This window comes from Daejeonella sp. JGW-45 (genome assembly GCF_029360805.1).
In the GTDB taxonomy this organism is placed as follows: domain Bacteria; phylum Bacteroidota; class Bacteroidia; order Sphingobacteriales; family Sphingobacteriaceae; genus Daejeonella.
On record NZ_JARKNC010000001.1, the window covers coordinates 115,343 to 346,028 of the forward strand.

Here is a 230,686-nt window from a genome sequence, read left to right on the forward strand (position 1 = left end):
TTGCAGGTTATTATGCTGCACAGATAAAAGGATATTATAAGGACGCCGGATTAAATGTGCAGATGCTCGAGGGCAGTGAAGTAAACCCTCCTGTAAAAACAGTGCTGGAGGGTAAGGCTGATTTCGGTGTCACGGGATCGGACATCTTAAGTTTTCATATCGATAAAAAACCTGTGGTTGTGCTATCTGCGATCTTCCAGCATTCGCCATATGTCTTTATCACCATGGCAGATAAAAAGATCAACTCTGCAACCGACCTTGCCGGAAAAAAAATAATGGCATCGCCCGATCAGGGCTGGCTGCTATTACAGGCGCTATTTCTGCGCGAAGGCATTCCCATTAAAAGCATTCAACTGATCGAGCACAGCTGGAATAACAATGACCTTGTCGATGGCAAAGTTGACGCAATCACTGGCTACAGCACGGCCGAGCCTTTTCAGTTCAGAAAAATGGGCCAAAGCATAAACCTGATCAGGCCAATAGATTATGGGATAGACTTCTACGGCGACCTCCTTTTCACAACCAGGGAGTTCGCGGATAAACACACGGCAAAGGTCGAAAACTTTACCCAGGCCAGTTTAAAAGGATGGGCGTATGCCATGTCGCATTCCTCCGAAATGGCAGACTATATCTTAACGCTTCCGGGGGTAAAAGAGCGAGGGCTTACTAAAGCCGACTTGATGAATGAGGCTGAGGAGATGCACAAACTCATTTTACCAGACATGGTGGAAATAGTCCATATGAATCCCGGAAGATGGCAGGCCATGCTGGATACCTACAAGCAGCTAGGCCTGGCAAAAAAGAATGACACAATAGAAGGCCTTCTTTTCGCGGGACTGGGCTATAAAAAAATAATGTACTTCGACATTCTCCTTTATTCTCTCGCAATCGGAGCGTCTCTGTTCATCATAGCTCTCGTCTGGAACTGGCAGTTAAGAAAGATAGTTCACAAAAAAACCATGGACCTTCAGAAGGAAATAATTTTCCGCAGGGACGCCGAACAAAGGCTTGAGCTTGCTATTGAAGCAGCCGGGCTCGGGATCTGGGAATGGAATCCGGACAATAATGGAATTAATTATGACCCGAAATGGGTGAGGGCTCTCGGCTACGACCCCGATAGATTCCTAAAAGAGATGTCATGGCTAGAACTTGTTCACCCTGAAGACAGCGACAACGTAAGGGAAAATATGAGGGGATTACTGGCCGGGAAATTGCCTGCCAGCAGTCTCGCCTACCGTATAAAAACTAAGGCCGGGCAATGGAAGTGGATACTTTCATTCAGCAAAATATTAGCCTTTAAAGAAGATGGAACAGCTGGCAACCTCATTGGCGCGCATCTCGATATCGATTTTGTAAAGGAAAAGGAACGTGAATTACAGGATATAACCAAAGAGCTCAGGAAGACCAATTCAGAGCTTGAGAAATTTGCTTATATCACCTCCCACAATCTCCGGGCGCCGGTTGTCAACTTAATGAGCCTGACACAAATACAGGCCGAAGAAGCACTCACACCGGAGCTTAATGCAGAAATAACCCAAAAGATCCATTATTGCGTACAGCAGCTCGACTCTACTTTAAATGACCTAATAGAAATTGTCGCAAGCAAATCCGGAAGCCATGTGCTAAAGGAAAACCTCAACATACAGGCAGAGCTTGACCTGATTGTACGAAGTATCGAAAAACAGGTGAGTGATTCGGGAGCGCGCATTGAAACAAACTTCGCAGAAGTAAAAAATATCTATTTCCCAAAAAGATTCCTCCATAGCATCTTGCTGAACCTGCTAACTAACTCAATCAAATACCGATCAGATAAACGAAAGCTGGTCATCACTATAAAAACACGTATAAAGAAGGATTTTACCGTCCTATACTTTAGCGATAACGGCATCGGTATGAATATGAACAAGTTTGGAAATAAAATATTCGGGCTATATCAACGTTTCCACAGCGAAATAGACGGGAAGGGCCTGGGCTTATACATCATAAAATCACAAATTGAATCGCTCGACGGAAAAATAGAGGTGGATAGTATGCCGGATGTCGGCACAACGTTCAAAGTTTCTTTCAGCAAGTCGGCACGCCCGTAAATATATCTGGCCGTAATATATCAGTGACAGACTTATATCACATCAACATCTGTATATTTTTAGAATATATTTATACGATAACTTGTTTACAAATCTTTTAATAAATACAATGAAGAAAATCTTTTTAACTCTAAGTATCCTGGCAGGAATGGTAGCTTTTATGTCGTTCGACAAGCCAGTCAAAGACGTGACTTATACAGTCGATACGGAAAAGTCTACGATCGAATGGACCGCAAAGAAAGTCGGCGGCGGTCATGCCGGCACCATTAAAATAACTTCGGGCACCCTGGTAGCTAATGGCAAGGCCTTAACAAAAGGAACCTTTTTGATAAACATGTCTAGCATTACATCAGATAATGCCCGTGTTACAACGCATTTGAAGTCTGACGATTTCTTTGCAGCTGAGAAAAACCCGAATTCAAAATTTGAGATCACCAAGGTAACAGCTGCAGGTGCAGACAGGGTAAATATCGCAGGGAACCTGACAATTAAAGGTATTAGTCAACCAATATCATTCCCGGCTACCGTGAAACAACAGAAAGATATAATAGTAGCAGTAGCCAATGGAATCCGTGTAGACCGCACAAAATATGACATTAAGTTCAGGTCAAAGACTTTCTTCCTTGACATCGGCGACAGAGCTGTAGATGATGAGTTTGAACTGAATATTAATTTGGTAGCGAAGAAATAAATAGAATAAGGAACAAAGAGCAAAGAACAAGGACTGCAGGTCGGATAGGTATTTCTCGTCTTTTGCTACTTGTTTCACGCCGGGTATGTTACCGGTCTTTATTCTTTGCTCTTTGTTCCTTGATCCAATTACAGTATCCTAAACCCCTCCCCCTCATACCCAACTTTCGCAATTGCTTTAGATTTTGCGTGGTAGAACAGGCAGTCCCAATTACCTTCGGCTGCCTTTATTCCGTATTCTTCTCTCAGCTCCATTGCACGCCTGCCGTCGAAGTCATATTTAGCCATGAACTTGCGAAGAAGTTGTTCAGGCTCAGGTAAAATATCACCGCCGAAAAAGACTGTCTGATTATCTTCTTCGATAAGAAAAACCTGGTGAAATTCACTGTGCCCACCAGTAAGCTCATACGATATTTCATCATTCAGTTTACCGTTCCCTTCTACAAAGTGTACACTACCGCTGCGCTGAAGAAAGTCAAATATCTCAGTTTTATATGACCTTGAAGGCTTGCTATAAGCCGCTTCCCACTCGCCCCGTTGGATGACATATTCTGCATTCGGGAAGCTCAGGGATATACTGTTTCCGGTTTGATCTATCATCCCTCCCGAATGGTCAAAATGTAGATGCGACATCAAAACGAGGCTTACATCGTCCGGGTCAAAACCGGCCTTACGGATATTGCTGTGGATTATTAGCTCGTTCTCATCGTTCCGGAATCCAAGTCCCGCATCCAAAACGATCAGGTCCTTTTTGGTCTTTACAAGGAAAGGCTGAACGTAAATAAACAGAGAGCCAGGCCGGTCTTTAGGATTGTGTATTTCACGGTCGAAAGGTAAAAATGTTTTCGAGCTATCTACCGAATATGATCCTTCGTATAAGGCTAAAGCTTCCAATGTCTTTGTATTTTATGAGGTTAAATTCTATTTTTACGGCTTACCAGGTCAAAGATATGCAAAAAAGGTGGGTGGAGCAGAAGGTTCAGGATCTTGCTGAGATTGAAGAGCTTCGGCAAGCTCTCAAAATTGATGCTGTTTTGGCAAGGCTTCTTGTTGGCAGAGGAGTAAACAGCTTTGAAAAAGCCCGGGACTTCTTCAGGCCGACCCTCGAACATCTTCATGACCCCTTCGGAATGAAGGATATGGACCTTGCCGTAGCCCGTATAGAGACCGCTATTGCCAATCATGAAAATATCCTGGTTTACGGCGATTACGATGTAGATGGAACCACCTCTGTTGCACTCGTTTATAGCTTTTTTAAAAAGTATCACTCAGCGATAGATTTTTATATTCCAGACAGGTATAAAGAAGGCTATGGGATATCTTCTCAGGGCATAGATTATGCCAGCGAACATGGATTTACCTTGATCATCGCGCTGGACTGCGGAATAAAATCCATTGATAAAATTGATTACGCAAATAGCATGGGTATTGATTTTATCATTTGCGACCATCACCTGCCTGGCGATACCCTTCCTGCTGCCTTTGCAGTCCTCGATCCTAAACGGGCTGATTGTGAGTATCCTTATAAAGAACTGTCAGGCTGCGGTATCGGGTTTAAGCTTATACAGGCTTATTCCCAAAAAAATAACATTCCGCTCAGTGATATTTTCTGCTATCTGGACCTGGTAGCAGTTAGCATTGCCTCAGACATCGTTCCCGTAACAGGTGAAAACCGGGTGCTTGCCTGGTATGGCTTGAAAAAATTAAATGACGATCCCTGCAAGGGTCTCTCTGCATTGATGAACTTGTCCGGCCGGAGGGAGAACTTCACCATCACTGACGTTGTCTTTACAATAGGTCCGCGTATCAATGCCGCCGGCCGTATCGACGACGCAAAACACGCCGTGAACCTGCTGATAGCCGAGACAGAAGAAATAGCCCTTGAAAAAGGCCAGGTCATCAACATAAAAAACACTGAGCGCAAGGAGCATGACAGCACTATTACCGAACAGGCCCTGGCATTGATCGCCGCTGATCCTCAACTGATCAGCCGCAAGACCACCGTAGTGTATAACCAGGAATGGCATAAAGGGGTTATTGGGATAGTCGCATCCCGGCTAACGGAAAAATATTACCGGCCGACGATCGTAATGACCCTTTCCAATGGCCATGCCGCAGGATCAGCCCGTTCCGTATTAGGGTTTGATCTGTATGAAGCATTATCAGAATGCAGTGACCTGCTCGAGCAGTTTGGCGGGCATAAATATGCTGCCGGACTAACCATGAAGACTGAAAACATTCCGGCATTTCAGCAACGGTTCGAGGAAGTAGTTTCCCGAAGCATCCCGGATGAGCTGCTGGTTCAGGCCATATCTATTGATGCTGAAATCGAGCTCAGCAGTATCGACCCGAAATTCTATCGCATATTAAAACAATTTGAACCTTTCGGCCCGCAAAATATGGCGCCCATATTTCTTAGCAGAAATGTCTATACTTACGGCTCCGCTTCTACCGTTGGCGGAAAGCATTTAAAGATGACCATACGTCAGGATAAACAGACATTTTTTAACTGTATAGGATTTGGCCTCGGCGACCACTTACCTTTGATAAACAGTGGTATACCGTTTGACATTTGCTATACCATCGAGGAGAACACCTGGATGGATAAAACATCATTGCAGTTGAATATTAAAGGCATTCGTACACTACAAACAGCTTAGCTTCTCAAAGAAATGATCTTAAAAGCTGAACACCTGGTAAAAAAATATAAGCAGCGTACTGTTGTTAACGATGTATCTTTCCACGTATCGCAGGGTGAAATTGTGGGACTACTCGGCCCGAATGGTGCCGGGAAAACCACTTCTTTTTATATGATCGTCGGTCTTATCAAGCCCAACGAGGGCAACGTCTATCTGGATGATGCAAACATAACAGAAGACCCGATGTACCGCAGAGCGCAGAAAGGGATCGGCTACCTCGCACAGGAAGCCTCTGTATTCAGAAAACTCACGGTTGAGGATAATATCAAAGCCGTCCTTGAGATGGGCAAGCTCAGTAAAACCGAGCAGGCCGATAAACTGGAGCAATTAATTGATGAGTTCAGCCTGCATAAGGTAAGGAAGAACCGCGGCGACCTCCTGTCGGGGGGTGAAAGGCGGCGGACAGAAATCGCCAGGGCGCTTGCCGCCGACCCAAACTTCATTCTTCTTGATGAACCATTTGCCGGCGTCGATCCCATTGCTGTGGAAGAGATACAAAGCATTGTAGCCAAGCTTAAACTGAGAAATATCGGAATCCTGATAACCGACCACAACGTACAGGAAACCCTTTCAATAACCGACAGGGCCTACCTGCTGGCCGAAGGAAAGATCATGCTTACAGGAACCCCTGTAGAAATCGCAAGTAACGAGATGGCCAGGAAATTCTACCTTGGCCAGAACTTTGAGTTGCGTAAAAAGAAAATCTAAGAGCGGCAATATCTCATCTCATGACAATCGTAAACTCTATTTTTACCTGGATTATGAAAAAGCGGATGCATCAGATCCAGCTTTTCATAAAATATCCGCATGAGGTACAGGACGAATGGTTTCAAAACCTGATATCTGCTGCTCAGCATACCGAATGGGGCAAAAAATACGGATATGCCAGTATCTATACCCAGGATCAGTTCAAGGAACGGGTACCTATCCAAAATTACGACTCCCTTAAGCCTTATATAGAACGTATGCTTGCCGGCGAGCAAAACGTGCTATGGCCTTCCGAAATTAAATGGTTTGCCAAGTCGTCCGGCACCACCAACGACCGCAGTAAATTCATTCCGGTTAGCGAGGAGTCTCTCGAAGAATGTCATTTCAAGGGCGGGAAAGACCTGCTGACGATGTACTGCGATAACCGGCCCGATGCTAAGATTTTTACGGGGAAGTGCCTCGTGCTGGGAGGAAGCCATCAGATAAACCAGCTGAATGCAGACTCATGTTATGGCGACCTTTCTGCCGTACTGATAAAGAATTTACCATTCTGGGCCGAGTTTTACCGCACACCCGATATGTCGATCGCTCTGATGGATAACTTCGAGGAAAAGGTGGAAAAGATGGCTCAGGCTACAATAAATGTTAATGTTACTAATATTTCGGGAGTTCCAACCTGGAATATCGTACTGGCCAAACGGGTGCTGGAAATCACCGGTAAGAATAACCTGCTGGAAGTATGGCCAAACCTGGAGTTCTATTTTCATGGCGCTGTTAATTTCAATCCGTACAGGGAGCAGTTTAAAAAATTGATCCCTTCTGATAACATGTATTATATGGAAACATATAATGCCTCAGAAGGCTTTTTTGGGATCCAGGATCAGCCTGATTCTGAGGAGATGCTCCTGATGCTGGATTATGGCATTTATTACGAGTTTCTGCCTATGGAGCATATTAACTCCGAAAATCCAAAAACGCTGGCGCTGGCAGACGTCGAACTCAATAAGAATTATGCATTGATCATTTCCACGAACGCCGGTTTATGGAGATATATGATCGGCGACACGATCAAATTTACCTCGCTCTCGCCTCACCGCATTCAGATTACCGGCCGCACTAAACATTTTATCAATGCGTTCGGTGAGGAACTTATTATCGACAACGCCGAGAAAGCTCTTTCAAAAGCCTGTGCAGAAACGAATGCCATCATAAGGGATTATACGGCCTGTCCAATTTACTTTAAAGGAAATGATGCTGGTGGGCACGAGTGGATCATAGAGTTTGAACAGCAGCCTGATGATATTGAAAAATTCACAGACCTGCTTGATGAAACCCTGCGCCAGGTGAATTCTGATTACGATGCCAAACGTTTTAAGGATATGGCGCTGCGCCGGCCTTTGGTCCACGTTGCCAAAGACGGTTTATTTTATCACTGGATGAAAAATCGCGGGAAACTGGGCGGTCAGCATAAAGTTCCGCGACTGGCAAATGACAGGACCTATGTGGAAGAGATACTGAAAATGCTATAAGGATCAAGGAACAAAGAGAAAGGATTAAAGACCGGAAAACTACCAATTAGAGTAAAGAGCAAAGAACAAAGATTTGAGCCCAGCTCTCCGATTTGCAGTCTTTGTTCCTTGCTCCTTATTCCTTGCTCCCTTTTTTAGGAAATACCAGCGACGCCACAATACTCGTCGTTAAAATAAACAGAATTATAAACAACGAATGGCTCGTCTTGAAGCCCATGTCACTAAGCCAGTGATGGCCCAGCATCTTCACTCCGATGAATACCAGCAGGAACGATAAGCCTGTTTTAAGATAGTGGAATTTGTGTATAACATTGACCAGCAGGAAGAACATAGATCTTAATCCCAGGATGGCGAAGATATTAGAGAAGAAAACAATATAAGGGTCTTTAGTAACAGCGAAGATCGCAGGAATTGAGTCAACCGCGAAAATAAGATCGGTAAATTCAACAATGAGAAGAACAATGAAAAGCGGTGTGATCATCCTCTTCCCGTCAATTTTCACAAAGAACTTGTTACCGACATACTCGGGATGAACCGAGAAGTACCTGGATGCAAAGCGGACCACCCGGTGGTTTTCGGTATCTATCGTTTCCTCCTGATTCCTGTTGACAAACATCATAGCCCCCGTGTAGACCAGGAACGCTCCGAACAGATAGAGTATCCATCCGAACTCATTGATCAGTGTTGAACCAAGGAAGATAAACAGGAAACGCATAACAACTGCGCCCACGATACCCCAGAACAATACACGATGATAGTATTTCTCATTGACACCAAAGGCAGAGAAGATCAGGACCATCACAAATATATTGTCTACCGACAAGGCATACTCAATTACGTAGCCCGTGAGGAATTCAAGCGCAAGATTTTGTTTATAGATAGCCAGGCTCGCCGAATAATTCTCGGGTATCAGGGTGATGTTATGAAGGTGCTTCGTTGTCACTTCCTGCAGCTGCGCAAAATTGGTGATACCATGAAGCACCTCTCCTTCGCTCAGAAGAATGAAATAAAACCCGATCGCAAAGCTAACCCAGATAAAGCTCATCACTGCAGCCTCCTTCATGGTAACCTTCTTGTCAGTTTTGTTAAAAACGCCAAGATCGATTGCCAGCATCAGAATTATAAAAAGCAGAAAGCTGCCGAAAAATATAGACTCGTTAGACATTATTTTTTACGTTCAGTAGTAAAACGGACAAGCTGCTGCAATGCATCGCGCGAGCTATGTGCCGGTAAATCATTTAATATATTAAAAGCTTCTTCCTGGTAGGCCGCCATTTGCCCGGCTGCATAATCCATGCCACCGCTGCTTCGTACGAAATCAATTATCTCAGAAACTTTATCGGCATCTTCATTGTGATTCTTTACCAGGTTGATCATCTTGCGCTTTTCCGAAGCGCTCGATTTGCTTAAAGCATAGATTAAGGGAAGCGTAATTTTTTTCTCTTTAATATCTATACCCAAAGGCTTACCGATCTCATCCGTCCCGAAATCGAACAAGTCGTCCTTGATCTGGAAAGCGATACCAACCTTTTCTCCAAACAGACGCATCTTTTCCACCGTAGCCGCATCGGCACCCGCTGAGGAAGCCCCGCAGGCACAGCAGGAAGCTATCAGCGAAGCAGTCTTCTGGCGAATAACCTCGTAATAAACCTTCTCGTCAATATCCAGCCTTCTTGCCTTCTCTATCTGAAGCAATTCTCCCTCGCTCATCTGTTTTACTGCCTCAGAAACTATCCTCAGCAATTCGAAATCATTGCTATTGATCGATAACAGCAAGCCCTTTGACAGTAAAAAATCTCCCACAAGGACCGCAATCTTATTCTTCCACAGCGCATTAATAGAAAAGTAGCCGCGGCGCTCATAAGAATTGTCGACCACGTCATCATGGACAAGCGTGGCTGTATGAAGTAATTCAACCAATGCCGCACCGCGATGGGTGGCCTCGGTAATTCCTCCGCAAAGACTCGCAGAGAAAAACACGAACATTGGCCGAATTTGTTTTCCCTTCCGCTTTACGATATAGTGCGTGATCCGGTCAAGAAGCGGAACAGAACTCTGCATGGAAGCTTTGAACTTCCCTTCAAAAGTATCAAGTTCTTCGGCGATAGGTTTTTTGATCTCGTCGAGACTTAGCATTAATTCTTGGAACCGTTTAGTATGAAATTATTTCTGCAAACATATTGAAAATGCGGGATAATTTCGGCACGAATTAGGGAAAGGCCCATCCCCCTATCTCCAGTGAGTCAGGATCAGCGATACTACCAATAAAGAAACTAAACTATACCCTGCATCGATGCCAAATAGCTTCCACGATTTCTGCTCCCATACAGTTGCACCAAGATGGCCGGGGAAATAGAATCCTAACCAAAGAAAGAAAGCAGAGCTTAAGGCATTATTAAAAGGGCCCATTTCAGGAACGCCCGGCACGAACTGCCACGCAGCCAAATTATGCGCCAGTACCCATGCGAAGAAAAAATTCCCTATGACCATAAAGATCATTCCTTTTATCATCACTTTAGGGTCCGGCTTCGTCTTCGGATCATACCCCATCTCTTTTCCCCATATCTTCCCGAAAAGAGGCGTGTACCAGATAAATCCAATAAAGAAGTTGACAACTACTGCAACCAATATCGCAGCCATGTTTAGGTTTAGTTCCATGTTGGTCCTTTTAAGATTCCCTACTCTTCTGGATTTTCGGTCACTCCCGTTTTTTAAATGGGCACTGCTCCATTGTTGAAAGTATATGTCTCTCAAACATATAAGATTAAATATACCATATTCTGATTTATCTGCCAGCTAAATAAAAACCCCACAAGGGATAAAATATTTTCGAACCAAATAAGGCCTAACAGGTGTAGTTTGACGAAAATTTAATACTTTTGCCATCCCTCCAGCAGGAAAGGCCAGAATTACCCGGAGAGGTGTCAGAGTGGCCGAACGAGCGAGCTTGGAAAGTTCGTGTACTAGCAATGGTACCGTGGGTTCGAATCCCACCCTCTCCGCAAGAAAATGCTGTTCCGACAACGTCGGGACGGCATTTTTTGTTTTAAGCGTTGCGAGCCCAAGCTTGCAAAATCGAGGAAACAAAAAATGACAATAGCGAAGTGAAACGAAGCGACAGCATTTCGTTGCTGCTCTGAGAATGAGTTGAGCAATATCTTAGGAAACCGTTCGAGGAAATCCGAAATTTTATCGGGGAAAAGAAAGTTAAGCTTGTCGATGATTCGTAAACTAACTGAAATACTGAATATTCCAGCAGAGGTTCTGATCCAGGCATATTAATAGTTCGCATCCGACTATTTTTAACGAACACTTCTGTTCAATACGCCAGCAGCCTCCCACAGGCAATAACCCCGATCCATACCACTATCGAAACAACTGCCAATACCTTAGAAACCGGTGAAAGCTCCGTTTGTCCGCCAGAATCCGTCTTAAAGACAAACCGGTGGAAGATGAATACATTGACTGCTGCCACGATAATAAGGACTATTTTTAACCAGAAAGTGGGATCTGTACTGAGCGACTTTGCATTGGTCATAAATAGTAAGATGCCTGAAGGGATTATCAGCCATAGCCCTCTCCTGGACCATGGCAATAGATGGCGGGACATTCCCCAGAGGGGAAGATTCCGGGAAAAGCCCAGGAGCCGGAGGTCAAACATAAACGCTGCACCAACCAGCATGACAATTCCTACGATATGTACGATCTCAAGAGCCGGGTATAACCAGAGCGACTGGCGTATTCCGGCAGCCCAGCTCGTATTCTCCAGCCAGTCGGCAACCCGGGCTACATCGAAAAACACCTTATCTTAACTCGTATTTTTTGTCGCCTACATAGATCCGCTCGGCGCGCATCTCATTCTTCCCGCTTTTGTGAGGATAGGCAACTAACCTTACAGCTGTACCCTCCTTAACCATCTCCGGCGAGAGGCCGCGGTCATTCATGCGGGTCGTCGGCGCAAGGTAGACTGTTGTCGAAGCCCCCTTATACTTTACCGTTGCCAGGGCATGCGGATTTTCCCAAACCAGCTTTTCAATGGTAGCTTTGTAGTCGATAGCCCTGGTCTGATCGTACTCAGCCCAGCCATGATGAAAGAACGTAAACGCGGTGGCCAGCAAGAGAACACCTGCCAGCGATAGATTTCTTAAATAAGCCATAACCCGTAATTTATGTGAATATTAATAACAATATAACCCTTTATTAAGACAAAAGCCAGCCTGTTATGTTCAAAATATTATCAATATTCCGTCTTCCGGTTACAATCTCGCCAAAAATGCGCTATGGCACTTCTTTTCATCAGCGATCAGCACCACTCCGAATAAGATTAATTTCATGTCTTAATGATGAAATTCTTTATCCAATTGCTCCCGGACTTCAGGATGTCTCTTCACGTATGCTGAAACAAAAGGGCAATAAACCATCACCGGCTTTTTATGTTCTCTAGCATATTGAAAAGCGTAGGCAGCTAATGCCGATGCGAGGCCTCTTCCTTTCATGCGTTCAGGAACCAGGGTGTGCATAAAAGCAATATCCTTTTTATAGAACCGGTATTCCAGGAAAGCAATTTCATCCCCTTCGTGAATTTCAAAGTGCATCTGCTGCTCGTTGTTTATGATCTCATATTCTGCTGCCATTTGCGGTTTCATTATTATAAAAAAATGACAGAGCGCCGCTAGGACATTTTTTAACTTGCTCAATTATCCTTTCCGATGCTGCCCCATGCGGGTTTATCCAGGCTTTTTTCTTGTAATCAAATACTTCAGGCAATTGCTTCCAGCACCTTGCCGCATGCTGGCAGAACTCCGGTTTCCAAACAACCGTTATTTCATCATTAGCATAGTTGATTTTCTTTTCGGTTTCACTGTCTTTGAAAAGAAATGTCCGGACTTTAATATCCCCTTCCAGGATTTTTGAAATAGGACAATGATTTGCGATTTCCAGCAATCGTTGTTTTTGCTCAGCTTCAACCGGACTGAGAAAAATTATATCACGATCAATAATGGTTGTTATCTTCCCCCGTCCCACCGGGTCGTCCGGGCCGGCTTCTTTTGTTTCCTTATACATATTCGCATTGACGACGATTTCAGGGATATCCCAACCTTTACGGTCGATATACATGCGCATGGTAACCAAGGTGCATGATGCAAGCGATGAAAGCAAAAGTGTGAATGGGTCGGGGCCCATATCTTTTCCTCCTGATGTTACAGGTTCATCAGCAATAAATTTTCCGTTACGCCACTCAATAGTGCATTGGTATTTCCCGGTGCCGATTGTTCCATGAACCGGATTTTCTAATTTGTATTGCATTATTTATTAAGTGATTAAATTTATTTTTCAGGATGATTATTCATTATTGAATTTAAGTCATGTCCCCCATTTTATCAACAGGTTTTCCAATCACTAGTATCCGGTTAAAATTGAAATTTCAATTAATATGTTCTTATGCTCAGTATTGGATATTTATTACTGATTTTTAAAAAAGCAAGCCCCCTATAAAAATACATGCAGATTTGACCCCTAAGGTGTCCGCCCGGATGAACGCCGTTAGGACGGGGTCAACATGTTTATAGAAGAATTCATTATGGCCTTTTCCGACCCCGAGGGTGGTCGTGTGTGAAAATTTTAAGCATATACGACCACCTTCGGGGTCGATTTATCTGGAATATCGATCACTATAAACATGTGACCGCCTTCGGGGTCAAAAAGCGAAATCTTTTAATCGGACACTAGAGATTTTCCAATCAATCAATCTTCCGGCTTTTTCCTCATAAAGATTCTTGTATCTGAAAGATCTTACGGAAGAGTATTCATCACACATTTCCATAAATATTCGATTCTCCCCCATCAATGGCACTGGTCTGCCTGCTAGCGTTTCAGAATAAGATACCCTTTGTTGATTGCGGTGATCACCTCCCCGTTTAGAGTTCTACGGGTTTTTATGAGATAATAATAAACGCCGTCGACAAGAGGCACATTGGTGTTGGTAAGCATGCCGGTATTGGCATAACCCTTGAACACGCGTTCCCGCTCGTCGTAGCCGTTCATTGTAAAAACCTCGTTCCCCCACCTGTTAAAGATCCGGACTTCATTATCCGGGAATGAAACTATATTTTCAATGATAAAGGTGTCGTTACCAAGCCCGTCACCATTGGGTGAAAACAACGGATCAATTTTAATGTCAGGATTTGGAAGCGGCTCACTGTCCTTAACAAGGTCAGAGATCACAGGCGGGTAAACATCCCCGATGACGACGATTGCGCTCCTGCCGATCCTGACCTCCGGATCTGAGGTTGAAGCGATCTGCACGTTGATGATTTCCTCATCTTCATCAATATCATCTGTCAGGGCTGCGACAGTGATCTTTTGGGTAGTGACAAGCTGGCCTTTGGGAATAAGCAGCTGCATGTATTGATCGAGCAGGGCATAATCGCGGTCTCTTATAGCAGCTCCTGAATAAGCGATCTTTATCACCGCATCGTCCTTATAAGGTTTCTCGAGCCTGGCCGTAATAGTTATCTTCCTTCCTTCGGTGACATTAGAAATAGCGGGGGTAAGATGTACTATCGTATATGGAACAACCTGGATAATGAGATTAGCTGTGTTGCAGACTCCGGCTGTATTGCATATTTTATATGGAATAACTTCTGTTCCCCAATAGCCCGCGACCGGCGTATATGTAAAACTTCCGTCTCCCCTGAAGATGATCGATCCATTCTCTGGCTGTGCTGCAAGGCTGAAGGTGAGCGCCAGGCTTTCCCTGTCGAAATCGTTCGGGGCCGTTGTACCGGAAACAGCAGCGTCTTCATAGGTTTTGAAAGGGTCGTCGACAGCAACTGGCGGACAAACGCCGGCGATGACTTCTGCACTTGCACTGAACGTACATCCCAGGGCATCCGTTACATTGATCTCATACAAACCTGCCGGAAGGCCGGATAATACGTTGGAGGTCTGCGGATGATCTTTCCATGATAATCTGTAAGGTGCGGTTCCGCCGCTTACCACTGCGGTGAGCATGCCATCGCTCGATGTTCTGCAAACCGTATTTTTAACTGTCAATGAAACCCGCAGAGGAGCAGAGGGCTGGGTGATGGTTACGTTCCGGGTTAAAGAACAGCCATTGGCATCCAGGATAGTGACGCTATAGCTGCCTTGCGGGATCCCGTTAAGGCTTGCCGTCCTCTGCCCGGTGGACCAGTTATAACTATATGGCGCGGTGCCCCCGCTGACAGTTAGGTCTATGACTCCATCAGCCCCCCCGAAGCAGCTTACATTCGTTTTCGCCACGCTAAGCGCGAGCGCCTGCACGGGCTGCCCGATCGTGATCTCCTGGGTTTGCGAGCAAGCTTTTGCATCAGTGATAGTTACAGTATAGGTTCCTGCGGTCAGGTTGATGAGGTCCTTGGTTGTACGGCCGTTGCTCCAGATATAACGATAGGGAGCCGTGCCGCCGCTGACCGTCAGGCTGACCGACCCGTTGCTTTCTCCAAAGCATTTTACATCATTTTTAGAGAAACTGATGCTTATCGGCTCAGATGGCTGGTTGATGATAACTGTCTGCATAGAGATGCAATTATAGGAGTCTGTGATGGTAACGCTGTAAGTTCCGGCCGGGACATTCCTGATATCGCGCGAAGTCATTCCATTACTCCACGCATAAGTATAGGGAGCCACTCCGCCTCTTACAAATAAAGCTACAGCCCCGGTGCTCGAACCAAAGCAGTCGATATTGACGATCCCTGTTATCCCGGAAACCAGTGGTTCTGCTGCCTCGCGGATAATTACATTCGAATTTAATACTTGCCGGCAGTTTGGATTTGCCAGATCGCGGATCTGTATATGATAAGTGCCGGGTAACAGGTTGCTGAAGACCGGTGAACCTTGCCAGCTTATGCCCTCGTCTTTGCTATACTCATAATTTCCATAGCCTCCGGCAGCGTTTACTACGGTGATACTCCCATCGGCTGCGCCGCGGCAGGTAACGTTTCTGAATTCTACGGTTCCGCTTAAGACCGCCGGCTGGCTGAGAATAAGGTTTGCGTCAATAATAAATACACAGGCAGGGTTTACCGCATCTCTCATTTGGACGGAATAACTGCCAGCAGCCAGACCACCGAAGGTGTTTCCATTTTGCCAGCCGGCGCCGTTATCGATACTATATTGATAGCTGCCTGAGCCGCCGCTGATGTTTGAAATGGTGATCGTCCCATCGGCGGCTCCAGAACAGGTTATATTGGAAGCGGCTGCCAGCGCGCTTAGAGCCGGCGGCTGGCCGATCGTAAGCGAAGCGTTTACCGTAAATATACACGAAGGGGCAGATCCATCACGAACCAATACCTGGTAAGACCCTGCAGCCAGGTTATTAAAGACCGTTCCGCCCTGCCAGATAATGCCGCCGTTAATGCTGTATTCATAAGTACCTGAACCACCGCTGATACTAACCAGGCTGATCGACCCGTCACTGCCGCCGAAGCAGCTCACATTTATTGAATTTGCTGCAGCACTAAGCGCCGATGCAGGCTGAGTGATCGTTACTGACAAAGCTGTGCCTATAGTACATCCGTTGACATCTGAAACGTTTACGGTGTAGGTGCCAGCCGGCACATTGATCAAGTCTGCCTGAGTAACGCCGTTACTCCACAGGTATGAATAAGGTGCGGTACCCCCTGAAGCTGCAACGCTTGCCGAACCGGTACTTGCACCAAAACACAGAACATTCGTCTGACCGCTGATCGCGGCGGTTAAAGGAGCTGCAGGCTGAGTGATCACCAGGGCGTTATTGACAAGAAACGTACAGGATACATTTCCAGCATCCCTGACCTGCAGGTTATAAGTAGCCGGTATCAGGCCGGTAAAAGCAGCGCCGGCTTGCCAGGTTCCGCCGCCGTCAATACTGAATTGATAAGAGCCAGATCCGCCCGAAACTCCGGTAAAGGTTATTGTTCCATCTGCCGCCCCAAAACAGCTCACATTCGTACTGCCAGCTAAAGCAGCTAAGGGGGCTGATGGCTGGGTAATCGTAGCAGAACCCGAACCCGAATTCGAACATAAGGCATCAGAAACGGATTCAATTGTATAGGTTTTGGTAGAGGTCGCGCTGACTGAAAAGCTATAGGAATTGGTATTGATGTTAGGGATGGTAAATGAGCCCGTTCCGTCAGAATAGGTAATAGTCCAGGGCGCGGTACCGGTCAGCGCAACATTCAGCGTTGCATCCGCCCCATAACAAACAGTAGCATCTCCGCTGATCGCGGCAGTAGGCAGCGGGTTCACAAGAATGGTATATACGCTTACCGGACCCGGGCATCCATCGGAGATGGGAACGATCGTGTAAGTTACTGTTCCGGGGCTGGTACCCGAATTAAAGAGGGTTTGGGAAGGAAGCTGTGTTTGATTTGTCCCCGTACTTTGGAAACCTGTTATTGAACCTGAAACTGTAGTCGTCCAGTTAAATGTAGTTCCGGCGACTTCCGAACTCAGGTTAACTGCGGCACTCGGACTACCAGAGCAAACCGTCTGGCTTAAAGCTATCGAGCTGAGAAGCTTTGGCGGTGGATTCACATGGATGACATACGTGGTTGCCGGACCAGGGCATCCGTTTGCGCTAGCAATAATGGTATAGGTAACTGTACCTTCAACGGTTCCGCTATTGCTGATCAGCTCTGCCGGAATATTTCCTGTTCCACTAGCCGTAAATCCTGTGATATTACCGGAGGAGGGAACCGCGGTCCAGGAAAAAGTGGCTCCGGCGACATCGGATGTCAGGACCACTTCAGTGGTGCTGACGCCTGCACAGGTTACCTGGTTTAGAGGGGCATTGGTGATCCTGGGTAAAGGGTTTACAGTTATCTGGTAGCTCATTGAAGGTCCGCTGCAATCACCGGCGTTAGCTGTAACTGTTACTGTTCCCGTTATTGGACTTGTTCCGTTATTGATAGCAGTAAAAGCAGGAAGTGATCCGTTGCCGCTATAGGTGGCGCCCAGGCCTGTGACTGTCCACGCAAAGGTGGCTCCGGGAATGTTGCTCGTAAATATTTGCTCAGGAATCGTGGACCCATGACAGGCTGGCATGTTCGGAACCGCAACAATAACCGGCAGCGGATCAATTGTAATAGTGAAACTAACTGGATCACCGGCGCATCCATTCAGGGTGGGTATAACGGTAATCGTGGCAGTGATTGGGCTGTTGGTCGTATTCGTACCCGTAAAAGAGGGCAGGGCACCAGAACCGCTGCCTGCGAGTCCTATCGCAGTATTTGAGTTTATCCAGCTATATGTGGCACCGGCTGGTGTGCTGATAAACGCACTGGCCGTAACAGTAGATGAGGCACAATATCGTAAATCAGGAGGCTGATTTACGATCGGCCGTTTGTTCACGACTACGGTAAAAGGCTCTGCATCACTGACACATTCCGCATCAGACACAGTCACCACATAATTTCCAGCCATCGAAATATCTGCGTTTGGCCGGGTCATAGTGCCTGTTGATTCAGTGAGAGTATACCCTCCCGGCCCGGTCCAGTGATATTTCGCCCCGGGTATGGTAGTTTTAACTGAAACTATGATCGTTTGTCCTTCACACACAGGGCTGTTCGTTGTATTTAAATCCGGCGCTGCCGGCGCACCCGGGCTCGAGATCGTAAGAATCGGGCCTGCAGTAACACACCCGTTTGAACTTTTTACCATTACCGCATAACTTCCAGGAGAAAGACCGGAAAAGGTTCCTCCCGTAGAATATGCGCCGCCGCCGTTTATGGAGTATTCGAGAGGAGAATCCCCGGAAGCAGTGATTGTAATTGTTCCATTATTCGCACCACAAGAGGTCTCATCCGTTGCAATTGCTGAAACTGTAGGCAACGGATTCACAGTAATTACATAAGAAGAAGGAGTACCTGCACACCCATTAACATAAGGGGTTACCGTTATCGTAGCTGAACCACTGCCAGTAGCTGTAAAACTGGGCACGTTGCCGGAACCGCCAGCGGGAAGTCCGATCGCAGTATTTGAATTCGTCCAGGTATACGTGGCCCCTGCCGGAGTGCTGGAAAAATTAGTTGCAGATACGGTATTGCCCTCGCAAACAGAAAAATCTGCAGGAACAGTGACCACGGCCGTGGGACTAACCCTTATGGTATAACTTGAGGATGGGCCGATACAGTCGTTCAGAACCGGCGTCACCGTTATTGTGGCTATTATTGCGCTTGTTGTTCCATTAGCAGCCGTAAACGACGGCACATCACCAGAACCGCCGGCTGCGAGCCCGATCGCCGGATTTGAGTTTGTCCAGGTGAAGCTCGCACCGCCGGGCGAGCTGCTGAATGCGGTAATTGGAACAACAACTCCAGGACATACCACCGAATTGGAAGGTACCGTGGCAACGGGCATAGGATTGACCGTTATTACGGCTGCATTTGAAGTAACCGTTCCGCAGCTATTGGTTATCACGACATCGTATGAAGCCGCATCTGAATTAGCTACAGAGGCTATGTTAAAAGTGGCAGCATTTGCACCGTTAATGTCAAAACCATTCTTTCTCCACTGGTATGACATGGCGGTGGTGCTGGTAGCTGTTACACTCAGGTTGAGGCTTGATCCAATACAAACGCCATCGCTGAGGGGCTGTACAGTTATTGCCGGGATGGAGTTAACGGTGACACAAACTGTTGTCGAATATTTATCGCTGGCATCAATACTTCCTGCACTACCGGTACAAATATTATCTACTAATGCCCGGTAACATGTCCCTGAAGTTAACCCTGAATAGGTAAGCGTATTAGTATTATTATTGATGGGTGTCCAGGTCACCCCTCCATCGGCGGATGACTCCCATTGCAAAACCGGCCCGGTATTTCCGGAAACAGTCAGAGTCCCACTTGCAGGCGAACAGGCGATCAGGTCACCCGTGATAGTACCCCCACTTGTCGCAGAAGCATTTTGAGAATAGTATAAAAAGACAGGTTGTGAAGTATTTGAGCATCCTGCACCGGAGTTGGTAACGATCCGTCTGATCCGGTAATCGCCTGAAGCATTGCCGGCAGGGGTCAGTACATAATTAGTAATATCATTTTTCGAAATATCTGCGGAGTTCACCGGAACTCCGCCTCCATTGACAATGGTTGAATAAGGCGATCCACTGAAGGACACCTCCCATCGAAAGGTATTTCCCGTTCCGGTTGGCGCAGTGCCCTTTATTACCTGGTATGAATTGTCGCCACAAGCCGTATTATAAACGGGCTGTCCACCTACGAATGCCAAAGTATTAGGACCGCATTGCGCAAATATGTCGGGAATCCAAGCCTGAAGGATAAAAAGGGAACAGACTAATATTCTGGAAATGAGCTTCATGCCTCTGACGAGATATTAAAAATCGAGCGCCCTTGAAGAGAACCGTCAGAATTATACGAAATCGCGCAAAATTGGTTACAAAATCGTGCATCCTTCATTCAACTGACAGATCCTTCTGATACGCTTAAGCCCGGTTTAAATAAAAGTAGATGCAAGATAAATATTTCTACCATAGGGAATCTTAAGCTATATCAGAATTTACTACCAGTAGATACTATATAGCGCCACTATGATACCGATCACGATAAGCGCACCGACAGTAAAGGAAGGCGCGGTTTTAAACATGCTGCTATCCACTTCAAGTCCATTGGGTTTAATGCCTTTGCGATTCTCGTAGATACTGATGAAGAACATCACAATCACGCAGATCAGGAATACGAATCCCATCCTGTCGATGAACGGTATTTCATAAACGCCATCTGCATTCAGCACCGCGAAACCGGATGAATGAAGAAATTCGAGGTTAACGTAATCCGGCGAAACCTTAAACAAGCAGGAAAGAATAAACCCTCCGATAGTCGCAAAAAGTGCGGCATTCGAAGTAGTTTTTTTCCAGAAGAATCCTAGCAGGAACATGGCAAAGATACCCGGGGATACAAACCCGGTATACTCCTGTATGTATTGGAAGCCACCTTTTTTATCAATACCTAAGTAGGGCGCGATAGCCACTGCAAGGATCATGGAAATGACAATAACCCACCGGCCTACCTGAACCTGCTTCTTTTCATCCGCATCCGGGTTCAATTTTTTTTTGTAGATGTCAAGGGTAAAGATCGTTGCTATGCTGTTAGCTTTCCCGGCGAGTGAAGCCACTACTGCCGCGGTTAATGCCGCAAACGATAAGCCCTTCAACCCCACAGGTAACAAATTAAGCAGCACCGGATAAGCACGGTCTGCCACCACTTCGCCGTTCTGAAGCATCTCTGTTGCGAACACTCCTTCTTTATAAAGAACAAATGCTGCTATTCCCGGAAGCACTACAATTACGGGCATCAGTAATTTCAAAAATGCAGCAAACAGGATTCCACTGCGCGCGGTTTTAAGATCCGCACCAAGTGCCCGCTGGGTGATATATTGATTGCAGCCCCAATAGTTCAGGTTCACGATCCACATACCGCCGACTAAAATAGTAAGGCCCGGCAAGTCTATAAAATGGGGATCCTCTTTCTTAAAGATCATATCGAAATGACCGCCTGCATTCTGGGTCATCAGGTTAAAACCGTTTAAGGGGCCGGCAGACCCATAATGCTGGGCAACCAGATCAAGGGCAAGGTAGGTGGTCACTAAGCCCCCGAGTATGAGAAATACCACCTGTATAACATCCGTATAGCCTATCACATTCATCCCGCCCAGGGTAATAACGATGGCGAACACCGCCAGGGCTATCATACACAGGCCGAGATCAAGCCCTGATATACTGCTTATCGCGAGAGCCCCGAGGTATAAAATAGACGTAAGGTTAACCACTACATAAAGCAAAAGCCAGAAAACGGCCATGATCATTGCCACCGTATCGTTATACCGGGTTTTCAGGAACTGCGGCATGGTGTAGATCTTATTCTTAATATAGATCGGGATAAAAAACACAGCCACAATAATAAGAGTTACTGCAGCCAGCCATTCATAGGCGGCGATAGCCAGCCCCATGGAAAACCCGGAGCCGCTCATGCCAATAAACTGTTCTGCTGAAATGTTCGAAGCTATCAGTGAAGCCCCGATAGCCCACCAGGTAAGTGAATCCTTAGCCAGGAAATAATCTTTAGAATCTTCGTGTTTTTTGCGATTATAGACATATAAACCATAAGCACTTACAATCAGGAAGTAGATTAGAAATACAATGTAATCGGGCGTCTGCATTTTTTAATAGCTTGGTTAAATAAACCTATTAAAAAATTTGGAATAAATAAGGAAGAAAGATTTGAGGAGTGATCAGTGATCGGTAATCAGTAATCAGTAATCAGTAATCAGTGCGAACGTACCTAACTGTTAATACAGTCACCGATACTGATTACTGATCACCCGGCGGAGCCACTGATTACTAATTAAGCCAGTGTCAGCTCGCCTCTCAAATTCGTTTCCAGCAGTTCAGCAATCTTTTTCCTGTTCTTAACGTTCCCAAACAGGTACATCAGCTTGGTTACTGCAGCTTCGAATGTCATATCATAACCACTTACCACACCCATTTCCTTGAGTTGCCGGCTGGTTTCATATCTGCCCAGCTCTACCGTTCCAACCTTACATTGAGAGATATTCAGTATGAGCTTGCCATCTTTTATTGCTTCACGAAGAAGATCGAGGAACCATTTTTGGGTTGAAGTGTTGCCTGAGCCAAAGGTTTCCATAATGATAGCTTTACAGTCGGAACAGAGGGCAGCTTTTACAATATGAGGGCTTATTCCCGGATAGAGCTTTAACACCCCTATAGCACTATCCAGCTTTTTATGAAACTTAACAGGACCTTCCCCTGGTTTCAAAATATCGTTCTTATTAAATTCGAGGTACACGCCGGCCTCGGCAAGCACCGGACAATTTGGCGACCTGAACGCCTCGAACTTATCAGAATTATATTTAAAGGAGCGGTTGCCACGGAATAACTTATAATCAAAATAGATACATACCTCGGGAACACAGGCCTTGCCCTTTTTCTTTTCAGCCGCAATTTCGAGCGCGGTGATCAGGTTCTCCTTGGCATCAGTGCGGATACCGTTAACCGGGAGCTGGGAGCCCGTTAATATAACAGGTTTGTTCAGTCCTTCGATCATAAAACTCAATGCCGAAGCGGTGAAGGACATCGTGTCGGAGCCGTGAAGTATGACAAAGCCGTCGTAATCATCATAGTTGGCCTCAATCAGGGTAACCAGTTCTTTGTATATCTCCGGGCTCATGTTTGATGAATCGATGAGCGGATCAAACGAGTGTACTTTAAAACTATAGTTTAGCCTTTTCAGCTCCGGAACATTGTCTGTAATCTGATCAAAATTGAATGGAACCAGCACGCCCGTTTTAGGGTCGGTAACCATCCCGATGGTTCCACCGGTATATATAATCAGAACATTGGTCATTTAATAATTGGCTGAAGGAGGGGTAAATATAAAAAATGGTATTGAGGTTTGAGCTATGAGCTATCGGTTTTGGGCTGTGGGCTTTGAGCTGTGGGCTTTGAGCTAGATGCCAAAGATGGTTTTGGAATTTGAGGTCGTTATGCGGGCGACTTCTTCTATCGAAACCCGCTTCAGGTCGGCCAGCTTTTGTGCAACATAAACCAGGTAGCTGCTCTCATTAGGTTTGCCGCGGTAAGGAACAGGTGTCAGGTAGGGCGAATCGGTTTCCAGAACGAGATGATCCAGGCTGACATCCGCTATCACTTTATCCAGCCCCGAATTTTTGTAGGTTAACACTCCTCCTATCCCCAGGTAAAAACCAAGGTCTATAACTTTCCTTGCCTGCTCCGCAGTGCCCGTAAAACAATGAAATATCCCTTTTAACCTTGAATCTTTCAGCTCAGTGAGTATTTCAAATATCTCATCAAAAGCTTCCCGGCAATGGATCACTATCGGCAAGCCCGCTTGCTTGGCCCAGTCAATTTGTTCTCTGAATGCCAGCTTCTGATATTGGAGTGTTGTCTTATCCCAATAAAGGTCAATTCCGATCTCGCCGATAGCATAGATCTTCCCCAGATCAACGGCTTTACGGATTAATACCAGCTCCCCCGGGTAATTTTCCTTCACATCGCAGGGATGCAAGCCCAGCATCGGAAAACAATTTTCAGGATACAATTTACTAAGGTTAAATACCTGCGCGACCGATGAAGAATCAACGTTGGGCAGAAACAACCGGTCTACTTTGTTATCAAAGCAGCGCTGCATCAACAGGGTAAGTTTTTCGGGATCTGCTTCGTAATATAGGTGAGTGTGGGTATCAGTAAGAGTCATAGCGCAAAATACTAAAGAAGCAAGAATCAAGAGCCAAGAATCAAGACTTTGTGCCGTGACTATTTAAAAATGGTCTCCTATCGATTACATTACATACATTAGACTCCATTTCTGGATAAAATATCATATCACCGATACAGTCCTGGTTCTTGGATCCTGGCTCTTGGCTCTATTTGATCAGGTGCTTAAGCTGAATGATCTCCTTTTCTTCCAGGTAGCGCCATCTTCCTCTTGGCAGGTCCTTTTTTGTAAGATTGGAATATACTACCCGGTCGAGCTTTACGACTTCGTAGCCCAGGCTTTCAAATATCCTCCGCACGATCCGGTTCTTCCCGCTATGGATTTGAATTCCTACTTCCTTCTTGCTTCCTCCGGCCACGTAACTCACTTGGTCAGGCTTGATCAAACCATCCTCCAGCTCCAGGCCGAAAGCAATCTTATTCATGTCGCCCTGAGATAAGCTCCGGTTGAGTTCAACATTATAAAGTTTGGTAATATTATTCTTTGGATGGGATAGCTTATCGGCCAGGTCGCCATCATTGGTCATCAGTAAAAGACCTGTTGTGTTACGGTCCAGGCGGCCCACAGGATAAATTCTCTCCCTGGAGGCTTTTTCTACAAGACTCATCACGGTTTTACGCTCCTGCGGATCGTCTGTGGTTGTGATGTAATCTTTAGGTTTATTGAGAAGTACGTATACTATCTTCTCCCGCTTGAGGCTTTGCCCGTTATAGCGGACCTGGTCTTTTGCAGGATCGACCTTGGCACCAAGCTCTGTTACAGGTACTCCGTTTACCGACACTACGCCTGCCGCGATCAATTCATCGGCCTTCCGGCGGGAGCAGATCCCTGCGTTTGCGATAAACCTGTTTAACCTTATCAGGCCATCATCCTTGGCGGCCGCAGGCTTCTTGCTTCTTTTATTATCGAACCTTTCTTCCGAACTCCATTTTTTGTCATCGGTTCTGAATTTAGGCTTTTCCGATGTACTTGAAAATTCTGCGGAACGGGAACGAAAAGGCTTATCGCTAAACTTTTTCGAGGGGGCATTCTTATCGGAAAACTTGTCACCGTATGGCTTTCTCTCAGCCTGTGACTTGTCGCCATACGCCTTTCTGTCGCTGAACGACCTGTCTCCATAAGGCTTCCTCTCGCCCTGCGGACGATTCGGGTAAGGCTTTCTTTCGGCACGGTCGCCGCTGTCTGACCGGCCAAAGCTTTTCGGGCTTCGTTTTTCACCAGAGAATCCGCCACCAGATTTATCATCTGACCGTTTTGCTCCGGTTTTGAAGGGCTTTTTGAAATCATCGCCAAACAATTTCCTTTTCGTGTTGTTACTGCTTTCGGATCTGTCTGATTTACCCTTGACGGCAGAACCGGCGGCAGGTTTAAACGACCGGTTTGGTTTTTCGGATTTGTCGTCCCGACTGTTCCTTTTGTTTTTGAATGGCATGGTTAAGTTTTATCTCTCAAAAGAGGCAACAAAGATACGCAAAAATAAGCAACTAGAGGTGGAGGAGGTCAAAAAATCAAACCTGGAATCAACCTAGAAAACTAAGACTTAAAGCGGTCATTTACAAGGGTGAAATTATAACTATTTGATAATTAGGTATATATTTTATACCTTTGTCAAAAGGTATTAATATTTGGAACTAAAAAGAAAGGTAAAAATGCTAAAGAAACACTTGATCATGTGTTCAGCGATATTAGTTATATCACTGACCGCCAAGATGTTTATTTATAGTGCTCCGGCTTCGATCACTTCACTTATCAATATCAGCTCAGAATCCCAAAAAGCTGAAAAACCCGTTGACTCTTACTTTAACTCATTGAGCTTTGCTGACGAATTCCTTCCGTTAGGAGATTCGCGCATTGTTACAAAAATGAACCGGACATTGCACGCACATTCACGCGCAAAGCTTCAGACGTCCCGCCTTCATAATCAGGCCAGCAAATGGTTTCCTATTATCGAACCAATTTTGGCTGAATATGGTATCCCGGAAGACTTTAAATATATGCCGCTTGTGGAGAGTGGCCTTAAAGCCGGGGTCTCTCCAAAGGGGGCTGCCGGCTTCTGGCAATTCATGCCTCAAACAGCAAGAGGTTTTGGCTTAAAGGTGAATTCGAGCGTCGATGAGCGTAAAAACATTCATAAGTCGACCATTGCAGCAGCAAAGTACATAAAATCGCTGTACCGTGAGTTCAATAGCTGGACGCTGGCCGCAGCTGCGTACAATATTGGCGAGGGAAGACTAAAAAGACATATAAACCACCAGAACCAGGATAATTATTTCAAAATGAAGCTTAACAGGGAAACAGCATCGTACGTATACAAACTGATCTCTATGAAAGAAATAATTGAAAATCCAACCCGATATGGATATACCAGCAAGGTGAGTAAACTGCTGGCTAAAAATAATGCCACTACACATAATACTTTTCCTTACGGAGCCCCTGTCAACTCCGAAATTGGCAACAAGGGCATACTTATAAACTAACCATTTATAACCCAAGCAGGAAGGGCCGGGCATTCCGGTCCTTCTTTGTTTGCGGCATCGCTATATCCCATTGATCTCTAAAGTTTTCTACCCTCCGGTAAATAATTCCTGGCAGAAAAAATCGCATCTTTGTATAAATTTTGATCGAGTATTCTTTCTATGAATAAAACTAACCCCGATCTTGGCGAGCAAAGTGAAGTTGAAGTTTTTGGAGCCAGGGTTCATAATTTAAAAAATATCGATGTTTCCTTCCCACGCAATAAACTGGTTGTCATAACCGGGCTGAGCGGCAGCGGAAAATCATCTCTTGCTTTTGACACTATTTACGCTGAAGGGCAGCGCCGGTACATGGAAACCTTCAGTGCCTATTCCCGCCAGTTTCTTGGTGGTATGGAGCGCCCGGATGTTGATAAGATCTCGGGCTTAAGCCCGGTGATTGCCATCGAGCAAAAGACCACCAGTAAGAATCCTAGGTCAACCGTAGGCACTATTACTGAGATCTACGATTTTATGCGCCTTCTGTTTGCCCGTACCGGCGAAGCTTACTCTTATATAAGCGGGCTTAAAATGGAGCGTATGACCGAGGACCAGATCCTGAAAAGCATTCAGGAGAAGTTCAACGATCAGGCCATAAACATTCTGGCTCCCGTGGTTAAAGGGCGTAAAGGCCATTACCGGGAATTATTTGAGCAGATCCGGAAACAAGGATATCTTAAGGTGCGGGTTGACGGCGAGATCCTGGATATTACCCCAAAAATGCAGCTCGACCGCTACAAGATCCATGACATCGAGATGGTTATCGACCGCTTGCTCGTCAGTCAGAATGACAAAAAGCGATTGTATGATTCGATCCAGTCAGCGCTTAAAGTTTCCAAGGGCATTATCAAGATCAGCGACAAAGAAAACAAAGAATATTTCTACAGTAAATATCTGATGGATCCGGTGTCTGGGGTATCTTATGATGAACCTCAGCCAAATACGTTTTCATTCAATTCTCCGTATGGTGCCTGCGAGCGATGCAGCGGACTGGGATATATTTTTGAGGTAGACAGGAATTCAGTTATCCCCAACCCAAAACTTAGTATCATGCAGGGCGGGCTGGCGCCCCTGGGCGAATATCGTGAGACCTGGGTGTTTCAGATCCTTAAGGCGCTTGCAAAAAAATACAACTTTTCCATCTCAACACCGCTGGAGAAGATATCTGAAGACATCATTGAGATCATTCTGAATGGCTCTCCGGATATAGTGACGGTTCCTGTCGAATACAATAAATGGAACGTTCAGAACTATCAGATTTCTTTTGACGGCATTATTAAGATGCTCGAGGAACAGACCGAACGGAGGGGCGACGACGTGGGTGAAGACCTGGAGAATTACCGTGCTCTGAAAAAGTGCCCTGAATGCGAAGGTGCGCGGCTGAAAAAAGAATCTCTTCACATTAAGGTAGATCAGAAGAATATCTATGAACTGGCTTGCATGGATATAGCAAGCTTGTACAACTGGTTTGAGCATGTTGAATCCCGGTTAAGCGAACGGCAAAATACCATTGCCCGGGAGATCCTGAAAGAAATCCGCTCCCGCATTGGTTTTCTGCTGGACGTGGGATTGAATTATTTGACACTCGACAGGACAGCTAAAACCTTATCCGGCGGCGAAGCTCAACGGATCAGGCTGGCAACCCAGATCGGCTCACAACTTGTAAATGTTCTTTACATTTTAGACGAGCCTAGCATCGGCCTTCATCAGCGCGATAATGCGCGTTTGATCGCAGCCCTGAAGAACCTGAGGGATATCGGCAACACGGTTCTCGTTGTCGAGCACGACAAGGATATGATCATGGAAGCAGACCATGTAATAGATATGGGGCCGGCTGCAGGCGAGCATGGCGGAGAGGTTGTGGGTGAAGGAACCCCGAAAGAATTCTCCAAAGCTAAGACACTTACTAATGATTATATCAGCGGTAAGAAGGAGATAGCAATCCCGGGGGAAAGAAGAAGCGGCAACGGTAAGTCACTTGTGCTAAAAAACGTCACCGGTAATAATTTAAAAAATGTTTCAGTGGAATTTCCCCTGGGCAAACTCATTTGTGTGAGCGGAGTTTCTGGCAGCGGTAAATCGACTTTAATCGCGGAAACATTATACCCGATCTTAAATCATCATTTCTTTCGGGCAAAGAAAAAACCGATGCCTTATAAAAAGATCGAGGGACTTGAACATATTGACAAGGTTATTGAAATCGATCAAACACCAATAGGTCGCACTCCCCGTTCGAATCCATCAACCTACACGGGAGTATTCTCCGATATCAGGAACCTGTATGTCATGCTGCCCGAGGCAAAGATCCGGGGATACAAGCCAGGGCGGTTTTCGTTTAACGTAAAAGGCGGACGCTGCGAAACCTGCCAGGGTGCGGGAATGAAGCTGATAGAAATGAATTTCCTTCCTGATGTACAGGTGCCGTGTGAAGAATGCGGGGGAAAAAGATACAATCGTGAAACGCTTGAAGTTCGCTACAGGGGAAAATCAATCAGCGATGTACTGGACATGAGCATTGAAGATGCTGTCGCATTCTTCGAACCTATCCCGTCAATTTATCGCAAGATAAAAACCTTACAGGATGTTGGCTTAGGTTATATCCGGTTGGGACAGTCCTCAACTACTCTATCCGGCGGGGAAGCACAGCGTGTGAAACTGGCAACGGAGCTCTCAAAAAAAGACACCGGCAACACATTCTACATACTCGACGAACCTACTACCGGGCTTCACTTCGAAGATATCAACGTACTGCTGGGGGTGCTTAACCGCCTGGTTGATCACGGCAATACGATCCTGGTGATTGAGCACAACCTGGATGTGATCAAAGTCGCAGATTGGGTTATAGACCTTGGACCTGAGGGCGGATCTGGCGGCGGCGAGATCTTATTTGAAGGTGTCCCGGAAGATCTCGTAAAGGTTAAGAAAAGTCATACAGGAAAGTATCTGGGGATTGAAATGGGGGTGAAATAATTACGGTCACCGATTAGTATATTAGCTCTATGCAGAACCTCCTCACTTCACAGCAGATTCGCAAAGCAGACGCCCACACCATCTCCACCAAACTAATAAGTTCGCTTGATCTGATGGAAGCTGCTTCATCTGCTTTCGTTGAAGAGTTTAAAAAGGAAGCTCCTGATAAAAACCTGCTGATAAGTATATTTTGCGGTACCCGAAACAACGGCGGCGACGGCCTGGCGATTGCCCGCCTGCTTTGGCAGGATGGCTACGAGAATATTTCAGTAAAGATCATTCCATTTTCTAAGGGGGTCAGCAATGACTTCAATTCTAACCTTGAACGTTTAAAAAAAACGGACGTCGCGATAGACGATTCCGCTTTCACTGAGAAACTCCTCCCCGAAAATCCAGACGTTATTATTGATGCATTACTTGGTTCAGGTGTCAATAAACCCGTGGACCGATTGTTGAAGCAAGTTGTACAAAACATTAATTCACTTGGCGCGAAAATTATTTCTGTAGATGTACCAAGTGGTTTAAAATCAGAAGGTATAATTGACCCCGATGCAACCACCATTAAAGCGGAACTTGCCATTTCTTTTCAGCTCCCAAAGATCAACTTCTTCTTTCCTGAAACTTCAAAAGCTCTTGAACGATTTAAAGCTGTAAATATCGGACTCGACGACAAATATATTCAAACTCAGGCCTCTCATTGGAGGCTGATTGAAGAGAAGGATATCCGGATGGTTTTAAAACCCAGAAAGCCCTTCAGTCATAAGGGTACCTACGGCCACGCATTGATCATTGCAGGCTGCAAAGAAACAATGGGAGCAGCATTGCTTTGCGCCGATGCATGCCTTTATTCAGGTGCCGGTCTAACTACAGCCTGTATTCCTGAGAGCGGGCTTATTGCATTAAATACACGTTCTCCGGAGATCATGGCCCTTATCAGAAACGAAAGTATTCCAACTGGCGCATTTGAAAACTATTCAGCAATTGCCCTTGGCCCCGGACTGGGAAATGATGAAGAAACCACTAAGCTTTTAAAACACGTTCTCACTGGCAACCAAAACCCTATGGTCCTGGATGCAGATGCGTTAACCATCCTCTCCCGACATCAGGAGCTATTCAGTCAGCTCCCGGCTATGAGCATTCTTACACCACACATGAAAGAATTTGACCGCATGTTTGGTCCGCATAGCTCCTGGTGGGAACGGGTTGAAACAGCACGTCAAAAGGCTTCTGAGTTTAATATTATTATTCTCCTGAAAAATCAATACTCATTTATTGTATTGCCTGATGGAAACGTGCTTATTAATCCCACAGGTAACCCGGCAATGGCTGTTGGAGGAATGGGCGATGTGCTTACGGGAATGATCGCAGCTTTCCTGGCACAAGGGTATGCTGCAAAAGATGCGGCTATACTGGCCTGTTATTTACATGGGAAAACTGGAGACGGACTAAAAAAAGAAGGGATGAGCAGTATACCACCCCGGCACGTGATACAGAGACTGCCGTTTGTTATTGACGGACTTTATTAAAATTCAAATAAATGTTTCTCCGCGTGGTATGAGGAACGAACCAGAGGTCCGCTTTCTACATATTTGAATCCCATTTCCAGTCCCCTCACTTTGTATTTCTCAAATTGCTCCGGTGTGATCCAATCGATCACCGGATGATGGTTTCTCGTTGGCTGAAGATATTGGCCGAGGGTTAAGATGTGAACGCCGGCATCAAGAAGATCCTGCATAGCTTCAAAAACATCCTCCTCTGTTTCTCCAAGCCCGAGCATAATACCTGATTTGGTTCTAAGGCCAGCTTGATTTATTCTGCGAAGACATTCTAAACTACGATCGTACTTTGCTTGTATACGAACCTCTTTGGTCAGGCGTCGCACAGTTTCCAGATTGTGCGAAACCACCTCGGGCCGGACAGCCAGAACACGATCAAGGTTATCCCAAATCCCCCTGAAATCAGGAAGTAAGGTTTCCAAAGTAGTATCAGGACTTTCGCGGCGAATTGCATTGATCGTTTCAGCCCAGACCGTTGAGCCACCGTCTTTAAGGTCATCGCGATCGACCGATGTGATCACGCAATGCTTCACCTGCATAAGTTTCACGGAATTAGCCACACGATCGGGTTCACCGGTATCGACAGCAAGAGGCCTGCCCGTAGCAACGGCGCAGAAAGAACATGAGCGGGTACAGATATTCCCGAGGATCATAAACGTAGCAGTACCGGCGCCCCAGCATTCGCCCATATTCGGACAGTTTCCGCTTTCACAAATCGTATGAAGCTTATGGGTATCTACAAGACTTCGAACGTGGGCATATTCTTTCCCAACCGGAAGCTTAACACGTAGCCAGTCCGGCTTGCGCTGCATTTGATTGGCGGGAATAACCGGTAAATCGATCATGGTACAAAGATATGAAAAAGTTGTACGTTGTACGTTTTAGGTTGTAAGTTTCTACACGCTGTAAATGAGTAACTCGCTATCCGCCCCAGACGTAAAACGTACAACGTTTAACTGCTTTTTTTTATAATTTTGATCACATAAGTAAAAAGCAATGGCAACTATAGAAACAACCTACCTCGGCGAGCTTAGAACAGAAGCAACCCACGTTTATTCAGGAAACAAAACAATTACCGATGCTCCACTTGACAACAAAGGCAAAGCAGAATCATTTTCTCCTTCAGACCTTCTTACTGCCTCTCTTGGAAGCTGCATGATGACTATCATGGGAATCGCTGCAAGAGAACACGGAATAAACATCGATGGAACTACCTGCTCTCTGACTAAGATCATGGCCTCCGATCCAAGGCGCGTCAGTGAAATACAGGTAGTGTTAAACTTCCCCAAGGGAAATTACACCGATAAGGAGAAAGCAATTCTGGAGCGGTCGGCACTGACCTGTCCGGTAGCAAAGAGCCTGCACCCGGATCTGGTTCAGAATGTGACGTTTAATTATTAAGAGGGAATGGGGAATGGAGAATGGGAAATAGACTTAAGCCATTCTCTATTTCCTATTCTCTATTTCCTATTCCCTATTCCCCCATTTTCTATTCCAAAACTATCTGCTCAGCCATTTCTTCAGCCGAGATCTCTCCGTGCGATGTTTCATAAATACACTCGCCATCTTTGATAAGAAGAAGTTGAGGCGACTCATGATGAACCTGAAATATTTCGGCTGTTGCATTGGAAACTTCCCGATAGGCTATCAAATCGATGAAATACAAGGGAGTTCCTTCAGGAATGGCATCCCTGTCTATCTCAAACCTCTTTCTTGCCATCATACTGATCGAACAGCGGGTGCTGTGCTTGAAAATTGCGGAGTACCCCGGTGCATTCTTGATTTCCTGCAACTGCTCAAGCGTAGTTAATTGAATCCAATTCATTAATATCAAATATTAAATCCCAAGGGAAGTAAACAAATTATTTAAGGACACAAAATTACACTCCGCATATCAAATTGATATAATACGGATGTCAAATAAAGTAGTGAAGGACGATTGATTTAGCGTCTTGATTTAGGATAGGTACCGTAGGCGGGGCATAATTTGGAGGAACACGCCTGCAGGAAGGAGGTAACTAAGAATAGAGCGAGAATGCCGACAATTATTTTTTTCATCAGTTGTTTTGTTGTTTAACGGCGATTAAGCTTGCACAAGCTTTCCAGCTGTCATTGTTTCTGCGTACAGTTTTATGAATATACGAAATCCAGTAAAAATAGTTATATATAAATGCAATTAGTCGAGTGATGCCTTAATTTGAGCCATCATAATAGCAGTGACAGCTGCTTCCTCCCCTTTGTTTCCGTGCTTGCCTCCCGACCTGTCTTTAGCCTGCTGCAGATTGTCGGTAGTAAGAACGCCAAATATTACCGGCCTGTTGTACTTCACTGAGACCTGGGTAATTCCATTGGCTACAGCATTGCAGATAAAGTCAAAATGGCGTGTCTCACCCTGAATCACACATCCCAGACAGATAACTGCGTCCAGATCTTTAGAAGCTAACAGAAGATCAGCGCCTGTGGTTAGTTCAAAGCTGCCGGGAACCTGAACTTCAATAACATTTTCAGCTACAGCTCCATTTTTGATCAGAGCCGAATAGGCCCCTTCGTACAAGGCGCCGGTAACTTCAGCATTCCATTGAGAGACAACTATTCCAAACCTAAACGCCTTCGCGGAGGGTATTTCTATATGGGAGAAATCTGATAAGCCTTTTAAATGTGTAGCCATTGCTTTAAATAACAAATGGCTGTCAGCGGGCACTGACAACCACTCTTAAAATGATTTATATTACTTAGACTGTGCCTCAGCACGCGCTATATAAGTATCGATAGTCGATGCTTCAAAGCTGTCAGAATAGTCTGTTTTGATCTTCTTGTAAACGTCGGCAGCCGAGCTGAACTCCTTTTGCTCTTCATAAACCAGACCCAGCTTCTTAAGAAACAATGGGCTTGTAAACGAATTCTTATTCTTGTCTGCTGCTTTCTTGTAATAAGTAACCGCTTTGCTATAATCTTTAAGCTCGCTGTACGCATCACCTAGCATACCCAGGACAAGCGGATCAACTACAGGACTTCCTGTGCTGCTGTATTTTCCAAGTACATCAACTGCTTTTTGGAATTCTCCTTTTTTAAGATAAAGGCCTCCAAGGTATGCATTTGCAATATTTGCTGATTTAGTGTTTGAGTATTCCTCGGCAATTTTCTCGAAGCCAGGATAAGATCCGTCACCGTTGATGGCTTTATCATTCAGGGAATCAATAGCTGCATATTCTTCAGCTTTGAACATTTCATTTGCAGCCTTCTCAGCCCTTGGAGCAAGGTAAAAGTTCAGATACCCTACATATAATAATATCAGGGCCACAATGGCTATTCCTATTACTGCTAAGCTTTTTAAATTTTCCTGTACAAACTTGCCGGTATTTCCAAGAGGGTTTTCAGCTTCTGGTAAGTTTTCTTTTTGCGTTTTTGACATTTGCCGTTTAAAAATAAAAATCCGTTCCACCGAAACGAATTATCCGCAAAAATACATTTTTCGGAGTAAGTATCAACTTTTAAATCAGTGAGATTCGATTTTTTTTGCTCTTAAGACTAAAAGACGGCGAAAAGACTAAATTTGCGGTATCGCCTACGGGTTTGCTAATGATATGTGGCTTCAAAAATTATCTGTTATAAATTTCAAGAATTATTCTGAAGCAGAGTTAAGCTTTTCCAAAACGGTTAATGCGTTTACCGGTGATAACGGGGCTGGCAAAACCAATCTTTTGGATGCGATACATTATTTATCACTTTGCAAGAGTTATTTCAATCCGGTAGACAGCCAGCAGATACGGCAGGGTGAGGATCTGTTCATGATCCAGGGTACGTTCAAAAAGGAAAAAGAAAACGAGGTTATATATTGCGGGCTGAAGAAAGCTCAAAAAAAGGTCTTTAAGCGTAACAAAAAAGAATATCAGCGTCTCGCCGACCACATAGGCTCCTTCCCACTCGTCATGATCTCACCCAATGATATCAGCCTGATCATCGAGGGAAGTGAGGAAAGACGAAAATTTATCGACAATGTGATCTCGCAAACTGACAGCTCTTATTTAGACGAACTGATCATCTATAATAAAAACCTTGCGAACCGAAATGCTTTATTGAGGCAGATAGGCAGCTCAGGCAGATATGACCCGGCATTAATGGAGATCTACAACGAGAACCTTATAGGTTCCGGGACAAATATCTTTGAAAAACGCAAGGCTTTTATGCTGGAGTTCCGGGATATTTTTAATAAACATTACAGTTACCTGAGTGAGGACGTCGAAACTGTTGAGCTCGTTTATGATTCGCCGCTATTACATGATGATTTTACGAGCTTGCTGAAAAGAAACCTCGAACGCGACCGCTTGTTGGAGAGAACGACGAGCGGCATCCATAAAGACGAGTTAAGCTTTACGATACATGGTATGCAGTTAAAGAAATTTGGATCGCAGGGACAACAGAAATCATTTCTAATAGCCCTGAAACTGGCTCAATATTCTTTTTTAAAACAGCAAAAAGGCTTTGAACCTTTGCTCCTGCTGGATGATATCTTCGACAAACTTGATAACAAACGTACGACCAAGCTAATGAAGATGGTTTCCGACAAAGACTTCGGACAAATATTCATTACTGATACAAGCCGGGAACGTGTTGAGGGTATTTTTAAGGATCTAAAGGTTCAGGTTAGTATCTTTGAGGTTGAGAAGGGTGAGGTGAAAATTGAAAACTGAAAACTGAAAAACAAACATACCTAACTAAAAAATCGTAACTTGACAAGTTACCGATTACCGATTACCGATTACCGATTACCGATTACCGATTACCGATTACCGATTACCGATTACCGATTACCGATTACCGATTACCGATTACCGATTACCGAAAAATGGGCCGCACAAATGACAAACCCCTCAAGGAGGCCATCGAACAAATGCTACAGGTATATAAACTGAGGCGCAAGTTTGATGAAACATCTCTTATCATCGCCTGGCCGGAGATGATGGGAAAGGCTGTCGCGAACCGCACTAAAGACATTTTCATACGCGACAGGAAATTGTTTATCCGGCTGGAGTCTGCTGTGATAAGAAATGACCTGATGATGATGCGCTCAAGCATTATCGAGAAAATGAACGAAAAAGCGGGAAGTAATATTATCGACGATATCGTCCTGCTCTAGCTCTCATACTGATTACTGGTTACTGGTTACTGGTTACTGATCACTGATCACTTCGATCTGCCCAACCCGTTCTTCAACAAGAGGTAATACAGTACGGTCATAAAACAGGCTATTGAAAAGGCCTTGAGAACAAAAAGTCTGTCAAGTTTTGTATCCCAGCCTCCAATGTATGAGATCATTCCTGGCACGATAAGCATCACAAGAAAAAAGATGACAAAACGGGGTTGATAGATCTTCATAGGCATTGGGAAGAAATCGTCACGGAAAGGCCAGCTGTTCCGTGACGATGTGTTTTGTTCTTAGAAACGTTCGAATGCTGTAAAGAAGAAGCTTCCTTCCAGTTCTGCGTTTTCGTCAGAATCCGATCCGTGAACTGCATTTGCATCGATCGATTTTGCGTATTTATTACGGATAGTTCCCGGTTCTGCCTTTGACGGGTCAGTCGCGCCAATCAGCTTACGAAAATCTTCTACCGCATTGTCCTTCTCAAGGATTGCCGCTACAATAGGTCCTGACGACATAAAGCTGACAAGATCCTTAAAAAACGGGCGCTCACGGTGAATGCCGTAGAACTGGCCCGCAATCTCATCGCTTAAGCGGGTGTATTTTAAAGCAATAACTTTAAAGCCTCCCTTAATCATATCATCTAAAATAGCTCCGGTGTGGCCATTGGCTACAGCATCGGGCTTAATCATAGTAAAAGTTCTGTTCGTTGCCATTTTGGTATTTCAAATTTGCTGCAAAAGTACTGCTAATAAATCAAAGGCTAAAGGATTTTCCAAAATGAGCTGTATGAAATCAGTAATTTTGATAGCTTTGCATTTCCTTTTTTATTTACATGTCAGAATTAGCCCCTCTTAAAGAGTTATTAGTTGAGCCAAAGCACATTGTGATTACAACACATCACAAGCCGGACGGTGATGCTATGGGCTCATCCCTGGGCTTATACAACTATCTGATCCAAAAAGGACATCATGTACGGGTGATTACTCCTACGGATTACCCGGTATTCCTGCAGTGGCTGCCGAATAACCCCGATGTGATCATTTACACAGATAAACCGGCGGAATCCCAAGAACTGGTAGCACAGGCCGACATAATATTTTGCCTGGATTTTAACGCCTTATCGCGGATAAATGAACTGGGTGAATTTGTGAGGGCGTCGAAAGCCGTTAAGGTGATGATCGATCACCATCTGGAACCCGAAGGATTTGATGATTACCGCCATTGGACCATTAACGCGTGTGCAACTGCCCAACTCATCTATGATTTTATAGTAAACATCATGGGTGAAGAAGGACTGATCAACAAGGATGTTGCAACTTGCCTGTATACCGGCATCATGACCGATTCAGGTTCTTTTCGCTTCCCCACAACTACCGCCGCCGTTCATCACATCGTTGCCGACCTGATACAACATGGCGCAGAAAACTCCAGAATCCATCAGCTGGTGTACGATAATTTCGCAGAAAGCAGGTTGCGTTTTCTGGGACACGTCCTCCTTAATAAACTGGAAGTTTTTCCGGAATTTAATGCCGCTATTATCGTCATCCATAGTGAAGATCTAGACCGGTTCAATATCACCACCGGCGATACCGAGGGTATCGTCAATTATGCTCTTTCTATCAATGGCATTCGTTTGGCTGCCCTGATTATCGAACGCAAGGACAAGGTAAAGTTATCTCTCAGATCTACCGGCGATTTCCCTGCTAACGAGATCTGCAAGAAATATTTTAATGGCGGCGGACACAGGAATGCGGCGGGAGGCTTCTCTGATGAACCCATAGATGTTGTCAGACAAAAATTTAACAGTATCTTACCCGAATATAAAGCATTATTGATACAATAAGACATTGTAAATAACAGCAGAAAACAAAAACAATTAATAACGACTAAACACAATGAAGAAATTAGTAATCGTATTAGGTATTGCAGCAACGGCATTAACCGGCTGTAATAATTTTGAAAAAGGTGAGGGTGATATGCTCTATAAGATCCACACCGACAAGGGTGGCGAAACGATCAAAGAGGGCGACTTTGTAGTTTTTGGGGTGATTGAGAAAACGGAAGGCGATTCCGTATTATACAGTTCATACGATTATGACCGCCCTTCATTAACTGTTAAGGAAAAATCGATCTTTAAGGGAGATTTTGCTGCTGCTCTGGGTCTTTTAAGTGAGGGCGACAGTGCAACGTTTAAGCTTAATGTTGATTCAATGGTCTTAAAAATGGGGCGTCCTCAGCCTGCTGATACAACCGCTAAGTATTTGGTATATACTCTTAAAATTGATAAAGTTATCCCTAAAGGCAATTTAACCGATAGCATTTTCCGTACAAAGATCGACGAATTCCTGAAAGCCGAAATGGATAAGGCAAAAAGCAGCGAAGGTGCGAAGATCAAATCATACGTTTCTGCCAAAGGCCTGAAAACAACAGTTAGTCCTTCAGGATTAAACTATGTTATCTCAAAACCAGGCAGTGGTCCTAAAGCTAATCCCGGCGATACCATCGTTGTAAATTATACCGGATCTTTCCTAAGCGGAAAGGTGTTTGACAGCAGCCTGGCAGATGTTGCCAAGAAAAGCGGCACCTTCAATCCGCAACGTCCGTACGAACCGCTTAAAATGCCGGTCGGATTACAGGGCTCTATTCCTGGATTTGAAGAAGGTTTATTGCTGCTTCCTAAAGGTGGTAAAGCAACATTGATCCTGCCTTCACAGCTCGCATATGGCGAACAAGGCAACCAGGGTATTCCGCCGTTCACTCCGCTGGTATTTGAAATTGAAATGGTTAATATCATTCCTGCAAAACCCGGATCAGCAATGATACCTGCTCCACCACAGCAATAAGCACACATAACTATACAAAAAAGCCCTTTCAGAAATTCTGGAAGGGCTTTTTTGTATTTGAATTATCTGTGGCGAGGTGCGAGCCCCGCTCTCATTGCATAGCTACCATGTGCCCACAACTATTGCCAAGCGGTGTGACTTTAATTATATCTCTGTTCAACCCGAAACGTCGCACGTGGACATTACTTGCAACAGAGGGCTTCAATCAATGATCAAAATGTCTGAATCAGGATTTGAATTGTTCGATCACTTCCCGGTAATACTCCTCGTAGATCGGTAATATTAATCCCAGGTCAAATTCATGCGCACGTTTCAATGCTCCTTCTTTGAACTCAGCCAAGCGCTTATCATCCTTTAGGATATAGATCGAATGCTCGGCCATTGCATCGATATCTCCTACATTATCCATAAAACCAGTTACGCCATTTATATTTAACTCCGGCAAACCGCCGGCATTTGATGTAATGACAGGAACTTTGCAAGCCATAGCCTCTAAGGCGGCCAGCCCAAAGCTCTCTGACTCGGAAGGCATGATAAACAGGTCTGACACCGAAAGTATTTCTTCCACCGCATCCTGTTTTCCTAAAAACCGTACGTTCTCAGAAATCTCAAGATCGCGGCATAATTGTTCACAATACACGCGGTCGGGTCCGTCGCCCACCATTAACAGCTTCGAGGGGATCTCCTTTTGAATCTTCTCGAAGATATGTATCACATCCTGAGTACGTTTTACCTTTCTGAAGTTGGAGGTATGGATAATGATACGTTCATTATTAGGCGCTATGGCAATTTTAAAGTGATCTTTGGCCTTGAGGCTGAACCGGCTCATATCAATGAAGTTCGGAATCACTTTAATGTCCTTGCAAATATCAAAATGCTTGTAGGTATCGTCTTTAAGGTCCTCGGAAACTGCTGTTACGCCGTCAGACTGGTTGATTGAGAAAGTTACTACAGGCTTATACGTAGGATCTTTTCCCACTAAAGTGATATCGGTTCCATGCAGGGTTGTTACAACCGGCACATGAATGCCATAAGTGGCAAGTATCTGCTTAGCCATAAAAGCTGCCGAGGCATGCGGAATAGCATAATGAACATGCAGCAGGTCCAATTTTTCAAACCTTACCACATCGACCAGCTTGCTCGCAAGGGCCAGTTCATATGGCGGATAATCAAACAGTGGATAATTAGAAACGGAAACCTCGTGATAAAACAGGTTAGCAGAGAAAAAATCCAACCGCGCAGGCTGCCGGTAGGTAATGAAATGCACCTGGTGGCCATTATCTGCCAATGCCTTACCTAGCTCCGTAGCTACAACCCCGCTACCTCCAAAAGTGGGATAACATACAATTCCAATTTTCATTGATGCAAAGTAAATTGAATAAAAGGAGATAAGTGTTAATATTATGTAAGAATGCTGTATGTGAGCAAAGAATTAACACACATCAGAATTAATCAGGCATCTTCCTACCGGGAATAAACATTCTCTCCGTTTACAAAGGTCTTTAAAACCTTCACATCGAATAAGCTGCTGCCATCCGCGTGCATGATATCCTGCTCAAGGATGACAAAATCTGCGAACTTGCCCTTTTCAATACTGCCCTTTTCCTTCTCCTCAAAGTTTCCTTTGGCCGCCCATATCGTCATTCCGCGTATTGCCTCCTCGCGACTCAGGGCGTTCTCAACCTGATAACCTTCCGCAGGATACCCCTTCATATCTTTCCTTACTACTGCGGCATAAAATGTATACATGGGGTTAATGTTCTCGACAGGAAAATCGGTTCCAAGAACGATCCAGCCGTTCTGGTCCAGCAGCTGTTTAAAAGCATAAGCTCCTTTTACGCGCTCAGGACCAAGCCGCTCGCCAGCCCAGTACATATCAGACGTGGCATGAGTGCTCTGCACAGATGGTATTACGTTATTCTCGCCAAACAGCCTGAAATCTGCCTTGTTAATTACCTGCGCGTGCTCTATCCTCCATCTCTGGTCGTTTTTACCCTTAAGTACCTTTGCATACACATTCAGTATTTCCCGGTTTGCCGAGTCGCCTATAGCATGGGTATTCATTTGGAATCCTTTACTGGCCAGCTGCTGAGCAAGCTCGGTATAATGCTGCTTATCCCTTAACAGAAAACCTGAAGACGAGGGCTTGTCGCTATAGGGCTCCAACAAGCAAGCACCTCTTGATCCCAGCGCACCATCTGCAAATACTTTGAAAGATCTTACGTTCAGCCTGTCAGTCTTGACAGCGCCCCGTTTGAACAAATAATCAATATTGGCTTTATTGTCAGACAGCATCCCGTACACCCGCATTTTAAGCTTACCATCCTTTTGCATCTGTTCCAGGGTTCCCACAAGCTGGTGGCCTATTCCGCAGTCCGTCACGGTTGTCAGCCCTACCGCAAAGCAATTCTTCTGAGCATCCAAAAGCGCTTTTTCGATTTGCTCCTTCCCCGAATCAGGAATTTTGGAATATACCAGGCGTTCGGCATTATCAACTAAAATACCTGTAAGCTTACCATCAATAGTTTCTACTTCACCGCCGCTAACTACCTGGCCCGGCTTTACGCCAGCCAGGTCAAGAGCCGCCTTATTTGCAATTGAAGCGTGCCCGTCTACGCGCGACAACATTACCGGCCGGTCCGGAAACAACTCATTGAGTTTTTGGTTATCAGGAAAATCCTTTACTTCCCAGTCATTCTGGTCCCAGCCATTCCCAACTATCCATCCCTGGCTATTTTCTTTTGAGAAGGCCAGCAGCCTGCCTAATATTTCCTCCCAGCTTTTAGTGCCGGTCAAATCCACGTTTTGCAGACCCTCGCCGTAGGAATAAAAATGCGAATGTCCATCAATAAATCCCGGGTAAACAGCCTTACCGCCGGCATCGATCTTCTCTCCCGAGTATTTCCCAAGCAAATCGGCGGAAGTTCCTACTTCGAGGATCTTCCCGTCCTTCACAGCGAACGCCTCAGCGACAGAGAATTTTTCGTCGACAGTGTAAACTTTTGCGTTGTGGACTATAAGATCGGCCTTTTGCTGGCTGTTACAAGCGTATAAGAAATAAACACTTAATAGCAGAAGATAATTTCTCATGAAAATTGGGATTGAAACCGTAAATATAACTATCCCGACGAGAAAAGATTAAAACACCTTATCTTTAGACTCTGAAATCAGCCGGTCAGATCGTTTGAAGACCCTTCAGTATCGGCATGGCTGACCAGAAGATAATAACCATAAAATCAAAGAGGAATAATTTGTCTGATATAATACAGCTCTTACCTGATTCTGTTGCCAATCAAATTGCAGCGGGAGAGGTAGTGCAAAGACCCGCATCGGCTCTTAAGGAACTGATTGAAAATGCTGTTGATTCAGGTGCAGATAAGATTCAGGTCATCGTAAAAGATGCTGGTAAATCTCTAATCCAGGTAATTGACAACGGCTGCGGCATGAGCATTACCGATGCACGTATGTGTTTTGAGCGGCACGCTACTTCGAAGATCCGTAAGGCAGAAGATCTCTTTGCCATCCGCACGATGGGTTTCAGGGGAGAGGCAATGGCTTCAATAGCAGCTATTGCGCAGGTGGAATTAAAAACCCGCCGGCATGAAGACGAGCTTGGCACCTGCGTCCGGATCGAGGGTTCTGAGGTTTTAAGCCAGGAGCCGGTTTCTTCGACGCCGGGAACAAGTATCAGCGTTAAGAATCTCTTTTACAATACACCCGCCCGGAGAAACTTCCTAAAGGGCAACCCCGTCGAAATGCGTCATATTAACGACGAATTCCAGCGGGTGGCACTAGCTAACCCCCAAATATTCTTCACCCTGCATCATGACAACAACGAAGTTTACCACCTGCCGCCGGGAAGTTTAAAACAGCGGATTATCCACCTTTTCGGCAATGCTTACAACCAAAAGTTGGTTCCGGTAGAAGAGGCTACAAGCATCATTGAGCTTAAGGGTTATATAGGCAAGCCTGAATTTGCGAAGAAAACCAGAGGCGAACAGTTTTTCTTTGTTAACAACCGTTATATCCGTGATCCCTATCTTAATCACGCCGTGTTAAACGCTTACGAAGAAGTGCTTGCACCGGATAGTTATCCGCTGTATGTTTTGTTTATCGATATCGATCCGTCTAACATCGACATCAATGTGCATCCCACAAAAACTGAAATAAAGTATCTGGATGAAAAGGCGATGTACGCGATTATCCGCTCGGCCGTAAAACGGTCGCTTGGTAAATACAATATAAGCCCTACTTTAGACTTTAACCAGGAAACTGGCTTCAGCCAGATGATAACGCCCAAAGCACAGGAAGATATAGTGCCACCACAAATAAGCTTTAACCCCAACTTTAATCCCTTCAGCCCCGCAAGGAACGAACGTAAGATCCCGTTCCTGAGAAGTACCGGGGAAGAAAGACAAAGTGTCGCAAAAAACTGGGGCTCACTTTACGAGATCGTCCAACCCGAATCCAGGCAGGAGAAATTCAACTTACCCGGACACCGTGATGTAGAAATTGAAAATCAAAGCCTGCAGTCGTCAGGAAAACAGATCTTTCAACTGCACAATCGTTTTATCATCTCGCAAATCAAATCGGGGTTTATGCTTATTGACCAGCAGGCGGCTCACGAGAGAATCCTTTACGAGCGCTTCGCCCAGCAGCTTGAAAGCAGGCAGGGGGCAAGCCAGCAGAGCCTGTTCCCGCAAACCGTTACGCTGAATGGCTCTGATCTCGAACTGGTTAAAGATCTCCTGCCTGATATACAGTCTCTCGGATTCCAGATCAGGGAGTTTGGTAAAAACACCGTAATCATCGAGGGCATTCCTGCTGATATCGGACCCAACATCAGCGAAGTGGAAATGCTTGAACATCTTATTGAAGGCTTTAAAAATAATCAAAGTGCCCTGAAATTAAATAAAAGGGACAGTCTGGCACGCGCATTGGCACGTAATACAGCAATAAAAGCAGGGACAGCGCTCTCGGGCGAAGAAATGAATATTCTTATTGACGAGCTTTTTGCGTGCGAAACACCTAATACATCGTTGAGCGGAAAGCCGGTAATAAGCACCTTTACGATAGAAGAACTAACACAACGATTTGAAAAATAGCACTGAACTGCATTATGAATCCACTTGCTAATATCCCCCCTGTAGTCAAGAACCTGCTTATCATCAATGTCATATTTTATATCGCCATGATGATGTTTGGCGCGCAGGAAATGACGAATCTGCTTGGGGTACACTACTTTGACAGTCCTGATTTCCGGATCTGGCAGGTGGTAACCTATATGTTTATGCATAGCCACCAGTCGCTATTCCATATTATGTTTAACATGTTCGCCTTATATTCTTTCGGAACCACCCTGGAGTATGTAATGGGCTCCAAACGATTCCTTAACTTTTACCTGCTGACGGGGCTGGGCGCTCTTGCTCTACAGATGATGGTTCAGGGACTCGAAGTGTACAGCGTAACGGGAAGCTTTACCCACAATGGCCTGCTCGTGATCGACAAAGTTACAGGCGCCATGTCATACAACCCGCAGGTGCTCAATCCCGACCAGGTAGCAAAGCTGGGCGGCGTGTATGCTTCGACGATGGTTGGTGCATCAGGTGCAGTTTTTGGGTTATTAATAGCATTCGTTGTATTGTTCCCGAATGTAGAACTGATGATTATGTTTATTCCGGTCCCCATTAAGGCTAAATACATCATTCCTGCGTATATACTTTTAGAACTATTCTTAGGTGTAAAACAAGCAGAGGGAGACTCCGTAGCCCACTTTGCACATTTGGGCGGAGCTTTATTTGGGTTTATCTTAGTAAAACTATGGGGCCTCCGCCGCAACGACCGTTTCTATGAATAAATCTCTTTTCAGCGAATTATATTACAAGGTATTCCAATCAGGAAACCCGCTCTTCCTGTTTATTGGGATAAACGTAATCGTATTTGTAGCCATTAACCTTTTAGCTGCGGGTGAATTTCTGACAGGCGGCAGCGGTGCGGGCGCCGACTGGCTGACCTCCATGCTTTCTATGCCTGCCTATTATGAATTACTTCCATATAGGTTCTGGACTATCCTTTCTTACATGTTCACCCAGAGAGGCTTCTTCCATCTGCTGTTTAACATGCTGTGGCTTTATTGGCTGGGTTTAATTTTCCTTGACTTTCTAAACAAGCGTCAATTCATTTTCACCTACCTGGCCGGAGGAATTATGGGTGCAGTACTATATTTACTGGCATTCAATCTCCTCCCCGTATTTAGGGGAACCGTTGAAAACTCAATCCTGCTTGGCTCTTCTGCAAGTGTAATGGCCGTTGTCGTGGCTACCGCTACCCTTGTCCCGAATTTCACCATCCGCCTTCTGTTTCTTGGCAATGTAAAATTAAAATACCTGGCCTTAGCGTATTTCGTTCTTGATCTGATTGGTATCGGCTCCGAACCAGGGGGCAGTCTCACTCACATTGGTGGTGCCTTACTAGGTTTTATGTATATTCAGCTGTTAAACCGCGGAACTGATCTCAGTAATATGTTTAAACGAAAGAGCCGGCTCCAGGTGTTAAAGAATAAGAGATCTGGCCCGACCCAGTCAGCACTTCCTGACCAGGAGGTCATCGACAGGATACTCGATAAAATTTCACAATCAGGATACGACAGCCTGACAAAAGAAGAGAAGGAACAGCTATTTAAAGCCAGCAAAAAATAATGCGCAGAAAAAAAAAGAGAGCAGGTTTACATCTTTTCAACAAGCTCGTACTTGTTGCAAATGTGCTGGCTGTGATCTCCCTGCTCCTGGCGTATGCAGCATCGTACATCAACCCCAATACATTTTGGATCCCTGCCTTTTTCGGGCTGGCCTACCCGGCTATATTGTTGGTTAACGCACTTTTTATTGTTTACTGGCTGATAAGCTTCCCAAGGTATGCTCTTCTCTCCACAATAACTGTCCTCGCTGGCTGGAATGTTCTGACTGCCTATATCGGCTTCCGGGAAAGTTCGGGGATTATGGTCCCAAAATCTTCTGAAAGCTTTATAAGAGTCCTCACCTATAATGTTCATAATTTCAAACAGTTTGGCGACAAAAACGACAAATTTACGAAAGACCAGATTCTTGACATCATCAGAAAGGAACAACCCGATGTGCTGTGCTTTCAGGAGTTCTTTTCACGGCAGCGGGGAGAATATAACTTCCGTAAACTGGTACCGGAAATACTAAACAGCAATTATTATTATTTTAAGCCTACAACGGACAACGGGTACGAAGCAACGGGTACGGCAATATTTTCTAAATATCCTATTATTAATACCGGCAAGGTTCTGTTTGCCAGGACGATGAACTGGAATGAAGCGGTGTATGCCGATATCAAAATTCGGGGAAAAGTATTCCGGGTTTACAACGTGCATTTCCAATCAATCAGTTTTCAACCGGAAGATTATCAGTACTTAAAGAAGGTCACGAAGGAAATTGATACAGATGTGGAATCATCACGCAAGATCGGCAGCCGGCTGAAGAAGGCATTTGAAAAGCGTGCCAATCAGGTAAACATACTACGCACACATGCTTTGGACAGTTGTAAAACACCATATCTTATAGCTGGCGATTTCAACGATACACCGGTGTCCTATACGGTAAAAACAATTTCGAAAGATCTTCAGAACAGCTTCAGTGAAAAAGGCAGTGGTTTTGGGATAACCTACAATGGAGAATTTCCCAATTTCCAGATTGATTATATCCTTGCATCACCCGAATTTACTGTCAAAAACTATCTGATCGTGAAAAAGAAATTATCCGATCATTACCCTGTCAGGACTGATCTTGAATTAAAATAAGCGCCTGAAATCCTGAAAATCGATTTCCAATATTTATGTTTGCAGCATGGATAGCAACCTGGTCATTTATAATACCCTTACAAGAACAAAGGAAAAGTTTGAACCTGTTAATCCGCCCCTGGTCGGATTGTATGTGTGCGGCCCGACGGTATATAGCGATGTACATTTAGGTAATTGCCGGACTTTTGTTTCATTCGACCTGATATACCGCTATCTGCTTCATTTGGGTTATAAAGTACGATATGTCCGCAACATTACCGATGCCGGCCACCTGGAGGGTGATATGGACGAGGGTGATGATAAATTCGCAAAAAAAGCTAAGCTTGAGCAGCTTGAACCAATGGAAATAGTTCAGAAATATACCATTGGCTTCCATGACGTCATGCGGCTTTTCAATGCTCTTCCTCCCGGGATTGAGCCCACGGCCACCGGTCATATCATTGAACAGATAGAGATGATCAAACAGATCATTGCCAACGGATATGCTTACGAGGTTGAAGGAACAGTTTATTTTGACGTGGAAAAATATTGCCGCGAATATAACTATACCATATTGACAAACAGGCAGCTCGACGACCTCCTGGAAAACACCAGGGAGCTTGGAGGCCAGAATGAAAAACGTGGCCGGCTTGATTTCGCGCTCTGGTTAAAAGCAAAGCCGGAACATATTATGAGATGGCCCTCTCCATGGGGCGTAGGCTTTCCTGGATGGCATATTGAGTGTTCTGCGATGAGCAGCAAATATCTCGGCGATAGTTTCGATATACATGGCGGGGGGATGGATCTCGCGGCAACGCACCATACTAACGAGATAGCGCAGTCTCAGGCCTGCAACCAGGTTCAGCCAGCAAAATATTGGATGCACACTAACATGCTGACGGTAAACGGCGCCCGGATGTCCAAGTCGAAAGGAAACGGCTTTCTGCCTGGTGAGCTTTTCACCGGAAATCATGAATTGTTAAGCCGGGGCTTTTCTCCTATGTCTGTCCGGTTCTTTATGCTGCAGGCACATTACAGAAGCACGCTCGACTTTTCAAATGAAGCGCTCGAAGCATCCGACAAAGGATTCAAACGCCTGATGAACGCTTACGGCCTGCTTGAGAAATTAATAGCTTCCCCGGTTTCACAAATGAATATCGATGATCTTTCACGCCGCTGCTACGATGCAATGAACGATGATTTCAACAGCCCTGTTCTTATAGCCGAGCTTTTCGAGGCGGTACATCTGATTAACAGCATTTATGACGGTAAATTGTCGGCAACCCAGTCAGACATAGACAACCTGAAAAAACTTATGGACAGCTTCGTTCTGGATGTGCTGGGATTAAAAGAAGAAACCACGCAGACTGACGACCTGGCCAAGCTTATGGATTTCATTATTGGCCTGCGAAGTGAAGCAAAATTCAATAAGGACTACGCGACCTCTGATAAAATCCGAATAGGACTCAACTCCTTAGGAATACAGTTGAAGGATAATAAAGAAAATGTAACAACCTGGAACCGGGTTTAATTGAAAGATCAAAACTGATTCGGATGGTTTCAGTTTTCAGTTTTTAAGATTTTATACTGTCATAATAAAGCATCAGTTTCGCAAGATCTGAGTCGTCCTTTAAATTGAGTTTATTATCCTGGATATATTTTTCAAGCTGAGCTGAGTTTCCTAATACTGAAAGAATAGCCTTTTTGTCTTTTTTGACCTTGACTAACGCGCCGTTGACCTGCAAATAATAGACGGGGGTTTCGACAATAGATTTTACCACGGTAGACGAATTGTATGCACGATGCTCCACAATATTCTTTTTCGGATCCCTGAGAAGGATAGTACCGCCGTCATAAAGTACTTCGTAAAAAGACGTTTCGGAATTTGCCTCTCCCGTTTTGTAACCATTTCTGAAGAGACGGGGCGTCTTATTTTTATCAGCAAAACTGAACTCACTCACACGATCGGCAAAGCCCATAGTTTTACCATCCCTGCTCTTAAAGATAAGTTCTCCGCTAACCTGGTCAAATTTTAGCGACATGTCCTTGATCGTGGAGCCATTAGCCATTTTCACCACGCCGACAGCCCAGTCCTCATTTAAGAAAGGACTGCCTTTTATATCTACATATTGCTTTTCCAGGACAGCTTTTGCCCTGAAATCTTCTGAATACTGTGCTTTTACAAGATGTATATTTGCAGCAAACAGGATAGAATAGATAATCAATAAATACAGATATTTTTTCATAGCAAACGGGCTTTTAGAGCAGGAAGACTTAAATATAACTCTCTCATAGCTCTAACACAAAAAACACCTGTAATATTATGGCACTATTCATGTCGAACAAAATAAACCTTATATCTAAAAATGAGATTGTTCATAATTCTAATCACTCTGATATCAACAGTAAACAAATTTAGTTTCTCTCAAACAAGTGACGGCAAGGTCAGTTCCCTGGTAGCCGCCGAGAACTATTTCGCTGCCACGGCTAAAGAAAACGGGCTTCGGGATGCTTTTCTCAGGGTATCTGATGAGGAAACCCTTGTATTCAGGCCTAATGCAGTAAAAGCTCAGGAATTCTATGACAAGAAACAACTTGACCCCGGCGAATTGATTTGGGAACCATCGTATGCCAGGATATCCCGGAGTGGCGACTGGGGCTTTACAACCGGACCCTACGTCTATATCCCCAGCGATGACACTGCGGCAAGATCGCACGGACAATACTTTTCGGTGTGGAAGGCAAATAAACGCGGTGTCTGGAAACTGGCGTTAGACATTGGTACTCCGCATCCTCAGCCCACTACTGAACCCAGCCTCAATTTTATCGATCCTAAAAACTCTAAGTTCTTCAGACAGATCTCTGCCACCCGCTTGAAGCAGCGGGAAGATATGATCCTTACCACCGACAAATTGTTCGCCAGTACATTGACCAAAAGTACGGCAATCGGGTATGATACCTTTCTGGCTAACGATGCGCGACTTATATTCCCGGGTACAGAGCCTATTATAGGCAAAGAAAATATACAAAGATTCATCAATCAGCAAGGTCTTAATATTTTCACTGAGGCGGTGCATGCTGATCGCTCGATTGGCAGCGATTTCGCGTATACGTATGGTACGGCCCAGATCACCCGGGATAATAAGATCACCAAATACAACTACGTAAGGTTGTGGGAATCCCAGGAAGGATTTAAATGGAATGTAGTTGTAGAACTATTCTCGCCGGCGGAATGAGATGTACGTGATACGTAATACGTGATACGTTTTACGTTGTAGGTTTCTTACGCAACGTCTAAAGAGTTTTTTGTAAATTAGAGCTAATTAAATATTTTATCCGCATTGCACGTATAACGTACAACGTAAAACATAAAACATAAAACTCCTATGAGTCCGGAAAACTATCGCAATCTCCTCGAAGCAGTAAATGGCTTAAAAAGCAGGGGTTATACCTACGATTTCAATTATGAAAATGCCTGCCTGTTTTGCGACAAAATAAGTGAGAAATATAGCGCAAGCGATCTGAAAATAACCGAATATTATCGCTTTGAGGGCATGAGTGACCCGGAAGATAATTCAGTGATCTATGCTATTGAAAGCAAAGATGGTCATAAGGGAATTTTGATTGATGCCTACGGAGCTTACGCGGATGAACACAAAAATGCGTTTATCGCCGACATCGAAGTAGTAGAAAATTAAAGGAGGTTGCTAATAAGCTTTTCAGTGCTTAGTCCTTCAGCCTCAGCTTTATAGTTCCTTACTATCCTGTGCCTTAAAATGGATTCGGCGACCGCCTGAACATCCTCTATATCCGGAGAGTATTTACCGGTAATTGCAGCATGACACTTGGCCCCCAATACGAGGAACTGTGATGCCCTGGGGCCAGCGCCCCAGCTTAAAAACTTATTTACTTCGTCAGTAGCAGTAGCTGTACCCGGCCGTGTTTTAGCTGCCAGCGATACTGCGTACTGCAGCACGTGATCGGTAATCGGAATATTTCTTATGAGCTGCTGAAAAGCACTGATCTCCGAAGCGTTCAGTATTTTTTTAAGATCTAAGGTACGGTTAGCCGTGGTATTCTTAACCACCTGCAGCTCCTGCTCAAATGAAGGGTACGTTAATAAGACATTAAACATAAACCGGTCAAGCTGCGCTTCGGGTAAAGGGTAGGTTCCCTCCTGTTCAATAGGGTTTTGCGTGGCCAGTACAAAGAAAGGCTGGGGCAGCTTATGAGTCTTTCCACCAACAGTAACAATTTTCTCCTGCATAGCCTCCAGTAATGCGGCCTGCGTTTTAGGCGGCGTACGATTGATCTCGTCGGCAAGAATAATATTCGAGAATACGGGGCCCTTAATAAATTTGAAGGTACGGTCCTCTCCAAGTATCTCCGACCCGATGATATCCGAGGGCATAAGATCAGGCGTGAACTGGATACGGTTATAGCTCAGGTCAAGTACAGCCGCTACGGTTTGAACCAGTAGCGTTTTGGCCAGGCCTGGCACACCCACCAGCAAACAATGACCATTGCTGAATATCGAAATAAGGACAGACTTAACAACTTCGTCCTGGCCAACGATTACCTTGGCTATCTCTTCCCTTATTTGCTTATAGGAATCATTCAGGGCATCTACGGCTTCTACATCAGTTGCGTAAGTCTTCATTCGGTCAGTTCTGAGCTGTTGTCCAGTTGGCTAAACCGGAGCAGGTTTGAAATTCTGAATCTATCTTAATATACGTGATCTTTCTGCGTTTCTCAAACCACTCGCTTATTGTACGATTTGTTTTGTCTTCAAAAGCTACCTCTTTGATCTTAGGAAAATCCTGCTCAAGGCTAGCCTGATGAGGCCCTGTCTTGGACTTTAACAACAGAAAACGATAACCCTGCTTTCCATCTGCGCCGGTAAATAACGCAGGCTCTGAAATTGATCCGGCCTTCATGGTATCGACCGTCAGGAAGATAGAAGGATCCAGTTTATCTGTTGGTATAAATGTTGTACGGCTCTGAACATTTTCAGCATTAAGCATCATTCCGCCATTGTATTTCGTATCGTTATTGTCAGAATATAAAGACGCGGCAGTAGCGAAGTCAAGGGTTTTGTTAACTACTTTCTTATAAACACTGTCTATATGTGCTTTTGCTCTTTCTAAGCTTGCAGGTACAGGCTCGGTCTTGATCAGGATGTGACGTACATTGACCTGCTCGCCGCGCCTTTCTACTAGCTGAAGAACATGGAAGCCGAATTCGGTTTCAATGACCTGGGAGAGCTCTCCGGGTTTAAGCTTGAAAGCTGTCGCTGCAAACTCCTTTACCAGGCTTCCTCTATCCATAAAACCGAGGTCGCCACCCTCGCGGGCAGATCCGGGATCCTGAGAGTAAAGACGTGCCAGTGTGGCAAAATCTTCACCGCCCTTCACCCTCAGTCGCAACGCTTCAGCTCTATCGCGAAACGGTTCTTTTTCCTGCTTATTCATTTTCGGATAAACAACCACTTCCCCTATTTCCACCTCAGTATTAAAAAAAGGAAGGCTATCCTTAGGTATGGCATCAAAATAACGCTTAACTTCCAGTGGCGTTACCGAAACATTTTCTGTGATTTTTGCCTGCATTTTATTTGCAATAAGCATTTCCTTGATATCCGGCCGTATTTCATCCTTATATTGAATGAGGGACCGGTTTAGAAATTGCTCCAGACGTTCTTGTCCGCCTGCACGGGCAATACTACTGCGAAGACGACGGTCGATCTCATTATCAATATCATCTTCAGTAACAGCTATTGAGTCAATGATCGCCTGCTGTCCAAGAATCTTCTGTGATATCAGTCCCTGCAGGATCTGGCACTTAACATCTGGATTATCAGGGTTTCCCTGCGATAAATATTGAGCATACTGCATATCTATCTCAGATTGCAGGATAATAGAACTCCCGATAACCGCAACAACTTTATCGAGTGATTTGTTCTTGTTCTGCAAGCCTGGTTGCGCCATAACCTGCGCGAGGGTAATAAATAATAATCCAACTAATATCCCTGGGGTCTTTCTCATTTCTTGTATTCTCATTCTCTTAAAGCAGACTTATCCTGCGTTTTATTACTATTAGATCCATGGAAAAATAATAGCCAGCCTATAGGGCCGGCTCATGGATCAATCCTGCAAAATTATCAGATAATATTCATTAATCAATGATTTAAAAAAATAGGTTCTCTTTTCACTGATTTACCTCATAATTAACGACTAAACCCGTTGAGCTGATATCTCACTGTAAATATCCTGCATCGCTGTTCAAATAGTGACTGGAATTGTTTACTATTTGAAAACAACCGAATATTTAACAGCTTTTACTGAATTGCCCCTAAGGTAGTCTTTTCAAAAATAAGCGCTCTCCATTTAACTATTTTTAACAGATGCTTTCTTATGTTTGCATGGCCGCAAACCTATTTGAAACATGGAGAAACTGATCACTCATAATCGCAACGCCTTAAGGCTTCTGATGACTGAGGATCTCTATATTATTGATAAGGATGCCCCGCAATCTACCGTGCAGGCTACATCGGGACCAGAACAGATTCTCCCGGAAGTAAAAATGGAAGAATCGAAGCAAATAAGCTTCAGTTACCTGGGAGAGAATAACCGGTATTTTCTGATACTTGTCGACGATGCATCCCACCCTGAACTTAATACTGCTCATAAAGAAATGTTAATGAAGATCATGGCAGCAAAGAAGCTTGAAATGAGGGATCTCGCTATTGTTAACCTGGCTAAATACCAGGGAGTGAGCTTCGACGAGTTGAAAGCCTTTTTTAGCTGCAACAGGCTGACCTTATTCGGAATTGCCCCACAAGTGATAGGGCTGCCGGCAATAGCTGCAAACGAAACGGTGAACCATCTTGGAACAAAGGTACTGGCAACGTTTAGCCTCGGCGAAATGAGCAGCAACACAGATAAGAAAAGGGAATTCTGGAATGTAATGAAAGAATTTTGATGGAACTGGTCTTTGCAAGCAATAACAGGCATAAAGTGGATGAGGTACAGTCCATAGCCGGTGATAAATTCCTTATCCGGAGCCTTGATGAGATCGGCTGTTATGATGAAATACCGGAAACAGGCAATACGTTCGAAGCCAACGCCGGGCAGAAGAGCCGGTTTATTTACGAACGGTACAACCTGGCCTGTTTTGCCGATGACTCCGGATTGGAAATAGATGCGCTCAACGGTGAACCCGGAGTTGACTCTGCCCACTATTCCGGAAGCAGGGATTTCGGGAACAACATCGCGCTCGTCCTTGAAAAGCTCGGAAATAATAGCGAACGCAGAGCGAGGTTCCGGACAGTGATCTCGCTAATAATAGACGGCACCGAGCATCTTTTTGAAGGTTCAATAGAAGGAAGGATAACGGAAACTATCTCTGGTACCAGGGGCTTTGGATATGATCCGATTTTTATTCCATCCGGGTATGATATTACTTTCGCTGAGATGGATGCCGCCGAGAAAAACCGGATCAGCCACCGGGCAATCGCAGTTCACAAAATGATCGGCTTTCTCAGAACCTTATAATACGGCTCTGCTTAAGGAGCTGCTACCTGGGCCTTCGTGATTATCTTTTCTTCCTTTTTGCCTGGAATCACCTTTTTAGCCGGTGCTTTCTCGGGGGCGCCTTTAGCAGGTGCTTTCACCGGTGCCTTAGGCACAGCCCCTTTTTTTGCCAGCTGGGGTATGATCTCCTCCTTTGATTTTGGCCGGTCTTTGGGTTTCCAGATAAAGCCCTTTAATATCTTATCTTCCTCCCCCAGCTTGTCCATCGGCTTGGTTGACGCCTGGACCGCACGAATGAAATTAATCCCCGTCAGCTTACCATCGGCAAAATTCATTTTTATCCGGCTGCTCACCTGATGGTTCAAACCCACGTAAGCTGTATCGTCTTTAACATAGTAAACGCTTTCAGCATTTCCATCCACAAACATTTGACTCAGCTTGTTATCCTTGAAATACCCCGTAATTACCTTGCCCTTTATCTGGTTGAACCTGGTCGAATCTGTATCTTCCGAATTAACAATAAAGCTATTATGCTGCAAAAGCATGTTATTAAGCTTCTTATTTTTCATTTGAAGATAGATCGTATCCCCCGAAAGCTGGGATCCCTGCGCCCATAGCATGGGATTGAAATAGCATCTTACTGTAGAGTCCGAATAACTGAAAAACATGGAGTCGGCCCTTGCCTGTAAATCTGACTTAAATATTTTAGCATTATGATAAGCGATAACGATCCGGTTTTTTGCCGTATCCAATGACGCGGAGTCGGCCTTTGGGCTCTTTACCGTTTTGAGCGTATCCTTCAGCCCCGGCTTCCCGGGCTGCAGTATGGGTTTCGACCCCTTTCGGGCAGCAACCGGCGGCTTGCCTTTTAACGAATCTTGTACAGAGGGAGCTTTCCTTACCACACTATCAGCCGCCGAAAGCGGAAGGACAGCGCCAGGCGGGCTAACAGCTGCGGCAGGTTCAGGCGCCGATAGCTCTGTGTCAGACTTAAGCTCATCTTTTTTATACGGCAATATATCTCTTGTATAAACTACCTTGCTGAACAACGTATCTGCTGTAAACCAGATCGAATCCACTTTCGCAGAATCAGATTCGGAGATAATGACGATATAGGGGTTCTGAGTTACCAATATACTTTCGTCAGATTTTTTGTAAAGGCCGATCCCGCCTCTCAATTCAGCTTTCTCCGCAGTATCTATAAAGGTAATATTTCCTATAGCCCTGCCAAAACCAGCCTTACGGTCATAGAATAAACTATCACCTTTCATTGACTTGCTTCCCTGGGTATAGAGGTTATTCTTGCCAAACCTGGCCTGGTCGCTCTCGTTATTGTACGTTCCATTCTCGGTATACAGCGTATCATCTTTCCCGTAAATGTTCGTCGGGCCGTAGAAGTATGCAATCTTTGTATTGGCATTGTACCTCAGCGTATCGGTTTTGATGAGCGCATCCGGAGAAGTGAGAACCACATTATATCTGAAATAAGCATCCCTCGTTGACCCAAAATAATATCCATTCTTACTTGTAAGGACGTTCTCCCCATCCACGATCTTTCCTCCCCCCGTATAGGTACCCATACGCGTTCCCATATTGTAAGTTAAAAGAGGCGTAGTCAGCGTAGCCTCCTTGTCTATCATTCTTACATTATTGGTCAGGATAGCAATCTTGGTATTACCGTTATAATTAAGCAGGTCTGAATAGATCACAGTTCCGGAAGGCTGTGTAATAACGACATGTCCAAACGCGTCGAACGTATTAGCGGCGTGGTTATAATCCGCGCTGTCTGCTGCCAGCGTAGAACCTTCGTGAGCAAATATCGGCTTAATCAAGCGGGTGAATCCTGACGACTGGAAGCCTTTGATCAGTTGGGAAGACCTGATCTCGATCTGGGTTCCCTGTGCACAAACTGCCAGAGCGCTTATCGAAAGCAGTACCGAAAAAATGATTTTCCTCACCTTACAAAAATAGTTTTTTGGCTAAGGATTTTAATTAAATAATTTTGAGCTGATGATCATCCTGAACCGCTTCATTTCCTTTATCAAACAACATGCCCTTTTCGCCCCGCAGGACCGGGTGCTGCTGGCCGTAAGCGGCGGCCGCGACTCGGTGCTCATGGCACATTTGTTCAACGAAGCAGGGTTTAACTTTGGTATCGCACATTGCAATTTCAACCTTCGTGGAGAAGACTCACAAAAGGACGAAGAGTTTACATCTGAACTGGCCGGCAGCTTCGAAGCACCCTTTTTTGCCGCAAGCTTCGACGTAACCGGGCACTCCTCCCAGCATCATATCTCCATTCAGATGGCCGCCCGGGATCTCCGTTATCAATGGCTTGAAGAGATCCGTTCAGACTTTGATTACCAATATATTGCTATGGCCCACCATCAGAATGATGTCATAGAAACCATGCTGCTCAACCTTACCCGGGGTACAGGAATAGCAGGCTTGCATGGGATCCTTCCTAAAAAGAATAAGATAATCAGGCCGCTCCTTTCCTTCAGCCGCGACGAAATCAACCGGGCCGTTGACCGGGAACGTCTTTCCTATCGTGAAGACAGTTCCAATAAATCGACAAAATACGCGCGAAATAAGATTCGCCTGGAAGTCATTCCGCTTCTTAAAGAATTAAACCCTTCCCTGGAAGAGACATTCGAAGCTAACCGGAAGCGATTTGCCGAATTAGAAGTATTACTTAATAAAAAGGTCAGCGAATTGCGGAAAAAGCTTTTCAGAATCTTGGATAATAACGAATATGAAATCGACCTGACAGCCTTGAAGGCGCTTGAACCACTTGATACGCTCCTGTACGAATTGCTTCATCCATATGGCTTCACTGAACCTGTTCTGACCGATCTTAAGAACTCATGGGATGGTATGCCAGGCAAAGTATTCAGCTCAGGTTCGCATACCCTTAACCTCGACAGGGGGAAATTGCTCCTGATACCGAAGAGAAAAAGTCTGCCGGAAGACACCAGAATCAATCCGGGCGATACATTAATTAGCTGGGACAATAAGAAATACCGCCTTGCCAGCGTTTTAATAGACGAATTTAAACTGCGTGCCCAACCCGGAATAGCCCAGGTGGATCAGGGTCTTTTAAAATTTCCCTTAACTATGCGGACCTGGAATATGGGAGACCGCTTTCAGCCACTGGGTGCAAAGGGAAAGAAAAAGATCAGTGATTTCTTTATTGAACAAAAGATCCCGCTTAGCCGTAAAAGGAATATTGGCATTCTCGAAAATGGCAATGGCGACGTGATCTGGATTGCGGGTTTGCGTATAGACGACCGTTATAAAATAACAGCTAACACCAAAAAAGTTTTTATCTTCGAACAATTCACCTGATAATGCAGAATACTCCCGCCTTCATTGAGAAACAATACCTTGGCCGCGATTACAGCCGTATAAGTGTAAGGCTGGTACTGGCTCTCTTTTGTTTTGCGGCGTACTTTATCACTGAGCGGAGGGAACAAAATGCAGCACTTTTCCTGGTAGTGGGCTGTGGGATCCTTGTGGTGTCAGTGATTATGATGTTCCTGCTTCACTTTAAAACAACGGTTCAAAATCAAAGCATTGTACTGGATGGTTTGTGGACTACGAAAATGGTCAAGATAGATCTCAACAGCATCGTGAACGTGGAACGTACATCTTACAGCTCCTACATCATCAATAACCCTGTTTACAACCTGCACCAGAAGGGAACAGTGCGCTTCTACGCCGGTGGCAAAGACGCAGTTAAACTAACCGACCGCGACGGGCTGATATACGTGATAGGTACGCAATGCCCCACGGAATTGGAACAGAGCATCAAAGCAGAGATAAAAAAGTAATCATCCTACGCTTATCCCACGCTGAAGGTATAGCTATCGTTAAGATGGCTTATTTCTTCAGCCCGATCTCCCTAAGTCTTTCGTCAAGATACTCCCCTGCAGTTATATCTTCATAAGCTTTAGGATGCGCCTCATCGATACATGATTCCAGGGCAGTAAGATCCATGTCTGCCTTCGGATGAAGGAAGAACGGCACGGAGAACCTGGATGTTTTCATCAGCTCACGAGGTGGGTTTACCACCCGGTGAGTGGTCGATTTTAATTTATTGTTCGTTAAACGCTGCAACATATCACCCACATTCACAACGATATCTTCCACGTTTGCCTTAACCGGGTACCAGGTACCGTCGCGGGTTAATACTTCCAGTCCGTCAGCACTGGCGCCGATAAGAAGGGTGATAAGATTGATATCCTCGTGTGCACCGGCACGTACCGCATCTTCGGGCAAACTATCCGGATCCTCTATCGGAAAATAATGGATACCTCTTAATATAGAATTACCGTTATGAACTTTATCATCGAAATAGTTTTCAGGCAGATTCAGATAAACAGCTATGGCGTGAAGCAGGTGCTTGCCTGCACTTTCAAGACGCTGATACACCTCGCGGGTGATCTCGTTAAACCTCGGTAATTCTGCTACCTCCACGTTATCCGGGTATTCATCTTTGACCGGGTCGCCATCGGTAACTACCTGCCCGCTTTGCCAGAATTCCTTAAGATCGGGTGTTTTAGAGTCTTTAGCCTTTTCCCGGCCTTTACTGGTATATCCCCGTTGGCCGGCGAGCTCTGCCTTTTCATACTTTAGCTTTTGTTCATCGGGCATACTGAAGAACTTCTTAACCTCCGCATAAAGCTCGTCCATAAGCTCCTTCGTCATACCATGATTGGCGATCGTTACAAAGCCCGTCTCATTAAATGCTTTGCCGATATTATCAGAAAATTTCTTTTTCTGTTCCGGCGTGCCCTTAACATAATCGTCAAGATCCAGCCGCGGGATATTTACTTCTGCTGACATATTTTTTGAGTTTTACGTTGTAAGTCATACGTTGTACGTGCAAAACGCACAACCCTGCGTACAATTTGAGTTGTACGTTATACGTCATACGTTGTACGTACAAAACGGACAACCCTGCGTACAAGTCTTACAATACTTAAATTTACAACTTATAACTAATAACTTACAACTTATCGACCCAGACGTAAAACGTATAACGTAAAACGTACTACTTATTAAAAACGCCGGCAACAATCTTCTCCAGCTCTTCTATATCAAAAGGCTTCGCCAGGAAATCATCTGCACCGGCCACCCGGGCGAGCGCCTTTACATCGTTATTTGCCGAAAAGTATATAATAGGAATATGTTTTAAAGCCGGCGCTGCTTTTATTGCCTGAGTTGCCTTAATTCCACCCATGTCAGGTATCCAATTATCCATCAGGATGATATCCGGCATAATTTCCTCAACTGTTTCAACGATGTTTTTACAATGATTACGTGTATGAACATTCCAGCCGCTCTCTTCCAGGATGTAGGTGCAAATGGAAAGAATATCCTCGTCGTCATCACAAATTAAAATACGCTTATCCATATAAATTATCCTTTTAGGTTTCCCATCTGTTAAGCTGTCTAAAATAAATAAATATCATAAAACAACAACCTGTAATTATTCAAAACAGGGTTCAGATGATCTTTATCCTGAAATACAGTATTTACCGCAAAACTTTTCAGCAGCAATAAGGTTACAATAGAAATAATTTATCCAGACAGTAAAAATCATTTATATGAACAATTTATTTCGTGGCTTATTAGCCGGATGGGGAGCATCCAAACTTGGCGGTGGATGCTTAGGCACAGTGGTGGTATTCGCTATTATCTGGTATGCCCTCGGTCATTGTTAATAATTCCGGATATTTCTGTAGCGCAGGATCATCAGCACCGCCACAAACACCAAAATCGCAATGGCCATTTTCATGGAGTAAATATACATTTTAAATGCTTTTAAATTTAATATCGCATTTGACATACTAAAATTTTTAGTAATTTTACTTCATGGATGATAAGGAAAAAATCAAAGCAGCGATAACCATGTTAAAGCAGCTTAAAAGAATGGTTGGCTTTTTCATGAAAAAGGAAATTTCAGAGCTTATCGAAAAGCTCGAAAATTCTGATCCGGTTCAAATTAAGAAAACAGAAAGAATAAATGCCTGAACATAGCTGATGCAGACGGTAGCAGCAGAAAGCCGATCCGCTTCAATGAATTGGCTTTTTACTTTATAATAGAATTGCCCTTTTTCTTTGCTCCTCTTTCGTATTTTCGCGCAGTGAAACGAAGAATTCGCAGGCATGTCCGGCGTGCCAGGTATATTTTTTACAAAGAAACTCTTATCGATTCCAAAGAACATTTTTGGACTTTTCTCGGTTCTTTCTTTGGGATAGGAATAATTGGATTTACAAACAATATTTTCCCAAGACGCTTCACCCTCCCGGCGGAGCAACTGCGCTGATAGCTAATATCGGGTCTGAGCAAATCAAAGCCCTGGGTTATTTATTCGTACTCAGCCCCGTGTTAACCGGGGTACGATCCTGTTTGTGGTAGCCATTTTTTTTAATAACCGGACTCAAAACGAAGTTATCCTTCGAATAAAAAGTGGTATCAGATCTGGAAAAGATATAAGAAACGGATACCGGCTACGCTCTCCGATTTTCGATCTTGATTCCTGGTGCTTACTTTGGTTCTTTATAATGACATTTTACAAACTATAAGCAGATATTAATTCAGTAATATTGCGCCCTTAATAGTATGAATTCCAAAGAAAGAATAGCGCTAATATTACTTGCCGCACTGAACTTCACGCATATTCTTGATTTCATGATCATGATGCCATTAGGTAATTACCTGATGCCGTATTTTGACATATCTCCGCAGCAGTTTTCAATGCTGGTTGCGTCATATACTTTTAGCGCCGGCATTGCAGGATTCCTTGCAGCATTCTTTGTAGATAATTTCGACAGGAAAAAAGTCCTCCTGTTCGGTTACATTGGTTTCCTGATCGGCACTCTTTGCTGTGCTCTGTCGCCAACGTTTGAGTTCTTGCTAATCTCCCGGATCGTGGCCGGACTGTTCGGCGGATTGATAGGTGCACAGGTCCTTTCTATAGTCGCAGACCTGATCCCATATGAACGGAGAGGCATAGCAATGGGAATAATCATGGCCGCATTTTCAGTCGCCTCGGTTTTTGGAGTCCCGTTCGGCCTGTACATCGCAAATCTTTTTAACTGGCACGGGCCATTCTTTTTCGTAGCTGGTCTAGGTGCGGTATTAGTGCCCTTCCTGATGCGTTTCCTTCCCAAAATGGACGGGCATCTGACAACTGAAACGGCAAGGATCAATCCGTTCGTTCTGATCAGGGAGGTAGCGCGGGATAAAGACCAATTGCTTGCACTTGGGTTTACAGCGTCATTAATGCTCGGCCATTTTATGATCATACCGTTTTTAAATCCTTTCATGGAATTTAATATGGGCTTCAGCAAATTCCAGACACCAATGCTCTATATGGCCGGCGGGATAGCGACATTGATCACCTCTCCTTTAATTGGCCGCTTAGCCGATAAAGTAGGGAAGCATAAAGTATATTTCATCATGGCAGTAACTTCTATCTTCCCTATCGCGCTGATAACCAACCTTCCCCCGATGCCATTCTACTTAGTTCTATGCGTCTCAGGGTTTTGGTTCGTAGTGTCATCCGGAAGGACCATTCCTGCCCAGGCCATGGTCAGCAATGTAGTTTCGCCGGAGAGGCGTGGAAGCTTCATGAGTTTTAATTCATCGGTGCAGCAGATCTTTGTGGGATTGGCGTCTGTCCTCGCCGGGCTTATTGTTGTAAAAAACCCTGATAACAGTATCCAGAACTACGAGGTCACCGGCTACATAAGTATATTGATTACACTCCTGACGCTGATATTTGTCTTCAGGCTCGACACGAGGCTTAAGAGAAAGGGAGTGGGAGAGAGTAGTGATCGGTAAGCGGTAATAGGTAATAGGTAATAGGTAATAGGTAATAAGTGATCAGTAATCAGTGATCAGTAATCAGTGGCGGCTGGAATTACCTGGCCGTCAGTTTCGGACTTACCAGAAGCATGGCTGTGCGTATCATCGGTCTGTCCTTTGCAGGCAATGTCACACTCACAAGCCCTTTGTTACTTGTTGGAATCTTAACGGCGGAAACCTGCTGCTTCAACAAGGTATTTATCTCCGCCTGATCAAGCGTGCAGACTATCATCCTTTTGCTGATATCGGCCTCGTTCAGGGAAATGATATCGTTATCAGAAACAAGCTTTAGCGATTTCCCATCCTCCATAACCACGGTAATCTCTGTTCCTTTCTTTATTGTTACCGGCTGGGGGACATTAAACTGAAGGTAGTAGTTGTCATCAACGCTCCTCACATTAAAGTGCAGCTTTAAAGCATTTCCTTCCTTAATAGAATACAGAGATGTCTGTTTGATCAATTCCTTAGTGAACTTATCAACACGATTTACAGCTAATACAGGCGCCTGTGCCATCGAACAGAATGAACAAGCAAGCAGCATAAGTGTCAGGACAATAGAGCGCATCATGAATTAAATTTAATCCGGCAAAGATACTTAATAATAAATATTCAACTCTAAATCTCTCTGCCCAAAATACTGCAGTAATAACGGAAGGCGACAGCGTTAATAAGTAAGCCCGGCTGGAACTATCCCGCCGGGCTTTACTGCTCAAATAAGAAATTTAATTTCCGGTTCCTGTTTCAGGAGCTTTTCCGATCAATTCCATAAACTGGTCGAGTTTAGGTGTAATAATGATCTGGGTACGCCTGTTCCTGCTTTTACCTGCTTCGGTATCGTTACCCGCTATCGGATTATATTCTCCGCGGCCGCCAGCAGTCAACCGTTTAGGATCAACGCCATGGTTGTTTTGCAGCGACTGAACTACCGAAGAAGCACGCAGGGCACTCAGATCCCAATTGTTCCGGATGTTGGTCTGACTGATAGGAACATTATCCGTGTTACCTTCAATAAGAACGTCATAACCCTGGTAATCCTTAATGATCTTGGCGATCTTAGCTAATGTTGCACCCGCCTGGTCTGAGATCTCATAACTTCCCGATCTATAAAGCATGTTATCCGACAAGGAAATATACACAACGCCTTTAAGAACCTGTACGTCTACATCGCCCAGTTCTTCCCTGCTCAATGAACGGGTCAGGTTGTTTGTTAATACCATATTAAGCGAGTCGCTCTTGTTCTTGGCATTGATCAGCTGCTTAATATATTTATTAGAAGAATTGATCTCATCAACCAATTTGGAAATATTCACATTTCCCTGGCTTGTAGAGGTCAGACATTTACTGAGAGCTTCCTGCAGCTGAGCTGCATTAGCCTTTTCCGCGGCGATCTGTTCTTCCAGGCTTTTTACCCTGGTACTGGTGCCCGAGAGGCCCTGCTGACTGGTGTTATATTTGTCACTTAAGGCCCGATTCTCTTCCTGGAGTTTATTGTAGCTCGTCTGAAGGGCCGAGTACTCCTTTTTACTTACACAGCCCTGAGCCATCACTACCGTAATGAGCATTGCTGGTATCCATGTGGTAATTTTCATAATCTTAATTTTTGGTATCAGATTATGATTAAACAATTACGGTGCCGTTATTTAGTGGAAAGTTGAAACCCGATAGCTATCGGGTTGAAAGCGGCTGGGCGGATAGCCAACGGTTTCCAGATCGCTCCAGTCAATGTCAACTGCTAAGCCTTTTTCGGCGGCAGATCAAAAGCAGTAGCGTCATGCTCAAAATGTCCCTTGTGGGAACCGTCGCAGAAAGGCTTATTCTTTGAAAGGCCGCAGCGGCATATAGATACTATAGTTCTTCCTTGCAGGCCGTAGTTATTTCCGCTTGCATCCACTATTTCAAAATCACCATCGATCTTTACAGATCCGTTGCTGTTAATTGTAAGTTTCGTCTTTGACATCTTTTTAAATATTTCAGGCAAAACTAGACTATTGAGCGTGGCGCACACAAAATGATTGCTATTTAGAAAGATTCCTTTCGCGGCTTTCAACCCGATAGCTATCGGGTTTCAACACCCCGTTTTCCGTTTATTGGTGCCACGTAAGATTTGCTTTTCGGCGCCGAAGGATTCCATGTTGCGATTCCAGCGAAAGCGTGTCATTCCAGCGAAAGCTGGAACCTCAATCCTCCAACCCCCGGCTCTTAAGCATCGGCTTAATATCCGGATCATGCCCCCTGAAATCCCTGTACATTTTACCCAGTTCGATCGTATTGCCGCGCGACAAGACCATGTCCCTGAAACGTTGCCCGTTGGCCCTTGTCAGGCCCCCATTCTCCACAAACCAGGAGTAGGCGTCATCAGCAAGCATCTCAGTCCACGAATAGGCATAATAACCGGCCGAGTAGCCGCTGTTCCAGATATGATTGAAATACGAAGAACGATAGCGCGGCGGGACCTGAGGAAAATCAAGGCCGGTCTTGCGAAGCGCTTCTGCTTCAAAAGTATTCACATCCTGTAAAGACAAGCCTGGCTTCAGGCTATGCCATTGCAAGTCAAGATTATGTGCTGCCAGCACTTCAGTGAATGCATGTCCCTGGTTAAAGGTACCGGCTTTTTTGATCTTATCGATCAAGGCCTGCGGCATCACTTCACCGGTCTTGTAATGTAACGCATAGTTATTAATCACCTTCGGATCCAGTGCCCAGTTTTCATTCACCTGGGATGGAAATTCAACGAAATCGCGAGCCGTAGCCGTTCCCGAAAGACTTGGATACTGCTGATCGGCAAACAGGCCGTGTAAAGCGTGACCGAATTCATGGAACATGGTACGCATGTCGGAATAACTGATCAGCGCCGGCTGACCCGGGGCAGGCTTGGTAAAATTACACACGTTGTAGATCACAGGCCTGGTGCCGAAAAGCCTGGATTGACCAACCAGGTTGCTCATCCACGCACCGCCCCTTTTATTATCCCGCTTGTAATAATCGGCATAAAATAAAGCCATCTGCTTCCCATCTTTGTCAAATACGTCGAACACCCTGACATCTTCCTGGTAGACGGGAAGGTCCTTCCGCTCTTTGAACGTCAGCCCGTAGAGCAAATTCGCTGCATAAAACACCCCTTTCTGCAACACATTATCGATTTCCAGGTAGGGCTTGATCTCATTTTCATCGATATCAAATTTCATTTTGCGGAGCTGTTCGGAGTAGAAGTTCCAGTCCCATGCTTCCAACTTAAACCCACCGTTCTGCTGATCTATAAGCTTCTGAATTTCGGCAGCTTCCTCTCTGGCTTTCGCCGTTGCGGCCGGAACCAGCTGAGCGAGGAACTTCTCCACCGTCTCAGGAGTTTTTGCCATCTGGTTCTGCAGCTTCCACGCAGCAAAGCTTGGGAAACCTATCATCCGGGCCTTTTGAGCCCTGATCTGGGCCAAACGGGCTATAATAGCACGGGTGTCGTTTGCATCATCCTTCTCCGTGCGGTTCCATGAAGCTTCAAAAAGCTTCTGCCGTGTCGCCCTGTTCCTGAGAAAAGTAAGTTCAGGCTGTTGCGTCGTATTCTGAAGAGTGATCGCATACTTACCTTCATGACCTGCAGCTTTAGCATTCCCTGCCGCTACTTCAATGGCCGCGTCCGATAAACCCTCCAGTTCTTCTTTCGTGTTTACGATCAACGCCCCTGCGCGGGTGCCGGCCAAAAGCTGGCTGCCGAACTTAGTGCGTAAAGTGGCCTCCTCCTGGTTCAACTTTCTCAGGATCTCCTTATCAGCTTCTGAAAGCTTAGCACCCGCAGCTACAAAGTTCTGATGGTAATATTCGATCAGGCGCGCCGATTCAGGGTCAAGCTTAAGCTTGTGACGCTGGTTATAGATCGCTTCAACCCGCTTAAACAATTTTGTATTAAGATAGATCGCATCGTTGTTCGCCGAAAGCTTAGGCGCCATCTCCTGCTGAACCTTTTGCAGTTCAGGATTAGTGTACGCGCCGGTCAGTAAGTTTAACACGGCACCCGCCCTGCTCAGCAACCTGCCGCTTTTCTCCATCTCCACAAGAGTGTTCTGAAAAGTCGGCGCGGCAGGATTATCCGCTATGCGCCGGATCTCCGTCATCTGCTGCCTTATTCCCTCTTCAATGGCGGGCTTAAAATCGCTGTTCTTTATTTTATCAAACGCAGGTGCATGAAAGGGCAGGCTGCTAACCTGATAAAAGGGGTTTGACTTGTCCAGTCCGCCAGAAACGGTCTGGGCATTCAGAGTATTGGATTGCGACGCAGTAAAGATCACTGCCAGCACTAAGCAAGAAGTATAGTTCATAATGGTTAGTTTTTATACCGGGGGACGGTATGATTATGGGAGGACAATGTAATAAAAAGTTTGCAAAATCCGCACCCGCCCGCTGTACCCGGCCCGGCATCGTTTGCATAGTTTGTTTTTAAGAGAGCGATAGGAATACCCTATATTTAAAATAAAAAACAAACTATGCATCGTAGAAGTTTTATCCACCAAACCGGCGCCGCTGTGACGGGCGCCCTGTTTTCAGACACCGTTCTTGCCTCCACATTGAGCATGGCAAAGAAAAAAGTAGCAATGGTTGGTACCGGAGTTCGCGGAACCTCCATGTGGGGTACGGAGGTGATAAAAGAATACGCCGATACGGTGGAGTTTGTAGGCTTGTGCGATAAGAACCCGGGGAGAGTAGCTACAGCTAAACGGCTTATGAAGCTAACCAGCCCTACTTACGTGGACATTGACCTGATGCTCAAAGAAACCAAGCCGGAAATTTTGATCGTCACCACGATGGACAGCACTCACCACGAGCAGATTGTCAAGGGGCTGGAAGCGGGGGCAGATGTGATCACTGAAAAACCAATGACCACCGACGAGAAGAAATGCCAGATGATCATCGATGCCGAAAAGCGCACCGGGAAAAAGGTTTATGTGACCTTTAACTACCGTTACTCCCCCCACCGTCAAAAGATCTACGAACTGCTGAACAGTGGTGAAATTGGAAAAGTAACTTCGGTCGACTTCCACTGGTACCTCGACACTTCGCACGGTGCCGACTATTTCAGACGCTGGCACCGCAAGCGCGAGTTCGGCGGTACCCTCCTTGTTCACAAAGCAACTCATCATTTCGACCTGTTAAACTGGTGGTTGAATTCCGATCCGGAAGAAGTGCATGCCTATGGTGCCCTGGAGTTTTATGGCAAGAACGGCCCTTTCCGTCATACTCATTGCCGGCCATGCCCTCATAAAGGTGAGTGCAAGTTTTACTTTGACATCACGAAAAGTCAGCGGCTGGTAGATCTCTATGTCAATAACGAAAAACATGACGGCTACCTTCGGGATGGCTGCGTATTTAAGGAAGACATAGACATCTTCGACAAAATGGCCGTACAGATCAAGTACGCCAATAAAGTACAGGTCAGTTATTCCTTAACAGCCTATTCGCCTTATGAGGGCTACCGCATCTCGTTCAACGGCACTAAAGGAAAACTGGATGCCTGGATCCATGAAAGCCAGCCTTGGGAAAAAGAAAAGTATGACGAGATCCAGGTGACCAAGAATTTCGGCAAAGCAGAATACTTCAGGATCTCCAATACTGAGGCTGGACACGGTGGCGGCGACGTACGGTTAAGAAAACAATTATTTAACCCGGGAGCTGACCCGCATAAACAGGGAGCCGGCTCACGTGACGGCGCCATGTCGATTTTGGTTGGCATTGCTGCCAGGCAGAGTATTGATACCGGCAAGCCTGTAAAAATTGGTAGTTTGACGTCGTTGCAGCCGCATCCGAAGAGAGGTGAGGTTTAATTTCCCGCTCATAGCCGCGGGAGGGCGAGTTCTGCAACCTGCAGTGACAGAAGGTTGATTAGTGTCAGCTACCCACCGTAAGCTCCCGGATATCTACGTCGTTAGATCTTGATTCGCTTGCTCGTTTCCAAAGCTGGCCGCAGGCCGGCACCTCTACACCAGCTAGCGTCAGGTACGTTTCTAAGGCCTCAGCACTAAATCCCCGTTCACCTTTTTCTTCGCATCGGCTGGTGCGGGTTGCACAGGTCAGGCCCCAACTGTGCCTTCCGAAGCATCAGGCGCAGCGATGGGGGTTTTTGCTTACTTTTTGACCTACAGCAAAAAGTAAGTGCCCTTCCGCCGGCACGAGGCGGAAACAAACCTACTTCTTTGGTACCGTCCAGAAATAAATTGTCGCATCATCAACATGTTCAATCTTCTCTGGCTTCCAGTCACCCATATCGAATGCATGCGAAACAATCCTTGTACCGGGCTTTAAGGCGAGGATCTTCGGACGCAGCTGCATATTTACTCTGGGCAGGAGATACATCGTGATCACATTCGCCTCACTCATGTCAGTGTCGAACAGGTTGGCGTTCACAAACTTCACCTTATCGGTTACGCCGGCATTTTTCGCATTCTCATTAGCTTCAGCAATACGCTCGGGATCAATGTCAAAACCCACCCCGGTAGCTCCATAGTTTTTTGCAGCCGTCACCACGATACGGCCATCACCGCAGCCGAGGTCGTAAACTACATCGCCTGGCTTCACCTTCGCCAGTTTAAGCATTGCATCTACTACATTTTGGCTGGTAGGCACATAAGGTACGTCCAGCACTGGCTGCTGACCATAAACCACCGCAGAGCAACATATAAGCAATGCGCAGACCAGGATTTTTACTGATTTTTTCATGTTGTTTGTTTTAAAGGGTTAATAACCGTACTATGTTTATATTTTAAGATCCATATTGTCAGATGCTTAACCGGATGGCGCCCGGACTTCAGTTTGTTGTTCAAGCCTCGTGGCGTTCCCGTATCCCGGCAGGGCCATAAGAACCACCATCCCGGTGATTAAAACAGCCACGCCGACGAGCGCCCCTAATCCGGTATAAGCCAGGCTGGAATAAAGGAGGTAAGCACTGCTTATGCAGAATATCGCCGGTGTAAACGGGTATAACGGCACGCGAAATGGCCTGTGTACGTCTGGCTCCTTTTTTCTCAAAACAAAAAGGGCCACTCCTGTAAGAAAGAAGAAAAACCAGAAGACCGGGGCCGTGTATTCGATCATGGTTTCAAAACCGTTCCTGGTAAACAGGCCGAGGGTGACCAGTACGAGCGAAATCCCGCCCTGCACCAGGAAAGCATTAACCGGTCCGGACGCCCGTTTATTCCACTTGCCCAGGCCGGAGAACGCGCTGAAATCTTTACCCATGGCATAATTGGCACGGGCTCCTGTAAAGATCGTGGCGTTAGCGGAAGTAAGTGCAGAAACTGCCACGAGCAGGCCAATGATATATCCGCCGGATGGGCCCAGCGCTATTTTCATCAGGTCGGATGCAGCCGCTGACGAGCCTGCCAGTCCACCGTGACCCAAAACCCGGATATAGGCAACATTTATGAGTACGTACAACAGGGTAATAACAAGCAGACTGATCAGCAGGGCTTTCACCATACCGCGGCTGCCCGACTTTATTTCCGCCGAGATGTAGGCGGCCTCATTCCAGCCGCCGAAAGTTAACAGGACGAACACCATAGCCATACCAAGCGAACTACCCGACCCGCCAGGCTGCTGCAGCGGTTCAGCCATTGCAGGCTGGGCCTGATACAGCAATCCCACAACTATAACGAGCAATACTCCTCCTACTTCCGATAGCGTGAATAGCCTTTGCGTACCGGTCCCAAAGCGAAGACCGGCTATATTGATTGCTGTCAGGATAATGATAATTGCCGCCGCATAGATAAAGGACGAATGCTCTCCAATGCGGTACAATTCCGAAAGGTAATCGCCGAAAATATAAGCCAGCAGTGCGATGGACCCCGTCTGGATCACACTCATCCTGGCCCAGGCAAAAAGAAAGGCGGACCTGTTTCCAAATGCCCGCCTTATAAAATGATAATCGCCGCCGGTGTTCGGAAAGGCTGTGCTAAGCTCGGCATAGCATAATGCCCCAATGAAAGACACCAGCCCTCCCAGTACCCAGGTGAGGAAAAATGTAACATCGCTGCCGGTATTTGCCGCAACGAGGGACGGCGCCCTGAAAATACCCGCTCCAATCACAATGCCTATTATGATGAAGACAGCATCCGTGGAGCTTATATTCTTCGCGGGAGTGATCAGGTTCCTGGCCATAATCGCAACAACAGCGATGGATTTAAAATGTTGCGATTATGACTAGTTTGTTACGTGTAGTAACCTTCGATGAAATCATTGGCTAAATAAGATCTGAATGACAACTATCTCATTCAGTTCCGAATAATTAAATAAATATTTAATTATTTAGTAATATTACCGTAGTATAAGCATAGGTTATGCCATCAATGGACTCGCTTTCGGATATTGAATTAATTGAGTTGCTTCGGGATGAAAGCCGGCAAGCCTTCTCGGAGATCTATTCCCGGTACTGGAAGAAGCTGTTTGTTGTAGCAGCAAATAAGTCGGGCTCTGCTGAAGAGGCCGAAGAGATAGTTCAGGATATTTTCATCTCCTTATGGAACCGCCGGCAGGCGATCGAGATCACCACCTCCCTGAATGCGTACCTGGCTGTTTCAGTCAAGTACCGTGTAATAAAATTAATGGCCAGGCGAAGCCAGGAAAATAAGTACACAAATCATAGTCTCAGCTTTGCCTCCGAAGCTGTAAATTCTACCGAAGACTGGCTTGAGTTTGAAGAACTGAGGTCGCGCCTGGAAGTCCTGGTAGCAAACCTTCCGGAAAAATGCAGAATGATCTATAAGTCCAGCAGGGAAGACGGTCTTTCCCAGAAACAAATCGCCGAAGCATACGGCATTGCAGAAAAGACTGTCGAAGCCCATATCGGCAAAGCGCTTAAAGCATTGAGAACCGGCCTGGGGCTGATCCTGCTATAAACTTCCTGCTTTAAAAATATTTCATTTCACACTAAGGGATTGACCATACATGAGGGACATATAAGAAACCCTAATGATGGCACCTTTGAATTCAGATGCGAGATACCAGGAATTGGCGGCCAAGTGGTTGAACAATACCATTTCCGAAAAGGAGAAAGAGGAATTTTCCTCCTGGTATAATTCCGGGCAAGACTCAGACTACAGCCTGCCACCCGATTATGCTGGCAGCGATGAAGAATTGAAAGCCAGGATTTATGCGAACATTGAAACGCAGCTTGCTCCCCCTGAAAAGGTGAACAGGTTTAACAGAAAGTGGTATCCTGCCGCCGCAGCTGTTTTAATAATGATATCTGCAGGGCTTTACTTCTACACTGACAAACCTGATGAGAAGCTGGCGGAAGCGGAACCGCCGAAATCGGAACAGCCCCTTATAGAAACCCGGGATCTGCAGCCAAAGGCAGAGGCAAAAAAGACCTCAATACCTGCTCATGATATCGTCGCCGGAAACGACAAAGCAGTTCTGACGCTTGGAGATGGTACGAGGATCATTTTAGACGATGCCAAAACCGGTGTTCTTGCCAACCAGGATGGACACAGTATCCTTAAAACCGCGAATGGTGAATTAGTCTATTCCTTCGGCAGCGCCGGTCCCGAAACAGCCTCAAATATCAGCAGCCAGGACCTTAATTTCAATACAATAGAAACCCCCAAGGGCGGTAAATTCCAGGTCCGGCTCCCGGATGGCAGCCGCGTATGGCTCAATGCCGCCTCATCTCTGAAGTTTCCGACGGCATTTTCCCGGTCAAAACGGGAAGTTGAGCTAAAGGGCGAAGCCTATTTCGAAGTTGCTCATGATGCAGAAAAAATATTTGAGGTAATAACCCGGAATCAGACCGTCCAGGTATTAGGCACTCACTTTAATATTAATGCCTATGCAGACGAACCATCCGTGAATACCACCCTGCTGGAAGGCAGTGTCAGGATCTCCGACCTCCGTACCAACAACTCGCAGTTGCTCAAGCCTGGTGAACAAGCTAAGCTAACCGAGGGGATAGAAGTCGTGAATCTTAAGAACACAACAGAATCCATTGCATGGAAAGATGGCTACTTCCAGTTCAACGACGCTGACATACAAACAGTCATGCGGCAGATAGAGCGCTGGTACGACGTCAGGATAAGGTATGAGGGACAAATACCTACTCAGCGTTTCGGAGGCGAAATAGAAAGAAGCCTAAGCCTTTTACAGGTACTTAAAGTGCTTGAAAAAACAAAAGTTCATTTTCGTTTAGATGGAAGGGAGGTTATAGTTATGCGGTAATTCTATCTAAATGAGCCATAAAAAATAAACCAGAAGCGTTGGAGCGCCCCTGGTTCTATGTCTGGCTAACAACTTAAAATTGATCCACAACTTTATTCATTAACAAAACGAACAAATGTATGAATTCTCTTACTAATAAGGGGTGTTGCCTAAATAATACTCCTCCACCGGACTGCAATAACAGGTCGCTTTACAAACTAATAGGACGGGTTATGAAACTGACGTTCATCTTAATTACCCTTGCTTTAATGAATGTCTATTCCAACGGATATTCACAAAAAGTAACCCTGGCTGGCAAAAACGCTTCGCTGGAAGATTTCTTTTCAACGATAAAGACCCAGACAGGCTATGTATTTTTCTATGATCTGGACCTCCTGAAAACCGCAAGGCCAGTTACCCTCAGGCTGAAAGACGCAAATCTGTCTGAAGCATTGGAGCTGCTGTTTAACAACCAGCCGCTGGAATACAGCATTGAAAATAAGACCATCGTGATCAGCGAAAAGCTTTCTGCCAGAGCCAGAAGGGCGGCCATGAAGATGCAATCTGCAGTGCTGGTCGATATCCGTGGAAAGGTTGTCGATTCCAAAGGCGAAACCCTTCCCGGAGTAAGTGTAAGGGTGAAAGGATCCGCTACCGGGACGACTACGGATGTTCAGGGAAACTTCTCATTGAACGCCCCCGATAACGCGGTACTGGTTTTCACCTATATCGGCTTTGTCAGCCAGGAAGTTCCGGTCAATGGCAGAACCACCATTAACGTTACCCTTGCCGATGACTCCCAGGTTCTGGGGGAAGTAGTGGTCACAGCGCTCGGTATTGAACGGGAAGCAAAATCGCTGGCCTATTCTGCCCAGACCGTTACGGCTGACAAGCTGAATGAAGCTAAGGAAACCAACCTGATCAACTCGCTGCAAGGTAAGGTTGCCGGTGTTACGATCACCAGGAATGCAACCGGCCCCGGCAGCTCTTCAAAAGTACTGTTACGGGGCAGCCGTTCCATCTATGGCAATAACCAGCCATTATATGTAATCGATGGCGTGCCACTCGACAATACAAGTCTTTCGCAGGGCGGCGGTACAGTCGGCGGCCGTGATGGCGGTGATGGTATAGGAATGCTCAACAGTGATGACGTCGAAACCATGACCATTCTTAAGGGCGCATCTGCTGCAGCGTTATACGGCAGCCAGGGGCAGAACGGTGCCATCATCATCACGACTAAAAGAGGAAAAGCAGGCAAAATATCAGTTGACTATACCGGAAATACCTCGATAGACCAGACTAACATATTACCTCAAGTCCAAAATGTATACGGGCAAGGCTCCGGCGGAGTATATAATGCGAACTCAGAAACCAGCTGGGGACCCAGGATGACCGGCCAGCCGGTAACGCTCTGGAACGGAAATACAATCCCGATGACGGCACAGCCCGACAGGCTGAAAGACTTCTTCAGGGTTGCCCGGTCGCTCAGCAATACCATTAGCGTTAATGGCGGCAGCGAAAAGCTGCAGACCTATTTCTCGTACGGAAATACACGTGCACAGGGTATCCTCAGAAATCATGACCTGAACAGGCATAATATCGACTTTAAGCTGGACAACCAGATATCTTCGAAATTATCATTCTCCTCGAAACTAACCTATATCGTTGAAAGTGTTGATAATAAGCCTTACCTGAATGAGCGTATCGACGTAGTTTCAAGGATATACCGTGCCCCGGTCTCAATTCCTTTGTCGGAAATGCAGGATTATGAATATACCGATGCATTGGGAAACAGGAGACAAAGCTATTGGAAACCCGGTTCTGTGTTCCTGTCGAATCCCTACTGGGCGCTTAACAGGCACCTGTTCTTTGAAAAGAAAGACAGGATCCTGGGCTTACTGAGCGCGAAATATAAGTTCACTGACTGGCTCGATCTCCAGGTTCGCGGCAGTATCGATAAAACCATCCGCAAAACTGACGAACGCATGTATGAAGATTCATACCATAGCGCAGGCCAGGGAGCGGTATATGCACTTACCAAGTACGACGGGCAGGGAACGAATGTGGATGCCTTGCTGTCGTTCAAGAGAACTCTTTCAAAGAAATTTGATCTGAATGGCTACGTGGGTGGGTCCATCCAGGAAAGCAGGTTCGAAGGCCTGAACTTTAATGCAAACGGCCTGAATAAGCTGGACTTTTTCTATGTCCATAACGCTAAAAACCCAAGGGGATCAAACTACGCCAGCAGAACCCCCCAGGTGCAGTCGCTGTATGCTACAACTACACTGGCTTACAATAATTACCTCTATTTAGACCTGACCGCCAGGAACGACTGGTCTTCGGCACTTCCTAAAGAAAACCAATCGTATTTCTATCCTTCTGCAGGTCTGACAGCGATCGTATCCGACATGGTGACCATGCCTTCATGGGTCTCCTATGGTAAAGCGCGGGTAACTCTGGCAAATGCAGGCTACGGCGGCACGCAATATCTTGATCGTAATTATTTTTCCGTAGGGCCTGGCGGTGTGATAACCACACCAACCACACGCTCTCTGGGAGATTACAAGCCAGAACTTACTTCTTCATTTGAAGCCGGCCTGGATTGGAGGTTTTTCAAGAACAGGCTGGGCTTCGATCTGACCTATTACAAAACGCAAACCAAAAACCAGCTTCTCGCGATCGCTACTCCATACGCTTCATTATTCAGGAACCAATACATCAATGCCGGTTTAATTCAGAACGACGGTGTTGAGTTGACCCTGAACGGAACTCCATTACAAAAAGGAGCTTTCTCGTGGGACCTAAGCGTGAACTATGCCAAGAATAACAATAAAGTTATCCGTTTAACGGATGAGCTTAAGTCGGCGATCATCATCGACGACAGGCAGGTAATGATCAGGGCTGCTGAAGGCGGCAGGTATGGCGATATGTATATGATCAACTGGAAAAAAGATGCCCAGGGCAGAAGACTTGTCGATGCCAACGGCCGTGTGATGTTAACAGGTAAAGACTCTTACGTTGGTAACTATAACCCTAATTATATGATGGGTGTATCGAACTCCTTTTCCTTTAAAAACCTTGCCCTAAGCTTCCTGATAGATTACCGGAACGGCGGTACGGTTATTTCCGGCACCCAGGCAATTATGGATTCTGACGGCGCTTCAGAAAGATCATTAGAAGGCAGAGAAAACGGACTTGTATTGGACGCTTACACCGAGGCGGGCGTAAAAAATACCAAGTCCATTTCTGCTGAAAGCTATTGGGCATCTGTGGGTAACTGGAGCCCGGTAGGCGACTTATACGCCTATTCGGGAACAAACCTGAGGCTAAGAGAAGTCGTATTGGGATATAAGCTCCCGGAGAAACTAATGGCTAAGACCAACCTGATCAAAGCGGCCAAGCTATCGTTAGTCGGACGGAATTTATTCTTCGTCCACAGGGATGCTCCTTTTGATCCGGAAATGGCAACGGGTACCGGCAATACAGGTGGTGTAGAGTTCGCTTCTTTACCAAGCACCCGTAACATCGGCCTTAACCTGAAGCTTTCATTCTAATGATGGTTTATTAATTCATGTAATTAAAATTAATACAATGAAACGTCACTTATCTTCATATAAAAAAACCATCGGGTACACACTATTGTCGCTTGTGCTGATTTTTTCGGGATGCACTAAAAACTTCGAAGAAATCAATACAGACGACGGCCGTTTATCTGAACTGTCGCCAGCAGATAACCGCAGCTTGTTCCCGAGCGCTGTGATGGCCGGACTTAACGCCAATGGTTACATCATTTCAACTGCACTGTTCGCCGGGGTTTACTCCCAGCACTTTGCTTCCACACAGCCTGCGCATATGTCGCATAGATATTTAATTGTCCAGGACTGGGTTTCTCATCAGTGGGCTAATACGTATGTATCGGCGATGCCGGCCCTTTACAATATCATCGAGTCGACAAAAGCCAAAGACCCTACATTAAATGCAGTTGCCAGGATCTGGAAAGTGTTTGTATTACATCGCACCACAGATTACTGGGGACCGATACCTTACTCGAAAATCGGGGAGAAGGGAACTGTTATAGGCTATGACTCCCAGAAAGATATCTACTATGATTTCTTTAAGGAACTTGATGAAGCAACAACCTTGCTTAAAGCTAACCTGGCTATTCCATCATTCGCAACTAAAGATCCGATCTATGCGGGTGACAATGCCAAATGGTTAAAGTTTGGCAACACACTTCGCCTGCGCCTGGCTCTGAGGATCTCAAAAGTAGAACCGGGCAAGGCTAAAGAAGAAGCAGAAAAAGCATTTGCCGGCGGCGTAATGACCGAGCTTGCCGACGACGCTTACATGGCGGTAACCTCTGCAAACCCCAACGGCTTTAATCTTCAGTCAGGCTGGAACGAGTCGCGCATGAGCTCGACCATGGAGAGCCTGCTGAAAGGCTATAATGACCCGCGCATAAGCAAATTCTTCAGGCCCGCTGTAACCGATGGCCAATTTCGCGGTGTACGCAACGGTATGTCACAAGCCCAGCAGAATATCCCGGCAAACAGCTTCGATAATAGTTCTGATGTGAGTTTAAGGCTGGCGCCGATAAACATGAACACCACCCCGCAAGCCTGTATGTACACAGCAGAAGCGTATTTCCTTCGGGCTGAAGGCGCCCTGAACGGCTGGAACATGGGCGGCACGGCAAAAGACCTCTATGAAAAGGGTATTGAAATGTCGATGAGAACATGGGAGATAAATGATGCGACCATAATCAGCAACTATATCAATGGAACGAGTTTGCCTATGGCGCCCGGCGGATACTTCAACACGCCTGCCCTAACCGATATTCCGGTTAAGTTCGCAACAGATCCTGAGAAGCAGCGTGAGCAGATCGGCACCCAAAAGTGGCTGGCATTATTCCCTGAGTCGCATGAGGCCTGGGCTGAGGTGAGGCGCTCTGGCTACCCTAAAACATATCCGTTGATCAATTCTGATAATCCGGATGTGCCGAAGGAAAAAATGATCCGGAGGGCGACCTTCCTAACCATCGAGAGGAATTCGAACGGTCCGGCGGTTATCGCAGCAGAGGGACTTTTGGGTGGGCCTGACAAAGCCAGCACACCCTTATGGTGGGATAAAAATCCATTCTAGTATGATAAACAAACCTTTATAGATTAAGTGTTTAGCTTGCCCCCTGCGGGCGGCTAAACCTTAATATCACCTTGTATTGTCAAAATCTCCATGAACAGAAGTATGTCAGCCTGCAAACGTTTATTCCTGACCATATTGATCTGCTTTTCAGCCTCACATATCGAGGCGCAGGATAAGCGGAGTTTTAAGATATTTCAATTCCCGGCTGATAAGATCCCTGTCATCGACGGGAATACCGCCGACTGGGATCTTGTCGGCCAGGAATATACCGTAGGGATGAGCGAACTCTTTGACGACCGCATCGACTCGAACAGGCATCTAAAGGCGGATCCCCGGAACCTGGACGTGAAGGTAAAAGTGGGTTGGGTGAAAGGCATGAACAGGCTCTACTTTTTATATGAAGCCTACGATGATTACTGGGATTTTTCTCACCCTGACCTGCATAACGACATTTTTGAAATAGTAGTGGATGGCGATCAGTCTGGCGGGCCGTTTATAGCCCCCTTCCATCCCAATAAAACGCTGGACCGCATGGATGCCTACTTTTCATTCCAGGGTGTACATGCGCAGAACTACCATATCTTCACCCCGGCACGCGACAAAGACTGGGCCATGGTCTGGGGCAGCCAGCCATGGATAAAAGAGCTTCCATACGCCAACTCGGCCTGCAATTATAAATTCAATCCGGGAGAAGCCGGCCGCCTGACACTGGAATTCTGGATCACCCCCTTTGATTATGCGGGACCGGAAGGACCATCCCGGGCAGTGGAGTCCGTTCTGACAGAAAATAAAAATATCGGCCTCAGCTGGGCAGTTATCGATTACGATAACGTAAACAAGAAAGATGGCAAAAATAACGGATTCTGGAACCTGAGTAAGGAGCGCACGATGTATGGCGACGCAACTCACCTGCTCCCTTTTAAGCTCATGCCCCTTCAGGCTCAATATATCAAGCCTATCGATGCAAAATGGTCTTTCAAATTTACAGACATGGAGCGCCGGCTGGTTTCATTTAAAGATGAATCCATCGGCGACATCAGGTCGTGGAAATGGGATTTCGGCGACGGAAAGACTTCCTCCGAGCAGCATCCTGCACATGCATACAGTAAAGCCGGGCAGTACGTGGTGAGCTTATCGGTTGAAGGCCCCGCAGGCAGATCGCGGCTGTCAAAAGTCTGGGATGTATCTGTCAAATAAGACCTTATATTCACCTGGAGAATTTCAGGCGGGTACACATATTTTACTCAACGAAGAAATAACTAAAACATGAAGAAACCAGACAAAATCAGGTCCGTGCTTAAGCCAGGGAATAACCCCGGCTCAGATTCAATTCCGGCAGCAGGAACAGCTGCCGGCCCTGGCAAAGGTATGAAACGCCGTAAGTTCCTGGGCATGGGATTACTCGGTTTTGCCGGCCTGAGCCTTCCGTTAGCAGCAAACGCAAAAGGCGGGAATGCTGTAACTGAATTCGTAAGCGAGGCACTGAACCTGCAAAACTCATCCCGGCAGTCGGACAGCTTTGAAGAAAAGATAAAAATGCTCCAGGCAGCTCTGGCAAAGAAAGACTACCGGCTGGCCAGGGCTATCACCAATTCGCTGCGCATTTCGGAAGTGCAGGCCCAGCATGAACAGGAAACTTTCGGCACGCCGGTCGCGGGAGCCAGCCAGTTCGGGCTGGTATCAAGCCTGCCGGCGAGCTGGAAAGGCTGGGCCAATGGCTGGAAATACTATAAGGTCATCGGCATGGAAGAGAAAGCCGGCATCAGACGCAAAGGCGAACCGGTAGAAGTCCTGCTAAGCTTCCAGTCAGGCCAGGTTCAGTCGCTGGCCCGTGAGATCCGTGTGGCCGAGATCAAGGACGGTTTGCTCACTGAAGTCATCTCCCAGGTATTTTCGGAGGTACGGCGGGGCGAAGAAAAGATCTGTAAGCTGATGTTTCTGGCAGATAATAATGGCAGTGAAAAAAAGAACTATCTGGTATTCTATGGAAACCCGGATGCCGAGCTTCCAAACTATAAAACCGACCTCCTCGTCAGGGGCGAAGGCTACGGACTGGACATCGAGAACGAACACTTTATAGCCTACCTGTCCAAACAAACCGGGCAACTGGCCAAAATGGTACTGAAACGTGAGCATTGGCTGGAGATATATTCCGGCGGTCAGGGACATGGCGAACCGGCGGGAATCGACTGGGCACACGATTACGTGTCTGAGGATGGATTTCAGAAGATGCGGATCTCGTTGTGGGATGAATGCCCTGACTTCGAGGTGGTCAAAGGGCCGATATGCACCATCATCCGCAGATGGGGCTTCCCGTATTCGCCGCTGCACCCGCTGTTCGCACCCGCACGGCTTAACGTGGATATAGAATACCGCTTTTATGCCGGGCTGCCCTACTTCCATAAGTTCGGCAAGATGACGGCTGTAAAACAATTCGAGCCGGCTGCACTAAGGGACGATGAATGGGTGATCACCGGGCAGTCCTTTACCGACCTTGTATGGATGGGACCCGATGAGAAACTTCGCTCAGGTGAGGTACCGGCTGATATGAGAGACAAGCTCTGGGGCATCGGCTTCTATAATAAAGACACCAGGGATTCCTTTATCGGCTTATTTCTGGAACATCGCGCGGATGGGCTTCCCGAACTCGCACATAACGGATCACCGCAGCTCTATTATAAATGGCATGGGCAGATCTGGAGCCGCTACCCGGTTCCGAAAGACGTCAAAACTATCCCGGCAGGAGCTGTTCTGCACCAGAAGAACGTCTACATCACCATTCCGTTTACCCCTGCTGATGGTCCTGCACAGATCGAGGCACTGCGAAAAGAACTATTGTCGCCGATGGCCGGAACAAGCTCCGTATTGCCTAAAACGGCAGCAGCAAAAGAAAACCCGGGGAAACTCGCCCGCGCCGGGGAAGCACAGGACGCCAGGATCTCCAAGGCGCTGATCTGGAAAGCCCTGGGGGATGTCAAAGACCCACAGCTGTACAAAGCAGATATCAGCATTGCAGACCTGGGCTTTGTGTACGATATAAACGTACGGGGCAGTGTAGTGACGGTAACCCTGGCTATGCCGCACAGAGGCAGGCCCCTGGGAGAATACTTCGCTCATAGCTCGAACGTGGTCCACTCCACGGTATCGAAAACCATCATGGAAGCTATTTACGAACTTCCGGGAGTTAAGAAAGTGATCATGGAACAGACCTGGTACCCGCTATGGACCTCCAACCTGATCACTGATACTGGCCGTAAAAAATTAGGATTAGATTAGCATTATAATTTATCGATAGTATATGATCGGAAAAAGACCCCGTGGCATCATAAATGCCAGGACGCTGGTGATTGCCATTTTGGGTATCCTCTTTATATCTTTTGTTTCCTACCAGGATCTCGGCAATAATGACGACTGGCCTGTCTACGGCGGCGGCAAAGAACGCCTTCAGTATTCGGCCCTCGACCAGATCAACCATGCGAATGTGAAAGACCTGGAAGTCGCGTGGATCTACAACACAAAGGACAGCGATAAAAGCAGCCAGATCCAGGCCAACCCCTTAATCGTGGACGGCGTATTGTATGGCGTCACTGCCCAGCTTAAGCTTTTTGCGGCTGATGCGTCGAATGGTAACGAAAAATGGGTATTTAATCCTGCCGACAGTATCCTTGTCGACAATTCCGGTCGTAACAACTATGGCATCAATGCCTGCCGGGGCCTTGCTCTTTATAAAAAAGACAAGGGTGAACACTTGCTGTTCTACACAGTGGGCCCTTCATTGTTTTGCATCAACAGCAAAACCGGAAAGCCCGTTAAGACCTTCGGCAGGAACGGCCGGATCATACTTGAGGAGGGCCTGGATCCTACACGAAACCTTAAGCACCTCCGCGTTACCTCTACCACCCCGGGGATCATCTTTAAGGACCTGCTTATTGTGGGCACCAGCCTCTCAGAAGAAGAAGAAGCAGCACCGGGACATATCCGGGCTTTTGATGTGCATACCGGGGCTATGAAATGGCTGTTCCGGACTATCCCTGCTCCCGGGGAGGCCGGTTTCGACTCCTGGGAAGACCCCAAAGCCTACAAGTTTGTCGGCGGTGCCAATGCCTGGGGCGGACTTACACTGGACGAAAAAAGAGGCATGGTGTTCGCATCAACAGGCACAACAAACCCTGATTTCTACGGAGGCAAGCGTAAGGGCGATAACCTTTTCGGGAATAGCGTCCTTGCCCTGGATGCAGCAACAGGAAAGTACAGATGGCATTTTCAAACCATCCACCACGATCTCTGGGACTGGGATCTGCCGACGTCTCCGGTATTGGTAACCGTCAGGAAAGACCGGAAAAAGGTCGACGCCGTTGTGCAGGTAACCAAGCACGGTTTCATATTTATGCTCGACCGTGAAACTGGTAAACCCGTATACCCGGTTAACGAAAAGCCGGTGCCGACAGATTCAGACCTTACCGGCGAACAGCCTTCGCCAACTCAACCCTTCCCTACAGTCATCCCGGCCTTCGCCAGGCAAAGCTTTACCGGGGCCGATCTTAATCCCCTGGTACCCGATTCATCAAAAGCCGATCTTAAACAGCGCTTTCTGTCGTATAAACGCGGGCCGATGTTTACAACCCCGAGCAAACAGGGAACCCTTGTACTGCCCGGCTTAACCGGGGGTGCCGAATGGGGCGGCCCTTCGTTCGACCCGCAAAGCGGCATCCTGTATATAAATTCTACCGAAATGCCCTGGATCATCACCATGGTCGACGCGAAAGACAAGGCCGTGCCGGCATCCAACCAAACCAATCTGGAGGCGGGGAAGACCCTGTTCACCAGGAACTGCGCCGGCTGCCACGGTGCCGACCGGAAAGGATCGGGAGCATTCCCTCCATTGCTCGACCTGGAGAAAAGATATGACGAGGCTGGCTTCAAAGAACTTGTATCCTCCGGCCGGCGGATGATGCCGGGCTTTAAGAACCTGAGCGGGGCCGACAAAACCGCCATTGCTTCCTACCTCTTAAATATCACATCAAAACAGGGCAAGAAGTTTGTCCAGGAAGCCAGAGTGCGCGACCCGTTCTATAACACACCCTATCGCCTGGGCGGTATTAAACAATTCCTGACCAAAGAGGGCCACCCGGGAATAGCACCACCATGGGGCACGCTGAACGCCATCGACCTTAACAAGGGTAAGATCCTTTGGAAGAAGCCTCTGGGCGATGTGCCGGAGTTCAAAGCAAAAGGCATCACAACCGGGACAGAAAACTATGGCGGCTCGGTGGTAACAGCAGGCGGGCTGGTCTTCATTGCAGCTACCAAAGACGAAAAGTTCAGGGCGTTCGATAAAAAAACAGGCAAGATATTATTTGAGGCACAGCTGCCTGCAGGCGGCTATGCCACACCATCGGTGTACAGTGTTAACGGCAAGCAATATATCGTGATCGCCTGCGGCGGCGGAAAATTACAGACCAAATCAGGTGATTCGTATGTAGCGTTCTCACTTCCTTCTAAATAACATCCCCCGGTATCTCAGTCAGTTGCTGACACGGAAATCGCAGCCGGTAGAGTTAAATGAATTATCAGACACAAAACAGAAACATATATAATGACCACAGAATTTAAAGACCAGGTTGGAATTATAACCGGGGCAGCCTCGGGCCTGGGCGCCGCTATCGCAGTAAAATTATCAGCACAGGGTGTAAAGCTCGCTTTATTAGACAGAGATGCAGCAGGACTGGAAAAAACGAAAGCAATGCTCAGCTCTGCTTGCGAAACCTACACCCTCGACATTACCAAAGAAGCAGATGTAAGCTCCGTGATCGAAAAAGTGGGATCTGCTTTCGGACAGATACATATACTGGTGAACTGCGCGGGGATTACCGGCAAAACGAACATCCAAAGCCACGAAGTAAGTGTGGAAGATATGAAGCTGGTGTTCGATATTAATTTCACCGGCTCCTTCCTGACCTCGAAATACTCCCTCCCCTGGATGCTGAAGAATAATTACGGCCGCATCCTGCACATCGCCTCCATCTCTGGCAAGGAAGGGAACGCCGGAATGCTGGCTTACTCTTCCTCAAAAGCCGCGGTGATCGGGATGACCAAAGTACAGGGCAAAGAATATGCTGAAACCGGCATCACCGTCAATGCGCTGGCGCCGGCAGTGATCCGGACAGCCATGGTAGAGGCCATGCCGGCAGAACAGGTGAAATACATGACTGACAAGATCCCTATGAAGCGCTGCGGTGCCCTGGAAGAGGCGGCAGATACCGCTGCGTTCATCGTATCTCCAGCCTGCAGCTTTACTACGGCGTTTACGTTCGACCTTTCCGGCGGAAGGGCAACCTATTAATGATCAATGGAAAATAATTTCAGTTTTATGTAGGAATCCATGCATCAGAATAAAAAACTAATTCTTAAAATTACATTATCCGCGCCGCGGTAAAACGATACAATTATGATTTGGGATCAACTAACATCAAAGCAGCTGTCTGACTTAGACAAAAACACACCGGTATTTTTAAATATCGCGGCCACCGAGCAGCATGGCGCGCATCTGCCGGTAGCTACCGACAGGATGATCGGCGGCCACTTTCTGAATCTGCTCAACGAGGAGATCCCGGACAAGATACTGATCCTGCCGCCGGTAGCTGTAGGCTGTTCAGACCATCACATGGAATTTACAGGCAGCCTGAGCCTCAGCCACGCCACGTTTGCTGCAGTGGTGAAAGATATCGTGCAGTCGGTGATCCATCATGGCTTTCATAAGATCATCCTGCTGAACAGCCACGGAGGTAACCAGGGCATTATGACCGTGATCCTCGAGCAGCTTGGTTTTGCTAATCCCAAATCTCATATCCTCGGTGCCACCTGGTGGACGCTGGCGAAACCCGAATTACTGAAGATCACCGAAACCGGCCCGGGCGGTACCGGCCATGCATGTGAATTTGAGACTTCCTTAATGAAGGTTATCGCGCCCGACCTGGTCAATGAAGACCTCATCGCTGCCGGGGGAAATGTTCCTACCTTCTACCTGGCCGAAGGCGATATGCTCCAGGGCGGAAAGGTTTCGTACTACCGCACCATGAAAGCCATGACACCAAACGGGGTATATGGCGATCCGCGCAGCTCATCCCCTGAAAAGGGAAAGAGGATAGCAGCAGCCGTTGTGGAGGCGCTGAAGGACCTGGTTAACGAGGTAGCCGCGTTAAAAGCGAAGTAACCGGGACGGAATAAAGGTCTGAGATTCGGCCTTCGCCGGAACAATAAAAGCATATCGGTATATTTGGGCAATGAGATGGATAACACGCGAACGTCCCAAGATCGACCGTCTTGCCTGCCCCTGGCTGATAAAAAGATTTATCGACCCGGAGGCAGAGATATTCTATGTCCCCCTCCGCGATGTAATCCGCAGGGCAGAGGAGCTTAACGCAACGCCCTTCGATATCCCGGATGTGGAGTTCACACATTACCAGGATAAATGCACCTTCGATTGCTTCCTGGAGAAGTATAAGCTTGATGACCCGGCGCTCCTGACAATGGCTTTGATCGTACGGGGGGCCGATACCGACGCGCATCATTTGGCCAGCCAGGCTTCCGGCCTGTGGGCCATTTCCGCCGGACTAGCCTTTAACTATAAAGACGATAAGGAGCTGCTGGAACAAGCTGAAGTGATCTACGACGCCCTGTATAGCTGGGCCAGGCACCTGCAGGATATAAAACACACTCAAAATCCAACTGATCATATCTTGCTGGAGGTATATAATAAGTACCTCAGGCATAAAAAGAGTGAGAAGAAAACACCCGAATGGGTGAACGAATTTAAGGAGCTCATCCAGGACCAGATAGACCTGAATCTTAGCCTCAGCCTCAAAGAGATATCCGGGGAGCTTAAGGTGCACCCTGCTTACCTGTCGAGGGAGTTCTCACGTCATTTCGACGACCTGTCCTTTGGAGATTATATCCGGAAGCTCAGGATCGAAAAGGCATTAAAGCTTATGGAGGAAACCGATTATTCTTTATCAGAGATCGCCTACCTGACCGGCTTTTCAGATCAGAGCCACTTCACCCGGATATTCAGGAAACAACTCGGCCAGAGCCCGTCCATGCACAAAAGAACGCTGAAAGGTAAAAAGAATACCAAAGGTTAAATCTGTTCTATTTTACTGGCACAGGCATGTGTTATACTTGTATCCCGACCAGCTGATCACATTTAGCGGTTCGGGTTTATAATGATCTCTATTATCAAACACCTGAGTTTAGTTTACATCCCTTTATTATCAATCGCCAGTACCGGGTATTCTCAGGACAAACGAACTGAGACCGAGCCATCTCCTCCTGCAATAGTATATCCACGTATAGCAGGCTATGTCGGAATCGTACATCCATTGGCAAGCTTTGATAAAGATGGCACACATACAAACTTCGGGACCAGTTATACAGTTGGAATGCCGGTAGGGATCAACCTGTGGAAGACTGGAAAAGTCGGGTTTTCGTTTGAGGTTGTTCCACACATACGGGCGGAAAACGGTACCAGTAAGATGAGCAATTTCTTATTCCATCCGGGTATCTTATTCGCTCTGGGCAATGGCTACACTTTTGCCGGCAGGGCAGCTTTTGAAACTTCCGGCAGGTATGGCTTTACGCCGGTTTTAAACAAAGTAATCAAGAAGAATAAGCATAACAATTACTTTGCAGCATTGCCCCTGCCTGTCCGGTTTGGAAATGACCGGCCTTCCTCCTTTGCAGTAGCATTTCAATTTGGTATTGGATTTTAAGCGATATGGCAAACAGTAACTACTCATTGAAAGATCTGACCCTGTACTTCCTGAAGCTCGGAACCTGGGGCTTTGGCGGCCCGGTGGCATTAGTCGGCTATATGCACAGGGACCTGGTCGAAAATAAGAAATGGATCACCGAGGACGAGTATAAAGAAGGAATGGCCCTGGCCCAGCTCGCCCCCGGGCCCCTTGCAGCCCAGCTTGGCATATACATCGGCTTCGTACATTACGGATTGCTGGGCGCAACCCTGACCGGCCTGGCTTTTGTGCTGCCCTCCTTCATTATGGTTGTTTTGCTGGGGATGGCCTACAAGCTTTACAGCGGCCTTTCCTGGATGCAGGCCATATTTTATGGCGTATCCGCATCCGTTATCGGGATCATCAGCATCAGCGCTTATAAACTCACTGTTAAATCTATCAGTAAATTCACGTTGCCAGCGATGAGAGCTAACTGGCTATTATGGATATTATATCTCATTGGGGTCGTCATCACTGTGATCACCCAGAGAGAGGAGGTACTATTGTTTATCCTGACCGGGGTAATATATATGATCATTAAAGTCCCTCCCCAATGGGCCAGGCGTAACCCGGTATTACCTTCGTTCCTGCTCGCCGGAATGGTTTTTTGGGAGTCGGGAAATAATGAGCTGGTTAAGATCGGGCTGTTCTTTCTTAAAGCCGGGGCATTTGTATTTGGAAGCGGCTTAGCTATTGTTCCCTTCCTTCATGCCGGGGTTGTTCAGGAATATGGCTGGCTGACCGAGTCGGAGTTTGTTGACTCGGTGGCTGTTGCAATGATCACCCCCGGACCGGTTGTCATCACCGTTGGATTTATCGGCTATCTGGTCTCCGGCTTTCCCGGGGCATCAGTGGCAGCGTTGGCAACCTTCCTGCCCTGCTTCCTTTTCACTGTGATATTAGCCCCTTCATTTAAAAGGATAGCCCAGAATAACAGTGTAAAAGCTTTCGTCGGGGGAATCACAGCAAGCGTCATCGGAGCCCTGGTCGGATCGGTTATTATCATAGCCTCACGATCTATCGTGGATGTCTGCACAGCCCTGATCGCACTGGCCAGTATCTCTTCACTGCTGTTCATTAAAAAGCTGCAGGAACCGTATGTGATACTAGTTGCCGCGGTGGTGGGGATGGTGATAAAAGGGTTTTAAATCTGACCTTATAGCTCATTCAGTAATTCGTCTGAAAGCTGGAACCTCACGGCGCTTGCTCCTCTACCCCTGCTTCCTCCGCCAGCTTAACCATCCCATTCACTATCGTACTTTGTACCCCTGCTGCCCATTGCCCGGGCAGACCGAATAGTATATTCGCCAGGAAGCCCTCGTATTTACCTTCTTTTAAGATCCGTTCTGAAGGAATATAAGTCATGATGTCGTTGCTATAGCCCATTACAAATAGCTGCTGACCGAAAATCTTTTTGAGATCAATGCCGTACTGAACGACCACCTCCCCACCCATAGCCATAATAGGCTGTTCGCCCAGTTTCCAGACCTGTATCGGATAAGGATATGATTTAGGAAGGCTTTCTCCCCTCCTGGCTTTTTCGAGCATCCGTGCGGCCCAGGCCTGCTGGTATTTTGACGGGTCTTTCTTCATCCTCTCCAGCTCTTCGATGGTATAAGGTGCAGCGAAAGGCAGATCAATTTCCCTGTAGGCGGTTGCCAGCTCAGGAGATAATTCTTTCATATCATCTTCCATCACACGGCCGACGGCTGCTGCCAGCTCTGTTCCGTATTGCTTTGCCCAGGCTATAGTGTTGCGGGGTATGGCATTTTGGTCGGCCCCGGTACTCTGAAAAAATAAAGCCGTAGCGCCAGGGTGTAACTTTTCGAGTTCTATCTGTGCAAAGCCGGGGTAATCGCCCGACCATTTATCGAGACTTAAAACAGAAGGGTGGCATGAATAACCGAACGCGATCGCCTTCAGCTTATTTTTTCTGTTTACCACTTTAATTACCGGCACAGCATAGTCATTTGGCCCCTCTAATTCCGTCTGCCGGCTTAATGCAGCCTCGCTATTGTTCCGGCGGTTAACCTGGAAGCGCGTAACTCCATTTTCAGAGTAGACCTTAACCGGTTCAAGGTCCCTTATCGCAGAGCCGACCAGGTTCACGATCTGCTCTTCAAATTTTATGGTATACACCCTGCTTCGCTCTTTCAGCTCATCAGTAATAGGATATACATCGTATAAATAATTATCCAACACAGGTCCCGAATGAGTATGGGAAGCATTCAGTATGATCCGGGATCTGGACAGGGAGTATTTCGTCTCCAAACGCTCGCGGATACGAATGGAAATATTACGGGGAATGCCGTTCAGGTCCATCGTGATAAGAACAGCCCTTCTCCCTTTTGCATCCTCCATGATCAATGCCTTCGCCCAAAGATCGTGGATTTTGCCTTCAGAAGGTTTGGTCCTCGAACCAAAGCCCGCCAGCCACATGGGCTGTTGGGGAGTAATATTTACCCGGGCAGTACCAGCCCTCCAGGCCCGGGTGCCTTTATCCTGCGCATAAGAAAATGAGCTGAGCGATGAGAGAAACAGAAAGAGAGTGATCAGGGAAAGTCTTATCATGAGGAGATTTCGTTTACGTAACCGAAGATAAAACTTTACGTAAACAAATTGCCATTGTCAAAGCAATTCCCTTTGCAGAACTAATCGTAAAAGAACTGTTCCGAAATTATTTTCCCATTCTCTGTGCGGTAGAGGCAGATCTCCTCCATGTGCACGTTACCCGCGCCTTTAAAGTCGGCGGTCATTGATGTCTTCACAGTAAAAAAACTGCCGGCCACCAGGGGCTCACTGATCTCGTAGGAATGAACCTTCTCCACCTGCTCAGTAAACTTCTTCCCCTTTTCGATCATTGCGTCCCGTCCAATGGTCTCGATGGGGAACATAGGGCTTTCTTTTGCTTCGATACCCCTGGCGTTTTCGGCAAACAATTCGCGGTAAGCACGTTCCCATTGGTTGGTTTGGCAATACTCAACCAGCTTATCTGCAATTTCTTTTGTCTCCATAATTCAGATTCAGGTTTGAACCACTATTGTTGTTAAGTTATGCTAAATTACAAAGCCCGGCTATTAGCCGTTTATCCTTTTTGCGATAAAACTGGTACGATATTCTGGTATGTGGTATGAGTTATTGCCTCCTATATTTGCATTATATTTCCGTAAATTAGATAAACCCGCATCCAGGTCCGGGTTATACAACACATTTTTAACATTGGATATACGATCATATTTAGAAAGCGGGAACCTGGAGCTTTATGCTATGGGCTTGTTGTCGGGGGTGGAAAAAGATAAAGCCGAGGAAAATATCATAAAATACCCCGAGCTGAGGGCGGAACTGGATAAGATCGAGCTTTCGCTGGAGAAACTGGCAACGGCAGCTGCTATTGAGCCGCCCCGTTCACTTATCGATGAGATACTTAACAGGATTTCCGTTCCTGAGCTCACAGGCAATACCTTTCTGCCTTTATTAAGCAGCGATTCCGACTACAGGGACTGGCAGAGGCTGGTTCGCGATTATATCCCGGGCGACTTTTCGGATGGGTGCTACAGCAAGGTGATCCGGGAAACCGCTCAGGTGACACAGATCCTGCTGGTATCCTCCACTGATTTTGATGATGAAATTCATACCGACCTGCATGAAAGCTTTCTCATCCTGCAGGGAAAATGCAAATGCACGGTCGGCAATAAAGAATTCTTTATGGAAGCCGGTGATTATACTGAGATCCCCCTGCACGAGGTACACCGCGTGGAAATCGTCAGGAAACCGGTTATCGCCATACTGCAGCGGATCCCCGTTTAGGTCCGCCAAAAAAAAAACAGGAAGCTGATTGCTCAAACCTCCTGTTTTCACTGAACTGCTAAACCTAAACTATAAATGGAGATACTATCGCCAGGATCTGCGCCTTGGTCAGCGGCTCATCGAAAGCTTCAGTGGCTGCATTCGTGGAGATATTTCCGGATACGCCTGGTAATGATGTGATGGTTACCCCGCCCTGGCTTAAATTTTCCTCTCCTGCATACGAGCCGTTTACCACAGCCCCTATACCCGTATCGTTTGATCCGGTGATCCATGGCTTCATGGAAGCAGCCGCACCACCCCGGGTTTTGCGCATGTAGCGGATATGAGCCGCGTGGCGCGCTTCCACCGAGTGGATGTTTAATGCTGCTGTGAGAACGACTTTATTTCCGAGCAAGGCAGGTGCCTGGCCTTTATAGGCCCTTACGCCGGTATCTTCAAACACCTGCGCCACGGCCAGGAAAGTATCATAGCTGGAAAAAACTGTCGGGAAAGTTCCTTTGGCAGTAAAATCAAATACCGGTTTGGCGACCGCTGCCGCTCCCAAAACTGACTTCAGGAAAGCCACGTGCTGGTTTTCATGATCGCGTATATTAGTCAGGGCGCCGGTTCCAGCCGTAGTGCCCTGGGCCATCAGGCCTGTATTGGCAACACCCAATGTATAAAACTCAGCCTCCAGGTATTCCAGGGTAAGTGCAAAATTCAGCACTTCATTTACCGATGCCGGAGTCTGCTGTCCGTAGGCCTTTTTAAACAATGAAGCCAGCGCCAGGGGCAGTCCCGCCATGGCGATCTTTGAGCCGAGGCTCCCCATATTTTTTATTGCCGAACGGCGCGGGTTCATCCGGTCGTTAATTTCCGGATCAACTCTCTCTATTTCTTCGATTATATTTACAATGTTCATGTCCTTAAGTTTAGTAAGTTGGTAATCCTTCTACATTCAACGGTGTCTTTATGTATGTTCCTGCGATTGCGAGCACCTGGCTCGGGCTCCTGGAAGTATCCAGCCCCTGCGCATTCACTACCGAGCTGTCGGCAAACGTTCCATTGCTGATCAGATCACGGATCATCGCAGCATGGCGCGCTTCTACCGATACGATCTTGCCTGCCAGCGTTAAATAAGCGTCGCTCTTTATCAGGAAGCCTGCACCGTTATAGGCCGATACGCCCAGGTCTTCGAAGGCTTTAGCCGTGCTCAGCACGCTGTCGCGGCTGCTGAAATTGACGGATGAGAAATCTACCTCCAGCGAAGGGATGGCACTTCCGCCCAGGGCAGCTTTAAAGAATTCGCGGTGCGCGATCTCATGGTCCCTGATATCGGTCATAATGGAGCTTTCCAATGAGGAGATACCTGTATACGGACTTGCAACCACCTTTGTATAGAAGGCAGCTTCAAGTTGTTCCAGCGCGTAGGCATAATTCAGGATGGCTATGTCATCCCGGCCGAAGTTTGCCCTTCCGTCCATTTTGTCCTTTTTGCAGCCGGCTGCTATCAAAGCGATGCCTGCAGCACCTGCTCCGGCATATTTCAGGAACGAGCGGCGTTCCAGCGTGGCAGACAGAATATCGCCCTGCGCATTTGCCGGATCCTGTTCCACCTGATTTTTCAAAGTGTTCATAATTAGAATTTATGGTTAAAGTTCTTGTTGATTGGAGGTACTTACGGGAAATCCGGGTAAGCGGATTTTTTGGTTGCGAATTATTTTAAGCCGGGCATTTTTTGAAAATATTACCTGTCAATCAAAACAATTAAGTAGTTTCAAACTTATTATCCTTTAAGCCGGATATCCACCAATGCAATCAATCATTCACGTTGAACAGGACATCGAAAGTAAAACTATCTGAACCCGACCTGATCAGCGCCCTTCGCAAACAGGAAAAAATAGCCATCGAGGCGCTGTACGATATGTACTCACCGGCGCTGTACGGAGTTATCCACCGCATCATTGACAATGAGGAAATAGCAGAGGACGTATTGCAGGATACATTTGTAAAGATCTGGAACTCCTTTTCTTCTTATGACGCCGGCAAAGGCCGCCTGTTCACCTGGATGGTAAACCTTGCCCGCAACCTGGCTATTGATAAGGTCCGGTCAAAGGACTACCGCAACCATACAAAAAACCAGGACATCGATAACTTCGTAAATACGATCGATGATAAGCAAAGTTCGATATTTAATACCGACGCGGTCGGGATCAGGGAGATGGTAGAAAAGCTTCTGCCTGATCAGCGATCCATACTTCAACTGATCTATTTCCAGGGTTATACGCAAGCCGAGGCAGCCGAGAAGCTTAACATTCCGCTGGGTACATTAAAAACCCGGACGCGGGCAGCAATTTTAACTATGAGGAAGTTTTTCCAGGAACCATGACAGATATCAGATCATATATTGAAAGTGGTGTACTTGAGCTTTACGTGCTGGGCGAACTTAGCGCGGATGAAAGGCTTGAGGTGGAAGAGCTCGCTAAAAAGCATCCTGAAATAAGAGCCGAACTAACCGCGATCGAAACGGCGCTTGAGACATTTGCTCATTCACAGGGCAGGACTCCTGCACCCCGCATGCGCGACCGGGTCTTAAGCAGCATTGAGATCCCGGAAGAAAGCGGCAAGATCGCCGGCATTCCGCAAACGCCAAAATTCACGTCTTACAAATATGCTTTTGCGGCCTCCGTGGCCTTGCTGTTGATCAGTTGGGCTGCCTTGTTTGTTGTTTACAACCGGCTGGATGCATCCCGGCAGCAGATCGCTGTGCTGGAAACATCCAACCAGAAGTTCACTAACCAGGTAAACAAGTTAAGCGGGGAGCTTAAAAACTCGCTCGAAATTCTTAATGATCCCAACTATCAGCTTATTAAGCTCCAGGGAACAGAAATATCCAAATCCTCGCGTATAGCCGTAGCATTTAATTCCCGGAGTAATGATGTCCTGCTCGACCTTTCGGGCTTAAACATGCCGCAAAATGATGATGAGCACCAATACCAGCTATGGGCCATCGTAGACGGGCAGCCGGTAGACCTCGGTGTCTTTGATGTCAGCGACCAGGCTTCAGGCTTAAAACAAATGAAGAGCGTAGACAAGCCGCAGGCCTTTGCCGTTACCCTCGAGAAAAGAGGAGGCAGCGTTAAGCCGACTATGGCGAAGCTGATGGTTATTGGGACGGTTGGGGGTAAGGTCTGAGGCACACTTCTTGATTCATACCGTTAAATAGAAATATTTTCAAATAATGAACGTTTTTATTAGTTTTGCAACTAATATTCAGTTGCAATGGGTAAAGCAGAGAAGCTATTAGATCGTTTCGTTAAAATCCCTAAAGATCTTACCTGGGATGAGTTAACAAGCGTATTAGCAGGATTCGGCTATTTCCTGTTGAAAAACGGGAAGACCGGTGGATCGAGACGCAAGTTTGTTAATAAGGACAATAGCATCATCATTCTGCATAAGCCGCACCCGGGAAATATAGTAAAGCAATATGCCCTTAAACAGGTAATAGATCATTTAAGAGAGAAAGGAAGCCTTCAATGAGTAACTATTTAAAACATAAGGAATATCTGGGTACCGTTGAATATAGTACTGAAGACGAAGTTTTTTACGGAAAGCTTTTCGGGATAAATGACCTGGTAACTTTCGAAGGTGCATCCGTTAAGGAAATAAAAAACGCTTTTGAAGAAGCTGTAGAGGATTATATTTCGACTTGCGCGGCATTAAACAAAAAGCCGGAGAAGACCTTTAAAGGAAGCTTTAACGTACGTCTCCCAACTGAACTCCATAAGGATGCAGCGTTTATAGCGGCTCAGAAGAACGTTTCATTGAACGATTTTGTTAAGGGGGCTATTGAATATGCAGTAAGACATAAGGAAGAGGTTAGCCGGGAGGTATTGCCGGGGAACCATTAAGTATTGACGGGCCCTTACTTCTTCCCGATAAAACTTCCCTTTCCCAGCAATGAATTAATAGCCCGCTCAATGACCCGGGTCCTGCTGGTCGCGGTTTTCAGGGACGAGATGTACCTCACCATCTCCTTCTGCTTTGACGGGCTGAGTCTCTCAAATTCAACCTTCGCTTCAGGCTTATTTTTTAATGCGGCGGTGAAATCAGGGTGTGGCTTTATAGTTCTGTCGGCCGGGTCAAACTCAATGCTTACGCGGATGGTTTCCCCGATGCGCCTGGGAGAATCTTTCAGCATCAGGGTGTTAATATAAAGCCGCCAGAGACCGCTGTACCTGAGCAGCGTTTGCTTGTAAGGCAGGTCGTTGACAGTTCCGGCAACCGGGATATGCCCCTTGCTTTTCCCTGCCTGGGCAAAAATCGCGGTCAGGATGTTTTCCGGTACCCGGACGTAGGGGTTGATCCCAATAATTTCCAGGACTGCCTTGAAGGAATAGCTCTTCATTTCTCAGGGAACATAAGTTCAGGATATCTCCCCGGGCATCGTCATCTGCCGCGGGGGTTTACTAAGGTAACGGAGATTTGTTAAAATCCCTGGCCTGAAAACAGAATTCAGGAATTTTCTCAAAAGAAATTTAGGGTAAGCTCCCGCTGAGTTGTATTAGCTATATAAACGTTAATCAACACGGAACATGATCCCAGCACTCTTGATCTGGCTGTACAAAAAGTACGCGTCCAGGATCCTTAAAACTAAATATCTAACCCGCTTTCGCCGGGCCTCATCAGCGGCAGCGCTGCTTCTGATCCCGGTGCTCGCAGCAGCTTCGCCATCCTCAGCGCAGGACCTCAGGTTATCGTACCAGGTTATCCATAAGGGCTCGGTCATCGGGCAGATGCAGTTTCACCGGAAGGTGAGCGGTACCAATACCTACTTCAACCTGAAATCGGACATCAAAACCCGGTTCGTTATGCCCATAAATATTGTCACGACAGACCAGGCGCATTTCAGCAAGGGCAGGCTGCAATTGTCGGCCGTCTGCCGCACAGTGAACGGGCAGGAAAAAGAAAGCAAGAAAACGGTGTTCCGGAACAATACTTATGAGCTGAGCAACGGCTCGAAGCTCCGGCAGCTCGAAACCGAGATTGGCTATACCATGATGATGCTTTATTGCCGTGAACCGGCGCAGCTTGGCCAGGTGTACTCCGATAATTACCAGCAATTTCTTCCCATAAAAAGGCTTGCAGCACATACCTACCGGGTTAATCTCCCCGGCGGGAATTATAACGACTACCAGTTCGAGGGCGGCACCTGCACCAAGGTTACTGTGCACCACGACTGGTATACTATCACCATGGAACTAATTTAAGAACCCAACAGAATAAAAATATGAGCAATAAAACAACCGTATTTGTCAGCGGCGCCACCGGCTTCATCGGCCGCAGCCTGTGCTATAAGCTTGCTGAAAGTGGCTGCCAGGTTAACGCGCTCTGCAGGGACCTGGATCATCCCTACCTGCTTAAACATGATAACATCCGCTTCTTTAGCGGCGACATCCTGGATGAGCCCAGCCTGATGGCTGCCATGAAAGGCTGCCGGCAGGTGTACCATACCGCCGCCATGGCCAAAATGTGGTGCCGCAACAATGAGGAATTCTACAACGTCAATGTAAACGGCACCACGAATGTTATCCGCGCGGCGATCGCGCTGAATGTCGATAAAATAGTCTATACCTCTACCTGCGGGGTCCTGGGACCAACAGTCAAACATCCCATGGACGAGCAGGCACCGCGCGTGGGCGGGTTTCCCATCACCTACGAGCGCACCAAGTTCCTGGCCGAGCTCGTAGTGAATTCATTTGTAAAGCAGGGTGTAAACATTGTCACCGTTAATCCCTCGCGGGTATTTGGCGCCGGGCCGATAACCGATAGCAATACGGTCAGCAAAATGATAAAGGGCTACCTGCAGGGAACCTGGCGTATCATTCCCGGCAAGGGGGATAAGGTTGCAAACTATGCTTTCCTGGACGATGTGGTCGACGGGCACATGGCTGCTATGGACCATGGCCTTAGCGGACAGCGCTACATCCTTGGCGGCGAAGACATCAGCTTTAACCAGTTCTTCGACACCCTGTATACCCTGACCGGCAAGTATCACAAGATGTTCAGGGTACCGCAGAAACTGATCAAGGCATACAGCCAGGCAGAATGGCTCAAGAGCAGGCTCACGGGCATCCCGCCTGTGTTCCTTCCAGAGTTCGCCGACCGCCTTAAGTACGACCAGAAATACAGCAGCGCCAAAGCCATCGAACAGCTGCGTTACCGGATCACTCCTTTTGCGCAGGGCATGGCAAAGACCATCAGCAGTGTACAAAATCAATTATCATGAAAAGATTAACCGCTTTAGTAACTGGCGCCAGCGAAGGGCTCGGTAAGTCGCTCGCCTTTGAGCTGGCAAACCGCAATTTCAACCTGGTGCTGATCTCGCTGCCTGCCTCGGGGCTCCCGGAGCTGGCCGCATTCATCCGCTCAAACTTCAACGTGAATGTGCATTACTTCGAACTGGACCTCACCAAAGCCGAGCTCTTTACCGGTATATTCGATACGCTCAGCGCTGAGCAGGTGCCGGTGGATATCCTGGTCAATAACGCCGGCCTGGGCAACTGGTCGTGGTTCGAGGACAAGAACATCGACTTTTATAAAACCCAGATCGATCTGAATATTACCAGTACCGTATTGCTTACCCGCCTGTTCCTCGGCCAGGTCGACAAATCCCACCCCTCTTATATCCTGAACGTGGGCAGCCTGGGCGGACGTTTTATCGTACCCCGGAAACAGGTCTATGGCGCCACGAAGTCGTTCATTGCCTATTTCACCAAATGCCTGCAGCTCGAACAATCGGGCACCCAGGTCCGCGTAAGCCTGTTAAGTCCCGGCGGCATTAATACCAAACCCGAGCTGCTGGTTCTTAACCATTCCCTGAAAGGAATTTCCAGGGCAACCATCCTGGAGCCCGAGGAGGTAGCGAGAGAGGCGGTAGACGGACTGCTGAAGGGCAAAAAAGAGATCATCCCCGGAGCCATAAACCGCTTCCTGGTTTTGCTCGATGCCTTTCTGCCGGGCCGTATCAAAGAGATGATCATTAAGCGGAAGCTGGCACTTGGCTGAAGTAAATCAGGCTGCGGCAGAGGCAGCATGCTGACATAGAAAAAAGCGATTAAATTTGGGGACGTTTAAACAGAATTAATTGGAGAACGAGGATATCCGGCTTACTGAACTCATCCGGAAGGGAGACAAGCCTTCCTTCGACAGGGTGTTTCTTAAGTATTTTAAGAACCTGCATGCCTATGCGATGAAATTCGCGGGGGAGAAGGATATGGCTGAAGAGATCATCCAGAACGTGTTCTGCCGCATCTGGGAAAAACGCGGGCAGCTGAAGGCCGATGGTTACCTGAGGGCTTTCCTGTACCGCTCGGTGCATAACGAGTGCGTCAATTATATCAGGCACCGGAAAGTCAGGTCGTCGTTCCAGGTATACTATGTCGGCAAGCCGGAGCTGAATGAAAGCAACCTCGCCGAAGAGCTGGGTGCCTCTGAACTGGAAAGGCGGTTGTACGCAGCCATCAATGAATTGCCGGAGGAATGCGCCTCGGTTTTCCAGATGAGCCGCTTCGAGCAGCTTCGCTATGGCGAGATAGCCGCAGAGCTGGATATCCCGCTGAAAGCCGTGGAATACCAGATGGGCAAGGCGTTGAAGATACTGCGGATTAAGCTGGCCGACTTTTTACCGCTGCTGTTAATTTATTTAAACAAGATACTATGACAAAAAGATTTACCCATATAGAAGAAGCCTTGCTTGCCAGGTACCTGCTGAAGGAAGCCACGCCGGGAGAAGAGCAGCAGGTGGCCGGCTGGCTTAAGGCCAACCCTGCCAACGCGGAGCACCTTAAGCGGGTGGAGCTCCTGCTTGAAACAGGCAGCCTGGATGCGGACAGCAGCATCAATGCACAGGAGGCGCTTGCGCGGCTGCACAGCCGCATGGACAGGGAGGCTTCGGGAGCAGGCAATACACGGAGATTAATATTCCCCCGGTCCATCATCCGCGTGGCGGCGGCAATACTCATTGTTGGAACCGTTATCTGGTTCAGCTATCCCCTGCTTTACCGGCAGGTGGAGGTGGCCACTGCCGGGAATGTCCTTGAGCATCAGCTGCCCGATGGTTCGAAAGTGATCCTGAACAGGAACTCATCGCTCTCATACCCGGCAAGGCTCAGCGATTCCGTCCGCCAGGTCACCCTGAAGGGAGAAGCCTTCTTCGATGTCAGGGCCGATAAGGACCAGCCCTTTATCATCCGGGTCAATAACGTCACCGTGCGGGTCGTGGGCACCTCGTTCAACGTCAGGAACCGTGGAACTGAAACCACCGTTGCGGTTGAATCCGGTATTGTTAAGGTGAGCAAAAGCAACGATACGATAGAGCTCAGGGCCGGCGAGCAGACCCGCAGCCGCGCCGCAGCGCCCCTATCCAAAGAAATTACCCGGGGAAAGCTTTATGCCTATTATTATACCGGGGAGCTGGTCTGCGACCGAACGCCGCTGCGGGAGCTCGTTGAAGTACTTAATGAGAAATTCAAGGCACAGATCAGCGTCGAGCCGGCAATCCGGGAGCTGCCATTAAATGCCGTGTTCCGGGATGAGCCGCTAGACCAGGTGCTGTTTATTATCAGCGAATCACTGAATATTAAAGTTGAACGCAAAGGACAGCAGATCCTGCTGAAACAACCCTGATGAAACACGGCGCAGCCGCTATATATCTAAGCATCCTGCTGACTTTCCTTCTCATCGAAGGGCGGGGCCAGTCTGTTCTCGACAGGAAGGTATTTATCCAGGCCAATGATATCAGGCTGGGGACTGCCTTGCAGCTGATCGCTGATAAGGGCGGTTTTAAATTCTCCTACAACAGCAATATCATCCCGCTCGACAGCGTCGTGAACCTCTATGCCGAAAATGTAAGCATTGAAGAGGCCCTCGACAGGCTGCTGAGCAAGCAATACGAATACCGCCAGGCCTATAATTTCGTGATGCTCCGCTATGCGCCGCGGGAGCTGTCGATGGTCCTGCAGGAATCAGTCAACTACCCCAGCCTGTTTGTGATCAGGGGACAGATCGTCGACAGCCAGACCCGCCTCCCGGTAATGTATGCCAGCGTTTATGAAAAGAAATTACTGCAGACGGTGCTCACCGACAGGCAGGGATTTTTTACCCTGAAGCTGAAGAACTTCCCGCAGGCAATAAACATTACGGTCAGCAAGGAGAATTATAAAGAGATCAGCACCGTTTTCCTGGCCGAGGTAATTGTCAGGCCCTCTCGCAGAGGCGTCAGCGGCGAGTACCGGGACGGTGACCTCGCCCGCGTGGAGCGGACCCGCCTGGGCCGCCTGCTGGTTACCTCCGAACAAAAGATCCAGTCGCTGAACATCGGCAATTTCATCGCCCAGGCACCCGTGCAGTTCTCACTCGGCCCCGGCCTGAGCACCCACGGCTCGCTCAGCGGGCAGGTGGTCAACAGGTTTTCCTTCAACGCCACAGGCGGCTATACCGCCGGGGTGCAGGGAATGGAGATCGGCCTGCTCTTCAATATCAATAAAAAGGATGCCGGCTGGTTCCAGTTCGGCGGCGCCTTCAACCTGACCGGCGGCAGCGTGAGTGGACTGCAGATCGGGGGACTGTACAACAACGTGCTCGACAGTGCCCGCGCCGGGCAGATCAGCCTGGGCCACAACCGCGTGGCAGGTTCCTTCCATGGCATGCAGGTAGGCGGCCTGTACAACCAGGTGAAACATAATTTCGATGGGATGCAGATCTCAACCGGCCATAACCGTGTGGGAGGATCGTTTAAAGGCCTGCAGCTGGGTGCAGTTTTCAACCTCGTAAAAGAAGACTTCAGCGGGGTCCAGCTCTCACTGGGCTATAACCATTTGCAGCGTAATTTCAACGGCTTCCAGGCCGGTACATTTAATCATACCGGGAATACCGCGAGCGGCATACGGGTAGCGCTTATCGGCAATATTTCATCCGGCAGCACCCGGGGCGGACAGGCAGCCGGCATCTTTAATTACAGCAAAGAGCTGAACGGCTTCCAGGCCGGGCTGGTAAACATCTCCGGCACACCGGGAGGATACAATTTTGGTCTGATCAATATCGTTAAAGGCGGCTATCACAGGCTCAGTCTCAGCGCCAACGAGAGCATAGACCTGAACCTGGCATTAAAGACCGGCAATCAGAATTTATATACGGCGCTGCTCTATGGCAGGAATGCCAGCAGTACGAATAAGCTGCAGGCTATCGGACTGGGGTTCGGGAAGCAGCTCAGCATCTATAAGGATCTGTCGCTCAACCCCGAGATCAGCAGCCGCTACATCCACCAGGGAAACTGGAAAGATACCAACCTGCTGAACCGCCTGGACCTGAACCTGGACTACCCACTTGCCAAATGGATCAGCCTGAACACAGGCCCGGCCTTTACGGTATTCTATTCAAACCAGTCAGTGCAGAAAAAGGATTATGCGTTTTTAAAAGATAAGGGGTTTGAGTTTGGTAACCCGCGGTACCGGGGATGGGTTGGCTGGAATGTGGGATTAAGTTTTTCTGCGGCACCGCGCTCGCAATGATAGCATGTTTGCCCGGTGTCTTGTTCACGTTTGCTCCCTTTCAGTTTTCAGCTTTCAACCCGATAGCTATCGGGTCTCAACTCCACTCCCCGGTGCAGCGAAACACCCCCTACTCCATTGAAAACAAGCCAAAAGGATTTCCTTCGGTATCGACGCAGATAGAGCAAAACCCGAACTCGCCGATAGAAAACTTCGGGCGGCTGACGATTCCGCCGGCGGCTTCAATACGGCTTTCCTCTACACTGGCGTCCTGGCAGGGGAAATAGACCATGGTGTTGACACATTGCCCGTCGCCGTCCTTGGTGCCCTGCATTTCGATTAAGGCGCCCGATACGCCCTGGTTTTCCATTGGAGAGAAAAAGGCCATTTTCATTTCTTCAGGCGCGTCGCCCGGTGCGCCGCTGTCGATAAATTTCGTTCCTAATACCGCGTTATAGAATTTCTTGGCGCGTTCGATATCCTTTACGTAGATCTCGAACCAGCAGATGATATTTTGGTTCATGGTTTTGTTCTTTAATTTGCTGTTAAAGATACACCGGATCAGCCGAAAGGCAGCGGGCCGATCGCGTCAGTTTATGCGGTAATTCAGGACAAGATCAAATGGTTCATTTCAGGTTCCGTTCTCTCAGAAGTGCTTCCAGCTCCCTGGCATTATGCCGGGGCTTATTGAACAATTTATATGCAAGAAACAAAGGGATAAGCATCAAAAACCCCCAGGTATTATTGATAACGCTGTAAAAGACCACCCCTATCAGGAATCCGATTAGTGCCGCATCGATTATCGCAGCTGATTTGGCTTTTTTGGCTTCCTCCAGTAATTCCTGGTCTGTTAGTCCGCTTAGTTCTCTTTTGCTCATTTGGCGATTTTTTTGATTACTGGTGCAGGCATTCCAGCCCTAAATGTTTTGCTCCTGTAAAACTACACAAGCCGGTGAATTAAGCAAGTGATTATGTGTGCAGGATATCCCGATTTTTCTTAATTTGCCTTATAATCCCATTCTTATGAGCAAACGTCGGATCTTCTTCTTCGGCCTTTTGGTGATGGTGATGCTGGCGGGCTTCAGCAGCCAGGCACAGACCACCGTGTGGATCGTGCGGCACGGGGAGAAGGACCTGAAGAACCCGTCCGACCGCGACCCTTCGCTGTCGCCCGACGGGCAGGACCGGGCCAGGGAACTGGCTACTTTGCTGCAGCCGAAGCGGGTGCTGGCTGTTTATTCTACACCGTTTAAACGTACCAAGCAAACTGCAGAACCTACGGCTTACGGACACGGCGTAACTGTTCAGACCTACGACCCGGCAGATCCGGCTGCCCTGGCCTCATCGGTGCTCCGGCAGCATAAAGGCGGAGGGGTATTGATAGTCGGCCATTCCAATACCGTGCTGGAACTTGTGGAGGCCTTTGGCATCAAGCGCCCCATGCCTTCCCTCACCGATGACGATTATAACTATCTGTTCACGCTGACCATTGAGGGTAACTCTATACAATTGCTCACCTCGCAATACGGGAACCTGAAACGCACGAAGGTGCCGTAGGGGTGCCGGATTGGAACATTTCACCGCTTTTAATGAGCAGGCTGATTGATATCCCCGGCTTTTTCACACCCGTAACATTTTCAATTCATAATCACTTTTTACAATTAATTCTTTTTTCATTAAATAAAATAAACGCAACTTTACCGCGGATGAGCTCCGGAAGAAAACATAACACAGCACCCATATTCAGACTAGCAGCGTCGCTGCTGATGCTGGTGTTTTTTTCTATTCCGGTTCTTCAGGCGGCGCATAACCACTCCGCTGAGGCATCTGCCCACCACGCGAGCTCCGGATCCGAATCCGTTGTCTATGCCAAGTGCCCTACCTGTGAGTTCCTGGTACACCAGCAGCAGAAACATAGCTTTGGTGATCAGGCGCCTGTACTGATCCACTTTTCTCAAAAACCGGCTGCCGTTTATTACACCCTTAACTGTAAGATATACCCGGCAGCTATTCAGGGCTTTACCAATAAAGGTCCTCCTGTTATTTCTTAATTCCGCGCGCCGGATTTTTTTCTGTATGTAGGATAAGCTGAAAACCGCTTACCTGGCGCGCATGGCCTGTTTTCCGGCCTCCTTTACAAATTTTCTTAACGAATACCATTTTCCTGATGAAAAAAGCTTTCATGGCATCTTTATGCCTTGTACCGCTTTTAACCATCGCGCAGAGTCCGGAATACAGCATCGCTGCTTCCGGCCCTAAGGGCAGCCCTGAGAATTCCGGGCCTGCCGGCGATGTACTAAAGCGACTAAACCAGGCGGCGGGAGTCCCGCTTCCGGTCACGGTTACCCCAGACACCATACCTGTGGCTGATACTGTCCGGAGACATCCTCAAAGGCACCACCACCTGGAGGAGGTGGTTGTACATGATAACCATGTGGAGCTTCGCCGGAAAGAAGAATCCCTGAACGTTGAAGTAGTTAACCGGGAGTTTATCCTGCGGAACCTTGGCGGCAGCCTGATGAAAACCCTGGAGCGCCTGCCGGGAGTCAAAACTATTGGCATCGGCTCCGGGCAGTCGAAGCCGCTCATCCGCGGCCTGGGCTTTAACCGGGTAGTTGTCATAGACCAGGGTGTAAAACACGAGGGCCAGCAATGGGGAGCCGACCATGGGCTGGAGATCGACCAGTTTGCAGTGGGCGAAGCGGAGGTCATCAAGGGGGCGGCTTCCTTTATCTACGGCTCGGACGCCATAGGAGGTGCCATTGAAATAAAGCCCAGCCCTATCCCCGCCAGGAATACATTTGGCGGGTCTGTCGATCTCATGGGAAAAAGCAATAACAATCTGCTGGGCACCTCCCTGAACCTATATAGCCGCAAGGATAAATGGTTCTTCGATTCGCGGTTCACCTACCAGGATTACAGTGATTACCGGGTACCGGCAAATCAGGTTTTCGTGTATGACTATGCCGTTGACCTGCATGATAACTATCTGCGCAACACCGCCGGGCGCGAAACCAACCTGCATTTCAACAGCGGCTATGTGAACGGCAAGTTCCGGACTGTCTTCTACCTCAGTAATGCATTCAGCAAAAGCGGCTTCTTTGCCGATGCTCACGGACTGGAGCCAAGGCGCGTAGATTCAGATCTGCACGATAGCTCAAGCCGCGACATCCTTTTGCCGCGCCAGCAGGTGAATCATCTCAAGCTGATTAACCGCAGCAGCTACAGCTTTCAGCGGCACCGCGTGGAGCTCGAACTGGGATACCAGCGCAACTACAGGCAGGAACACAGCCAGTACGTAAATCACGGCTATATGCCGTCAAGCTACCCGGAGAACCTGGGCATTCCTGCTGATCTCGAGCGTGAGTTCGATAAAAACGTATTCTCGGTAAACCTGCGGGACAAGTTATCAGCCGGCAGGCATGAATTCACCTTTGGCGTCAACAGCGAGTATCAGCGAAATGAGATCAGCGGCTGGACCTTCCTGGTACCCTCCTTCAGGCAAGCCACAGCCGGGGTATTTGTGTACGATAAGGTCAGGCTCCATGATAAGGCCTTCCTGCACGGCGCCTTACGGTACGACCACGGACAGCTCAGGATGTTTGAATATACAGACTGGTTTCCTTCGACCCTTTCGGGCAGTTCGGAATTCCTGACCAGGGCAGAAGATCTGCGCCGTTCTTTCAACAGCCTGGTATGGTCTGCGGGTCTCAATTACAATCCCGGAAAATTTGAGCTCAAAGCCAATATCGGTAAGAGCTTCAGAATGCCGATCGCCAAGGAACTCTCGGCAAACGGGGTAAATTACCATTACTTCAGCTATGAGCGCGGCAAGCCCACACTGGATGCAGAGCAGTCGTACCAGGCCGACCTGAGCCTGGGCCTGAAGGCAAATAAATGGTCGGTGGCTATTAGCCCCTTTTTCAATTACTTCCCCAACTACATCTATTTAAACCCTACTTCTACCCATGATTACTATTACGGAGCCGGCAACCAGGTATTTGAATACGACGAAAGCCGGGTAATGCGCTACGGCGGCGAACTGCAGCTTAACTACAAACTGTCGGGAGCACTGAGCGCAGGCCTGCTGGGCGAGTACCTCTATTCGCGCCAGCTTTCGGGCCGCAAGAAAGGATATACACTGCCTTTTTCCCCGCCTGCTTCAGCGCTGGTAAACCTGACCTGGTCGCCGCCCTCTCCAAACCTGACCGATACCTATTTCTCCATTGACTACCGGGTAACGGGCAGCCAGAACCGCATCGTTCCGCCTGAAAAAAAGACAGCCGGCTCACAGGTGTTCCATATCCAGTCGGGAACCTTCCTGATGATGGGGAAACAGGCGCTGCAGGTCAGCTTCCAGGTTCAAAACGTGCTCAATTCGCGCTACCTGAACCACACCAGCTTTTACCGCCTGATCAACCTTCCGGAAGCAGGGAGAAATTTTGTGCTATCTGTGAAACTACCCTTTCAAATTAATAAACCCATAAACAATGAACCTTAAATCAAAGATCATGAAAATGAAACATGTTATTATCGTGCTGGCGCTTATCTCAGGAGCGTTCAGCGCATGTAAAAAGGATGAACAGCAGGGTCCTGCCCTCAAAGCGGACAACATAGAAATCGGAACAGCCAACAGCAGGCGTGGCATAAGCGGCGCTGATTTCCATTTCAATGCCGATATAACTGCACGCAACAAGATCGAAAACGTCCGGGTTAAGATACTTCAAAGAAGTTCAGAGACCTACACAGCATCGTGGCAGTTTGACATAAGCTGGGAAGAGTACAAAGGCGCCAGGAGTGCTACCGTCCATAAACATTTCACCATACCTGCAGAAGCCCCTGAAGGGAAATACGATTTCTATTTCATCGTAACGGACCAGAGCGGCGACAGGCTGGAGATTAAAGAGGAATTCACCATTAACCAACAATAATTCAAATCAAACTCAGAAAAATGAACAAGGTCCAATCCTTTAGCCTGGCCGTCCTTGCGGTTATGGCATTAAGCAATTGCAGCAAGGAAAGCAGCGACCCGGTCGATACCGCCTATCCCGTAATCGATATCAGCGCTGCGAATGCATTCCCAAAGCAGTGCAGCACAATTAAGCGCGGCGATAAATTCACATTCATTACACAGCTTAGCGACAATGCAGAGCTGGGCTCATTAAGTGTCGATATCCACCACAATTTTGACGGCCATTCTCATAGCACCGAGGTAAAGGACTGCGTAAGTGATCCGGTGAAGACTGCGGTTAAGCCTTTTCTCTTTATCCAGAACTTCAGTATTCCGCCGGGACAAAAATCTCATCAGACTGCCATCGAAATAAATGTTCCTGCTGATGTGGACGCCGGTGATTACCACTTCCTCATCCGCGTGACCGACAAGGAGGGCTGGCAAACCCTGAAAGGACTGAGCATTAAGCTCATCTGATCCAATCTCAAATTCAAAATCAAATAAATAAACCCTTAAAAACCAAAATTATGTTACGTAACATCACCAAAAAGCTAGCAATCTTACTGGTCATCAGCGCAGCTGTTGCCTCATGTAAAAAAGACAAAAATGAGCCGGATACTGAAGACAGCTCTAAAGAGTTTAAATATCTCAGGGTGCTCGTAGGCGACGAACTATCGCCTAAGCTGACTCAGATTGATCCTTCTGCGGCAGCGATCACGACCTACGATGCCAAGTTCCCCTTAGCCAGCATTTACGGTACTGCATCCGGACGTTATGCCGCAGTGCTTTATGGCGCACAGAACCTTGTCGAAGTATTCGACAGCGGCTTGCAGAACCATGACGATCACGTGGACATGGTGAATGCCCCTAAATGGGCAGCTATTACAGCCAATGGCATTAAACCTGCGCACTTTAAAAGTAAAGGACTGGAATCATTGATCTTTAACGATGGCGACGGCACCCTCAGTTCAGCAAAGGAGCCTGATTTCAATACAGCCGGCGCTAAATTCAAAACTATAAATGCAGGATTGTTACCGCATCACGGCGCAATGGCACAATTCACTAATGGAAATTATGCGGTGACCACAGTGGCTGCGGCCGGCGCGCCGGTTAACCGGGTGAAAATTATCAACAGCACAGGCGGTGAGGTACATGCATCGGCAATGGAAGTGGGAGCTATCCACGGAAATGCTTCGGATGGAACTAACGCCGTTTTTGGTGCGTTCAGCTCAGCATCTGCAACTTCCGGAGGGGTACTTGTGGTAAACCAGTCAGGGCAGCAGAGGTTAATCCCGAATCCTGATGGGCTTGGAGCTTTCCGTTTCGGTACTATTCTGTATGCCGGATCGGCTAAGAAGTTCATCGCTTATGGTGCTGCAAAAGGGGCCTATCTTATCGATCTTACAGCCAATAAAATGACACCTCTCTATTCAGGCAGTGATGCGTTCCAGTGTAAGGTAGATTATGCCGGGAAAAATCTTTTGGTACTGACCCTGGATGGCAAGCTCCGTGTTTATGATCTTTCGACGGGATCGATAAAAAAAGAAGGAAATGTGCTGGCAGCAACTCCGTCTGCAGATACCTATAAACCTGTTCTGGAAGCAACAGCGAAATTCGCATACATCGCCGTACCATCAGCGGGTGAAGTTCAGCAGATCAGCCTGGATGATTTCACTAAAGTCGTCAAGCATAAAGTTTCTTCGCGGCCGGTCCGCCTGACCTTGCTTGGTTTTGAAAGCAGCGAATCGCATTAAAAAAACGGATTAACTGCTGGAAGAAGCCGTGCTTTGCAAAGGCAGGCCGGCTTCTTCATAATACGGCATTTAAAAAGCCCCCTAGATATAGGCAATGTCGTTATTTAAAGGATCCAGGATTTTGGCTGACATTGTTTCACCGAGTGGTCTGTAGATACGACCCCGAAGGAGTCGCATGTTTATAGATGAATGTCGTCGTCTACTCACGACCCCGAAGGTGGTCGTATGTGCCGGATTTAATGATAATGTGTTTATCACATGCGACCCCGTCCGACCGGTGTTCATCCGGGCGGACACCTTCGGGGTCGGGTAAATGCACTAAATAATTTTCTATAAACATGCGACTCCTTCGGAGTCAGCGAATCTGCCTTAAGCTGTTGCATTTAACAAAAGGACATCAAAACTCCTTAAATAATGACATTGCCACGATATGGGGGCTTTTACAAGAAAACAAAAAAGCCAAATATTTTACGGAATAATGTAAAACAATCGCCTTCCTGAATTGCTAAAATTATATTGCTATACATTAAGAAATGAGATATACATATAATCAGGCAAAATCCATGTGCAGGAATTTTTTAATAACAGGCTTCACCATTACGCTGCTTGCCTGCAACAACGTCTCAAATAACGATGCCGTTCATACGGACAGTTCAGGCCATGCGGGTCATCAAAGCACGGGTTCAAAAGCAAGAGGTCAGGACCAGGTGAACCCGGTAACAGAAACCATGACCCGGATGATGAATGAGATGCATAACACGAAGCCAACGGGCGACAATGATATCGACTTTGCGGCAATGATGGTTGAACATCATAAAGGTGCTGTCGCGATGTCGGAACTAGAAGTTAAGCAGGGAAGCAATGCGGAAATGAAAGCATTTGCCCGGAAGGTGATTGATGACCAGAACAAAGAGATCGGATCTATGCAGGCGTTCATTTCAAAAGCCCCGGAAACAGCTTCATCAAATTCAGCTGATTTTCAGAAAGCCCTGAGTGCCTCCATGACCGCAATGATGAGCGGCAATACCACCATCTACAATGATATCGACAAGGATTTTGCGGCCCAGATGATACCACACCATCAAAGTGCAGTGGATATGGCTGAAGCGTATTTACAGTATGGCAAGGAAGCGAGTCTAAGGGCGCTGTGCCAGGACATTATTAATTCTCAGACGAAAGAGATCAATTGGTTGAAAGAGTGGTTGGCTAAGAACAAGTAATTTTAGCCATCAAAAAGAAAGTAATTAAGCCCCGGACATTAGGCTTGCTAATATCATAATGTCGCGTTAATTTGTACTTAATCAGTACACATTCTTCCCGTCAAAATAATTGTAGAACACTGTTCTGAGCTGTTCTCCCAAAAGCTCCCAGTCCTTTCCAAAAGGTTGCTTTTTTAACCCTTTGATCCATTCATAATTAAGCTCATAAACAATGGCGTCGATCCCGAAACGTGCTCCGAGCCCTTCCCCAAAAGAACCCGGATTTTTTACATGCGCGGGACCTTCTGTAAACCAGGTATGCTTGTAAAGCAAGTCTACGAAGCGTTTGATCCTTTCGGTATGAGCCACGTTATCTGCTGTCGGCAGGTTAATATGCACGTTACCCCCGGCATCGTTGTGAAGGTCGATTGCCAGGTGTGGTTTCTTTCCCTCAGCCACCATTTTTATTAACCAGCTTTCAAAGGCATACTTCTCAGGAGTTAATTCTTTATCGGCAGGCAGGTGCCACTCGCGGTTAAGATCTTTTCCCAATGTATTAAAACGTGTTCTGCCTCTCGCTACGCCGTCTTTATTGGCCATAGGCATGATATACACAGCATACCTTTTGAGAAATGCTGCTGCATCTTTTTTCAGCAAGCTGCGTATTAAGCCCTGCACCACCCAGTTTCCTCCGGGCTCCCAGGAGTGCGCCCGTGCCCTCAGGAAAATGCGATATGGTGCATCCTTCCTGCCTACCCGGATTATTTCCAGGCTGCGTCCCTCTGCGGTCTTCCCGATATTGGTCACTTCAACAAGCGGGTTAGCGCGCACCTCCCGGATCAGCTTGTCAAGATCGCTGATGCGGTAAGGCTCCACGCTGGCCACGTACATCTTGCTGCTCGTCATGTGAAGCCTGAACTTTAAGCTGTTATTCGGAAGAAGGTCCGTAGGAATTTCAGTCCACGTGATCCCATCGGCGGAAACCAGGCAATTTGTTCTGTGAGACACCGGACTGGCCTTCATCCCGTTCCATACATTATCAAAATTATTAAGGGTTAGAGTTACTTCAGAGCCTGCTTCAGCCTCGACCTGGAAATGCCAGTGACCATTGGCCTGGTTAGGCGAAGCGCGCTCATGATCATAGTTAAGGCTGATATGTACCACACCGGCCGAATCGATCTCCCAGTCCAGCTGTGAGGCATTTTCAAAATTCGTATTGATATACCTGAAATTCTTTTTAACGGTATCGGCCGCTATACCGGAAGTATGATGCCTTACTTCTGAAGCTTTGCCGGCGAAGATGTTGGAAATGATCAGGCACAGGAATATCCCGGTAGGTATGATATTTTTAACCATTGTTCGTATAAGTATAATTGCTGGCTGCGTCTGCCGGATCCCTTCAGGCTGTGAGATGGAACTTAGTCCTGCTGTTCCTGCCTGGCCTTTCTTTTAGTTTGGTATAAAGGAGAATCAAGATCGGAACTGAAACGTCTCTGGTATTGATTAGTTCCGGCAAGCGTACGCTCGTATTTGACAATATCGTCCTGCTTTACAATTTTAAAAACCTTATTGTCATAAATGCGGTATAATTTCCCGTTGTTTCCCTGGAAGCCCCATAAGGTGCTTTTTAATACTTTATTTTTTCTGCCATTGAGATAAACCACCTTCAGATATTTTCCGTATTCAGGAGATTTAATCTTTTTGATCACACCTGTGGCATCTTCCGTTACAGGATCCTGGCGATCAAATAATAGCGCTGGTGCCTGTCCGTAAGTTGAGAAACACACAGTAAAAAGGAATATTGCTAAGAATTTGTATTTCAGCTGCATAATTTTTCAGTTTAAACTTACTGTAATTCGGACTAAGTTTTCTTCCCCGGGACACAATAACGGATAAGGAATGCGAAGCGGGTCTTAAATCTTAATACCAAGATACTTACCTTATTTTACAAGTCAAAATATCTTTTTAACGGCAGTCAGCCGCCGCTTATCAGCAATTTAAATTTACGGCTACTACCAGCTGCCATTCAGACTGTCTTAACAGTAATTGACTCTTTAAATCCGCGGAATGGATAATTGCTATAAAACTAAACTAAAACCAAATATTATGAAAAGACTAAACTCAGGTATTTTTAATCTCCTTAGGGGTACTGGCCATAGTACTTTACCCGGAACTCCCGCGCTATTCCTGGCCGGAGTATTATGCTTTACCGCAGCCTGTAAAAAGGAACCGGAAAAGGTTTTGCAAATCGAGACCAGTTCCAAAAAGAATGCGGGAGCGTCAGTTTCAGCGGTGGGCGACAATATTTGGTACGATAAATTTGTAGCTTATGACAATGCCTATGGTGATAACAGTTACACCAGCACGAGCACAGCAACCCTGGCCTGGGGGGAAAGTTACATGCTTCGCAGTTACGTAAAAATGTGGGAGCTTACTCAAAACACCGCCTGGCTGGATAAACTGACCACACATGTGGATGTGATCATTGCCAATGCTACCGACCTTGGAGGCGACGGTTATCTGGACTGGGGAACTACAAAATATGGCGACGGGGGTAAGTATCCTTACCTCGTGCACGACGGGATGATAGCCTTGCCGATAGCGCAGTTTGTCAGGCTGGTCCATCAGTATCCCACTACCCTATCCGCCTACGCAACTAAGGCTGCCGCTTACCGCACATTTATAGAAACCCATGTCGTACCTAAGTGGGAGGATCCTAACAGTTATATGGGTAATTGCTGGGTACTATACAGCTCAAGTACCGGGTATTATAAGCAGCCCGCGTTCAACGCCTTCCCGGGGCAGAACTATACACAGCTGCCGTATAACATGATGGGGCCCTATGCCGAGATGTTATGGACCATGTATGATGTCAATGGAAATTCTTTTTACAACACCCGCGCTAACCAGATGGCTCAGAACTTCAAAAATGCGCTGGTAACAAATGGCTCGGCATATAAGTGGAAATATGCCTTTGTGCTTCCGCAGATCGAGGATACATCCCATGGCAACCTGGACGTTGGAATGGCACGTGAATCATTTAACCGCGCGGGAACGATCAGCGGAACGCACATCGCAAAAATATCTTACGCCTTTACCGGGATCATGTGGAATCAATCTGTGAGCGCTCCCTTAGTGAAAGATAATGTGGACGGCACGGGAACCTCGTATGTTTATACTAAATATATAGGCGACTGGATACCGATGACGCAGTTCAACCAGAATGCATGGCTGATCGGCGCCGGCCAGTACCGGAATTTCACTATTCCGTCAATGGATCACAATTACGCCTATAACCTCGTCCAGCTCATGGCATGGGACCTGGAAAAAGTTATCAACCAGGGATTTGAATACGTGGCCTATCATGACGCTACCTTACCTGCACAATGGGTTCGCGGAGCCGGAACAACCAGCGAGGTCCGCCGGTATACCGCAGATAAGAAGAATGGCAAGGCAAGTGCAGCAATAACATCCACAACAGGCGATGACCTGTGGCAAATGTTATATCAGGATTGGAAGCAATGGAAGGCGAATACAACCTACGAGGTTTCATTTGACGTGAAGACCAGCGGATCAAACGGGGCCCGCATATTTATACAGAATGTTACTGCCGGAACTATCCTCGGTACAGTGCACGATTACCCGTCAAGCCCATCCTGGACAAGCCAGAGCTTCACGGTAACCACCCCGTCAACAACCAGCCCGCATTTACGGCTATACCTGGAAAACAATTTCAAAAGTACCGCAGGCACAGCATTGTTTGATAATGTTAAGATCAAACGGGTTGGGTCTGCGTGGTAGATAATGTGATTGCCGTCAAGGAATTGAAAACCCGGATCTAGGTCCGGGTTTTTTGCATTTATTCTCTATGCCTGATTTCCATTCCGTTTACCAGTGAATGTCCCGGTTGCTTGAAAATTCAGCCCTTCCTCTCCTAAGCTAACCGCTTACTGACTACATTCTTGTCCTTATCATACAAGGTAGCAGATACAATGGTACTTGCAGGAACCGGTCCCGGAACTAAGACCTCGAGCTGCCCTGCAAAGCGGTTTTTAAAGTTTCGCGCTCTTAGAAGATCTGCTACATGGATATAATCGTTGAGTCGCATTTCCCATACCACCCCCAGGTTGTGGGTATCTATTGCGTAACCAAGTCCGATATCATGACTGGTAGAGGTAGACACCATTCCATTCTTAAAGGTATTGCTATGCGTATGCTGAACCACCCCAAAGAATGAAACATCGCGTGATCCCCCGGGAGGCATATCTGTAAATGCGAGTGTTCTAAACGACTCTGCTGTTACTTCCCTGCCATCACCCCGGAAAACTAATTGCGACGGTCTGCTCTGCTTCAAATACCATTGAAAATAACGCTCGTCTGCTGCGGTGATCTGGCCAAGGTCATCCCGCTCTTCAGAAACTAACTCAGCATCTGCATCCTGACGTTCACGATGCACGGTCCGGATTTTATTAAACTGCTCCAGGAAGCTAAACTTAAGCTTGGTGTCCCACAGTGATAACTGACGCTGCAGTCGCTCAAAACTAGCTACGGAACCCTCTGCCCGATCCGGGATCATGGCCAGCTTCCTAAAAAAGGTATCATACTCAGGCAACCATTCTGCCACGTCCTCTTCTAAATTCAATTCCCCTTCCGGATCAGTGCTATACGGCGAAGCAACGATATGCATTATTTCTTCGCGCTTGGTATGAAACTGATCAACCAGGCCTTCTGCTGTTACCCGTAATGCAGGAAGCTTAGCCTTCTGTGCTTCAGATAACAGCTTAAACTGTGATACCGGGCTCGAAATCGCTGTGTCGATGAGTTTAGCCTGCACTGGAGATTTCGTGTTGACGGAAAAAGCCTTTTGCCCCTGCTCGTCTGCTTCCCTTTCTAAAGCCTCATCATCATTGACCGGCAAACTGCCCTTCATCTGCAAAGTAGGCTTAACCCTGCCTTGCTTCTGTTGTGCCACATGCCAGGCCTCATGCGGGAGGTGTTTTTCCTGTCCGGGGGCAACGTGAATATCCGTCCCTTGTGCATATGCAAATGCATTCAGCTGGGCCGGTTTAGGCGAGTTATAGTGCACCCTGACATCGTTCATTGAAAAACCCGAAAGGTGTTCCACTCCTGATTTTAAGTTATCGGGCATCCCGGTATCATTCGCCTTAAACTGGACTGGTTGAGTTTCAAGCGGCTCGTTTTCCAAAATCCCTTCTTGTACGGGTGCCGGGGGTTCCGGGGCTGACCTGGCTGTCTGTTGCTGCCCTAAGACGGGTACGGCAGGAAGAGATATGCCGCCCTTGCCGGTCTGAGGGATATTTGTCTTATTATCGGTATGGGTTTTATGTGCATTAGTAACAGCCATTGCATGATGGTTAGCGACGATGAAGATACGAAAGATTGTAAGGTTCGGGTTTTAGGGCAGTACTAGTTTGGATTTATATGGGGGAGCTTACAGGTAGTAATTTACTGTCTGCGGACTATCGCTCTATTTACAGCTTGTCAAAATTTACTATGTAAGTACTATCGAGAAAAGGATGGGTGCAAGTCATATTTGCAGTCCCGAAGCAGGGGATTAGCTGAGCTGGGCCAGAGCACATGCCTTACAAGCAGGGAACTAAAGTCCGTTATTATCTCCCAATCCCTCTTTTTTCTCATTTTTACAGTCATGTACTAACTATGTACTATCAGGTGACCTGGTTAAAAAAAAATATTTAGTTGTTCAAGTTGTTAATTTACATCAAATATTCATCTGCGAAGCTTAGGAAGCCATCTTTCGTAAGAATGATGTGGTCTAAAACTGGTAGGTCTAAGAACAATCCCGCATTCTTTAATTTCTTCGTAAGCTCTATGTCTGCGTGACTAGCCTTCAAGTTTCCAGATGGGTGATTGTGACATAAAACAATCGAAGCTGCATTACATTTCAAAGCTGAAACAAAGATGACTTTCGGATCAGCTATTGTACCTGCTGTACCACCTACTGAAATTGGTACAATCCCCAAAACTCTATTAGCTCGATTGAGAAGAATGATCTTGAACTCTTCGATAAACTCGATAGTTTCATAGTTCCAATTGCTCTGAAGCACCCTGTGTGCGTCCTCGGATGTGTTTATTTGTGGCCTTTCTGATGCCTTTACTGTGGTTTTGTAGGTTAGTTGTACCTCGCTAACTTTTGTGTTTTGTAAGTCCATAATGTTTCGTTTTGAATTAATTATGGTACTCTCGTGGGTTAAGAGCAATCAAGTCCAAAAGGAAACGATATAAATGGATAGTGAGTAGGAAATGTGCGTTTATGCTCGGCAATCTTTTGGACGCTTCAGCAGCTCTTAACCTAACTTTGTATCATACATTAATTCAACAACAAACGGTTCAATCTAGATCTTTAGCTCTAAAACTTGCAAACACGTGTTATGGCGACAAAACGAGTCAAAACATTGTAATCGAGAGGAATTCAACCAAAACACTAGTTTATAAGCAAAGTGTATCAAAAACACATTTTATTTAGACATGTAGTTTGTCCTTTTTCTTCTCGTGCAACTTTGGGTTACCTATAGAGAGAGTAGTTGACAAACTTTTAGGACATTGTTGAAATGTAAAATTCACTTATTATTTTAAAAGTTGAGACTCTTAGTGACGTCCTTTTTTAGACGGGCTAACTTCTATTTGCATCCCAAGAACACAATATAAGATTGTTTAATTGACCATGCAGATCAACAACAATTACCTTTTATTTAAGGTGTTTCAGCGTAGTATCCGGTGGGCCAAACAATAGATTCTCATCCGCATAAAATTCACTCCCTTTCGATTGGCCCTTTAGAATAACCTGTCTAATCATTTCAAAGTTATTGGGTTTTGGTGAACTCGTTATCACCTTGCGAACGACCCCATTTTTATCTGACGCATAAAAAGAGAAGTAGTCATGTTCGGGTTTATGTACAAATCCAAGGCTATGTTTAATATTTCCAGCAATTTGATACTCGTTTCCAGAATCCGTTGCATCCACAAAAGATCCCCATTCTTGCGAAGCCTTATATTGACCATACATGCTTAAAAAGATTAGAACAGGTAAAATCACTATTAATATTAAATATGTGTAAAAGCCATATTTTGAGGCTTTAAATAACTTAATCGGTCTACTGAAGATAAGATTAATCAAAGCCCCAATTCCTAACATTACAAAGAAGGCAACCGGAACCGACAAGATATTCCGTCCCCAAACATCATCATTACCCTTCAAGAAAAATTTGTTTACTATGTATATGATGATAGTTAATGCGAAAAGAGCAAAGGTATAACTATACCTGCTGATTGTGGATTTGGTCTCTTTGATATGTTCCATACTAAGCGTTGTGTACGTTATCCTAAGATAAATACTTTTGTTTCAGTAACAAATATTAACAGTTAGAGAGTACGAACCTACACTTTTCATTTTTTACAATGTTTAAACACCCAGTTTATGAAGTGTAGGTGGAAATGTTGAGTGGAATATTACTTATTATTTTAAAAGTCGAGACTCTTTACTAATGTCCTTTTTTTCTTCAAGTGACTTTGATTTATCTATAGAAGAGGTAGTATCAAATATTTTAGGACATCTGGACTGACTTATTACTTTAAAAGGTAAGTAGTGATTGTAGACTTTTAAATAAGTAGCAAGGTTGAAAGTTAGAGAAGTCGTTAAGTTATCTTCTCATTTAGTTTGTGTTTCCATTTTACAAATCCGTCAACAAAGTTTGACGAAATGTCGTCATGTTCAATAACGCAAAATAAAAGATCGCTGTCGTGGTGATTTTGTCTGTACGCTCTTTTATATTGTTCTCGTCCACTATCCCTGATAGTGTTAACTGACGCCTCAATTCTTTTGTATTGAAGTTCTATTTCTATTTCAGATTTGTCGATGCTCCACATGTAAGTCGCATGCGAGTTGAGAAGTTCCCACACAAAATGGTTATTATCCTTACCTTGAATGAAGAATAAAAAACCGAAGTTCGGATGAAGCGTAAATCTCAACTTGCTGTCCTCGGCTTGTTTGCTCCCCGACAAAAATTCAAGTTGCTTTCTGTTTCTTGTTTTGTGGTTGTCAAGCAAAAAATTTAAGATGTCCTGCTCATTTTGACAGAAAACATTGCCTTCAAGGCCTTCTGTTTCCATTTCTCCAAAAATTTCCTCTGCTGTAAAAAGTGATTTGTGGGTATCAGCAACTCTCGGTGATTTGGTCAACGCAATTGTTCGCTGATATTTGATGCTGTCAATCAACTCTGCATCTATCATTGCAATGTGTGGTGAAATCGCCGATGCTTCTGTTACTTTACCATCTGTCGTGGTAATAGTCGCATTAACTTTAAACTTTCTCGTTTTGAGTTTTTTAGCGAACCATGACTTGACATTTTCAAATTCTGCAAGTATGTAGTCGTTTTTAATTTTGAAACTTACTTTGTCGCCAACCTCTTTTATACTCTTAGTGAAAGTTACATACCCAAGCATAAAGTATGCATCAGAAAAATAAACGTTGAACTCAACTTGATGAGTTTCAATTATCGGTTTTCGTTCCGTAGGCACGAATACAGGCCTATTATACTGCCCCTGTGGTAAATCACTTTCAACTCCGAAGCTGTAAAAAACAGTAGAAGTAGAAATTGATTTTCGAGTTGCTTCCTCTGCAAAAGATCTATTTACACCATGATTGTATAGAACGTCCAGAAGTTTACTCTTTTGATAGTTGGAGAGATGCTGCTCAAGTTGTAGCCAGTCAAATTTTTCAAATACAATCCGCTCAACTTCAGCCACTGGTTTCTGATAATCAAATTGTTGAACGTCATTGGTGAAATAGTCAATGACTTTCATCCGCCAGCATTTGGTTTCGGGGTTGTATTCGAGTAGTTCAACTTTCCAATAAATCTCTTGATGTGTACGAAATTTACAATGATCGATCGGAAAGCTAGTGTGTTGAATAGGAACAGTCAACTTAGGGCTTAGATGTATGTCCTGATTGTCAACCTTTATGATTAGTTCCTTCAGCATCGGTTCAAAATATTTTTTCTCTGTCGTTTCCTTTAGTAAGTTTCAAGTCGTTACAGGTCGTCAAATCGGCAAGCGATTTAGATAACTAAAAATATCACTCTTTCATGGATAAAGCTATTTGAGGCTCTAAATTGTTGGAATCGACTCCAGCAAAATAATGCTTTGATATAGTCTACGACTGCTTATTAATTAATCCTAAAAGCTTTTCTGCCTTTTGAATATCCTCATTTTGATTAGGATTTGACTTTTGCTCAATTGATGCTAAGTAAACTAAACCGTTAATTTCATTGAAGTAAACCCTTAAGGCAACCGGATGGTAAACCCTTAGTTCCAAGACCGTACACTTATTTGAGATACTTACATCCTTAATAATTTTCGTGTCTGGATAAAACCGTGTAGCTAAATGCCGGTTAGCAGCCTTGTTGAATTCTTCGTAAATTGAATTTTGAACATCCTTAGCAAGTGACTGATAAGTCTTTTCAAAATTTTTCGTTGTTATAGCTTCTCCAATGAACAAAATTAGTTTTTCGAAGTTGGTTTGATAATACGATATCCAACTCGAGTATGTTCCCACATCAATAATTTTTTTATGTGGTTTTATTATTTGGTTCCCAAAATCTACTCCAAGAAATCCGTTAACCTCACTTAAACAAAATTCATTTGCTTTTATTTCGCTATCGACTTCAATTTCACAAGGACTTAGCTTAGCAAAAAAATTATAAATGTTAAAGATGTCGATATCTCCTAGGTTTGGAAAAATATCCTTCTCAAAATGAGCTACTTCGAAACAGGAATTATTTCGATAAAATGTATGCTCCTGCTTCTTTTCAATTTGCATTAATTCTAAAGCCCCATACTTGAAGCTATCAAAATCAGGTGTATTGAGAGATTGACTATTTAGAAAGAACTTGCTCATTTCTTTTTTAGATTCAACAGTTCTACATAGTCTATTTGAGTTTGATCAAAAAATCCCTTGGGCCACTCGGTCAACTCGCCTTTATCATTGATTTGAATCGCTTTGATCTTAGGCTGTTGTTTAACTCCGAGAATTTTATCTTCTTTCAATTCCTGATCCGTCTTTTTTTCTCGGTAGAAATAATTTATAGTCACTTTATTATTAATGATCGCCTTTTTAGCAACTGCGATTTGAATGCCGTTAATAATATGATCGCTGTGGCTCTCCACTAGAATTTTGACACCCGCATTCGCCATCACACCTAGAAAATAACCCATCTTAGATTGTGCCGACGGGTGCAGATGTGCTTCGGGATTTTCGACAATTAAAATTCTGCCTTTTTCCGCTAGTAAACACGAGACAATTATGGGAATCGAATAACTAATTCCGAAGCCAGTGTTAGTAGGAAATATCGCATTACCCTTTGAATACGAGTTTTCAACAGTTAGTCTGGCAGTATGAGTCTCACTGTCTTTTACCGGAATCATTGTAACGCCATCGATAATGTAACTGAGCCAGGCATTTATATGATGCTGGAATTTGTTACCCTTCAAATAATCTGGGTCATCTAATACTCTGTCAACATCCAATTTGAACTTACTTTCAATTTCTAGGGAATCCACATCAGCAATCATCTGAGCTGTGAACTCACCTTGATATCCAACATTCGGATAATCATAGAATCTAATGGCTTGATTTATTCGCGGTCCAATTCTTTCAGCATTCAAATAGTAAAACTGTTGGAACATCAGTGGGTTATTCGGATATTGGAAGCTGTTTTCCAATAGTTCTTTAGGCGTGATCCAAAGTTCATTTAAATTATTTGTGGAGTACTTTACTACTAGTGATTGCTCCTTTTCAGAAAGGCCTAATTCAATATCCGTTTCCGTAAACTCTGACGGTAACACATTTAGGCTGCTTCCTAAGCCTAGACAGTATACATCATTTAGTTCGACATTTAAGTTATTAATTGAAGTGTACGCGAACTTTGTCGATTTCCATTCACTACAATGCTCTACTGTTCTTCTTAGAAGTAGTAAAGATTGTATAGCAGTGCTTTTACCGTTTCCGTTGCTACCTGCAAAAACAGTTAGATCATTAAGTTCAATTTCAATGTCGTAAAAACATTTGAAGTTTTTTAAAGTCAGTTTTAACATTAGTATTCCAAATGATTTTTAAATAAGTCTCTTAAAACATTAAATGTATAGACCAAATTGGCCTTCCCATTTGTACCGTATGAGAGGTAGTAAAGTAATTGATTATCTTCCTCTATTTTATCAGCAATAGGTTTTGCTAAAGAGTTTGCAATATTTTTGTCTTTCACTCTGACATTATCGTAATCAGCTAATAAAACTGAACAGCACACAAATAGTGCTTTGTTAATCAGTTGCTTGTATGAACTAGGTTGAATATCCTTATTTTGTATTTTCCTAAAGGCATACCGGCTGCCGATAAGATATTCAGCGTTTTTCATGGAATTCGAAAATTTTCTTACATAGCTATCAAAATACTGTTGGGGGTTTTTAATGTTTTTATCAGTGTATTCGTCTAATACGAGATCCATATAGCCATTATAGTCTTCAATGCTATTGCTATAATCATAAATCTCGTAAAAGTATAAAAATCGTAAAGCGATTTCTTGATCTTCCATCCGGACGCTTTTTATACTTTTATCAGTAGCAGATTTAAACTCTCCTAAGGCTGCCATTGATTTCAAAGATTCTCTGAGTCCTTTACCCATCAAACAATTACGGATTTCCTGATTATTTAAAGGTCTTCCACCGGTGTTTATTCTTCGAAAAATATCATACTTTACTTTTGGAGGCGAAGATGGATCGATAATATTAGCAGAAATAGAGGTTAAATCAAACCATTTTAAGTATTTGGTGTCAAGACCTTTTTTATTTCCTCTTGTCTCATAGTATCGTCCCTCGCAAGTATCGTTCAAGTATTGTAAGTTTTTTAATGGAAAATTATTATCCATAAACTCTTTAATGGTTGAAATACGCTGGAGGCCATCGACAACAGAAAGATTACCTTCGTTATCTTCAGAGAAATAGAACATGGGTAATGGGATACGTAGTAGAATTGACTCGATCAACCTAGACTTTTGGAAACTATTCCAAACTAAATTTCTCTGAAAATCAGGGCTTAAATCAATACTCTCATTGTCTATCATTTTACTTAAAATGGATACAGCGATTTTGTCGGACCTGACTTTAATTTTATCGGGGTCATAAGGATTGATATCAGTAGTTTCTGTTTCATTGAACGTATCTGCACCTGATTTTTCAATTTCTATGATATCATACAGAACATTATCAAGCTTGTTCTCAATAGTGTCAGTGTCATCTATAATTCTTGAATCTTGGAGTAAAACAACAAGGTTTTGGCCAACCAACTCTAGTTCCATCCAAATTCTCTTCTCATCGTCAATCAACTGATAACAAGTTTCAGTACCTTCTTTTTTGATTACAGATAGACTGATTATTTTATCTGCAATGTTAAATTCAACTAACATTTTTCTATCTCTTTTGAATTTTAAGCTATTATACCTATTTATTTCCTTTTGCTCGATTATGAGTTTTACAAAGCATTTCACAGTTTTTAACACTTGTTGCTCCGCCTTTACTCCAAGCTGCTACATGGTCTGCGTCCATTTCTGCGAGCGTCCATATTTTATTCTTGTTGGCATCATGCCCAATAACACAATGAGGGCAATTTGACTCACCTTTGATTTCCGCTTTAGCTGTCTGAGCTTTGTATTGTGATTTCTTTGTTGCTTCGTCAAAAACTCTTACCTCAAGCAATTTAGCATCTGTTGAACCACCGAGGATATATTCAAATATGCCTCTGCGATTCTTCACATATGGGTCACTGTACAACTCTTGGACTTGTTGCGAAACCTTCTTTGGATCATAAGCGGTTTTGAAGTAGGTTTCATAAAGTCGTCCCCACTCAATTCCGCACATCTCGCTTTCAACGTCGTTAAACACTGCCGAAACCCAGTCTATAACACTGGTAAAATAAGTTTTTAAGTGATTTATGCTTTTGTCATAGCGGTGACTGCTCATGTAATCGACGATATTGCCTTTACTAACCCAGTCCAAAGCTCTCTCTAAAAATGCCTGACGGTTTACGCTGCCTTTTATATAAGCACTCCATTTCTGTATGTTTGCATTCTGACTGTTACTAAATTCAGCTTTCGCCAGGGTTACAAAGGGTCCAGAAAAAATCGCATTATTCAACTCCTGGTCATTTAGTGGAACACCTGCTGTATTAATTGTACGAAACCAGTTTTTTATTTCACTTTCGTCTCCTTCGCATTCATAAATGGTGAGTGTTGTGTTTAATATTTTCGCTCTTTTGTCTGCTGCAATTCCATCAAAGTATTGCTCTCTATCATTTTCGTCAATGTATGGAAATTTGTTTGACACATACCTACCAATGCTCGTTATCCGTTGTTGGCCGTCTAAAACCTCAAACTCATCCGCCTTAACTTTAACGAAATATATCAACCCTAACGGATAGCCCTGCAGTAAAGAATGAATTACTGCGACATCTTTTTTACCATCTGCATAAATGTAGTTGCGTTGGTATTCCGGCTGAATAGTTAACGTTCCAGAGAGGCCGAAAAGGCCTTTACCTTCCAGCTCGTTATAGATAAAACCTTCGCAGATTTCTTTAACTGTAATGTCTGTTCTTAATGTCGTTTTCATAAACTCTGCGTTACTTTTTATGTTTTATTAGTAGGCGTTTATATACATTGACACCTTCAATTGAAACGGACATTTGAATACTCTTATCCCAATCGACCGGTCTTCCATAGTCATATGAGCAACCAATTATCTCAAATTGGTCAGGATTGTATTTATCTAGAAAAGTTATCGGTACTCCCATTACGCCAGCATAATCACTTGGAATAGCATCAGTATAAGGTACTTCAATAGCATCGAAGTTATCATATTTTTTGTACTCTTTACCTTTTACATCTTTGTGCGAGCTGAACTTGATATTATCCCTCATCGTCATCAGTGGTAGTGGTTGATGACGCTTACCATGATCTATATTCGTAAACCAAAGACAGTTGTTAGTGGCAACAATACGTTTTCCATCATCATCAATTCGAGCCTCTGTACCATAAAGCTCGTAGGTTTCAGGTACTATAAAGCCTGAAATCCATCGTCCCATACCAGTCCCGAGCCAGATTTTATTATCCTTAATTAATGGAAATACTTCTTTATAGGTTATCGCATTTATGTTTGCGATTATCAAGAAAGTTTTATTAAAGTCAACAAGTTGTTTTATATAATCTCGAAACAAGCTAAAAGGGGGATTGGTTACTACTATGTCTGCTTGTTGTAACAAAGTGATTGATTCGTCACTACGAAAGTCGCCATCACTTTTTAACGCTGTCCATTCGTTATTCTTATTATTTTTTAACTGTAGTGCAACATCTTTCAAGCTAAATTCACCATCACCATCCATATCACCAACTTCATTAATAATAAATTTATTTGCAGTTATCTTTGCACGACCTTTTGCTTTCGAAGTTGCTTTATCATTGACAAACAATTGCAATTGCGTATTGGCAATGGGCGAAGGTTTATAGCTGGTGGTGATAAGTTGCTTCAAGCCAATTCGCTTAAAGTTTAAGACGAAGTAACGGAAGAAATTGCTTTCAAATGGATCATCACAGTTGCAGTAGACTACTTTTCCACTGAAGACACCTGAGTTATATTCTAAATACGCTTCTACTTCCTTCTGGATATCTCTGTACTGGGTATAGAATTCATCACTTTTTGATTTTTTAGCGTTATGGAGTAATTTGTTTGTTGCGTTTCTTGCCATACTTATTATCTCATGTATTTAGCTGTGTCGTGTCATTAGTAAAGATAGGTGAATGTTTGCATCTAGGTGCTAACATTGTTTTAGATTACGTCTTCCATTTTTTGTGCTATTATCTTACAAGCCTACCTACCGACCATAGAATTTAAATAAAATGCGCTGCTAATTTACTAATATTGTTAGTAAATTTACAGAATGTCAATAAGGGAACAGGTAGAGTTTGGGATTGCACTTACAAGGGACTTAGCTGCTTGGGCTAAGGTACAGCGATCCTTAGGCAGAGCTGTCCCTCCTGGCAAGTTTTTATTTGAAATGTATGTTAAGAAGAATGACAAAGTAGTCCTGGTATTTCTGAATCGTTTATCTTATCGCTACTACGCCAAGTTTGTTGCACCAGATGTTGAAGATTATTGTGTAAAGCTCCTTCGTGCAATTGAACCTTGTGTATTCAATGCTATATCGTGTGAGATTGAGCCTTATACCTTGCGCTTTGAATTTGAGCATAAGGATGGGGTATTGACTAAACACGTTCGATACTCATTTGCCTCAATGATTTACTGACATTCTATGGAACCCGAAGACATTCATACAATTTAATATAACGATGAAACTAGCGGTGACTAGTTTTCGTGGCATTAATTTTTTTAGTGCTAAATTTCGAGACAATCCTGGGGCTTCTCAATAAATTAGTGTCTAGTAGGGTGGAATTGCTTCTTTAAGCTTATTTTCCGCGGCTGTCGGAAAGCCATCGGAGTTCAATTTTGTAGCGTCATTTACAATCCGTTTTAATCTATCAACTTTGTCCTTTTTAGTTTGTGACAAACCATAAGTGCCTGCTGATGATACAAAACTTTTAAAATAGTCAAACAGGTCGTTACAGAAAATATAGTAATGATTGACAATCATATTTTCCAATTCATAAGAGCTATAAACCCATCCATTCAACGCATTCCAGTATTTCATAACGCGAATCAAAGGTCTTATTAATCCTTTGTCATTAGAATTCTTGTTGCTTAGTTGATTGTTAAATGCGTTTGGGTGAGTGGTTTGCCATGTAGAATAATCGTTTAACGCAGCTGGAATCTGGTAGGAATCCCAAGATGAAAGAATGGCTGGAACGAGTTCAATTTTAATTTTCGATAATTCTAAAACAATGGTTGGATGGGATTGATAAATTTCAGAGCTTGTATATTTCGCCAGTGCAAAATCCTTAAGATAATTTAAATATGTTGAAGGTTGCTTACTATCGTCTGCGAAAACAATCATGTAGTCAACATCGGAACGAGAATCTGCCCTTCTAGGCATTAGTGTCTTTCTTTTAAATGAGCCGAAGGTAAATTTCTCTTTAACTACACCTGAATCGAAGTACCATATAAGCTTTACATTTAACGCCATTATGTGGTTATCGATTACGCTTCGCTCGGATTGTGTAATTATTAGATTGCCTGCTGTTGCTAGTAAATGACTGTTTAAACTCATATTAAATGATACTATATTGAGATTTCAATGCATCCCACTCTGTTGCAAGTTGTGTTTGGCTAACTTGAAAAAGTTTAGAGTCCAATGGCAACGAGGCCCATGCTAAGGTTGTTTCGTAGTCAATTACTTGTTTTATAGCTTCTGGCTCACGAGATGCGAAAGTTGTTCCAATTAATGTTGTAAATAGTGCTTTGAAACTGTCCAATAACGTTTCAAGTCTTCCGACAACAATAATGGTTCTGATCGTATTTTGAACGAGAGCTAAAGGTAGAATTGCCTCTATTATCATGCGTACTGCGCCTTTATTTCCAACTACTGCAGAAAACATGAAGACTAATAGAACAAGTAGGGCATTTCTGTAAATCGACTTCTGCATTAACTTGACTATATGATATGTATGAAATGTATTTTCGAAACAGTTCACCGTAAGTTTATAGAACCCTGGGATTAAATTATCTTGAGAAAAATAATTAGAGGCGCTATGCCCAGCAAACCCTGTATTGAAAGAATTGTCAATATACTGGAGTCGTCTTAGTTTCTCAGCTTTATTGTATAAATGGTCCGCCCTTAAATCTAAAACTATGTAAATTAATACTAAAATTGAGTTAAGTCCGATAATTAAATCTAAATAATCCTTAATAATTATACTCTCACTGGCTCCATTGTACTGTTCATTAATAGTTAGAGCAATGGTAATAATCGTTGAGAAAATTAATATCCATCCTTTCCAGTTATTACACTCATTTACACGGTCATAGTCTGTTTTCATACTTATCATTTAGCATTCAGGAGATTTAAACTTAACGTAAATTAACTTAAACAAAAAATTTCTATCTGATATTCTGATAGAAATCAAAATAGATCTACACCGCTTTTTTTTCGTCTAATTTCGCGACCACCACGCGACTGAGCAACCATCTAAGGAGAAGAGCACGTAGTGCGGTCCTTAGTATGTTTACACAAGCAAATGGCGGAGCTTTTGGCCAGTGATATGTGTTTAGGGATTCAAAAGGTATGACAGTTGTGAAGTGGTTGCGAATCCGCAGGTCGCTCAAGCTAGAGAAGCAAGAACATTTTGAATAAATCACGAAGTATTTATTTTAAAAGGTTTAGGAGCTTCTACGAACTGCGTCGCTTGCCGGATGCAAAGAGAATGACAGACTGCTTGAAGGGATTTGTCCTGGTTGCCAAACCAAGACAACAGCATGGGAGCATAGCGCATACATTTGTCGCGAAGCACTAATGAGAAGCGTGGTCTGGCGTGAGCATTGCCGGCTTAGTAGCTGTGAGTTCCGATCTTCCTGCTTTTGGATGGTGCGGCAGGGCTATTGCGGCACTGGCTTTATAGAATGTACTGAAACAATATAAACTTATAAATGAAAGACCAAAGCTCAGCTTATCCCTCGTTAAGCCGCAATTAGAGGGTGGGCTGAGGGTTGGGATTGAAAACATTAACCTCTATGACATAAATGTCAGCAATTTGTCATGAGGCATTTAGAAGATGTAATAATTAACTGACACAATGGCAATTGTTGATAAATCGGATAAAACTTTACGTTTAGAGATAATATTCTTAAAAGGTTTGAAACAATAGTTTTTGAACCCATCTCAATGTTAGTTCAATTTTTGCTAAAGAAATTGGCACAAACTGTGATGTTCAGTAAATGGTTTTAAGTTGAAGGCCTTATGGAGTGGGATCCATAAGGACTATCTTTCTTTAAAGCTATAGAGTTATCTAAAGCAATGTAGCAATTGTTTTTACGGCGCAAAGGTAGAAAAAGTTTCGACTTAGAAATTATTTTCTCATTTACTCCTACAGAAGTTAAATCTTCTTCAAACTCCATAGCCATAGGCTTCTACTCCTGCCAGAAACTTAGAAAATTAATCCTAATTGAGATATCAAGAAGGTATTTATTTATTAAACTTCAAACTATGGTAAGTTTAAACACAAACTTTTTCTTGCCCCATTTTCGATGGGAAGTATTATCATCACGAAAAGATGTTAATAGAATTGTTAATCCTGTGAAGATGGAGGTGGCAATTGGCAGCTAACAGATATCGAAGCCTAGCAGACGAGGTCTATGCTAGACAAAACCCTGACAACCTGATCTTAGAAAAGTCTATTGCGGATGAGCTTTCAAGTGTAAGCTATAGCGACGTTCTATACTATGTAAGGATAGCGATGAACGGCGTGAACCCGACCTACACACAAAAAAGTAAACTAGCTGGTGAATATGTGAAGGACCACTTGGTTGCCGGTGGCCTAAAAAACGTCACATTTGAATATCAAGGCTCAGTGATGACTAACACGCACATTAAAGGCACGAGTGATATCGACTTGTTAGCTATATCCGATAAGTTTTACAGCCGCTCAATATTTGAAGTAAACACAATTTTGAGTGACAACAATATACAAAACAAGTACTATCCCTCGCAGATTGAAAGATTAGCGCTTGAACAAGGTCGTCCTTATTATTCTGGATCAGAAGCGGATTTAGCAAAGCTTCGATATGACAGTGAAGCTATTCTGACTGATGTATACTCAGTAATTGAGAAAAGGAAACCGAAGTCTATAAAGATTACAAATACAAATCTTAAAAGAGATGTTGATATAGTTATAGCAAATTGGTATGATGATATAAGATCAATTGTTAATGGCAAAGGTGGATATCGCGGTATTCAAATTTACCATAAAGACAAAAATACAGTCGGTACACCTGATTATCCTTTCTTAAGCATCGAACGGATTAATGCTAAGAGCAGTGAGACAGGCGGTAGGTTAAAAAAAATGATCAGGTTCCTTAAAAATGTTAAAGCAAAATCATCGCTTGGCATTGACCTAAATAGCTTCGAATTCAATGCAATAACATATGATATCGCAAAAGAAAAGTATTCTGGTTTGGCTTATTACGAATTGGTTTATATAATTTATCAGCAAATAAGGAGCCTATGTTCTAGTCAAATAATATCGGATTCACTCCAATCAGTGGATGAGAGTGAATATATTTTTAGAAACAAACCTGATAAACTAGAGAGCTTAAAAACCTTGTTGATAGAAATAGAATCTATTTACTATGATTTAAACTCAGCGATATGATACAACATAGATTATTTATAGGGTCTTCAGCTGAGCAGATCCCTCTATTGAACAATGTTGCAGCACTAATTGGCGATGTTGCACACTGCATTAAGTGGACTAAAGCATTTGCTTCCAATAAAAGTGCATTGGATTCTCTGATGAAGCAGACGCGATTAGCCGACTATGCGATTTTGATTGCTACAAAAGATGATCTTGCTGAGAAACGAACTGACATTGTTATGAAACCTCGAGATAATGTAATCCTCGAGTTTGGATTATTTGTAGGATTCACCGGTTTAAATAAATGCTTTTTATTAGTCGAAAAAGGAACAGATTTACCTTCTGATCTCCATGGAATTAATCTTGCTGAATTTACTCTTGAAAAAGGCAAGCATAACTCCTTAGAAATTGTAGTTGAAGGGATTAAAGATGAGATTGCAAAATCACAAAAGGTTAGTGAACTTGGTCTTTTACCTTCTACTGCTTTAGCGATCGGTTACTTCAATGGATTTATCAGAAAAGTATGTGAAGAGGTTGAAAAGAACCATTCAATAATAGTTGACGGCAAAAATGTCAGGGTCAAAAGTTTTAAAATAACCATTGTTATTCCTAAAAATTTAGATGATTCTGGTGTCGATGATTTCGCTGTAGCTTATAATAAAAGTAACTCCTTGTTAAAAGCAACCACATACGTTGATGCCGAAGTTGGCAATCGTCGTGGCTATCCATTCCATTTCAAGGTAGATCCACCAGAACAAGATTCAAAGCATCCTCTCGAAATACACGTATCTGATATTCCAAATACGCTAAACACAATTGGTGAATGTTTAAAACTCTATTTACCATCAGGAGAAATTGGCTCAAATAAGGACTTAGAACATTTGGAGTCTAGAGAACTGAATAACTTCACAAAAGTGCTCAGTTACTTGATTAAGAAGAATAATCTTACTAAAAGGAATGTCTCAATTGAGGTAGACGTTGAAGTTTGATCGATAGGAAGGCTTCATCACAGGATGAAGCCTCTACCTACCCTATGAAGTCAACCTTTTCGTTTTCGAGTATCTTAAAATTCGTTCCATCCCAAACCGCCTCTGAGCTTGCAAGCCTGTAACTGTCACCTTGATTCCAAGTTGATCCAACGATATCTTCAATCAGATCTTCAAGAAACACTTTCTCGTTAATCTTTAGATCTTTTGGAATCAAATATGCAGCATAAGGATTCTCGAAGTGATAAGGATAGTAAAAGGTGAAATCGATTACCTTGTTACCTTTCTCGCCGAAGGCCATTGAATCAAACCTGAAATCAGCAGATATTTCGATTTCTCCAGTTTCAGAATGTTGTATTACCGCATATTTGGTTTTAATTTCAGGTGATGGAATGACTGGTTTGACTAATGGCCAGTAACCTTCTTTAGCAGCTTGGTTTATCGCTTCTTTACTCCGAGCCGTTTTAATGACCCGGAGATTGGATTCGTTATTGTTCGACATACGTTTGGTGTGTTAAATAAATGTTTTCTTGGTTTAAGTCAATTTTGATACAAGTGTGTGGATCGTTCTTAATCAAGTTAATCAGTTCATTTTCTTTTAAAAGTGCGCTATCGTAAATTTGCTTATTGCAGGAATCACAGAGTCTAGCTTTTAAAGTAATAGTTGAATTTAGATCCTCCCATTGCTTATTTAAAGGGCAATGTAGAGTCTTTATAAATGATCCATCATCTGCAAATAGTTGATGAGTTATTGGATTATAAACCATAATAGAAATTTAAAAAAGGTAGTGATTAGCTACCCTGATGGTTATTCTAAATTAAGATAACAAACTGCTCTGGCAGAACTTGGTCCGCGACTAACAGTCCCGCCACGTTGCACTGGAATCAATTCTGGCCAACGATCGGAGTCAAGATCAACCGATAACAACAAGTCACCAGTCGAACTCTTTTTTAGTCTAAGCTTAAACCTATCATTATCGATTTGAATGATACGACTATAATCTATATCAGTCTTTGTCAGCAAGATATCTTCTGACTTTTTCACCGATTTTAATAATGCGAATTTGTCTTCAAACTCGATCTTGAATCGTTTGCCTATCATGTATCGCTCTAACTGTTGCTGAGCCTCTTTGTCTCGCCCTGTTCTTGGTTCATCGTAAAATATTTCGTGGTCCGCCTCCACGCGATAAACGATATAAGTGCCGTCTTTAGAATTGCAAGCTGAAAGAGTAATAGCTAATACAGTAACAAATAGAATAATGCCTTTCTTCATGTGTAAAATCGCTAAGCAGTGAACAACATCATCTATTTGATGTAATAGACAATCTTGAAGTCTTTCGCCTTCTCAACTGTCGCTATTTTTAACTTTTTACCATTTGCTTCGGTAGTTAATGACAGTACTACCGAAATTTTATCAGAAGGGTCATCGTTATAAGTGGCCACATAATAGTCTCCACTTGTATTTGAAATTCGATTTGTTATAGTGTAGCGATAACTATCAATGGTTAATTGGCTCTTAACAAATGAAAGGGTTGTACTTGTCACTTGTTGATTACTTCGAACAAATTTATCTCCATTCCATTTAAAGTTAACTTGTAAATAGGCTTGAAAGGTCTGAGCGCTACTTTTGGATGGAAACGAAAGGCATAAAAAGGCCATTAGAATCAGTGTACGGTAATGTTTCATTAATTAAATTGAGGAACCGAATAGTCCTTCGTCGGTTGGTTTATAAACACGATAAGCGCAGGACTTAACTAAATCTGCACTTCAGAGGCTCGGCAAAAAGCCCACAGGGTAACAAATAAGTCTTCGTCCTACGCTTGGCGCGTGGACGTTGAACTCATTTATTCTTACCTATTTTTTGAATTTTGCCGATTCCTGAAGTAGAACAAATAAAGCTTAACGCTTATATTTTAATTAGATATTTATTTCAATACTTTCTGTTTCGTTCTTTCTATTTTGTCTCTCTAAAATTAGTTAGATATTCTGATTAGTTAAAGTTTATAAACGCAATTCGGATATTCCTTGAGCATGAAATGGTAATATGCTGGATAATTCTTCTTACTAGCTTCTTTAAAGTAGGGCCTGAACCCTTCATTTAGAATCCTTTTCATTATGACATCTTCAAGGGGACAGATATGGAAGCAATACTCTATCAAATTCCGCTCTTTCATATCGCAAATGTGATTGAACATGAATGTCGGTGTGGCGAATTGCCAGATTGATTCTAAGTCTGACTTGTCTCCTTTGCAATTGCGTTCGTATATTAATGTCTCTTCTGGAAGGTCTGAAATTAGTTTTTTGATAATATCCAGATACCTATGATATAAGTTCTCACCAATCTCTACATCCATCCGCACATTAGGATTACCTGACGATTTTGCTCTTAAGAAGTTCTTCCGGAGAACACCATGGTAAGTGAACTTGGTTGTTACCATAGGTTCAAACCAAGATTTTGGTAATAATTCTTTACCCATTTACTTTAAAAGTTGAATTAGTCAAAAGAACCCACCGGAGTGAGTTCTCATTTAGTTAGTTAGCTGATTTAAAATCGATCTCTGAGATAGTGGTAAAAAGATTGTCACCGTTAGCAAGTCGAGAAAGAAAATAATCTTGAACCTTGCCAGGGTTGTTGAGTCTCACGCAATCCTCTATCAATGGCTTATTCTTCTCTTGTGCTGTGCACTTGAAAACCTGTCTGATAGCACGGTTTGCTAAACGTTGTCCGAACTTGGTGATAGATTCAGCGTCAGCTGTAAAATAAACCATCACGTAATTTTGCTTATTGCGTGTGAGAGTGATGTTCCAGAAGAACGTCAATGTCTCGTTAATGAGGCTATTGCCTTTTCCAGATTCAGAATGGTTAACATTGATCATCTTTCTGTACTTAACGCTTTCGAAGGGTTGAAGCAGCACTGATGTGTGTTTAATGATTTCGAAATAAGCTTTTTCTACTGCCTGATTTCTTGCATCTAACTCTGGGTTAGTTGTTGCTGTGTTTTCTTGAGTTGTTTGATTCATGATTTTTTAAGTTTGAAATGAGTGAAACGGATTAATTTTTTGATCGAAAGAGATAATAGCTGTGTTTCAGAGCACTGAAAAGAGTTGTTGCTTATAAAATAATAGGTGAAGTGCTACGTAAATAGATGGGGAAGTATCCGAGGAATGGGTTTGAAGCACTAGTCATAGAAGTTTTATGACTGGAAAAGAATATTTCCTATCAAAGAGAGATTTTGCGTTTTGCAGACAACGTCCCAGTAAAAAACACAGATATATTAAGTCTTTTCACGAAAGAAGGTCAGGAGGTCAATATCGGACCGGTATATGCGCTTAAAAGTCTCTGAGCATTTTTTTGTAGGAAAAAAGGCCAAAAACTGAAACCACCGGGGGTGTCTTTGGATTGGAGGCCTAAAAAAATTTTATATATTTTTTTTTCGCGGTTCACTATGTGTAAAGTGCATAGTTTCCGCAAAGTTTGGGTTGCTCAGAAAATTCAGACGTGGATAGTTTGTCAAAGGGAGATCCTACCTTCATCCGAATTGTGCTTAACAGAAGGAACGCTAGGAAAAATGAGGTAAATTTTGTATCTTTATGTTCACCATCAGACACTTAGCTATTCAGCTAAATGCAGATATACCCACTTTTTTACACTACATTTTTAAATTCATTGAACAATAAGAGTCGCTTCATATTGAAGCCACGTTTTAACAACATGTCTGAGCTTGAACTCAATTACAAAGATCAGCTAATTTACTTATCCATCAGGTCGTTTTACAACACAAAAGATAAATACTGTTACCCAAGTTATAAAGCGATAGCGAAGAGAGCAGGTGTATCAGATAAAACTGTTTCAGCTTCTGTGAAGCGTCTGGATGCTGCAAAAATGCTTGAGATTTGGAAGGTTGGCAAAAGCAGACATTATCATGCGTATAAGTTTCCTGAATCAGACTGTATGCAGAAGATACCATACGCCATACTGGAAATCCCAGATCTGACAATGCATGAAAGGAGTATGTTGATTACGCTTTTTGAATATTTGAACGAGGACTATAAGACTCATTTAACGATCACAGAGTTAGAAACTGCGTCTGGCGAGAGTTACAAGACTATTAATACTCAGCTCAAGTCACTTCAAATGAAAGGCTATATCACCGTAAAACCAGAGGAGATTGATAATGAGCGAACTTTGATTAGGGCCATTTGTATTTCAGACAACTTGAAATCTCTGCTCCCGGACAAGCTTGAAGAGGTGAAGGCTACAATTAACAGTTCAGATCGATCAGAAAACATAATGGAGATGGCTATGAAGCTAGTTAGAGGTGATCGTTGAGATCATCCTTGCGTTATTACTTTAAAAGTTTAGGCTTTTAAAGTAACTGGTAAACTTGACCCACTTATCAGTCAAACGAATGCTTTTGCTCAAAAGAGTGCAAAAAGTACGTTTTTGCAACATAAGCAACCAGAAACTCACTTTAAACAAGAAAACCTGCGAAATCGCAGGTTCTATCACTTGTCCTTTTTTTTCGAGATGAACTTATATTTCACTATAGTAGAGGTGATATCCCATATTTTAGGACAGGTTATTATGCGACTTTTAAAATAGAATACAACCTCCTAGCTATCTTGATGACTTCTTTTCTCTTGCCTTGATCGTTCGTTGGTTTGTGAATTTTCAACTCAAACATCTTTAGATCATCAAGATCTGTCGCGAATGCAATCAACCTTGATCCATCCGGTTTCTTAAGTTCCAGTTCGTCATATATTACTTGTAATATAGTTTTAATCTCTTTCTTGGTGTAATCTCTCAATTCGAAGCGTTGATCTATCAGTGATCTTTTCTTTGCTTCCTGGTTGCTGTTGCTTATTGTAACTAATGCTGCCTTCATTGCTTCTGGTTCATAATTTAATTCTTCAAGCATCTCCCTCCCAAGTATGTGATATGCATGAAATAGGTCTGCATAGAATGTCTTTAATTTAATTATCTCTCGTTGTGCCGTTCCATAGTGATAGGTGTCAGGTGCGGCGTTGTAGGCTTCATATATGTCAATTACTTGCTTGTAAATTGAGCTTTTTGATCGCCAAGAGGTCTTCAGCTTCGGTAAGGAATAATAAATTAATTCTGTATCATAGTTGCAGCTCTCCCAGCATAACTTAATATCTTCAATGGTATTATAGTGCCTTTTAAATGTGTTAGCGTAAACATGTTGATCAATCTTGTAGGTATTAAGCTCTGCTACCCCTTTCTCGATATCACTGAATTTCTTGATATAAGAAATCATGTCAAAGCCATCAGGTATGCCATCTTGAACACGTTCATTATATCGTTTGATGTCATATTCAGCTGATATTGTTAGTTCCTTTAAAACGGATTCTGGTTTTAGCATACATGGTTCTTTTAATGTGTTTGTAATATGAATGATCTGATTTGGTTTTTCTCCGAGGTCCAACCGTAACCTGCCTATGGCTTGTTTGCCTCGGTAATCGATACCGACCAGTGAATGAGGTACACTTGTATCGGTTACTAGTATTATACTATCTGTAATTTTGCCTTCGATGTCAAACCCTTCGTAGTATCTACAAGTAAAGAAATTAACCCTCTTAATGGTTTCTTTATTTACCTCACTTTTAAAATGTGGAGCCAAGTCACCTAAGTTGGTCATGTTCTTCTCATCGTCTCTGCAAAAAATGCTGAAATCCGTTAATCCTGCTCTTTCCGCAGCTTCTGCTATAGCAGTCACAGAATTATACATTATGAACACTCGGCCTTGGAACTTTTCCAGATGGGTAAGTAAATGATGTAGTACAGTCTTTGGATCGTCATGAGGCATTATGGATATCTTACCAAATTTCTCTGTGAAGCTCACAGCATAGTTAGCCAATTTCTTAAATAAAGGATTGCTATATGGATACGGTGTTGCAGATCCAAACGCCAGGTTATTATACTTGGCAAACTTTTCGGCATATCTCAAGGGTGTAAGGAAGGCGTCGCCACGAAACATATCGATTGCATATGCATGCATTTCATCGATGTAACAGAAGAAGTTTTTATACAACCAACTGCCACCAAGGGTCAATCCTGCGGTGATAACTTTATGAAATCCTTCAGGAGTAACAAGGATTTTCTTGAATGTGCCATCATCTTTTCTAAGGAAGGCTTCAACATCTTCAGTCGTAACACCTGCTGTAACGGCTATGATAGTATTATCACCATATTCCATTGAAGCTTTACCTTCAATTATAGGCACGTATGGCAGAGGTAACAAGCTGTGGCGTTTAGCCATCATCTCTGCAAAAGTAATTCCGAAGCCGGTTTTGTTTTTATCTACGTTTGAATTATCGGGTATGAGACCGAAGTCATTAAATTGATCTGGTAGGGCATGGCTGAACCATGAAGCAATAGGTAAGGTGATCCTTACAGTTTCTTTTAGCATTTTTCATGTGTAATCGTATTGAAAAAGTGAATCTGGGTATGCTAATCGATCGAATAGCTGAGGTGAATCTATTCACATCTCATATTTTTGGACAGCTATGAGCAATAAAAAAGATCAGTCCGAAAACTGATCTTAATTTCCATGAAAAAATGAAGGTGTTCCTTCCGAAATGCTTATGCAAATATACGCAAAATAACTGAAATCAAAAATTAAATAGCTGACAATTAGGAAGTTAATTAGATTATTGCATCCGCGATCATTTTCTTTTTGAATTTTTTAGTCTTTTATCTAATTTTGTACCGAAGGGCAGGCAAGCTGGCAGGATTTTCATCCACCCTCCAAGTCCTAGTTCAGGACCTCAGCAAATTAACCTAATAAGCGAATGCAACTTCGTTCAAATTTTTTGAACGTTGAGTGAGTTATTTACGCTCCTATTGGAGTACTGTTCTTTGACATTGTTGTTAATCTTGATTCAGAATAATGGGTCAGGGATTGAAACGGGTATTGAAAGTTTAGATCTACGATTTCTATTGGATGTCCAATGGGTTTAAATTTTTTAATATGATCAATAATAAAATCAGTGTCATTAGTGACACTTCCGGTAAACTTACCGCTACTCAAATTGAGCGCGTCTACGCATTATCCCATATTTTTCGGGAGGATGCTTCTATTTTAGTACCCTTGCTAAAACCAAGAGGAGAAAATTCGTATCCGAAAGTTTACGACAAGGCGATAGTGGTAAGCAAAGCCAAAGGGGTAATGGGTGACTATTATACAGCTTTGGTAGAAGAGTTTGAAAGATACGATATACTCTCAGTAGAGACAATCGTATCCATAGTCAGTGAGGTTAGAGCAGGTCTCGATCTGCCGCCTTACGTGAAGCGTATCAAATCGTCTTCATTAACTGACTTTTTCAAATTATTCTTATACAAGGAAGTCTACGAGGAGCGCGAAGACGGATCTGTAGGAGATCTGATTGGTTACGAGAAAGTTTTCTGTCTCAAAGCCAACAATTAACGACAATTCAAAGCGAGCCTCGGTAGAAATACCGAGGCTTTTTTTTAAACAGGTTTGCAGATTACTTCATTTACCCTCTCATTCAATTCATCTATTACAGATTGTTCGAAGTTGTCCAGATAGATGTTAGTGATCTTGTTACCGTATTCATGCCCCATCGCCTCAGCAATCAATTCATTTGAATACCCTAGGCGCTTTGCCGTTGTCGCCCATGTATGACGAGCAACATATGTTGTAAGCGTCTCTGGTAGATCACAGGCGTTCGCCAACTCTTTCATCCATTTATTCGTAGTTTTAATCCACTGATGTATTTTTTGATTCGCAGGTAACGAATCTTCGATAATAGAAGCAGGTAGGATAGGCAGAAGATATTTCTCATTCCTTCCATCGTAATTCTTTATAATCCGTTGAGCTATCGATGTAATTTTAATACTGTATTCTTTTCTGGTCTTTCGTCGCCTATATACGATCCGGCCTTTGATAATATTAGATGTTTTAAGGTAGGCCAAGTCAGTAAATGAAATGCCTATTAATGAGAAACTTAGGAAGAAATAGTTCCTTGCGTGCCATTCTCGTGTATTCTCTTTTAGATCAAGTTTTAGAATCTTTGCAAGGTCATTAGCCAGTACGGCTCGCTTAGCCGTTCGTTCAGACTTAATTGGAACTTCAGTAAAAGGATAAAAAGACCGATCTATGATCTTTGCCTTTATAGCTCGATTATATATTGCACGGATGGTCCTGAGATAGTTGCTAACGGAATTTTGTTTAACACCTTTGCTAATGAGATGACGTTGGAAGCTTTCAAGGAACGTGTAGTCAATCTCTTTGAACTTTAGCTTCCTGTCTTTTGCAAAACCAATCAGTCTGTTTGAAGCTGTTTGATAAACCAGTGCATTTCCAACTTTGTTAATTGCGAATAACTCAGTGATGATCTGGGTTGAATATTCATTGAATGTGATATTGGTATTTATTTTATAAGGCTTAGCCTTTTCATCAAGCCTCTCTTTTAAAGCTGCAAACGAGAACTCCTCATTTTCGTCCAACTGGTGTATAAACTTCTGAATCTTTAAGTAGAACTCAGAAATCGTTTTATTTAAGACCTGAAAATTAGGATGAGCTTTTAGCACCTTTTGGGTGTTTGCATCCCAATGTTCTCGTTTAACTCTTATACCAGTACTTAATGTCGTATTGTTCTTGTTAAAGGTTATTCGCACGACAACCGAATAAACTTGCTCTTTCGATTCTCTCTTATCATTAAGAATCAGCTTATAATGGACCATAATTTAGTTGTTATGGTCACCTGACGGTACTACCTATGTACTATAATTGCACTATCCACATCAGTAAGTTGAGATGAATCCTATACCCATTGTACAACAATCTCATAGAATAAAGATGAGAATAACGACTGCTGTATAGCTGCAAATACCTTAATTAAAGGTTCTTAAACACTAATTTCAAATTAATTTTGCATTAACCCTCTCTACTCCTATATTTGCAGTCCCAAAGCGGGAGATTAGCTCAGCTGGTTCAGAGCACCTGCCTTACAAGCAGGGGGTCACTGGTTCGAACCCAGTATCTCCCACGGAAATGAAACCCTTCGGATTAAGTTCTGAGGGGTTTTTGTTTTAGTAGACTCAGAACCAACTGCTCTAATCTTCTTTTAATAGTAAATAAATAGTAAAAACTATTACTTCAGATAGCCATAATACTTTCATTATGGTTTATTACACCTTAATTTTAAATGAGAAACGTGCAACTGCACATGGTCTTTATCCCATAGTCGTCAGAATCACTCATGGGAAAAATAACACTACTCTAACTACCGGGATAAGAATCAACAAAGAGCATTGGGACAAAATTTCACAGAGGATCAATAGTAAGCACTCTAACTTTCAGTTACTGAATAAATCCTTAGGAGAGTATTATTTAAAGGTACAGAAGGCTATTTTAAAGCTTCAGGAGGAAGATAAATTTTCTTTTGAATCATTGAAGCAATTTCTGTCAGATAGGCCTGTTAGTACTAAAGAAGCCACACCTGTGACTTTTCTAGAATTCAGTAGCAAATTGATACAGGATATGATTGAGCTAAATAAAAGTGGTAATGCTCTTGTATATCAAACAGCAGCAAAGAGGTTAACTGGTTATGCAGGGACAAGCCTATTCTTTCAGGATATAGATTACAATTTATTGGATGGTTTCAGGAAGCATCTGCTTTTAAGTGGTGTGAAACAGAATACAGTGAGCAATTATTTTAGGACTATCAAAGCCATTTATAATAAAGCGATAAAAGCTAAATTGGTTGACAGATCTTCATATCCTTTTCTTGACATACCTATTAAGCAAGAACGAACACCAAAGAGAGCAATTGGCTTAGAAGAAATAGAGGCAATATTGAAATTAGATCTGAAGCCAAATACTCCCTTATGGCACTCCAGAAATTATTTTATGCTAAGTTTCTGCCTAATGGGTATTTCCTTCACAGATTTGGCTTATTTGAAGCTCACTAATATTATTAAAGGTAGATTGATGTTTAACAGAAGAAAGACACACAAAAAGTACGATATAAAACTTACCCCTCAAGCGCAATCCATATTTAACTATTACAATAAAGGTAATTGTGCCTATCTACTTTGCATTCTCTCTCCTAATGTGACTGAAGACAGTTTAGAAGCTAAGAAGACGATCCATCAGTGGATCAAGACTGCCAATAAATATTTAAAGCGTCTTGGAGAGGATATTGGACTCAAAAGTCCATTGACTACTTATGTTGCCAGACATTCCTGGGCTACCACAGCTAAAAAGATGGGGTATTCCAATGAATTAATTGCCGAGGCTATGGGACATGAGTATGGTAACCGAATTACCGGCATTTATCTTGATTCTTTTGAATCGGGTGTTGTTGATGATATGAATAATAAGATTTCTGAAAAGTTATTTAGCAATAGGATTTTTTTATAATTTCAGTAATGCATGAGCTTTACCCATTAAAAAGACTTCGGCAATTCATATTTAGTAAAGGGGGAGACGATCTTCCTGATACACTGAATAGTGTTGTATATTTTTTCAGAAATCAGCTTCAATATGCATTGAAACAAGATTATGAATTAAAAGAAGCTGCTGAACATTACAATTACAGGTGGGATGAGAAGAAACAAGGATTTGAAGTCGAAATTATTTATAAAAACAAAAGGGTCGAACACTTTGATTCACTAAAATCTCATTTGTATAACGTTTTGAAGCAGGAAGTAAGAAAAGAGATTGACTTAATTGAATTTCTCAACTTAGACAAGGACAATAGAACAAAGAAAGTTTTTGCCAAAAACGTTCAAGTTGAAGTTTCTGGATTAATTAATGACGTTTCAAAAGAGAATCACGGGTATTCGGACATCATTGTTGATTCTCTGAATACCCTCACTACCTACTTACAAAAATTTGGAAAGCTAAATAGCAGCCCTGGTAAACTCGGGTATAAATTTAGGCTTCCAATTTATAGTACAGCTGTGACAAGGTTTCTCCGAAAGTTAACAGACTACGCTTTGGTAAATTGCTCATTGGCGGAATTTAGGAATTTTTTAGAGTCCAGTGGATCAACTCATAGAATAATTTGGTTGGGTAATCCAACAGAATTTAAATCATTCATAGACAAACTCTGCGAGAGCAGAAACAATCAACCTCCGTATCTTTCCTTTACAAAAAAAAGTAAGTGGCTTGAGCTAGAAAACGTTTTCGTGCTAAAAGACAACTATCCTTTCAGTAAGATCAAGACGTTAAAAAAACCAGCAAAGAGTATTAATGATTATTTGGAAGATTGTATGTTTGAATTAGACTCTACTCAAACATAAATTTCACATAATATTTTCTTTAGCAAATCAGCGTTCACACTAAGGAATATATTGATATTAAAAAACATCACTCTACCTTCCACTCTACCTACTAATTATTCCCTTAATAAGCCTTCTGCGTTCGACTTACTTTTACATCGGTTACAATAATGTACCCAATTAAACGCACAAGAAATGAAGGAAAAATTTTATTCAATTACCCATGACTCACATATTGTTTCAATGTTTAAAAATTGTAAGTCAACTGATCCAAAGAACGTATCACTGGTTGCATTACTGCAAAGTATACGAGATGGAAGATATCATAACCAAGTATGTGAATTAAGAAAAAAACTAGCAAACAACGATTTAGATGCGCAAGAGTTTAAAGTTTCATCTTTGCCTGTTTTTACCCCATCAGGAACATTTGAAGGGGGGAGGAAAAAGGATAACCTTGTCAATTACAACTCTATGGTTATTTTAGATATAGACCATTTGAATTCCGACGAATTAGCTTTGACTTTTAGACAGATCATTAATATTCCATACACTATGGCTTGTTTCAAAAGTCCGAGTGGAAATGGAATTAAAACAATTGTGAAAACTGATTGCAAAGAAGCTAAAGATCATGAAAAAGCATATCAACAAGTTACTGATTGCTACTATGAAAAAATAGGAGTGAATATAGACGGTTCAGGTAAGGATGTTTCTAGGTTGTGTATTGTATCAAGCGACCCAAACGCTTTTTTAAATTTTGATGCAGAAATCTTTACGGTGAAAATTACTGATGTTGAGGATGTAACGTTTTGCAAAGGATTTAACACAGCATTAGCCTGGGCAAAGAAAAAGGGCTGTTATGAACTCGGAAATAGAAATAATTTCATATTTAATCTTGCTTGTAGAACAAATAGAATTGGCTTAGACAAAAAGAGGGTAGAAAAAGAAATATTGAAGCGTTTTAAAAATGAGGATGCCGCGGGATTACATAGGACAATTAATAGCGCGTATCGGAACACGGATGAATTTGCAAAGTTTCCAGAATCAGAAAAACTAGGACGTGTTGCAGAAGTTGCAAATGAAGTAGATGTTGTGCAACGCAACAATGCGAACTACTCACTTAAATCCTTCTCAGATTTAGCGGAGATCGGCAAGACATTAAAACCTAAAAGAAAGATCTTTGGAAACTATATATTAGAAAAATCTACGGTCATTTTCCCTTCTGAACGAGGAATTGGCAAGTCGCTTCTGGCGTTACAACTTGCGATTGTAATTTCTAATGGACAGAAGTCCTTCCTTAACGAAGACATAGAACTTAACGGGAACGTTATATATATTAATCTGGAGCTTAATGAAGAGACGGTGTCTACACGGCTAGCAAAATTGGAAAGTCAAATGGCTCATCAACCGGATTATAAAGCATATTGTTTAACTACAAGAAGTGGACTAGAAGTATTATTAGATGATGTTAGAAACCTTTGTTACGATAAAAAACCAGTATTGTTAATTGTTGACAATTTGAGAACAGCGTTTTCAGGAGCCGATAACGAGAAGAATAGTCAAATGACAATGGCGATGGGGACTATTAACAAGCTAAAGGATGAAATAGGGGCCTCTCTTTTAATTATTCATCACATTAAGAAAAATACTTCTCACAGATTGACGGAAAGTGATATGCAGTCTGGCGCAGGAGCTTTAACTGATTTAGTTGATTCTGATTTTTTCATGAGACGGGCGGGAGCTGATAAAAACCTTCGACTACTTATAAGAAAAAAATCAAGAGATGCGGAGGAACAGGATGGAGCAAAATTGATATTACTAAACCCTGAGACACTATGGTTTGAGTTCCTAAAGGAGAACGTAAGTGAACGCGAATATATCTATGCAGAAGAAGATAATAAGACGAATGAAGAATTAAAAAAGGAAGCACTTGCCCTAAGGGATACTGGAGCTAATAATGCAGAAATTGGTAGAAGACTTAATAAGGATCGTTCAACGATAAAACGCTGGCTTGAATAGTAATTTGTTGCGTGGTGGTTGCACAACACCTGCAACTTATGCAACTCCTGCAACAAAGATTTTTTTTCAAAATTTTTTGAGCGTGTTTATTCAGCCCCCACCCTATATCGAATCCCCCTTCTAAGATTTGCGTCTGGATACACCCGCCCTCCGGATTACAGTTAACTCAAATTCTTACCCTAATTAAAATCATTAAAATGGTTACAGTAACTAATTATGTACAAAAGACAAGTCAAGCAGGCAAGATATTCTTTGCTTTGGAGCTTACAGGAGAAGTAGAAATGTCAATCTCTCAGACTACAGGAAGAATGTTTGCTACTGCAAGAAAATGCATGATACCATCATCTTTAGATGAAAATACCTGTAAATCTCTGATAGGTAAACAAATGCCTGGATGTATTCAGAAAGTAGATGTTGATGAACCGTATGAGTACACCATACCAAGAACTGGCGAAACAGTTCTCTTGGACTATCGGTATGAGTACAGTAATGTTGAAATGAATCAAACTTTAGAAGCAGCTATTTTAGGCTGAGATCATTAATGAGCTTGCCTAGGTTGGCAGGCTCTATTTACTTTGAAATACCTTACATAATGGATGAGTATAAATTTTACAGCTTTGTTGACGACAAAAGCATTTTAGCCATTACACCCGAAAATAAATTAATTAGAATTTATTGCCCCTTTATTGCAATTGATGGATTACTTAAAACCTACCAGGTTGACTTGGTAATTGAAAAACAACATGTGACATATTTTAAGATTAATGGATCATTGAAACGGCTACATAACATGCTGATCCAAACAAAATAATTTAATAAAGTCCAACCATAATGGTATATTGAGATAAAGAAACGGTTTGATGGTTGAGCTTTATGATTATCGATTACTTTGGCAAAGTATAAAATTTGTTATTCCGATTTTAACATTTTTAAGTTTAGTTAAAGTTGTGTTATATTACTCCCTATTTAACATTGAAATTGGGAGCTTTATTTCACTAGAGGAACTTGTCACTCCCTTTGTCAAAGATATTTTAGTTTATGCCTTGATATTAATTCTGCCTTTTGTAATACTGGGAATGTTTGTTGCTCCTTTTGTAGGAAAGGTCAACGTCGAGAATTTTAAGAAGCAGAAAAATTCAACTTTTTTCCAGCGACTCTCAGAAGATTTTAAAAAGGATAGGTGGTTTATCTTCTTTCAGATAGTATTCTTGGTCTTAGCTTTTGCTTTGCCCAACGGAAGTAATTTGGGATTACAAGTTTTATTCATTTCACCCGTGGCCTCATTCATTTTTTGGTTAAGACGCGAGATTTTAATATTACATGACTTTGAGTTTACACTCAGAAACGTAACTTTCTATAACCTTTCTTCCATATTCATTATCCTTGTAATTTTCTTGGTTTATGACACTTATTCGGAGGCAACCTTATTGAAAAAAGGGAATGGTAAACAAGTTCAAATTTTACTGACGAACGAAGCAGTCAATTGCGGGGGAGAAATACAATATGTTGGTAGGATGAAGAACTATACGTTTATCTACAACATTAACTCAAAACAATCCACTGTCCTAGACAATTCAGAAATTAAAAAGATCATTTTTTCAAACAATTAAGACTGGATGGGAAAAAAGGCATTCCAACCTCCTAAGCTTACCCTAAAAGCACGCCATAATTCCTAGCTTAACCCCACACTGATTCTGTCATGCTTTTGGTTTTAAGCAAAGTCGATTTCCATAAAAGCTGCCTTTGTATTTATCCTGTGCTTAACCTCTGCTGATAAATACAACCGCTTTTAGTCTTTATATGCTCGCCTGCTCATCGCTAAAGGCTTCAAACTTTAATCCTACCTTATTCCAACCCTGTTAAAGTTTTCGTGGCAAGCCATACTAAGCATCGCCTTGCAGGCTTCTTTGCTTAGACCTTTAGCTCAACTCGCTGGAGGCTCGAGATTGCAAAAACCAAAATCTCTTAAATTTTATTATATTTGTTTATTAAAGAAGGGAAGCCCTGAGTTTGGATCTCCCAGGATAAATAAGTTGTTGTCCTATCAGAGATTTTGGACGCCTCCGATATTCCACGCACAATAGAACTTATTTACTTCCCTCTTTTAATTTCTTTTTTATTTTGTTGATCATTGCATCCAGAATTATTAAATCATCTTCCTCTCCTAACTGGATTTTTGTATTCATTCCCGGCCCCACAATCATTACAGTGAAGTAGTCATTAGTATCTACTAAGGGCAACGTGACAACATCTGTGCTAAGATCGTCACCTTCCAGCTTCAAATCTGGCAGAAACCCCTCATCTTTTCCAATTTCATCCACCTCAGTTGTTGAATCTACAGTAACATCATCTATAAGTTTGCCGTTTTCCAAAAGCTTTAAGCTTTTAGCACCATCGATAAAATAGCCTGCAGTTCTTGACCCATACCTTTCTTCTACACCGAGTTCTCTAATAAGTAGTTTGTGCAGCATAGCAACAGGAAGTTCTTTCCCTTTGAACCTTTCATATATTTTTTGATAAAGAGGGGGATAAAAAAAAACTTTTCTTAATGTTTCAAGCTTTTCATTTTCATCGTATGCAAGCTTGTAAACACGATAAAGCTCCGTGGTATTTAAAACTTCCTTATTATTTGTTATCAGGCCATGTTTTATTGAAGCACTGATTAAAGATCTAAAAGCACCGCTTATCTTTTTTTTCAGTCTATCGGCACAATTAACTATAGAACAACTTCCTCCTAGATAGTCTACAGCAGCTGCAATTTCTAAAGCACTTTTAAGTGAACCATGAGGATAATCTACTAATCTTGGCATAACCTTATATTTAATCCTCAAATATAATCTCTTAATCTCTTAAAGTAAAATTTTTTAAAACTTTATTTATTAACAAATGGGAGGGTTATTGTTGATAAAGCTGAATATTAGGTCTAAATGCTGTAAAAACAAGTATTTAATTCCCTAAGATTGCTAAATAAAGAGGATTTAAATAGAGTTTATGAAAAATATGTGCCAGTGAACAGCTTCCGGCAGTTAGGTGGACTCAAAGGATTTAACCGACTTTGTAATCTAAATTAATAGCGACTTTATTAATATAGCTTTTATTAAATACTAAGGAACTCCCGTTTCCATTATAAATCCATAAGTCTGTTCTTTCAGCGACAAATTATTTACTCTTTAACCAAGATATTATGAAACAGAATCAAATAGCTAGCTTTCCTGTGCAAGAGCTACAGCTAGTTTACAAACAGAAATTTAATCCATCAGACAGGCCAAAAATTACAACATCAGAAGAAGCTTATAGAGTCCTTTTAAGCACATGGAATCTAGGAACTATAGGATTTATAGAAGAATTCAAAATCTTGCTTCTTAATAGAGCTAACAGGGTTATAGGATGTTATGAAGTGTCTTCCGGAGGCCTTTGTGGCACGATTGCAGATCCGAGAGTGATCTTTGCTGTTGCATTAAAATGTTGCGCTGTGGGGCTTATCTTGGCTCATAACCATCCTAGTGGAAATCTCGTTCCTAGTAATTCTGATTTAGAACTGACATCAAAATTGAAAATGGCTGGTAAACTATTGGATATCATCATTTTAGATCATATTATTCTCAGCAATGATTTTTATTTTAGCTTTGCAGATGAGGGTATAACTTGATTAATAACAGAGAACGTTTGAAGGCCGAATTATAAAGACACTATGGCACAAAATCAAAAGAAAGAATCAGCCGGCTGGAAAGTGGCAATTGTGAGCAGTTTACTGCTGGCGCCAATAGGTTCTCTAATTTATGATATGATAAAGGCTAAGCCAATTTTGAGCACTTTCCAAGCTTGGGTGAGTAGCATTTATAGTTGGATAGTCTGGCTATTAAACTATCCTATTAAGACATGGTATATTTTAGTTGTAGTTTCTGTAGTCGTAATAATAATCGTAATTGCTGGAGTCTTAATGACTGATAAAAAGCATAGTCCTGATTTTATAGATTACAAAATTGATAAACTAAAAAATTGGTACTGGAGTTGGGATTATTGGTATAATTCAACACAACTTAAATACAATATCATAAACCTTATGCCTTATTGCGGAAAATGTCAAATGATTATGCTCGAGAGAAGAGATCCAGTTACATATTATTGTCCCAAGTGCGAATTTCAACACGATTCTGGATCATATAACTTTGGCCCGAATAAGTGGGAGGAGAAAATGGATATAGAGGCTCTGATACTGGACAACATTGATAAAAAGCGATATCCTCGTAAAGCATAAACGCGAGGTTCAAAAATCAAATAATTCTCTTAATGGGATATCAAGGCCCTTTGCAATTGCAGAAGCAGTACTAATTGTTGTATTTACTTCTCCCAATTCAACATACGAGAGCTGTCTATAATCAATATCAGAAAGTTCGGCAAGCTTTTCCATAGAAAGTTTTTTCTCCTTTCTAAGACTTCTTATTCTGTCCCCAAAAGCTTTTATCAATGCTGGATCCTTTGTGTTAATCACATACCAAAGGAATATGATAAAAGCTTGATATATTATGAAATACAATTCATATTTTTAATCGTCAATAAAGCTCAATCACATGAAAATAACTATTGCTCAAAGGAGATTTCTGATACTTTGGGTGCTATTTCACTCCTTTGCTCTATTTGTTAATGTATTTAAGATTTCAGGAACAATTGTAAATGAATCTTATGATGCGGGAACATATTGGAAATCAAAGTATGTGCAATTATTTACTACTGGGCCTGATGAAGATTTTTGGCCTATAACTGAATACAGTAGCTATCGAAAATATATTCCTTATTATAGAGATACTCCCGAAGAAGTCTACAATTTTAATGGAATATTTAATTCTTATGATTTTACTGAATATATATTCTATTTTCTTATAGGATTAGGAATAGTATTTATCCCTAAACTTTGGCAAGAAAGGAAAGCAGTGGATAATATGAAGAACATATAATATCTATCTGCTCTATTTAATTCCACACTACTTTGCCATGCATAAAATTACGGTATTGGTTCTGAAAGCATGAAATAATGATTTTCAAAATTCTTATTCCTTTTATAAATGAAATCAAATATTAAATAATATCAGACAATGAAAAAAATTATCGGTTACATCTGCATTGCAGTAGCTGTGCTAAATTTTATTGGATTTGTGTATCTATTGACCTCAAATCCAGAGAAATTATCCATTAATTCAAGTTATTTCATAAAGAAGATAACATTTGCTGTCCTCGTAGGTGGCGTAGGATTTTGGTTAATACAACCTAAAAAGGAAGATGAAAAACCTAATACCCCAACTATTGGAGTTTAATTAAAAAAACTTAGCATGAATGAAACGAAAGAAGAAAATATATGGAAATATATTGGAATAATGGGAGTTGGAGCTGTAGGCTTAAACCAACTTCAAGGGTCACCAAATTTGTGGGTTAGCTTTTTCCTAATTGTGTTTACAATAGTGTCATTTGTGATGCACTTTAAGGATAAATAGAAGTCTAATTGAAATCTTAAATATATGTCCCAAGGTTTAATTTTTCAAGTACTTACAATGCATGTGGATTTTGCTGTACAAGCTGTAATCACAAAACAATCATTTTCATTGATACAGCATATACCCTGTTTGATATTTATGAAGAAAGCAGGCACTGTAATGCTTGCGGATCAAATAAAGAATATATCTGTAATGGAACATTAATCATGAGAAATGACTGGCCTGATGCAGACAATGATCCTTGACAATCACAATGTGCTTGTGTTCCAGAGGAATTAAAATATTGTACTGATTGCAGATGAAGTGCCTATTCCAGAAGATTGGAAGAAGCTTATATTTTCATGCAGCCAGTGTGAAGGTGATATGAAATTCAATGAATAATTAATTACAAATAATTTTAATCCGGCTATCTGATAGTAAATAGTTAGTAAAAAAGTGAGAAAGAGGCTTAAATATAGCAAAATCATAGTATTTAACCTGCCTTACAAGCAGGGGGTCACTGGTTCGAACCCAGTATCTCCCACGGAAATGAAACCCTTCGGATTAAGTTCTGAGGGGTTTTTTGTTATAGCTGGTTCAGAGCATCCCGATGCAATCAGTCACTGGTTCGAACCTGGTATCTCCCACCCCGCGATCGCCGAAGCTTTAACGCAGGAGGTCGTCGGCCGCCTATACTAAACCTGTAAGACTCCAATTTTGCTGATTGCATACCAAAGCTTCACCGTTTTACCAGCTGATCACGTCCCGGGGGATAACAAGGTTGGTTAATTTAGATTTACCGGTGTCCCGGGTGCCAGGAAAGCAGCACAATGGGCAGGTCCTAAAAAGACAACAACCGCCTAATCTTTAAATGTCCTCACAGGAATAACACGATTCATACCAGATTTTACCTGCTCAGGCTGATTTTTTGGCGGGGTTTCAAAATCCTGGTGTAATGCAATTGTGCTGCTTAATTCAGTAGAGCTCCAGCAATTCGATACAGAGGACCGGAAAATGTCCCAGCTAATATTGAGTGCGCTGAGTTCCTTCCTAAGCACTTCCAGTTCCTGTTTGGATGGCAGGTACCAGTCTGAAAATCCCCCGCCGCGGTAATCGCGGCAAGCCTTTGCAGCATAAAGTTTACCGGTTCCATAAGCAGCTATGATCTTGTCAGTGTTCGATGCTCCATCAGTCTGGCTGCCTGCACCCGTAGGTACGCCGGTCATATTTTCCGGAGCCCAGGGCAGAGGATTATCAAGCGCATACCGGCTCAGCACCGTTCCGGCAGTTTTTGCATCATTAAGTGTGAGGATGATCCCGCCTGCATGCAGATAGCCGATCTTCATGGGTGTTTCGAAAGTCACTTCATTACTATATACCGTATCCGTTTTATTTATGGCAAAGGCCCTTGCGTAGTATTTGGTTTTAACTGGCAGAAGGGAAGTGTGCATGATCAGTGGGTTCTCCATTCTGGTTGTTATTCTGACACTGTCAGACATCGTTGGGTTAGGCTTCGTGCTCCAGCATATACCGGCCGTAGAAAGGGTTGACAGCCCGGGCCCCGACATGGTAGTCCGGATACCCTGTAATAGTCCAATAGTAGTTTTTGCTTCGCCCCACCAGGTAGCTTTCAGGAGTAACAGATCATTTCCGGCCTTATAACTTACTTCATTTCCATAAGCGGTTCCTTTACTGTTTGTTGCATACGCCCGGAAGTAATACGTTGTGTTCGGCAAAAGTCCCGAAGGTGATGCCAGGAAATCATCAGACATTGTCTTGCCTAAAGCTTTCTGGCCCGACACGGCAGGCGCCGGACTAGTCGACCAGCAAATGTCGCGTTCAGTAATGGTCAGGTCTCCGCTGTTTGTTATTACACCTCCGCTTTCTACAAAACCGTTAGCATTTATCGTCACAGGTTTGGTCGTCAGCACAGGCAGAGCTCCCGGCGGCCCGGAAGGGTCTGCTGGTTTACCTTTTCTGCAGGAAGTTAATACGGTAAACAAAAAGAGCAGCATTAACCCGCCAAGGCGAAGTTGTTTGATTCTGGTCATCGTTTAGTTTTTCAAGGGCTATTAAAAATACGAAAAAGATAGTTCGGCTATTCGACTTTTAACAACATAGTTGGAGTGACATCACTTCGATTCCAGCCTTCGCTGGAATCCCCTATATATCCCCCCACAGCGTTGTCATCCGATAGCTATCGGATCCAGCCAATGCTGGAACCTCCCAATCCTTAACTTCTCCATCCAAAATCCCTTACACATCACCTTAACATTCAACCAATTATTGTAAATTACATTTATTCACAACCATCCCACGACTAATCAAAACGCAGTATGAGCAATATCCTCTGTTTCCTGATCCTGGCTTTTTTTAGCGGGATTCTAAGTCCTGAGAAAGAAAGGAAGGTTTTTGATGTGCATATTCATGGCAGTAAAAACGTAACTGCTCAGCTCAGCGAGCTGGAAGGGGCGGGTGTTTACAAAGCAGCCCTAAGCACTTCCTGGGATCTTCAGAATACTTTTCGTGGAAAGTCAAAGATCAGGATCTTATACGGACTCATGCTGCCATGCCCCAACGGCAAGGTTCCCTACAGCTTGCAGCCCTGTTATGAAACCGGTCAGGACTGGCCTTCACCTGCCTGGATAGAGAGCCGTATAAAGACGGGAGAGATAGACTATTTCGGGGAAGTACTGAGTCAGTACTATGGAATATCGGCTTCCGACAGTCTTTTGTTCCCCTATTACGCTCTTGCTGAAAAGTATGATCTCCCTGTTGGGATTCACATGGGAGGCGCGGGTCCGGGACATGGCAGTCCTGCTTTCAGGATGGAGCTGGGTAATCCTCAATTATTAAAACAGATGTTGGGCCGCTTCCCGGATCTCCGGCTCTGGATCATGCACGGCGGCGACCAGTTTTACCGCGAGGCTATTTCAATCATGCAAACGCACAGGAATGTGTATGCTGATCTTTCGGTGATATCAAACCCTGATATTATTCCGGGAGAGAAATTCCGGGTTCTTATGAAGGCCTTTATTGATGCCGGTTTAGAGGACAAATTGATGTTCGGCTCAGACAATGGAGATATTGCAAAAGTTATCAGCTCAGTTGAGTCGCTCGAACTGCTGTCGGAAGCCCAAAAGAAAAAGATCTTCTACGCAAACGCAGAACGCTTTTTTAAGAAACGATAAGCAGTCCATATTTCCGGCCAGGAATCACTTAATCGAGCAGTAAATGCAGTGGCTTACTTGATTTGCAGGTCCTTTAATTCCACTGGTTTGGCGTTCCTTGTCAGCAGGTAAATGATTCCCCAGGCGAACAGGTAAGTAAAGGCGCAGATGAAGAACAGCAGGTTATAACCGGCGGACAGGTTGCCGGCCGATTTATAGCTGTCGAGGATATAGCCTACCAGCAGCGGGAACAACATACCACCTACGGCGCCCCACATCGTTCCGATACCGGTAACTGAACTGACGACCTGTTTGGGGAAAAGGTCGACGACCAGCGTGAAGATATTTGTACTCCAGGCCTGGTGTACTGCGAGTGTAAAGCTCAGTATAGCTACGACCATCCAGGCATTGCTTGCATGCTGTACCAGCAGCACGGCCAGTTCCATCACAGCGAAGATCAGCAGGGCAGTTTTTCGTGCCTTCAGGGTAGGCCAGCCGCGCTTAATGAGCCAGGACGAAAAGTAGCCTCCGCCGATACTTCCTATAACTGACATCAAATAGATGGTCATGAGCTCGGGACTGAGCTGTTTCATATCCAGGTCGAACTTGAAAGCGAAGTAGGAAGGCAGCCAGAACATAAAGAACCAGTATATCGGGTCGAGCAGGCCCTTACCGGTAATGAATACCCATGTCTGGGGAAATGTAAACAACCTGATCCAACTGACCTTAACCACTTCTTCCACGGCCAGCGGATCGAGCTTTTGTCCTTCGTGGATCAAATTATATTCGGCTTCGGTAAGGCGCTTTTCTTTAGCCGGTACATTGTAGAAGATGATCCAGAATACCAGCCAGGCAAAGCCCATCAAACCGGTAATGATGAATACCTCCTGCCAGCCATAGATTCCCAATATCCAGGGAACCATCAGCAGTGCGAGGATGACGCCGGCGCTGGTACCTGAAATAAATAATCCTGTTGCGAGGCCGCGTTCTTTACGCGGGAACCATTCGGCAATAGCCTTCATCCCGGCAGGAATATTCCCAGCCTCGGTGATGCCAAGTCCTACCCGGGCAAGACCAAAGCCTAAAGCTGTCCGGGCAGCAGCATGAACCATGCCCATCAGGCTCCAGGTAGAGACTGCTATAGTATAGCCCAGCTTAGATCCTATCCGGTCTATCAGCCAGCCCCAACTGATCAGACCCAGGGCATAGGCTCCGGTAAAGGCGGTAACCATGTAGGCGAAGTCCGTTTCGGACCAGTTGAACTCTACTTCAAGGATAGGCTTTAGCAAGCCCAAAACCTGGCGGTCGAGGTAGTTGATGGTTGTAGCTGAAACCAGCAGGGCTAATATCAGCCACCTGTAATTCTTGATTTTTCGATTAAACACGGTGCTAAGGCCAGGGATAAATTATTATTATGACTACTCCTGCTACCGCCCTCTCAGCCCTCACTCAATTAGCTATGAGCTTCATCCGCTGCTGCAGCTCATATACTGCCGGGAGCAATTCTTCAAGCGCTTCCAGGAAATCCAGTACTTCTTCCTGCTGGTTCTCGCTCATCGCGGCGAACTTAATGCTTTCGGTAACCTGGTCGAATACTTCGTTCAGCATTTCGGAACTTTCTGGCAGCGTGTAGGAGTGCAGGAAGTTTCTCAGGTTTACGGGGATTTGTTGTTTAATGATCATTTTAGTAAGTTTTTTGATTATTTCTTGATTATTTCTTGATTATTTCTTGATTATTTCTCAATTATAAATAATCGGCATAAAAAAAAAGAAAGGAATGAGGGAACGGTAGGTCAGGGCCCGGGAACGGTTGCTTTCGAATGCAATTTGTGTTGTAAATGCAGCAAACTTCCCTAAATTTATCTTATTCAATAAAAAGCTAATCCTATGAATACCACCGCTAAGCACGATGAGCGTATCGCAAAAATGATATTCGGCTCGGTATATCCCATGTATGTGACCAAAGTGGAGAGTAAGGGCCGGACGAAAGCAGAACTGGACCAGGTGATCGCGTGGCTTACGGGCTTTGATGAAAAGAAACTAAAGGAACTTATAGATCAGAAAGTGACCTTCGAAGAGTTCTTTCAGCAGGCTACCTTAAACCCGAACGCGCACCTCATTACGGGTATGATCTGCGGTTACCGGATCGAAGATATCGAAACTCCGCTGACCAAGCAGGCCCGGTACCTGGACAAACTGGTGGATGAATTGGCGAAGGGGCGGAAAATGGAAAAGATCCTGCGTTCTCAGCCATGAAACCGGCGATCATCTCTTTTGTGCTGGCCTTTATGGCTTTTTCATCCTGTAATAATATTGATTCATCCAAAGAAAAATCTCATCAAATGAAAAGCGGCTACTCGGAAGTGAACGGAATAAATATGTACTATGAGGTCTATGGCCAGGGGAAACCGCTGGTGCTGATCCATGGCGGCGGATCGACGATCCAGACGACCTTCGGGCGGGTGATCCCGCTGTTCTCGAAGGACCGGCAGCTGATATGCGTAGAGCTGCAGGCGCATGGGCGTACGGGCGACAGGGATGCGGACCTTTCCTTTGAACAGGATGCTGATGACGTTGCCGCTTTACTGAAGAACCTGAAGATTGACAAGGCCGACATCTTTGGCTTCAGCAATGGCGCTAATACGGCCCTGCAGATGGGGATCAGGCACCCGGAAATGTGCGGCAGGATTGTAGCCGGTTCCTTTTTACTGAAACGGGACGGGGCTTTCGAGGGCTTCTGGGAGTTTATGAAAAACGGGACCTTTGCGCAGATGCCGCAGCAGTTCAAGGATGCGTTCATGGAAGTTAACCCGGACAGTGCCAAACTGATGAATATGTACCACCGCGCCGCCAACAGGATGGTCAGCTTCCGGGATTTCCCGGACGAGCAGATCCGCTCGATCAGGTCGCCGGTGCTGCTTGTCAATGGCGATGCCGACGTGGCCAGCTCGGAGCATGCTGTCGCGATGTCAAAGCTGATCCCGGGTGCTAAGCTGGCTATTATCCCCGGGGGCCATGGGGCCTATATCGGGGAGATCACTACCCTGAAGCCGGGTTATAAGGACAGCGATTTTATTGTTCCGCTGATCGAACGGTTCCTAGATGAGGAGCCGGGGCAATAAGGGATTCAGCTGGCAGAACATGGTTCATCAGGAAGCATCCGCAGCTGGTTTCTTCTTGATCTTCAGCAAGGCGACCAGGCTGACCGCAGCTAAGCTCAGGAACAGCAGATCGATGAACAGGATATCGTACGCCTGGCGGTTAAATGTATTCCACACCCAATTGTTGCGCATAATACCGTGGAATACCGGTACCAGGAAACAGGTTACTACGGATAAGATCAGAGTTTGCTTATTGGTCAGGGCGATGTCTCTCCGTATCACAAAATAGATCCCAAGTATCAGCCAGGAATAAAAGTACCACTGGTATATCTCTGATTGTCCCGGATTTTCCAGGAACAGCAGTATGATCATAGTGAAAGCGGTAACCGGCAGCATGCTCAGGCAGGCAGCCATGAAGATATTTGCAGTCCAGAAGTTGAATACCCGCTTATGCTTGGGGACGTTGTTCTTATCCCTTGCTACCAGCCAGATCAGGATTCCCGAGATGATGATCACGCAGCCCATCACTCCGAGTACAAAGAACATAACCCTTAATGGCCGCCCGCCGAAATCACCAAAATGCAGGTGGTAGACGAGGGCCTTCACTTTATCGATATAGGTAGAATGTTCTACCGGTGATACTTCATAAAGTACTTTCTGATCACGGACGCGGTAAATGATCTTCCCGGAGCCGGCAAAGCTTTGGCTGGCGTCAGGCTTGGACTGGATGATCAGGTGCATGTTATCGTCCTGGTAATTCCTGACAGACACCAGGCTGATATGCCCGCCATCCCATTTCTGTTCTACTTTTGCGAGGTAGGCATTAAGGTCAAAAGGTGTATCCAGGGGCTTATAAGTATATTCGAACCTGGTCGAATCGCTGTACTCCAGGGCATGATAGAGCTTCTCACTATTGCCTTGATATAAAAACTTCGCGTAAGGGGTCAGCAGGAACGAATTCACGATCAGCACTACCCCCGTTACAGCGAAAATAAGCTGGAAGGGGAAACCTATGACCCCGAGTGCGGTGTGCAGATCGGTCCACACGGTCTTCCATTTACTCCAGGGCCTGAAGGTAAAAAAGTTAGATGCGATCTTGTCCCAGTGCAACAGCAAGCCGGTAATCAGGGCGAAAACGAAAATGAATGATACTACCCCAGCCAGCAGGTACCCGAATGGCGCGCCTAAACGGATCGGGATACTATTCAGCTGCGCCAGGAAATGCAGCCGGTAAAGAAATTCGCCCATATCATACCCGGCCCTGTATTCTGCCTCCTTTTTATTTATAAAATCGTAGGTAAAGTAAGCCGAATCGTCATCGCCGCCACGGCCCCTGCCTCCGCCGCGCCGCGGTTCAGGTACCTTTTTCTCAGCTTTCTTTTTCAGCGTACTATCGTGCGATGCCGACATCGATACGTATGCGCCCATCCCATGGCGCCGTATGTTAAAGTCAAAGTCGCGGCCCTTCAGCTCACGGTGCTGCGCCAATGAATCCAGGACATGGTTAAAATCCTTCCGGAATTTCCCGCGATGCTGCACGTAGGATGTATTTTTCTGCCATGCGGCGATATCGTCCTTGAAGAACGAAAATGAACCGGCGAAAAAGATCACATACAGGAGTGCGCAGATAATGATCCCGCTGATGGTATGCGTATGAAAGTAAATATTGTATTTTCTGTTGTCCATGATTTTAAGCTAGCCGAGCAGGAAGGGGATTGAAAATATAACGGTGAGAAGCAGGTAAACGGCCCATACCTTCCACACGTTCTTTGCGAGGAATGCGAAAAGGAGCAGTACCGCCCAGAGCAGGTAACCGGTGAAAAAGGAAGTGGCGATTACGTTTTCCTGCGGGAATACTTTTGTCAGCAGCATATGGAAACTGAACATAACGGTGTAGCCGCCCGCTACACCCGCCAGTATCTTTGAAAGCCTCAGCCATGGCGATTTAGTCAGGTATTTTTTATTAGCAGGCATATTCCTTTAAATAAAAAGTTCAAGGATAAGAAAGAGGCCGTAGAACAGGAGTACTGTTTTTTGGCTGATATAGCGAAATGGATGCAGGGTAACCACAAGTGACCCTACACCCATCAGACCGGCGATGCCGGCACAGGTACCGCTCATCCAGCCCCATTTGACCACGAATAAAAGGGTGGAAAGCAAGATGAGGAGGCTTCCTATAGTACGCGATCTTTGCGGATTACCGAGAATGCTGCGCAGGAACAGGGCAGGATCCGTGGACTTAACCTGCTTGGAGGTAATGTGCCAGAGCTGAAAACCGATCAGCTGCATGAAGAACAAAGTTGTGATCATATCGTATTCCCGGGCTAATTGGATCAGTTGACCAGGATGCGCGCTGTAGTGCCTTTCCAGGTATGGGTGTATGGCTTCGCGTTCCATTCGCCGGCCTCTTTCTTATAGTCCGAGGTTTCGATCACATAACTTCCTTTGAGTTTCGGGGTAAATGACACCTGTCCGTTTTCATCGGTTTTTACAGTTTTGACCCAGCCTTCCGGCGACATGATCAATACTTCGCCGCCTGCAAAAGCCTGCCCGCCTTTCCAGGCCTGCACCCGGATCAGTTCGTTTGTTTTGTAAGCGTTTGGCTGCACCAGTACTGAAAGCGGCTGCTCAGGAACCGTGAGTGCTGCAGGCGCCTTTCCGGTTAACACCGGTACAACCGATGAGAATTCGTATTTGGTAGTCCCGCCCAGGTCCTTTGTGGTGTGTACCGAGGAAACATAATAGATACCGTCTTCATCAGGAATGAAGGATGAACTGAGATGGGTGGAAAGGTCCTTCAGCTCCAGCTTTGTCTTTTTCTGACTTGGGCTGAGCACCCAGACTTCGAGGTTCTTCAGGTCTGAATACCACCTGGCTGTAGAATCACTGACTCCTGAAGGATACTCCCCATAGAATATGTTGACCTCGTGAGCCTTATGTTTTGTTGCTCTTGAATTGCTTTCGATCCAGAGTGCGTGGGCTTCAGCTGTTTGTGCCGTGCCGAAACCTGCTATAACGGCGATTATTAGAAATAACTTTTTCATTTTTTAAATTCTTGTTAACATTCATTGATTTAAAATCGGGGCCAGGCTGCGGTGCCCGGCCCCTGATTTTCATTTTTCTTTAAATACTGATTACCTGAGGTGCTGAATTGCAGTGATAGTTCCGCCCTCAACCTTTAAGCCTTTGGTAGCGGTGGCGGTGCTTGCATCAATTCTGTACACCGCACCAGTGCCGTCCTTAAGATTAACTCCCAGGTAGCCGGTTCTTCCGTCTTTCGGTGTGTAATTATTCGTTGTAAGAACTTTGATTTCTGCGGTATTCGGCAGGCCGCTTACTTTCCGGTAGGTTTTCGCAGCAACGTCCACGATGGCAACAGTTGTTCCGACTACATAAGCGCCTTTTTCAGCCTTGGCACTCGAGTTTACCATATAGATGTTGTTACCCAGGTAAGTCCAGTTCGTGATATTCATTCCCCCGCTGGCAGCCTCTACATCGAAGTAGTAGCCCTGATCGAATTCGCTTGTGCCAGCTTTGATACGGGTGATCGCCGATGGCTTGGTAGAGCTAAGCTGTCCGCCGGTAGTGGCAACTGACGAAGAGAATGCGTATACATCACCGTTCTCTGCCACAGACAATCCGTCCATAAAATAGCGGCCAATGAAGCTTGTACGGGTGTCTTTAATGACTTTTTCTACCTTCATGTCCGCGTAATTGAATATGGCAATTGACGCCTCGTCAGGATAATTTGTATTAAATCCATTGCCATTGATGCTGAAATATGGCGCGAAGACTTTCTCTCCTACCTGTTTGATCCAGCTGAAATGAGCAAGCTCACCATTGCCTGAAAGCGCCAGCGTATTTACCGCGCCTTCGCCGGTGATCAAAAGGCTTTTGGTATTTACTTTATACCATGTTGAGGTGGGAGAAGCCATATTCCTTGATATTTTGAACATTAAAATATCATCTTTTACCGGTGCAAAGGCTTGCACGGTCTCACTTTGAAAATTAGTCAGCTTATTTAGTTTCCCGCCCTGGATATCATAGACCGTTACAGCGCCCGGGTTGCCCTGCCCATAAAGCATGCTGAAGAATTTGTCGTTATGCGTGACGTAGTAGCGGTATGTGCCGTCCTGTTCAACGCCGTTTCCTGCCGTGGAGATCTTACCTGTGTCCAGGCTGGATGCTGTTAAAAGGTAATCTGCCGCGCCCGTTTGTGCCGCCGGCGTTACCGCTACTATAAAATTCCCCGGGTCGTCCGGTGTGGATTCGCCATCTTTCTTTGAACATGACGTGAATGACGCGGCTAAAAGCAGCACCGCTAGTGTAGTTTTAAGATTCATATTATTTTTTGTTTATGATTATTTGTTAAAGAAATAGCGAAGGTTTACATAAAAGCCGCGGCCGGGCTTCTGCAGGCTGAAGTTGTCGTACAGCAGTGTATTGGTGATATTCCTGCTCTCCAGGCCGATATTGTAGCGCCCGTTCCGGAGACTGTATACCACGTTCAGGTCATGACTCAGCTGCTGTGGAATGTCAAGCTTGTCACCGCCCCTGCTTGGCCAGTAGAGATAAAATTGATGCACGTACAACAGGTTGTAACCGATATTGAGGTTGTTACCCTTGCCTCCTATGTTGGGCAATGACACCGAAGCATCGGCGTTACCGAACATATAAGGTATGTTTGGCATTTGATCGAGGTAAAGCGGGCTTTCGCCCAAATAACCCGGCTCATATTGCTGCATGTTCTGCAGGTACTGGTAGGTGAAGGTTGCGCCTGCCGAGAACCAGCGTTTATGCGAATAACGGATCTCGGCATCGCCACCCAGGGTCCTCACCCCCTCACGGTTATCGGCTACCAGGCGCGACTGGTTATTATTCAGCCGGTTGTAGATGAAGTTGTCCGAGTGACGGTATATTCCGTTCGCGTTTACGATGAATTTATCATCAGGGCTTACCGCGAAATTATAACTGAGTCCCAGGTTTACGTTTTTACTTCTCTCGGGCTGCAAATTAGGGTTGCCCTCCTGGTTTTCCACATCTCCGAATATTTCTATGGCTTCCGGCATCCTGTTGGTAAGTTCATAAGAAGCTTTCAGTTGCAATACCGGGGACAAAAAGTAGGTAGCGGCGATCCCATAGCCCAGTTTATTGGTACTGGCTTTAGCGCCGGCAGAAGATAGTACGTTCCTTTGCGTAATGTATTTCCCGAATACAGAAGCGCTCCATTGGTCTTCGGCGTTATAGGTATAGCCCAGTCCAAGCACGTTCTTCTGCGTTTTCCTCGGCTGATCTACTGTTGCCGGATTTACCCTGTCGGCTCCTTTGCGGTCGAAGGTATTGAACACATCACTCAGGGCTATCGACTGGCGTTCGCCAATGCGGTAGTTAAGCATGGCAGTAGCCAGTCCATTATTATTCTTATAGCGGTACAGGCTTCTTGACCGTTCTCCACTGGTGCCGTTCGGCTTGCTGTTACCAAACCAATCGTACCGGACACTCATCGTATCGATGTTAGTTTCAGTACCCAGGTTATAGTTGGCGTTAATGGTCAGGTCGAGACCTTTAACCAGGTTATCCTTTTTGTATTTGAACGTGGGCATCAGGATATTTCCTCTTCGGTGCCAGGCGCCGAACACGGATACCATACGAGCACCTGTCTGTATTTCTTTGTAGTTGCTCCCAACCGTCATACCAATGAGCAGCTTGTCGGCAAATTTCTTTTTTATAAATCCTACACTCCCGATCAGCGTTTCATTGTGATAAGTATCGTGAAAGCGGGGAAGAAACACACCCGGCGCATAGGCTCCGGTATTGATATCTGCCGCATCAACCTTAACCCTGTAGTTGTTATCAGAGTAGTTTTGGAAGGCACTCAACTGGAAAGTGAGGCCCTTCTTTGAAGTAACAGCTGCATTTAAAACACTTCTGTGGGTATTGAACGATCCGTATGAATAAGAGACGTCGATATAATTACGGTGATTGTTGCCCGTGATGATATTAATGGCCCCGCCCAATGCATCAGACCCGAGCCAGATAGGCACAACTCCTTTGTATACTTCCAGCCGTTCAGCGGCATTTATCGGGATATTATTGATTTGAAATGATGATCCGAAACCATCCATCGGTATCCCATCGATAAAATAACGGATATGACTGCCAGAGAAGCCATTAAGCGACAGGTTAAAGTTTGAGCCAACGCCACCCGACTCGCGTACCCTTATCCCTGCAACACGATCTAAGGCGCCTGCAAGATCGAGCGTGCTGTTATAGAGCTGCTTCGCATCAACAGCCGTAATATTAAAAGCCTGCCGGTTGGCTTCCTGGACAACCGACCTGCCGGTCACCGTCACGGCGTCCATGGTGATACCCTCTTCTTCCATTACGAAAGAAACAGCGGTTTCTTTCCCGGCATTGATGGTCACAGGTTTCTGCGCAGCCTTAAAGCCTATTCCACTTACCAAAAGAGTATAACGCCCGGGCGTTAAATTCTTAATGAGGAAAACTCCCGAATTATCAGAAACAGTAAGAAAAGAGGTGTTGAGTAACTTTACTGTAAGAGCAGGTAATGGTTCGCCCGACTTGCTTTTTAAGATTCCGCTAAGGTTCCCGGGACTCTGAGCTTTGGCGAAAAAACTAATGGCACACAGTGCTGCCACTAGCAAAAATTGTTTAATTTGCATCGCTTTTTAAATGTAGTGTTTAAGGGCTACCCCATTTATTTGGGGGCGAGTCGCTCAGGACCAACTGGGCGGCTCTTTTTTTTCAAAGGTATTCTTATTTAGACTGATTACAAATAATAATTTAAAATTAATGGTACACTATTGGTTTAGAGATTGTTAGTGATTTAATATTTGTAAGAAAGGTATTCCTGATCAGGGTCTTTAAGGGATCACGGTAAACCTGCCGGTTTTCTGCGGCATAGGATCAGGGCTGGAACAACAAGGGCCAGTGCCTTTAACCCGGCAAATAAAGTATGATGAGTATTACTACGGTAATGCTATTCAGCTTAAAGGTTATTAACCGCCCCTGACCTTCTCAGGCCCGGTGGGTTTAATCAGAATCGAAGAGTCTGCTGAAATGATTCTCCAGGTGGTTCCGCATGGAGTTCCTGAGGGCTTCCGCATCACCGGTTTCGATCACATCAACCAATTCTTTATGTGACGCATATTTCTTGATCCGTGCCGGCTTTTTCAGCAAGCCGCTCAAATGAACATAATTGAATACGGGCAGAAGCAGCCGCTGAAACTTCTTCAGGGTTTCATTTTGGGTAATCTCGTAAAGCTTACCGTGAAACTTGATCTCTTCTTCAATAAGAAACATCGTATCAAAAGTTCCGGGCGGATCGTTGGCTACTATCATCCGGAGATCCTTAATATCTTTGGGAGTAACCCTCTCTATGATCAGGTCGGCAATCCCGATTTCGAGCGCAAGCCGCATCTCAAAGATCTCCTTAAGTGTATTGTTGTCGAGGATCCTGGGATCCATACTTTTTTCAATTATTGATATCAGGTCAGGACTGGTAATAACCGAACCCCGTTTCTTTTTGGATTCGATGAGCCCCATCATCCTCAGCCTCAGCAGCGCCTCACGGATAACCGTACGGCTTACACCCAGCGCCTCGGTGAGCTCCAGCTCTTTCGGGATGGAGTCGCCGACTTTCAGGTTTTTCAGGGTAAGAAATTCGATGATCCGCTTCTCCACCTTATCAACCAGCGAGGTAGTATCTATCTTCTCAATATTGCCGTTGTTTTTTGTATTCGCCATATAGGTCTAAAGTACTTAAAAAGAAACTTGTAAAAAAAGACTCTCCAAAATCTTCCCGGGCAAAAAACCACAGTTGGCATAAGCCGATACGTCTATTATTCTTACGACATTATGTTATACATAACAAAGGTAGGTTAATTTCCATTAAATCAAAACCGGCGCCAGGTTTTAAAGTCCGGCACATCGCCTCAAAACACCGGACTATACCTTAACATCTATTATAACAACCATTTACCATTATAAAAGAGCTTTTACTCTAGCATTACCTCCACTTTAATTTAACGATCACATTATTTTTAAATAATATTTGGAAAGCCAAATATAATATTATAGTTTTGATTATGTCATACATAATACTAACTAAAATTAAAGAATTATGAATTTAAAGATTACTCTCTTGAGGACCTTGTTTTCAGTAATAGCCATACTGCTATTTACTGCAGCACAGGCCCAGACCGGCAGGATCACCGGACAGGTTGTGTCGGATGACGACAAACAGCCGCTGCCTGGTGTTACCGTTCAGGTAAAAGGAAAGAACATTTCCACACAGACAGCACCGGATGGAAACTATTCCATACAGTCGGCAGCCGGGGATGTGCTGTTGTTCAGGTTTATCGGCTTCGTTAACCAGGAAGTTACGGTAGGCAGTGCGCAAACGATCAATGTATCGCTGAAACCGGAAACGTCGAAGCTTGATGAGGTTGTGGTTGTAGGCTACGGCACTCAAAGCCGGGCTAAGATCACCTCTTCGATCGCTAAACTGGATCCAAAGGTGCTGGAAACGGGTATGCGCTCCAATCCGGCACAGGCCCTTGCAGGAACGATCCCCGGCCTCAGGGTTTCTACGAGTACCGGCCGGCCGGGCTCACTGCCTACTATTATACTAAGGGGCGGAACAAACTTCGATGGAACCGGCAGTCCGCTGATCGTGATGGACGGCCAGGTAAGAGGTTCTCTAAGCGACATTAACCCGGAAGATATCGCCAGCATGGAGGTACTGAAAGATGCGTCTGCTACGGCCATCTACGGCGCCCGGGCCAGTAATGGGGTTATACTGATCACCTCGAAACGTGGTAAGTCGGGCACCTCTTCGATCACCTTAAAATCCAGGACAGGGCTCAATTACCTGAATACGCCCTATGAATTCCTGGGGGCTGAAGACTATATTAAATGGACGCGGCTTGGGGTTGTTGAAGCGATCAAGAACGGTACCCTCGCTGCAACATCCCTTTCTGCAGTAGGTCCGAGAAGTACCGGCAATCTTTACAAAGATGCTGCAGGGGTAATACTGGATGGTAATTACGACTCGCGTGCGATCTGGAGCACGATGCGGCTGACTGATGCAAACAGGGAGCTCCTGAATTCAGGCGCCGGCTGGATGACCATGAAGGATGCGGTGCCGACAAATGCGGCGGGCAACTACGATCCGGCGGGAACATTTGCCGACCTGATCTATAAAGATTTTAATTATGGCGACTACGGGCTTCATTCTCAGGCGCTCAGCCAGGATTACAATATTGGCATGAATGGCGGAAATGAGCGTGGAGGTTATTATGCAAACCTGGGCCTTTTCGATGAAAAAGGGCTGTCTCTGGCTACATTTTACCGCCGCCTGAATTTTACGATCAACGGTGATTATAAAGTAAAGGACTGGCTGAAATCGGAAAGTAACCTGCAGTTTATAAAAGCAAACTGGAGAGACCAGTCGCTGAACAATGGTGAAGGTAATTACTGGGGACGGATGCTTTCGGCACCTCCAACCATGAGAGGTACGAATATAAACGGCGACCTGCTGCTGGGACGGGATGCTTCTGACGGAAACCCTGTCATCAACGTTGATAAATACAAACGCAGCAACCAGAATGATAAGTTCACCATGCAGCAATCGTTTAAAGTTGACCTGACAAAGGACTTGTTCTTCAAAGCTTCAGGTACTTTATTTTATGAAGAAGAAGTATTTGAAAACTTTAACCGCGACTTCCGGACGGGTGTGATGAGCCTGACGAATCCAGCAACCGGATGGAACAGGGACCGCAGTTCGAGCGCTGGTTTTGACCGTATTACCAGGCAAACGTATAATGCGATTGCAGGATATAAAAAGGATTTCCTGGGTAAAAATCACATCGACGCTACCGCGGGTTTTGAATACTTCAGCTTTTACCAGCATGGTCTGGGAGCAAGTGGCAGGTTGGCCCCAACAGATGATTTCGCAGACCTGGCGCTGACCGTCAACGACGTGGCAGGTGTGGGAGCGAGAGGTGTTGATTCTTATCACGCCAGGGAGCGGATCTTATCTTCCTTCCTAACGGCTAATTATGATTACGACAATAAATACCTTGCAACTTTCACTGTCAGAAGAGACGGATTTTCGAGACTGATCGGCGATAATCAGTTCGGCACGTTCCCTGCATTCTCGCTGGGATGGCTCGCTCATAATGAAAGCTTTATGGCATCGACCCGTAGCTGGCTGTCGTTCCTGAAACTGCGAGGCAGCTGGGGCAAGAACGGTAATATAGGTATAGGTACTTCCAATGCCATCGGACTTTATGAGCTCCAGGGCTCTTACGGTCCTCAGCAAGCTTACAATGGAACGGTCGGATTCCTGAATTCACCGGCCAACCCTGACCTTCGATGGGAAAAATCTAATACAATAGAAGCGGGCCTGGATATGGGCTTCTTCGACAACAGGGTCTATGCTTCAGTAGCCGCATACAGACGTAAAACCACTGATAAGCTGGCCAACGTTTTACTGCCTACGTCTTCCGGGGTAAGCTCGGTGCGCACTAACAATGGGGCGATGAGCAACCAGGGCTTTGAATTCGAGGCTACTTATAAGGTAGTTCGTAACAAACCTTTAACCTGGCAGGTAGGATTGAATGCAGCCTGGAATAAGAATAAGGTGCTTCAGCTTCCCTTCAACGGGAATGAGAACAATCGTCAGGGAGGCCGCCAGGTTTACGATCCTGGAACCGGACGCCTGATCTGGGTAGAAGGATTGCAGGAAGGCAAAGAACCGGGCGAGATCTATGGATTTGTAAGTGATGGTTTGATCCGTACTGCCGACGACCTCGCCAAGTACAATAAAGTTGACCTTGCAGCCGGTATGGTATGGTACGGGGCATCTGCTGGTAAAAAGGTAGCAAGCTCATCGCTGATCGCCTCAAAGAACCTGAATCCGAATGCAGCCTCGCCAACATTCATCGCCACCCGTTTAGGCGACGTGATGTGGAAAGACCTTGACCGCAACGATACTATCGATACACGCGATATGGTTCGCTTAGGGCGGAGTATCCCGAGATGGACAGGTGGTTTTAACACTAGTGTATCCTGGAAAGGACTCAGCCTGTTTACCCGTATCGATTATGCAGCCGGTTACAAGCAAATGGACTTTATGCAGATGTGGGCACTGGGAAGTTTCCAGGGTGAGTTCAACGCAACAGATGTTGTAAAAAACACCTGGACGCCCCAAAACCCGGGAGCTGAATTCCCGCGATACACCTGGGCAGATCAGCTAAACGCCAAGAACTTTGACCGTCCAAGCGATATGTTCTGGGTCAACTCCGGGTATATTGCCTTCCGGGAGGTTTCGCTGAGCTATTCGATCCCAAGCAGCTTACTGCAGAAAGCCAGGATATCGGCATTGACGCTGACGGCTACCGGCCAGGATCTGGGCTACATAACCAATAAACAACTGAACCTGCCTGAACGTGCGGGATCACAGAACAGTGCGTACACCATTCCAACGAGGGTGATCTTCGGAATGAACCTAACTTTTTAATGGAACAACCATGAATAAGATCAAATATTTACTACTGGCAACGTTAATTGCTGTCAGTGCGGCATCGTGTAAAAAAACCCTGGAACTTGCCCCCGAAGATTACTTTGGCAGCAGCAGTTTCTGGGAAAATGAATCCCAGGTCAACAACTTCATGGCTGGGATCCATACTCAATTCAGAAACCAGCAATTCCAGTTCTACCGCCTCGGCGAGATGCGGGGTGGTGGCTTAAGCAACGTCGACCGTCAGAATACGTCCCTGAACGACTTGCCGATCATCCAGCAGGATCTTTCTGAAAATTCGACCGGCGTATCTGCCTGGGCAGGCTTTTATGGTCCTATCCTGCAGATTAACCTCTTTATACAGGAGGTAGAAAAGGTCGGTTTCCTTGCCGAGTCCAGAAAGAACTACCTGTTGGGCCAGGCTTATGCACTCCGGGCTTACTATTACTTCCATTTGCTGCGCACTTATGGCGGCGTACCTATACGACTGGAACCTGAAGTTTCGAATGGTAAAACAGATCCTATCGAACTAAGAAAAGCCAGGGCAACCGAAGCGGAAGTATTGAAGGTGATTAAGGATGATGTGAATAAATCGATAACCTTGTTTGGCGGCGCTGCCTCACCGGCAGATAAAAGCTTATGGTCGCCAAAAGCTTCCCACATGCTGAAGGGCGAAGTCTACCTGTGGTCGGCTAAAGTATACAATAATACGGCTGATCTGGCTGAAGCTAAAACCGCTTTAAATGCAGTAACCGGTACCAGCCTGCTGACCGGCACTGCCGCCAGCTTTGCGAATGTGTTCAAGCAAAAGAATAATAATGAGATCATATTCGCTATTCGCTTTAATGTTGGAGAGGCAGAGATGCCGAGCTACGGGCAGTTCCTTTATTCTACGTTCAACTTCGACGGGCAGCACTATAAAGATTCTACAGTGAGTGCAGGTGTAGGTAATTTCCTGGTTGATCCTTTAAAGATCGCTCAAACCAACTCGCAGCAGATCATCCAGCGTTATGGCTACACCTTTGAGCTGTTCCAAACTTACCAGCTGGCAGATAACCGGAGAAATGCGACGTTCTATGACTACTATAAAGTGAACACAGCGGTCAACCCGCGCGTGGTAACGATCAGGAATACTGCCCTTGTGAAATTTATCGGACCTGACGCAGCTACCACCACCAACAAGAAGTATTTCACTGACGATTGGCCGGTTTACCGCGAAGCTGACAGGCTCCTGATGCTGGCAGAAATTACGAATGCCGAAGGTGGAAATCCAGCCAGCTTCATCAAGCAGATACGCGACCGCGCCTTTGCTCCTGCAGCAGACCCTACTCCTTTTGTCAGCGGAAGCAAGGATGCTAATGAGCTGGCGATATTCTCAGAACGCAGCAAAGAGTTTGTCTATGAGGGGAAACGCTGGTATGACCTGCGCAGAATGAAGTTCGGATCAGATCCGCTGGTGTTCAAAAGCACCAATCACAGTTATGGGGTGCTTACCAAGGGTACAGAAACTCATAAGACTCTCTGGCCTATCGAACGTGCCATCTGGACCAACGATCCCCTGGTTAACCAAACCCCGGGCTACGCAACCACCAAACCTTAGATTTTTAATGATCCGGAGTAAGGGTGTTAATCACTTTTATTCCGGATCATTTTACTTGAACCAGAAGGCTTTACGGCATGGTTATTTCACGCTGAAAGCTTAACTTATACCTAATTTCCAACGGCACATACTTAAATTATATAAATCAGAAAATATGTCATTTTACCATTTGGAAGGTTTGATATCTGCTCCTTTTACCCCTATGGACAGTAAGGGAAATCTAAACCTGTCGATCATTCCTGCTTATTATAAATTCCTGAAGGCAAACGATGTAACCGGGGCCTTTATCTGTGGATCAACCGGCGAAGGGGTTTCACTTACATTAACAGAGAAAAAACAAGTGGCAGAAGCCTGGGCCGCCTGCACAAATCACGATAAGGATTTCCGGGTAATGATGTTCCTGGGGGGCACCTGTATTGCCGACTGTATTGACCTGGCGCAGCATGCCCGCGAGATCGGCTTATACGCTGTCTCGTTCACCGGGCCCTTCTATTTTAAACCTGCTAATGCTAAAGTTTTAGCTGAATGCTGTAAGGCTGTGGCCGACAGCGTACCAGACATGCCCTTCTATTATTACCACATCCCGGTATTGTCGGGCGTGAATGTGGCCATGATCGACCTGCTGAATGCGGTAGATGAAATGATCCCCAATTTCGCAGGTATAAAATATACGCACGAGGATTTTATGGATTTCCAGTCGTGCATGACGTTCCGCGACGGCCGGTATGATATGCTTTGGGGACGCGACGAGAATATGCTTTCGGCCCTGGCATTAGGAACTAAAGGATCGGTAGGCAGTACCTTTAATTATGCAGCTCCCTTGTACTATTCACTGATAGAAGCGTTTAACAACAATAACCTGACGCTGGCCGCTGAACTGCAGCAGAAGTCGATCGACATGATCCGCCTGCTGGGCAAATACGGCGGTATCTCGGTCGGTAAAGCTTACATGAAAGTGGCAGGATTAGACTGCGGCGAATTCAGGCTTCCCGTTAAGAATATGAGCGCCAGCCAGTTTGAAGCTTTCAAGGCAGACGTGGCCGGTTTAGACTTTGATAAATTTAAATCTATAGAGGCAGAACTGACTCTTTAATCCATGACCAAACGATATTTTTCCTTTTCAATCCTTCTAATGATGTTAGTAAACACCGCGGCATTTCCTCAGAGGAAAGCGATTAAAGCTATTGAATGGAAAAGAATTGCTATTCTTCCCGGAAAAGACGAAGCCGCATCTATCGGTCTTGCCGGAGCTATCCACGCGGTTAGCGGCAAAGCGATGATAATTGCAGGCGGAGCTAACTTTCCGGGGAAAATGCCCTGGGAAGGAGGTAAAAAACACTATTCGGATGAGATCCATGTGCTTCATAAGAAGAATGGAAAATATTCATGGAATAAAAATATCACTTCGAGATTGCCGGAGCCCATTGCTTATTGCGGGAATACCAGCACCCCCATGGGTGTCGTTTACGCCGGCGGAGAAAATGATGCAGGACTGTCCGATAAAACTTTTCTCTTAACGGTAGACCTTTCGACCGGTAAGATCGGGATCCGGGCACTTCCGTCGCTGCCATCAGCCCTGACAAACATCTCACTTACCAATATCGGAAACGTGGTCTACGCTGTTGGCGGTGATGGAGCCTTACTTTCATCATCCCGCTTTTTCAGTTTGAACCTGGCTTCAGGCGCGACCAGATGGGATATCCTGCCCGACCTGCCTGCAGCGCTGTCAAACGCGGTTGTCCTCACGCAGAACGGTTTGGAAGGGATCAATATTTATGTGATTGGCGGACGCTCAAAGCACCCTTCAGGAATCAGTGTACTCCGTTCAAGCCTCTATATTTATGAGCCGGGGAGCCGGACATGGCATGCAGGAGCTCCGGTATCTGATGGAGAAAAGATCATGAATTTCTCTGCAGGAACGGGAGTGGCAGTTTCCGGTCGCTACCTTCTTGTCATGGGCGGCGATGACGGTGAAGTATTTCACCAGATCGAAACCTACCTTTCCCGGATTTCAAAAGCGGCTACCGCCCGGGAGAAGGCTGAACTCACTGCCGCGAAGAATCAGCTGGTTACCAGGCACCAGGGTTTTTATCGCGGCATATTAGTATATGACACCCATACCAATAGCTGGGGGAAGATCGGTACGCTGCCCTTCCCGGCAAGGGTAACCACGACCGCTGCTTTATGGGGCAAACACATTGTTTTATCTAACGGCGAGGTCAGACCAGGGGTGCGCACCGCGGATGTTACGCTGGGAAGTATTAAATAATTCAGAATGAAGAACTCAACACATTATCCCTGGATCCTGGTCGCCCTGCTTTGGGTAGTAGCCCTGCTGAATTATATGGACAGGCAGATGCTCTCTACTATGAAGCCTGCCATGGAGATCGATATTGTTGAACTGCAATCAGCGACGAACTTTGGTTACCTGATGGCGATCTTTCTGTGGATCTACGGTTTTATGAGCCCCGTGTCGGGAATTATTGCTGATAAGTTTAACCGCAAGTGGATAATTGTAGGCAGCTTGTTTGTGTGGTCGGCCGTTACCTTCGCCATGAGTTACGCCACCACCTTCAACCAACTTTATATATTAAGGGCACTTATGGGAGTAAGTGAAGCGCTCTATATCCCGGCTGGATTATCGCTGATCGCGGACTTCCACAGCAGTAAAACACGTTCGCTGGCCATAGGCATTCATATGACCGGTCTTTACATGGGACAGGCTCTGGGTGGCTTTGGAGCAACTATCGCAGTGAATTACACCTGGCAGACAACGTTTCATGTCTTCGGAATGATCGGGATCGTTTATTCATTCTTCCTTGTATTCCTGTTAAAAGAAAAGAAAGGTTCTGAAATTGAGGCAGGAGCCCCGGATAGTATCATCATCAAAGAAAAATCGCCAGTGTTTAAAGGCCTGGCTCTCCTGTTTACAAACATTTCATTCTGGATAATCCTGTTTTACTTTACGATTCCGAGCCTGCCGGGCTGGGCAACCAAGAACTGGCTTCCTACGCTCTTTGCCGAGAACCTTGGCATCCCGATGTCGCAGGCCGGTCCGCTGTCCACGATCACTATCGCGGCCTCATCCTTCCTGGGCGTAATTATTGGCGGAATCTTATCTGATCGCTGGGTGCAGACCAACCTCCGGGGAAGGATCTATACGAGTGCCATTGGCCTCGGCTTAACCATCCCATCGCTGCTGCTGCTGGGTTATGGACACAGTCTTGTACACGTTGTGGGAGCCGGCATGTGCTTCGGGATTGGTTTCGGAATGTTCGATGCCAACAATATGCCCATCCTCTGCCAATTCGTATCCCCGAAATACCGGGCCACAGCCTATGGCATCATGAACATGACGGGAGTATTTGCAGGAGCCTATATCACCAACCTCCTCGGAAAATCAACTGATGCCGGCAATCTCGGAAAGGATTTCGCGATGCTGGCCGGCATTGTCCTGCTGGCCCTGCTTGTTCAGATCATATTTTTGCGGCCGAAGTTCAATGACTTTGGAGCTTCAGAAACACCGCCTAAGCTGCGTGCCTGAAAGCCCGCGCCGATGCCGGAAGTATTTATAGATTCGCCCAATTAAGAGGCTTGATAATAAAAAAAAATGTTCTTTTTATTGAGATCATCATGTATAAAAAAATAAGAAACCACTTTACAGCCTTCCTGCTTCTGGCAGTGATCATACAGGCTTGCTCACCTCTTACACAAACCCAGCCTGTACAAGTATCACGGCTTTCTGCCACTTATATTGATGCGCCGCTGATCAGGGGCATGGCTTATAATCAGGCCATCCAGATCCGGGTATATGTAGCCGAAGGCCCGGAACGCAGCTACCAGGCCATCCGGCTGGAACTTGACGGAAATGCAGTTCAGGCTCTTCAGAAAATCGATGTCTATGCAATGGGAGGTACTGACAATAATTTCTTACGAAATGCCAGTCTGCTCGGCTCTGCGGTTACCCTGTCGGCCAGCATGGATATCCCGGTTAGCATGAATCTCAAACCGGGATTACATTATATCTGGATCAGCCCCGTGCTAAAAGCCGATGCCGACATAGCCCGGGAGATCAGCATCCGCAGCAAGGCGCTCATCACTAATAACTCAGAGCAACACCAGATCTCTGATGGCGGAAAGGCCAATTTCAAAAAAAGGCTGGCCCTTGCCCTTCGTAAGGCGGGCGACGAGGGTGTGAATACCTACCGCATCCCGGGAATGGCCACTACCGATAAGGGCACGCTGATCTCGGTGTATGATATCCGCTACGACAACTCCAGGGACCTGCCTGCCAATATCGACGTGGGAATGAATCGGAGTACGGACGGTGGGAAAACCTGGGAGCCCATGAAAATTATCATGGATATGGGCGGCCCGCAGGAGAACAGCGGGATCGGTGATCCGGCCGTGCTGTTTGATCCGGCTACCAAAAGGATTTGGGTGGCCGCTTTATGGAGCAAGGGTAACCGCTCGATAGCGGGCTCAGAACCCGGGCTCGCCCCTGATATTACCGGGCAGTTTGTGCTGGTTAGCAGCGACGACGATGGGAAAACATGGTCCAGGCCCTACAGCATTACCAGCCAGGTAAAGGATCCTAAATGGCATTTATACTTTAACGGCCCGGGCAACGGGATCGCCATGGAGAACGGAACCCTTGTTTTCCCTTCCCAATATTGGGATGAAAGCAAAAAGCCGGGTATTCCTCACTCTGCTATCATTTACAGTGAGGATCAGGGTAAGACCTGGAAGAGCGGGATCGGCGCCAAATCCAATACCACCGAAAGCCAGGTGGTAGAAACGACGCCAGGAACGCTCATGCTGAATATGCGTGACAACCGTGGGAAGTACAGAAGCATCGCGACGACCAAAGACCTGGGTGCAAACTGGCTGGAACATCATACTTCCTACCAGGCGCTGCCCGACCCCGTGTGTATGGCAAGCATCATTAAGGCCAGGGTCAGGGTGAAAGGAAAAATGCAGGACGTATTGTTCTTCAGTAACATGGCCAGCCAAACGACACGTAAAGATCTGACCATTAAGGCAAGCCTGGATCTGGGTGAAACCTGGCTGCCGGCTAACGAGCTGCTGCTGGATGAACGGCTGTCGTATGGTTATTCAGCGCTTAGTAAAATAGATGATGAAACGATAGGGATCCTTTATGAGGGCGAAAAAGATCTGTATTTTATGCGTGTGCCTGTGGCTGATATTATAAAATAAGATGTTCCATCCGGCTAAATTATTCCTGTCGCTGGCACTGCTGTTTGTCTGCTCCGGAGCCCTCGCACAAGCACCCTTAAAGGTAGCCTGCATAGGAAATTCTGTAACCTTCGGGGCGGGCTTAAAAGATCCCTCTCGCGACTCCTATCCCTCGGTTTTACAAACCCTGCTCGGAAACAGATACCAGGTTAGTAATTTCGGGCGCAGCGGAGCCACCCTGCTTAAGAAAGGGCATCGCCCCTATTTCAAAACCCCTGAATTTGAAGCGGCTCTGGATCTTAAGCCGGATATTGCCATCATTCACTTAGGATTGAATGATACCGACCCCCGGAACTGGCCGGAGTATAAAGATGAGTTTGAAGCCGATTACTCCTGGCTCCTGGATACCTTAAAAAAAGAAAATCCGAAGGTAAAACTGTTCGTAAGCCGCCTGACACCGATCTTCAGCGGCCACCCGCGTTTCAGGTCGGGCACACGCGACTGGTACTGGCAGATCCAGGAGCTGATCCCTGGTATAGCAAAGGCAAACAGGGCACAATTGATCGATCTCAACAAGCCACTGCATAACCGGCCTGACCTATTTGCCGACAACGTACATCCCGACAAGGAAGGCGCAGCAATTATTGCCCGTACGGTTTACCAGGCTCTCACAGGTGATTTCGGAGGACTGCAACTTGCACGCATTTTCGGAGACCACATGGTTCTGCAGCGCAACGAGGGAATCCCTGTTTACGGCACAGCCAATGCGGGGGATAAGGTCAAGGTAAGCTTTGCAGATAAAACATTAACTACCCTTGCTGGCTCCAATGGGAACTGGCAAGTGATATTCCCGCCCATGACCGCCGGTGGCCCCCATACTCTTAAAGTCAGCACATCTGTGCAAAATGTTGCCGTAAGCGATATCCTGCTCGGAGATGTATGGCTATGTTCCGGGCAGTCGAATATGGCTTTTGAATTAAAGAATTCGGCCGATGCTGCCAGGGAACTGCCGCAGGCCTCCAATAACAACCTTCGCCTACTGAAGCTGCATTCCTTACGCGAAACTCATAATACGGAATGGGATTCCACAACCCTGGCTAAAATCAACCAGCTCCAGTATTTTGCGGGGAACTGGCAAAGCTCCGATCCTTCGGCGGCAGGAGGCTTTTCTGCCATCGCCTATCATTTCGGGAAACAGATCCAGCAATCTGAGAATGTGCCGGTGGGACTGATCGAAATAGCTGTAGGAGGTTCAGGGATTGAATCCTGGATCGACAGGAAAACACTGGAGCATAATGAGAAGCTGGTGGACCTGCTGTCGGGCTGGCGTAAATCCGACTTCATCATGCCCTGGGTAAGGGAACGTGCAGATAAGAATCTGAAGAATTCAGGCTTGGTCAATCAGCGCCATCCCTACGAACCTGCTTACAATTATGAGGCAGGTATCTCGCACTTTACCCGCTCGCCCATTAAGGGTGTCATCTGGTACCAGGGTGAAAGCAATGCCCATAACGCGGAGCTGTACGAAACCCAGTTCAAAGCCCTGGTTGAAAGCTGGCGCGGAAGCTGGAACCAGGAGTTTCCCTTTTACTACGTCCAGCTCTCCTCGATCGCGCGGCCATCCTGGCCCCATTTCCGGAACATGCAGCGTGAACTGCAAAGCCAGATCCCGAATGTTGGTATGGTGGTCAGTTCCGACATGGGTGATTCGCTGGATGTACACCCCATCCGGAAGAAGGAGATTGGTCAGCGGTTAGCACTGCTGGCTCTAAAAAACACCTATCACCGGCCTGTGACTGCTAGTGGCCCTGTGGCTACCAGCGCAGTTAAGAAAAATAATGAAATTGTCGTTGCCTTTAGCGAGGCGCGGGATCTTTCAGCCAGCGGCAATCAAACCTTAACTGGCTTTGAGCTGCTCACAGAAAAAGGCATATCTGTTCCGGTGCCTGCCCGTATCAACGGGAAACACGTATACTTGCGTATCCCGGAGGGTGGCGCCAAAAGCGTTCGCTACGCCTGGCAGCCCTTCAGCAGGGCCAACCTGGTCAACGAAGCCGGCTTGCCTGCCTCCACTTTTTCCATACCAATAAACTAAGCCTGATACCATGGGATATTCATCCGAAGAACTCAAGAACCTTCAATCATTTTATCAAAAGCAATTATTAGAAGATACTGTACCCTTTTGGTTCCCCCGCTCGGTGGATAAAGAATTCGGGGGCTATTTGCTCATGCGCGACCAGGACGGCTCCCTGATCGACGACGATAAAGCCGTTTGGATTCAGGGCCGGGCAGCATGGCTTTTATCTACACTTTATAACAGCTTCGAACCCCGGCAGGAATGGCTGGAAGCATCCCGTTCAGGCATTGACTTTTTGAATGAGCATTGTTTTGACACAGACGGACAAATGTTTTTCCACGTTACGCGCGAGGGTAAGCCCCTCCGCAAGAGGCGGTATTACTTCTCAGAGACCTTCGCTGTAATTGCTAATGCTGCTTATGCGAAAGCCAGCGGGGATGAGCGTGCTGCCGAAAAGGCGCGATACCTGTTTGGAAAGTGCATTGAATATGCGACTACACCCGGCATCTTACCTCCAAAATTTACTGATACACGCCCTGCTAAAGGCATCGGGGTACCCATGATCATGATGAACACTGCCCAGCAGCTGCGCGAAACGATTGGCGATCCGCGCTGTGACGAGTGGATCGATAAGTGGATAGCCGAAATAGAACGCGATTTTGTGAAAGATGACATCCGCTGCGTGATGGAGCAGGTGGCTCCCGACGGTTCGATCATCGATCATATTGATGGCCGCACGCTCAACCCCGGGCATGCCATAGAAGGAGCCTGGTTTATCCTGCACGAAGCACGCTATCGCAATAATGATCCGCATCTGATCCAGTTAGGCTGCAAAATGCTTGATTATATGTGGGAACGTGGCTGGGATAAAGAGTTTGGAGGTATCCTGTATTTCAGGGATGTTCATAATAAACCGGTGCAAGAGTACTGGCAGGATATGAAATTCTGGTGGCCACATAATGAGGTGATCATCGCTACCCTGCTGGCCTACCTGATGACGGGAAATGATAAATACGCCGAATGGCATAAAATGGTGCACAATTACTCTTATGATCATTTCCACGACAAGAAGAACGGCGAGTGGTTCGGCTACCTGCACCGGGATGGCAGCCTGGCACAAACCGCCAAGGGGAATATGTATAAAGGGCCATTCCACCTGCCGCGGCAGGAATGGTATTGCAGTCAGATATTGAAGGAGTTCGGTGCAGCTCCTGTATAAGAAAATGTAAATATCATCCTCGGATATATTGCTCAGCAAGACCAGGTCTAAGGCGCCGTTTGATCTAAAGGACAGATATATAAGGTCACATCAACTCCGGCCGGTATTCAACACTTTCCCCTTTCACCTCAACCAAGCACTTCTTCCAGCACCTCATGCGATTTCACCTGCCCGAAACCCTCCACATGCAGTTGGTAATATATCAGGATTTTGTCGAGCAATACCTTCCGTTCGGCAGAGGAGATATGCAAGTTCTGCAAATTATCGAAGTTCGAGTTCAGGATCTTGATCCATAAAGCTGTGAGGGGCGGCTCAATAATTAAAGCATGCGGTGGCTGTGCTTTAGAATAATTTCCGTTTTTAAGGTCGAACCAGGCAGCGGGGGATGCTAATGTTTTGTCCGGATAAAATCCCAAAAACCGGGTTAAGCGCAACAGGAAGTATAAATGAAAGTTGGCCAGTCCCGCACTCAGGCTATCAAGTATCTCGATTGCATGAAACAGGAACTCGAACATCACTTCATCGGGTTCGTGCTGCCTTAAGGACTTATATAAAACCTCGTTCAGGAACATGGTGACCGAGCTTTTCACGATATCATAAGGGATCGTTTGAAAAACCGGCTGATGCCGCAGCTCGGATACCCGCTGAATACTGCCTGATGTTTTATGGTAGACGATCATATCAAGGAGGTGCAGCGGCTGCAGGCTGTTCATCCTGATCTTTGCCTTCGGCTTTTTTACACCATTGATCAGGTACGATTGCAGGCCAAACTTTTCTGTAAAGATCTGCACGACGACACTGCTTTCCGAATAGTCGGTAACTTTAAATACGATGCCCCGGGTTTTATGCAGCATGGAAGATCTTAGGTAAAAGGATCAGAATAGCAATTATAAGCGCAAAAAGTCCGGCGATCAATACCACCGATGCAGATATGTCTTTGATTATACCAGCTTTAGGGTTAAATTCCGGTGAGACCAGGTCCACGAGAGTTTCGATCGCTGTATTTGTAAGTTCGGTGATCAGCACTACTGCTATTGCGGTACAGATCCATAGCCATTCAGTTGTGTCAAGATCAAGGTTATAAGAAAGAGCAATGACAAATAATGCCGCAATTACTTCTACCTTAAAGTTGATTTGGGTTCGGAACGCATAAACAAGTCCTTTCCATGCAAAATAAAAGCCTTTTATGAATTTGTTCATTGGTTTTTGTTGTTTGTTGTCAGGCAGGACGGCTAAGAAAATCTGTAAACTGTCCATACCCCATCCAGTGCGTCGTGTGGAAGTCCTGGCTCTTGGTTCTTGATTCCTGGCTCAATACTCACCCAATTTATTCCCCCGTCCAAATTAAGAATTTTTGTAGTTTTGCGCCCGGGCTTTCTACTTTAAAACGTGCAGCATGTGGAATAACTTTTCCAGGTTCATACTCTCGAACCGCATCTTAATCCTTGTTTTCTTCTTCATGCTTACTGCATTTATGGGCTGGAAAGCAAGTTCTGTAAAACTATCTTATACCGGCAGTAAAATATTGCCCATGTCGGATTCCGCTTTTATTAAGTATAATGACTTTAAAAACAGGTTCGGCGAAGATGGAAATATGATGGTTTTAGGGGTAAGCTCGCCCGATCTCCTGAAAAAAGACCAGTTCAATGACTGGCAGCAGCTTGGCAATGAACTGGGTAAGCTTGAAGGGATTAAAAACGTCCTGTCTATTGGCAGCCTCTATAACTTGTCCAAAGATACAAGCAATCAACGCTTCGTGCTTAGCCCACTGAGCCCCCGCCCTGTCGGCAGTGACGCCGAAATGGACAGTCTCAAAAACCAGATCTACAACCTCCCTTTTTACGAGGGACTACTCTATAATAAAGAGACCCATGCCACCCTTATGGCTATCAATTTCGATCATAAGGTACTCAACTCGAGCCGTCGCGCGCCGATCATCAAAACAATTCGTGAGAAAGCCGATGCGTTCAGCAAAAAGAATAATATAGAGGTCCATTATTCCGGGCTGCCGTTTATCCGGACAGCCGTAAGTCAACTGGTATCACGGGAGTTTGTGCTTTTTCTGGGCCTTTCTATCGTTGTGGCGGCGGTCATCCTGTTTATCTTTTTCAGGCGCTTTTACCCCGTGCTGTTCCCGGTACTGCTGGTCATTGCAGGAGTTATATGGAGTCTGGGTACCCTCGTGATGTTTGGCTATGAAATTACAATGCTGACCGGCCTGATACCGCCGCTTATTGTCATCATCGGTATCCCTAACAGTATTTTACTGCTTAACAAATATCATAATGAACTGAGAAAGCATGGTGACAAAGCCAAAGCTTTGCATGTTACCATTCTGCGGATCTCGGAAACTACCCTGATCGCTAATATTACTGCCGCCATTGGTTTCGGGGTATTATATTTTACCGGCAGTGCTTTACTCGTGGAATTCGGCCTGGTTGCGGCACTCAATGTGATGTTTACCTGGTTCATCTGCCTGTGCCTGATCCCCGTTATCTTTAGTTACCTGCCGGCGCCGAAGCTGAGACCGCAGGAAGAACATGATAAAGACCTGCTGCATCGCCTTCTTGCTAAAACGGATGTCCTGGTTCACGATAGAAGCCGGCTGATCTATATTGTTACCTCCCTGATCACTATCATTTCGCTTATAGGCGTGATGCAAATAAATGTAAATGGTTATGTGGTTGACGATCTTCCGCAAAACTCGCCTATTAACCGTGATCTTAAGTTCTTTGAAAAAAACTTTGAGGGTATACTGCCGCTGGAACTTAGTATTGACACTAAAAAGAAGAACGGCATCCTGAACCTGTCTACGATCAAGAAAGTTGACCGTGTAGAGGAAATGATCACAGCCTATCCGGAGTTTTCACGTTCGGTATCTTTAAACAAAGCCCTTAAATATGCTTCCCAGGCTTTCTACAATGGCGATCCGCAATTCTACCGCATCCCCAATGATATGGAGAAGAATTTCGTGCTGAGCTATCTTGGAAATTCGGGCGGCAACAGTAATATGCTTAAAGGCTTCGTCGACAGCAACAAACAAGTGGCACGCGTAAGTTTCCAGATGGCTGATGTGGGATCTAAGAGAATGAACAGCCTGCTCGAGGAATTGAAGCCAAGAATAGATTCGATATTAAATCCAGGCCGCTTTGACGTGCTGCTTACCGGTTCGAGTATTATCTTTTCAAAGGGAACCGACTATATGCTTACACACCTGATGGAAAGTATTATCCTGGCCATTGTGCTGATATCGCTGCTCAGGCTCGCCCAATTCAGGGATCTCCGCATCATGTTCATTTCCTTGCTGCCCAATGTGATCCCTTTGATCATCACGGCCGGGCTGATGGGTTTCTTTAATATTCCGCTGAAACCTTCAACCATCCTGATCTTTACCATTGCTTTTGGATTAGCATCAGACCAGACCATCTATTTCTTAACGCGTTACCAGCAGGAACTGCAGTCCACCGACCTTAGTACGGCGCGGGTTATTTCAGACACCATCCGCGAAACGGGGGTAAGCATGACCTATATTGCACTGGTACTGTTTTTCGGGTTCGGGATCTTTACGGCATCCACCTTCGGCGGTACGATGATATTGGGATTATTACTCTCCATTACACTGATCATTGCCCTGGTATCAAACCTTACCCTCCTGCCCGCTTTATTGATCTTGCTCGATAAGCGCAAACTGAAAAGACGGGCGAAGATGAAGGGGGAAACTTGGGATATTTGAGAAGTGGGAGGAAAGCTGAAAGCTGAAAACTGAAAGTTAGAAACGCTGTGTCAACTTGTGTCTTCAGTTCTCAGCTTTCACCATTTTCAGTTTTCAGTTTTCAGTTTCAACCGTTTTCTCCTCTTCCCCTGCTCTCTCTTCCAAAATAGCCTTCCTGTCCAATTTCCGGATCAGGCTGTAAACGATATTGAGGAAGCCCGCACCGAAAGCTATGGTACCAATGATCATGGCCCAGCCGTACTTGAACTTATCTCCTTGCATAAGATAATATCCCAGCACGATAAAAGCTACACCTAAAAGTATCAGCCAGATGCCCCGGCGCATGTATTTGTTGAGCATATAATTTTAGTATTTACAAATATACAGTTAATAGCGGTTTAGGTTTGAAGCATGCGTCATATTAATGTCGAGTTATTTTAAACGCAAAGGACGCAGAGGAATACGCAGAGAACGCAGAGGAAGTTTTTTACGTTTGCGGGCGTATACTAGTGTGTAGCTTTATGTACCGCACAAGCTGCAAGCCCGCGCTGGCGTTGTCCTTTGCACCCGCCTGCTCCGGTGGCTGAAACTCTGCGTTCTTTACCCTTAAAAGCCGCGCCTGTCCGATGATTATACGCCAAAACTGGATTTTAGCCTTTAATTTCTTAACTTTGCATCCTTAAATTTGGGGTTAAAACACTGATGTACAAAGAATATAAGCAGCTTGATCTTTCGAAAACAGGTAAGGAGATATTAGAATACTGGAAAAAGAACCAGATTTTCGAGAAAAGTATATCAAACAGGCCTGCTTCCAAATCGTATATTTTCTATGAAGGGCCGCCTTCGGCAAATGGGATGCCGGGAATCCATCACGTCATGGCCCGCTCTATTAAAGACATTTTCTGCCGCTATAAAACCCTGAAAGGATATCGCGTTAAGCGAAAAGGAGGCTGGGACACTCACGGGCTTCCTATTGAACTTGCCGTTGAAAAGAAACTTGGCATTACCAAGGATGACATCGGTAAAACTATTACCGTTGAAGCTTATAATGCGGCCTGCCGTACTGAGGTGATGAAGTATACGGACGTTTGGAACGACCTTACCGAAAAAATGGGGTACTGGGTCGATCTTAACGATCCTTATATTACCTATGAAAATGAATATATCGAAACCTTATGGTGGGTGCTTAAACAGTTTCACCAGAAAGGGCTTCTATACAAAGGATATACTGTACAGCCATACTCGCCCGCAGCGGGAACAGGTCTGAGTTCGCACGAGCTGAACCAGCCGGGAACGTACAAGATGCTGAAGGATACCTCGATTGTCGCTGAGTTCCGTATCAAGAAAGATCAGGCACACCCGCTGATACCTGCCCTGTTTGATGAGGAAGCTGAGGATACCGCCATCATCGCATGGACCACAACTCCCTGGACTTTACCTTCGAACTGTGCACTTGCTGTTGGAGCCGGCATCAACTACATAAAGGTTAAAACGTTTAATCAATATACCTTTGAACCGGTAAGCGTGGTGTTGGCCCGCGACCTGGTGTCAAAATACTTTAAAGAAGAAGCCAGGGACCTGCCTTTCGGCGATTACAAAGCCGGAGACAAGCTCATTCCCTGGACCATCGCTGCAGAATTCAAGGGTGCTGACCTGGTAAACCTGAGGTATCACCAGCTGATGCCTTATGTGAGCAACGAGGACCTGGAAAAGAACGCTTTCAGGGTAATACCTGCTGACTTTGTAACCACAGAAGATGGTACTGGTATAGTTCACACCGCATCGGTATTTGGTGCCGACGATTTCAGGGCTGCACGTGAGAACAATGTACCTTCTGTGATGATAAGGGACGAGAAAGGCAACGAACTTCCGCTGGTTGACAAACACGGCCGCTTTGTGGAGGAGGTTACAGACTTCGCGGGTCGTTATGTTAAAGAAGAATATTACAGTGACGAGGAACGAAGCGATCCCGATTTCAGGCCCACGGATGTCCTTATCGCAATAAAATTAAAGGAAGACAACAAGGCCTTTGATGTTAAGAAATACGAGCACAGTTACCCGCATTGCTGGCGGACCGACAAGCCCGTGCTTTATTACCCGCTCGACAGCTGGTTTATTAAGACCACTGCTGTAAAGGACAGGCTTGTTGAGCTGAATAAAACCATTAACTGGAAACCTGAATCGACCGGTACGGGCCGCTTCGGTAACTGGCTGGAAAACCTGGTAGACTGGAACCTTTCCCGCTCAAGATACTGGGGAACCCCGCTGCCGATCTGGAGAACAGAAGACGGCGATGAAGAAGTTTGTATCGGTTCGATCTCGCAGCTGCGGGAGGGGATCAGGAAATCGGTCGAAGCTGGCTTTATGGATGCCTCTTTTGAGATCAATGACATGCATCGCCCCTATGTGGATGATGTGATACTGGTCTCGCCGAAAGGTAAAAAGATGTTCCGCGAAAGCGATCTGATCGACGTCTGGTTCGACTCAGGTGCGATGCCGTACGCCCAGTGGGGTTTGCCCAAGACCGAGGCCGGGCAACGGGGCGATATCAGTCCTGAAGAATTTATAGAATACTGGAATAACCACTTTGGCGATAATGGAGAAGCCGGATCCATATATCCCGCCGACTTTATAGCCGAAGGTGTTGATCAGACCCGCGGATGGTTCTTTACCCTCCACGCAATAGCAGTAATGCTCAACGATAGCGTTTCGTTCAAGAACGTGGTTTCAAACGGCCTTGTGCTGGATAAGAACGGCAACAAGATGTCTAAGCGCCTGGGTAATGCAGTTGATCCGTTTGAAACTATAGGGCAATATGGCGCCGATGCAACCCGCTGGTACATGATCAGTAATGCGTCACCATGGGATAACCTGAAGTTTAACATAGAAGGCATTGACGAGGTACGCCGGAAGTTCTTTGGAACCCTGCATAATACCTACGCGTTCTTTGCGCTATATGCTAATATCGATGGCTTTAAGTACGAGGAAACGGAAGTGGAGAACCGTCCGGAAATAGACCGCTGGATCATTTCGCTGCTAAACTCACTGGGCCTTGAGGTAGATAAGTATTATGCCGACTATGAGCCGACACGTGCCACCCGGGCTATCCAGAATTTCGTGGATGAGAACCTGAGCAACTGGTATGTACGTCTCTGCCGCCGCCGTTTCTGGAAAGGCGACTATACGGAAGATAAGATCTCTGCTTATCAAACCCTGTACACTTGTTTAAATACCATTGCCAAACTAATGGCGCCGGTAGCTCCTTTCTTTAGTGACCGGTTGTTTATGGACCTCAATGCTGTAACGGGAAAAGAGAATGCAGGATCTGTTCATTTAGCCGATTTCCCTGAATATGATAAGGCCCATGTCGATAAAGAGCTCGAAGAACGTATGGGAATAGCCCAGGATGTTTCTTCATTGGTATTGTCGCTTCGAAAAAAGGTGAGCATTAATGTCCGTCAGCCTTTAAGCAAGATCCTTATCCCTGTTCTCGATAAAAGCTTTAAAACTAAGGTAGAGAAGGTGAAAGATCTTATCCTTTCGGAGACCAACATTAAGGATATTGAATACATTACCGATACTGCTGGCTTCATCAGCAAAAAGATAAAGCCAAACTTTAAGGCCCTTGGCCCCAAAGTGGGGAAAGATATGAAGATTGTTGCCGCGGCATTAACCGGATTATCACAGCAGGATATCAGCAAATTTGAGATCGATAGGGTATTTACGATCCCCGGAACACCGTATTCTGTAGAGATTGAAGACGTCGAGATAGTTGCAGAAGATGTTCCGGGATGGCAGGTTGCAAATCTCGGAAAACTAACCGTTGCTTTAGATGTTACACTTACCAACGAGCTCAAACAGGAAGGCATTTCCAGAGAGCTGGTGAACCGCATCCAGAACCTGCGCAAAGACCTGGGATTTGAGGTAACTGACAAGATTAACGTCCTGATAAAAGACCACCCGTATATTGCGGAAGCTGTTAGAAATAATTTACCTTATATTTGCGCCGAAATTCTGGCGGATTCCCTCGAACTTGTAACCGAGATTGAACAGGGTGTAACAGTGGGTATTGATGAGAATGATTTAACGCTATTAATAAATAAAGTCTAGACATGGAGAAGAACGAAAAAACAAGGTATTCTGATGCAGAATTGGTAGAATTTAAAGAGCTTATTTTAGAGAAATTACGTAGTTCAAAAGAAGAGCTGGCCGCTTTAACACAGTCGCTAAGCAATCCTAATATGAATGGTACCGATGATACAGCCGGGACCTACAAGACTCTGGAAGACGGATCAGCAACTCTTGAAAAAGAATCGATCAATCAGTTAGCTGCCCGCCAGAAGAAATTCATCGATGCACTCGAAAGCGCATTGGTTCGTATTGAAAACAAAACCTACGGAGTGTGCCGTGAAACAGGAAAACTGATCCCGAAAGAGCGCCTGCGCGCAGTGCCGCACGCTACTCTTAGTATGGAAGCTAAACTGAAACAGGCCTAGATGAAAGCTTATTTTAAGCCATTTCTTGCTGTCGTATTAATTTTGCTTGCCGACCAGATTTTAAAGTTCTGGATCAAACTTAACATGACCCTTGGTCAGGAGTTTAAGGTTCTGGGCAACTATGTCCTGATCCATTTTACCGAAAATAACGGTATGGCTTTCGGTATGGAGTTCGGCGGTGAGGCGGGCAAGCTTGCCCTGACTCTTTTCCGCATCGCTGCGGTTTGCGGTATTGGCTATGGCGTTGTTTATCTGATCCAGAAAAAGTATCACCGGGGCCTGATCATGAATCTCTCCCTGATCTTCGCAGGTGCGATGGGGAACATTATTGACTCTACCTTTTATGGGATAATATTCAACGAAAGCACCTATTATGAGGCGGCTAAGCTTTTACCTCCCGAAGGAGGCTATTCGAGCTTGTTCCACGGTAAAGTGGTAGATATGTTCTACCTCCCGATCCTGCAGGGCATTTATCCTTCATGGGTGCCGGTATGGGGTGGTGAGGAGTTTATATTCTTCCGGCCGGTATTTAATATTGCCGACTCGGCAATATCAATCGGCGTGGTGATGATCCTCATCTACCAGAAAAGATATTTTAAAGAAGAGAAGAAGGAAGAAATTTACCCGCATAGCGAGATGATCGAGGAATAGTATCAAGTGGCAGGTATCAAGACCCTGTCCCTGCTGGCGGAGCGCGGCAACAAAGAGGTAGTTTGTATAAACTGCCTTTTTTTATGGAGACTGCGGTGTGTACGTGTCCGTCAGCCTAAAAACTTTCCAACACCTGTAATACTTCCCGCAAAGTTTCCGTCTAGCAAAAGAGCCTTTAAAATCTTTCGCCATTTGCTGATTATCTATACTCTCCAAGGTTAATTTACCAATATAAACCATTGACAACCAGACGAAATAACTAACTGACAAAATTCGGATTATGGAATTGGCACGAATATTACATCCCACTATAAAGATTAAATAAAATAAAGAAATGATAAATAATATGAAAACGATAATTGCCGCAGCCCTGATCAGTGTATTCAGTTTAACTGCATATTCCCAGAACGTAGATACCCGCAAAAAGATAGAAGTGAACGGGACAGCCGAAGCAGAAGTGACTCCTGATATTATCTATATCAGCATGTCTTTGAAGGAATATTTCAGGGACTCAGCAAATAAGAAGAAAGTAGAGATCGAAGAACTGGAAAGGCAGCTTCAGGCCGCAGTGCTGAAAGCCGGAGTCCCGCAGGAGAATTTTATGATCAATAACATTTCCAGCTATACGGATTACTGGACAAAAAAGAAATCAGCAGAGTTCCTGGCCCGTAAACAATACCGTATTAAGGTTACGGACCTGACTAAGTTTAACGAGATCATGAGCGCTGTAGATCCAAAAGGTATAGAGTACAGCAATATTGAGAGCTATGATTATTCAAAAATAGAACAGCTTAAAAAAGATCTCAAGATCAAAGCACTGCAGGCGGCAAAAGATAAGGCTAACTACCTGATCACGTCTATCGGCGGAAGCCTTGGAAGTCCGCTGGACATAACCGAAATAAACAATGAGTATTACCCGCAACCCATTTACCGTGCCAATACCATGATGAAAACGGAAGCTGCTATGGATGCTGCCGCATCAATGCCGGATATCGACTTTAAAAAGATAAAGCTGACCTATCAGATGAAGGCGGTGTTTGAGATAAAATAATCATTTGCGAATACGAATTTGCAAAAGCCTTTCCGACGGAGAGGCTTTTGTTTTTGTAACAGAACAGCACTTCCATGAATGCCTGATATCAATTATATTGCTTTCTTATATTTGTAAATGTTCCTGACCCCAATAGTAAAGCTGCAAGACACTTTCAACTTTCAACCCGATAGCAATCGGGTTTCAACTTTCAACTGATCATGGACCGACTCCAGGAACCCAGGAACGATGTTCCGTCGAAGAAGAAAACACTGTACGCCATACGGCCGGAGCTCAGGGAGTATTTGCTTAAGTATGACCGGGAGGTAAAGCTGCCTGTCCAGTATTCCGACCTTTTGCGATTTAACCTTTTTACCCCTCTGCGCGACAAGGAGGGCAAGGATACTCTTTGGCATACGGTTTATTATGATGAGAGTGAGATGAAAGAGCTATTTCCAAATCTCACCTATATCTATGCTCTGATGAATACCGATGGCGACACCGCGGTGATGGAGCATCTTTCTGTAGCCCGGATAGATTACTGCACCTTTGCAAATACACGCCCGTTCAGGATCAGGATCATTAATAAGCTGAATGACAATTACGATCATTTCTACATCAAGGTAGCCGACGCGTCGCGGGTATACGGGCTGGAGCTGGAGCACGTACTGTCGCCCAACCGGATCATTTACATGACGGATGGGAATACTTTAATTGAAGAGCATATACCGGGCCTTCCCGGCGATCTCTTTATTGAGCACCGGCTCGAAACCAATAAGTTTAACCAGATCAGGATCTGCAAGGAGTTTGTAAAGTTTAACGAACGCTGTTTTGTAAGGCTGTTAGGTGATATGAGGTCTTACAATTTTGTGGTGGATATTACTCCGGATATTGAGGGAAACCAGTACCGTCTGCGTGCGATAGACTTCGACCAGCAATCTTACGAGGGCAGGCTGAAGATGTATCTTCCCCATTATTTCAAGGAGAATGTTAAATTGGTACAGCTGGGCATGAAACACATGGACGACACTACCATGCGCCAATACCAGGAGGAGGAACGGAGCCTCATAGCTAACCGTTTCCGCTCGGGTTACTACAGGCTGGAAGATCTCTTCCGCATTATGAATATTGACGATATATCACACCCGGCTAAGATCATGCAACTGAGCCAGGAACTGGCGGCCCATTATAAAAATCCTGTGTTTAATAGTTGTAACAGAATGGGTCAGCTGGTTTTTGAATGTCTAGGACAGGTTGTTGGAAAGAGAGGACTTTGATCTTTCAGTTTCCAGTTTTCAGTTTTCAGTTTTCAGTTCTCCTCTTTCATCTTCCCCTCACATAAACTCGAGCACCATATCGTCAGTATTAACAAGCGTACCGGGAGTCAAAACAATATCTCCTACTTTACCATCGGCATTAGCTGCAATATTAGTTTCCATTTTCATCGCCTCAACCATAAATAACGGCTGATTTTTCTTTACAACATCTCCCTTTTTAACAAAGATCTTCGACAGCATACCCTGCAGTGGCGAACCGATATGGTTCTCGTTGGATTTATCAATTTTACGGTTCTCCTGTTTAACTACCTTAATTGATTTATCCTGTACTTCGATGTTCCTGGTTTGTCCGTTCAGCTTAAAGAAAGCTGTACGCATCCCTTTATCATCAGCAGGACCGATCGACTGAAGCCGTACAAGTAAGGTTTTACCGGGAGCAAGCTGGATCGTGGTTTCTTCACCAGGCTTCATACCATACAAGAAGTATTTGGTAGGAACTACATCCACGTCGCCATACTTACGGAACATCTGGATATAATCCTCGGTTACCTTGGGGTACATCTTATATGACAGGTAGGTTGTGTACGGCAGATCATCCCCAAAGTTCTTCTTAAAGTCTTTGAAATCCTGTTCCAGGTCCAGTGGGGCAATTGTTTTGCCTGGCCGCTCTGTAAGTGGGCTTTTGCCTTTTAGTATGATCCGCTGAAGCTCTTCAGGGAATCCACCTTCCGGCTGACCGAGCTCGCCCATGAAGAATGAAACAACAGATTCAGGAAAAGACAACTGCTCACCTTTAGTGAAAATATCTTCTTTGCTGATGTTATTTGCAACCATGTATTGGGCAAGGTCGCCTACTACCTTCGAGCTCGGTGTAACCTTAACGATATCACCGAACATCTCATTCACATCTGCATAACGCTCCTTGATCTCTTCAAATTTATCGCCCAGACCAAGTGAAATTGCCTGGGGCTTCAGGTTAGAATACTGTCCGCCTGGTATTTCATTCCGGAACACTTCGGCAGAGCTGGATTTCATTCCCGATTCGAACGGATAATAATAATCACGTACTTGCTCCCAATAATTGCTGAACTGGTTCAGTGACTTAATATCGTAAGGGTTTTCCCTTTCGTGAAAGCGCATCATCTCCACAACCGAATTAAAGTTGGGTTGCGATGTCAGTCCTGATAAAGATCCCAAAGCACAGTCAACCACGTCAACCCCTGCCTCAATGGCCATTAAATAAGTGGCAGACTGAAGTGATGAAGTATCGTGAGTATGTAAATGGATCGGGATCTTAACGGTGTCTTTCAGCGCTTCAATCAGGATCTTTGCCGCGTAAGGCTTTAATAAGCCGGACATGTCCTTAACTCCCAGAATATGTGAGCCGGCATTTTCAAGATCTTTGGCCATTTTCACATAATAGTCAAGGTTGTATTTTGAGCGCTCCGGATTAAGGATATCGCCGGTATAGCACAATGAGCCTTCGGCGATACCACCGGTTTTACGCACCATTTCTATACATGGAGCAATATTCTCCATCCAGTTGAGGGAGTCGAATATGCGGAAGACATCCACACCATTTTCCCAGCTCTTCTGAACAAAAGATTCCACGAGATTATCCGGATATGCAGAATATCCGACGCCATTACATCCCCTGATAAGCATCTGGATCAAAATATTCGGCATCGCAGCCCGCAATTTCTGCAAACGCATCCATGGGTCTTCGTGCAGGAACCTTAGGCAAACATCAAAAGTTGCGCCTCCCCAGGCTTCCATACTGAATGTCTGAGGATGATCTTTCGCGTAGGCTTCTGCAACTTTCAGCATGTCGTAGGTACGCATGCGTGTTGCCAGCAGCGACTGGTGACCGTCACGGAAAGTTGTGTCTGTATAATAGATCTTCTTCTCGTTCTTAAGCCAGGTACAAAATGCTTCTGCTCCCATTTCTGTAAGCATGTCTTTCGTTCCCTTTGGATATGGTGAAGCATGATCGTACTCCGGAACAACGGGCTTCTCGAGACGCCGGTCTTTATCGTAGTTCTTTACATCCGGGTTTCCGTTAAGCGAAACTTCACCCAGGAAGGAAAGGATCCTGGTACCTCGGTCAAGCCCTGTTTTGATCTTAAACAATTCGGGATACTCCTGAATGAAATTAACAGTAGCTTTTCCTTCAGTGAAAACCGGGTGATTGATAATGTTCTCCAGGAACTGGATATTGTTCTTTACCCCCCGTATCCTGAATTCACGGAGCGCACGGTTCATCTTACGCGTAGCATCCATCAATGTAGCCCCCTGGGTGCTTACTTTAACAAGCATAGAATCGAAGAAAGGACTGATCTTCATTCCCGGATAAGTGCTTCCCTCGTCGAGCCTTACACCAAATCCGGTGGCATTCCTGTACGTGATCAGGGTGCCGTAATCGGGCTTAAAATCGCTGGATGGATCTTCCGTAGTGATACGGCATTGCATCGCGTAACCATTCTTCATCACCTTGCTCTGGTCAGAAAGACCGATCTCGGGATCGCTTAATTTGTAACCGTCGGCGATATAGATCTGGGTTTTTATCAAATCTATGCCGGTAATCATTTCCGTTACTGTATGTTCAACCTGGATCCTCGGGTTTACTTCTATAAAATAGATGTTTTCCTCTGAGTCCACCAGGAACTCTACCGTGCCGACGTTATTGTAATTTACCGCTTTCGCGATATTGACCGCATACGTATAAAGCTGCTGGCGTGTTTCCTCTTTTAAATTCAGCGACGGGGCAACTTCAACAACTTTCTGGAAGCGTCTTTGTACTGAACAATCGCGTTCATACAGGTGCATCACATTCTTATAGCAATCGGCAACGATCTGAATTTCAATATGGCGCGGCCGGTCTATAAATTTCTCCAGGAAAACGGTATCATCACCAAAGGCATTCTTAGCCTCACTTCTTGCTTCAGAATACGCCTTTTTCAGTTCCTCTTCGGTCCTGACTACCCGCATACCACGGCCGCCACCGCCTGCGGCAGCTTTAACCATAAGCGGGAACCCGATCCGTCCGGCTTCCGACATGGCAATGTCAAGAGTTGTCAGATCAGGGCGGTTACTTTCTATGATAGGGATCTTAGCTTCGGTGGCAACGGTTTTTGCTGTGATCTTATCCCCTAAAGCAATCATTACATCCGGCCTTGGCCCGATAAAAATGATTCCATTATCGGCACATTGCTGGGCAAATTCCGGATTCTCTGACAAAAAGCCATATCCGGGATGGATAGCATCTGCTTTACAATATTTAGCCATCTCAATGATGGCCTGAATATCAAGGTAAGGTTTTAAAGGATCGCTATCTTCGCCGATTTGGTAGGCTTCATCAGCTTTATAGCGGTGCAGAGAATACCGGTCCTCATAAGTATAGATCGCCGCAGTCTGAATGTTAAGTTCGTTGCAGGCACGGCTAATTCTGATCGCAATTTCTCCCCTGTTGGCAATCAGTATTTTTTTGATATTCATATTTTAATAGAAACTTGCTTCCAAGATATGAAATTTATGCAGTATACCAAAAAACAATATGGTTCAAATCATTGACCTGTTGAGTTTAAAACCACATTTATGTAGCTAAAAATCCGGCACAGGCTTTGTAATAATCGTCAGATGCAAAAACCAATAAGCTCTAAATTAAAATGGGTGGAACGGGTATCTTACCTGATGGACGAGCAGTTCCGTTTGCCGGGAACCAAGTTCCGGTTTGGCCTCGATCCTATTATTAATCTGATCCCGGTAGCGGGAGATCTTGGCGGTTTTGCAGTTTCCGCAGTACTTCTGTTAACGATGGCGAAGCATGGTGTAAGCTCAAAGGTACTGATCCTGATGACGCTAAATATCATCCTTGATTCAACGATAGGCGCTATCCCCGTTCTGGGTCACATTTTTGACTTTGCCTATAAATCAAACAGCAGGAATATAAAGCTGCTTAAAGAGCATTACGACGAAGGCAAGCACCAGGGAAGCGGCGCCGGCATAATTGCATGGATCGTGATCGTCCTGCTGATATGCTTCCTGCTCTTTGCTTACGTGCTGTGGCTGGTGCTAAGCTGGCTGATAGATCTTATCTGATTATAATTGGCTCAGGATTAATAAAGCTCTTAATCTCGTTTACAAGCATGTTCAGATCGAAAGGTTTGGGCAGGAATGAATCGCACCCGAACTGAGCATTTTTTACAGCTGCTTCCGGATGCGCAGATAGCATGATCACCGGAATATTCTTTTTTCCGGGGTCGCTCTTAAGATCCTGGCATATCTCGCCACCGTTCCTCCCGGCAAGTAAATAATCAAGAATGATCAGGTCGGGTTCAAAGTCATCGATCATCCGGAACACATTATCACCAGAAAGCATAGGCCTAACTTTGAAGCCGCAATAAGTTAACGACAGGTCTATCGCCTCTAAAATTCCCGGATCATCGTCCAGCACTAATATTCGATTTTCCATATCCGTTATACATTGGTTGTAATATTATACGAAGGGAAATGGAATTTGTTGCAGGAAAGGTAGAGGTGTACGTTGTACGTTATACGTTATACGTTATACGTTATACGTTATACGTTATACGTTCCTTGCGAGCGTACCTAACGACTTTACCTCGGAACTCGTCGTTTAAATTGGAATAGGTCCTAAATGCCTGCAGTTTATGCGATCACACGTGAGACGTATAACTTAAAACGTACAACGTAAAACTTTTAGTTGATAAGCTCAAACCCCGTATACCTCACCAATGCTTCCGGTATCCTGATACCACGTTCAGTTTGGTTATTCTCGAGCAGGGATGCCACGATACGCGGCAGGGCGAGCGCACTGCCATTTAAGGTATGCGCGAGTTGTGGTTTGCCTTCCTTGCCTTTAAACCGGAGCTTCAGACGGTTACTTTGATAGGTCTCGAAATTAGAAACCGAAGAGACTTCGAGCCAGCGTGCCTGTGCTGCGCACCACACTTCCATGTCGTATGTTTTGGCCGAAGTGAATCCCATATCGCCGCCGCATAAACTAAGTACACGGTAAGGCAGCTGGAGCTTTTGCAGTAATGATTGCACGTACGTACTCATTTCTTCCAGAACGCTGTAAGAACTCTCAGGATGAACAACCTGTACGATCTCAACCTTATCGAACTGGTGCAGCCTGTTTAACCCGCGAACGTGTGCTCCGTAAGAGCCTGCTTCACGGCGAAAACAAGGCGTGTAGGCTGTATTCCTGATAGGAAGCTCTTCCTCTTTAACGATCACGTCCCGGTAAAGGTTGGTGATCGGCACCTCCGCGGTAGGTATCAGGTACAGGTTATCTGCACCGATGTGATACATTTGTCCTTCTTTATCCGGAAGTTGTCCGGTGCCAAAGCCAGAAGCCTCGTTAACTACAACCGGAGGCTGCATTTCGCGGTAACCTGCTGTTTCGGCATGGTCCAGGAAAAAGTTGATCAGCGCCCGCTGAAGCTTTGCCCCTTTTCCTTTATATACAGGGAATCCCGCGCCGGCAATCTTGTTGCCCAGCTCAAAATCTATAATATCATATTTAGCTGCCAGTTCCCAGTGAGGCAATGCATTAGCCGGCAACTGCGGAATAGTACCATGTTCTAAAGCAACTACATTATCATCTGGTGTCGAACCTTTCGGGACGGAGCTATGGGGCAGGTTAGGAAGCAAGACCAGGCTATTTTGCAGGAGGATCTCGATGGCTCCCAGCTTGTCGCCAAGGCTTTTGGTCTGCTCTTTAAATGCATTTGTCTGCTGTTTGAGACTATCGGCTTCCTGCTTCAAGCCCTGGCGCATCAGTTCTCCGATCTTTTTGGCTGCTGCATTCGCTTCGGCTGAAATGGAATCAAGCTGCGTTTGCGTCTGGCGGCGGTCGTCATCAAGCTGGATGATCTGATCAACCAGCTCAGGCTGTTTGAAATTCCTGACGGTTAAACGGCTTAAAACTTCATCTCTATTTTCACGGATATAACTAACTTGCAGCATCTTTAATAATTTTACGCAAAGATATAAACAGTTTGGAGTTTGATGGCTGATTTTGGAGTATTTCCAATCACACCCGGCCTGAGTTAAAAACATGAGCGGTAAACTATACCTTGTACCAACCCCTATCGGCAACCTTGAGGACATGAGCTTCAGAGCTATCCGTATCCTTAAAGAAGTAGATCTGATCCTTGCCGAGGATACCCGTACAAGTGCACCCTTGTTAAAGCATTTCGGAATTGATAAGAAGGTGTTCTCACATCACCAGCATAATGAACATAAATCGGTAACCGAGGTGATCCGCTTCCTGAAAGACGGTAAGCAGGTTGCCCTGATCTCTGACGCCGGAACGCCCGCAATCTCTGACCCTGGGTTCTTGCTGGTAAGGGAAACTATCAAAAATGAGCTGCCTGTGGAATGCCTGCCGGGAGCAACAGCTTTCGTACCAGCTTTGGTAAATTCAGGCCTGGCTGCAGGTCGCTTTACCTTTGAAGGTTTCTTACCCGTGAAGAAGGGCCGTCAAACCCGGATGAAGGAGCTGGCAGGCGAAGAACGGACGATGATCTTTTATGAATCGCCGCACAGGCTGCTGAAGACTCTGGAAGAGTTTGGCCAGTATTTTGGTATGGAAAGGCAGGCGTCTGTTTCCCGGGAGCTGACGAAGATGTTCGAGGAAACGGTGAGGGGAACGTTGACAGACATTAAATTACATTTTGAGACTCATACCTTAAAGGGTGAGTTTGTTATTGTTGTTGCCGGTAAATAAAGGCTTTGATACCACCTTCGGCGGTATGATGACTTTTATCGCAAAGGGCACAAAGGCTTTCGTAAAGGACGCAAAGGCTTGTATGATCTTACAATCCTGAGGGACTTTGGTAAATATTTAAATAAAGGTTTGATACTACCGTCGGCGGTATGATGACTTTTAACGCAAAGGGCACAAAGGCTTTCGCAAAGGACGCAAAGGCTTGTATGATCTTACAACCCTGAGACTTTAGTAAATATTTTTTGTGAAAAACTTTGCGACCTTTGCGTGTACTTTGCGGCCTTTGCGTTAAGAACAGTGGCAAAGCCACTAAAATAAAAAAAACAAATGGAACAATATTTAACCGACGACCAGGATCCCAAGACCGCTGAAAAGATCTTAGGTAAACTGCGTGATATGCTTACTTCAGGTGAAGCGATCATCTACCTGGCTATCCAAAAGAAACCGGCAGTTACCCTCATACCCGACTGCATCGCGGTAACCAATAAAAGGATCATATTTTGTCTTCCCGAGAATCTGGGGCTGACTACAAATTTCATCACTTTTACCTGGGAAGATATTAAAGAGGTCTCCTTTAAGGAAGAATTTTTCGGTGCAAAGTTCATTACTGTCCCCCAAAGGGGCGAGAATATTGCCATAGATTATATCCCAAAAGTCCAGGCGCGCAAGCTCTACCAGATTTGCAATGAGCAGATCGAAAAAAACAAGGGCCTTTCGCAGAGTATAGATGCAGATGACAGAAGGAGCCATCTGGGTAATTCAAACACATCTGATGATTACTCATCCTACGTGGAGATAGAAGAAGAGGAGAAGCCTTTCATTCAGCCCCAGGCGCCGCCTGCAGAAGAGGTTGACGACGAGGTGACCGCCAAGCTGAAGAAACTCAAAATGCTCTTTGAGAGGCAGCTTATTACCTCTGAAGAATACGAAAGAAAAAAAGCAGATATCTTATCCCAGCTCTAAGGTGAAACAAAATTACCTCTTAGCCCTGGCCAGTGCGTTTTTGCTTTGGCTTGCCTGGCCTCCTATTCCTTTTACCGCACCGGTTCTTCTGGTTGCGATGGTACCCATACTCCTGGCAGTTGATAATATCATCCTGTCAGACCGGAAAAGGAAAGGCGCACTGGTTTTCCGTGCAGCATTCCTTTGCTTCTGTGCCTGGAATACGGCTAGTATTTACTGGGTGATCAATTCTCTGACCGCAGTTATGCCTGTCCCGATGGCTGTTTTTGTTTCAATAATTCCCTTCGGACTAGGCTCTTTATTGATGGCGGCTGCTTTTTGGCTGTATTACAAGCTCCGGCTCATCGGCACCACTGTGCTTAGCTACGCCGGCCTCATCTGTTTCTGGATTGCTTATGAATCCCTTCATCAAAGCTGGGAACTCGCATTTCCCTGGATGAACCTGGGGAATGGTTTTGCACAGGCTCATTACCTGATCCAGTGGTATGAATACACCGGCGTTTACGGAGGTACACTCTGGATATTAACCTGCAATATATTGGCTTTTGAAACCTATAAGGCCTATAAAGCGGGCGCGTTAAAGAAGGTTAAACTCGCAGCCTGGACTGGCGGGACTGCTTTGCTGCCCATGGTTATCAGTTTGGGTATTTATTTCGCATATACCGAGAAGTCCAATCCGGCAAACATCGTTGTGGTACAGCCTAATATCGACCCTTATCAGAAGTTCGGGAACCTGCCTCCGGCCGTACAGATTGAACGGCTGATCGCGCTGTCGGACTCTCTTGGCCAGTCCAACACCGAGTATTTTATCTGGCCTGAAACAGCCATCTCACAAAAAACAGATGAAGCAACTATCAGGGAGGATCATAATTTCCAGACCATCCAGGATTTTCTGGTGAAATACAAGAATGGCAACCTATTGTCGGGCATTGAAAGTTTTGCCCTTTATGATAGTGCGAAGACGGCAACTGCACGGTTTGATGAAATGCAGCGCGTGTATTTTGATGTTTTTAACGCTGCTGTGCTTATAGAAAATTCACCCGAAGTCCAGTTCTATCATAAGTCAAAGTTGGTACCCGGAGTTGAACAGACCCCCTTTTCAAATTCCATGAGCTTCCTGAAGCCGGCATTTAAAGCCTTCGGCGGATCTGCCGGAAGCTATGGCAAGCAGGACGAGCCATCTGTGTTCTTTTCCCAAAGCGGGATAGGTGCTGCACCGGTTATTTGCTATGAGTCGATCTGGGGAGAGTATGTAGGAGATTATGTTGAAAAAGGCGCCCAGTTTATTGCGATCATCACAAACGATGCCTGGTGGGGCAATACTTCCGGAAAAGACCAGCACCTTCAGTATGCAAAGCTACGGGCCATTGAAACACGGCGCTGGGTTGCCCGCTCAGCCAACACCGGCATTTCGGGATTCATCAATCAAAGGGGAGATATTACCCAGCAAACCGAATGGTGGGTTCCCACAGCTCTTAAGGCTGATATTAACCTGAACGATGAACTGACCTTCTATGTCAGGAACGGCGACTATATAGCCCTTGCGGGATCAGCAGGCACTGGCGTTTTAATTCTGCTTATGCTTGCCTCGCTCTTCACGGGTAAGAGGCAACAAAAAATCCGCTCCCATGACTAAGGAAGCGGATCCTACTAAACTAAAACTAAACCAAACTAAACTCCCGGCATGACCCGGGATATCTTGAGACAGGGGTCCGGAACCTCTGTCAGATTGACCATTTTTATAAAGAAACGTAATTTATTGCACTAACTGTTGGAACATACAGTTTTGTTACAGTGAGTTGACGATAATGTGATAATTGACGAGTAATCGGAGAATCAGCGATCAGTAGTCGGCGATTACCGATCACAGGTTACTGATTACCGATCACAGGTTACCGATTACCATTTCAACTAAGGTACTTCCCAACTATCGGCATCCGCCGGCCCATACCGAAAGCTTTGGGAGATACCCTTAAGATAGGCGGCGCCTGATTCCGCTTAAATTCAGCCACATTAACCATTTTAAGCACTCGCTTTACAAGCGCTTCATCAAAACCCATAGCTATAATCGATGACGAACTCTTCTTTAGTTCGATATATTGAAACAATATGGCATCGAGCACATCATATTCGGGAAGCGAATCCGAGTCCTTCTGGCCTGGCCTGAGCTCTGCTGAAGGAGGTTTTATAATGCTATTCCGGGGGATAATATCGCGCTCCCTGTTAATATATTCAGACAGCTTGTAGACCTGAGTCTTATAAACATCGCCCAGCACTCCGATGGCTCCCGCCATATCCCCGTAAAGGGTACCATAGCCTACAGCACATTCACTTTTGTTGGAGGTATTAAGCAGGATATAACCGAACTTATTAGACATAGCCATCACAATGATAGCCCGGCTACGTGCTTGTATATTTTCCTCGGCCACACTAAATGGAAGATCTTTAAATACTGGCATCATGATCTGCTGAAACGCAAGGGTCGCTTCTTTTATAGGGATCACTTCATGCTGGCAGCCAAGGTTTTTCACCAGGTCGAGCGCATCCTGGATAGAATGATCAGATGAATATTCAGACGGCATCAGCACAGCCATCACATTCTCAGGACCCAGGGCTTCGGCTGCAAGGGCACAAACCAGTGCCGAATCTATTCCTCCTGAAAGGCCCAGAACTGCTTTCGTGAAGCCGGACTTCTTAAAATAATCCCTGATGCCAAGAACTAAAGCATCATGGATCTGCCCGATGTCGCCCTGCGGATCATGAACAATAGGCTTGAATCCCTTAACCTTGCCATTCTCAAATTCATAGATCTTCAGCCCTTCCTGAAAATAAGGCATTTCATCGAGCAGCGATCCCTCTTCATCAAATACCAGCGAACCGCCATCAAAGATTATCTCTGTCTGTGCGCCGATGTGGTTGACATAAAATAAAGGAAGCTTGTACTTCCTGCAATTATCACCGAGTATTTGTACACGCTCTTCGTCATGATTATAAGCAAAGGGAGAGGCTGCAATATTGATCATCAGGTCAGGCCTCTGGCTGATCAGCTCGTCCATCGGACAGGCAACATACATCGGGTTATCGTTGATGTTCCACAGGTCCTCGCAAACGGTCAGTGCTATTTTGTATCCCATAAAATCAACGCAATCAAACTGAACCGCCGGTTCGAAATAACGGTATTCGTCGAACACATCGTAATTGGGAAGCAGCGCCTTATTCACCACAGTCTTTAATTCTCCATTCTCAATAAAGTAAGCTGAATTGAACAGATCCTTCCCCTCCGTTTTGGGATTAGTGGTGGGCAGCCCAATGATGCAGGCTATGCCATTGCATTCCTTCGCTATCTCACGGGCCGAATTCTCGCAGGAGTCTATAAACTCAGAAAACTCGAGGAAATCACGCGGCGGGTAACCGCATACGCAAAGTTCTGCAAATACCACAAGGTCTGCGCCTTTTGTCTTTGCTTCGCGTATTGCTGATATGATTTTGCTTGTGTTGAAATTAAAATCTCCGATGATATAATTTAACTGGGCTAGGGCGATCTTCATAAGATTTGTGTGTGTGGCCTATCTTTTAATAGTATTCCCGCGGATTTTGGCAAATCATGATGGTTTCATAATTTAGCAGATATCATGCTTCCATGAGGAATAGTCAAACTTACCTGTTTTTTTTTATATGCTTTCTTGCTCTGTCCTGTAATAACAAAAAAGGTCCCGATGTGTCGCAAATTAAAGTGGAAATTTCTGTCGAGCGATTTGACCGGGAGCTGAATACTGTTAACACATCGAATATAAAGGAGAAGACAGATGAATTGAGGAAGAAATACACCTGGTTCTACGACGACTATATGGAGCAGATGTTAGGTGTGGGTTCACCTTCCTCGGGGCCTTCCTATCTGAATTCGCTGGCACCGGTTTTACAGAATCCTGATTATCTGGAGCTACGCTCTTCGGCTGAAAAGGTATTCCCTGATTTTGGCCCTCATGAACAAGATCTTACCGAAGCATTTAAACATGTACGCTATTATTACCCGAAGCAAAAGATCCCGCGTTTAATCACATTCATATCCGGCTTTGCAGTTCAAACACCAATAGGAAATGATTATATAGGGATCGGTCTGGATATGTTCCTCGGTAAAGAGGGTGAACGTTTCTATCCGGCTCTGCGGCAGAGTATACCGCAATATATTGCCAGGCGTTTTACTCCTGAGAACATTACCCCCCGTGTTATTGAAGCTTTTGCCCGGGAGGAGATGTTCCCGGAGGACGATAAGGATCGTAACCTGCTCTCCAAAATGATCTATAATGGCAAGATCCTATATATGATGGATGCTTTTATGCCTGCAGCACAGGACACGCTGAAAATAGGCTATACCGGCAAGCAACTGACATGGTGCAAAGAGAACGAAGGCGGAATATGGGCGTACTTTCTTGAAAGCGAACTGCTGTTTGAGTCTGACTATATGAAAATACAGAAGTACCTTGCGGAGGCTCCCTTTACCCCTGGCTTGGGTGACAATTCAGAATCGGCGCCTAAACTGGGTGTTTGGACCGGCTGGCAGATCGTCAGGGCATATATGGACAAGAACCCGGATATTACGTTGCAACAGCTAATCCTGGAAAAAGACGCTCAGAAAATATTAACTGAATCGAAGTATAAACCTAAGATATAGTTGTACGTTATAAGTTGTACGTTATAAGTGCCGGGCGGAGAGAAATGTAAACACTTAAATAAACATGAAGGTAGGATTGGTGCTTTCGGGAGGTGGCATACGTGGGATAGCACATTTAGGGGTGTTGCAAGCCCTTACTGAAGCGGGAATAAAGTTCTGCAAGGTAAGTGGAACCAGTGCCGGCTCTATTGTAGGCTCTCTTTATTGCCAGGGCATGGAACCCTACGACATCCTGCAGACTTTCATAAAGACGAAATTGTACCGTTTCCTGCGGCCTGCATTCAAAACTCCGGGCCTGCTGTCATTGGATCTCACGCGCTCGCTATTTCTCAAATACCTCCCGCACGATTCGTTCGAGGGTTTAAAGACCCCAATGGTCATAGCTGTTACCAATTTTAGCGAGGGCAAGCTGGTTTACCTTTCTTCCGGAAAACTGATCGAAGCTATATTAGCTTCCAGCTCCATTCCGGGAGTGTTCAAACCCATCATTATCAACAGTAAGATGTATCTTGATGGGGGTGTCCTGAATAATTTTCCTATAGAACCGGTACGGCAGGACTGTGATTTTATAATCGGTTCTTCTTGTAATCATCTGCCGGTCGTAGATAAAATAGTAAATACCCGGAAACTTATCGAGCGGGCAGCAATTATGTCGATCAATGCGGATATGGAGCAAAAAAGTCAGCTTGTGGATGTGCTGATAGAGCCCGAGGGAATGGGAGCCACCAGTGTATTTGACGTTAAGAAGACGGAAGAAATTTATTGGCTATCGTATAATGCCGCGCTAAATCAGCTGAAATCAAATGCTAAACTGCAGTCCTTATTGGTTAAGAGCTGATTTGCATAAAGGACGACTAACGTCATGCTTATTATCAGACGGCTTCCCCGCTCATGGATCCCTAAAAATAAAAAAGCTCATAACTTGTCGTCATGAGCTTTTCTTATAAAGAGTTTCTAAACGCTATTTCAGAATTCGCAACACCGCTTTTAAACAAATCACAATTCCGATAACGAACAGGATATTAGAAATGGCATCAATAAACATCCAGGTTCCGGTGAAACGAAGCAGCACGCCAATCATACCTATAACTATACCAATCACGATCAGCTTATAATGTGCCGGATCATTTGACTCCTCGGTGCGCTTATTTTTATATGTTTGTTCCATTTTCTGAGTTTGAGATATGCGAAAATACGAATCTATTTTACAGTTTAAAATTCAAAGTGATATTATCCGTTTGACAATGCAGCAGCACCACTCACGATCTCAGTAAGCTCAGTTGTAATAGCTGCCTGTCTCGCCTGGTTGTATGACAGTTTCAATTGCTTTAATAAGTCGCCTGCATTCTCTGTTGCCTTATCCATCGCCGTCATACGCGCTCCATGCTCTGAGGCGTGAGAATCAAGTATTGCTTTGTAAACCTGTGTTTTGATAGATTTTGGGATCAATTGCTCCACAATTTCTTCCTGCGACGGTTCAAGAATATAATCGGTCTTGGATGTATCAGCTACTGTTGTTGATTTTGGAACCGGCAGCAATTGCTCAGTTGTAAGGATTTGAACTGCAGCGTTTCTGAACTGATTGTACACCAGTTCCACTCTGTCGTAATCTCCTTTTGCAAAACCTGCCATAACAGCTTCTGTAATCTTAGAAGCGTTTTCGAATGTAAGCTCACTGTATAGTTCATTATTGTTACCAATAACATTATACTTACGCTTCTCATAGAAATCCTGCACCTTCTTACCAATCGCCACAATATGGACGTTGCCTTTGCGATATTGGTCAGCATACTTCTCAGCGATCAGGTTGTTGGCAGATTTAATAACATTCATATTGAATGCACCAGCAAGACCACGATTGGACGAGATAGCAATAATTAATACCTTATTCGGCTCACGCTCCTGGATAAATGGAGAATTAGACTCCTCTAAACTGGCAGAAAGGTTCGCCAGGATATCCTTCATCTTATTTGCGTAAGGTCTAAGCTGAATAATAGCACTCGTCGCCCTTTTCAATTTAGCTGCAGAAACCATTTTCATGGCCTTGGTAATCTGCTGCGTTGAGGTAACTGATGCTATCCGGTTTCTTACTTCTTTTAAATTAGCCATTTTTTCAAGTTGTAAGTTATACGTTATACGTTATACGTTCTAGAACCGATTCCTAAAACTTATTACCATAATTCATAACTCTTCAATATTCTCAGGTGACTTATAAGTCTTGTTAATAAGTTGTAAGTATTAAGAAACCAATTCCTAAAACTTACAACGTAAAACGTATAACGTATAACTCCTTAGTATTTATCTCCTAATTCTTTCGCTACAGTCTCTAAAGCACCGGTGATGGTATCATCCAGTTTTCCGGCTTTAAGACCCTGTAAAACTTCAGGATAACGTTGCTCCAGTTGTTGAATGAATTCTGCTTCAAAAGCTTTAACCTTATTTACAGGCACATTACGCATTAGGTTTTTTGTACCTACATAAAGGATAGCAACCTGCTTTTCAACTGTTTCAGGGGAGAACTGGGCTTGCTTAAGCAATTCCACGTTACGGGCACCTTTATCAAGTACTGATTTTGTAGCAGCATCCAGATCAGATCCGAACTTAGAGAATGCCTCAAGCTCACGGTACTGTGCCTGATCAAGTTTCAGGGTTCCGGCAACTTTCTTCATCGATTTGATCTGTGCGTTACCACCCACACGTGATACCGAGATACCTACGTTGATCGCCGGACGAACACCCGCGTTGAACAAGTTTGACTCAAGGAAGATCTGTCCGTCTGTAATGGAAATTACGTTCGTTGGAATGTATGCAGATACGTCACCCGCTTGAGTCTCGATGATCGGCAAGGCAGTTAATGAACCACCACCCTTAACGATGTGTTTGATCGACTCAGGAAGATCGTTCATTGACTTTGCAATCTCATCATTCGAGTTGATCTTCGCTGCCCGCTCCAATAAACGGCTATGCAGGTAGAAAACGTCGCCCGGATATGCTTCACGGCCCGGAGGACGACGAAGTAACAGGGAAACCTCGCGGTAAGAAACGGCTTGTTTTGAAAGATCATCATAAACGATCAATGCAGGCCTTCCTGTATCGCGGAAGAACTCGCCGATTGCAGCGCCCGCAAACGGAGCGTAGAACTGCATAGGCGCCGGATCAGATGCAGAAGCTGCAACGATAACCGTGTATGGCAATGCGCCATTTTCTTCCAGTACTTTAAGGATTTGCGCAACGGTAGAGTTCTTCTGACCGATAGCTACATATATACAGAACACAGGCTGACCTGCTTCGTAAAATTCTTTTTGGTTAATAATGGTATCGATACAAACGGCTGTCTTACCAGTCTGACGGTCACCAATAACAAGCTCACGCTGACCACGGCCAATCGGGATCATCGCATCGATTGCCTTGATACCGGTTTGTAATGGTTCGGTTACCGGCTGACGATAAATTACACCGGGCGCTTTACGCTCCAATGGCATTTCGTAAGTATCACCCAGGATCGGTCCTTTACCATCTAATGGCTGACCTAAGGTGTTAACTACACGGCCAAGCATACCTTCACCAACTTTAATGGATGCGATCTTATTGGTACGTTTTACTGTATCACCCTCTTTGATCTCATCGAAAGCTCCAAGTAATACAACACCCACGTTGTCTTCCTCAAGGTTCAGAACTATCCCCTGTAAACCGTTATCAAATTCAACAAGCTCACCTGATTGAACCTTTGTTAAACCGTATACGCGGGCAATACCGTCACCCACTTGTAACACGGTACCAACCTCTTCGAGCTCGGCCTCCGACTTAAAGCCCGACAGTTGTTGTCTTAAGATCGCCGAGACTTCATCTGGTCTTACCTCTACCATAGTAGTATTTTTTGTTTTTAATGTTGTTAATCTATACTTCCTGTCCCCTTAAGGAAGTTAAATAAACCCTTCAAGGGCTGGGGCTATTAATTATGTGTAAATTCTTTTCTCAGTTTATTCAGCTTACTTGAAATGCTGGTATCAAATTGCTTGTCGCCCACTTTCAAAATAAAACCGCCGATAAGCTTAGGATCCACAACTGACGTCAGGATAACCTCGCCCTTTGTATGATCTTTAACAACTTCTTCTATCTGGCTGATATTCTCTTTGCTAAGAGGCGATGCAGATGTAACAGTTGCTTTCACTACGTTCTTCAGGATATTATACTGGCTGATAAATTCCTTAGCTGTAGCGAATAATACTTCAGCACGTCCCTTCCTGATCACTATCTTAAAAAACGAAAGTATCATTTCATTGACTTTACCGGAAAATAAGCCGTCCAGAATATTAGCCTTCTTATCAAGACTAATGATAGGATTTCTTAATATGGCCTGCAACTCCGGGTTTGCCCTGCAGGTTTCGAGAAACAGTTCAATATCTTTCATCACTGTCTCGACAGCATTTTGCTCGCCGGCGAGGTCGATTAAAGATTTTGCGTAACGCGATGCAACTTGTATTTCTGACATAGTTGTTGTTAGCTGTTGGTTGATGGTTATCTGTTGCCGGTTGCCAGCTGCCAGTTACCTGGTCAAGCGATTCAACTCACAACGTAAAACCTACAACTTATAACTTTAATTAAGTTTTACTTCTTTTAACAGGTCGTTAACCAAAGCCTGCTGCTTATTCTGATCTTCGAATTGTTTGCGCAATACTTTCTCTGCAATATCAATAGACAGGGTAGAAACCTGGTTCTTAATCTCAGCCATAGCTGCAAGCTTTTGATTGTTGATTTCGGTCTTTGCGAGTTCTATAAGCTTGGCGCCTTCCGCTTTCGCCTGATCCTTGGCATCATTGATCATCTGATCTTTGATTTCTTTAGCTTCCTTCAGGATATTGTCCCGCTCTAAACGGGCTTCCTTCAACAGGTCCTCGTTTTCGCTGATCAGCTTTGCCATCTCGGCCTTCGCCATTTCAGCCTTTGATAAAGCATCTTCGATAGAACGCTCACGCTCGTCAAGTGCCTGCACGATCGGCTTCCATGCAAATTTGCTTAACAGGAAGAACAGTATTAAGAATGCTACTGTCGACCAGATAAACAAACCCGGATCCGGTGATACCAAAGGGTTTAATGCCAGTAATGTCATTTTATTATTTTATTTAATAAATCAATCAAATAATAAAATAAGGCTGGTGCCAATCGCACAAGCCTTATTTTAATTAGTTTACTTGTCCGGTTCCTAAGAACGCAACAACCACAGCAAATAGAGCAACCGCTTCAACGAATGCTGCTGCGATCAACATAGCTGTTTGAATTTTAGATGCTGCTTCCGGTTGGCGAGCCATACCTTCCATAGCTTTACCACCAATGCTTCCGATACCAATGCCTGCTCCGATAGCAGCTAAACCTGCACCAATACCAGCGATACTTCCAACGATCATAATCTGATTTTTAAATATATATTAAACAAAAAATAAATTCATATTAATGCTCAGCGTGCTCCTCCACGGCCATCCCGATGAACAGGGCCGACAAAATCGTGAAAATAAACGCTTGAATAAATCCTACCACCAGCTCAATTACACTGATAAATAACACGAACGGAACTGCGATACCTGCAACCAGGACCGACTTCAAAATAAAGATCAATGAGATCAGACTCAGGATCAGGATGTGCCCAGCGGTAATGTTTGCAAACAAACGAATCATCAAAGCGATGGGCTTGGTGAATAATCCAATGATCTCAACCGGGATCATCAATGGATATAACCACCATGGGACATGCGGAGTAAATACGTGCCCCCAGTAGTTCTTATTTCCGTTAACGGTTGTAAGCACGAAAGTACAAAGCGCTAACATCATCGTCACCGCGATATTACCGGTTAAGTTTGCACCACCCGGGAAGAACGGAATAAGACCCATCAGGTTATTTAACCATACGAAGAAAAAGACGGTTAATAAATAAGGCATGAATCCCTTGTATCTATACCCTAACTGAGGTTTTGCAATATCATCACGAACGAAAAGAATGATAGGCTCTAAAATGGATTGCAATCCCTTCGGAGCTTTACCTTCACGTGTTTTGTATGCTTTAGCTATTCCGATAAACACTATTAAAAGTACTGTAACAGATATCAGCAAGGATACCACATTCTTAGTAATAGAAATATCAAAAGGCTTTGCATTTAAAATATCACCGCGTGAGTCATACTGAATGTAAGTACCATGATCGTTTTTAGGAAGCACCGGATAAAAATATTTACCATGATACTTTACCAGCGAAACGCCGTCAGCTTCAATAAGCTGAGTTCCGTCGTCACTATGGCCAAACTTATTTGAAAGGAAAGTTACCAGACCAGCTTCAGTATAAAGAATTACCGGGAGCGGTATAGATACGTGACCAAAAAAATGCCATTCATGAGAATCGGCGATGTGATGGAGAATCACCTTTGAAATATCCTCATCTTTTTCTTCCCCCTCGGCATGAGCAACTGACGTTTCAGCGTGTGCTGTATCTGCAGCCGTATGCTCCTGCGAAAACGCCGAAAAGCTCAATATTGAAAATAAAACCGCACAAAATGAAATGCTGAAGATTTTTTTTGAATTGAAAATATGGCTCAAATCCATTTATTATAAGGAATTTACTTAAATTTTTGGTTGCGCAAGTTACATAACAAACAATATATTTCAAACACTGTATGAAAGAAATATAGATAAAAAAAACAGATCACAAATTTAACAGGATCCACAGTGTTTTGAGTGATATAAACAAAGGCTATTACCATATACAATAGCAACTTAACCGCAATGCTTGCAAGCAATGCCTGGCCTGATGATTTAATGCTCACTTTCATCCTCCAGGAAGCAAGGATGTAGATCACGAAAGTGATAATGCTGAACACTGCGAACATGTTCCAGAACCGCGGGATCAAAAGAGCCTGACCGGGGTAATAAATCTCCGCCAGGAGCGGGGCAACACTTAGTAATATATTAAATAGTATAAAGTAGAGAACGAACTTGAGTATACTCATTATTTCAATCGTCTTATTGTTTGGTAGATAGACATGCAAACACCGATAACACAGGCCAATGCCGTAACCCATTGGACTTTATGGTCATAGTACTGGTCGATCTTGTATCCGATAAAAGCACAGGCCCCGATAATAGCCATCATTTGAAATGCTACACCGGTATATTTGGCATAACTGTTTAGCGCCTTCTTTTCAGGGGCCAATCCATCTTCCTTTACAATTTTATGTTTCTCCTCTTTATTTTCCATCGGTATCATGTTAAATACAAATTATCACGTACCATCTTAACCGCAAAGGTCGCAAAGTTTTTCGCAAAGGTCGCAAAGTAGCATTACGAAAGTTTGCCAAACCCTATGCGTTATGCAAACTCTGCACCTTTGCGACTGCCTGGCCGGTAGGCAGGAGTATTTTGCGACCTTTGCGTTTAAAATTCGCTATCCAAGCGAAGCGCTTAAAGAACGTACCATTATCACCGTCAATAAAGGTTAGTTATAGCTGAAACATTATATTTACATGTAGATTCCCCCCTGAAATAAAATATCTTTGTGTAGATTTTGTTTATATAAAAGTCAAGCTTTAATCAATTTGAGATCAAACGTTGTAATTAACTTTTCCAGCCTGTTACTTGCTTCTGTTTTTTGCCTGGGAATAGCAGCCTGCGATTCTCAAAAACAAACAGTCGCGAGCCGCGGGATGCAGAACTTAACGGCACATTATAATATTCTTTATAATGCGAGGGAACTGATCAACGAAAGCGAACGCAACATCCAGCTTGCAACGACAGATGATTATGAAAGACTGATACCTGTTTATAAAGAAGCTACAGAGGCAACATCGCTCGCTGAAGTAAAGAATCTTGAGGAGGCCATTTTAAAAGCAAATGTTATCGTTAATGAAAAATCACGCAGCAATTATGTTGACGATGCTTATTTCCTGATAGCGAAAGCAAACCATTTAAAGGCCAACTTTTACAATGCCTCAGAGTTTTTTACTTATGTGTATAAGTCGTACCCCGAAGAAAAAGAGCTCAGGCAGGCTGCCCTGGCATGGATGGCACGCTCGTTTATAGAATCAGAACGTTTTACAGAAGCCGAAAATACTCTGGATACTGCATTAAAATACATCAACACTGAAAAGGAATCGGTAGGGGATATCTATGCAACGCGGGCTCAACTGCACTTATATGCACGGGAAGATGAACAGGCGATTACTTTACTTGAAAAGGCTATAAAGAACGCTGGGAACCGTCAGCATAAGATCCGGTGGACCTACCTGCTTGCACAGCTGCAACAGCTGAAAGGTGATACAGAAGCTTCATACGTGAATTATACCGAAGTTGTAAAAAGCAACGCCCCTTTTGATATGGCCTTTAATGCCAACCTCAACAGGATCAGCATCAGGAATGAACAGCAGGGGAATAAGGCCGGGAGGTCGCAGCAGTTAAGAGCTCTTTTGAAAGATGATAAGAACCGGGATTTTGCAGATCAGATCTATTTCCAGATAGCCAATAGCTATACGGATGAAAATGACTTGGACCAGGCTATTGAGAATTATAATATTGCGATAAGGAAGAGTACCAGGAATGCAACCCAAAAAGGTCTTGCTTATTTAAAGCTTGCAGAGATATACTTCGGTCAATCCGATTTCGTAAGATCCAAAGCGTATTATGACAGTACGCTGGCTGTACTTCCAAAGACCTATCCGGATTATGACCTGATAAATAAAAAAACGGCTAACCTTGAAACGCTCGCCGACAGGCTCACTATCATTGCGCGCGAAGATACACTCCAGATGCTTGCTGGCCTCCCTGAAGCCGATCGTGAGTTAAGGATTGGTGCGCTGGTCCGGGAACAGGCACTAAAATCAATTACAAGCGCGGCAGGCAGCACATCGAATTCGTCGGGCCCAGCACAGTCATCAGCCAATCCTGCCGGGAACGGTAAATTTTATTTCAACAATTCGGTTGCGTTGAATCAGGGATTGATTGATTTCAAGAAGCAATGGGGCAACAGAAAGCTGGAAGACAACTGGCGCAGGAGCCAGAAATCGGCAACGGATATAACCACTCCACTCTCGCCCGACCAGGCTATTGCCAGCAATCCATTTCAGCAGCCGGTTCGCGACCCGGTAGCGTCAAATATTGAAATGATCAGGCGGACCTTCATTGAGGGCATGCCACTGACCGCCGGGCAAAAGATTATATCTGATCAAAAGATATCAGATGCATATTATGATATTGGTAATTATTACAGGGATGTGGCCCTCGACACCCTGTCCGCATTAAACACCTACGAGAAACTTCTGAAGCGGTTCCCGGAGAATACGAATAAGCTTGCCGTGTATTACAACCTTTACCGTCTTCACAGGAACAGTAATCCTGAACGCTCCGAAGAGTTTAAAAATATACTTCTAAACGACTTCCCCGATTCACCCTTTGCAAAGATCATTATTGACCCCCTGTATGATCAAAAAGCTGATGAACAAGAGATTGCATTCAACCGCTTTTATAATGAAGCTTACGACCTTTATTCAAACAGGCAATACACCCGGGTGCTTTCTCATATAGACGGGTACGGAAAATCCTTCACCGGGCGGCCTATGCCTGCGCAGCTTGATTATCTCCGCGCATTAGCGATTGGAAGAACACAACAGCTTCCACAGCTTGAAACTGCTTTCAAAGAATTAATCGCTGCCTACCCTCAGGATAAGCTGGTTGTGCCGCTTGTTAAGGAGCATCTTACGTTCATAGACTCTAACAGGGAAATGATAGCCTCACGTCCAGTAGCCCTGGTCGACAATGATCCCAGCAGGGACAGGTTCGTACAAGAGCCTGTGCACCTGGAACCGTCAGCACCTGGCGCAATGATTAATGCACCAGTATTAGCCAGCGATCAGCCCCCCGGCAAGCCTGAACCCGAAGCCGTCAAACCAGCGGAAGACAGTGGTTTCTTTGTAAAGGAGGAAGGCGCACTGTTTTATTTTGCAGTAAATATTACAGACCCGAGAGTAAATTTAAGCTCTTCCCGGTTTGGGATAGGGCAGTTCAACAGGGTAAATTTGCCTGGCAGTGGAATAAAGCATCAATTAAAATCTATTAACAATCAAAACCAGCTTATCTTTGTAGGCCCATTCGAGGGGCGAGAAGCCGCACAGATTTACTTCAACAATATTAGTCCGATGATGAAAGAGATCATGAAGATCCCCGCTGCTAAATACAGCATGTTTTTTATAAATCAACAGAATCTGGACAAAATAACAGACAGAGAATCGCTCGACCGGTATGTTGAATTTTATAAAAACAACTACTAATGCAAAACCGAAAAATGAACACCCAACTGACGCAGCAGGACATAAATCGCTATACCATCCGGTTTTGGAAATGGATTATTGGAATAATTGCGTTTGGTGCAATACTTCTCTTCAGTATCGGACTGGGGCTATTTGGTGCACTGCCTGACCTGCGGGCCCTGGAAAACCCTAAAAGCAACCAGGCTTCCGAGGTAATATCAGATGATAATGTGATTCTTGGCACCTATTACGTTCAAAATCGCTCAAATGTACGTTACGACGAGATCTCACCGAACGTTATCAATGCCTTGATCGCTACGGAGGATATCCGCTTTTATAATCACTCGGGGATCGACTTCAAACGGACTTTCACTATTATCTTCTATAACCTGGTGGGAAAAAGGCAGGGAGCCAGCACCATTACGCAGCAGCTCGCTCTGAACATGTTCTCTAAAGAAGGGCGGTCAAAGACATTCATAAAAAGACTGATTCAAAAATCCCAGGAGCTCATCGTTGCAGTGAAGCTGGAACGCCAGTATACGAAGGAGGAGATCCTTACAATGTACCTGAACACGGTTGATTTTGGATCTTATAATACCTATGGGATCAAATCAGCAGCCAGGACATATTTTAGCACCACGCCCGATAAGCTACAGCCTGAACAGGCGGCCATCCTCATCGGGATGCTTAAGGGACCTTCATACTATAATCCTCATAGAAACCCTGAACGTGCCATATTACGCCGGAATACTGTTCTGGAGAACATGAATAAAGCCAGCTACATCAGCGACCAGGAAACAGAGCGCTTGAAGCAACTGCCACTAGGTCTTGCCTTCAACCCTACTGACCACAATGAAGGTTCGGCAGCTTATTTCCGTGCTGTCCTGAAAAAAGATATACAGGCTACCCTGGAAGAGAATTCAATATATAAAGCCGACAATACTCCTTACGACCTGGATCGCGACGGACTGAAAATATACACAACGATTAATTCACGCATGCAGCATTATGCAGAGGAATCGCAGGCTGAGTATATGAAAACACTCCAGGTAAGTTTTAACAACTCCTGGAAAGGGCGCGATCCGTTTAACTTTAAGGAGGCCAAAGGACTCATTGACCAGGGAATGAGACGCTCCGACCGTTATCAGGCTCTCAAGGCAGAAGGAAAAACCGAAGAGGAGATACAACAGGATTTCAGGACACCGGCAAAGATGACCATCTTCAGCTGGCGCGGAGAAATAGATACTTTAATGAAGCCTATCGACTCCATAAAGTACTATAAACTCCTATTGCGTAATTCCCTGATGTCAATGGAACCGCAAACCGGTTACGTGCGCGCCTGGGTTGGCGGCATTAACTTCAGTCACTTCAAATACGACCAGGTAAAAATGGGAACAAGGCAGGTCGGATCTACAGCCAAGCCCTTCACCTATGCGGTTGCTATCGGTAACGCCGGATTCTCTCCATGCTACATGGTAGACAACCTGCCGGTTAGTATCGATGCCGGTGACGGAACTACGTACAATCCACGAGCTTACCGGTCGTTACCGGGACCAATTACCCTGAAAAAAGGACTGGCCCATTCACAGAATAACAGTACCATGTTCCTGATGAGCCAGGTTGGCGCTACAGCAGTATCTACCCTTACAAAGAATATGGGAATAACCAGTCCTGTGCCCGCTGTTCCATCTATAGCCCTCGGTTCGTTCGAAGCATCCGTATACGATATGGCAGGTGCTTATTCAGTATTCGTTAACCACGGTATCTGGACCGAGCCGATATACCTTCTTCGCATTGAAGACAAAAACGGAAATGTGATCTACGAACGCAAGCCAAAGATCAAGGTGGTAATGGATGAGCAAACGGCTTACGTAATGACCGATATGCTGAAAGCCGTAATCAAAGAAGGTACGGGAGTACGGCTGGGCTGGAAATACAAACTGACCAATCCAATCGGCGGCAAAACGGGAACAACCAATAACAACTCCGATGGTTGGTTTATGGGCATTACACCAGAGCTGGTTACAGGCGTTTGGACAGGGGCTGAAGACAGGGCCATCCACTTCACCTCAACATCTTTTGGTGAAGGTGCGAACACGGCGCTGCCTATCTTCGGTTTGTATATGCAGAAAGTATATGCCGACAAAACGCTTCAGTATACCAAGGGAGATTTCCCTGTTCCTAAAGGGGGTGTAAACATAACGCTTGACTGCGGCGTCTATTTGCAACAGCAGTCGGAAGAAACGGAGCTCGATAAAAAGCTGGGCTTTTAGTCGAATGAGTAGTTATTACTACCGGTTTAACATCAGCGCTCGACCCCAAAAGGGTCGTATGCTTATAGCAGAACAAATAAGTCCAAAGCCAAATGAAGTTCTATAAACATATGACCCCTTCGGGGTCAAACTGTCAAATCAAACTATCAAAATTATCAACGGATTGATGGTTTATTAGAATGGGTATTCTCATAGTTATGTAAATGGAAAAGTTTGATCACCGTGCCGCAATTAATAATATTCCCCCTAAACCAGGGATATATCAATTCTGGTCGGATAGCGAAGAACTTATCTATATAGGTAAAGCAAAGAACCTTAAGAACCGGGTTTCGTCCTATTTTAATAAAGATAATTATCGCATCAACGCGAAAACACGTGTACTTGTAAGTAAAATCAACAAGGTCACATTTACAATTGTCGATACCGAGATTGATGCCTGGTTGCTAGAGAATAGCCTGATAAAGAAGCATCAGCCCCGGTATAATATCTTATTAAAGGATGATAAAACATACCCTTGGATCATCATCAAAAATGAACCTTTCCCCCGCATCTTCTGGACACGTAAGATAGTCCGCGATGGATCAACCTATTTCGGCCCTTACGCCTCGGTTAGTATGATGCATACTATCCTGGGGATGATCAGGGAGATCTATCCGCTGAGGACATGCACCCTTCCCTTAATACAGGAAAATATTCTTGCTGGAAAATTCCGGGTATGCCTGGAATACCAGATCGGTAACTGCAAGGGGCCTTGCCAGGCCTTCCAGACTGAAGACGACTACAACCAAAACATTTCTGAGATAAAGGATATCCTTAACGGGAAAACAAGCGCAGTCATCCGGCGGCTCAAGAGCCAGCTTGATGCATCGGTTTCAGAGCTCAATTTTGAGCTGTCGCACAGGCTGAAGAGGAAGTATGACCTGCTGGACCGCTATCAGAGTAAGTCTACCATAGTTAATTCATCCATCACTGACGTAGATGTTTTCAGCATCGCTACCGATGACAAACACGCTTTCGTAAATTATCTGAAGGTGATGAACGGCACCGTCATCCAGACCCAGACCCTGGAAATGAAAAAGAAGCTGGATGAGACCGAAGAAGAACTATTGACCATCGCGATATTTGAATTCAGGACCAGGTTCAACAGCACATCTAAAGAGATAGTGGTTCCTTTTGCGCCCGATCTGAGCGACTCGGGGATACGCATAACCGTTCCAAAGCTTGGGGAGAAGAAGAAGCTCCTTGAGCTGTCGCAAAAGAATGTAATGTTCTTCAGACGCGAAAAGCTGGAGCAATATGAAAAACTTAACCCCGAATTGCGGACAGAGAGGCTGCTTACCCAGATGATGAAGGATCTGCGGCTGAACCAACTGCCGCGGCACATCGAGTGTTTTGATAATTCAAACTTCCAGGGCAAATTCCCTGTATCGGCCATCGTGGTGTTTAAAGATGCTAAACCGTCAAAAAAGGATTACCGGCATTTCAATGTCAAAACGGTAGAGGGGCCTGACGATTTTGCCACCATGGAAGAAGCGGTATTCAGGCGCTACCGGCGAATGCTTGATGAAGAGCAGAGCTTGCCCCAACTTATCGTAATAGATGGCGGGAAAGGGCAACTTTCCTCGGCTATGAAGAGTCTTAAACTGCTTGGGATTGAAACCCAGGTTACTGTAATAGGTATTGCAAAAAAGTTAGAAGAGATCTATTATCCCGGTGATCAATACCCGATGTATCTGGATAAGAAATCGGAAACACTTAAGATCATACAACAACTGAGGGACGAGGCGCACCGATTTGGAATCACGTTCCATAGAAACAAAAGAAATAAAGCCACCCTTGCCACTGAACTGGAGAATATTCCGGGCATTGGGCAGACGACTGCCGATAAGTTACTACGGCATTTCAAGTCTGTAAAGAAGATCAGAGAAGCTACCGGACAAGAGTTAATGACAGTGATCAATAAAAGTCAGGTAAAAGCCCTCCAGGACTATTTTACAAAAGAAAAGCCCGGAGTATAATTCCGGGCTATCAAATTATATAACTTTGAGATTTCAACCTTCCGGCCTCAGATCTCCGACTCAGATCTAAAACGACCAGAGATCATGTTCAAAGTCCATGAGCTCTTTCTTAACACGTTCAGATTCCAGCAACCTATCCATACCGATAGCGTAGTCTTTTATACGCAGATCTTCCGGGTTAGATTCCTTCACAATGTAACTGGCAAAAAGCCTTTTCATAAACACATCATCATAGCTCAGGCCAGTTGCATCATTATTGCGGTTAACAACTCCCTTAGTTACAAGTAAATGACGGGCTTCAGGAAAATAGATCCAAAATGCCGGCTGCTCATCAAATGATTGGCCTGCTGCCTGGATCTTGATCATCGGTGCGATACCAATGATGCGTGGCTCGAAAACAGAACGCTGCTTGTCAAATATCCAATCTTCTTTAATCCTGAACTTAACCACGCTGTCAGGGTTAAACTCTCCGGGTTTGACCTGGGTACCGGTCTGATTACCGTCCGAGTCAAATATCGGCACCAATACACTGTCGGCAAAAGTAGCCATAGCTGCCTCCGGAGTCAATATCGACGAGAATTCATCGCCGTTAACATCCTCCTTGGTCGACGCTGCGCTGTATGCTGTAAGCTCTCCTTCTGCGATAGCATCTGTGAGCACTGTGATAAGTCTTGATTTCGGAGAGGCGAAGATCATATTCACCTTGTCTCTGAGATCGATCTCGCGCCATACACGTTTGCTGAACATCACGTCAGACTCGCGCAGATTCGCGTAGGGAGAAACCTTTGCACTTAATATATTCTCCTTCTTATAATACCCGTCAACAGGTTTTTCCGGCACCGCCTTCTGCGGTTTTGTATCATTATTCATGTTCGGAAGCTGGGCAAAAGCACCCACGGTTCCTGTTAACAGAATAAGAGCAAAAATTACCTTCTTCTTCATAACCAATTAATTTGCTTTAAACACCATGCCTGGCAGCACCCTTTGTGTACCATCGGGTCCTACAGCCACTATATCATCAAAGATCACCCGTGTTCCCGGCGTCACGCCTGCAATAGCCGCCTGCATCTGGGAACTGAACGTATTGCCGTTTGCTGTAAGGGCAACGACATCTGCACGCGGCTTAGCAATAACCAGGCTGAATTTGGTTACCCGGAACTTCGCGTCAAAATCGAAGTTCTCAAGGATAGCAAACAAGGCGTTCTGTGATTTAATAACCACAGAGCTCAGGGAACCACTGGTTTTCCCTGCAAACTTTGCTATCGGATCCGGGATCCGTTTAACGCGAAACTCTGTAGAACCTACATTTGTTGTCTTACCACCGATATTTGCTGAAACGTTCACTTTAGCAATTGTGCCCGGTGAACTTACGTTGACAGTATACTTCCCGGCAGACCCCGAAATATTTCCGCCGCTCATGGTAACAATCAGGCTTTCTTTAGGGATGCCGGGTGCCGATACCGATACCGGATTAGGAACACCAACATAAAATACATTCATCTTATCTGGTGAAACTACCGCCGAAGGGCGTGCTACCTGGTATTTCTGTAATGGTGTCTTATATGTTTTGACAGAGCCATCAGTTTGCTTAACGCTAACTGTGCCTTCCCAGGTGAAAATTCCTTCTTTGCTGGTATTTACTGTATAAGTACCCTTGCCATCTCTCACCGCCAGTCTTGAGCCGCCGACGCTGATATCAGGGCTAGACTTAGAATCAGAAGCGGTTAAAAACACCTCCGCTGTATAGGGCTGCCCCTGGATAAGGTACGAAGTTGGAGCTACCGCAACCGCAGCAAATTGATCAAGGTTAACTATTGCCTGGTCCATTTTGCCCAGGATACGTTTAACGACTTCAGACTCGGCATTTTTAATATCAGCCTGTATCTTAGCCAAAGCAGTTATAGCTGCCGTAAGCGGGATGCCATCGCCAAAGTTCGACTGCTCCCATGACCTTTTTACAGGGCCCCGGTTAGGCGGATCGACAGCCTGAAGCGAAAAGTTTATTCCCTGGCGTTCCTTTTCGTCGAGCAACGCAAGTAGTTTGGCCCGCGTATCGTTGATCCTCTTCTTCAGTTCAGCTGCGCGCCCCTGATTGATCATCAGACGCGGAGAAATGTCCAGGTTATCTCTTGCACTTATATCACCAGTAGCTTCGTTGATGCCGCCACCCTCGGTTACAAACAATTTCTGCAAACCTTCAACGTGTGTATTAAGCTCGTCCAGGTATGCACTGGCCTGTTTCGCTTTGTCGTAAATTGGTTTAGCCCGCGCAGGCTCGTCTTTTAGTTTGGTCGCTTCAAACGAAGCATATGTCGCATCAACCCCGCTTTGAACGTTTTCTGTTGATGTGTTCAAACTATCTGTCAGGTTTTTGAAGGCTTCAAGGATCGAATCACTGACATTTAGCGCTACTAAGCCAAGCAGCACCAGGTACAGTATTCCGATCATTTTCTGCCTTGGGGTTTCTTTACCTCCAGCCATGAATTTCTTTTTTAAATTTTAAGGATAAAATATAATACTGAAGGTTATCGGTTTGGCTGATTCATCGCAGACAACATATTGCCATAGATCGAATTCAGGGATGAAAGATTCTTAGCCAGTTTACCAACTTCTTCTTTGAATTGCTTGGAGTCTTCCATCGATTCATTAAAATTTTGCATGGTAAGCGAAAGGTTAGAATAGAATTTATTCATCGACTTCAAATGAGCACTTGAATCCTGTAATTCCAGTTCGTAAACAGCATTCAGCGCGGAAATATTCTTAGCAAGAGAATTAACCTGCTCATGGTATGCTTTAGAGTCAATTCCGCTATCGGCCATTTCACGTAAGCTGGCAGTTGCGTTATTGAACGCCGTATTAAGGTTATCGAAACTACCTGAGGCTGTTTTTACTTTAGCGGTGAACTCGGTTGTAGCACTTGCAGAATCCGCAACATTGGAAATTGCCGACACCTTATCGCCGAAAGTGCGTAATCCGGTACCCAGGCTCTCGATAAGATCAGGACCGATCTTCGCGTCAGATAGCATTCTATCAAGAGCAGCGGTAGAATTAGGAGCGCCTGCACCCTGAAAGGAAGATGATTTTGGTAATTCTCCCTGAAAGTCCGGATCCAGCTCAGGATATACCCTGGTCCAGTCGGTTTCTGTAGTCTCTGCCTGAAATCCTAATGCGAAGAACAGAATGGCCTCTGTGATAAGCCCTGCAGCGATCATTATCTCGCCCCCTTTCCAGTGAAGGATCTTAAACATTAAGCCTACGATTACCACTGAAGCACCCCAGGATATCAGCGTATTAATACCAAGTTTGAATTTTTTCTTTTGAGCCATAACAGATGTAGAAGTTTTTAAGTAGAGGTTTTTAGTGTTTATAGTTTGTCTTTGATATCCCGTCCCTGATACTTCGTGATGCAGCGGAAGCCGATGTAAGATTTAGCTGTATCCTGGAATTCAAACTGGCTTGCCGAGTTCTGAAGGAAATAACCGATGTCTTTCCATGACCCTCCGCGAACAACCTTGCGTTTTAAAACTTCAGGATCTTCAGGGCGGGCTTCATAACTGAACGTTGGATTCATATCATGTGTAAACGTGGAAGCAGATTCGTCAAATGCCGAAGATGTCCATTCTGATACGTTTCCTGCCATATTATACAATCCGTAATCGTTCGGATAATAAGATTTTACGTTTACCGTGAAAGGTCCCCCATCATCAATGTAATTACCACGGCCCGGTTTAAAGTTAGCCATTAAACATCCCTTGGCGTTACGGATATACGGGCCGCCCCATGGATAGCTCGTACCTACCCGGCCGCCGCGTGCTGCATACTCAAACTCAGCTTCTGTGGGAAGTTCATAATCAGCGCGTTTAGGAAGCTTACGGCTTTCCTTGTAGGATTCGTTAAAACGGGTACGCCACACTGTGAACGCGCGTGCCTGTCTCCAGTTCACACCCACCACCGGGTACTTGGCAAATGCTGGATGTGAAAAATATCCCTTTACCATAGGCTCGTTCTGTGCGTAGGCAAAATCTGATAGCCATACCAGCGTATCAGGATATATGCCAACGGTATCCCTGAGAATAAAATCTGAACGCTTAGCCTCTTTATTAAACCTGCTGTTTGATGCTTCACGTAATCTCATGATCGCAAAGTTGTATTTCAGCAGTCTCACGTCAAGTTCATTACGGTCAAACACACGATCCTCACCCTGGTAATACATAGCCTGAAGCTTAGATGCATCGCCGGTATTCTTTCCTTTACCACCCCAAAGCGCACTGCCGTTACCTACCTTCTTCCAGTCGATATACTTCTTACCCATGTCGTTCGGGTCGACTTTACCTTTTGGCTTGAGGTAATATTTATCATCCTGAAGATACGTGGTAATAGCAATAGAGTCACGAACCCAGTTCACAAACTGCCTGTATTCGCTGTTGGTGATCTCGGTCTCGTCCATATAAAACGCCTGGACTGTTACCTGCTTGTTCTGGGAGATCTGAGCATAAGTAACATCCTGATCTGTCTGCCCCATGATAAAAGTACCTGCCGGAATGTAAACCATTCCATACGGAACCTCGTTATTCTTAAATTTTTTACCCGAAACACCAACCAATTCCCCATTAGTCCCACCTTTACCGCAGCTAGTTCCTAAAAACGCCAATGCTGCAAGAGCGATAAAGTATATTTTTTTCATTTCAAATATTTGTTTTAACTGGTAATAATGCTTGAAAAGCCCCAATTAACGTCTTTTGTCTGGCACCTCACTCCTTTATATACCGCTTCTTACCCTATTATTTCCTTAAATCCATTTAAGGAATATAAGTCGAATATAATAAAAAAAGCACATAAAACCGGGTGCACCAGCTATTTTCCTCAGGCCGTAACCATCTCATTCTCACTACAACAACGTAAGAACCAGCTGATTTTGGACGATATAGAACGTTAAATTAGCGCTTCTATTTTAAACAACATAAAATATTTCCTTGATACGTTCTTCAGGACATAAAGGTTGCTGAAATTATTATTTCTATTTAATCTTCGTCTGTACTCCTTACTATTTACGAAAAAAGAGGTAACTTATTTATTCACCTGCTTGATATATTGCTCAATGGCCATAGTCATACTGGGAGCCTGAGGAGTTGGCGCAGGGATGTTAAGAATCAGATCGTGTTCAAGGGCAGCTTTATGTGTGCTCGCTCCAAATGCGGCTATGCGCGTATGGTTTTGCTTGAAATCGGGGAAATTAATAAACAATGAATGGATGCTGCTGGGACTGAAAAACGCGATGACATCGTAAAACACTTCAGCCAGGTCAGATAGATCACTGCATACGGTATGAAATAAGATCGCGGGTTGGAAATCATAACCGTGGCTTTGAAGAAACTTCTGGGTTTCCTCGGCGGCTACATCCGAACAGGGATAAAGAAACTTTTCGGCAGCGTGCTTTTTCAATACATCAGCAAGGTCTGCAGCTGTCTGCTTGCCGAAAAATATTTTGCGCTTGCGGTACTGAATATACTTCTGAAGGTATAAGGCAATGGTTTCAGAAATGCAGAAGTATTTCATATCGGCAGGAACATCATGCCGCATCTCTTCACATATCCTGAAAAAATGATCTACAGCGTTCTTGCTGGTAAATATGACCGCGGTAAAATCGGCCAGGTTAATCTTCTCCTTACGGAAATCTTTAGCCGAAACACCTTCAACGTGAATAAAAGACCGGAAGTCAATCTTCAGATTGTGCTTTTTGGCAAGATCAAAGTAAGGTGACTTGTCGGATTCGGGCTTGGGCAGTGTTACCAGGATGCTTTTTACTTTTCTGGGCTTCTCATTAGTTGGTAATTGCATATTTATTAACTTAAAACCGAAGTGCTTTAAAAAGTATAATTAATGGGCAAAATTCGAGGGCACAAAGGTAAATAATTAAATAAACTTTTGGAAACCTATAGTTAGATAAGATGTTGACGCCTGCCCTGAAGAACTGGAGGATAAAGATCACTACCAGCACCAAAATCCCAATATATCCATAGATGCCGGCATAACTGCGGGGCGTAAGGCTGAATGCAACAACAAGGGGAAGAAACAGGAGCGCACTATTAAAATAGCTCAGGTATAATATCGAAACGTATTCACGCACCAAACGGCGGATATCGAAAAGAAAACCAAGAAGTCTCAGTACGATGATCTTCATCGTAAACAATCCGATTATAGCGGCAGACAGCAGAATGAACAGCTCAAAGCCCTCGACGGGATAGGATAACTGAAGGTATTTACCCGTGAGGTACAGGAACATCCCGATGATAAGACCAAACAACAGATAAAGAAATACAAAAGGCCAGGAACTGAACAGGTTATCTTCTTTATTAACCTGCCCGAGAATCTGGTTGCTGTAAAAAGATTGAACAATGGAATTGAGCTCCTTGGCAAAGAAAAACCTGATCACTGCAAAAAACAAGATAAGAAAGAGGATTACACCTATGATCCAGGCCTCGCCCGTTGGCCGCGGTGTTCCGCGGTCATACCGGCTTACCTTCTTCGGAAATTTAGCAGCCCAGGCATTGAAGTCCGTATTCTTGACAGTATACAGCTCCATCAGGCTATCAACAAAACGGTTCGGCCGATGGGGGTCCGGAGCCTTTATCCATAAAACTGCCAGTGAATCGCCTACACGCTTTATTGAGTCGCGAACAAATTGCCGCCGGGCAAGAAAGGCGGAATCCCTGTAAACAGGCCTGTAAGTCTGCCTTACCGGCTCAGCAGAACGGTTACTGTCAATCTGCGCCAAGGCGGCCGAATTAAGAAAAAATAACACCAGTATAATACCGTGTAAACGTTTTAACATTCCTAAAACCTTTGAATACAGAATATATGCCTGCAGCACAAATTTGCATTTTTTTAACCGATCGCTGAAGTAAAAGCTGCACAAAATGAATATCGCACTGGATTGTGCCTCATGTTCGGGCACAGGATAAATGGCCACTATATTTTACAAACTTATGGCTCAAACGATGAAAAAACAGAATAATAATCACCAAATGATTGAAATATTTGAACATTATTCTCCAACTGATTATATTTGAAGAATGTTACCTCCTAAAGAACTTTCGCTCGATCATACAGATCTCAGCATCCTGAGACTGATGCAGGACAACGCACGAATATCGAATGCAGATATTGCCCGCGAACTCGAGATGGCCCCCTCTGCGGTACTTGAGAGGGTAAAAAAGCTCGAGCAGAAAGAAATTATCCTGCAGTATACTACACGTCTTAACCCGCTGGCCCTGCACCAGAATCTCCTGGCCTTTGTCTTCATAAAGGCTGCCGATGGCTTGGGCTGCAGTGACACAGCGAATGAGCTTTCCAGGATCCCCGAAGTTCAGGAAGTCCACCACGTAGCCGGTGATGATTGTTACCTGGTGAAGATCCGCACCGCCGACTCCGCCGCGTTGATGCACCTGATGCGAAGCTCCCTGAGTAAGATCCCCAATATCATATCAACCCGTACTACCATTGTCCTTGAAACGGTAAAAGAACAGCAACAATTAGTAATATCCCAATAAAATGACCGCCACCGCTTCCAAATCCGCATCGCCAGTAATGGTGATATTTGCTTTCGCTATCGTTTATATCGTATGGGGATCTACCTACTTTTTTATCCAGATGGCAGTGGCCGACTTTCCTCCTTTTTTACTGGGAGCACTCAGGTTCCTTTTAGCGGGCATTTTCATGACAGCATGGTGCGTAATTAAGGGGGAAAAGCTATTCGGCATCCCGAATATTAAACACGCGGTGATAAGCGGTATCTTGTTATTGTTTGTTGGGAACGGGATTATTATCTGGGTTGAGCAGACGGTACCCAGTGGTCTTGCTTCCATTACGGTTTCTTCAGCACCGCTATGGTTCGTACTTCTGGACCAGCCTAAATGGTCTGAAAACTTCAGGAGCAGGTCAATCATTTTAGGGATGATTATTGGACTGGCAGGGGTGATCATGCTATTCAGCGAGCAGGTTTCCGCATCATTAGAAGGAAGCGGAGGCGTGGAAATGGGCACCATGGCACTTTTGATCCTGGCTTCCATTGCATGGGCTGCCGGCTCACTTTACTCTAAATATAAGTCGTCACAAGGATCAACCATGGTCAATACGTCCTGGCAAATGATGGCCGCCGGCATTGCATTTCTTCCGGGTGTCTTCGTCAGGGGCGAGCTAAACGGTTTTGCCTGGGGCGACGTATCTGCCGATGCCTGGCTTGCGCTGCTTTACCTGGTGTTCCTGGGCTCTATTGCAGGATTCAGTGCCTACGTATGGCTGCTGAAAGTTCGCCCGGCCATGCAGGTGAGCACTTACGCATATGTTAACCCCGTAGTAGCCGTTCTGCTTGCGGTCTTCTTCGCAAACGAGAACATAACACTCATTCAAATACTCGGTTTGGTAATCATCCTGGGAAGTGTCTTGCTGATAAATATGGCAAAATACCGCCGGGAGAAAACTGCTGCCCTGACAAAGCCTGATACCATCGCAAACTAGGCGCTTTTTTTTAAAACGCGCTTGCTTAGTTCCCCGCTTTTAGCACGATATCCTATAGCGCCCGGAACGCTGTGCTTCAGGATTGCCTTCGCATACTGACCAACGGCAAATGGACAGCAGATAAACAGGAAATGCTCCTCTCTTAACGATGACTTCAGAGCATACCATCATATTAATCCAGATAGTGTAATTTTGCGCCATGGCCGGCATTTATATTCACATCCCATTCTGTAAGAAAGCTTGTCATTACTGCGACTTTCATTTCAGCACATCGCCTGTTTATAAGGATGCAATGGTTCAGGCCCTGAAATCTGAGATCATCCAGAAAAAAGAATATACCGGAACTGAACAGATCGGCACGATCTACTTTGGGGGAGGCACGCCCTCCCTGCTCAGCGCCGATGAACTGAAGATGCTGATCGGTGTGATCACTGAAAACTATCCTGTATTATCCTTGGCAGAAATCACCCTGGAGGCAAACCCGGACGACCTTAACCCGCAAAAGGTGAAAGAGTTGAAACAAACAATGATCAACCGCTTCAGCATAGGCGTACAATCCTTTTTCGAAGACGACCTGAAGTGGATGAACCGCGCACACAACGCGTCAGAGGCTCAAAGCTCAATAAAGCGTGTCCAGGATGCCGGTTTTGAAAATATCACCGCCGACCTGATCTATGGCTATCCGCTGCTGTCAGACGAAAAGTGGAAGTTTAACATCCGTGAGCTAACCGGCTTACAAATACCTCATATTTCGTCGTATTCAATGACCGTTGAGCCGGCTACTGCCCTGGCTTCATTTATCAATAAAGGGAAGCAGAAACCGATGGATGAACAGCAAAGTGCACAGCAGTTCGAAATTCTCATAGACGAGCTGAGTGGAGCAGGCTTTGAACATTACGAGATCTCCAATTTCGCAAAGCCGGGATGGCATTCCCGGCATAATTCCAACTATTGGGAGGGCGTAAGTTATATCGGCATCGGTCCCTCGGCACATTCTTTCAATGGCGACAGCAGGCAATGGAATATAGCCGATAATATGAAATATATCCAGGGCGTTCAGTCCGGCACACCGCCCTCAGAAGTTGAACACCTGACGATGGAGAACCGGTTGAATGAATACATCATGACAGCTTTACGAACCAGCAAAGGCATGAACCTCAATCTGGTTAGCCAGCGCTTTAACAGCGATTATAGCTCGCTTCTTGAGCAAAACCTTCAGCCATTTCTAGACAAAAGATGGGCTAATATTACAGGGCGAACAGTAACTTTAAGTAAAGAAGGAAAACTGTTTGCAGACCACATTGCATCAGAACTTTTTATCGACTCTCAAACCCGGTAAAGTGAGTATGAAGAATAAAATAATCTGGATAACCGGCGCCTCCAGCGGTATTGGAGAAGCGCTCACATATCAAATGAATAAACTGGGCGCAAAGCTCATTATTTCATCACGGAGTACCGAGTCGCTCTACGCCGTAAAGGCAAACTGTAAAGGCAGCCCGCTGGATATTCATGTATTGCCTCTCGACCTTGAGAAGACCGGCACATTGCCTGAAATAGCCGCCGAAGCACTGAAAATATATGGCCGCATAGATCTGATTATCCATTCTGGCGGGGTCAGTCAACGTTCCCTGGCAATGGAAACGGATATTAAGGTTGCGCAACGCATCATGGACATTAACTTCTGGGGATCTGTTGCATTGACTCAGGCATTGCTGCCATCTATGATCGCTAACAAGTCAGGACACATCGTTGTCATCAGCAGCCTGGTAGGTAAGTTCGGCACGAGACTTAGATCAGCCTATTCCGCGTCGAAGCACGCACTTCACGGCTACTTCGATTCGCTCAGGACAGAGCTCGACCCGGCGATAAGAATAACGATCGTATGCCCGGGTTTTATCAGAACTAATGTTACGTTGAATGCACTTACAGCCGATGGCAGCAGGCAGAACACCATGGATGACGCCCAGGCGAATGGGATGCCCGCAGAAGAGTGTGCAGTGCAAATAATTAAGGCCGTAATGGCCGGCAAGCAGGAAGTCTATATCGGCGGAAAGGAAAAATACGGTGTGCTGCTTAAGCGGTTCGTTCCCGGACTGTTTTCAAAGATCATCCGCAATGCTAAAGTCACCTGAATAAAGATTTTTATATTCAAGTGTTTACTTTGTTGCTTGTAAAGTGTCTAAAAGCTAATTTTACCAACTGCTTCTCTTTAGCAGGGATACTCAGACTTTACTCATTGCATAACGACCATGGGCTTCATACTAAAACCAGTTGATACTGTAGAAGATATATCTTCCGAAGATTTCAGAAAAAACTACCTGCTACCCCGTAAACCGCTCGTGATCAAAGGACTTACCAAGAACTGGCCCGCACGCGAAAAGTGGAATATAGATTATTTCAAGAGTATTGCCGGCGACCTTGAGGTCCCTTTATACGATAACTCTAAAGCTGATCCTTCTAAACCGGTAAACTCCGCAGCGGCGAGGATGAAGATGGGCGACTACCTCGACCTCATAAAAACCGAACCAACAGAATTGCGGATCTTCCTGTTTAACATCTTCAAGCACCGGCCGGAGCTGCTGAAAGACATAGAGCTCCCCAAAGAACTCATGGGCGGCTTTATCGAAAGCATGCCTGCTATGTTCTTCGGTGGATCTAATTCCGTTACTTTTCTTCATTACGATATTGACATGCCGCATCTCTTCCATACTCATTTTGGAGGCAGAAAGCAGATCATCCTGTTTGACTACAAGTGGAAGCGTCGCCTGTACTGTATCCCTAACGCAACTTACGCACTGGAGGATTACGATGTTCTGAACCCCGACTTCGAGAAGTTTCCTGCGCTCAACGGGGTTGAAGGATACGAGCTTTTCCTTGAGCATGGCGACACACTATTCATGCCCAGGGCTATGTGGCATTGGATGAAATACATCGACGGTTCGTTTTCATTAAGCCTCCGTGCCTGGGATGAGTCGTGGGTGCAAAAGGCCGAGAGCCTGTTCAGTGTGATAACCGCAGGAGGTGTAGACAGCATTCTGAAGATGGCATTAAAGGCACCATACGCCCGGTACCGCGAGAAGCTGGCAATTAAATGGGCGGAGAGAGCACTGGAAAAGGGAGAACCGAAGTAAGGGTAAACGTTTTCCCGTAAAATATGAACAGACGGAAATTTGTACTTAGCACCACCACATTATTAGCCAGTTTACCTTTTTGGGGTAATATTTTGGCTGCTGATAAAAAGTACAAACCGATGCGATTCGGTATCTTAACCGATATCCATTATGCTGAGCTTACCCCGCGGGCCAATCGCTATTACCACGAAGCTTTGGGCAAAACTGTCGAGTGTGTAGAGTTTATGAATCAACAAAAAGTGGAGTTTCTTCTGGAAAATGGCGATTTGAAAGACCAGGGGAAAACAGTGGAAGAAACTTTAAGATTTCTGGATACAATTGAATCGGAACTGCAGAAATTTAATGGCCCGCTATATCACGTATTGGGCAATCACGATGCAGATAATATCTCAAAAACACAGTTTTTAAGCCGGATAAAAAATACCGGTTTTTCTAAACCTTCAGCACACTATTCGTTCGATAGAGGCTCCTGGCATTTCATTGCCCTCGATGCCAATTATACTTCGAAAGGCGTGAGTTACGATAGTGGCAATTTCGACTGGACTGACTGTCACGTGCCAGCCGATCAATTGGAATGGTTGAAAAAGGATCTGAATAAAAATAATAAACCCACCGTCGTATTTATTCATCAACAGCTGGACGATATTTCTTATCCCATTGAACATAGAGTGCATTGTCCGAACAATTCTGCCGAGGTTAGGACGATCTTAGAAGCTTCAGGCAATGTACCGCTTGTCTTTCAGGGGCATTATCACAATGGGGGTTTCAATACCATCAATGGAATAAATTATTATACCCTAAGTAGTATAGTCGAGGGTACCGGCTCTCAGGCCAATAGTTTTGCCGTCGTAGAAATAGACGAAACTTTGAACATTCAAATTAAAGGCTATCAAAAAGCAGCGTCCAAATACTTGCCGAAAAAGCAGGTGTATTGATTGCGCTCCGGTGGGACTTAAATTACCTTGTATCTATAATTTTTTCGACATAAACTCCGCGACAGTCCATTTCAAACTCTAAACCCTGGACTGGAGGCCGATTGTAATGCCAGTCAATACCACTTAATGCTGCGCCACGCTTTACAATTTCGTTGACCATTACGTGGTGAATGTTATGGACCGTATACAACTGGGTTGCCGTCGAATCTGCCCAGCTAAAGCCAAGGCCGGCCATTCGACGTTCCATCTCATCAAGCACCCAACGTCCTTTTTTCATTAAGCCCTCCTGAGATACGTCGCCAAAACTAATACTGTGAGTCAGATAATCACTCTTACCCTCGGGAGTTTCAGCACTACCCGCAACTACAAAAGAAGGTCTTGCATCAGCATCAGGCATAGTGTAAGTAAAAGCATGAATACTCGGACTCAATGGCTTATTTAACTCCGGACAGACATTTGCGCGAGCTACAGGATTGTCACCTCCCTCTTCGTAAATACCCCACTCTTTTAAAGTGCCCATATAAATATTATTAAACTCAGCAAAGCCCTGTTCGGTAAATGGCTCGGGTGAACGTAATTCACAGGCTCCAAATGCGGCGAGCGGACGACCTAAAGTGCTGAGATGTTGCCGGATGCGTAGGAAGCCCTCTATTAGTGGCAGCGGACGACTGAATCGTACACGTTCTAATCTATAACCATCCAGTGCCGTTATACCTGCAGAATACTGCCTTACACCTCGAAGATAACGATATGATCCAGGTTCAAAAACTCTTGTATCAGACATATTTATTTCTTTGTTTTTTTACTAAATACTGCAAAAATAGTTGGGTATACAAGGAGGAAATTACTCCTTTTATTTGACAAGCAAATAACATTTAAACATGTTCAAACCTTTATCTTCGATTCTTCGTATTTAATAAAGAAGAGTTGCATTATGCGCGGACATTCATTCTCTCAGTTTATTCCGAATGAGCTTCCAAAAGGCGGTTTTGAAGAGCTATTAAAGTTATTTTTTGAGCTTCTGAATTATACTGCCGGGGATGCCAATGAGGCAATTGCCTGGATGAATGAGCTCGACAAACAATACAAGCTCACATCGGACGAGTATGGGATGGGTGATTTCATAGACGACCTGAAGAAAAAGGGCTATCTCGGAGATGATGACCAAAACCCCGGCGGATTTAAGATCACTTCCAAGACAGAACAAACAATCAGGCAATCGGCACTTGAAGAGATCTTCGGGAAACTAAAGAAGTCCGGCAAGGGTAACCACAATTCCAACATCTCCGGCCTGGGCGAGGAAAAGAATGCTGACCGCAGGGAATATCAGTTTGGCGACAGCCTCGACCAGATAGACATGACCGCCTCGATTCACAATGCTCAGATCAATCACGGGATCGGCGATTTTTCCATGACCGAACGGGATCTTGAAGTAGAAGAAAAGGATTATAAAACCATTACTTCCACGGTGCTGATGATCGATATCTCTCACTCCATGATCCTTTATGGCGAAGACCGGATAACTCCCGCGAAAAAGGTAGCGATGGCCCTTGCAGAACTGATCAGGACCAAATATCCTAAAGACACACTTGACATTGTGGTCTTTGGAAATGACGCATGGCCCATCACATTAAAAGAATTACCTTACCTGCAGGTCGGACCTTATCATACTAACACCTACGCCGGCCTCGAATTAGCCGTTGATCTGTTGCGCAGGAGAAAGACACATAACAAGCAGATCTTTATGATCACAGACGGCAAACCAACCTGTTTAAAAGAGGGCACTAAATACTATAAAAATAGTATTGGCCTGGACCGGAAGGTGGTGAACAAGACATTAAACATGGCCGCACAGTGTAAAAGGCTTGGCATCCCAATCACTACCTTTATGATAGCCCGCGATCCCTATCTGCAGCAGTTCGTAAGACAATTTACTGAAACCAACGGCGGCAAGGCATTTTACAGCTCACTGCAGGGGTTGGGAGAATATATTTTTGAAGATTACATTAAAAACAGAAGAAGGACAGTCAGATAATGGATATACTGAATATAAAGACACTTAAAGACCTGAAAGCCTCAGGTTATAACTCCCGTTCAGTTAAGGAAGAGCTGCGTGAAAACCTCATCAGGCAATTGAAAGATAAGAAAGCCGTGATGGAAGGTATCATAGGATATGAAGATACTGTCATTCCTGACCTGCAAACTGCGATTCTTTCGCGGCACAATATCCTATTGCTGGGTCTTCGCGGACAAGCAAAAACCCGGATCGCCAGGTTAATGATCAATCTCCTGGATGAATATGTGCCTTACATTGAGGGATCGGAACTGTTCGAAGATCCGATGAACCCAATTTCCTGGTTCGGACATAACATAATAGAAACCCGGGGCGATTCTACGCCTATAGCCTGGCTGCACCGCTCAGACAGGTATACGGAAAAACTAGCTACACCCGATGTTACCGTGGCTGATCTTATTGGAGACGTCGATCCCATTAAAGCAGCAACCCTCAAGCTGACTTATTCAGATGAACGGGTCATACACTTTGGCCTGATACCCCGTGCGCATCGCGGGATCTTTGTAATCAATGAATTACCCGATCTGCAGGCAAGGATACAGGTTGCCCTGTTCAATATCCTACAGGAAAAGGACATACAGATCAGGGGCTTCAAGCTTCGCCTGCCCTTAGACATTCAATTTGTATTTACTGCGAACCCCGAAGACTACACCAACCGCGGTGCCATAGTAACCCCATTAAAAGACCGGATAGAAAGCCAGATCCTTACGCATTATCCTAAAACTGTGGATATATCAAGGAAAATAACCCAGCAGGAAGCCAGGCTTGCGATAAGTCAGCGTTCAAGCGTTGAAGCAGACGGCTTGGTCAAAAACCTCGTTGAACAGATTGCATTCGAAGCAAGAGAATCAGAATACGTTGACAAGAAATCAGGGGTATCCGCCCGCTTAACAATATCTGCATTCGAAAACCTGGTCAGCAATGCTGAACGCCGGATGCTGCTTAATGATGAGCATCAAACCTTTGTAAGGATCTCGGATTTTCTGGGCGTTATCCCCGCAATCACAGGGAAGATCGAACTGGTATATGAGGGCGAGCTGGAGGGGCCTACCAAGGTCGCTAACATCTTGCTTGGAAAGGCGATTAAGACCTTAATGACAACATATTTCCCTGATCCCGAAAAATTAAAGAAATCGAAAGCTACCAACCCATATTCTGAAATAATTAACTGGTTTGGTTCGGGAAATACTGTGGACCTGGTTGATGACCTTTCGTTTCAGCAATACAAAGAAGCCCTCCTTTCAGTTCCAGGCTTGAAGGACGTAACAAAGACATTTCACCCACGTCTGACAGAAAACCAGCAACTGCTCCTGATGGAATTCCTGCTTCACGGACTGGCAGAGTTTTCTCTTGTCAACAAATCATTCCTAGATAAGGGGTATGCATTTGCTGATATGTTCAACAGCCTGTTCAGTCCTGATCTTGGTGAGGATGAAGACGAGGATTATAACGAAGACAGAGGGCGGTATTGAAAATAGTGATCAGTAATCGGTAATCAGTAATCAGTAATCAGTAATCAGTAATCAGTGCCAACGTACCTAACGGCTAAGACGGTTCTAATACTGATAACTGGGCGCAGCCACTGATTACTGATAACTGGGCGCAGCCACTGATTACTGATAACCTGACCACTTTCTTTGATAACAACTAATATAAAAAATGAGTAATCGCATCTTTGGATTAATAGTCATCACTGTCCTGCTGGTCATTATTGACATATATATCTATCGGGCCATCCGTTCAGTAAGTTCAAAATGGAACGATAAAAAACACCTGAACTTCAAATACATCTGGTGGGGCTATTCTGTACTCCTTATTACAGGGGTATTTATCAGCATTTTCTTCAATATTAAGTTCATGCTGCGAACTGTCATACTGGTGATGTTCTTCATCACATTTATGTCGAAAATATTTATCCTTCCCTTTCTTCTGGTCGACGATGCACGACGAGGTCTCGTATGGATTAAAAGGAGACTGTTCAACAAGAAACGTAGCAATCCCGTCAAAAACACCCGCGCAACAGAGAGTATTCCCCGCTCAGAATTCCTCATAAAAGCCGGAACACTTGTCGCAGCCATACCATTTGCATCATTTACTTATGGCATTTTATCCGGCGCTTATGATTATCGCATAAAACGTAAAACACTCTACCTCCCTAACCTCCCTTCAGCATTTGACGGGATGAAGCTGGGACAAATCTCGGATATACATTCCGGAAGCTTTTACGACCGTAAAGCTGTCATGGGTGGCGTTCAAATGCTCCTCAATGAGAAACCAGACATGGT

The 230,686-nt window shown here is 44.9% G+C and carries 204 protein-coding genes and 3 tRNA genes (2 of these 207 cut by a window edge); 112 read left to right on the forward strand and 95 right to left on the reverse strand.

Translation table 11 applies throughout. The annotated features are described in order from the left end of the window. Positions 1–2,087 carry the 3' portion of an ABC transporter substrate-binding protein gene (locus P2W76_RS00535; RefSeq protein WP_276345482.1) on the forward strand. 136 nt of this gene lie to the left of the window's left edge, so 2,087 of the gene's 2,223 nt are visible here — the last part of the coding sequence; its start codon lies off the left edge, out of view; the stop codon is at positions 2,085–2,087. A 109-nt stretch (positions 2,088–2,196) separates the two neighbouring features. Further along, positions 2,197–2,778, forward strand: a complete 582-nt coding sequence (locus P2W76_RS00540) for a YceI family protein (protein WP_276345483.1) — start codon at positions 2,197–2,199, stop codon at positions 2,776–2,778. A 128-nt stretch (positions 2,779–2,906) separates the two neighbouring features. Here the strand turns inward: P2W76_RS00540 and P2W76_RS00545 are convergent, their stop codons facing one another. After that, positions 2,907–3,671, reverse strand: a complete 765-nt coding sequence (locus P2W76_RS00545) for an MBL fold metallo-hydrolase (protein WP_276345484.1) — start codon at positions 3,669–3,671, stop codon at positions 2,907–2,909. A 56-nt stretch (positions 3,672–3,727) separates the two neighbouring features. Here P2W76_RS00545 and recJ point away from each other — a divergent pair, with 56 nt between their 5' ends. From recJ to P2W76_RS00560, 3 genes are read left to right on the forward strand one after another with little or no spacing between them, the layout of a single operon-like run. Next, the gene (gene recJ, locus P2W76_RS00550; protein ID WP_276346069.1) at positions 3,728–5,437 is read left to right on the forward strand and encodes a single-stranded-DNA-specific exonuclease RecJ; all 1,710 of its coding nucleotides are present in this window, start codon (positions 3,728–3,730) and stop codon (positions 5,435–5,437) included. A 12-nt stretch (positions 5,438–5,449) separates the two neighbouring features. Further along, positions 5,450–6,184, forward strand: a complete 735-nt coding sequence (gene lptB, locus P2W76_RS00555) for an LPS export ABC transporter ATP-binding protein (RefSeq protein ID WP_276345485.1) — start codon at positions 5,450–5,452, stop codon at positions 6,182–6,184. Between the two features lie 20 nt (positions 6,185–6,204). Next, on the forward strand, positions 6,205–7,713 hold the full coding sequence (locus P2W76_RS00560; protein ID WP_276345486.1) for a GH3 auxin-responsive promoter family protein: 1,509 nt from the start codon (positions 6,205–6,207) through the stop codon (positions 7,711–7,713). A gap of 115 nt (positions 7,714–7,828) precedes the next feature. On the opposite strand, the gene P2W76_RS00565 is transcribed toward P2W76_RS00560, so the two are convergent. The 3 genes from P2W76_RS00565 to P2W76_RS00575 form a co-directional block, all read right to left on the reverse strand. Then, positions 7,829–8,878, reverse strand: a complete 1,050-nt coding sequence (locus P2W76_RS00565) for a TerC family protein (protein WP_276345487.1) — start codon at positions 8,876–8,878, stop codon at positions 7,829–7,831. Then, positions 8,878–9,849 (reverse strand): polyprenyl synthetase family protein, encoded by a 972-nt coding sequence (locus P2W76_RS00570; RefSeq protein WP_276345488.1) that lies wholly within the window; start codon positions 9,847–9,849, stop codon positions 8,878–8,880. The genes P2W76_RS00565 and P2W76_RS00570 overlap by 1 nt, the downstream gene beginning before the upstream one ends. Positions 9,850–9,942: 93 nt before the next feature. Further along, positions 9,943–10,371, reverse strand: a complete 429-nt coding sequence (locus P2W76_RS00575) for a DUF1761 domain-containing protein (protein ID WP_276345489.1) — start codon at positions 10,369–10,371, stop codon at positions 9,943–9,945. Positions 10,372–10,628: 257 nt separating this feature from the next. Here P2W76_RS00575 and P2W76_RS00580 point away from each other — a divergent pair. Beyond that, positions 10,629–10,715, forward strand: a tRNA-Ser gene (locus P2W76_RS00580). Between the two features lie 317 nt (positions 10,716–11,032). Here the strand turns inward: P2W76_RS00580 and P2W76_RS00585 are convergent. From P2W76_RS00585 to P2W76_RS00625, 9 genes are all read right to left on the reverse strand, one after another. Next, positions 11,033–11,515, reverse strand: a complete 483-nt coding sequence (locus tag P2W76_RS00585; RefSeq protein WP_276345490.1) for a DUF6644 family protein — start codon at positions 11,513–11,515, stop codon at positions 11,033–11,035. A gap of 1 nt (position 11,516) precedes the next feature. After that, entirely contained in the window at positions 11,517–11,870 is a 354-nt protein-coding gene (locus P2W76_RS00590; RefSeq protein WP_276345492.1) for a DUF6152 family protein, read from the reverse strand. Positions 11,871–12,050: 180 nt separating this feature from the next. After that, positions 12,051–12,347: a GNAT family N-acetyltransferase gene (locus tag P2W76_RS00595; RefSeq protein WP_276345493.1), complete on the reverse strand. Its 297-nt coding sequence runs from the start codon at positions 12,345–12,347 to the stop codon at positions 12,051–12,053. Then, positions 12,331–13,020: a (4Fe-4S)-binding protein gene (locus P2W76_RS00600; protein WP_276345494.1), complete on the reverse strand. Its 690-nt coding sequence runs from the start codon at positions 13,018–13,020 to the stop codon at positions 12,331–12,333. Before P2W76_RS00600 ends, P2W76_RS00595 begins: the two co-directional genes overlap by 17 nt. Before the next feature lie 558 nt (positions 13,021–13,578). Further along, positions 13,579–19,965, reverse strand: a complete 6,387-nt coding sequence (locus P2W76_RS00605) for a PKD-like domain-containing protein (protein WP_276345495.1) — start codon at positions 19,963–19,965, stop codon at positions 13,579–13,581. Positions 19,966–20,256: 291 nt separating this feature from the next. Further along, positions 20,257–21,912, reverse strand: a complete 1,656-nt coding sequence (locus P2W76_RS00610; RefSeq protein WP_276345496.1) for a sodium/sugar symporter — start codon at positions 21,910–21,912, stop codon at positions 20,257–20,259. Between the two features lie 185 nt (positions 21,913–22,097). Further along, complete coding sequence (locus P2W76_RS00615; RefSeq protein ID WP_276345497.1) at positions 22,098–23,117, reverse strand: type I asparaginase; 1,020 nt, start codon at positions 23,115–23,117, stop codon at positions 22,098–22,100. A 102-nt stretch (positions 23,118–23,219) separates the two neighbouring features. Continuing rightward, positions 23,220–23,987, reverse strand: coding sequence for a TatD family hydrolase (locus P2W76_RS00620; RefSeq protein WP_276345498.1), 768 nt, complete (start codon positions 23,985–23,987; stop codon positions 23,220–23,222). Positions 23,988–24,156: 169 nt separating this feature from the next. Next, a complete protein-coding gene (locus tag P2W76_RS00625) occupies positions 24,157–25,440 on the reverse strand; it encodes a pseudouridine synthase (RefSeq protein ID WP_276345500.1) in 1,284 nt (427 codons plus the stop codon). Between the two features lie 217 nt (positions 25,441–25,657). Here P2W76_RS00625 and P2W76_RS00630 point away from each other — a divergent pair, with 217 nt between their 5' ends. The 3 genes from P2W76_RS00630 to P2W76_RS00640 all read left to right on the forward strand — a co-directional run bounded on the left by P2W76_RS00630 (position 25,658) and on the right by P2W76_RS00640 (position 31,017). Then, positions 25,658–26,485, forward strand: a complete 828-nt coding sequence (locus P2W76_RS00630) for a lytic transglycosylase domain-containing protein (protein WP_276345501.1) — start codon at positions 25,658–25,660, stop codon at positions 26,483–26,485. A 159-nt stretch (positions 26,486–26,644) separates the two neighbouring features. Beyond that, positions 26,645–29,491: an excinuclease ABC subunit UvrA gene (gene uvrA, locus P2W76_RS00635; protein ID WP_276345502.1), complete on the forward strand. Its 2,847-nt coding sequence runs from the start codon at positions 26,645–26,647 to the stop codon at positions 29,489–29,491. 29 nt (positions 29,492–29,520) lie between these two features. Continuing rightward, complete coding sequence (locus P2W76_RS00640; RefSeq protein WP_276345503.1) at positions 29,521–31,017, forward strand: NAD(P)H-hydrate dehydratase; 1,497 nt, start codon at positions 29,521–29,523, stop codon at positions 31,015–31,017. Here the strand turns inward: P2W76_RS00640 and lipA are convergent. After that, the gene (gene lipA / locus P2W76_RS00645) at positions 31,014–31,892 is read right to left on the reverse strand and encodes a lipoyl synthase (protein ID WP_276345504.1); all 879 of its coding nucleotides are present in this window, start codon (positions 31,890–31,892) and stop codon (positions 31,014–31,016) included. The genes P2W76_RS00640 and lipA overlap by 4 nt on opposite strands. 151 nt (positions 31,893–32,043) lie before the next feature. Between lipA and P2W76_RS00650 the strand changes: the two genes are divergently transcribed. Then, positions 32,044–32,448: an OsmC family protein gene (locus P2W76_RS00650; protein ID WP_276345505.1), complete on the forward strand. Its 405-nt coding sequence runs from the start codon at positions 32,044–32,046 to the stop codon at positions 32,446–32,448. An 88-nt stretch (positions 32,449–32,536) separates the two neighbouring features. Here the strand turns inward: P2W76_RS00650 and ytxJ are convergent, their stop codons facing one another. From ytxJ to P2W76_RS00665, 3 genes are all read right to left on the reverse strand, one after another. Continuing rightward, positions 32,537–32,872, reverse strand: coding sequence for a bacillithiol system redox-active protein YtxJ (ytxJ, locus tag P2W76_RS00655; RefSeq protein WP_276345506.1), 336 nt, complete (start codon positions 32,870–32,872; stop codon positions 32,537–32,539). Between the two features lie 351 nt (positions 32,873–33,223). Then, on the reverse strand, positions 33,224–33,715 hold the full coding sequence (ribH, locus tag P2W76_RS00660) for a 6,7-dimethyl-8-ribityllumazine synthase (RefSeq protein WP_276345507.1): 492 nt from the start codon (positions 33,713–33,715) through the stop codon (positions 33,224–33,226). 60 nt (positions 33,716–33,775) lie between these two features. Next, complete coding sequence (locus tag P2W76_RS00665; RefSeq protein ID WP_276345509.1) at positions 33,776–34,459, reverse strand: tetratricopeptide repeat protein; 684 nt, start codon at positions 34,457–34,459, stop codon at positions 33,776–33,778. Between the two features lie 172 nt (positions 34,460–34,631). Here P2W76_RS00665 and recF point away from each other — a divergent pair, with 172 nt between their 5' ends. Next, a complete protein-coding gene (gene recF / locus P2W76_RS00670; protein WP_276345510.1) occupies positions 34,632–35,738 on the forward strand; it encodes a DNA replication and repair protein RecF in 1,107 nt (368 codons plus the stop codon). Positions 35,739–35,893: 155 nt separating this feature from the next. Continuing rightward, entirely contained in the window at positions 35,894–36,184 is a 291-nt protein-coding gene (locus P2W76_RS00675) for a DUF721 domain-containing protein (RefSeq protein WP_276345511.1), read from the forward strand. A 47-nt stretch (positions 36,185–36,231) separates the two neighbouring features. Here P2W76_RS00675 and P2W76_RS00680 read toward each other — a convergent pair whose 3' ends face one another. Then, positions 36,232–36,423, reverse strand: coding sequence for a hypothetical protein (locus tag P2W76_RS00680; RefSeq protein ID WP_276345512.1), 192 nt, complete (start codon positions 36,421–36,423; stop codon positions 36,232–36,234). A gap of 60 nt (positions 36,424–36,483) precedes the next feature. After that, complete coding sequence (locus tag P2W76_RS00685) at positions 36,484–36,903, reverse strand: nucleoside-diphosphate kinase (protein WP_276345513.1); 420 nt, start codon at positions 36,901–36,903, stop codon at positions 36,484–36,486. A gap of 119 nt (positions 36,904–37,022) precedes the next feature. Here P2W76_RS00685 and P2W76_RS00690 point away from each other — a divergent pair, with 119 nt between their 5' ends. Then, positions 37,023–38,033, forward strand: coding sequence for a DHH family phosphoesterase (locus tag P2W76_RS00690; RefSeq protein WP_276345514.1), 1,011 nt, complete (start codon positions 37,023–37,025; stop codon positions 38,031–38,033). A gap of 52 nt (positions 38,034–38,085) precedes the next feature. Then, positions 38,086–39,033, forward strand: coding sequence for an FKBP-type peptidyl-prolyl cis-trans isomerase (locus tag P2W76_RS00695; RefSeq protein WP_276345516.1), 948 nt, complete (start codon positions 38,086–38,088; stop codon positions 39,031–39,033). A gap of 226 nt (positions 39,034–39,259) precedes the next feature. Here the strand turns inward: P2W76_RS00695 and bshA are convergent, their stop codons facing one another. Together bshA and P2W76_RS00705 are read right to left on the reverse strand one after the other, a co-directional pair. Continuing rightward, the gene (gene bshA, locus P2W76_RS00700) at positions 39,260–40,393 is read right to left on the reverse strand and encodes an N-acetyl-alpha-D-glucosaminyl L-malate synthase BshA (RefSeq protein WP_276345517.1); all 1,134 of its coding nucleotides are present in this window, start codon (positions 40,391–40,393) and stop codon (positions 39,260–39,262) included. A gap of 104 nt (positions 40,394–40,497) precedes the next feature. Then, positions 40,498–42,123, reverse strand: a complete 1,626-nt coding sequence (locus P2W76_RS00705) for an amidohydrolase (protein ID WP_276345518.1) — start codon at positions 42,121–42,123, stop codon at positions 40,498–40,500. A 161-nt stretch (positions 42,124–42,284) separates the two neighbouring features. On the opposite strand from P2W76_RS00705, the gene mutL reads away from it, so the two are divergent. Genes mutL through cysS form a run of 5 tightly spaced genes read left to right on the forward strand, consistent with a single transcriptional unit; the run spans position 42,285 to position 48,365 of the window. Beyond that, entirely contained in the window at positions 42,285–44,138 is a 1,854-nt protein-coding gene (gene mutL, locus P2W76_RS00710) for a DNA mismatch repair endonuclease MutL (RefSeq protein ID WP_276345519.1), read from the forward strand. A 14-nt stretch (positions 44,139–44,152) separates the two neighbouring features. After that, positions 44,153–44,890, forward strand: a complete 738-nt coding sequence (locus P2W76_RS00715) for a rhomboid family intramembrane serine protease (protein WP_276345520.1) — start codon at positions 44,153–44,155, stop codon at positions 44,888–44,890. Further along, positions 44,883–45,731, forward strand: coding sequence for a rhomboid family intramembrane serine protease (locus tag P2W76_RS00720; RefSeq protein ID WP_276345521.1), 849 nt, complete (start codon positions 44,883–44,885; stop codon positions 45,729–45,731). The genes P2W76_RS00715 and P2W76_RS00720 overlap by 8 nt, the downstream gene beginning before the upstream one ends. Further along, on the forward strand, positions 45,731–46,855 hold the full coding sequence (locus P2W76_RS00725; RefSeq protein WP_276345522.1) for an endonuclease/exonuclease/phosphatase family protein: 1,125 nt from the start codon (positions 45,731–45,733) through the stop codon (positions 46,853–46,855). Before P2W76_RS00720 ends, P2W76_RS00725 begins: the two co-directional genes overlap by 1 nt. A gap of 46 nt (positions 46,856–46,901) precedes the next feature. Further along, positions 46,902–48,365 (forward strand): cysteine--tRNA ligase, encoded by a 1,464-nt coding sequence (cysS, locus tag P2W76_RS00730; RefSeq protein WP_276345523.1) that lies wholly within the window; start codon positions 46,902–46,904, stop codon positions 48,363–48,365. A 43-nt stretch (positions 48,366–48,408) separates the two neighbouring features. On the opposite strand, the gene P2W76_RS00735 is transcribed toward cysS, so the two are convergent. Continuing rightward, the gene (locus tag P2W76_RS00735) at positions 48,409–49,080 is read right to left on the reverse strand and encodes a hypothetical protein (RefSeq protein ID WP_276345524.1); all 672 of its coding nucleotides are present in this window, start codon (positions 49,078–49,080) and stop codon (positions 48,409–48,411) included. Between the two features lie 120 nt (positions 49,081–49,200). Between P2W76_RS00735 and P2W76_RS00740 the strand changes: the two genes are divergently transcribed. Both P2W76_RS00740 and P2W76_RS00745 read left to right on the forward strand, forming a co-directional pair. Then, on the forward strand, positions 49,201–50,070 hold the full coding sequence (locus P2W76_RS00740) for a hypothetical protein (RefSeq protein ID WP_276345525.1): 870 nt from the start codon (positions 49,201–49,203) through the stop codon (positions 50,068–50,070). Positions 50,071–50,220: 150 nt separating this feature from the next. After that, entirely contained in the window at positions 50,221–50,532 is a 312-nt protein-coding gene (locus P2W76_RS00745; protein WP_276345526.1) for a phosphoribosylpyrophosphate synthetase, read from the forward strand. Here the strand turns inward: P2W76_RS00745 and P2W76_RS00750 are convergent. Further along, positions 50,529–51,494 carry a MoxR family ATPase gene (locus tag P2W76_RS00750; RefSeq protein ID WP_276345527.1) on the reverse strand — a complete coding sequence of 322 codons (966 nt, stop codon included), beginning with the start codon at positions 51,492–51,494 and terminating at the stop codon, positions 50,529–50,531. The two genes, P2W76_RS00745 and P2W76_RS00750, sit on opposite strands and share 4 nt — an antisense overlap. A 4-nt stretch (positions 51,495–51,498) precedes the next feature. Then, positions 51,499–52,875, reverse strand: coding sequence for a peptidylprolyl isomerase (locus P2W76_RS00755; protein ID WP_276345528.1), 1,377 nt, complete (start codon positions 52,873–52,875; stop codon positions 51,499–51,501). Between the two features lie 400 nt (positions 52,876–53,275). Here P2W76_RS00755 and P2W76_RS00760 point away from each other — a divergent pair, with 400 nt between their 5' ends. Beyond that, on the forward strand, positions 53,276–53,812 hold the full coding sequence (locus P2W76_RS00760; protein WP_276345529.1) for a hypothetical protein: 537 nt from the start codon (positions 53,276–53,278) through the stop codon (positions 53,810–53,812). Next, positions 53,809–54,384: an RdgB/HAM1 family non-canonical purine NTP pyrophosphatase gene (gene rdgB / locus P2W76_RS00765; RefSeq protein ID WP_276345530.1), complete on the forward strand. Its 576-nt coding sequence runs from the start codon at positions 53,809–53,811 to the stop codon at positions 54,382–54,384. The genes P2W76_RS00760 and rdgB overlap by 4 nt, the downstream gene beginning before the upstream one ends. Before the next feature lie 11 nt (positions 54,385–54,395). On the opposite strand, the gene P2W76_RS00770 is transcribed toward rdgB, so the two are convergent. Continuing rightward, positions 54,396–56,321 carry an OstA-like protein gene (locus P2W76_RS00770; RefSeq protein ID WP_276345531.1) on the reverse strand — a complete coding sequence of 642 codons (1,926 nt, stop codon included), beginning with the start codon at positions 56,319–56,321 and terminating at the stop codon, positions 54,396–54,398. Positions 56,322–56,373: 52 nt separating this feature from the next. On the opposite strand from P2W76_RS00770, the gene tilS reads away from it, so the two are divergent. Beyond that, a complete protein-coding gene (tilS, locus tag P2W76_RS00775; RefSeq protein ID WP_276345532.1) occupies positions 56,374–57,711 on the forward strand; it encodes a tRNA lysidine(34) synthetase TilS in 1,338 nt (445 codons plus the stop codon). Positions 57,712–57,713: 2 nt separating this feature from the next. After that, positions 57,714–58,196 carry a hypothetical protein gene (locus P2W76_RS00780; protein ID WP_276345533.1) on the forward strand — a complete coding sequence of 161 codons (483 nt, stop codon included), beginning with the start codon at positions 57,714–57,716 and terminating at the stop codon, positions 58,194–58,196. 49 nt (positions 58,197–58,245) lie between these two features. Here P2W76_RS00780 and P2W76_RS00785 read toward each other — a convergent pair whose 3' ends face one another. The 3 genes from P2W76_RS00785 to P2W76_RS00795 all read right to left on the reverse strand — a co-directional run bounded on the left by P2W76_RS00785 (position 58,246) and on the right by P2W76_RS00795 (position 60,217). Then, positions 58,246–59,211, reverse strand: coding sequence for a 2-oxoglutarate and iron-dependent oxygenase domain-containing protein (locus P2W76_RS00785; RefSeq protein WP_276345535.1), 966 nt, complete (start codon positions 59,209–59,211; stop codon positions 58,246–58,248). A gap of 208 nt (positions 59,212–59,419) precedes the next feature. After that, on the reverse strand, positions 59,420–59,782 hold the full coding sequence (locus P2W76_RS00790) for a response regulator (protein ID WP_276345537.1): 363 nt from the start codon (positions 59,780–59,782) through the stop codon (positions 59,420–59,422). Positions 59,783–60,088: 306 nt separating this feature from the next. Next, positions 60,089–60,217, reverse strand: coding sequence for a hypothetical protein (locus P2W76_RS00795; RefSeq protein WP_276345538.1), 129 nt, complete (start codon positions 60,215–60,217; stop codon positions 60,089–60,091). A gap of 26 nt (positions 60,218–60,243) precedes the next feature. Here P2W76_RS00795 and P2W76_RS00800 point away from each other — a divergent pair, with 26 nt between their 5' ends. The 3 genes from P2W76_RS00800 (at position 60,244) to P2W76_RS00810 (ending at position 62,218) form a co-directional block, all read left to right on the forward strand. Continuing rightward, on the forward strand, positions 60,244–60,402 hold the full coding sequence (locus P2W76_RS00800; protein ID WP_276345540.1) for a hypothetical protein: 159 nt from the start codon (positions 60,244–60,246) through the stop codon (positions 60,400–60,402). 196 nt (positions 60,403–60,598) lie between these two features. Next, positions 60,599–60,790, forward strand: a complete 192-nt coding sequence (locus P2W76_RS00805; protein WP_276345541.1) for an HPP family protein — start codon at positions 60,599–60,601, stop codon at positions 60,788–60,790. A gap of 204 nt (positions 60,791–60,994) precedes the next feature. Next, a complete protein-coding gene (locus tag P2W76_RS00810) occupies positions 60,995–62,218 on the forward strand; it encodes an MFS transporter (protein ID WP_276345543.1) in 1,224 nt (407 codons plus the stop codon). Positions 62,219–62,297: 79 nt separating this feature from the next. Here the strand turns inward: P2W76_RS00810 and P2W76_RS00815 are convergent, their stop codons facing one another. From P2W76_RS00815 to dcp, 4 genes are all read right to left on the reverse strand, one after another. Then, positions 62,298–62,810 (reverse strand): hypothetical protein, encoded by a 513-nt coding sequence (locus P2W76_RS00815; protein ID WP_276345544.1) that lies wholly within the window; start codon positions 62,808–62,810, stop codon positions 62,298–62,300. Between the two features lie 154 nt (positions 62,811–62,964). Next, entirely contained in the window at positions 62,965–63,831 is an 867-nt protein-coding gene (locus P2W76_RS00820) for an OmpA family protein (RefSeq protein ID WP_276345545.1), read from the reverse strand. 143 nt (positions 63,832–63,974) lie between these two features. Further along, a complete protein-coding gene (locus tag P2W76_RS00825) occupies positions 63,975–64,199 on the reverse strand; it encodes a CDGSH iron-sulfur domain-containing protein (RefSeq protein WP_276345546.1) in 225 nt (74 codons plus the stop codon). Between the two features lie 220 nt (positions 64,200–64,419). After that, positions 64,420–66,552 carry a peptidyl-dipeptidase Dcp gene (gene dcp / locus P2W76_RS00830; protein WP_276345547.1) on the reverse strand — a complete coding sequence of 711 codons (2,133 nt, stop codon included), beginning with the start codon at positions 66,550–66,552 and terminating at the stop codon, positions 64,420–64,422. 165 nt (positions 66,553–66,717) lie between these two features. Here dcp and P2W76_RS00835 point away from each other — a divergent pair, with 165 nt between their 5' ends. Continuing rightward, a complete protein-coding gene (locus tag P2W76_RS00835; RefSeq protein WP_276345548.1) occupies positions 66,718–68,052 on the forward strand; it encodes a Gfo/Idh/MocA family oxidoreductase in 1,335 nt (444 codons plus the stop codon). A gap of 361 nt (positions 68,053–68,413) precedes the next feature. On the opposite strand, the gene P2W76_RS00840 is transcribed toward P2W76_RS00835, so the two are convergent. Next, a complete protein-coding gene (locus tag P2W76_RS00840; RefSeq protein WP_276345549.1) occupies positions 68,414–68,944 on the reverse strand; it encodes a class I SAM-dependent methyltransferase in 531 nt (176 codons plus the stop codon). A gap of 66 nt (positions 68,945–69,010) precedes the next feature. Continuing rightward, on the reverse strand, positions 69,011–70,381 hold the full coding sequence (locus P2W76_RS00845) for an amino acid permease (RefSeq protein WP_276345550.1): 1,371 nt from the start codon (positions 70,379–70,381) through the stop codon (positions 69,011–69,013). A gap of 179 nt (positions 70,382–70,560) precedes the next feature. On the opposite strand from P2W76_RS00845, the gene P2W76_RS00850 reads away from it, so the two are divergent. The 12 genes from P2W76_RS00850 to P2W76_RS00905 all read left to right on the forward strand — a co-directional run bounded on the left by P2W76_RS00850 (position 70,561) and on the right by P2W76_RS00905 (position 87,494). Further along, the gene (locus P2W76_RS00850; RefSeq protein WP_276345551.1) at positions 70,561–71,118 is read left to right on the forward strand and encodes an RNA polymerase sigma-70 factor; all 558 of its coding nucleotides are present in this window, start codon (positions 70,561–70,563) and stop codon (positions 71,116–71,118) included. Between the two features lie 73 nt (positions 71,119–71,191). Further along, positions 71,192–72,436 carry a FecR family protein gene (locus P2W76_RS00855; protein WP_276345552.1) on the forward strand — a complete coding sequence of 415 codons (1,245 nt, stop codon included), beginning with the start codon at positions 71,192–71,194 and terminating at the stop codon, positions 72,434–72,436. Between the two features lie 212 nt (positions 72,437–72,648). Further along, entirely contained in the window at positions 72,649–75,969 is a 3,321-nt protein-coding gene (locus P2W76_RS00860; RefSeq protein ID WP_276345553.1) for a SusC/RagA family TonB-linked outer membrane protein, read from the forward strand. A gap of 37 nt (positions 75,970–76,006) precedes the next feature. Continuing rightward, on the forward strand, positions 76,007–77,557 hold the full coding sequence (locus P2W76_RS00865; protein WP_276345555.1) for a SusD/RagB family nutrient-binding outer membrane lipoprotein: 1,551 nt from the start codon (positions 76,007–76,009) through the stop codon (positions 77,555–77,557). Positions 77,558–77,647: 90 nt separating this feature from the next. Further along, positions 77,648–78,754, forward strand: a complete 1,107-nt coding sequence (locus P2W76_RS00870; protein WP_276345556.1) for a PKD domain-containing protein — start codon at positions 77,648–77,650, stop codon at positions 78,752–78,754. Positions 78,755–78,823: 69 nt separating this feature from the next. Continuing rightward, entirely contained in the window at positions 78,824–80,833 is a 2,010-nt protein-coding gene (locus P2W76_RS00875; protein WP_276345558.1) for an iron-sulfur cluster assembly protein, read from the forward strand. A 22-nt stretch (positions 80,834–80,855) separates the two neighbouring features. Continuing rightward, positions 80,856–83,063 carry a PQQ-binding-like beta-propeller repeat protein gene (locus P2W76_RS00880; RefSeq protein WP_276345559.1) on the forward strand — a complete coding sequence of 736 codons (2,208 nt, stop codon included), beginning with the start codon at positions 80,856–80,858 and terminating at the stop codon, positions 83,061–83,063. A 90-nt stretch (positions 83,064–83,153) separates the two neighbouring features. Beyond that, positions 83,154–83,900 carry an SDR family NAD(P)-dependent oxidoreductase gene (locus tag P2W76_RS00885; RefSeq protein WP_276345560.1) on the forward strand — a complete coding sequence of 249 codons (747 nt, stop codon included), beginning with the start codon at positions 83,154–83,156 and terminating at the stop codon, positions 83,898–83,900. A 105-nt stretch (positions 83,901–84,005) separates the two neighbouring features. After that, on the forward strand, positions 84,006–84,770 hold the full coding sequence (locus P2W76_RS00890) for a creatininase family protein (RefSeq protein WP_276345561.1): 765 nt from the start codon (positions 84,006–84,008) through the stop codon (positions 84,768–84,770). Positions 84,771–84,840: 70 nt separating this feature from the next. Continuing rightward, a complete protein-coding gene (locus P2W76_RS00895) occupies positions 84,841–85,698 on the forward strand; it encodes a chromate resistance protein ChrB domain-containing protein (RefSeq protein ID WP_276345562.1) in 858 nt (285 codons plus the stop codon). A gap of 81 nt (positions 85,699–85,779) precedes the next feature. Further along, positions 85,780–86,325, forward strand: coding sequence for a hypothetical protein (locus P2W76_RS00900; RefSeq protein ID WP_276345563.1), 546 nt, complete (start codon positions 85,780–85,782; stop codon positions 86,323–86,325). Positions 86,326–86,330: 5 nt separating this feature from the next. Then, entirely contained in the window at positions 86,331–87,494 is a 1,164-nt protein-coding gene (locus P2W76_RS00905) for a chromate transporter (RefSeq protein WP_276345564.1), read from the forward strand. Between the two features lie 46 nt (positions 87,495–87,540). On the opposite strand, the gene P2W76_RS00910 is transcribed toward P2W76_RS00905, so the two are convergent. Both P2W76_RS00910 and P2W76_RS00915 read right to left on the reverse strand, forming a co-directional pair. Then, the gene (locus P2W76_RS00910) at positions 87,541–88,917 is read right to left on the reverse strand and encodes a neutral/alkaline non-lysosomal ceramidase N-terminal domain-containing protein (RefSeq protein WP_276345565.1); all 1,377 of its coding nucleotides are present in this window, start codon (positions 88,915–88,917) and stop codon (positions 87,541–87,543) included. 80 nt (positions 88,918–88,997) lie between these two features. Further along, a complete protein-coding gene (locus tag P2W76_RS00915; protein WP_276345566.1) occupies positions 88,998–89,360 on the reverse strand; it encodes a SnoaL-like domain-containing protein in 363 nt (120 codons plus the stop codon). 205 nt (positions 89,361–89,565) lie between these two features. Between P2W76_RS00915 and P2W76_RS00920 the strand changes: the two genes are divergently transcribed. Then, the gene (locus P2W76_RS00920; protein ID WP_276345567.1) at positions 89,566–90,153 is read left to right on the forward strand and encodes a cupin domain-containing protein; all 588 of its coding nucleotides are present in this window, start codon (positions 89,566–89,568) and stop codon (positions 90,151–90,153) included. A 64-nt stretch (positions 90,154–90,217) separates the two neighbouring features. On the opposite strand, the gene P2W76_RS00925 is transcribed toward P2W76_RS00920, so the two are convergent. After that, on the reverse strand, positions 90,218–91,054 hold the full coding sequence (locus tag P2W76_RS00925) for a ferritin-like domain-containing protein (protein ID WP_276345568.1): 837 nt from the start codon (positions 91,052–91,054) through the stop codon (positions 90,218–90,220). A 10-nt stretch (positions 91,055–91,064) separates the two neighbouring features. After that, positions 91,065–91,769 carry a ferritin-like domain-containing protein gene (locus P2W76_RS00930; RefSeq protein WP_276345570.1) on the reverse strand — a complete coding sequence of 235 codons (705 nt, stop codon included), beginning with the start codon at positions 91,767–91,769 and terminating at the stop codon, positions 91,065–91,067. 194 nt (positions 91,770–91,963) lie between these two features. Between P2W76_RS00930 and P2W76_RS00935 the strand changes: the two genes are divergently transcribed. The 4 genes from P2W76_RS00935 (at position 91,964) to P2W76_RS00950 (ending at position 94,043) form a co-directional block, all read left to right on the forward strand. Next, positions 91,964–92,521, forward strand: a complete 558-nt coding sequence (locus P2W76_RS00935) for a sigma-70 family RNA polymerase sigma factor (protein ID WP_276345571.1) — start codon at positions 91,964–91,966, stop codon at positions 92,519–92,521. After that, a complete protein-coding gene (locus P2W76_RS00940) occupies positions 92,518–93,327 on the forward strand; it encodes an anti-sigma factor (RefSeq protein ID WP_276345573.1) in 810 nt (269 codons plus the stop codon). The genes P2W76_RS00935 and P2W76_RS00940 overlap by 4 nt, the downstream gene beginning before the upstream one ends. A gap of 87 nt (positions 93,328–93,414) precedes the next feature. Then, complete coding sequence (locus P2W76_RS00945; RefSeq protein WP_276345574.1) at positions 93,415–93,672, forward strand: type II toxin-antitoxin system HicA family toxin; 258 nt, start codon at positions 93,415–93,417, stop codon at positions 93,670–93,672. Further along, positions 93,669–94,043 (forward strand): type II toxin-antitoxin system HicB family antitoxin, encoded by a 375-nt coding sequence (locus tag P2W76_RS00950; protein ID WP_276345576.1) that lies wholly within the window; start codon positions 93,669–93,671, stop codon positions 94,041–94,043. Before P2W76_RS00945 ends, P2W76_RS00950 begins: the two co-directional genes overlap by 4 nt. 14 nt (positions 94,044–94,057) lie before the next feature. On the opposite strand, the gene P2W76_RS00955 is transcribed toward P2W76_RS00950, so the two are convergent. After that, the gene (locus P2W76_RS00955) at positions 94,058–94,540 is read right to left on the reverse strand and encodes a YdeI/OmpD-associated family protein (RefSeq protein ID WP_276345578.1); all 483 of its coding nucleotides are present in this window, start codon (positions 94,538–94,540) and stop codon (positions 94,058–94,060) included. Between the two features lie 187 nt (positions 94,541–94,727). Between P2W76_RS00955 and P2W76_RS00960 the strand changes: the two genes are divergently transcribed. The 6 genes from P2W76_RS00960 to P2W76_RS00985 all read left to right on the forward strand — a co-directional run bounded on the left by P2W76_RS00960 (position 94,728) and on the right by P2W76_RS00985 (position 100,703). After that, positions 94,728–95,402, forward strand: coding sequence for a DUF6134 family protein (locus P2W76_RS00960; protein ID WP_276345580.1), 675 nt, complete (start codon positions 94,728–94,730; stop codon positions 95,400–95,402). A 20-nt stretch (positions 95,403–95,422) separates the two neighbouring features. Then, positions 95,423–96,421 carry an NAD-dependent epimerase/dehydratase family protein gene (locus P2W76_RS00965; protein ID WP_276345582.1) on the forward strand — a complete coding sequence of 333 codons (999 nt, stop codon included), beginning with the start codon at positions 95,423–95,425 and terminating at the stop codon, positions 96,419–96,421. Then, on the forward strand, positions 96,418–97,200 hold the full coding sequence (locus P2W76_RS00970; protein ID WP_276345584.1) for an SDR family NAD(P)-dependent oxidoreductase: 783 nt from the start codon (positions 96,418–96,420) through the stop codon (positions 97,198–97,200). The genes P2W76_RS00965 and P2W76_RS00970 overlap by 4 nt, the downstream gene beginning before the upstream one ends. A 79-nt stretch (positions 97,201–97,279) precedes the next feature. Next, positions 97,280–97,855, forward strand: a complete 576-nt coding sequence (locus P2W76_RS00975; protein ID WP_276345587.1) for an RNA polymerase sigma-70 factor — start codon at positions 97,280–97,282, stop codon at positions 97,853–97,855. After that, positions 97,852–98,820 carry a FecR domain-containing protein gene (locus tag P2W76_RS00980; protein WP_276345589.1) on the forward strand — a complete coding sequence of 323 codons (969 nt, stop codon included), beginning with the start codon at positions 97,852–97,854 and terminating at the stop codon, positions 98,818–98,820. Before P2W76_RS00975 ends, P2W76_RS00980 begins: the two co-directional genes overlap by 4 nt. Then, a complete protein-coding gene (locus tag P2W76_RS00985; RefSeq protein WP_276345591.1) occupies positions 98,820–100,703 on the forward strand; it encodes an STN and carboxypeptidase regulatory-like domain-containing protein in 1,884 nt (627 codons plus the stop codon). Before P2W76_RS00980 ends, P2W76_RS00985 begins: the two co-directional genes overlap by 1 nt. A gap of 109 nt (positions 100,704–100,812) precedes the next feature. Here P2W76_RS00985 and P2W76_RS00990 read toward each other — a convergent pair whose 3' ends face one another. After that, positions 100,813–101,205 (reverse strand): VOC family protein, encoded by a 393-nt coding sequence (locus P2W76_RS00990; protein ID WP_276345592.1) that lies wholly within the window; start codon positions 101,203–101,205, stop codon positions 100,813–100,815. 103 nt (positions 101,206–101,308) lie between these two features. Then, positions 101,309–101,560 (reverse strand): hypothetical protein, encoded by a 252-nt coding sequence (locus P2W76_RS00995; protein ID WP_276345593.1) that lies wholly within the window; start codon positions 101,558–101,560, stop codon positions 101,309–101,311. 226 nt (positions 101,561–101,786) lie between these two features. On the opposite strand from P2W76_RS00995, the gene P2W76_RS01000 reads away from it, so the two are divergent. The 7 genes from P2W76_RS01000 (at position 101,787) to P2W76_RS01030 (ending at position 108,607) form a co-directional block, all read left to right on the forward strand. Further along, positions 101,787–102,239, forward strand: a complete 453-nt coding sequence (locus P2W76_RS01000) for a phosphoglycerate mutase family protein (protein WP_276345594.1) — start codon at positions 101,787–101,789, stop codon at positions 102,237–102,239. A 32-nt stretch (positions 102,240–102,271) separates the two neighbouring features. Beyond that, positions 102,272–102,733 (forward strand): hypothetical protein, encoded by a 462-nt coding sequence (locus P2W76_RS01005; protein WP_276345595.1) that lies wholly within the window; start codon positions 102,272–102,274, stop codon positions 102,731–102,733. 116 nt (positions 102,734–102,849) lie between these two features. Beyond that, entirely contained in the window at positions 102,850–105,183 is a 2,334-nt protein-coding gene (locus tag P2W76_RS01010; RefSeq protein WP_276345596.1) for a TonB-dependent receptor, read from the forward strand. Then, on the forward strand, positions 105,173–105,613 hold the full coding sequence (locus P2W76_RS01015; RefSeq protein WP_276345597.1) for a DUF4625 domain-containing protein: 441 nt from the start codon (positions 105,173–105,175) through the stop codon (positions 105,611–105,613). The genes P2W76_RS01010 and P2W76_RS01015 overlap by 11 nt, the downstream gene beginning before the upstream one ends. Before the next feature lie 20 nt (positions 105,614–105,633). After that, on the forward strand, positions 105,634–106,110 hold the full coding sequence (locus P2W76_RS01020; RefSeq protein WP_276345598.1) for a DUF4625 domain-containing protein: 477 nt from the start codon (positions 105,634–105,636) through the stop codon (positions 106,108–106,110). Between the two features lie 50 nt (positions 106,111–106,160). After that, the gene (locus P2W76_RS01025; RefSeq protein WP_276345599.1) at positions 106,161–107,387 is read left to right on the forward strand and encodes a hypothetical protein; all 1,227 of its coding nucleotides are present in this window, start codon (positions 106,161–106,163) and stop codon (positions 107,385–107,387) included. 533 nt (positions 107,388–107,920) lie between these two features. Next, positions 107,921–108,607: a DUF305 domain-containing protein gene (locus P2W76_RS01030; protein ID WP_276345600.1), complete on the forward strand. Its 687-nt coding sequence runs from the start codon at positions 107,921–107,923 to the stop codon at positions 108,605–108,607. An 81-nt stretch (positions 108,608–108,688) separates the two neighbouring features. Here P2W76_RS01030 and P2W76_RS01035 read toward each other — a convergent pair whose 3' ends face one another. Together P2W76_RS01035 and P2W76_RS01040 are read right to left on the reverse strand one after the other, a co-directional pair. After that, positions 108,689–109,942 carry a M14-type cytosolic carboxypeptidase gene (locus tag P2W76_RS01035; RefSeq protein ID WP_276345601.1) on the reverse strand — a complete coding sequence of 418 codons (1,254 nt, stop codon included), beginning with the start codon at positions 109,940–109,942 and terminating at the stop codon, positions 108,689–108,691. A 62-nt stretch (positions 109,943–110,004) separates the two neighbouring features. Continuing rightward, the gene (locus P2W76_RS01040; RefSeq protein ID WP_276345602.1) at positions 110,005–110,415 is read right to left on the reverse strand and encodes a hypothetical protein; all 411 of its coding nucleotides are present in this window, start codon (positions 110,413–110,415) and stop codon (positions 110,005–110,007) included. A gap of 277 nt (positions 110,416–110,692) precedes the next feature. Between P2W76_RS01040 and P2W76_RS01045 the strand changes: the two genes are divergently transcribed. Next, complete coding sequence (locus tag P2W76_RS01045; RefSeq protein WP_276345603.1) at positions 110,693–112,387, forward strand: hypothetical protein; 1,695 nt, start codon at positions 110,693–110,695, stop codon at positions 112,385–112,387. A gap of 133 nt (positions 112,388–112,520) precedes the next feature. Here the strand turns inward: P2W76_RS01045 and P2W76_RS01050 are convergent, their stop codons facing one another. The 9 genes from P2W76_RS01050 to P2W76_RS01090 form a co-directional block, all read right to left on the reverse strand. Continuing rightward, positions 112,521–113,951, reverse strand: coding sequence for a DUF4157 domain-containing protein (locus P2W76_RS01050; protein ID WP_276345604.1), 1,431 nt, complete (start codon positions 113,949–113,951; stop codon positions 112,521–112,523). Positions 113,952–114,321: 370 nt separating this feature from the next. After that, complete coding sequence (locus P2W76_RS01055) at positions 114,322–114,777, reverse strand: JAB domain-containing protein (protein WP_276345605.1); 456 nt, start codon at positions 114,775–114,777, stop codon at positions 114,322–114,324. A gap of 536 nt (positions 114,778–115,313) precedes the next feature. After that, complete coding sequence (locus tag P2W76_RS01060; protein ID WP_276345606.1) at positions 115,314–115,925, reverse strand: hypothetical protein; 612 nt, start codon at positions 115,923–115,925, stop codon at positions 115,314–115,316. Between the two features lie 335 nt (positions 115,926–116,260). Beyond that, positions 116,261–117,427: a hypothetical protein gene (locus P2W76_RS01065; RefSeq protein ID WP_276345607.1), complete on the reverse strand. Its 1,167-nt coding sequence runs from the start codon at positions 117,425–117,427 to the stop codon at positions 116,261–116,263. Between the two features lie 349 nt (positions 117,428–117,776). Further along, complete coding sequence (locus P2W76_RS01070; protein WP_276345608.1) at positions 117,777–118,520, reverse strand: hypothetical protein; 744 nt, start codon at positions 118,518–118,520, stop codon at positions 117,777–117,779. Beyond that, positions 118,517–119,716, reverse strand: a complete 1,200-nt coding sequence (locus tag P2W76_RS01075; protein ID WP_276345609.1) for a DUF3696 domain-containing protein — start codon at positions 119,714–119,716, stop codon at positions 118,517–118,519. The genes P2W76_RS01070 and P2W76_RS01075 overlap by 4 nt, the downstream gene beginning before the upstream one ends. Continuing rightward, the gene (locus tag P2W76_RS01080; protein ID WP_276345610.1) at positions 119,716–121,080 is read right to left on the reverse strand and encodes a DUF262 domain-containing protein; all 1,365 of its coding nucleotides are present in this window, start codon (positions 121,078–121,080) and stop codon (positions 119,716–119,718) included. Before P2W76_RS01080 ends, P2W76_RS01075 begins: the two co-directional genes overlap by 1 nt. Positions 121,081–121,114: 34 nt before the next feature. After that, entirely contained in the window at positions 121,115–122,278 is a 1,164-nt protein-coding gene (locus tag P2W76_RS01085; RefSeq protein WP_276345611.1) for a DUF262 domain-containing protein, read from the reverse strand. Positions 122,279–122,288: 10 nt separating this feature from the next. Then, positions 122,289–123,410, reverse strand: coding sequence for an adenine-specific methyltransferase EcoRI family protein (locus P2W76_RS01090; RefSeq protein WP_276345612.1), 1,122 nt, complete (start codon positions 123,408–123,410; stop codon positions 122,289–122,291). A 192-nt stretch (positions 123,411–123,602) separates the two neighbouring features. Between P2W76_RS01090 and P2W76_RS01095 the strand changes: the two genes are divergently transcribed. After that, positions 123,603–123,968, forward strand: a complete 366-nt coding sequence (locus tag P2W76_RS01095; protein ID WP_276345613.1) for a hypothetical protein — start codon at positions 123,603–123,605, stop codon at positions 123,966–123,968. 132 nt (positions 123,969–124,100) lie between these two features. Here the strand turns inward: P2W76_RS01095 and P2W76_RS01100 are convergent, their stop codons facing one another. Beyond that, the gene (locus tag P2W76_RS01100) at positions 124,101–124,886 is read right to left on the reverse strand and encodes a hypothetical protein (protein ID WP_276345614.1); all 786 of its coding nucleotides are present in this window, start codon (positions 124,884–124,886) and stop codon (positions 124,101–124,103) included. A 1-nt stretch (position 124,887) separates the two neighbouring features. After that, the gene (locus tag P2W76_RS01105; RefSeq protein ID WP_276345615.1) at positions 124,888–125,655 is read right to left on the reverse strand and encodes a hypothetical protein; all 768 of its coding nucleotides are present in this window, start codon (positions 125,653–125,655) and stop codon (positions 124,888–124,890) included. A gap of 1,272 nt (positions 125,656–126,927) precedes the next feature. Between P2W76_RS01105 and P2W76_RS01110 the strand changes: the two genes are divergently transcribed. Together P2W76_RS01110 and P2W76_RS01115 are read left to right on the forward strand one after the other, a co-directional pair. Next, positions 126,928–127,983 carry a nucleotidyltransferase domain-containing protein gene (locus tag P2W76_RS01110; protein ID WP_276345616.1) on the forward strand — a complete coding sequence of 352 codons (1,056 nt, stop codon included), beginning with the start codon at positions 126,928–126,930 and terminating at the stop codon, positions 127,981–127,983. Continuing rightward, a complete protein-coding gene (locus tag P2W76_RS01115) occupies positions 127,980–128,954 on the forward strand; it encodes an STING domain-containing protein (protein ID WP_276345617.1) in 975 nt (324 codons plus the stop codon). The genes P2W76_RS01110 and P2W76_RS01115 overlap by 4 nt, the downstream gene beginning before the upstream one ends. A gap of 37 nt (positions 128,955–128,991) precedes the next feature. Here P2W76_RS01115 and P2W76_RS01120 read toward each other — a convergent pair whose 3' ends face one another. The 5 genes from P2W76_RS01120 to P2W76_RS01140 form a co-directional block, all read right to left on the reverse strand. Next, positions 128,992–129,453 carry a hypothetical protein gene (locus tag P2W76_RS01120; RefSeq protein ID WP_276345618.1) on the reverse strand — a complete coding sequence of 154 codons (462 nt, stop codon included), beginning with the start codon at positions 129,451–129,453 and terminating at the stop codon, positions 128,992–128,994. 306 nt (positions 129,454–129,759) lie between these two features. Further along, entirely contained in the window at positions 129,760–130,224 is a 465-nt protein-coding gene (locus P2W76_RS01125) for a hypothetical protein (protein ID WP_276345619.1), read from the reverse strand. 32 nt (positions 130,225–130,256) lie between these two features. Then, positions 130,257–130,637, reverse strand: coding sequence for a hypothetical protein (locus P2W76_RS01130; RefSeq protein WP_276345620.1), 381 nt, complete (start codon positions 130,635–130,637; stop codon positions 130,257–130,259). 308 nt (positions 130,638–130,945) lie between these two features. Then, on the reverse strand, positions 130,946–131,428 hold the full coding sequence (locus P2W76_RS01135; protein WP_276345621.1) for a hypothetical protein: 483 nt from the start codon (positions 131,426–131,428) through the stop codon (positions 130,946–130,948). A gap of 55 nt (positions 131,429–131,483) precedes the next feature. Continuing rightward, positions 131,484–131,972 (reverse strand): hypothetical protein, encoded by a 489-nt coding sequence (locus tag P2W76_RS01140; protein ID WP_276345622.1) that lies wholly within the window; start codon positions 131,970–131,972, stop codon positions 131,484–131,486. Positions 131,973–132,663: 691 nt separating this feature from the next. Here P2W76_RS01140 and P2W76_RS01145 point away from each other — a divergent pair. Continuing rightward, positions 132,664–133,281, forward strand: a complete 618-nt coding sequence (locus P2W76_RS01145) for a helix-turn-helix domain-containing protein (protein WP_276345623.1) — start codon at positions 132,664–132,666, stop codon at positions 133,279–133,281. A 253-nt stretch (positions 133,282–133,534) separates the two neighbouring features. On the opposite strand, the gene P2W76_RS01150 is transcribed toward P2W76_RS01145, so the two are convergent. Continuing rightward, complete coding sequence (locus P2W76_RS01150) at positions 133,535–135,382, reverse strand: hypothetical protein (RefSeq protein ID WP_276345624.1); 1,848 nt, start codon at positions 135,380–135,382, stop codon at positions 133,535–133,537. A gap of 561 nt (positions 135,383–135,943) precedes the next feature. On the opposite strand from P2W76_RS01150, the gene P2W76_RS01155 reads away from it, so the two are divergent. Further along, the gene (locus P2W76_RS01155; protein ID WP_276345625.1) at positions 135,944–136,399 is read left to right on the forward strand and encodes a hypothetical protein; all 456 of its coding nucleotides are present in this window, start codon (positions 135,944–135,946) and stop codon (positions 136,397–136,399) included. A 44-nt stretch (positions 136,400–136,443) separates the two neighbouring features. Here P2W76_RS01155 and P2W76_RS01160 read toward each other — a convergent pair whose 3' ends face one another. Next, positions 136,444–137,679 (reverse strand): site-specific integrase, encoded by a 1,236-nt coding sequence (locus P2W76_RS01160; protein WP_276345626.1) that lies wholly within the window; start codon positions 137,677–137,679, stop codon positions 136,444–136,446. 230 nt (positions 137,680–137,909) lie between these two features. Here P2W76_RS01160 and P2W76_RS01165 point away from each other — a divergent pair. The 6 genes from P2W76_RS01165 to P2W76_RS01190 all read left to right on the forward strand — a co-directional run bounded on the left by P2W76_RS01165 (position 137,910) and on the right by P2W76_RS01190 (position 143,849). Then, positions 137,910–137,984, forward strand: a tRNA-Val gene (locus P2W76_RS01165). 134 nt (positions 137,985–138,118) lie between these two features. Further along, entirely contained in the window at positions 138,119–139,360 is a 1,242-nt protein-coding gene (locus P2W76_RS01170; RefSeq protein WP_276345627.1) for a site-specific integrase, read from the forward strand. Between the two features lie 8 nt (positions 139,361–139,368). Further along, entirely contained in the window at positions 139,369–140,244 is an 876-nt protein-coding gene (locus tag P2W76_RS01175; protein WP_276345628.1) for a hypothetical protein, read from the forward strand. Between the two features lie 174 nt (positions 140,245–140,418). Beyond that, on the forward strand, positions 140,419–142,239 hold the full coding sequence (locus P2W76_RS01180; RefSeq protein WP_276345629.1) for a BT4734/BF3469 family protein: 1,821 nt from the start codon (positions 140,419–140,421) through the stop codon (positions 142,237–142,239). A gap of 197 nt (positions 142,240–142,436) precedes the next feature. Then, positions 142,437–142,772, forward strand: a complete 336-nt coding sequence (locus P2W76_RS01185) for a hypothetical protein (protein ID WP_276345630.1) — start codon at positions 142,437–142,439, stop codon at positions 142,770–142,772. A 327-nt stretch (positions 142,773–143,099) separates the two neighbouring features. Further along, complete coding sequence (locus P2W76_RS01190; RefSeq protein WP_276345631.1) at positions 143,100–143,849, forward strand: hypothetical protein; 750 nt, start codon at positions 143,100–143,102, stop codon at positions 143,847–143,849. A 477-nt stretch (positions 143,850–144,326) separates the two neighbouring features. Here P2W76_RS01190 and P2W76_RS01195 read toward each other — a convergent pair whose 3' ends face one another. After that, positions 144,327–145,049 carry a hypothetical protein gene (locus P2W76_RS01195; RefSeq protein WP_276345632.1) on the reverse strand — a complete coding sequence of 241 codons (723 nt, stop codon included), beginning with the start codon at positions 145,047–145,049 and terminating at the stop codon, positions 144,327–144,329. Between the two features lie 374 nt (positions 145,050–145,423). Between P2W76_RS01195 and P2W76_RS01200 the strand changes: the two genes are divergently transcribed. After that, entirely contained in the window at positions 145,424–145,888 is a 465-nt protein-coding gene (locus P2W76_RS01200) for a JAB domain-containing protein (protein WP_276345633.1), read from the forward strand. Between the two features lie 42 nt (positions 145,889–145,930). Beyond that, positions 145,931–146,497, forward strand: a complete 567-nt coding sequence (locus tag P2W76_RS01205) for a hypothetical protein (protein WP_276345634.1) — start codon at positions 145,931–145,933, stop codon at positions 146,495–146,497. Positions 146,498–146,506: 9 nt separating this feature from the next. On the opposite strand, the gene P2W76_RS01210 is transcribed toward P2W76_RS01205, so the two are convergent. Beyond that, complete coding sequence (locus P2W76_RS01210) at positions 146,507–146,731, reverse strand: helix-turn-helix transcriptional regulator (RefSeq protein ID WP_276345635.1); 225 nt, start codon at positions 146,729–146,731, stop codon at positions 146,507–146,509. Between the two features lie 79 nt (positions 146,732–146,810). On the opposite strand from P2W76_RS01210, the gene P2W76_RS01215 reads away from it, so the two are divergent. The 3 genes from P2W76_RS01215 (at position 146,811) to P2W76_RS01225 (ending at position 148,251) form a co-directional block, all read left to right on the forward strand. Beyond that, positions 146,811–147,194 (forward strand): hypothetical protein, encoded by a 384-nt coding sequence (locus P2W76_RS01215; protein WP_276345636.1) that lies wholly within the window; start codon positions 146,811–146,813, stop codon positions 147,192–147,194. Positions 147,195–147,332: 138 nt separating this feature from the next. Next, positions 147,333–147,551 carry a hypothetical protein gene (locus P2W76_RS01220; protein ID WP_276345637.1) on the forward strand — a complete coding sequence of 73 codons (219 nt, stop codon included), beginning with the start codon at positions 147,333–147,335 and terminating at the stop codon, positions 147,549–147,551. A 612-nt stretch (positions 147,552–148,163) separates the two neighbouring features. Then, positions 148,164–148,251: transfer RNA gene (locus P2W76_RS01225), tRNA-Ser, on the forward strand. A gap of 316 nt (positions 148,252–148,567) precedes the next feature. Here the strand turns inward: P2W76_RS01225 and P2W76_RS01230 are convergent. After that, complete coding sequence (locus P2W76_RS01230) at positions 148,568–149,758, reverse strand: hypothetical protein (protein ID WP_276345638.1); 1,191 nt, start codon at positions 149,756–149,758, stop codon at positions 148,568–148,570. A gap of 285 nt (positions 149,759–150,043) precedes the next feature. Here P2W76_RS01230 and P2W76_RS01235 point away from each other — a divergent pair, with 285 nt between their 5' ends. After that, the gene (locus P2W76_RS01235; RefSeq protein ID WP_276345639.1) at positions 150,044–150,898 is read left to right on the forward strand and encodes an amidohydrolase family protein; all 855 of its coding nucleotides are present in this window, start codon (positions 150,044–150,046) and stop codon (positions 150,896–150,898) included. A 53-nt stretch (positions 150,899–150,951) separates the two neighbouring features. Here P2W76_RS01235 and P2W76_RS01240 read toward each other — a convergent pair whose 3' ends face one another. Together P2W76_RS01240 and P2W76_RS01245 are read right to left on the reverse strand one after the other, a co-directional pair. Next, positions 150,952–152,262: an MFS transporter gene (locus P2W76_RS01240; protein ID WP_276345640.1), complete on the reverse strand. Its 1,311-nt coding sequence runs from the start codon at positions 152,260–152,262 to the stop codon at positions 150,952–150,954. A gap of 64 nt (positions 152,263–152,326) precedes the next feature. Further along, positions 152,327–152,560 carry a hypothetical protein gene (locus tag P2W76_RS01245; protein ID WP_276345641.1) on the reverse strand — a complete coding sequence of 78 codons (234 nt, stop codon included), beginning with the start codon at positions 152,558–152,560 and terminating at the stop codon, positions 152,327–152,329. Between the two features lie 204 nt (positions 152,561–152,764). Here P2W76_RS01245 and P2W76_RS01250 point away from each other — a divergent pair, with 204 nt between their 5' ends. Together P2W76_RS01250 and P2W76_RS01255 are read left to right on the forward strand one after the other, a co-directional pair. Further along, on the forward strand, positions 152,765–153,133 hold the full coding sequence (locus tag P2W76_RS01250; RefSeq protein WP_276345642.1) for a DUF2200 domain-containing protein: 369 nt from the start codon (positions 152,765–152,767) through the stop codon (positions 153,131–153,133). Beyond that, the gene (locus tag P2W76_RS01255; RefSeq protein WP_276345643.1) at positions 153,130–153,999 is read left to right on the forward strand and encodes an alpha/beta hydrolase; all 870 of its coding nucleotides are present in this window, start codon (positions 153,130–153,132) and stop codon (positions 153,997–153,999) included. Before P2W76_RS01250 ends, P2W76_RS01255 begins: the two co-directional genes overlap by 4 nt. Positions 154,000–154,026: 27 nt before the next feature. Here the strand turns inward: P2W76_RS01255 and P2W76_RS01260 are convergent, their stop codons facing one another. From P2W76_RS01260 to P2W76_RS01290, 7 genes are all read right to left on the reverse strand, one after another. Further along, positions 154,027–155,664, reverse strand: a complete 1,638-nt coding sequence (locus P2W76_RS01260; RefSeq protein WP_276345644.1) for a PepSY domain-containing protein — start codon at positions 155,662–155,664, stop codon at positions 154,027–154,029. A 9-nt stretch (positions 155,665–155,673) separates the two neighbouring features. After that, the gene (locus P2W76_RS01265; protein ID WP_276345645.1) at positions 155,674–155,952 is read right to left on the reverse strand and encodes a hypothetical protein; all 279 of its coding nucleotides are present in this window, start codon (positions 155,950–155,952) and stop codon (positions 155,674–155,676) included. 6 nt (positions 155,953–155,958) lie between these two features. Continuing rightward, positions 155,959–156,375 (reverse strand): hypothetical protein, encoded by a 417-nt coding sequence (locus P2W76_RS01270; RefSeq protein WP_276346073.1) that lies wholly within the window; start codon positions 156,373–156,375, stop codon positions 155,959–155,961. Then, positions 156,312–157,022 carry a DUF4198 domain-containing protein gene (locus P2W76_RS01275; protein WP_276345646.1) on the reverse strand — a complete coding sequence of 237 codons (711 nt, stop codon included), beginning with the start codon at positions 157,020–157,022 and terminating at the stop codon, positions 156,312–156,314. The genes P2W76_RS01270 and P2W76_RS01275 overlap by 64 nt, the downstream gene beginning before the upstream one ends. A gap of 90 nt (positions 157,023–157,112) precedes the next feature. Further along, the gene (locus tag P2W76_RS01280; protein WP_276345647.1) at positions 157,113–158,321 is read right to left on the reverse strand and encodes a DUF4374 domain-containing protein; all 1,209 of its coding nucleotides are present in this window, start codon (positions 158,319–158,321) and stop codon (positions 157,113–157,115) included. An 18-nt stretch (positions 158,322–158,339) separates the two neighbouring features. Next, a complete protein-coding gene (locus P2W76_RS01285) occupies positions 158,340–160,661 on the reverse strand; it encodes a TonB-dependent receptor (protein ID WP_276345648.1) in 2,322 nt (773 codons plus the stop codon). 370 nt (positions 160,662–161,031) lie between these two features. Continuing rightward, on the reverse strand, positions 161,032–161,745 hold the full coding sequence (locus P2W76_RS01290) for a FadR/GntR family transcriptional regulator (protein WP_276345649.1): 714 nt from the start codon (positions 161,743–161,745) through the stop codon (positions 161,032–161,034). 376 nt (positions 161,746–162,121) lie between these two features. Between P2W76_RS01290 and P2W76_RS01295 the strand changes: the two genes are divergently transcribed. The 8 genes from P2W76_RS01295 to P2W76_RS01330 all read left to right on the forward strand — a co-directional run bounded on the left by P2W76_RS01295 (position 162,122) and on the right by P2W76_RS01330 (position 175,615). Then, positions 162,122–165,523, forward strand: coding sequence for a SusC/RagA family TonB-linked outer membrane protein (locus tag P2W76_RS01295; RefSeq protein ID WP_276345651.1), 3,402 nt, complete (start codon positions 162,122–162,124; stop codon positions 165,521–165,523). 10 nt (positions 165,524–165,533) lie between these two features. Continuing rightward, positions 165,534–167,123 (forward strand): RagB/SusD family nutrient uptake outer membrane protein, encoded by a 1,590-nt coding sequence (locus tag P2W76_RS01300; RefSeq protein ID WP_276345652.1) that lies wholly within the window; start codon positions 165,534–165,536, stop codon positions 167,121–167,123. A gap of 154 nt (positions 167,124–167,277) precedes the next feature. Then, complete coding sequence (locus P2W76_RS01305) at positions 167,278–168,216, forward strand: dihydrodipicolinate synthase family protein (protein ID WP_276345653.1); 939 nt, start codon at positions 167,278–167,280, stop codon at positions 168,214–168,216. Positions 168,217–168,255: 39 nt separating this feature from the next. Continuing rightward, a complete protein-coding gene (locus tag P2W76_RS01310; protein WP_276345654.1) occupies positions 168,256–169,392 on the forward strand; it encodes a galactose oxidase in 1,137 nt (378 codons plus the stop codon). A gap of 6 nt (positions 169,393–169,398) precedes the next feature. Beyond that, complete coding sequence (locus P2W76_RS01315) at positions 169,399–170,667, forward strand: MFS transporter (protein WP_276345655.1); 1,269 nt, start codon at positions 169,399–169,401, stop codon at positions 170,665–170,667. 89 nt (positions 170,668–170,756) lie between these two features. Further along, positions 170,757–172,340: a sialidase family protein gene (locus P2W76_RS01320; RefSeq protein WP_276345657.1), complete on the forward strand. Its 1,584-nt coding sequence runs from the start codon at positions 170,757–170,759 to the stop codon at positions 172,338–172,340. Position 172,341: 1 nt separating this feature from the next. Beyond that, complete coding sequence (locus P2W76_RS01325) at positions 172,342–174,414, forward strand: GDSL-type esterase/lipase family protein (RefSeq protein WP_276345658.1); 2,073 nt, start codon at positions 172,342–172,344, stop codon at positions 174,412–174,414. 10 nt (positions 174,415–174,424) lie between these two features. After that, complete coding sequence (locus tag P2W76_RS01330; RefSeq protein ID WP_276345659.1) at positions 174,425–175,615, forward strand: AGE family epimerase/isomerase; 1,191 nt, start codon at positions 174,425–174,427, stop codon at positions 175,613–175,615. Positions 175,616–175,743: 128 nt separating this feature from the next. Here the strand turns inward: P2W76_RS01330 and recO are convergent, their stop codons facing one another. Together recO and P2W76_RS01340 are read right to left on the reverse strand one after the other, a co-directional pair. Then, positions 175,744–176,469, reverse strand: a complete 726-nt coding sequence (recO, locus tag P2W76_RS01335; RefSeq protein WP_276345660.1) for a DNA repair protein RecO — start codon at positions 176,467–176,469, stop codon at positions 175,744–175,746. Further along, positions 176,459–176,815, reverse strand: a complete 357-nt coding sequence (locus tag P2W76_RS01340; RefSeq protein ID WP_276345661.1) for a diacylglycerol kinase family protein — start codon at positions 176,813–176,815, stop codon at positions 176,459–176,461. The genes recO and P2W76_RS01340 overlap by 11 nt, the downstream gene beginning before the upstream one ends. 196 nt (positions 176,816–177,011) lie before the next feature. Here P2W76_RS01340 and P2W76_RS01345 point away from each other — a divergent pair, with 196 nt between their 5' ends. After that, positions 177,012–179,348, forward strand: a complete 2,337-nt coding sequence (locus P2W76_RS01345; RefSeq protein ID WP_276345662.1) for an MMPL family transporter — start codon at positions 177,012–177,014, stop codon at positions 179,346–179,348. Between the two features lie 93 nt (positions 179,349–179,441). Here P2W76_RS01345 and P2W76_RS01350 read toward each other — a convergent pair whose 3' ends face one another. Then, positions 179,442–179,687: a signal peptidase gene (locus P2W76_RS01350; protein WP_276345663.1), complete on the reverse strand. Its 246-nt coding sequence runs from the start codon at positions 179,685–179,687 to the stop codon at positions 179,442–179,444. Positions 179,688–180,029: 342 nt separating this feature from the next. Here P2W76_RS01350 and ileS point away from each other — a divergent pair, with 342 nt between their 5' ends. From ileS to P2W76_RS01375, 5 genes are all read left to right on the forward strand, one after another. Continuing rightward, positions 180,030–183,437: an isoleucine--tRNA ligase gene (gene ileS / locus P2W76_RS01355; protein WP_276345664.1), complete on the forward strand. Its 3,408-nt coding sequence runs from the start codon at positions 180,030–180,032 to the stop codon at positions 183,435–183,437. A 2-nt stretch (positions 183,438–183,439) separates the two neighbouring features. Then, on the forward strand, positions 183,440–183,823 hold the full coding sequence (locus P2W76_RS01360; RefSeq protein WP_276345665.1) for a TraR/DksA C4-type zinc finger protein: 384 nt from the start codon (positions 183,440–183,442) through the stop codon (positions 183,821–183,823). Continuing rightward, positions 183,824–184,474 carry a lipoprotein signal peptidase gene (locus tag P2W76_RS01365; RefSeq protein WP_276345666.1) on the forward strand — a complete coding sequence of 217 codons (651 nt, stop codon included), beginning with the start codon at positions 183,824–183,826 and terminating at the stop codon, positions 184,472–184,474. A gap of 346 nt (positions 184,475–184,820) precedes the next feature. After that, complete coding sequence (locus tag P2W76_RS01370; protein ID WP_276345667.1) at positions 184,821–185,525, forward strand: SIMPL domain-containing protein; 705 nt, start codon at positions 184,821–184,823, stop codon at positions 185,523–185,525. 200 nt (positions 185,526–185,725) lie between these two features. After that, the gene (locus P2W76_RS01375) at positions 185,726–186,781 is read left to right on the forward strand and encodes a hypothetical protein (RefSeq protein ID WP_276345668.1); all 1,056 of its coding nucleotides are present in this window, start codon (positions 185,726–185,728) and stop codon (positions 186,779–186,781) included. Positions 186,782–186,838: 57 nt separating this feature from the next. On the opposite strand, the gene P2W76_RS01380 is transcribed toward P2W76_RS01375, so the two are convergent. Beyond that, positions 186,839–190,276 (reverse strand): pyruvate carboxylase, encoded by a 3,438-nt coding sequence (locus P2W76_RS01380; RefSeq protein ID WP_276345669.1) that lies wholly within the window; start codon positions 190,274–190,276, stop codon positions 186,839–186,841. Between the two features lie 141 nt (positions 190,277–190,417). On the opposite strand from P2W76_RS01380, the gene P2W76_RS01385 reads away from it, so the two are divergent. Beyond that, a complete protein-coding gene (locus P2W76_RS01385) occupies positions 190,418–190,879 on the forward strand; it encodes a DUF4112 domain-containing protein (protein ID WP_276345670.1) in 462 nt (153 codons plus the stop codon). Here P2W76_RS01385 and P2W76_RS01390 read toward each other — a convergent pair. Together P2W76_RS01390 and serS are read right to left on the reverse strand one after the other, a co-directional pair. Beyond that, positions 190,872–191,252, reverse strand: a complete 381-nt coding sequence (locus P2W76_RS01390) for a response regulator (protein ID WP_276345671.1) — start codon at positions 191,250–191,252, stop codon at positions 190,872–190,874. The two genes, P2W76_RS01385 and P2W76_RS01390, sit on opposite strands and share 8 nt — an antisense overlap. Before the next feature lie 248 nt (positions 191,253–191,500). Beyond that, on the reverse strand, positions 191,501–192,772 hold the full coding sequence (serS, locus tag P2W76_RS01395; protein WP_276345672.1) for a serine--tRNA ligase: 1,272 nt from the start codon (positions 192,770–192,772) through the stop codon (positions 191,501–191,503). Between the two features lie 91 nt (positions 192,773–192,863). On the opposite strand from serS, the gene rsmI reads away from it, so the two are divergent. The 3 genes from rsmI to lnt all read left to right on the forward strand — a co-directional run bounded on the left by rsmI (position 192,864) and on the right by lnt (position 196,134). Continuing rightward, on the forward strand, positions 192,864–193,535 hold the full coding sequence (rsmI, locus tag P2W76_RS01400; protein ID WP_276345673.1) for a 16S rRNA (cytidine(1402)-2'-O)-methyltransferase: 672 nt from the start codon (positions 192,864–192,866) through the stop codon (positions 193,533–193,535). Positions 193,536–193,862: 327 nt separating this feature from the next. After that, complete coding sequence (locus P2W76_RS01405; protein ID WP_276345674.1) at positions 193,863–194,498, forward strand: PH domain-containing protein; 636 nt, start codon at positions 193,863–193,865, stop codon at positions 194,496–194,498. 1 nt (position 194,499) lies between these two features. Then, positions 194,500–196,134 carry an apolipoprotein N-acyltransferase gene (lnt, locus tag P2W76_RS01410; protein ID WP_276345675.1) on the forward strand — a complete coding sequence of 545 codons (1,635 nt, stop codon included), beginning with the start codon at positions 194,500–194,502 and terminating at the stop codon, positions 196,132–196,134. 271 nt (positions 196,135–196,405) lie between these two features. Here the strand turns inward: lnt and P2W76_RS01415 are convergent, their stop codons facing one another. Beyond that, on the reverse strand, positions 196,406–198,046 hold the full coding sequence (locus P2W76_RS01415) for an NAD+ synthase (RefSeq protein ID WP_276345676.1): 1,641 nt from the start codon (positions 198,044–198,046) through the stop codon (positions 196,406–196,408). Positions 198,047–198,138: 92 nt separating this feature from the next. On the opposite strand from P2W76_RS01415, the gene gldB reads away from it, so the two are divergent. Then, positions 198,139–199,170 (forward strand): gliding motility lipoprotein GldB, encoded by a 1,032-nt coding sequence (gldB, locus tag P2W76_RS01420; RefSeq protein ID WP_276345677.1) that lies wholly within the window; start codon positions 198,139–198,141, stop codon positions 199,168–199,170. Positions 199,171–199,234: 64 nt separating this feature from the next. Further along, a complete protein-coding gene (locus tag P2W76_RS01425) occupies positions 199,235–200,008 on the forward strand; it encodes a patatin-like phospholipase family protein (RefSeq protein WP_276345678.1) in 774 nt (257 codons plus the stop codon). Between the two features lie 123 nt (positions 200,009–200,131). Here the strand turns inward: P2W76_RS01425 and P2W76_RS01430 are convergent, their stop codons facing one another. The 8 genes from P2W76_RS01430 to P2W76_RS01465 form a co-directional block, all read right to left on the reverse strand. Beyond that, the gene (locus P2W76_RS01430) at positions 200,132–200,338 is read right to left on the reverse strand and encodes a hypothetical protein (protein ID WP_276345679.1); all 207 of its coding nucleotides are present in this window, start codon (positions 200,336–200,338) and stop codon (positions 200,132–200,134) included. A gap of 62 nt (positions 200,339–200,400) precedes the next feature. After that, positions 200,401–201,279 carry an ATP synthase F1 subunit gamma gene (atpG, locus tag P2W76_RS01435; RefSeq protein ID WP_276345680.1) on the reverse strand — a complete coding sequence of 293 codons (879 nt, stop codon included), beginning with the start codon at positions 201,277–201,279 and terminating at the stop codon, positions 200,401–200,403. 182 nt (positions 201,280–201,461) lie between these two features. After that, positions 201,462–203,036 (reverse strand): F0F1 ATP synthase subunit alpha, encoded by a 1,575-nt coding sequence (atpA, locus tag P2W76_RS01440; RefSeq protein WP_276345681.1) that lies wholly within the window; start codon positions 203,034–203,036, stop codon positions 201,462–201,464. Positions 203,037–203,122: 86 nt separating this feature from the next. Next, positions 203,123–203,662, reverse strand: coding sequence for an ATP synthase F1 subunit delta (gene atpH, locus P2W76_RS01445; protein WP_276345682.1), 540 nt, complete (start codon positions 203,660–203,662; stop codon positions 203,123–203,125). 105 nt (positions 203,663–203,767) lie between these two features. Continuing rightward, complete coding sequence (locus P2W76_RS01450) at positions 203,768–204,280, reverse strand: F0F1 ATP synthase subunit B (protein ID WP_276345683.1); 513 nt, start codon at positions 204,278–204,280, stop codon at positions 203,768–203,770. Positions 204,281–204,353: 73 nt separating this feature from the next. Continuing rightward, complete coding sequence (gene atpE / locus P2W76_RS01455) at positions 204,354–204,575, reverse strand: ATP synthase F0 subunit C (protein ID WP_262485821.1); 222 nt, start codon at positions 204,573–204,575, stop codon at positions 204,354–204,356. 43 nt (positions 204,576–204,618) lie between these two features. Further along, a complete protein-coding gene (atpB, locus tag P2W76_RS01460; protein ID WP_276345684.1) occupies positions 204,619–205,761 on the reverse strand; it encodes a F0F1 ATP synthase subunit A in 1,143 nt (380 codons plus the stop codon). A 403-nt stretch (positions 205,762–206,164) separates the two neighbouring features. Beyond that, positions 206,165–206,413, reverse strand: a complete 249-nt coding sequence (locus P2W76_RS01465) for an AtpZ/AtpI family protein (RefSeq protein WP_276345685.1) — start codon at positions 206,411–206,413, stop codon at positions 206,165–206,167. Between the two features lie 112 nt (positions 206,414–206,525). Here P2W76_RS01465 and P2W76_RS01470 point away from each other — a divergent pair, with 112 nt between their 5' ends. The 4 genes from P2W76_RS01470 to uvrC all read left to right on the forward strand — a co-directional run bounded on the left by P2W76_RS01470 (position 206,526) and on the right by uvrC (position 213,744). Next, positions 206,526–206,654, forward strand: coding sequence for a hypothetical protein (locus P2W76_RS01470; RefSeq protein WP_276345686.1), 129 nt, complete (start codon positions 206,526–206,528; stop codon positions 206,652–206,654). Between the two features lie 96 nt (positions 206,655–206,750). After that, positions 206,751–209,474 carry a hypothetical protein gene (locus P2W76_RS01475; protein ID WP_276345687.1) on the forward strand — a complete coding sequence of 908 codons (2,724 nt, stop codon included), beginning with the start codon at positions 206,751–206,753 and terminating at the stop codon, positions 209,472–209,474. 14 nt (positions 209,475–209,488) lie between these two features. Next, positions 209,489–211,726: a transglycosylase domain-containing protein gene (locus P2W76_RS01480; protein WP_276345688.1), complete on the forward strand. Its 2,238-nt coding sequence runs from the start codon at positions 209,489–209,491 to the stop codon at positions 211,724–211,726. 203 nt (positions 211,727–211,929) lie between these two features. Beyond that, positions 211,930–213,744, forward strand: a complete 1,815-nt coding sequence (gene uvrC / locus P2W76_RS01485) for an excinuclease ABC subunit UvrC (RefSeq protein WP_276345689.1) — start codon at positions 211,930–211,932, stop codon at positions 213,742–213,744. Between the two features lie 66 nt (positions 213,745–213,810). Here uvrC and gldN read toward each other — a convergent pair whose 3' ends face one another. The 6 genes from gldN to P2W76_RS01515 all read right to left on the reverse strand — a co-directional run bounded on the left by gldN (position 213,811) and on the right by P2W76_RS01515 (position 220,576). Then, positions 213,811–214,686, reverse strand: a complete 876-nt coding sequence (gene gldN / locus P2W76_RS01490) for a gliding motility protein GldN (protein WP_276345690.1) — start codon at positions 214,684–214,686, stop codon at positions 213,811–213,813. A gap of 6 nt (positions 214,687–214,692) precedes the next feature. Then, a complete protein-coding gene (gldM, locus tag P2W76_RS01495; protein ID WP_276345691.1) occupies positions 214,693–216,225 on the reverse strand; it encodes a gliding motility protein GldM in 1,533 nt (510 codons plus the stop codon). A gap of 44 nt (positions 216,226–216,269) precedes the next feature. Next, on the reverse strand, positions 216,270–217,070 hold the full coding sequence (gldL, locus tag P2W76_RS01500) for a gliding motility protein GldL (protein ID WP_276345692.1): 801 nt from the start codon (positions 217,068–217,070) through the stop codon (positions 216,270–216,272). 38 nt (positions 217,071–217,108) lie between these two features. Then, positions 217,109–218,428 (reverse strand): SUMF1/EgtB/PvdO family nonheme iron enzyme, encoded by a 1,320-nt coding sequence (locus tag P2W76_RS01505; protein WP_276345693.1) that lies wholly within the window; start codon positions 218,426–218,428, stop codon positions 217,109–217,111. A 383-nt stretch (positions 218,429–218,811) separates the two neighbouring features. Next, a complete protein-coding gene (locus P2W76_RS01510) occupies positions 218,812–219,582 on the reverse strand; it encodes a uroporphyrinogen-III synthase (RefSeq protein WP_276345694.1) in 771 nt (256 codons plus the stop codon). A 10-nt stretch (positions 219,583–219,592) separates the two neighbouring features. After that, a complete protein-coding gene (locus tag P2W76_RS01515) occupies positions 219,593–220,576 on the reverse strand; it encodes a DUF4271 domain-containing protein (RefSeq protein ID WP_276345695.1) in 984 nt (327 codons plus the stop codon). Positions 220,577–220,817: 241 nt separating this feature from the next. Here P2W76_RS01515 and P2W76_RS01520 point away from each other — a divergent pair, with 241 nt between their 5' ends. The 6 genes from P2W76_RS01520 to P2W76_RS01545 all read left to right on the forward strand — a co-directional run bounded on the left by P2W76_RS01520 (position 220,818) and on the right by P2W76_RS01545 (position 226,327). Next, positions 220,818–221,294 carry an Lrp/AsnC family transcriptional regulator gene (locus P2W76_RS01520; RefSeq protein ID WP_276345696.1) on the forward strand — a complete coding sequence of 159 codons (477 nt, stop codon included), beginning with the start codon at positions 220,818–220,820 and terminating at the stop codon, positions 221,292–221,294. Position 221,295: 1 nt separating this feature from the next. Next, positions 221,296–222,261, forward strand: coding sequence for an EamA family transporter (locus P2W76_RS01525; protein ID WP_276345697.1), 966 nt, complete (start codon positions 221,296–221,298; stop codon positions 222,259–222,261). Positions 222,262–222,460: 199 nt separating this feature from the next. Next, positions 222,461–223,600, forward strand: a complete 1,140-nt coding sequence (hemW, locus tag P2W76_RS01530; RefSeq protein WP_276345698.1) for a radical SAM family heme chaperone HemW — start codon at positions 222,461–222,463, stop codon at positions 223,598–223,600. A 7-nt stretch (positions 223,601–223,607) separates the two neighbouring features. Then, positions 223,608–224,393 (forward strand): SDR family oxidoreductase, encoded by a 786-nt coding sequence (locus P2W76_RS01535; protein ID WP_276345699.1) that lies wholly within the window; start codon positions 223,608–223,610, stop codon positions 224,391–224,393. 117 nt (positions 224,394–224,510) lie between these two features. Then, entirely contained in the window at positions 224,511–225,392 is an 882-nt protein-coding gene (locus tag P2W76_RS01540; RefSeq protein ID WP_276345700.1) for a cupin-like domain-containing protein, read from the forward strand. A 23-nt stretch (positions 225,393–225,415) separates the two neighbouring features. After that, positions 225,416–226,327, forward strand: coding sequence for a metallophosphoesterase (locus P2W76_RS01545; protein ID WP_276345701.1), 912 nt, complete (start codon positions 225,416–225,418; stop codon positions 226,325–226,327). A 22-nt stretch (positions 226,328–226,349) separates the two neighbouring features. Here P2W76_RS01545 and P2W76_RS01550 read toward each other — a convergent pair whose 3' ends face one another. Continuing rightward, positions 226,350–227,111, reverse strand: a complete 762-nt coding sequence (locus P2W76_RS01550) for a hypothetical protein (protein ID WP_276345702.1) — start codon at positions 227,109–227,111, stop codon at positions 226,350–226,352. A 150-nt stretch (positions 227,112–227,261) separates the two neighbouring features. Between P2W76_RS01550 and P2W76_RS01555 the strand changes: the two genes are divergently transcribed. From P2W76_RS01555 to P2W76_RS01565, 3 genes are all read left to right on the forward strand, one after another. Next, positions 227,262–228,362: a VWA domain-containing protein gene (locus tag P2W76_RS01555; protein ID WP_276345703.1), complete on the forward strand. Its 1,101-nt coding sequence runs from the start codon at positions 227,262–227,264 to the stop codon at positions 228,360–228,362. Then, positions 228,362–229,873: a sigma 54-interacting transcriptional regulator gene (locus tag P2W76_RS01560; protein ID WP_276345704.1), complete on the forward strand. Its 1,512-nt coding sequence runs from the start codon at positions 228,362–228,364 to the stop codon at positions 229,871–229,873. The genes P2W76_RS01555 and P2W76_RS01560 overlap by 1 nt, the downstream gene beginning before the upstream one ends. A gap of 187 nt (positions 229,874–230,060) precedes the next feature. Next, positions 230,061–230,686: the 5' end (the start) of a metallophosphoesterase gene (locus tag P2W76_RS01565; protein ID WP_276345706.1), read on the forward strand. It continues 640 nt past the right edge of the window; only the first 626 of its 1,266 coding nucleotides appear in the window; its start codon is at positions 230,061–230,063; its stop codon lies off the right edge, out of view.

What these genes read in the sequence shown, in the direction of transcription:
- P2W76_RS00725 (WP_276345522.1), top strand. Translation starts at nt 45,731, where the DNA reads ATGCGCAGAAAAAAAAAGAGAGCAGGTTTACATCTTTTCAACAAGCTC.
- P2W76_RS01010 (WP_276345596.1), top strand. Translation starts at nt 102,850, where the DNA reads ATGAAAAAAGCTTTCATGGCATCTTTATGCCTTGTACCGCTTTTAACC.
- P2W76_RS01090 (WP_276345612.1), bottom strand. Translation starts at nt 123,410, where the DNA reads ATGGCAAGAAACGCAACAAACAAATTACTCCATAACGCTAAAAAATCA.
- P2W76_RS01060 (WP_276345606.1), bottom strand. Translation starts at nt 115,925, where the DNA reads ATGGAACATATCAAAGAGACCAAATCCACAATCAGCAGGTATAGTTAT.
- P2W76_RS01130 (WP_276345620.1), bottom strand. Translation starts at nt 130,637, where the DNA reads ATGAAACATTACCGTACACTGATTCTAATGGCCTTTTTATGCCTTTCG.
- P2W76_RS01035 (WP_276345601.1), bottom strand. Translation starts at nt 109,942, where the DNA reads ATGGTTAAAAATATCATACCTACCGGGATATTCCTGTGCCTGATCATT.
- P2W76_RS01320 (WP_276345657.1), top strand. Translation starts at nt 170,757, where the DNA reads ATGTATAAAAAAATAAGAAACCACTTTACAGCCTTCCTGCTTCTGGCA.
- P2W76_RS00840 (WP_276345549.1), bottom strand. Translation starts at nt 68,944, where the DNA reads ATGAAAAAATCAGTAAAAATCCTGGTCTGCGCATTGCTTATATGTTGC.
- P2W76_RS00640 (WP_276345503.1), top strand. Translation starts at nt 29,521, where the DNA reads ATGCAGAACCTCCTCACTTCACAGCAGATTCGCAAAGCAGACGCCCAC.
- P2W76_RS01085 (WP_276345611.1), bottom strand. Translation starts at nt 122,278, where the DNA reads ATGAAAACGACATTAAGAACAGACATTACAGTTAAAGAAATCTGCGAA.
- P2W76_RS00965 (WP_276345582.1), top strand. Translation starts at nt 95,423, where the DNA reads ATGAGCAATAAAACAACCGTATTTGTCAGCGGCGCCACCGGCTTCATC.
- P2W76_RS00885 (WP_276345560.1), top strand. Translation starts at nt 83,154, where the DNA reads ATGACCACAGAATTTAAAGACCAGGTTGGAATTATAACCGGGGCAGCC.
- P2W76_RS01180 (WP_276345629.1), top strand. Translation starts at nt 140,419, where the DNA reads ATGAAGGAAAAATTTTATTCAATTACCCATGACTCACATATTGTTTCA.
- atpB (WP_276345684.1), bottom strand. Translation starts at nt 205,761, where the DNA reads ATGGATTTGAGCCATATTTTCAATTCAAAAAAAATCTTCAGCATTTCA.
- P2W76_RS00720 (WP_276345521.1), top strand. Translation starts at nt 44,883, where the DNA reads ATGAATAAATCTCTTTTCAGCGAATTATATTACAAGGTATTCCAATCA.
- P2W76_RS01080 (WP_276345610.1), bottom strand. Translation starts at nt 121,080, where the DNA reads ATGTTAGTTGAATTTAACATTGCAGATAAAATAATCAGTCTATCTGTA.
- P2W76_RS01220 (WP_276345637.1), top strand. Translation starts at nt 147,333, where the DNA reads ATGAAAAAAATTATCGGTTACATCTGCATTGCAGTAGCTGTGCTAAAT.
- atpE (WP_262485821.1), bottom strand. Translation starts at nt 204,575, where the DNA reads ATGATCGTTGGAAGTATCGCTGGTATTGGTGCAGGTTTAGCTGCTATC.
- P2W76_RS00575 (WP_276345489.1), bottom strand. Translation starts at nt 10,371, where the DNA reads ATGGAACTAAACCTAAACATGGCTGCGATATTGGTTGCAGTAGTTGTC.
- P2W76_RS01115 (WP_276345617.1), top strand. Translation starts at nt 127,980, where the DNA reads ATGATACAACATAGATTATTTATAGGGTCTTCAGCTGAGCAGATCCCT.
- gldN (WP_276345690.1), bottom strand. Translation starts at nt 214,686, where the DNA reads ATGAAGAAGAAGGTAATTTTTGCTCTTATTCTGTTAACAGGAACCGTG.
- P2W76_RS00810 (WP_276345543.1), top strand. Translation starts at nt 60,995, where the DNA reads ATGAATTCCAAAGAAAGAATAGCGCTAATATTACTTGCCGCACTGAAC.
- atpG (WP_276345680.1), bottom strand. Translation starts at nt 201,279, where the DNA reads ATGGCTAATTTAAAAGAAGTAAGAAACCGGATAGCATCAGTTACCTCA.
- P2W76_RS01305 (WP_276345653.1), top strand. Translation starts at nt 167,278, where the DNA reads ATGTCATTTTACCATTTGGAAGGTTTGATATCTGCTCCTTTTACCCCT.
- uvrA (WP_276345502.1), top strand. Translation starts at nt 26,645, where the DNA reads ATGAATAAAACTAACCCCGATCTTGGCGAGCAAAGTGAAGTTGAAGTT.
- P2W76_RS01430 (WP_276345679.1), bottom strand. Translation starts at nt 200,338, where the DNA reads ATGGAACAAACATATAAAAATAAGCGCACCGAGGAGTCAAATGATCCG.
- P2W76_RS01200 (WP_276345633.1), top strand. Translation starts at nt 145,424, where the DNA reads ATGAAACAGAATCAAATAGCTAGCTTTCCTGTGCAAGAGCTACAGCTA.
- P2W76_RS01190 (WP_276345631.1), top strand. Translation starts at nt 143,100, where the DNA reads ATGGTTGAGCTTTATGATTATCGATTACTTTGGCAAAGTATAAAATTT.
- P2W76_RS01065 (WP_276345607.1), bottom strand. Translation starts at nt 117,427, where the DNA reads ATGAAAGTCATTGACTATTTCACCAATGACGTTCAACAATTTGATTAT.
- P2W76_RS00960 (WP_276345580.1), top strand. Translation starts at nt 94,728, where the DNA reads ATGATCCCAGCACTCTTGATCTGGCTGTACAAAAAGTACGCGTCCAGG.
- P2W76_RS01235 (WP_276345639.1), top strand. Translation starts at nt 150,044, where the DNA reads ATGAGCAATATCCTCTGTTTCCTGATCCTGGCTTTTTTTAGCGGGATT.
- P2W76_RS00665 (WP_276345509.1), bottom strand. Translation starts at nt 34,459, where the DNA reads ATGTCAAAAACGCAAAAAGAAAACTTACCAGAAGCTGAAAACCCTCTT.
- P2W76_RS01195 (WP_276345632.1), bottom strand. Translation starts at nt 145,049, where the DNA reads ATGCCAAGATTAGTAGATTATCCTCATGGTTCACTTAAAAGTGCTTTA.
- P2W76_RS00735 (WP_276345524.1), bottom strand. Translation starts at nt 49,080, where the DNA reads ATGAAAAAATATCTGTATTTATTGATTATCTATTCTATCCTGTTTGCT.
- P2W76_RS00980 (WP_276345589.1), top strand. Translation starts at nt 97,852, where the DNA reads ATGACAAAAAGATTTACCCATATAGAAGAAGCCTTGCTTGCCAGGTAC.
- P2W76_RS01160 (WP_276345626.1), bottom strand. Translation starts at nt 137,679, where the DNA reads ATGGTCCATTATAAGCTGATTCTTAATGATAAGAGAGAATCGAAAGAG.
- serS (WP_276345672.1), bottom strand. Translation starts at nt 192,772, where the DNA reads ATGCTGCAAGTTAGTTATATCCGTGAAAATAGAGATGAAGTTTTAAGC.
- P2W76_RS00915 (WP_276345566.1), bottom strand. Translation starts at nt 89,360, where the DNA reads ATGGAGACAAAAGAAATTGCAGATAAGCTGGTTGAGTATTGCCAAACC.
- atpH (WP_276345682.1), bottom strand. Translation starts at nt 203,662, where the DNA reads ATGTCAGAAATACAAGTTGCATCGCGTTACGCAAAATCTTTAATCGAC.
- P2W76_RS01450 (WP_276345683.1), bottom strand. Translation starts at nt 204,280, where the DNA reads ATGACATTACTGGCATTAAACCCTTTGGTATCACCGGATCCGGGTTTG.
- P2W76_RS00945 (WP_276345574.1), top strand. Translation starts at nt 93,415, where the DNA reads ATGGGTAAAGCAGAGAAGCTATTAGATCGTTTCGTTAAAATCCCTAAA.
- P2W76_RS01405 (WP_276345674.1), top strand. Translation starts at nt 193,863, where the DNA reads ATGGAACAATATTTAACCGACGACCAGGATCCCAAGACCGCTGAAAAG.
- P2W76_RS01105 (WP_276345615.1), bottom strand. Translation starts at nt 125,655, where the DNA reads ATGAAAACAGACTATGACCGTGTAAATGAGTGTAATAACTGGAAAGGA.
- P2W76_RS01040 (WP_276345602.1), bottom strand. Translation starts at nt 110,415, where the DNA reads ATGCAGCTGAAATACAAATTCTTAGCAATATTCCTTTTTACTGTGTGT.
- P2W76_RS01050 (WP_276345604.1), bottom strand. Translation starts at nt 113,951, where the DNA reads ATGGCTGTTACTAATGCACATAAAACCCATACCGATAATAAGACAAAT.
- P2W76_RS00740 (WP_276345525.1), top strand. Translation starts at nt 49,201, where the DNA reads ATGAGATTGTTCATAATTCTAATCACTCTGATATCAACAGTAAACAAA.
- P2W76_RS01125 (WP_276345619.1), bottom strand. Translation starts at nt 130,224, where the DNA reads ATGAAGAAAGGCATTATTCTATTTGTTACTGTATTAGCTATTACTCTT.
- P2W76_RS00755 (WP_276345528.1), bottom strand. Translation starts at nt 52,875, where the DNA reads ATGAGAAAGACCCCAGGGATATTAGTTGGATTATTATTTATTACCCTC.
- P2W76_RS01215 (WP_276345636.1), top strand. Translation starts at nt 146,811, where the DNA reads ATGAAAATAACTATTGCTCAAAGGAGATTTCTGATACTTTGGGTGCTA.
- P2W76_RS00705 (WP_276345518.1), bottom strand. Translation starts at nt 42,123, where the DNA reads ATGAGAAATTATCTTCTGCTATTAAGTGTTTATTTCTTATACGCTTGT.
- P2W76_RS01385 (WP_276345670.1), top strand. Translation starts at nt 190,418, where the DNA reads ATGCAAAAACCAATAAGCTCTAAATTAAAATGGGTGGAACGGGTATCT.
- P2W76_RS00695 (WP_276345516.1), top strand. Translation starts at nt 38,086, where the DNA reads ATGAAGAAATTAGTAATCGTATTAGGTATTGCAGCAACGGCATTAACC.
- P2W76_RS01120 (WP_276345618.1), bottom strand. Translation starts at nt 129,453, where the DNA reads ATGTCGAACAATAACGAATCCAATCTCCGGGTCATTAAAACGGCTCGG.
- P2W76_RS00890 (WP_276345561.1), top strand. Translation starts at nt 84,006, where the DNA reads ATGATTTGGGATCAACTAACATCAAAGCAGCTGTCTGACTTAGACAAA.
- P2W76_RS01075 (WP_276345609.1), bottom strand. Translation starts at nt 119,716, where the DNA reads ATGTTAAAACTGACTTTAAAAAACTTCAAATGTTTTTACGACATTGAA.
- P2W76_RS01520 (WP_276345696.1), top strand. Translation starts at nt 220,818, where the DNA reads ATGTTACCTCCTAAAGAACTTTCGCTCGATCATACAGATCTCAGCATC.
- P2W76_RS01350 (WP_276345663.1), bottom strand. Translation starts at nt 179,687, where the DNA reads ATGCTCAACAAATACATGCGCCGGGGCATCTGGCTGATACTTTTAGGT.
- P2W76_RS01540 (WP_276345700.1), top strand. Translation starts at nt 224,511, where the DNA reads ATGGGCTTCATACTAAAACCAGTTGATACTGTAGAAGATATATCTTCC.
- P2W76_RS00570 (WP_276345488.1), bottom strand. Translation starts at nt 9,849, where the DNA reads ATGCTAAGTCTCGACGAGATCAAAAAACCTATCGCCGAAGAACTTGAT.
- P2W76_RS01360 (WP_276345665.1), top strand. Translation starts at nt 183,440, where the DNA reads ATGGAGAAGAACGAAAAAACAAGGTATTCTGATGCAGAATTGGTAGAA.
- P2W76_RS01370 (WP_276345667.1), top strand. Translation starts at nt 184,821, where the DNA reads ATGAAAACGATAATTGCCGCAGCCCTGATCAGTGTATTCAGTTTAACT.
- recO (WP_276345660.1), bottom strand. Translation starts at nt 176,469, where the DNA reads ATGCTGCATAAAACCCGGGGCATCGTATTTAAAGTTACCGACTATTCG.
- P2W76_RS01140 (WP_276345622.1), bottom strand. Translation starts at nt 131,972, where the DNA reads ATGAATCAAACAACTCAAGAAAACACAGCAACAACTAACCCAGAGTTA.
- tilS (WP_276345532.1), top strand. Translation starts at nt 56,374, where the DNA reads ATGATCATCCTGAACCGCTTCATTTCCTTTATCAAACAACATGCCCTT.
- P2W76_RS01155 (WP_276345625.1), top strand. Translation starts at nt 135,944, where the DNA reads ATGATCAATAATAAAATCAGTGTCATTAGTGACACTTCCGGTAAACTT.
- P2W76_RS00620 (WP_276345498.1), bottom strand. Translation starts at nt 23,987, where the DNA reads ATGACTCTTACTGATACCCACACTCACCTATATTACGAAGCAGATCCC.
- P2W76_RS00565 (WP_276345487.1), bottom strand. Translation starts at nt 8,878, where the DNA reads ATGTCTAACGAGTCTATATTTTTCGGCAGCTTTCTGCTTTTTATAATT.
- P2W76_RS01345 (WP_276345662.1), top strand. Translation starts at nt 177,012, where the DNA reads ATGTGGAATAACTTTTCCAGGTTCATACTCTCGAACCGCATCTTAATC.
- uvrC (WP_276345689.1), top strand. Translation starts at nt 211,930, where the DNA reads ATGGAAAAGTTTGATCACCGTGCCGCAATTAATAATATTCCCCCTAAA.
- P2W76_RS01250 (WP_276345642.1), top strand. Translation starts at nt 152,765, where the DNA reads ATGAATACCACCGCTAAGCACGATGAGCGTATCGCAAAAATGATATTC.
- P2W76_RS01340 (WP_276345661.1), bottom strand. Translation starts at nt 176,815, where the DNA reads ATGAACAAATTCATAAAAGGCTTTTATTTTGCATGGAAAGGACTTGTT.
- P2W76_RS00780 (WP_276345533.1), top strand. Translation starts at nt 57,714, where the DNA reads ATGCAGAATACTCCCGCCTTCATTGAGAAACAATACCTTGGCCGCGAT.
- P2W76_RS01365 (WP_276345666.1), top strand. Translation starts at nt 183,824, where the DNA reads ATGAAAGCTTATTTTAAGCCATTTCTTGCTGTCGTATTAATTTTGCTT.
- P2W76_RS00610 (WP_276345496.1), bottom strand. Translation starts at nt 21,912, where the DNA reads ATGCAGACGCCCGATTACATTGTATTTCTAATCTACTTCCTGATTGTA.
- P2W76_RS00540 (WP_276345483.1), top strand. Translation starts at nt 2,197, where the DNA reads ATGAAGAAAATCTTTTTAACTCTAAGTATCCTGGCAGGAATGGTAGCT.
- P2W76_RS00880 (WP_276345559.1), top strand. Translation starts at nt 80,856, where the DNA reads ATGATCGGAAAAAGACCCCGTGGCATCATAAATGCCAGGACGCTGGTG.
- P2W76_RS01170 (WP_276345627.1), top strand. Translation starts at nt 138,119, where the DNA reads ATGGTTTATTACACCTTAATTTTAAATGAGAAACGTGCAACTGCACAT.
- P2W76_RS00750 (WP_276345527.1), bottom strand. Translation starts at nt 51,494, where the DNA reads ATGAAGACTTACGCAACTGATGTAGAAGCCGTAGATGCCCTGAATGAT.
- P2W76_RS00970 (WP_276345584.1), top strand. Translation starts at nt 96,418, where the DNA reads ATGAAAAGATTAACCGCTTTAGTAACTGGCGCCAGCGAAGGGCTCGGT.
- P2W76_RS01515 (WP_276345695.1), bottom strand. Translation starts at nt 220,576, where the DNA reads ATGTTAAAACGTTTACACGGTATTATACTGGTGTTATTTTTTCTTAAT.
- P2W76_RS01375 (WP_276345668.1), top strand. Translation starts at nt 185,726, where the DNA reads ATGGACCGACTCCAGGAACCCAGGAACGATGTTCCGTCGAAGAAGAAA.
- P2W76_RS00845 (WP_276345550.1), bottom strand. Translation starts at nt 70,381, where the DNA reads ATGGCCAGGAACCTGATCACTCCCGCGAAGAATATAAGCTCCACGGAT.
- P2W76_RS00930 (WP_276345570.1), bottom strand. Translation starts at nt 91,769, where the DNA reads ATGAACACTTTGAAAAATCAGGTGGAACAGGATCCGGCAAATGCGCAG.
- P2W76_RS01380 (WP_276345669.1), bottom strand. Translation starts at nt 190,276, where the DNA reads ATGAATATCAAAAAAATACTGATTGCCAACAGGGGAGAAATTGCGATC.
- P2W76_RS00685 (WP_276345513.1), bottom strand. Translation starts at nt 36,903, where the DNA reads ATGGCAACGAACAGAACTTTTACTATGATTAAGCCCGATGCTGTAGCC.
- bshA (WP_276345517.1), bottom strand. Translation starts at nt 40,393, where the DNA reads ATGAAAATTGGAATTGTATGTTATCCCACTTTTGGAGGTAGCGGGGTT.
- P2W76_RS00940 (WP_276345573.1), top strand. Translation starts at nt 92,518, where the DNA reads ATGACAGATATCAGATCATATATTGAAAGTGGTGTACTTGAGCTTTAC.
- P2W76_RS01535 (WP_276345699.1), top strand. Translation starts at nt 223,608, where the DNA reads ATGAAGAATAAAATAATCTGGATAACCGGCGCCTCCAGCGGTATTGGA.
- P2W76_RS00650 (WP_276345505.1), top strand. Translation starts at nt 32,044, where the DNA reads ATGGCAACTATAGAAACAACCTACCTCGGCGAGCTTAGAACAGAAGCA.
- P2W76_RS01505 (WP_276345693.1), bottom strand. Translation starts at nt 218,428, where the DNA reads ATGAAAAAAATATACTTTATCGCTCTTGCAGCATTGGCGTTTTTAGGA.
- recJ (WP_276346069.1), top strand. Translation starts at nt 3,728, where the DNA reads ATGCAAAAAAGGTGGGTGGAGCAGAAGGTTCAGGATCTTGCTGAGATT.
- P2W76_RS01015 (WP_276345597.1), top strand. Translation starts at nt 105,173, where the DNA reads ATGAACCTTAAATCAAAGATCATGAAAATGAAACATGTTATTATCGTG.
- P2W76_RS01295 (WP_276345651.1), top strand. Translation starts at nt 162,122, where the DNA reads ATGAATTTAAAGATTACTCTCTTGAGGACCTTGTTTTCAGTAATAGCC.
- ileS (WP_276345664.1), top strand. Translation starts at nt 180,030, where the DNA reads ATGTACAAAGAATATAAGCAGCTTGATCTTTCGAAAACAGGTAAGGAG.
- P2W76_RS00600 (WP_276345494.1), bottom strand. Translation starts at nt 13,020, where the DNA reads ATGCAATACAAATTAGAAAATCCGGTTCATGGAACAATCGGCACCGGG.
- atpA (WP_276345681.1), bottom strand. Translation starts at nt 203,036, where the DNA reads ATGGTAGAGGTAAGACCAGATGAAGTCTCGGCGATCTTAAGACAACAA.
- gldM (WP_276345691.1), bottom strand. Translation starts at nt 216,225, where the DNA reads ATGGCTGGAGGTAAAGAAACCCCAAGGCAGAAAATGATCGGAATACTG.
- P2W76_RS00900 (WP_276345563.1), top strand. Translation starts at nt 85,780, where the DNA reads ATGATCTCTATTATCAAACACCTGAGTTTAGTTTACATCCCTTTATTA.
- P2W76_RS01205 (WP_276345634.1), top strand. Translation starts at nt 145,931, where the DNA reads ATGGCACAAAATCAAAAGAAAGAATCAGCCGGCTGGAAAGTGGCAATT.
- P2W76_RS00625 (WP_276345500.1), bottom strand. Translation starts at nt 25,440, where the DNA reads ATGCCATTCAAAAACAAAAGGAACAGTCGGGACGACAAATCCGAAAAA.
- P2W76_RS00990 (WP_276345592.1), bottom strand. Translation starts at nt 101,205, where the DNA reads ATGAACCAAAATATCATCTGCTGGTTCGAGATCTACGTAAAGGATATC.
- P2W76_RS00785 (WP_276345535.1), bottom strand. Translation starts at nt 59,211, where the DNA reads ATGTCAGCAGAAGTAAATATCCCGCGGCTGGATCTTGACGATTATGTT.
- P2W76_RS00820 (WP_276345545.1), bottom strand. Translation starts at nt 63,831, where the DNA reads ATGAAAATTACCACATGGATACCAGCAATGCTCATTACGGTAGTGATG.
- P2W76_RS01045 (WP_276345603.1), top strand. Translation starts at nt 110,693, where the DNA reads ATGAAAAGACTAAACTCAGGTATTTTTAATCTCCTTAGGGGTACTGGC.
- P2W76_RS01315 (WP_276345655.1), top strand. Translation starts at nt 169,399, where the DNA reads ATGAAGAACTCAACACATTATCCCTGGATCCTGGTCGCCCTGCTTTGG.
- P2W76_RS01135 (WP_276345621.1), bottom strand. Translation starts at nt 131,428, where the DNA reads ATGGGTAAAGAATTATTACCAAAATCTTGGTTTGAACCTATGGTAACA.
- P2W76_RS01025 (WP_276345599.1), top strand. Translation starts at nt 106,161, where the DNA reads ATGTTACGTAACATCACCAAAAAGCTAGCAATCTTACTGGTCATCAGC.
- cysS (WP_276345523.1), top strand. Translation starts at nt 46,902, where the DNA reads ATGGATAGCAACCTGGTCATTTATAATACCCTTACAAGAACAAAGGAA.
- P2W76_RS00715 (WP_276345520.1), top strand. Translation starts at nt 44,153, where the DNA reads ATGAATCCACTTGCTAATATCCCCCCTGTAGTCAAGAACCTGCTTATC.
- P2W76_RS00995 (WP_276345593.1), bottom strand. Translation starts at nt 101,560, where the DNA reads ATGAGCAAAAGAGAACTAAGCGGACTAACAGACCAGGAATTACTGGAG.
- gldB (WP_276345677.1), top strand. Translation starts at nt 198,139, where the DNA reads ATGAGGAATAGTCAAACTTACCTGTTTTTTTTTATATGCTTTCTTGCT.
- P2W76_RS01020 (WP_276345598.1), top strand. Translation starts at nt 105,634, where the DNA reads ATGAACAAGGTCCAATCCTTTAGCCTGGCCGTCCTTGCGGTTATGGCA.
- P2W76_RS00925 (WP_276345568.1), bottom strand. Translation starts at nt 91,054, where the DNA reads ATGAACATTGTAAATATAATCGAAGAAATAGAGAGAGTTGATCCGGAA.
- P2W76_RS00835 (WP_276345548.1), top strand. Translation starts at nt 66,718, where the DNA reads ATGCATCGTAGAAGTTTTATCCACCAAACCGGCGCCGCTGTGACGGGC.
- P2W76_RS00875 (WP_276345558.1), top strand. Translation starts at nt 78,824, where the DNA reads ATGAAGAAACCAGACAAAATCAGGTCCGTGCTTAAGCCAGGGAATAAC.
- P2W76_RS00985 (WP_276345591.1), top strand. Translation starts at nt 98,820, where the DNA reads ATGAAACACGGCGCAGCCGCTATATATCTAAGCATCCTGCTGACTTTC.
- P2W76_RS00745 (WP_276345526.1), top strand. Translation starts at nt 50,221, where the DNA reads ATGAGTCCGGAAAACTATCGCAATCTCCTCGAAGCAGTAAATGGCTTA.
- P2W76_RS01265 (WP_276345645.1), bottom strand. Translation starts at nt 155,952, where the DNA reads ATGCCTGCTAATAAAAAATACCTGACTAAATCGCCATGGCTGAGGCTT.
- P2W76_RS01300 (WP_276345652.1), top strand. Translation starts at nt 165,534, where the DNA reads ATGAATAAGATCAAATATTTACTACTGGCAACGTTAATTGCTGTCAGT.
- P2W76_RS00790 (WP_276345537.1), bottom strand. Translation starts at nt 59,782, where the DNA reads ATGGATAAGCGTATTTTAATTTGTGATGACGACGAGGATATTCTTTCC.
- P2W76_RS01510 (WP_276345694.1), bottom strand. Translation starts at nt 219,582, where the DNA reads ATGCAATTACCAACTAATGAGAAGCCCAGAAAAGTAAAAAGCATCCTG.
- P2W76_RS01255 (WP_276345643.1), top strand. Translation starts at nt 153,130, where the DNA reads ATGAAACCGGCGATCATCTCTTTTGTGCTGGCCTTTATGGCTTTTTCA.
- P2W76_RS00675 (WP_276345511.1), top strand. Translation starts at nt 35,894, where the DNA reads ATGGGCCGCACAAATGACAAACCCCTCAAGGAGGCCATCGAACAAATG.
- P2W76_RS01480 (WP_276345688.1), top strand. Translation starts at nt 209,489, where the DNA reads ATGAACACCCAACTGACGCAGCAGGACATAAATCGCTATACCATCCGG.
- P2W76_RS01260 (WP_276345644.1), bottom strand. Translation starts at nt 155,664, where the DNA reads ATGGACAACAGAAAATACAATATTTACTTTCATACGCATACCATCAGC.
- P2W76_RS01055 (WP_276345605.1), bottom strand. Translation starts at nt 114,777, where the DNA reads ATGGACTTACAAAACACAAAAGTTAGCGAGGTACAACTAACCTACAAA.
- P2W76_RS01390 (WP_276345671.1), bottom strand. Translation starts at nt 191,252, where the DNA reads ATGGAAAATCGAATATTAGTGCTGGACGATGATCCGGGAATTTTAGAG.
- P2W76_RS00910 (WP_276345565.1), bottom strand. Translation starts at nt 88,917, where the DNA reads ATGATAAGACTTTCCCTGATCACTCTCTTTCTGTTTCTCTCATCGCTC.
- P2W76_RS01070 (WP_276345608.1), bottom strand. Translation starts at nt 118,520, where the DNA reads ATGAGCAAGTTCTTTCTAAATAGTCAATCTCTCAATACACCTGATTTT.
- P2W76_RS00855 (WP_276345552.1), top strand. Translation starts at nt 71,192, where the DNA reads ATGATGGCACCTTTGAATTCAGATGCGAGATACCAGGAATTGGCGGCC.
- gldL (WP_276345692.1), bottom strand. Translation starts at nt 217,070, where the DNA reads ATGGCTCAAAAGAAAAAATTCAAACTTGGTATTAATACGCTGATATCC.
- P2W76_RS01145 (WP_276345623.1), top strand. Translation starts at nt 132,664, where the DNA reads ATGTCTGAGCTTGAACTCAATTACAAAGATCAGCTAATTTACTTATCC.
- P2W76_RS00850 (WP_276345551.1), top strand. Translation starts at nt 70,561, where the DNA reads ATGCCATCAATGGACTCGCTTTCGGATATTGAATTAATTGAGTTGCTT.
- P2W76_RS00870 (WP_276345556.1), top strand. Translation starts at nt 77,648, where the DNA reads ATGAACAGAAGTATGTCAGCCTGCAAACGTTTATTCCTGACCATATTG.
- P2W76_RS00690 (WP_276345514.1), top strand. Translation starts at nt 37,023, where the DNA reads ATGTCAGAATTAGCCCCTCTTAAAGAGTTATTAGTTGAGCCAAAGCAC.
- lipA (WP_276345504.1), bottom strand. Translation starts at nt 31,892, where the DNA reads ATGATCGATTTACCGGTTATTCCCGCCAATCAAATGCAGCGCAAGCCG.
- P2W76_RS00590 (WP_276345492.1), bottom strand. Translation starts at nt 11,870, where the DNA reads ATGGCTTATTTAAGAAATCTATCGCTGGCAGGTGTTCTCTTGCTGGCC.
- ytxJ (WP_276345506.1), bottom strand. Translation starts at nt 32,872, where the DNA reads ATGAATTGGATTCAATTAACTACGCTTGAGCAGTTGCAGGAAATCAAG.
- P2W76_RS00800 (WP_276345540.1), top strand. Translation starts at nt 60,244, where the DNA reads ATGGATGATAAGGAAAAAATCAAAGCAGCGATAACCATGTTAAAGCAG.
- P2W76_RS00865 (WP_276345555.1), top strand. Translation starts at nt 76,007, where the DNA reads ATGAAACGTCACTTATCTTCATATAAAAAAACCATCGGGTACACACTA.
- P2W76_RS01465 (WP_276345685.1), bottom strand. Translation starts at nt 206,413, where the DNA reads ATGGAAAATAAAGAGGAGAAACATAAAATTGTAAAGGAAGATGGATTG.
- P2W76_RS01525 (WP_276345697.1), top strand. Translation starts at nt 221,296, where the DNA reads ATGACCGCCACCGCTTCCAAATCCGCATCGCCAGTAATGGTGATATTT.
- P2W76_RS01280 (WP_276345647.1), bottom strand. Translation starts at nt 158,321, where the DNA reads ATGAATCTTAAAACTACACTAGCGGTGCTGCTTTTAGCCGCGTCATTC.
- P2W76_RS00815 (WP_276345544.1), bottom strand. Translation starts at nt 62,810, where the DNA reads ATGATGCGCTCTATTGTCCTGACACTTATGCTGCTTGCTTGTTCATTC.
- P2W76_RS01270 (WP_276346073.1), bottom strand. Translation starts at nt 156,375, where the DNA reads ATGGAACGCGAAGCCATACACCCATACCTGGAAAGGCACTACAGCGCG.
- P2W76_RS01470 (WP_276345686.1), top strand. Translation starts at nt 206,526, where the DNA reads ATGCAAACTCTGCACCTTTGCGACTGCCTGGCCGGTAGGCAGGAGTAT.
- P2W76_RS01175 (WP_276345628.1), top strand. Translation starts at nt 139,369, where the DNA reads ATGCATGAGCTTTACCCATTAAAAAGACTTCGGCAATTCATATTTAGT.
- lptB (WP_276345485.1), top strand. Translation starts at nt 5,450, where the DNA reads ATGATCTTAAAAGCTGAACACCTGGTAAAAAAATATAAGCAGCGTACT.
- P2W76_RS01185 (WP_276345630.1), top strand. Translation starts at nt 142,437, where the DNA reads ATGGTTACAGTAACTAATTATGTACAAAAGACAAGTCAAGCAGGCAAG.
- P2W76_RS01100 (WP_276345614.1), bottom strand. Translation starts at nt 124,886, where the DNA reads ATGAGTTTAAACAGTCATTTACTAGCAACAGCAGGCAATCTAATAATT.
- P2W76_RS00615 (WP_276345497.1), bottom strand. Translation starts at nt 23,117, where the DNA reads ATGACCAATGTTCTGATTATATATACCGGTGGAACCATCGGGATGGTT.
- recF (WP_276345510.1), top strand. Translation starts at nt 34,632, where the DNA reads ATGTGGCTTCAAAAATTATCTGTTATAAATTTCAAGAATTATTCTGAA.
- P2W76_RS01150 (WP_276345624.1), bottom strand. Translation starts at nt 135,382, where the DNA reads ATGCTAAAAGAAACTGTAAGGATCACCTTACCTATTGCTTCATGGTTC.
- P2W76_RS01330 (WP_276345659.1), top strand. Translation starts at nt 174,425, where the DNA reads ATGGGATATTCATCCGAAGAACTCAAGAACCTTCAATCATTTTATCAA.
- dcp (WP_276345547.1), bottom strand. Translation starts at nt 66,552, where the DNA reads ATGAACTATACTTCTTGCTTAGTGCTGGCAGTGATCTTTACTGCGTCG.
- P2W76_RS00680 (WP_276345512.1), bottom strand. Translation starts at nt 36,423, where the DNA reads ATGAAGATCTATCAACCCCGTTTTGTCATCTTTTTTCTTGTGATGCTT.
- P2W76_RS01275 (WP_276345646.1), bottom strand. Translation starts at nt 157,022, where the DNA reads ATGAAAAAGTTATTTCTAATAATCGCCGTTATAGCAGGTTTCGGCACG.
- P2W76_RS01230 (WP_276345638.1), bottom strand. Translation starts at nt 149,758, where the DNA reads ATGACCAGAATCAAACAACTTCGCCTTGGCGGGTTAATGCTGCTCTTT.
- P2W76_RS01310 (WP_276345654.1), top strand. Translation starts at nt 168,256, where the DNA reads ATGATGTTAGTAAACACCGCGGCATTTCCTCAGAGGAAAGCGATTAAA.
- P2W76_RS00905 (WP_276345564.1), top strand. Translation starts at nt 86,331, where the DNA reads ATGGCAAACAGTAACTACTCATTGAAAGATCTGACCCTGTACTTCCTG.
- hemW (WP_276345698.1), top strand. Translation starts at nt 222,461, where the DNA reads ATGGCCGGCATTTATATTCACATCCCATTCTGTAAGAAAGCTTGTCAT.
- P2W76_RS00895 (WP_276345562.1), top strand. Translation starts at nt 84,841, where the DNA reads ATGAGATGGATAACACGCGAACGTCCCAAGATCGACCGTCTTGCCTGC.
- P2W76_RS01545 (WP_276345701.1), top strand. Translation starts at nt 225,416, where the DNA reads ATGAACAGACGGAAATTTGTACTTAGCACCACCACATTATTAGCCAGT.
- P2W76_RS01290 (WP_276345649.1), bottom strand. Translation starts at nt 161,745, where the DNA reads ATGGCGAATACAAAAAACAACGGCAATATTGAGAAGATAGATACTACC.
- P2W76_RS01415 (WP_276345676.1), bottom strand. Translation starts at nt 198,046, where the DNA reads ATGAAGATCGCCCTAGCCCAGTTAAATTATATCATCGGAGATTTTAAT.
- P2W76_RS01550 (WP_276345702.1), bottom strand. Translation starts at nt 227,111, where the DNA reads ATGTCTGATACAAGAGTTTTTGAACCTGGATCATATCGTTATCTTCGA.
- P2W76_RS01560 (WP_276345704.1), top strand. Translation starts at nt 228,362, where the DNA reads ATGGATATACTGAATATAAAGACACTTAAAGACCTGAAAGCCTCAGGT.
- P2W76_RS00825 (WP_276345546.1), bottom strand. Translation starts at nt 64,199, where the DNA reads ATGTCAAAGACGAAACTTACAATTAACAGCAACGGATCTGTAAAGATC.
- P2W76_RS01555 (WP_276345703.1), top strand. Translation starts at nt 227,262, where the DNA reads ATGCGCGGACATTCATTCTCTCAGTTTATTCCGAATGAGCTTCCAAAA.
- rsmI (WP_276345673.1), top strand. Translation starts at nt 192,864, where the DNA reads ATGAGCGGTAAACTATACCTTGTACCAACCCCTATCGGCAACCTTGAG.
- P2W76_RS00950 (WP_276345576.1), top strand. Translation starts at nt 93,669, where the DNA reads ATGAGTAACTATTTAAAACATAAGGAATATCTGGGTACCGTTGAATAT.
- P2W76_RS00760 (WP_276345529.1), top strand. Translation starts at nt 53,276, where the DNA reads ATGGAGAAACTGATCACTCATAATCGCAACGCCTTAAGGCTTCTGATG.
- ribH (WP_276345507.1), bottom strand. Translation starts at nt 33,715, where the DNA reads ATGGCTACACATTTAAAAGGCTTATCAGATTTCTCCCATATAGAAATA.
- P2W76_RS01095 (WP_276345613.1), top strand. Translation starts at nt 123,603, where the DNA reads ATGTCAATAAGGGAACAGGTAGAGTTTGGGATTGCACTTACAAGGGAC.
- P2W76_RS00630 (WP_276345501.1), top strand. Translation starts at nt 25,658, where the DNA reads ATGCTAAAGAAACACTTGATCATGTGTTCAGCGATATTAGTTATATCA.
- P2W76_RS00595 (WP_276345493.1), bottom strand. Translation starts at nt 12,347, where the DNA reads ATGGCAGCAGAATATGAGATCATAAACAACGAGCAGCAGATGCACTTT.
- P2W76_RS01325 (WP_276345658.1), top strand. Translation starts at nt 172,342, where the DNA reads ATGTTCCATCCGGCTAAATTATTCCTGTCGCTGGCACTGCTGTTTGTC.
- P2W76_RS01005 (WP_276345595.1), top strand. Translation starts at nt 102,272, where the DNA reads ATGAGCAGGCTGATTGATATCCCCGGCTTTTTCACACCCGTAACATTT.
- P2W76_RS00795 (WP_276345538.1), bottom strand. Translation starts at nt 60,217, where the DNA reads ATGTCAAATGCGATATTAAATTTAAAAGCATTTAAAATGTATATTTAC.
- P2W76_RS00860 (WP_276345553.1), top strand. Translation starts at nt 72,649, where the DNA reads ATGAAACTGACGTTCATCTTAATTACCCTTGCTTTAATGAATGTCTAT.
- P2W76_RS01285 (WP_276345648.1), bottom strand. Translation starts at nt 160,661, where the DNA reads ATGCAAATTAAACAATTTTTGCTAGTGGCAGCACTGTGTGCCATTAGT.
- P2W76_RS01425 (WP_276345678.1), top strand. Translation starts at nt 199,235, where the DNA reads ATGAAGGTAGGATTGGTGCTTTCGGGAGGTGGCATACGTGGGATAGCA.
- P2W76_RS00955 (WP_276345578.1), bottom strand. Translation starts at nt 94,540, where the DNA reads ATGAAGAGCTATTCCTTCAAGGCAGTCCTGGAAATTATTGGGATCAAC.
- P2W76_RS00560 (WP_276345486.1), top strand. Translation starts at nt 6,205, where the DNA reads ATGACAATCGTAAACTCTATTTTTACCTGGATTATGAAAAAGCGGATG.
- P2W76_RS01030 (WP_276345600.1), top strand. Translation starts at nt 107,921, where the DNA reads ATGAGATATACATATAATCAGGCAAAATCCATGTGCAGGAATTTTTTA.
- P2W76_RS01245 (WP_276345641.1), bottom strand. Translation starts at nt 152,560, where the DNA reads ATGATCATTAAACAACAAATCCCCGTAAACCTGAGAAACTTCCTGCAC.